General features: G+C 39.9%; 166 protein-coding genes, 1 tRNA gene and 1 pseudogene. 54 read left to right on the top strand and 114 right to left on the bottom strand.

Translation table 11 applies throughout. The features are described 5' to 3' along the window. A partial coding sequence (locus ABJE44_RS06200) for a hypothetical protein (protein ID WP_348120687.1) occupies positions 1–893 on the bottom strand: 893 nt, incomplete at its 3' end. Positions 894–1,094: 201 nt separating this feature from the next. Here ABJE44_RS06200 and ABJE44_RS06195 point away from each other — a divergent pair. Next, positions 1,095–3,122 (top strand): TonB-dependent receptor, encoded by a 2,028-nt coding sequence (locus tag ABJE44_RS06195; RefSeq protein WP_348113140.1) that lies wholly within the window; start codon positions 1,095–1,097, stop codon positions 3,120–3,122. 13 nt (positions 3,123–3,135) lie between these two features. Here ABJE44_RS06195 and ABJE44_RS06190 read toward each other — a convergent pair whose 3' ends face one another. After that, positions 3,136–3,741 carry a cold shock and DUF1294 domain-containing protein gene (locus ABJE44_RS06190; RefSeq protein WP_348113141.1) on the bottom strand — a complete coding sequence of 202 codons (606 nt, stop codon included), beginning with the start codon at positions 3,739–3,741 and terminating at the stop codon, positions 3,136–3,138. 367 nt (positions 3,742–4,108) lie between these two features. Here ABJE44_RS06190 and ABJE44_RS06185 point away from each other — a divergent pair, with 367 nt between their 5' ends. Continuing rightward, positions 4,109–5,962 carry a tetratricopeptide repeat-containing diguanylate cyclase gene (locus ABJE44_RS06185; RefSeq protein ID WP_348113142.1) on the top strand — a complete coding sequence of 618 codons (1,854 nt, stop codon included), beginning with the start codon at positions 4,109–4,111 and terminating at the stop codon, positions 5,960–5,962. Positions 5,963–6,081: 119 nt separating this feature from the next. Then, on the top strand, positions 6,082–6,630 hold the full coding sequence (locus tag ABJE44_RS06180; protein ID WP_348113143.1) for a hypothetical protein: 549 nt from the start codon (positions 6,082–6,084) through the stop codon (positions 6,628–6,630). 489 nt (positions 6,631–7,119) lie between these two features. On the opposite strand, the gene ABJE44_RS06175 is transcribed toward ABJE44_RS06180, so the two are convergent. The 4 genes from ABJE44_RS06175 to ABJE44_RS06160 form a co-directional block, all read right to left on the bottom strand. Next, entirely contained in the window at positions 7,120–7,437 is a 318-nt protein-coding gene (locus ABJE44_RS06175; RefSeq protein ID WP_348113144.1) for a DUF2956 domain-containing protein, read from the bottom strand. 70 nt (positions 7,438–7,507) lie between these two features. Then, a complete protein-coding gene (locus ABJE44_RS06170; RefSeq protein WP_348113145.1) occupies positions 7,508–8,281 on the bottom strand; it encodes a transglutaminase-like domain-containing protein in 774 nt (257 codons plus the stop codon). Then, the gene (locus tag ABJE44_RS06165) at positions 8,278–9,513 is read right to left on the bottom strand and encodes a hypothetical protein (RefSeq protein WP_348113146.1); all 1,236 of its coding nucleotides are present in this window, start codon (positions 9,511–9,513) and stop codon (positions 8,278–8,280) included. Before ABJE44_RS06165 ends, ABJE44_RS06170 begins: the two co-directional genes overlap by 4 nt. Before the next feature lie 151 nt (positions 9,514–9,664). Next, complete coding sequence (locus tag ABJE44_RS06160) at positions 9,665–10,096, bottom strand: DUF3859 domain-containing protein (RefSeq protein WP_348113147.1); 432 nt, start codon at positions 10,094–10,096, stop codon at positions 9,665–9,667. 277 nt (positions 10,097–10,373) lie between these two features. On the opposite strand from ABJE44_RS06160, the gene ABJE44_RS06155 reads away from it, so the two are divergent. Beyond that, positions 10,374–10,709, top strand: coding sequence for a DUF3718 domain-containing protein (locus tag ABJE44_RS06155; protein ID WP_348113148.1), 336 nt, complete (start codon positions 10,374–10,376; stop codon positions 10,707–10,709). Positions 10,710–10,843: 134 nt separating this feature from the next. Here the strand turns inward: ABJE44_RS06155 and ABJE44_RS06150 are convergent, their stop codons facing one another. Next, positions 10,844–12,070: a threonine/serine exporter family protein gene (locus ABJE44_RS06150; RefSeq protein WP_348113149.1), complete on the bottom strand. Its 1,227-nt coding sequence runs from the start codon at positions 12,068–12,070 to the stop codon at positions 10,844–10,846. A gap of 375 nt (positions 12,071–12,445) precedes the next feature. Here ABJE44_RS06150 and ABJE44_RS06145 point away from each other — a divergent pair, with 375 nt between their 5' ends. From ABJE44_RS06145 to ABJE44_RS06125, 5 genes are all read left to right on the top strand, one after another. Continuing rightward, a complete protein-coding gene (locus ABJE44_RS06145) occupies positions 12,446–14,095 on the top strand; it encodes an endonuclease (RefSeq protein WP_348113151.1) in 1,650 nt (549 codons plus the stop codon). A 170-nt stretch (positions 14,096–14,265) separates the two neighbouring features. Then, positions 14,266–14,880, top strand: coding sequence for a DNA-J related domain-containing protein (locus ABJE44_RS06140; RefSeq protein WP_348113152.1), 615 nt, complete (start codon positions 14,266–14,268; stop codon positions 14,878–14,880). A 224-nt stretch (positions 14,881–15,104) separates the two neighbouring features. Further along, positions 15,105–16,322 carry a 7TM-DISM domain-containing protein gene (locus tag ABJE44_RS06135; RefSeq protein WP_348113153.1) on the top strand — a complete coding sequence of 406 codons (1,218 nt, stop codon included), beginning with the start codon at positions 15,105–15,107 and terminating at the stop codon, positions 16,320–16,322. Between the two features lie 8 nt (positions 16,323–16,330). Then, the gene (locus ABJE44_RS06130) at positions 16,331–16,723 is read left to right on the top strand and encodes a GGDEF domain-containing protein (protein WP_348113154.1); all 393 of its coding nucleotides are present in this window, start codon (positions 16,331–16,333) and stop codon (positions 16,721–16,723) included. Between the two features lie 332 nt (positions 16,724–17,055). After that, positions 17,056–18,963, top strand: coding sequence for a diguanylate cyclase (locus tag ABJE44_RS06125; protein WP_348113155.1), 1,908 nt, complete (start codon positions 17,056–17,058; stop codon positions 18,961–18,963). 77 nt (positions 18,964–19,040) lie between these two features. On the opposite strand, the gene xylA is transcribed toward ABJE44_RS06125, so the two are convergent. From xylA to ABJE44_RS06080, 9 genes are all read right to left on the bottom strand, one after another. Then, positions 19,041–20,360, bottom strand: coding sequence for a xylose isomerase (gene xylA / locus ABJE44_RS06120; RefSeq protein WP_348113156.1), 1,320 nt, complete (start codon positions 20,358–20,360; stop codon positions 19,041–19,043). 40 nt (positions 20,361–20,400) lie between these two features. Continuing rightward, complete coding sequence (gene xylB / locus ABJE44_RS06115) at positions 20,401–21,858, bottom strand: xylulokinase (RefSeq protein WP_348113158.1); 1,458 nt, start codon at positions 21,856–21,858, stop codon at positions 20,401–20,403. 39 nt (positions 21,859–21,897) lie between these two features. Beyond that, complete coding sequence (locus tag ABJE44_RS06110; RefSeq protein ID WP_348113160.1) at positions 21,898–22,740, bottom strand: fumarylacetoacetate hydrolase family protein; 843 nt, start codon at positions 22,738–22,740, stop codon at positions 21,898–21,900. A 58-nt stretch (positions 22,741–22,798) separates the two neighbouring features. Then, a complete protein-coding gene (locus ABJE44_RS06105; RefSeq protein WP_348113161.1) occupies positions 22,799–23,572 on the bottom strand; it encodes an SDR family oxidoreductase in 774 nt (257 codons plus the stop codon). 2 nt (positions 23,573–23,574) lie between these two features. Next, complete coding sequence (locus tag ABJE44_RS06100) at positions 23,575–24,498, bottom strand: amidohydrolase family protein (RefSeq protein ID WP_348113163.1); 924 nt, start codon at positions 24,496–24,498, stop codon at positions 23,575–23,577. Beyond that, positions 24,464–25,504 carry an aldo/keto reductase gene (locus ABJE44_RS06095; RefSeq protein WP_348113165.1) on the bottom strand — a complete coding sequence of 347 codons (1,041 nt, stop codon included), beginning with the start codon at positions 25,502–25,504 and terminating at the stop codon, positions 24,464–24,466. The genes ABJE44_RS06100 and ABJE44_RS06095 overlap by 35 nt, the downstream gene beginning before the upstream one ends. Continuing rightward, positions 25,497–26,663: an alpha-hydroxy acid oxidase gene (locus tag ABJE44_RS06090; RefSeq protein WP_348113167.1), complete on the bottom strand. Its 1,167-nt coding sequence runs from the start codon at positions 26,661–26,663 to the stop codon at positions 25,497–25,499. Before ABJE44_RS06090 ends, ABJE44_RS06095 begins: the two co-directional genes overlap by 8 nt. A gap of 27 nt (positions 26,664–26,690) precedes the next feature. Then, positions 26,691–29,153, bottom strand: a complete 2,463-nt coding sequence (locus tag ABJE44_RS06085; RefSeq protein WP_348113169.1) for a sodium/solute symporter — start codon at positions 29,151–29,153, stop codon at positions 26,691–26,693. A gap of 92 nt (positions 29,154–29,245) precedes the next feature. Further along, positions 29,246–32,020 (bottom strand): TonB-dependent receptor, encoded by a 2,775-nt coding sequence (locus ABJE44_RS06080; RefSeq protein WP_348113171.1) that lies wholly within the window; start codon positions 32,018–32,020, stop codon positions 29,246–29,248. A 418-nt stretch (positions 32,021–32,438) separates the two neighbouring features. Between ABJE44_RS06080 and ABJE44_RS06075 the strand changes: the two genes are divergently transcribed. The 4 genes from ABJE44_RS06075 (at position 32,439) to ABJE44_RS06060 (ending at position 39,425) form a co-directional block, all read left to right on the top strand. Continuing rightward, positions 32,439–33,539 (top strand): enolase C-terminal domain-like protein, encoded by a 1,101-nt coding sequence (locus ABJE44_RS06075; protein ID WP_348113173.1) that lies wholly within the window; start codon positions 32,439–32,441, stop codon positions 33,537–33,539. Between the two features lie 337 nt (positions 33,540–33,876). Next, positions 33,877–37,704: a CBM35 domain-containing protein gene (locus ABJE44_RS06070; protein WP_348113175.1), complete on the top strand. Its 3,828-nt coding sequence runs from the start codon at positions 33,877–33,879 to the stop codon at positions 37,702–37,704. A 135-nt stretch (positions 37,705–37,839) separates the two neighbouring features. Beyond that, a complete protein-coding gene (locus ABJE44_RS06065; protein ID WP_348113177.1) occupies positions 37,840–38,385 on the top strand; it encodes a hypothetical protein in 546 nt (181 codons plus the stop codon). Between the two features lie 74 nt (positions 38,386–38,459). Beyond that, positions 38,460–39,425, top strand: a complete 966-nt coding sequence (locus tag ABJE44_RS06060) for a Gfo/Idh/MocA family oxidoreductase (protein ID WP_348113178.1) — start codon at positions 38,460–38,462, stop codon at positions 39,423–39,425. On the opposite strand, the gene ABJE44_RS06055 is transcribed toward ABJE44_RS06060, so the two are convergent. After that, positions 39,422–40,099, bottom strand: a complete 678-nt coding sequence (locus tag ABJE44_RS06055) for a GntR family transcriptional regulator (protein WP_348113179.1) — start codon at positions 40,097–40,099, stop codon at positions 39,422–39,424. The two genes, ABJE44_RS06060 and ABJE44_RS06055, sit on opposite strands and share 4 nt — an antisense overlap. Positions 40,100–40,416: 317 nt before the next feature. Here ABJE44_RS06055 and ABJE44_RS06050 point away from each other — a divergent pair, with 317 nt between their 5' ends. After that, positions 40,417–41,415, top strand: coding sequence for an NADP-dependent oxidoreductase (locus ABJE44_RS06050; RefSeq protein WP_348113180.1), 999 nt, complete (start codon positions 40,417–40,419; stop codon positions 41,413–41,415). 26 nt (positions 41,416–41,441) lie between these two features. Here the strand turns inward: ABJE44_RS06050 and mutT are convergent, their stop codons facing one another. From mutT to mraZ, 19 genes are all read right to left on the bottom strand, one after another. Next, positions 41,442–41,834 (bottom strand): 8-oxo-dGTP diphosphatase MutT, encoded by a 393-nt coding sequence (gene mutT / locus ABJE44_RS06045; protein WP_348113181.1) that lies wholly within the window; start codon positions 41,832–41,834, stop codon positions 41,442–41,444. A gap of 68 nt (positions 41,835–41,902) precedes the next feature. Then, entirely contained in the window at positions 41,903–44,602 is a 2,700-nt protein-coding gene (secA, locus tag ABJE44_RS06040; RefSeq protein ID WP_348113182.1) for a preprotein translocase subunit SecA, read from the bottom strand. A gap of 154 nt (positions 44,603–44,756) precedes the next feature. Next, positions 44,757–45,650 (bottom strand): M23 family metallopeptidase, encoded by an 894-nt coding sequence (locus ABJE44_RS06035; protein WP_348113183.1) that lies wholly within the window; start codon positions 45,648–45,650, stop codon positions 44,757–44,759. A gap of 258 nt (positions 45,651–45,908) precedes the next feature. After that, positions 45,909–46,826: a UDP-3-O-acyl-N-acetylglucosamine deacetylase gene (gene lpxC, locus ABJE44_RS06030; protein ID WP_348113184.1), complete on the bottom strand. Its 918-nt coding sequence runs from the start codon at positions 46,824–46,826 to the stop codon at positions 45,909–45,911. Between the two features lie 163 nt (positions 46,827–46,989). Then, positions 46,990–48,162 carry a cell division protein FtsZ gene (gene ftsZ / locus ABJE44_RS06025; RefSeq protein WP_133470114.1) on the bottom strand — a complete coding sequence of 391 codons (1,173 nt, stop codon included), beginning with the start codon at positions 48,160–48,162 and terminating at the stop codon, positions 46,990–46,992. A 77-nt stretch (positions 48,163–48,239) separates the two neighbouring features. Continuing rightward, positions 48,240–49,469, bottom strand: a complete 1,230-nt coding sequence (ftsA, locus tag ABJE44_RS06020; RefSeq protein ID WP_133470113.1) for a cell division protein FtsA — start codon at positions 49,467–49,469, stop codon at positions 48,240–48,242. A gap of 56 nt (positions 49,470–49,525) precedes the next feature. Further along, positions 49,526–50,284, bottom strand: a complete 759-nt coding sequence (locus ABJE44_RS06015) for a cell division protein FtsQ/DivIB (RefSeq protein WP_348113185.1) — start codon at positions 50,282–50,284, stop codon at positions 49,526–49,528. After that, a complete protein-coding gene (locus ABJE44_RS06010; RefSeq protein ID WP_348113186.1) occupies positions 50,284–51,237 on the bottom strand; it encodes a D-alanine--D-alanine ligase in 954 nt (317 codons plus the stop codon). The genes ABJE44_RS06015 and ABJE44_RS06010 overlap by 1 nt, the downstream gene beginning before the upstream one ends. Position 51,238: 1 nt before the next feature. Then, on the bottom strand, positions 51,239–52,696 hold the full coding sequence (murC, locus tag ABJE44_RS06005) for a UDP-N-acetylmuramate--L-alanine ligase (protein WP_348113187.1): 1,458 nt from the start codon (positions 52,694–52,696) through the stop codon (positions 51,239–51,241). Continuing rightward, complete coding sequence (gene murG, locus ABJE44_RS06000; RefSeq protein ID WP_348113188.1) at positions 52,693–53,778, bottom strand: undecaprenyldiphospho-muramoylpentapeptide beta-N-acetylglucosaminyltransferase; 1,086 nt, start codon at positions 53,776–53,778, stop codon at positions 52,693–52,695. The genes murC and murG overlap by 4 nt, the downstream gene beginning before the upstream one ends. Then, positions 53,771–55,090, bottom strand: a complete 1,320-nt coding sequence (gene ftsW / locus ABJE44_RS05995) for a cell division protein FtsW (protein ID WP_348113189.1) — start codon at positions 55,088–55,090, stop codon at positions 53,771–53,773. The genes murG and ftsW overlap by 8 nt, the downstream gene beginning before the upstream one ends. Further along, entirely contained in the window at positions 55,087–56,394 is a 1,308-nt protein-coding gene (gene murD, locus ABJE44_RS05990) for a UDP-N-acetylmuramoyl-L-alanine--D-glutamate ligase (protein WP_348113190.1), read from the bottom strand. Before murD ends, ftsW begins: the two co-directional genes overlap by 4 nt. Before the next feature lie 15 nt (positions 56,395–56,409). Beyond that, complete coding sequence (mraY, locus tag ABJE44_RS05985; RefSeq protein WP_348113191.1) at positions 56,410–57,492, bottom strand: phospho-N-acetylmuramoyl-pentapeptide-transferase; 1,083 nt, start codon at positions 57,490–57,492, stop codon at positions 56,410–56,412. Then, positions 57,486–58,892: a UDP-N-acetylmuramoyl-tripeptide--D-alanyl-D-alanine ligase gene (gene murF, locus ABJE44_RS05980; RefSeq protein WP_348113192.1), complete on the bottom strand. Its 1,407-nt coding sequence runs from the start codon at positions 58,890–58,892 to the stop codon at positions 57,486–57,488. The genes mraY and murF overlap by 7 nt, the downstream gene beginning before the upstream one ends. Next, positions 58,889–60,448 carry a UDP-N-acetylmuramoyl-L-alanyl-D-glutamate--2,6-diaminopimelate ligase gene (gene murE / locus ABJE44_RS05975; RefSeq protein ID WP_348113193.1) on the bottom strand — a complete coding sequence of 520 codons (1,560 nt, stop codon included), beginning with the start codon at positions 60,446–60,448 and terminating at the stop codon, positions 58,889–58,891. The genes murF and murE overlap by 4 nt, the downstream gene beginning before the upstream one ends. Beyond that, positions 60,438–62,279, bottom strand: a complete 1,842-nt coding sequence (locus tag ABJE44_RS05970) for a penicillin-binding transpeptidase domain-containing protein (RefSeq protein WP_348113194.1) — start codon at positions 62,277–62,279, stop codon at positions 60,438–60,440. The genes murE and ABJE44_RS05970 overlap by 11 nt, the downstream gene beginning before the upstream one ends. Next, complete coding sequence (ftsL, locus tag ABJE44_RS05965) at positions 62,276–62,596, bottom strand: cell division protein FtsL (RefSeq protein WP_133470103.1); 321 nt, start codon at positions 62,594–62,596, stop codon at positions 62,276–62,278. Before ftsL ends, ABJE44_RS05970 begins: the two co-directional genes overlap by 4 nt. Then, complete coding sequence (rsmH, locus tag ABJE44_RS05960) at positions 62,593–63,528, bottom strand: 16S rRNA (cytosine(1402)-N(4))-methyltransferase RsmH (RefSeq protein WP_348113195.1); 936 nt, start codon at positions 63,526–63,528, stop codon at positions 62,593–62,595. Before rsmH ends, ftsL begins: the two co-directional genes overlap by 4 nt. Next, complete coding sequence (gene mraZ / locus ABJE44_RS05955; RefSeq protein ID WP_348113196.1) at positions 63,528–63,986, bottom strand: division/cell wall cluster transcriptional repressor MraZ; 459 nt, start codon at positions 63,984–63,986, stop codon at positions 63,528–63,530. Before mraZ ends, rsmH begins: the two co-directional genes overlap by 1 nt. Before the next feature lie 399 nt (positions 63,987–64,385). On the opposite strand from mraZ, the gene glpK reads away from it, so the two are divergent. The 8 genes from glpK to ABJE44_RS05915 all read left to right on the top strand — a co-directional run bounded on the left by glpK (position 64,386) and on the right by ABJE44_RS05915 (position 71,320). Continuing rightward, positions 64,386–65,879 carry a glycerol kinase GlpK gene (glpK, locus tag ABJE44_RS05950; protein ID WP_348113197.1) on the top strand — a complete coding sequence of 498 codons (1,494 nt, stop codon included), beginning with the start codon at positions 64,386–64,388 and terminating at the stop codon, positions 65,877–65,879. Next, entirely contained in the window at positions 65,876–66,934 is a 1,059-nt protein-coding gene (locus tag ABJE44_RS05945) for an aldose epimerase family protein (RefSeq protein WP_348113198.1), read from the top strand. Before glpK ends, ABJE44_RS05945 begins: the two co-directional genes overlap by 4 nt. A 104-nt stretch (positions 66,935–67,038) precedes the next feature. Next, on the top strand, positions 67,039–67,173 hold the full coding sequence (locus ABJE44_RS05940; protein WP_348113199.1) for a hypothetical protein: 135 nt from the start codon (positions 67,039–67,041) through the stop codon (positions 67,171–67,173). Further along, positions 67,164–69,032 carry an MHYT domain-containing protein gene (locus ABJE44_RS05935; RefSeq protein WP_348113200.1) on the top strand — a complete coding sequence of 623 codons (1,869 nt, stop codon included), beginning with the start codon at positions 67,164–67,166 and terminating at the stop codon, positions 69,030–69,032. The genes ABJE44_RS05940 and ABJE44_RS05935 overlap by 10 nt, the downstream gene beginning before the upstream one ends. 22 nt (positions 69,033–69,054) lie before the next feature. Further along, positions 69,055–70,173 carry an HDOD domain-containing protein gene (locus ABJE44_RS05930; protein WP_348113201.1) on the top strand — a complete coding sequence of 373 codons (1,119 nt, stop codon included), beginning with the start codon at positions 69,055–69,057 and terminating at the stop codon, positions 70,171–70,173. Positions 70,174–70,175: 2 nt separating this feature from the next. After that, positions 70,176–70,391, top strand: a complete 216-nt coding sequence (locus ABJE44_RS05925) for a response regulator (RefSeq protein WP_348113202.1) — start codon at positions 70,176–70,178, stop codon at positions 70,389–70,391. Beyond that, positions 70,382–70,819: a hypothetical protein gene (locus tag ABJE44_RS05920; RefSeq protein ID WP_348113203.1), complete on the top strand. Its 438-nt coding sequence runs from the start codon at positions 70,382–70,384 to the stop codon at positions 70,817–70,819. Before ABJE44_RS05925 ends, ABJE44_RS05920 begins: the two co-directional genes overlap by 10 nt. A gap of 33 nt (positions 70,820–70,852) precedes the next feature. Beyond that, a complete protein-coding gene (locus ABJE44_RS05915; protein WP_348120684.1) occupies positions 70,853–71,320 on the top strand; it encodes an HD domain-containing phosphohydrolase in 468 nt (155 codons plus the stop codon). 27 nt (positions 71,321–71,347) lie between these two features. On the opposite strand, the gene ABJE44_RS05910 is transcribed toward ABJE44_RS05915, so the two are convergent. Further along, the gene (locus ABJE44_RS05910) at positions 71,348–73,360 is read right to left on the bottom strand and encodes a winged helix-turn-helix domain-containing protein (protein WP_348113206.1); all 2,013 of its coding nucleotides are present in this window, start codon (positions 73,358–73,360) and stop codon (positions 71,348–71,350) included. A gap of 133 nt (positions 73,361–73,493) precedes the next feature. On the opposite strand from ABJE44_RS05910, the gene ABJE44_RS05905 reads away from it, so the two are divergent. Beyond that, positions 73,494–75,590 (top strand): integral membrane-like protein, encoded by a 2,097-nt coding sequence (locus tag ABJE44_RS05905; RefSeq protein ID WP_348113207.1) that lies wholly within the window; start codon positions 73,494–73,496, stop codon positions 75,588–75,590. A gap of 12 nt (positions 75,591–75,602) precedes the next feature. Here the strand turns inward: ABJE44_RS05905 and ABJE44_RS05900 are convergent, their stop codons facing one another. The 3 genes from ABJE44_RS05900 to ABJE44_RS05890 all read right to left on the bottom strand — a co-directional run bounded on the left by ABJE44_RS05900 (position 75,603) and on the right by ABJE44_RS05890 (position 79,215). Beyond that, entirely contained in the window at positions 75,603–77,549 is a 1,947-nt protein-coding gene (locus ABJE44_RS05900; RefSeq protein ID WP_348113208.1) for a diguanylate cyclase, read from the bottom strand. 300 nt (positions 77,550–77,849) lie between these two features. Next, positions 77,850–78,614, bottom strand: coding sequence for a SapC family protein (locus ABJE44_RS05895; protein ID WP_348113209.1), 765 nt, complete (start codon positions 78,612–78,614; stop codon positions 77,850–77,852). Between the two features lie 232 nt (positions 78,615–78,846). Further along, positions 78,847–79,215, bottom strand: a complete 369-nt coding sequence (locus ABJE44_RS05890; protein ID WP_348113210.1) for a hypothetical protein — start codon at positions 79,213–79,215, stop codon at positions 78,847–78,849. Between the two features lie 292 nt (positions 79,216–79,507). On the opposite strand from ABJE44_RS05890, the gene ABJE44_RS05885 reads away from it, so the two are divergent. Further along, positions 79,508–80,854, top strand: a complete 1,347-nt coding sequence (locus ABJE44_RS05885) for a sugar MFS transporter (protein ID WP_348113211.1) — start codon at positions 79,508–79,510, stop codon at positions 80,852–80,854. Between the two features lie 105 nt (positions 80,855–80,959). Here the strand turns inward: ABJE44_RS05885 and ABJE44_RS05880 are convergent, their stop codons facing one another. After that, a complete protein-coding gene (locus tag ABJE44_RS05880) occupies positions 80,960–82,567 on the bottom strand; it encodes a glycerol-3-phosphate dehydrogenase/oxidase (protein ID WP_348113212.1) in 1,608 nt (535 codons plus the stop codon). 246 nt (positions 82,568–82,813) lie between these two features. Here ABJE44_RS05880 and ABJE44_RS05875 point away from each other — a divergent pair, with 246 nt between their 5' ends. Continuing rightward, entirely contained in the window at positions 82,814–83,992 is a 1,179-nt protein-coding gene (locus tag ABJE44_RS05875) for a dipeptidase (RefSeq protein ID WP_348113327.1), read from the top strand. 74 nt (positions 83,993–84,066) lie between these two features. Here the strand turns inward: ABJE44_RS05875 and ABJE44_RS05870 are convergent, their stop codons facing one another. From ABJE44_RS05870 to ABJE44_RS05835, 8 genes are all read right to left on the bottom strand, one after another. Further along, positions 84,067–84,981 carry a diguanylate cyclase gene (locus ABJE44_RS05870; RefSeq protein WP_348113213.1) on the bottom strand — a complete coding sequence of 305 codons (915 nt, stop codon included), beginning with the start codon at positions 84,979–84,981 and terminating at the stop codon, positions 84,067–84,069. A gap of 115 nt (positions 84,982–85,096) precedes the next feature. Then, positions 85,097–86,824, bottom strand: coding sequence for a bifunctional protein-serine/threonine kinase/phosphatase (locus tag ABJE44_RS05865; RefSeq protein ID WP_348113214.1), 1,728 nt, complete (start codon positions 86,822–86,824; stop codon positions 85,097–85,099). A gap of 32 nt (positions 86,825–86,856) precedes the next feature. Next, positions 86,857–87,300, bottom strand: coding sequence for a cyanase (gene cynS, locus ABJE44_RS05860; protein WP_133470086.1), 444 nt, complete (start codon positions 87,298–87,300; stop codon positions 86,857–86,859). Positions 87,301–87,400: 100 nt separating this feature from the next. Further along, positions 87,401–88,210 carry a formate/nitrite transporter family protein gene (locus tag ABJE44_RS05855; RefSeq protein ID WP_348113215.1) on the bottom strand — a complete coding sequence of 270 codons (810 nt, stop codon included), beginning with the start codon at positions 88,208–88,210 and terminating at the stop codon, positions 87,401–87,403. 408 nt (positions 88,211–88,618) lie between these two features. Continuing rightward, positions 88,619–89,503 carry a glutathione-dependent disulfide-bond oxidoreductase gene (yghU, locus tag ABJE44_RS05850; RefSeq protein WP_348113216.1) on the bottom strand — a complete coding sequence of 295 codons (885 nt, stop codon included), beginning with the start codon at positions 89,501–89,503 and terminating at the stop codon, positions 88,619–88,621. A 102-nt stretch (positions 89,504–89,605) separates the two neighbouring features. After that, entirely contained in the window at positions 89,606–91,792 is a 2,187-nt protein-coding gene (locus ABJE44_RS05845; RefSeq protein WP_348113217.1) for a S9 family peptidase, read from the bottom strand. A gap of 150 nt (positions 91,793–91,942) precedes the next feature. Next, entirely contained in the window at positions 91,943–92,203 is a 261-nt protein-coding gene (locus tag ABJE44_RS05840) for an EF-hand domain-containing protein (RefSeq protein WP_133470082.1), read from the bottom strand. Between the two features lie 105 nt (positions 92,204–92,308). Continuing rightward, on the bottom strand, positions 92,309–93,328 hold the full coding sequence (locus ABJE44_RS05835; protein ID WP_348113218.1) for a rhodanese-related sulfurtransferase: 1,020 nt from the start codon (positions 93,326–93,328) through the stop codon (positions 92,309–92,311). A gap of 382 nt (positions 93,329–93,710) precedes the next feature. Between ABJE44_RS05835 and ABJE44_RS05830 the strand changes: the two genes are divergently transcribed. Both ABJE44_RS05830 and ABJE44_RS05825 read left to right on the top strand, forming a co-directional pair. Then, positions 93,711–94,469, top strand: coding sequence for a hypothetical protein (locus tag ABJE44_RS05830; RefSeq protein WP_348113219.1), 759 nt, complete (start codon positions 93,711–93,713; stop codon positions 94,467–94,469). Beyond that, positions 94,459–95,007, top strand: coding sequence for an outer membrane beta-barrel protein (locus ABJE44_RS05825; RefSeq protein WP_348113220.1), 549 nt, complete (start codon positions 94,459–94,461; stop codon positions 95,005–95,007). Before ABJE44_RS05830 ends, ABJE44_RS05825 begins: the two co-directional genes overlap by 11 nt. Before the next feature lie 164 nt (positions 95,008–95,171). Here the strand turns inward: ABJE44_RS05825 and ABJE44_RS05820 are convergent, their stop codons facing one another. Further along, the gene (locus ABJE44_RS05820) at positions 95,172–95,447 is read right to left on the bottom strand and encodes a DUF1330 domain-containing protein (RefSeq protein ID WP_348113221.1); all 276 of its coding nucleotides are present in this window, start codon (positions 95,445–95,447) and stop codon (positions 95,172–95,174) included. 91 nt (positions 95,448–95,538) lie between these two features. On the opposite strand from ABJE44_RS05820, the gene ABJE44_RS05815 reads away from it, so the two are divergent. Both ABJE44_RS05815 and ABJE44_RS05810 read left to right on the top strand, forming a co-directional pair. After that, complete coding sequence (locus ABJE44_RS05815) at positions 95,539–96,441, top strand: LysR family transcriptional regulator (RefSeq protein WP_348113222.1); 903 nt, start codon at positions 95,539–95,541, stop codon at positions 96,439–96,441. A gap of 32 nt (positions 96,442–96,473) precedes the next feature. Then, on the top strand, positions 96,474–97,046 hold the full coding sequence (locus tag ABJE44_RS05810; protein WP_348113223.1) for a YdeI/OmpD-associated family protein: 573 nt from the start codon (positions 96,474–96,476) through the stop codon (positions 97,044–97,046). Between the two features lie 213 nt (positions 97,047–97,259). Here the strand turns inward: ABJE44_RS05810 and ABJE44_RS05805 are convergent, their stop codons facing one another. From ABJE44_RS05805 to ABJE44_RS05780, 6 genes are all read right to left on the bottom strand, one after another. Continuing rightward, positions 97,260–97,571 (bottom strand): putative quinol monooxygenase, encoded by a 312-nt coding sequence (locus tag ABJE44_RS05805; RefSeq protein WP_348113224.1) that lies wholly within the window; start codon positions 97,569–97,571, stop codon positions 97,260–97,262. 82 nt (positions 97,572–97,653) lie between these two features. Continuing rightward, on the bottom strand, positions 97,654–98,133 hold the full coding sequence (locus ABJE44_RS05800; RefSeq protein WP_348113225.1) for a DUF6438 domain-containing protein: 480 nt from the start codon (positions 98,131–98,133) through the stop codon (positions 97,654–97,656). Between the two features lie 336 nt (positions 98,134–98,469). After that, positions 98,470–98,784 carry a DUF2834 domain-containing protein gene (locus ABJE44_RS05795; RefSeq protein ID WP_348113226.1) on the bottom strand — a complete coding sequence of 105 codons (315 nt, stop codon included), beginning with the start codon at positions 98,782–98,784 and terminating at the stop codon, positions 98,470–98,472. A 282-nt stretch (positions 98,785–99,066) separates the two neighbouring features. Beyond that, a complete protein-coding gene (locus ABJE44_RS05790) occupies positions 99,067–100,041 on the bottom strand; it encodes a hypothetical protein (protein WP_348113227.1) in 975 nt (324 codons plus the stop codon). A gap of 186 nt (positions 100,042–100,227) precedes the next feature. Beyond that, positions 100,228–100,677: a hypothetical protein gene (locus ABJE44_RS05785; protein ID WP_348113229.1), complete on the bottom strand. Its 450-nt coding sequence runs from the start codon at positions 100,675–100,677 to the stop codon at positions 100,228–100,230. A gap of 24 nt (positions 100,678–100,701) precedes the next feature. Then, positions 100,702–101,175, bottom strand: coding sequence for a hypothetical protein (locus ABJE44_RS05780; RefSeq protein ID WP_348113230.1), 474 nt, complete (start codon positions 101,173–101,175; stop codon positions 100,702–100,704). Positions 101,176–101,577: 402 nt separating this feature from the next. Between ABJE44_RS05780 and ABJE44_RS05775 the strand changes: the two genes are divergently transcribed. Further along, entirely contained in the window at positions 101,578–103,326 is a 1,749-nt protein-coding gene (locus ABJE44_RS05775) for a CocE/NonD family hydrolase (RefSeq protein WP_348113231.1), read from the top strand. A 57-nt stretch (positions 103,327–103,383) separates the two neighbouring features. Here the strand turns inward: ABJE44_RS05775 and ABJE44_RS05770 are convergent, their stop codons facing one another. The 3 genes from ABJE44_RS05770 to ABJE44_RS05760 all read right to left on the bottom strand — a co-directional run bounded on the left by ABJE44_RS05770 (position 103,384) and on the right by ABJE44_RS05760 (position 107,092). Further along, positions 103,384–104,127 (bottom strand): HAD family hydrolase, encoded by a 744-nt coding sequence (locus tag ABJE44_RS05770; RefSeq protein WP_348113232.1) that lies wholly within the window; start codon positions 104,125–104,127, stop codon positions 103,384–103,386. Between the two features lie 47 nt (positions 104,128–104,174). Further along, complete coding sequence (locus tag ABJE44_RS05765) at positions 104,175–105,884, bottom strand: pseudouridine synthase (RefSeq protein WP_348120682.1); 1,710 nt, start codon at positions 105,882–105,884, stop codon at positions 104,175–104,177. Positions 105,885–105,985: 101 nt separating this feature from the next. Next, positions 105,986–107,092 (bottom strand): DUF2891 domain-containing protein, encoded by a 1,107-nt coding sequence (locus ABJE44_RS05760; protein WP_348113234.1) that lies wholly within the window; start codon positions 107,090–107,092, stop codon positions 105,986–105,988. 282 nt (positions 107,093–107,374) lie between these two features. On the opposite strand from ABJE44_RS05760, the gene ABJE44_RS05755 reads away from it, so the two are divergent. Both ABJE44_RS05755 and ABJE44_RS05750 read left to right on the top strand, forming a co-directional pair. Further along, complete coding sequence (locus ABJE44_RS05755) at positions 107,375–109,393, top strand: hypothetical protein (RefSeq protein WP_348113235.1); 2,019 nt, start codon at positions 107,375–107,377, stop codon at positions 109,391–109,393. A gap of 329 nt (positions 109,394–109,722) precedes the next feature. Further along, a complete protein-coding gene (locus ABJE44_RS05750; protein WP_289029171.1) occupies positions 109,723–109,986 on the top strand; it encodes an RNA-binding protein in 264 nt (87 codons plus the stop codon). A 36-nt stretch (positions 109,987–110,022) separates the two neighbouring features. Here the strand turns inward: ABJE44_RS05750 and ABJE44_RS05745 are convergent, their stop codons facing one another. After that, positions 110,023–110,523: a VC2046/SO_2500 family protein gene (locus ABJE44_RS05745; protein ID WP_348113236.1), complete on the bottom strand. Its 501-nt coding sequence runs from the start codon at positions 110,521–110,523 to the stop codon at positions 110,023–110,025. 214 nt (positions 110,524–110,737) lie between these two features. Between ABJE44_RS05745 and ABJE44_RS05740 the strand changes: the two genes are divergently transcribed. After that, the gene (locus ABJE44_RS05740; protein ID WP_348113237.1) at positions 110,738–112,834 is read left to right on the top strand and encodes a trypsin-like serine protease; all 2,097 of its coding nucleotides are present in this window, start codon (positions 110,738–110,740) and stop codon (positions 112,832–112,834) included. A 68-nt stretch (positions 112,835–112,902) separates the two neighbouring features. On the opposite strand, the gene ABJE44_RS05735 is transcribed toward ABJE44_RS05740, so the two are convergent. The 13 genes from ABJE44_RS05735 to ABJE44_RS05675 all read right to left on the bottom strand — a co-directional run bounded on the left by ABJE44_RS05735 (position 112,903) and on the right by ABJE44_RS05675 (position 125,568). Further along, a complete protein-coding gene (locus ABJE44_RS05735; protein ID WP_348113238.1) occupies positions 112,903–113,997 on the bottom strand; it encodes a methyl-accepting chemotaxis protein in 1,095 nt (364 codons plus the stop codon). A 95-nt stretch (positions 113,998–114,092) separates the two neighbouring features. Next, positions 114,093–114,890 (bottom strand): nucleoside triphosphate pyrophosphohydrolase, encoded by a 798-nt coding sequence (gene mazG / locus ABJE44_RS05730; RefSeq protein WP_348113240.1) that lies wholly within the window; start codon positions 114,888–114,890, stop codon positions 114,093–114,095. Positions 114,891–114,896: 6 nt separating this feature from the next. Beyond that, positions 114,897–117,062: a GTP diphosphokinase gene (relA, locus tag ABJE44_RS05725; protein ID WP_348113241.1), complete on the bottom strand. Its 2,166-nt coding sequence runs from the start codon at positions 117,060–117,062 to the stop codon at positions 114,897–114,899. Positions 117,063–117,230: 168 nt separating this feature from the next. Further along, complete coding sequence (gene acpS / locus ABJE44_RS05720; RefSeq protein ID WP_133470067.1) at positions 117,231–117,611, bottom strand: holo-ACP synthase; 381 nt, start codon at positions 117,609–117,611, stop codon at positions 117,231–117,233. Between the two features lie 7 nt (positions 117,612–117,618). After that, complete coding sequence (gene pdxJ, locus ABJE44_RS05715; RefSeq protein ID WP_348113242.1) at positions 117,619–118,350, bottom strand: pyridoxine 5'-phosphate synthase; 732 nt, start codon at positions 118,348–118,350, stop codon at positions 117,619–117,621. After that, the gene (gene recO, locus ABJE44_RS05710; RefSeq protein ID WP_348113243.1) at positions 118,347–119,084 is read right to left on the bottom strand and encodes a DNA repair protein RecO; all 738 of its coding nucleotides are present in this window, start codon (positions 119,082–119,084) and stop codon (positions 118,347–118,349) included. Before recO ends, pdxJ begins: the two co-directional genes overlap by 4 nt. A gap of 39 nt (positions 119,085–119,123) precedes the next feature. After that, entirely contained in the window at positions 119,124–119,405 is a 282-nt protein-coding gene (locus ABJE44_RS05705) for a hypothetical protein (RefSeq protein ID WP_133470064.1), read from the bottom strand. 79 nt (positions 119,406–119,484) lie between these two features. After that, positions 119,485–121,203, bottom strand: coding sequence for a single-stranded-DNA-specific exonuclease RecJ (gene recJ / locus ABJE44_RS05700; protein ID WP_348113328.1), 1,719 nt, complete (start codon positions 121,201–121,203; stop codon positions 119,485–119,487). Between the two features lie 85 nt (positions 121,204–121,288). After that, complete coding sequence (dsbC, locus tag ABJE44_RS05695; RefSeq protein WP_348113244.1) at positions 121,289–122,020, bottom strand: bifunctional protein-disulfide isomerase/oxidoreductase DsbC; 732 nt, start codon at positions 122,018–122,020, stop codon at positions 121,289–121,291. 141 nt (positions 122,021–122,161) lie between these two features. Next, a complete protein-coding gene (xerD, locus tag ABJE44_RS05690) occupies positions 122,162–123,067 on the bottom strand; it encodes a site-specific tyrosine recombinase XerD (protein ID WP_348113246.1) in 906 nt (301 codons plus the stop codon). Next, positions 123,057–123,371 carry a DUF2007 domain-containing protein gene (locus ABJE44_RS05685; RefSeq protein WP_348113248.1) on the bottom strand — a complete coding sequence of 105 codons (315 nt, stop codon included), beginning with the start codon at positions 123,369–123,371 and terminating at the stop codon, positions 123,057–123,059. The genes xerD and ABJE44_RS05685 overlap by 11 nt, the downstream gene beginning before the upstream one ends. 31 nt (positions 123,372–123,402) lie before the next feature. After that, positions 123,403–124,515, bottom strand: coding sequence for a PilT/PilU family type 4a pilus ATPase (locus ABJE44_RS05680; RefSeq protein ID WP_348113249.1), 1,113 nt, complete (start codon positions 124,513–124,515; stop codon positions 123,403–123,405). Positions 124,516–124,524: 9 nt separating this feature from the next. Then, on the bottom strand, positions 124,525–125,568 hold the full coding sequence (locus ABJE44_RS05675) for a type IV pilus twitching motility protein PilT (RefSeq protein WP_133470058.1): 1,044 nt from the start codon (positions 125,566–125,568) through the stop codon (positions 124,525–124,527). 30 nt (positions 125,569–125,598) lie between these two features. Between ABJE44_RS05675 and ABJE44_RS05670 the strand changes: the two genes are divergently transcribed. The 5 genes from ABJE44_RS05670 (at position 125,599) to ABJE44_RS05650 (ending at position 130,995) form a co-directional block, all read left to right on the top strand. Continuing rightward, positions 125,599–126,306 carry a YggS family pyridoxal phosphate-dependent enzyme gene (locus ABJE44_RS05670; RefSeq protein WP_348113250.1) on the top strand — a complete coding sequence of 236 codons (708 nt, stop codon included), beginning with the start codon at positions 125,599–125,601 and terminating at the stop codon, positions 126,304–126,306. Beyond that, positions 126,296–127,117 carry a pyrroline-5-carboxylate reductase gene (proC, locus tag ABJE44_RS05665; protein ID WP_348113251.1) on the top strand — a complete coding sequence of 274 codons (822 nt, stop codon included), beginning with the start codon at positions 126,296–126,298 and terminating at the stop codon, positions 127,115–127,117. The genes ABJE44_RS05670 and proC overlap by 11 nt, the downstream gene beginning before the upstream one ends. A 24-nt stretch (positions 127,118–127,141) precedes the next feature. Beyond that, positions 127,142–127,684 carry a YggT family protein gene (locus ABJE44_RS05660; RefSeq protein WP_348113252.1) on the top strand — a complete coding sequence of 181 codons (543 nt, stop codon included), beginning with the start codon at positions 127,142–127,144 and terminating at the stop codon, positions 127,682–127,684. A 52-nt stretch (positions 127,685–127,736) separates the two neighbouring features. Then, positions 127,737–128,123, top strand: coding sequence for a DUF4426 domain-containing protein (locus tag ABJE44_RS05655; protein ID WP_348113329.1), 387 nt, complete (start codon positions 127,737–127,739; stop codon positions 128,121–128,123). A gap of 163 nt (positions 128,124–128,286) precedes the next feature. Continuing rightward, entirely contained in the window at positions 128,287–130,995 is a 2,709-nt protein-coding gene (locus tag ABJE44_RS05650; RefSeq protein ID WP_348113254.1) for an ATP-binding protein, read from the top strand. 8 nt (positions 130,996–131,003) lie between these two features. On the opposite strand, the gene ABJE44_RS05645 is transcribed toward ABJE44_RS05650, so the two are convergent. Beyond that, positions 131,004–131,600, bottom strand: coding sequence for a LysE family translocator (locus ABJE44_RS05645; RefSeq protein WP_348113255.1), 597 nt, complete (start codon positions 131,598–131,600; stop codon positions 131,004–131,006). Positions 131,601–131,706: 106 nt separating this feature from the next. On the opposite strand from ABJE44_RS05645, the gene ABJE44_RS05640 reads away from it, so the two are divergent. The 4 genes from ABJE44_RS05640 (at position 131,707) to ABJE44_RS05625 (ending at position 135,100) form a co-directional block, all read left to right on the top strand. Continuing rightward, entirely contained in the window at positions 131,707–132,159 is a 453-nt protein-coding gene (locus ABJE44_RS05640; RefSeq protein ID WP_348113330.1) for an Lrp/AsnC family transcriptional regulator, read from the top strand. A 115-nt stretch (positions 132,160–132,274) separates the two neighbouring features. Further along, positions 132,275–132,709 carry a hypothetical protein gene (locus ABJE44_RS05635; RefSeq protein WP_348113256.1) on the top strand — a complete coding sequence of 145 codons (435 nt, stop codon included), beginning with the start codon at positions 132,275–132,277 and terminating at the stop codon, positions 132,707–132,709. Between the two features lie 61 nt (positions 132,710–132,770). Beyond that, positions 132,771–133,838 (top strand): transporter, encoded by a 1,068-nt coding sequence (locus ABJE44_RS05630; RefSeq protein ID WP_348113257.1) that lies wholly within the window; start codon positions 132,771–132,773, stop codon positions 133,836–133,838. Between the two features lie 143 nt (positions 133,839–133,981). Further along, positions 133,982–135,100, top strand: coding sequence for a phosphoserine transaminase (locus ABJE44_RS05625; protein WP_348113258.1), 1,119 nt, complete (start codon positions 133,982–133,984; stop codon positions 135,098–135,100). Between the two features lie 112 nt (positions 135,101–135,212). Here the strand turns inward: ABJE44_RS05625 and ABJE44_RS05620 are convergent, their stop codons facing one another. The 12 genes from ABJE44_RS05620 to ABJE44_RS05565 form a co-directional block, all read right to left on the bottom strand. After that, the gene (locus ABJE44_RS05620) at positions 135,213–135,617 is read right to left on the bottom strand and encodes an NUDIX domain-containing protein (protein ID WP_348113259.1); all 405 of its coding nucleotides are present in this window, start codon (positions 135,615–135,617) and stop codon (positions 135,213–135,215) included. Positions 135,618–135,663: 46 nt separating this feature from the next. Further along, positions 135,664–136,173, bottom strand: coding sequence for an arsinothricin resistance N-acetyltransferase ArsN1 family B (locus ABJE44_RS05615; protein ID WP_348113260.1), 510 nt, complete (start codon positions 136,171–136,173; stop codon positions 135,664–135,666). A gap of 255 nt (positions 136,174–136,428) precedes the next feature. Continuing rightward, positions 136,429–136,980, bottom strand: coding sequence for an NADPH-dependent FMN reductase (locus ABJE44_RS05610; protein ID WP_348113261.1), 552 nt, complete (start codon positions 136,978–136,980; stop codon positions 136,429–136,431). Positions 136,981–137,026: 46 nt separating this feature from the next. Beyond that, complete coding sequence (locus tag ABJE44_RS05605; RefSeq protein WP_348113262.1) at positions 137,027–137,638, bottom strand: LysE family translocator; 612 nt, start codon at positions 137,636–137,638, stop codon at positions 137,027–137,029. Between the two features lie 187 nt (positions 137,639–137,825). Beyond that, on the bottom strand, positions 137,826–138,584 hold the full coding sequence (locus tag ABJE44_RS05600; RefSeq protein ID WP_348113263.1) for a penicillin-binding transpeptidase domain-containing protein: 759 nt from the start codon (positions 138,582–138,584) through the stop codon (positions 137,826–137,828). 115 nt (positions 138,585–138,699) lie between these two features. Continuing rightward, positions 138,700–138,852, bottom strand: a complete 153-nt coding sequence (locus ABJE44_RS05595; protein WP_348113265.1) for a hypothetical protein — start codon at positions 138,850–138,852, stop codon at positions 138,700–138,702. Positions 138,853–139,331: 479 nt separating this feature from the next. Continuing rightward, positions 139,332–140,312 (bottom strand): transposase, encoded by a 981-nt coding sequence (locus ABJE44_RS05590; protein ID WP_348113266.1) that lies wholly within the window; start codon positions 140,310–140,312, stop codon positions 139,332–139,334. Positions 140,313–140,371: 59 nt separating this feature from the next. Continuing rightward, positions 140,372–140,881 (bottom strand): transposase, encoded by a 510-nt coding sequence (locus ABJE44_RS05585; RefSeq protein WP_348113267.1) that lies wholly within the window; start codon positions 140,879–140,881, stop codon positions 140,372–140,374. A 209-nt stretch (positions 140,882–141,090) separates the two neighbouring features. After that, on the bottom strand, positions 141,091–141,549 hold the full coding sequence (locus ABJE44_RS05580; RefSeq protein WP_348113268.1) for a DUF2059 domain-containing protein: 459 nt from the start codon (positions 141,547–141,549) through the stop codon (positions 141,091–141,093). Between the two features lie 921 nt (positions 141,550–142,470). After that, complete coding sequence (locus ABJE44_RS05575; protein WP_348113269.1) at positions 142,471–143,649, bottom strand: IS4 family transposase; 1,179 nt, start codon at positions 143,647–143,649, stop codon at positions 142,471–142,473. A gap of 294 nt (positions 143,650–143,943) precedes the next feature. After that, complete coding sequence (locus tag ABJE44_RS05570; RefSeq protein WP_348113270.1) at positions 143,944–144,387, bottom strand: adenylate kinase; 444 nt, start codon at positions 144,385–144,387, stop codon at positions 143,944–143,946. Between the two features lie 96 nt (positions 144,388–144,483). Beyond that, positions 144,484–145,074 (bottom strand): helix-turn-helix transcriptional regulator, encoded by a 591-nt coding sequence (locus ABJE44_RS05565; RefSeq protein ID WP_348113271.1) that lies wholly within the window; start codon positions 145,072–145,074, stop codon positions 144,484–144,486. 121 nt (positions 145,075–145,195) lie between these two features. Between ABJE44_RS05565 and ABJE44_RS05560 the strand changes: the two genes are divergently transcribed. Next, complete coding sequence (locus tag ABJE44_RS05560) at positions 145,196–145,945, top strand: SDR family oxidoreductase (RefSeq protein WP_348113272.1); 750 nt, start codon at positions 145,196–145,198, stop codon at positions 145,943–145,945. A gap of 8 nt (positions 145,946–145,953) precedes the next feature. Here ABJE44_RS05560 and ABJE44_RS05555 read toward each other — a convergent pair whose 3' ends face one another. The 7 genes from ABJE44_RS05555 to ABJE44_RS05525 all read right to left on the bottom strand — a co-directional run bounded on the left by ABJE44_RS05555 (position 145,954) and on the right by ABJE44_RS05525 (position 152,352). Further along, positions 145,954–146,388 carry a hypothetical protein gene (locus ABJE44_RS05555; protein ID WP_348113331.1) on the bottom strand — a complete coding sequence of 145 codons (435 nt, stop codon included), beginning with the start codon at positions 146,386–146,388 and terminating at the stop codon, positions 145,954–145,956. 28 nt (positions 146,389–146,416) lie between these two features. Next, the gene (gloA, locus tag ABJE44_RS05550) at positions 146,417–146,977 is read right to left on the bottom strand and encodes a lactoylglutathione lyase (RefSeq protein ID WP_348113273.1); all 561 of its coding nucleotides are present in this window, start codon (positions 146,975–146,977) and stop codon (positions 146,417–146,419) included. Between the two features lie 136 nt (positions 146,978–147,113). Beyond that, positions 147,114–147,515 (bottom strand): DUF1801 domain-containing protein, encoded by a 402-nt coding sequence (locus ABJE44_RS05545; RefSeq protein ID WP_348113274.1) that lies wholly within the window; start codon positions 147,513–147,515, stop codon positions 147,114–147,116. Positions 147,516–147,529: 14 nt separating this feature from the next. After that, a complete protein-coding gene (locus ABJE44_RS05540; RefSeq protein ID WP_348113275.1) occupies positions 147,530–148,726 on the bottom strand; it encodes an FAD-dependent monooxygenase in 1,197 nt (398 codons plus the stop codon). A gap of 16 nt (positions 148,727–148,742) precedes the next feature. Next, positions 148,743–150,857, bottom strand: coding sequence for a 5-histidylcysteine sulfoxide synthase (ovoA, locus tag ABJE44_RS05535; protein ID WP_348113276.1), 2,115 nt, complete (start codon positions 150,855–150,857; stop codon positions 148,743–148,745). Between the two features lie 52 nt (positions 150,858–150,909). Continuing rightward, positions 150,910–152,007 carry a hypothetical protein gene (locus ABJE44_RS05530; RefSeq protein ID WP_348113277.1) on the bottom strand — a complete coding sequence of 366 codons (1,098 nt, stop codon included), beginning with the start codon at positions 152,005–152,007 and terminating at the stop codon, positions 150,910–150,912. A 75-nt stretch (positions 152,008–152,082) separates the two neighbouring features. Further along, positions 152,083–152,352, bottom strand: coding sequence for a TIGR03643 family protein (locus ABJE44_RS05525; RefSeq protein WP_348113278.1), 270 nt, complete (start codon positions 152,350–152,352; stop codon positions 152,083–152,085). A gap of 118 nt (positions 152,353–152,470) precedes the next feature. Here ABJE44_RS05525 and ABJE44_RS05520 point away from each other — a divergent pair, with 118 nt between their 5' ends. The 3 genes from ABJE44_RS05520 to ABJE44_RS05510 are packed head-to-tail and all read left to right on the top strand — an operon-like array spanning position 152,471 to position 155,623. Then, positions 152,471–153,937, top strand: a complete 1,467-nt coding sequence (locus ABJE44_RS05520) for a deoxyribodipyrimidine photo-lyase (protein ID WP_348113279.1) — start codon at positions 152,471–152,473, stop codon at positions 153,935–153,937. A gap of 2 nt (positions 153,938–153,939) precedes the next feature. Beyond that, a complete protein-coding gene (locus tag ABJE44_RS05515) occupies positions 153,940–155,493 on the top strand; it encodes a cryptochrome/photolyase family protein (RefSeq protein ID WP_348113280.1) in 1,554 nt (517 codons plus the stop codon). After that, positions 155,480–155,623 carry a DUF2256 domain-containing protein gene (locus ABJE44_RS05510; RefSeq protein ID WP_348113281.1) on the top strand — a complete coding sequence of 48 codons (144 nt, stop codon included), beginning with the start codon at positions 155,480–155,482 and terminating at the stop codon, positions 155,621–155,623. The genes ABJE44_RS05515 and ABJE44_RS05510 overlap by 14 nt, the downstream gene beginning before the upstream one ends. An 83-nt stretch (positions 155,624–155,706) precedes the next feature. Here ABJE44_RS05510 and mdoH read toward each other — a convergent pair whose 3' ends face one another. The 3 genes from mdoH to ABJE44_RS05495 all read right to left on the bottom strand — a co-directional run bounded on the left by mdoH (position 155,707) and on the right by ABJE44_RS05495 (position 160,569). Next, a complete protein-coding gene (gene mdoH / locus ABJE44_RS05505) occupies positions 155,707–157,650 on the bottom strand; it encodes a glucans biosynthesis glucosyltransferase MdoH (protein WP_348113282.1) in 1,944 nt (647 codons plus the stop codon). Next, positions 157,640–159,196 carry a glucan biosynthesis protein G gene (locus ABJE44_RS05500; protein WP_348113283.1) on the bottom strand — a complete coding sequence of 519 codons (1,557 nt, stop codon included), beginning with the start codon at positions 159,194–159,196 and terminating at the stop codon, positions 157,640–157,642. Before ABJE44_RS05500 ends, mdoH begins: the two co-directional genes overlap by 11 nt. A 407-nt stretch (positions 159,197–159,603) precedes the next feature. Continuing rightward, the gene (locus tag ABJE44_RS05495) at positions 159,604–160,569 is read right to left on the bottom strand and encodes a diguanylate cyclase (RefSeq protein WP_348113284.1); all 966 of its coding nucleotides are present in this window, start codon (positions 160,567–160,569) and stop codon (positions 159,604–159,606) included. Between the two features lie 737 nt (positions 160,570–161,306). Between ABJE44_RS05495 and ABJE44_RS05490 the strand changes: the two are divergent. Next, positions 161,307–161,552, top strand: a pseudogene (locus tag ABJE44_RS05490) (CorA family divalent cation transporter); the annotation flags it as partial. A 17-nt stretch (positions 161,553–161,569) separates the two neighbouring features. Here the strand turns inward: ABJE44_RS05490 and ABJE44_RS05485 are convergent. The 8 genes from ABJE44_RS05485 to ABJE44_RS05450 all read right to left on the bottom strand — a co-directional run bounded on the left by ABJE44_RS05485 (position 161,570) and on the right by ABJE44_RS05450 (position 168,414). Then, a complete protein-coding gene (locus ABJE44_RS05485; protein ID WP_348113285.1) occupies positions 161,570–162,571 on the bottom strand; it encodes a phospholipase A in 1,002 nt (333 codons plus the stop codon). Positions 162,572–162,628: 57 nt separating this feature from the next. Beyond that, on the bottom strand, positions 162,629–163,222 hold the full coding sequence (locus tag ABJE44_RS05480; RefSeq protein WP_348113286.1) for a hypothetical protein: 594 nt from the start codon (positions 163,220–163,222) through the stop codon (positions 162,629–162,631). Positions 163,223–163,267: 45 nt separating this feature from the next. After that, on the bottom strand, positions 163,268–164,302 hold the full coding sequence (arsB, locus tag ABJE44_RS05475) for an ACR3 family arsenite efflux transporter (RefSeq protein WP_348113287.1): 1,035 nt from the start codon (positions 164,300–164,302) through the stop codon (positions 163,268–163,270). A gap of 9 nt (positions 164,303–164,311) precedes the next feature. Further along, the gene (gene arsH, locus ABJE44_RS05470) at positions 164,312–165,031 is read right to left on the bottom strand and encodes an arsenical resistance protein ArsH (protein ID WP_348113288.1); all 720 of its coding nucleotides are present in this window, start codon (positions 165,029–165,031) and stop codon (positions 164,312–164,314) included. Continuing rightward, positions 165,031–165,501 (bottom strand): arsenate reductase ArsC, encoded by a 471-nt coding sequence (locus tag ABJE44_RS05465; RefSeq protein WP_348113289.1) that lies wholly within the window; start codon positions 165,499–165,501, stop codon positions 165,031–165,033. The genes arsH and ABJE44_RS05465 overlap by 1 nt, the downstream gene beginning before the upstream one ends. A gap of 19 nt (positions 165,502–165,520) precedes the next feature. Then, the gene (locus ABJE44_RS05460) at positions 165,521–165,856 is read right to left on the bottom strand and encodes a metalloregulator ArsR/SmtB family transcription factor (protein WP_348113290.1); all 336 of its coding nucleotides are present in this window, start codon (positions 165,854–165,856) and stop codon (positions 165,521–165,523) included. 411 nt (positions 165,857–166,267) lie between these two features. Next, positions 166,268–167,161 carry a hypothetical protein gene (locus ABJE44_RS05455; protein ID WP_348113291.1) on the bottom strand — a complete coding sequence of 298 codons (894 nt, stop codon included), beginning with the start codon at positions 167,159–167,161 and terminating at the stop codon, positions 166,268–166,270. 368 nt (positions 167,162–167,529) lie between these two features. Next, a complete protein-coding gene (locus tag ABJE44_RS05450) occupies positions 167,530–168,414 on the bottom strand; it encodes a LysR family transcriptional regulator (RefSeq protein ID WP_348113292.1) in 885 nt (294 codons plus the stop codon). Between the two features lie 153 nt (positions 168,415–168,567). Here ABJE44_RS05450 and ABJE44_RS05445 point away from each other — a divergent pair, with 153 nt between their 5' ends. After that, entirely contained in the window at positions 168,568–169,746 is a 1,179-nt protein-coding gene (locus tag ABJE44_RS05445; protein WP_348113293.1) for an MFS transporter, read from the top strand. Between the two features lie 41 nt (positions 169,747–169,787). On the opposite strand, the gene ABJE44_RS05440 is transcribed toward ABJE44_RS05445, so the two are convergent. Continuing rightward, positions 169,788–170,045 (bottom strand): hypothetical protein, encoded by a 258-nt coding sequence (locus tag ABJE44_RS05440; RefSeq protein WP_348113294.1) that lies wholly within the window; start codon positions 170,043–170,045, stop codon positions 169,788–169,790. A 330-nt stretch (positions 170,046–170,375) separates the two neighbouring features. Between ABJE44_RS05440 and ABJE44_RS05435 the strand changes: the two genes are divergently transcribed. From ABJE44_RS05435 to ABJE44_RS05425, 3 genes are all read left to right on the top strand, one after another. Next, positions 170,376–170,891, top strand: a complete 516-nt coding sequence (locus ABJE44_RS05435) for a M48 family metallopeptidase (protein ID WP_348113295.1) — start codon at positions 170,376–170,378, stop codon at positions 170,889–170,891. Between the two features lie 50 nt (positions 170,892–170,941). Beyond that, positions 170,942–171,295: a YacL family protein gene (locus ABJE44_RS05430; RefSeq protein WP_348113296.1), complete on the top strand. Its 354-nt coding sequence runs from the start codon at positions 170,942–170,944 to the stop codon at positions 171,293–171,295. 532 nt (positions 171,296–171,827) lie between these two features. Beyond that, positions 171,828–172,484 (top strand): OmpW family outer membrane protein, encoded by a 657-nt coding sequence (locus tag ABJE44_RS05425; RefSeq protein ID WP_348113297.1) that lies wholly within the window; start codon positions 171,828–171,830, stop codon positions 172,482–172,484. 175 nt (positions 172,485–172,659) lie between these two features. Here the strand turns inward: ABJE44_RS05425 and gnd are convergent, their stop codons facing one another. The 6 genes from gnd to ABJE44_RS05395 form a co-directional block, all read right to left on the bottom strand. Further along, entirely contained in the window at positions 172,660–174,114 is a 1,455-nt protein-coding gene (gnd, locus tag ABJE44_RS05420; RefSeq protein ID WP_348113298.1) for a decarboxylating NADP(+)-dependent phosphogluconate dehydrogenase, read from the bottom strand. Between the two features lie 696 nt (positions 174,115–174,810). Next, positions 174,811–174,895, bottom strand: a tRNA-Leu gene (locus ABJE44_RS05415). Positions 174,896–175,017: 122 nt separating this feature from the next. Further along, positions 175,018–175,956, bottom strand: coding sequence for a sugar kinase (locus ABJE44_RS05410; RefSeq protein ID WP_348113299.1), 939 nt, complete (start codon positions 175,954–175,956; stop codon positions 175,018–175,020). A 102-nt stretch (positions 175,957–176,058) separates the two neighbouring features. Continuing rightward, positions 176,059–177,360: an MFS transporter gene (locus ABJE44_RS05405; RefSeq protein ID WP_348113300.1), complete on the bottom strand. Its 1,302-nt coding sequence runs from the start codon at positions 177,358–177,360 to the stop codon at positions 176,059–176,061. Positions 177,361–177,622: 262 nt separating this feature from the next. Further along, on the bottom strand, positions 177,623–179,875 hold the full coding sequence (locus ABJE44_RS05400) for a chondroitinase-B domain-containing protein (protein ID WP_348113301.1): 2,253 nt from the start codon (positions 179,873–179,875) through the stop codon (positions 177,623–177,625). Between the two features lie 139 nt (positions 179,876–180,014). After that, complete coding sequence (locus ABJE44_RS05395; protein ID WP_348113302.1) at positions 180,015–183,089, bottom strand: TonB-dependent receptor; 3,075 nt, start codon at positions 183,087–183,089, stop codon at positions 180,015–180,017. Positions 183,090–183,367: 278 nt separating this feature from the next. Here ABJE44_RS05395 and ABJE44_RS05390 point away from each other — a divergent pair, with 278 nt between their 5' ends. After that, positions 183,368–184,099 (top strand): FadR/GntR family transcriptional regulator, encoded by a 732-nt coding sequence (locus ABJE44_RS05390; protein WP_348113303.1) that lies wholly within the window; start codon positions 183,368–183,370, stop codon positions 184,097–184,099. A gap of 184 nt (positions 184,100–184,283) precedes the next feature. Here ABJE44_RS05390 and ABJE44_RS05385 read toward each other — a convergent pair whose 3' ends face one another. Continuing rightward, on the bottom strand, positions 184,284–185,030 hold the full coding sequence (locus tag ABJE44_RS05385) for an SDR family oxidoreductase (protein WP_348113304.1): 747 nt from the start codon (positions 185,028–185,030) through the stop codon (positions 184,284–184,286). Positions 185,031–185,410: 380 nt separating this feature from the next. Between ABJE44_RS05385 and ABJE44_RS05380 the strand changes: the two genes are divergently transcribed. After that, complete coding sequence (locus tag ABJE44_RS05380) at positions 185,411–185,926, top strand: RDD family protein (RefSeq protein ID WP_348113305.1); 516 nt, start codon at positions 185,411–185,413, stop codon at positions 185,924–185,926. A gap of 55 nt (positions 185,927–185,981) precedes the next feature. Here ABJE44_RS05380 and lptG read toward each other — a convergent pair whose 3' ends face one another. Both lptG and lptF read right to left on the bottom strand, forming a co-directional pair. After that, positions 185,982–187,046, bottom strand: a complete 1,065-nt coding sequence (gene lptG / locus ABJE44_RS05375) for an LPS export ABC transporter permease LptG (protein WP_348113306.1) — start codon at positions 187,044–187,046, stop codon at positions 185,982–185,984. Then, positions 187,039–188,148 (bottom strand): LPS export ABC transporter permease LptF, encoded by a 1,110-nt coding sequence (gene lptF / locus ABJE44_RS05370; protein ID WP_348113307.1) that lies wholly within the window; start codon positions 188,146–188,148, stop codon positions 187,039–187,041. Before lptF ends, lptG begins: the two co-directional genes overlap by 8 nt. 263 nt (positions 188,149–188,411) lie before the next feature. On the opposite strand from lptF, the gene ABJE44_RS05365 reads away from it, so the two are divergent. Further along, positions 188,412–189,286, top strand: an 875-nt coding sequence (locus tag ABJE44_RS05365; RefSeq protein ID WP_348120679.1) for a M17 family peptidase N-terminal domain-containing protein, incomplete at its 3' end; no start/stop codon positions are given.

Here is a 189,286-nt window from a genome sequence, read left to right as displayed (position 1 = left end):
CCCAAAATAAGTAAAAGGGCGATCTGAACATAACCACAGCGCTCCACATTTTTGAATGCGAGTTGTTGACGTTCTTCCATTTCTTGTGCTGTTAACTGCAAAGTCGACTGTACATCATCCTCTTCCTTGCCAATATCTCTGACTAATTTATAGAGATACACCACAAATATAATTAACAACAAAACGGCAACCACAGCCAAATCAAGAGCTTCAAACCCTTGTTTAGGATGACCACTTGAAGAAAGAACTAACATCACCACGCCTAGCACTAAACCTAAAGCTCCACCAGCTATCAAGACTTGAGTACCAGCATCGGTTATCGGCTTTGGCATCAGGAATTTTCCCATATAGTTTTTTGGTAAGAAGAAAGAATAAATACTAAAAACTAAGGTGTTGTTATAGATGGTTACCATGGTCACTATAAAGGCGGTTAAAGGACTAACAGGCACAAGAAATGCAATCACTACCAATTCTGGTAAGGTCGATAGGATTTCAGAGGCAGTGCCTGCCACATAGTGTGTCCAGCCCATTCGTGCTGCAAATCTCTCAGTCGCTGTCACTAACACCTGACATGCCACCTGAATAATCAACAACCCCACTACAAGTGAAAAAACTGCCTCAAGATAAGGAGGTATAGCTACGGAATTTAACTTTAATAAAAACAAAACAAGCCATAATGCATAACCCACCAACATACGCTTCATCCAAGCAGGAAATTGACGATGCAAGTGTGCTGGCAAGCCCAAATGTAAAATTGAAAGCCTGTCTGGATCAATACCAGCCTTTCTAAGATTACGATCCAATACTGGTGACGCTCCGGGTAATCCAGCACTGACTTCTGGACGAACTTGCTCGGAAGAATCTGGCGAAGGGGCTGATTTTGTATGTTTCAATGTCACTCCTTAATAAATCTTATCTAGATAAAATACCTCAACACGATTGAATAAATAACATCAATTAAGGAAAAACTGTGATGTCTCAGAAATTTGGGTTCACTAACATTTTAGAGGATTAATCTTTATTGTATTATCTCGCGATTGTTTTTGGAGTATTAACTTCACCTTTAGCTAAAAATTATTGAGACATTTAATTTCATGAAAGCTTTGTTATCTATTTCCCTTTTTGCCATGAGCTCCCAAGTTTTGGCTGACGGTGCAGGATTTGAACATTTTGTTGTATACGGCAAACAAGCTCACCTTATTGGTGATTCATTATCAGCGTCAGAAGGCGTCATTGGTTATGGCGATATTCAACAACGTCCAATGCTAAGAGCCGGTGAAGTGTTAGAGTTTATCCCTGGTATGGTGGTGACACAACATAGTGGCTCAGGCAAAGCTAATCAGTATTTTTTAAGAGGCTTTAACCTAGATCACGGCACAGATTTCAGCACCACTTTAGATGGTATGCCAGTGAATATGCGTACCCACGGCCACGGCCAAGGCTATACCGACCTCAATTTTATTATTCCTGAATTTATTGAGCGCATCGACTACCAAAAAGGCCCTTATCAAAGCACCCAAGGTGATTTTTCAACTGCAGGCTCTGCCAACTTTTCATTAATGTCGATAATCCAAAACCCTATGGGAAAGATTGAACTAGGAAAAAACGGTTACGTGCGCGGTGTTGTGGGTAACAATGTGGCCACCGAAGACGGCAACTTTGCCTTTGGCGCCGAATGGCAACAATACGATGGTCCATGGACAGACGTTAACGAAGACGTAGGCAAAACCAACCTATTCGCTAGATACCAACAAGTGGTAGCTGGCGGCATGTTAAACGTTACCTTTTTAGGCTACGACAACAGCTGGAACTCAGCAGACCAAATCCCCGAGCGAGCAGTAACCTCTGGATTGATTGATCCACTCGGATCATTAGATACCACAGTAGGTGGCGAGTCTAACCGTTACAGTTTGTCAGCTAATTGGCAAAACCAAGATTGGTTTGTGTCAGCTTATGCCATCACCAGCGACTTAGACTTATATTCAAACTTTACCTATTTTCTTGATGATCCAATTAACGGCGATCAATTTGAACAAGTAGACGACAGAAACATCTACGGCGGTAATATTACTAAGGTATTTTCACTAGATACCGACGACTCCCACTTACACCAAAAAGTAGGACTAGATGTGCAATATGATGATATTGCCGAAGTTGGTTTGTACAAAACTAAAGCAAGAGAACGCCTGTCCACGGTTCGCACTGACTCGGTTGACGAGTGGTCTGCTAGCTTATTTTATACAGTAGATGCCTATTTAGGGGAAGATTGGATTGCCAATGCTGCCATTAGACATGATTACTTATCGGTAGATGTCGACAGTGATTTAGCCGTTAATAGTGGTAAAGCTAACGATCAGATGACCAACATCAAAGCAGGCTTGAGCTACATAATTGACGATCAATGGCAGGCTTATGCCAATGCAGGCCAATCGTTTCATTCTAACGATGCGCGAGGCGTGGTCATAAGTGTAGACCCATCAACAGGTGAAACGGCTGAGCCAGTCGATTTATTGGTACGGGGACAAGGCGCAGAAGTAGGCCTAAGAGTGTCATTGATTCGCAGATACAATATGTCTTTGTCGTTATGGTGGTTAGAAAACGACTCTGAGTTAGTATTTGTGGGCGATGCAGGTAACACCGAAGCCAGCCGAGCTTCAATACGCAAAGGCGTTGAATTTGCCAGTAACTTTTGGATTACGCCCACGCTAACCACTGACCTAGAACTGGCTTGGACACACTCTCGCTTCAGTGAGTCTGCCGATGACGAAGGAAACTACATAGACGGCTCGCTGCCTTTTGTAGCTAGCCTTGGGATCAACTGGGAAATTAACGATCAATTAAATACTAACTTAAGAGTCCGTCACTTTGGAAAACGCACCTTAGACAGTTTTAACGATACTCAGTCTGATAGCTTTACCGTTGTCAATGCCAATGCGCAATACCAATTAAATGACTGGCGATTCGACTTATCAGTGCTCAATCTGCTAGATAGCGATGACCATGATATTGACTATTTATACACAAGTAGGCTATCAGGTGAAGCCGAAGAAGGTGTTGAAGATATCCACTACCACCCTATCGAACCTCGAACGGTAAGAATGGGGATTACCTATCAGTTTTAGAAGTACTTTCTGGTCAATAAAACAAACTAAGATACTGGCTGCCCGATGGTGAACATAACCAAGTGAAGACAGCAATATTTAGCACTACTGTCATCCAAAATACCTGGCGGAATTCTCGCTTTTTAGATTTATGCCTTAATAACTGTTGAGCAATAGCCGCCCCCGGCCAGCCCCCTAGCAAACTCAAAATGTGTAAGCTACTTTCTTGGGTACGCCAAGCACCACGCTGAGCCTTTGCTTTATCAACCCAATAAACTAAGAATGTCAGTACACTAAAGCCAACATATGCCAATAATAAAGTTTCAGGAATATAACCTGCCACATGCCCCACTGCGATTACCGCTAAGAATAATAAAGCTAAATAGACAGAAACTTTCCCCCCCTTATTCTCTGGTTTACTTTGTAGTTTTTCACCAGAAAAGGTGGCGTCGCGAGCGCTTGCTCTGCCGTCATTACCTTTGCCAACAGAAAACGTGATGATATCGTTAACCTTAGGAGTTCTAGCTCTATTGGCAAAAGCAGTCTTGTGAATAAATATCTGACTACCACCTCCATTAGGCTGGATAAAGCCAAACCCTTTGTCGTCTTTCCAACTAACCAGTTTTCCTTTTTTTCTCATATATCTAACCTTAAAAACAAAGCCCTATTTTGAACTAGCCGCGTTAGCAACAACTCAATCCTTTTTTAAAAACAGCACCCAAATTCAATATTATGTAAAACTAATGACTTCTTTAAGTATAAAGCATCATACATAACTTAATTTTTAATCAACTTCAAAACTAAAGCTAGCTGGTAAACTTATCGAATATGTTAAAGAAATACTATTTTCAACTAATTACAAAACAGTAGAAAACTATAAAAGTATTTATTAATCAATATCTTGGTAAGAAATCCCAACAATGCTAGGCTTATATCTAAATATTAATCTGAGTTCCAAAATCAAACCATGGTTTGGAGTTAACCACTGTAAATGGGCCTCGATTATTGTGATTATATTTGTGCTACTAAACAATTTCTCACAGGCACAGCAGCAGCCAGAGCTATCAGCAGGTTACCAATCAGCTAAGAAATTAATCAACGCTGTTAGGGGTAATCAGCTTGATTACCTCAAACATGCACTGCAACTCGAAGAAACGTTTGAAACTATAAAAAAAAATAGCTGGGAAGCACTACATTTAGAAGCCGCGGCCCTATATTCAGAACTACTTTTTCGCCAAGAAAAATATCTAGCATTAGCAGAGCACCTTGAAACCTACATTGAGGTTGAAGCCTTAAAACAACAGTGGGACTTGTACTTACTATTTCAAGAATCGAAGCTAAAACTATTGCTACGCCAAGAAGATACCGCCGCCCAACAATCGCTAGCAAAGCAACTAGAAGAGTGGCTACCAGAGCGACATCCTAAGCAAAAGATTATTATACTACGCACACTTGCTTACTATCACACCAATAAAGACGGGCTAAAAAACACACTCGATGTGGCACTTACTGGACTTAAGTTATCGAAAGCCGATGACGATTTAGCGTCTCAAGGATTCTTTCTTAGAAAAATTGGCGATACCTATAATTTTTTAGAAGAAAAAGACAAAGGCTTGGAGTTTTCTCAACGTGCAGTTAATGTCTACGAACAAACCAAAGATGAACTATTTACCGCAAAAGCACATTGGAGCTTAGGTAACACTCTTTTAGAAGCTAAAGAAACCAAACAAGCCATAGTCTACCTGAAGAAGGCGTTAGCTTATTTTAAATCTGTAAATATGCTTAAAGGGCTGACCTTTTCTCAATATTCCCTTGCTTCAGTGTTGTTTTCAGAGCAGCAATATAAAGATGCCTTATCCTTAGCCAATCAGAACGCAGTTTTAGCTAAATCTGCTGGCGTATATGATATGCAACTAGCATCAATGATTTTAATTAGTGATATCTATTTAGAACAAGGTTTATTCGAAAATGCAAATGAAGTAAACGACCAAGTATTTTCAATTTTAGACAAGTTTACTAGAAGCTCTTATAAATCAAACTTTTTAGCTAAACGTTATGAATTAAAGCGCCGTCTCAATTTAACAGATGACGCATTTGAAGCAATTGAACAAGAGCTATTTTTTACCAAGAAACACTTGGAAGCGACCAGCGAAAACAATATAAAAACCTTGCAGGTTAAGTTTGAAGTGAAAGAAAAAGAAGACGAAATTTTAAGGCTGGCCCATCAAAAAGATATTAGCGAATTTAAAGCAAAAGAAGAGTACCAACAAAAGCTTATTTGGCGGCTCAGCACTGCCATTGCAATAATTTTAATAGCCGTTTCATTACTTTTGTTTTTTAGGCAAGTGCGCCAAAGGCAGAAGTATCATTCTATCGCCTTAACCGACTATTTAACCAACTGCCCTAATCGACGGGACATAATGCAAGCAGCTGCAAATAAGGTTCAAAAGCAAGGACTCACAATAGCCATAGTTGACTTAGATTTTTTCAAGAAAATTAATGACCAGTTTGGCCATGATGTAGGCGACTTAGTATTAGTTGCATTTGCCGATGCAGCCCAAAAAACCTTGAGAAAACATGACAAATTCGGTCGCTATGGCGGTGAAGAATGGCTGTTTGTTTTAAACACTACCAATATTTCTGCGGTCCAAGATATATTCACCCGTTTAAGTAAAAATTTTGCTAGCTACTGTATTGATATTAAAGCCAATAACCCTGCTATCGACTGGGCTATAACATTTAGCATGGGTGCGACCATTAGTACCAAAACCAGCACTAACCTTGAAGAGCTCATCACTGAAGCTGACAAACGGCTTTACGAAGCCAAAGAAAACGGTAGAAATCAGTTAATTATTGAATAGCAAATTTAGCAGCTTAGGCTGCATTAGGGTGAATAGAAGCAGGTGTAGACATTAACATCTGTTGGTATTGTAAATTAAAAACTTAATAGATAGATTCAACTTAGAAAAAGAGGTAAATCATGAAAAAAATATCAATATTCAGTAAATTGGTCAGCTTGAAACTGACTTTTTTAAGACATACCACTTTACTAGTTTTGGTAATAACGAATGTGTCATTAGCGAATCAAAGTTTGGCATCCACATCCACCTACGAAAATTTAAAGCAAGAACTTCAAGAAGAGCATGAAAAACGATGGAAGGACAAGGTAGATTATGCAATGGCTAATGAGCTCATTACTTGTGGCAAATTAAATTTTAAACTTAATAGAACAATAGAACAATTAAAAGAAGCTGAAGAGACTTACCAAGAATACAAATATAGTAACAGTTATGATGCTGTTCCCATGCTTGGGCTAGCAAAATCCAGTATTTTACGTTTAAGAAATAAGGTTAATGAAGAGGGGCCTCGGTTCGAGTCATCTTGCTCCAATTTGAGTACTAACATGCAAACTTGGCATCACGTTTGTCAATCAAGAGATGTAAAGAATATGGCTCATGAAGCATGCGCAGCAGCATTAACAGCTCGCTATGATTATGACGAGAAGTTTAGAGAACACTTCGCCCTATAGGGCGGTTTCAATCCTTACAATTCGTTTGTAGAAAAAGCGTTAAATTGCAACAAGGTTAAATGGCAGACTAGACGAATAAGGTGGCGAATGCTACTTCATCCTGTGGACTGCCTATTAACCCAAAATAAGAAGGCAATTACCTTAATGATTACAAACGCCCAAAGTGTACCTTTAGCATCCTTACACAATTATTGGATAGTATTTACATTTGCCATAATTCTCTGATTACTTGGTCACATAGCAATTTAATAGTGCGCAATTACTATATATTTCTATTTATATTTCGTGCACTTTTTTAGTTTGTATTATTAGCAAAAAACTCCATAACGCCTTGCTATATAAAGAATTTTTTACATTTTTGGTTTTTGGTGGTTCAACAAAAATGTACGATTCGCGCATTTTCCTAAGTACTGGGGAAACTTGTAGATACAAGGCCTCAAAAGATAAGTTTATAGATTATTTCTGAGCTGGTATTGGTTGCAGTTTGTTTTACACGAACAAAATAAAACTAATAAACCCTAACCAACTTGCCCCTAGTAATACCCAAGGTAGCATGTTGGATTTTGGCTCTGGTATCGCTTCTTCTGTAACGTCGCTAGGGGTTTGGTTTACTTGCTTTAAGGTGTGTTTACGCTGTTTATCTAACTCTCGTAAGCGTTTGTTTTGTTGCTTTTTATACTCAGCAATACCTTTTTCTATACCTTGAGCAATCAATTTAGTTTGTTCTTTGGTCTGCCCTTGTTTTTGCCTACTTTTAGCAATTTTCAAGGCTTGAGCTTCTAGCTCTGGAGATACTTTATTTTTCATTTTTTAAATATTACAACTTAGTGATTTTAGGTTGAACCTGCTGCACACACTATTATAAAAACAGGCTTAGTTAATGACTTTTAAGGTTAGTAATTTCCTCTGACATTAATGCAGCCCCCCTTGCGATTGACATCACATATCCTGGGCCTTCATTTTGTAGCTCTGATGCTGGCAAATAAAAATGGTGCTTAGCTTCAGAGCCATATAAAGCAGCATCAAGCAGGTGCCACTTGTCGTCACTGTATACCTCAGCCCAAGCATGCCCGTATGACGATACGTTATTCTCTTGCTCAATAATGACTGTACCCATAATTAGTCTTGCTGGTAATCCTAGTCCACGTGCTAATGCCGTCACCAGTACTGCGAACTCGGTACAATCACCGCTAGCTTGCTTAGCAACCACAGAGGCAATATGAAAACCATGTATGTAGGTGGTATCTTTAATGTAGCCACTAACATACGCAGCAAGGTCGTTTGGCTCCCAGTCTTTATTGTCTTCAACAAAGCTAGCGATAAAGGATTGGGTCTCCAACTCGTCTATATCTATCACAAAGCTCGAGGCTGAATACTGACTAATAGGTTTACCTAAAAACTTAGATTTAGCTGTCATAATGATAGACAAACCATTTTCCTCTACTTGAGTAACTTTAATGTTACTCCAACCTTCAAGTTTATCAGCGAGTAGCGTTGGCTTTGATGTTACTACGTCAAAGCCAATTTGATCCCCAAGAGGTAAACGTTGCTCTGCATGAAGTACTATTGTTTGTTCAGCGAGCAAAGGCGTACTTTGAGCCTTTAACATAGTACTGACCAAACAAATTAAAACAGCGGCAATGTACTTCATGGAAGTGTAGGTTCGCCCTGCACATAGATTAATTTGATGCCCATAGTTAGTGGCCCTTGATTAATCGTACCGTTTTCGAAAACGCCTTTTTTGTTAGCCATAAAATCCATCACAATAGGCCCAATATCAATTTTTAAATTTGCATTTGGATTGTTAGTAATTTTACTCAACTTCATAGGCAATGCTGCAATAGGGTCAGCGTCAGGCATCCACATATTAAATTCAGTCGAATTTACTTCGCTAGCTTGTAAATTCAAAGTTTCTAGGTGACTCCCAAACCCAGATAACAACAAACCTGTATAAGCTAACTCTGTTTTAATGGGTTTGCCTTGTAATTCACCCTCTACCTGCCATTTACCATCTAGGGTTTGCAGTGAATATTGTGAGGTCATCACTTGGTTTTCAACTGTATATGCATTGCCGTTAATCACTGAGCCATCGGGCCTACTCCATTCTGTTGTGACAGAGTCAGTTCTAGATACGGTATGAGCATCAACAGGCACTATAAATGCGCTGTGCTTTTCAATGCTAACGTCACCATCTGCATCAGTGGTGTAAACCTCACGGCCAAACCCAATAGGGATGCCGCTAAGGGTCAATTGATAGATAGGCTCGAAAAAAGCGGAATTTGGCTCATTTTCGACCATTGCAGTGACAAAAGATTCAAACACATCAAAGAAAGCTTGGTTGTAGCCCATCTCATTATGTAAGCAAATTTGTAAACTCTGCGCGGTTTCAGCAGAAAAACCTTTTAATACACCCGCTACTTTTTTGTTACCTTCACCAAGGTTGTATAGGGTATCTAATTGCAAATAGGGAATATTATCTATAGCGCCGCTATCAATAGCATAGTTAAATTGACCTGATAGCTTTTTATTATTAAGGGCTTCTACACCTGTCAGACTATGTTCGATAATGGCATAAAGTGAATTAGCAGGGCCATCATATTCAGTGAATATATAACACTCTACTGGCGAATCAGTGCCGATATCAACAGTGTAATACCAAGTGCCCTCACCTTCTTCTACTAGCTTGAATTTACCTTTAACTGTGCCATCAACATTAAACTGTTCGACTTTAAGTTTTGAGGTCTTTTTGACTGTTGTTTCACGGGCTGTAGCGTCTTTAAACCACTTTGGGAATTGCTCTAATTGGACTAACACTTTTGCATAGGAATTTACGCTCGTTACAATCAAGATCACAGCGGTGACGACCAAACTCATATACTTCATATAATACATTCCTTGATGAGGTGACTAAAATTATGACGATGCACTTTAGCCTGCAAACAAACTAGCTGTAAACTAAAAGTTGTTCAGCTGTAGGAGCATCTATCAAAACTACTAACGGTCTAAATAAGCTATCATTTAAGTAAGCGACTGTTTAAAAGCCACGGTTTTTCCAAAACTGTATTTCGCCATCGCCATTTTCAACTGAAAGGTCGAAGGTTTTCTTAGCTACTACTTTGCCATCGCATTTAATCTGCATAATCCAATCTCCCGCTTTATCGTGAACAGGCTCCCAAATGGTATCACCTAGATAGAAATCCCAATCGTTATTTCTAACATACACATCACCTTCAAAGGGCTCCATTGGCTCACCATTTTTATCATGGATATTTGGATGATAAATGGCCCACTCTAAACGTTTACCTTTAGCTTTCTTAGCATTTAAGATAAAGCCGAATTCAATATCCAACTCAGCAGGTACTTTAGTAGTGAAATTTTTTATTTGTGGCAGGGTTTTACTTTTTTCATCCCAACTTTCATAAATCCCATAACTGCTAATTTCAAAAAATGACCGTAACTTAGACAACTTATCTCCTTAATTTTAACTTTGGGATGGCCTGTGACAAACACTAATAAAGCCATTTTATCCCCACAAAAGATCCACCCTACACTCAAAATAAAAAACCAACCAAATAATAGTCAAAATAACCAAATTATTGGTCAAATATATTTCAACCTTATTATCTAAAATCACAAAAAAACATAACCCATTGTTTTATATGAAAAATATAAATTGGCATCACGGTTGCAAAAGTTAAAGTAAGTCACTAAGACGACTTACTAACTTAACTAAATAGGAAAATATGATGAACACATTTACTAAAATAATCGCAACTTCAGTTTTAACTCTTAGCTCAATCGGTATGGCTAGTGCGGCAACTGAGTACGTAGCCGCTGATGATTATGTGACTAGCAAATTATGCGTGGTAGCTACCGAAGGCAGCAAATTAAGATTGTCGCAAGCTATTAAAAAATCAGGTTTAAGTAAAAATTATGTCGCCGAAAACGTAACCTGTAATAATCAAAAGTTAGTTACTTTTGTAGAGCAGCACGGTACTAACGTTGAAGATATCAATAACTTTCTAACTGCAGGTAAATATAGTAGTAATATTGAAGTAACCACAGTTGCATCTAATTAATCTCACTTGATGATACTTTTAGGTTGCTTTACTCACTCCTCATCGCTCACTTACCCTAAAGTGAAACGATGAGGCTTTGAGGGCGAACTGTTTACAAATCAAGTCAACACTGCAATTTCCCACAAAAAACTAAACTACAAACTTTTCCTAGTGGGCATAACCACATTAGCAAAAATAAGCCCAGCTAGTAATGACATCAAAATCAAAAATGTCTCTTGCCCAATATGTTCTGTTTTTATGATGTCTTGACCAGATATATAGGAGTTAAGACCAATATACGTTTTTGAGCCAGGCACCAATACAATTAAGCCGTGCATCGCAACGATGGAAGAAGGTGCATTGGCAATTCGAGAAAAAATGTTTGCAAACACCCCTAAAGCAAAAGCGCCAACAAAGGCACCTAAACCATTTTCAAGATAAGCCGAGCTCCAAGTAGACACACCATACGCAATAAAGGTAGAAGTGATAGCCCAAAGCACATGTTTTAAGCGGGTTCGAAATATTGCTACCAATCCTATACTCAGTAACAGCACACCTAACCAGTTAACCCAAAAAGGTAAGGTTTCTGCTAATGCCAACTCTTGTTGGCCAAACAATTGGTATCCTAAACTCACACCTAAAAAGGCTCCAAAGTACAGTTTAAACAACTGCATAGTGGCGTCCATCACGCGCGCGGTTCCAGACACCATGTTACGTGATGAAATTTCTGCCAAACCCATGGTAAGTGACAGACCAGGAACTAGAATGATCAGCGAGGACAAAATGATTAACCAAATATTAAAGCCTGATGACGAATAGTGGTTAATCGCACAGGCCCCAAAACCCACACAAAAAGAAGCAACGGGCTCTAACATCAATTTGACTCGTTTCGAGTTTAAGGCCCAAAGAGTCCAAAAGTACACCATTGATCCCAATAGGCCCGAATAGAATATTTCAGACCACCCAGCCCCCATCAACATAGCAAAAGCACTGGTAGATAACCCAAAAGCCCCCCCAGTGAGGGTTTTCCCATAAGGGCTCGGCATAACATCTATTTCATCCAAATGTATGTCGGCTTCAGCTAAGGTGATATCACCAGACAACAAAGTGCTGGCTAGTTCATCGGTTCGGGATAACGAGTTCATATCTAACTCGCCTGGCTCCATGCGAGCCGAATGGTTATATTCATCTTCGTGGCCATCACTCCACAGCACCATAGTTAAAGACGTAGGCGTAGAAATAAAAGAAGCATGCACACCTAGATGTGTTGCAATTTCAGTTAAGTAGGCTTCAAGACGAAATGAAGGCGAACCGTACTTGTGTAACATTTTACCTAACTTGAGGATAAAACGACGAATTTGGATAAACTCTACTGTGTCCATTTCTCTAGTGCTACTTCAAAAATTAAGGTGATGTTATGGAAATCAAATTTTGCCATAACGAATACAAGGGCGCGGAGTGTAGAGGTACTTGCAAGGATATTCAACGTACATTTTTTAAACATTCCAAATTAGAAAAACTAATAGATTTTATGCACCACTTCTCCAACTAAATTAAACATTTTCTTCGAATGGTCTTAATTCCATTTCAAGCGTAAAAAATAACCCACTAAAACTTGACCAACTAGACCAGCCCATGGTTAAGTAAATACCCCATCTAGCATCGAGATGTAATATTGGTGCAATAATTTACACGCACTCTGGGAAAGAGAAATGGTTCACAGACCTTCATAGAAACTTAAAAAATAGAGTATCAAAATGAAAAAATCAGTAAAGCTCAGTGTTTTAATAGCAAGCTCATTAGCCAGCCAAGTGGCATTGGCAAATGTCGAAAATGGAGCCTTTGAAAGCTGGTCGGGTTCCACGCCAGATGATTGGAGCACCATAGATACAGGCATAAGTGTTAGCGAGTCCACCTCAATTGTAAGAAGCGGCTCAAGCGCAGCAGCAATCACAGTCAATACTGGCTCTCAAAGCTCTACGGATTTTCGTCAATCTGTAACCGTAACGTCTGGCGAAACCTATGATTTTAGTGTGTGGGTTTATCATACTGAAGGAGGAATGCGCGCCCGCCTTTATGTTGATGGCTATCAAGGTTACTCAACCGCTGCCACGACTGGGCAATGGCAAGAAATAAGCTACACCTATACTGCTAACAGCACCGCAAGCATTGAGCTAGGGTTAAGATTTTATGATGTCTCAGGGTTTGATGGTAGTGAGCTTGTATATGTGGACGACTTTGTACCTAATACTGACGATAATTCGGATTCTGGTGGCGGCTCAGATTCTGGAGGGGGTTCTGATACCGGTACTTGCAGTGCAGGTAACTTAAGTCTAACTACTGATAATTATGGATACGAGACTAGCTGGAGTATCACAGATTCAAGCTCAAGCGAATTATACTCTGGCTCAAATTACTCAAGCTCAACCACTTACTCAGAAGATGTTTGTTTGGAAGATGGCGACTATGTATTTACCATAAACGATACTTATGGTGATGGAATATGTTGTTCATATGGATCAGGCTCTTATAACCTCATTATTGATGGTTCATCAGTTGCAAATGGAGGTAGTTTCAACTCAACAGAGTCAACAAGCTTTATGGTAGGAAGCTCCTCAGGTGGAGGTTCAACAGACCTTAGTAGTTATTACGACACAGCAGAAGGTTTAACTGGCTATAGCTTAAAAACAGCCCTGTACAACATTATAAATGGTCACTCGACTCAAAGTTATGCCGATATTTGGACCTTTTATACTGCATCAGCATTAGATAATTACTATGAAAATGACGGCAGTATTTTAGATATTTACTCAGAAAACCCTAATGGTACAGACAGCTTTAGCTATTCATCAGCTAGTGATCAATGCGGCAATTATTCAGGTGAAGGTGACTGTTATAACCGTGAGCATTCTTTTCCAAGAAGCTGGTTTGGAGGAGCAATTAGCCCAATGAATACCGACATTCATCATATTTTTGCTACAGACGGGTACGTCAACTCAAAACGCAGCAGTTACCCTTATGGTGAAGTTAGTTCAACTACTTATACATCAAGTAATGGCTCTAAATTAGGCACCGGTAGCAGTAGCTTAGGTTATACAGGAACAGTATTTGAGCCCATAGATGAATTCAAAGGTGACTTAGCCCGAGCTTATTTTTATATGGCCACTCGCTATCAAAGTGACATTGATGGTTGGGATAGTAATAGCACCTATGCAGATGCGGTACTAGACGGTAGTAGTGATCAAGTCTATGAAGACTGGTTTTTAGATATGCTAAAAGATTGGCACAACCAAGACCCAGTGAGCCCAAAAGAGCTTAATCGAAATGAAGCAGCTTACTCTCATCAAGGCAACCGTAATCCATTTGTAGATTATCCAAGTTTTGTAGCAGAGATTTGGGGTAACTAAAATAACTTTGAGTCAAATTAAAGTAAGCCTAATCAGATTTTGATTAGGCTTTTTTAATTTTATCATTGAGTATTTACCTCGCACCTAAATCAGACTAGGATTAATCAATAAGATATTGAAACGCCCACCTATTTATTTAATGGCAAGACACTCATTCTATATGACCTACCATGCAGCACACACCTAGCGATTGGGCACCACTACAGCCTATTTTACAACACATACTTTTGAGCCATAGTGATGGTTTATCTGAGTTCGATATATTTCAAATACTCAAAGCGCCACCCTATGAGCTGTTTAGCCAAGACGCACTACAAAACCCGCTATCTATGTTTCAAAGTCATTTCATTTTATTCAACGCTTTATACCAGCTGGCTGATTCTTGGGTTGAAACTGAAATGGGGGGACTCGATATACACTGTACCTGTATTCGAAGGTTGCCATGGCAGGCAGGACAACACGGAATAGTCGCAGAAGATAATCTCCGCGCTTATTATCTTGATTGGGAGAATTTCAAGGATACTAACCAATCTCAGGTTGAGGATTTGTTGAATAGTTTTTGGGATGCTTTTTCTGGTGTATCTAGTACCGTTAACAACAACCAAATGACGTTACAGCAAGCCCTAGATTTACTTAATTTAAGCTCTCCTTTTTCTGAGCAACGACTAAAACAGCAATATCGTAAAATGTTACATAAGCATCACCCAGATAAAGGGGGGACTCAAAGTAAAACAATAGAACTTTATAAGGCTTATCAAGCGCTAAAAAGCGCCTATAAAGACTAAAGACTTTAAGCCATTGCTCACAAAAATCTATCGACACCGTCACATCTGCCTATTCAAAACTCTAATCAACAGTAATGATTGGATTTCACTCTATTTACAAAACTTGATATTTATATGTATTTATAACACTAGAGTTTAATTTAATGTTTTGTTTCTAAAGTAATATTTGTTATAGATAGCTCGAACTAAGTAGATTTACTCATTGCGTAGGAGCTGAGGTTACTTTGCCATATTTTAACCACTGGGTATCACCAGTTTTTAGTATCAAACTACTGCGACCTTTTTTAGCCCTTTTGCTCACTTTCATGTGTGGATTTAATTTAAATGCACAACAATTATCCCCAAATGAGCAATGCCATATTCAATTACTTAGTGATACCAGCGAAACGAAAGAGTTGCCTAAAAACACAGCTCTTTTTATACAGCTGGCCACGGGTGAAAACCGTTTACGTTTAAGCTGTACTTTAAATGAACAAGCCATATTCACCTTTGGTAAAGACGAAATACTAAATGTTACCTTGGATACCGGTGGGATTAATGTTGAACAAGTACTGGCGAATAGTCCGTCTTACATTTTACCTGCTGGCACCTTTGAGATTGACTTTATTTTTCAAACACATCATAAGTTTTTACAGCAGTTTTCTTGGTTATCAACCGCAACATTTTTTAATAGCAACTTAATTAATAATATTACTATGGGGGCTTTTTATGGCCTGTCCCTAACCTTAATATTTTATGTATTCTTTATGGGCCGAGTATTGGGTGACAACCGCTTTCAATTCTATAGCTTGTATACTTTTTGCGCAGCCACATTTTTTTTGCTTCAAGAAGGACAACTAAATATTGTACTGCCTAAACACAGTTTTTTATTAAGTCACCAATTTTATCTTTTATTTGCGGGATTAACCGTTGTCACTGCGGTCTTGTTTATTGTTCGATTAACTGATTTAAAAAAAGAGTGGCCTAAAGTCACTCGATATTTTTTAGAGCCTAGCGGTGTAGTGGTTTTATTAATGTCCATAATGATGTTGCAGTTAGATCACAACGCGCTATCAGCCTATTTAGGTCAAGGAATGTCAAAACTAACCCTAGCCTTAATGCTGTGTATTTTTATGCTTGTAGCGGTTCAAGTTTATGCTAAAAAACGAATGGCTAATTGGGTATTATTCAGTTTAAGCCTGATGGTAATAGCCATGTTATTTAGGACGTTTTTACAAGACTTCAGCCCCTTCTTACACCGGTACACCCTTATTTTTGCATTCTCTATTGAGGCTTTTATTTTGGCTGTGGTAGTGCTCACAAAAGTTAAGAATATCAAACAAGATAAATTGCTAGCTGAGCTTCAAGCAAATACCGATGAACTATGCAATGTATTGAATCGCCGAGGTTGGGAACATAAAGCCAATCAAATATTGAATGAACAGCGGGCTAAAGGGGGATAAGCGCTTTAGTGTATTTAGATTTAAATAACTTTAAACAAATCAATGACAACTTAGGCCATGACGTAGGTGATAAGGTGCTAATGCTAATTGCATCTGAAATTAGCAAGCAACTAGAGACAGACGAGCATTTAGGCCGTATTGGCGGTGATGAGTTTGTTATCGCGGCCTATTTTAGAAATGAAGAAGCAGCTCAATACTTTAGAGACAAAATAGTAAATAATTTGAAGCATTTTGCACTAAAAATAGACGAAAAACTGACACTCGATGTAACGTGTAGCCTTGGATGTAAAACGTTTAATGAAGCACCTCAGTCCTTAAGAGACATGTTAATCCTAGCAGACGAGTCTATGTATCAGGTGAAACAAAGCGAAAAGAAAAACACAGCAACTGGTTTATATTAAAAACTCAAGAAAGCTTAGTACAAAAGCTATTTTTGTACTTTCACTAAGATTAAAGTAAGTATTATTGATATCAAAAAATATGTTGTTCAGAATTTAACAGCTGAATACAAATTATCGCTTGTGGAAACAGTTACCCTCTCTACTATACTCAATGCTAATTTCCTCCTTAAAACCGATAGAAACTGGTTGGCTAGACATTAATAGTTTGTTTTTTACCGGTTTATTGTTATACGAGAGTATGGTTGGTTAGGATGTATGTCAGGAACTAAAATGCTACTTTGTTTCCATTAAATAACTCAACATTACAACTAAAAATGTAATGGAATGCTCGTATGAAAAATCACACACTAAGATTGAGATGGTTTCTATTAGTAAAAAGTGTCGTATTAATTGGCGTACTTTTAAGCCCAATGACAAACGCTCAATCCTCTGCGATTAAAAAATTTAATGCACCTTATGATAAATATGTACAACTATTGTCAACTGTACCCTCTGAAATCCTAGAAAAACTTAAATCCAATCCCATATCAGTTGATGCATCACCGCTTCTAAAAGCTCAATACTACGGACTACTCAGCCAAACATATTACACATTAATTTATCCGGAAAAATCCTTAGAAAACGCGCAGTTATCTTTAACATTTATCTCTGAAACTCAACAACCTTGGCTGTATCACACCTTACGTGTCTACGAAGCTATGGCATTTGAACTTGTAGGGCAACCTCTTATGGGAATAGAAAGCCTCAAGCATGCAATAGTTTGGTCCAACTTAAATGAGGCATTCGATGTGTATGCCATGGCGCTTTATACACAAACACTTATCAATACAAAACTGGGTAATTATACACTTGCATTACAGTCAGCAAAAGAAGGGTATGCTTTAACAAACCATCAGCTAGATGGCTACAAACGCCATGACTTTACTATGCTGATTGCTCAAATTTATGATGAAATGGATGAATATAGACAGGCTATTCCTGTTTACGAAGAGGCGGTGGCAGAGTTTAGAGCACGTAATCAGTTGGTATCACTAAGCATTGCGCTATATGGGCTTGGGAGAGCAAACCACGGCATAAATAAGCTAGAGATTGGAGAACAGCAAGTTGAAGAATCTTTAACTATCGCTGAAGCCGTAGGAGACTCCCAAGGCGTTGCTTACGCCTTAGCAGAACTAGCCTCCATCAATATAGGAAAGGGAAACTACCCACTTGCACTGCAACGTTTACTTGAAGCACGAGCAATATTTTCAGTTGCAGGCAACCCTCTTGTCATTATTGAAAATTCAATGCGATTAGCCTTAGTTTCTTTACATCAACAAAATACAAACTCAGCCAAACAATACCTTGACGAGGCTCAAGACCTGCTCATAACAGAAAACATGCCTAGCCATGCTATTGAAATTGACTATATAAGGTCAAAATTACTATTTCAAAATAACAATTATAAAGCCGCATACGAACTATTAAGCTCTGTTTACGGTAGATATCGGAACTATCGCGAACAAGAAAATACCAACTTACTCCACAAAACTCGAGTTGAGTATGATTTACAATCTAAAGAGTTACAAAATCAAATACTCATAGATCAAAATGCTCTACAACAACAAGAGCTTGAATTCCAAAAAAATAAAAACATCTACTTTTTCATTGTTACTTTTCTAGCAATTGGCGTCAGCATATTAATGGCTGTATTAGGTTACAGAACCCATAATCATCGCAAAATATTAGAAGTATTAGCCACCACAGATGAACTGACAGGTTTGTTCAACAGGAGACATATTTTAGACCATTTAAATAAGCTCATGAGTGAACCCGACAAGATACATGACTGCTTTAGTGTCGCTATGGTTGACTTAGATTGGTTTAAAAATATTAATGATAATTTTGGACACGCTATTGGAGATTTAGTCCTTAAAAACTTCGCTCATCTCTGCCAACAAAATTTACATGGCCATGGTTATATAGGCCGAATAGGAGGGGAGGAATTCTTAATATTGCTTCCCAATACCAACGCTCAAGATACGCTTATTTATATGAATGAAATAAGAAAAAAAATGCCAGTATTAACAACACAAATAGGCATTCCTAATTTGGTAATAACTGCATCTATCGGGATTTACCAATGGAGCAAAGGCGATACCATGATAGATATTATGCAAAAATCTGACGTCGCTTTATATGCAGCGAAAGAAAATGGTCGTAATCAAGTTGTATGTTATCAAGCAACATTGGGTGAATAACGTTATACAAAAATACTGTTACTGTAAAACCCCAAAAAAAGCGAAAACTTCCTTGTCTTTCGCCCCTACAAACTTGACTAAATGTAACGATTTACTGTGTTTTCTAGTAGCTCTTGGCGACCAGATTCTTGGATTGGATTAATGTTATTATCTAACACTAACTTAGATAAGCTTTCTAATGAGTGTTCGCCAGACATAATACTGGCACCTAATTTTTGGCTCCAGCCTGCATAACGCTTAGTTACAAAGTTGGATAGCGGCCCGTCTGTTATCAATTCAGCGGCATTGATAAGTGATTTAGCCATAGTATCCATACCACCAATATGACCTATAAATAAGTCGTCACGCTCACAAGACTGACGACGTAATTTAGTATCAAAGTTAAAGCCACCAGTAGTAAAACCACCATTTTTCAAGATTTCGTACATCACTAAGGTGCACTCTGCCACATCGTTAGGGAACTGATCAGTATCCCATCCGTTTTGCATGTCACCACGGTTAGCGTCAACACTGCCCATAACTCCTTCAGCACATGCCGTAGCAATTTCATGATGAAAACTATGGCCAGCTAAAGTGGCATGGTTAGCTTCAATGTTCACTTTTACTTCGTCTTGAATACCGTGCTTGTGCAAAAATCCTGCTACGGTAGCTGTGTCGTAATCGTATTGATGTTTAGTGGGCTCTTGTGGTTTAGGTTCGATTAACAAAGCGCCCTTAAAGCCAATTTTGTGTTTATGCTCAATCACCATTTTAAGAAAACGGGCGTATTGCTCGCCTTCTTGTTTTAGGTCGGTGTTAAGCAGAGTATCGTAACCTTCGCGGCCTCCCCAGAGTACGTAGTTTTCACCCCCTAAGCGATGTGTCACGTCCATAGCATGTTTCACTTGGGCTGCAGCGTAAGCAAACAACTGCGGGTCAGGATTAGTTGAGCCACCAGCACAAAAGCGGGCATTCGAGAATAAATTAGCGGTACCCCAGAGTAGCTTAATACCTGTGCGGTCCATGTCTTTTTCGAAGATATCCGCAATGTGATTCACATTAGCGTGAAACTCTTTAAGTGAATTGCCTTCTGGTGCAATATCCGCGTCGTGGAAACAGAAATAGGGCACCCCTAGCTTTTCAAAAAACTCAAAGGCAACGCTGGCTTTTTGCTCTGCCAACTGTAATTGATTACCACTAGGTTGGATCCATGGTCTATCAAAGGTACCAGCACCAAAAATATCAGAGCCAGCCCAACAGAAGTTATGCCAATAACAGGCGGCAAACCTTAGGTGCTCCTTCATGCTCTTGCCAAGAATGATACGATTCTCATCGTAGTATCTAAATGCAAAAGGATTTGTACTTTTTTCACCTTCAAAGGTAATTTTACTAACAGTGTTAAAAAATTCTTCGCTCATGAGAGCCTCCATATAAATTTTGATAAGTGTTTAAAATGATTTAAAAGTAGGTTTTTAAGCTCTGGTAAAGCTTTTGAAATTTAAGGTGCTGTGGACCGTAGTAACTGCTCATATCTGGATTTGGCTCAATCACAAAGTCAAGCTCGCCATAAGTACAAACAGTGTTAGCATCCAGTCTACTTACCGCAATTTTTGCTAAGCGAGCAGCCCCGTAGGCTGGACCCACTTCAGCGCCCTTGCGATAAGTTAAGGGTTTGTTTAAAACACTGGCTAAAATTTGCCCCCACAAATGACTGCGAGAACCACCACCAATCACAGAGATCTCAGCGATATTGGTACCAGATGCCAACAACGCTTGCTGACCATCTGCAAAAGCGAAAGCGACTCCTTCGAGTACCGCTCTGCCTAATTCAGCAGAACTGGTGTTGTGGGTTAAACCAAAAAAGACCCCTTGAGCATTAGGGTTATTGTGAGGCGTGCGTTCCCCAGATAAGTAAGGTAAAAACACTAAGCTTGATGGTTTCGAAAAATCTAACTTTTCGACTTCTTCCAATAAACTTTTCTCATCTTTGAAACCTGTTAACTGTGTCACCCAAGTTAAGCAACTAGCAGCACTTAAGAACACTGCCATTTGATGCCAAGTATCAGGAATACAATGACAAAATGTATGCACTGCACTATCGGGGTTTGGGTTATACCTAGGGGTTGCCACAAAAAACACACCTGAGGTGCCTAGTGATAAAAACGCTTGTGCAGGCTCTATCACACCAATGCCCACCGCCCCTGCAGCGTTATCACCTGCACCAGCTACAACAGGAATATTGTTAAGGCCCCATTGTTTAGCCACATCATCAGTGAGATAGCCTGTTATATCTGTGCCTTCAAATAACACTGGCATGTGTTCAACGGTTAAGCCTGTTACCGCTAACATCTTGGTTGACCATTGCCTTTTTGCCACATCAAGCCATAGGGTTCCGGCACTGTCTGACATGTCAGATGCAAACTTTCCTGTCATTAAAAAACGCAGATAGTCTTTAGGCAACAAAACCTTGGCAATCTTTTCAAAGTTACTTGGTTCGTTTTCTTTCACCCAAAGTAATTTAGGAGCCGTGAACCCAGGCATAGCAATATTACCTGTGATAGCCCGAGAGGTTGGCTCGTTGGCTTCAATGCTTTTGCACTGGGCTTCGCATCGTCCGTCATTCCACAAAATTGCTGGGCGAATAATTTGATTATCACCATCAAGCAAAGTAGCCCCATGCATTTGCCCAGACAAACCAATAGACACCACAGTTTTTAGTAATTCACTATGACTGGCCTTCAACTCTTCCATGGCTAAGTTCGTTGCCTGCCACCAAGCGTGTGGATCTTGCTCAGACCACAAAGGCTTTGGGCGACTAACTTGAAGGGGTGATGAAGCCTGCGCGACTAAAGTGTCATTATCATCTAACACGATAACCTTAACGCTTGATGTGCCTAAATCAATTCCTAAATACATTCTCTCCCCCTCTATATGCTGTTGACTTATATAAATTTACTAAACGCTTTTTACCACTTGTTGCTGACTGCCTAAGCCTTCAATGCCCAATGTTATTTTGTCTCCAACATTTAAGTACAAGGGAGGCTTTTGTCCTAAGCCCACACCGGGAGGTGTGCCCGTAGTGACAATGTCACCGGCTTGCAACGTGGTAAACTGACTCAGGTAGCTCACGATATAAGCAGGTTGAAAAATCATGGTTTTGGTACTGCCATCTTGAAAACGCTTACCATTTACTTCTAACCACATGCTGAGGTTATTTGGATTGGGTATATCATCAGTAGTCACTAAATAAGGGCCAATGGGTCCGAAAGAATCACACCCTTTACCTTTGTCCCATTGGTTGCCACGCTCTAATTGAAAGGTACGTTCTGATACATCGTTACACACGCAGTAACCGGCAATATGCGCAACGGCTTCAGCTTCTGATATATAGCTGGCGTCTTTACCTATCACTATGGCAAGTTCCACTTCCCAATCTAGCTTGTCACTGTTTTTAGGTTTAATAATTGGGTCGTTAGGGCCGCTAATGGCACTGGTAAATTTAGAGAAGACTTCTGGCTCCTCAGGTATTGGCATATTCGACTCAGCTGCGTGGTCAGCATAATTCAAACCTATACAAATAAACTTACCCACCTTGCTGACACATGGGCCAATGCGTACGCCTTTTGGAACCAAAGGTAGGCTAGTTAAATCTAGAGCTTGTAACCTAGCTAATGATTCTGGCTGCAGTACTGCACCGTCAATATCACTGCAGACAGCAGATAAATCTCGTATCTCACCATTACTATCTAAGGCGCCGGGTTTTTCTTGACCTACAGGGCCAAACCTTAATAATTTCATATAGTTTCCTTAAAAATTGTCTTAAATTTTTATTAAAAAGAGCGACCTTAAATATGTCTTAGTTGTTCAATGTCACAAATCCACCGTCAACGGGGAAATTTGTACCTGTTATAAACGCCGCTTCGTCAGAACATAAAAACTTCACGAGTGCGGCCACTTCACCAGGTTTACCCATGCGCCCAATAGGCTGGGTTTTAGACAGGGTTTCAAACATCTCTTGCTTGTTGTCTGGGTAGTTTTTCTCGAGATAGCCATCAACAAAGGGTGTATGTACACGACCAGGTGCCACACAATTACAGCGAATACCCTGCGCGATATAATCTTTAGCAATTGAATACGTCATGGTGAGTACCGCGCCCTTACTCATTGAGTAGGCAAAACGATCGGCAATACCCACACTGGATGCCACCGAGGCCATATTGATAATGATGCCCTTTTGCTGATCTTTCATACTGGGTATGGCGGCCAATGAGCAGTTGTAAACGCCTTTAACGTTAACCTTGAATACTTTGTCTAGCTCGGCGTCAGAGGTTTGTTCAATCGTGCCAATGGAACCAATACCCGCATTATTTACCAGCACATCTATTGGGCCGTTTTCACTGATAAGGGCTGCAAACACTTGGTTCACATTTTCTTGGTTTGACACATCAAGGGCATAGGCCTTTGCTTGTCCACCTTCGGCCACTATTTCTAGCGCAGTGTTGTTCGCTGCGGCTTCATCTAAATCAAGCACCATAACGTTATGCCCAACACTTGATAATGCCTTACATATAGAGTAGCCAATTCCACTGCCCCCCCCTGTCACAACCGATACTGTAATTTTTGGGTTCACTGTTATTGCACTCCTATTTTATAAAATACTTTCGCTGTTCCTGACCAAAAACGTTCAGAATCTGTAATGCTCCATTGCTCAACTAATTGCTCTGATATTCGCAACCATGTGCAGTAGTCACTGTTGATATTAACCACAGGCCAATCACTTCCCCACATCATGCGAGTAGCACCAAAAGTTTGATGCAGTAAGTTGAAGTAGGGCCTGAAACTCTTGCAGTCTTGTTGCTTTAAGCTGGCTTCTAGAGTCAACCCAGATATTTTTACAAATACATTGGGTAAGTCCTTAAATGCCGACATAGCGCCAGACCACACGGCGATTTCACCTTCACTGACATTAGGTTTAGCGCAATGATCTATCACTATGGGTAAATCTAGATATTGCGTGGCTAAGCGCAAAATATTAGGTAAATGCTCCACTCTGCAAAGGGCATCAAAAGACAGGTCCAATGCGATTAATTGCTTAAAAATGGGGGCAAACTCTGGGTTCAAAATCCAGTTGATATCATCTATATCTTGCAGCATGGGGCGCACCCCTTTAAAAGCGCTATTTGCTGCTAGCATCTTTAATCGCTCACAGATTTGCTGACTATCTTTTTCAAAATCTACCCAGCCCACCACGCCTGCAATCAAGGGGTGACTTGCGGCTTGTGCTAACATGTAATCAGTTTCTGCATCAGAAGCTGCGGCCTGCACCAATACGGTATTAATGCTGGTATTAGCACGACATGAGCTAGTGGCGACTTGCTTGTAGTCATCCACAGAAAAATCACGGTACAGGTCGCTGATATCTGGTGTAAGCCAGTGGTAATAACCTTTATCTAAAGCCCAAATATGCTGATGGCTATCCAATAAAGAAAAGTTGACTGTATGAGATACTTGGCAAGTCACCTTATTGCTCCATAACCGGAAGAGGTGCGAGCTCATTCAGCAAACCTTGCTGTTGCAGGCTGAGCCAAAACTCAGTAGGGATTGACTGGGCTAATAAGTCTGTAGTTTTATGTACCAAGACATCAGAGCCCAACCCCGGTATCACACTTGCCACACAAGGGTGCGCTAAGGGAAATTGCAAGGCAGCCGCCGCTAGCGTTACGTCATACTCAGTACATACTTTTTCTATATTCGCGACCCGTTCAATAATCGCTTGGGGGGCGGGCTCGTAGTTATATAAAGGTGTGGTAGAACCGCTAACACCTGTTGCTAAGATCCCTGAGTTGTAAGGGCCACCTAAAATAATCGAAGCCCCGTGGGCCACGCATTTAGGTAAAAAGCGAGTGAGTGCGCCTTGTTCGATTAAGGAATAACGACCTGCAAGCAAAAAACAATCAAACTGCCCAAGATCCATCACCCTTTCACAAATTTGAGTTTCGTTGACCCCTAAGCCCACGGCTTTAACTAAACCTTGCTGGCGCAACTGCTGTAATGCTTTGTAACCACTGTTTTTAAACTGCTGATAATAAAAGCTGTCTTCTTCTCCATGGGTGTCAGCCCCTAAATCATGAACTAACAATACATCTATTTTAGCAAGGCCCAATCTTTGTAAACTATCAAAATACGATCGCATAATGCCATCGTAGCTATAGTCATAATGGGCATCAAAGGGCATAGGCGTTTCAAAACCGTATCTGATTTCGTTAACATTGGCTTTAAGGTCTGGGCTAAGAATTCGGCCTACCTTGGTAGATAACACATAGTCATGAGCAGGCAATTGCCTAAGCGCATCGCCTATGCGCCTTTCACTTAACCCCAAACCATAGCGTGGCGCGGTATCGAATAAATTAATGCCAGATGCAATGGCTGCTTGTAATGTTTGGCTAGCCTGATCATCAGAAATAGCTTGATATAAGTTCCCCACAGATGCGCCACCAAACCCTAGCTCTGAGACTTGTAACGAAGTTTTACCTAAGGAGTTTTTAGCCAAAGCATTAGCCATTAGCACTCTCCGAACTTACTAAGTAATGGGGTAACTCAGTCACATCACTGCAACCAAGTTGATTCATGATTTGCGTTAACTGAGTATTTAAGGTGTTAATGGTGTGATAGGCGCCTTTTTTTCCTAATGCACCTACACCATAAACAAAAGGGCGGCCTAAAAAGGTAAAATCCGCACCTGAGGCTAAAGCTCCGGCGATATTAGTGCCGCTTCGCAAGCCGCTGTCCATCATGATCTTGATTTGATTTTGGTATTTTTTAGTTATGTTTTGCAGCGGTTTAATAGGCGATTCGCCGGCATCTAATTGCCTACCGCCGTGGTTTGATATCACCACACCGTCAGCACCTAATTGAATTGCTGTTGCCACATCTTTTTCATTTACTAAGCCTTTTATAACCAATGGGCCTTTCCAAAAATCACGAATAGGTTTTAACCCTTCTAGATCTACCCGCCCCATTACTGTGTTATTCATAAATGCGGCAAGTTCATCGGTTCCCATATTTTTAGGCATATAAGGCTTAAGGGTTTTCATTTCAGGCTTACCCGCTAGAGCAGTTTCTAAAAACCAAGTAGGTTTTGACAACATTTGCATGACGTTTGTGAATGTCATTTTAGGGGGCATGGCCAAACCATTTTTAATGTCTCTGGGACGAAATCCAAAGGTGGGTACATCTACTGTTACCACTAACACGCCGTAACCCGCAGTTTGGATACGGTTTAGCAAATCGCTTCGAATGCTCTCGTCTGTGGGGTTATAAAGTTGATACCAAGCTTTACCTTCAGATATTTCGGCTATGGTTTCCAAATTCCCTGAAGACACAGTGCTTAGCACATAAGGAATGTTTTTATCGGCTGCCGCTTTGGCTAATATCTCTGGCGCTTTTGGCCACATTAATCCTTGTAGCCCTACGGGGGCTACACCAAATGGCGAGCTATAGGTATGACCAAATAGTTCAACATCTAGTTTGCTACCATTGAAGGGTTTTAATAATTCACTGCGTAACTGCACACCTTCAATTTCAGTTCGATTTCGCGCCACACTCAACTCTTCCATGCAGCCACCTTCTAAATAGTCGAAGGCAAATTTCGGAATGCGTTTTTTAGCTTGTCGTTGCAAGTCTGAAATGTCTGGATATTTATGATTAAAATAGTCGTTCATGATTAAGTTCGTCTTAGTCGTGCCTTGTTATTCATCGTAATTGTTGGTTTTCGTTACAGGCTTTTTAACACCACCATGGAGGTACATAGTTCCCCACTGGTTTAACGATGTATGTTTATGCCTTTCTCCTGAAAGCCAATTTTCATGGTGAAAATTACCCCAGTTAGCGTGGCCATCTTCAGGTAAATCAAGATCTGAAATAGCAATGTTTAAACCCATTTCTGTGGTTTCTAAATCGGCAGACCAAAACACACCATCAGAAACCTCTAAGGTGGTTTCAGGTCGAATACGCCACTCCATGGTATAGCCGCTACCTTGCCTATCTTGATCTCGTTTGAGTTGAACCTTGGCTTCTATATCTTGGTTTAAGATCCATGCTTGATAATTGTTCCAGGCAGATAACATAGAGCGCTCTTCACCCTCTAGCAGGCCTGCAACTCCAATACCGCCCAATCTTGATTTGTGAGTACTTGCTACCATTTGCCAGCTACGCGAATTCCCTTTGTTAAGCTCACCCTCTTGATAGCTTGTATTGTTTTCAGCGTTAATTAACACTTCTACACCATCACCAAACCACGGGAAACCATCTCGGGTGAGTTCATGGGCATTTGGGTATTCTTCAGGTAACCAGCGGGGGGTATCAATGCCGTAAAGCAGGTCATCGGTAATATCAAAAGCAAAATAAAGATAATTACCATCGTGTTTGATATACACACTTCCAGTTAAATCGTCTTTACTTAAAACAGGAGAGAATCTAGCTATCCATTGGTGAATGTTTGGAATATGGGTAGCATCTTGATATTCATCTTTTTCAACAAAACCGTCAAAGGTAGGAGTTAAGCCTCGATACACATGAACCTCTGTTGCAGGAAGAGATGAACCTTCGTTAGCCAAATCACTCTTCGCTGGCTGTGCCGCTAAATATTCAAACACGCCGTAGAGTGCAACCATCACAACGGCTAATAGCAACCAGCCTTTCCAGATAGATTTGCTCTGGTTAGGATTATCAGTAGACAAGTCTTTGTAGCTAGGTAGCAATTCTTCTTGTTCAGAATGTGTGGTGACCAAAGACAACAAAATAGTAAGCGCACATGAAGCAACAAATAAGATAAAAGACAACATTAAGAAGTGTGGCCATTGCTCAAACAGACCAAAGGTTTGCCCTTGTGTACTAAACACTCCAACGGTAATACATGCGATGCAGCTGATCACAAAACTGTAAGTAGCAGCCGCTGCGGTAACCCTGCGCCAAAACAACCCGACTAAAAATAAAGTGGTAAGGGGGGGCGCTAAAAAGGCGATTAAGCTTTGTAACAGCTCAAACAAATTAGCTGCAACGTTCTCCATAGCTAGTGCCCAAAAGAACGCGAGTACACTTGCCACCAAAGTAACAATACGCCCTACCATACGGGTTTCTTTATTAGACATTTTTCTATTTTTAGCGACAACAGGTTCGTAGAAATCAAGGGTGAAAATGGTACTGAAGGAGTTAAGCCCTGAATCTAAAGTACTGATTAGTGCCGCCATTAATACCGCAATCATTAAGCCCCGAAAGCCTACCGGCATGTAATCGGTAACCATAGCCAGAAAGGCACCGTCGGTATTTTCGAGTCCTGGCTGTAAAGCGAAAAAGATTATCCCCGGTAGAATAAAAATAAAAGGGGGAAGAATTTTCAATACGCCAGCGAGTAACACTCCTTTTTGCGCTGTGGGTAAGTCTTTTGCTGCAAACACTCGCTGCACTATGGTTTGGTCTGTACACCAAAACCATACCCCCATTACCGGATAACCTAAAACAAAAGCTAACCAAGGTACTTGTTCAGAATCAAAATCGATAAGATGCCAATAGTCTGGCGGGGTTTTAGCCATAAGGCCGTCGATACCACCAATTTCATATAAGCCAATGACGGTTAAAGCCGTCATGCCCACTATCATTAAAATAGTTTGAAATGCATCAGTGACGATAACTGCGGCTAAACCACCTACCACAGTGAAGCTAGTCGCCACAAAAAGTAACAGTGCGATCGAGGCCCATAACTCCCAACCGGTAAATTGTGAGAATAATAGACCGCCCACATATAATCCGCCACCTAACCAAATAATCACTATGGTAAGCAACGAGTAAGCTGTTAACAGACGATACATAGTGTCGCCAAAACGACGTTTAATAAATTGCGGAATAGTGGTGATGTTTAAAGATAAGTAATACGGCGTAAACACCATGGCTAACAACAATAAAAATATCCATGCAAACCATTCAAAATTTGCAATCAACATACCTGAGCTATACGCAGCACCAAAGCTAGCAATCAAGAAAGAAGGGCCAATGTTTGTGCCCCAGATAGACATACCGATACTGGCAAAACCAACACTTTTGTCACCAACAAACAAGCTACTGTTTTTGGCTTGTCTCATAGACACCACCAAACCCACAGCCATTAACAACACTATGTAAATACCAATAACGTAGTAATCTATTGAATGGAGCACTGCAATTTCAACCGTATATTTTGTACATTTAAAGAATAAAAATGACGTTAAATACTTAACGTCATTTTGGTTACCGTTCTAAGTTTTAGTACTTAAAAAGCGGCGCGAACACTCAGTACCGCGGTTCTAGGTCTGGTGACATAATCACGGAAGTTAGCGCTTTCATTTATGTAATTACGAGCATCTTCTTCAGTTAAGTTGATGATATTTAAACTTAGGTCAACATTTTCCATAACTGTGTAAGAGAAGTTCAAGTCCACTTGCCCTGCGCCTTCACCAAATGCAGGTTGGTTGGCACGGTCAAAACCGCCGCCTAAGGCTTGGAAATAATCATCACGATAAATGTAGGCTAAACGAGCAGAAAATTGCTCTGTTTCATAGTAAGCCACTGCATTAAAGTTATGTTTTGATGCGCCCGGGAAACCATGCTCTAACAGAGGATTGTTATCTGAATTTTCAAACTCTGAATCAACAAAGGTGTAGTTTGCTTGCAAGCCAAAATCACCGAAGACGATATTACCTCCAAGCTCCACACCGTATACTTGTCCTTTCGCCACATTAATAGGCTGCGTGGTATCAAATAGTTGGTCGTAGCCATCTATTGCCACATCTGTTCGAGCTTCTGTTAACACAAAATCTGAAACATCTTTATAGAAGACACTCGCAAATACAGCGCTGCCTTCTTCAGTATAGTATTCAAGAGTGGTGTCAAAGGACCAAGCGGTATATGGGTTTAAGTCGGCATTGCCAATTTCAGCGGTTGAATTTATGGTTGAGTCATAGCCCACGTAAGTCGTATCTTGAAGGTTAACCGAACCGTTTACTTTTAAGTCGGTATATTCTGGTTGCGACATGGTTTTAGCGAAGCCCACACGCCACTGAGTGTTTTCGTTTAACTCAAGCATAAAGTTAGCGCTGGGTAGCAACTGAAAATCAGTACTGTCAGCTTTGGCTCCTATATACCCTAGCTCTTCGACTACTGCGTTTAACGAATTCACGACACGTGTGGTTTGAAAACCATAAACAGTGCGGTCGGTGGCTACGGCGCGAACCCCCATGTTAGCAGTAAAGAGTTTGTCGCCTATGTCGCCTTCCATATCTGCTTGAACATAAAAAGCAGTGGTTTTTTCTTCAACAACAAATGAGTTGGCTTTGTCTAATGGCAAACCTGTGCTGTCGTCGGCATTTAACAGTGAACCGTTTATTGCCGAAGAAGACGCTCTTTCGTTGAATATTTCAGGGTATACAGCTGCTTGAGCGTCGTAATCAGGCTCTAAGAATTGATTGAATTCGATACCCGAACCAGGAAACAAAGTCTCGGTTAAGTCACCAGTAAAAGAAGCAGCTGCTAAAGCTGGGTCGTCCCATATAAGGGTGAAACGCCCAGTTTCGCGCACGTCAATTTCTGTATCTGCTTGGCGAACACCGGCTTTAATTTTGATGCCATCATCAAGTACCCATTCAGCATCTAGCTTTAATGCCAGTTGCTCATTGTTACCGCGGCGATCTCGACCAAAGAAGCCCACACTGACGTACGAATCAGGGTCATTCACTTCACTGCCATAGGTAAATGAGGGTACATCACCTGTACCATCAAAACGGAAATCAGCTGGATCTAGACCATAAGCGCCCATAATGCCCAAACGTAAGTCTTGAACAAATTCTACGCTTGAGTAAGAGATATCTGCTTTTAAACTAAAGTCACTATAGGCACCATATTCCACATTAAAGCCAATGACATTGTTTTCAGACAAGTTGTCAAACAAAAGGTCAAAGTTCTCTACTTTAAAATCACCACCTGGATTGGTAACACCCGAGCCATCAATGGATTGCACAAAGTTGTTTTCGATAGAGATAGCATCTTCATCAAACACACCATTATAATCAAAAAATAAATCTACTGTGGGGCGTTGCGAATAAACATCATATGAAGAGGTATAGCCATTTATGCCAAACTTCAAATCATCGTTTGCTTGCCATTCAAGGCCATAAGAAACTGACTGTCGCTCTTTACTACCGCGTATAGCATTTAAAGTGATACGACTATGTGAAATTACGTCTTCTTCTACTCTGTCAGCAACGCCGTCCCCGTCTGTATCTATTTGAATATCACGCTCTTGAGCTCGGGTATAAGCCTCATCGACTGAATAATCTGCATCTGAAGTGACAATCGCCACATAACCCGCTAGCGTATTATCATCGTTACGAGCACCAAACACGCCTGAAAACTTAGGAGACCAATCTTCAGTTAAACTGTCGTTAATAGCAGAGACAGTGACCACGCCACCAAAGTTGTCGTTATTCTTATATAAGCTATGGGCTTTCAATGGCTCCATAGTTTGTAGCTCAACCGAACCACCAATGCCGCCTTCTATGGTTGCAGCCGTTGGCATCTTGCGAACCACTACCCCACTGATAATTTCTGTTGGAATAACATCTAAGTTGAACTGGCGAATATTGCCAATACCTTCATCACCGTGGGACAAAGGAGTACGACCATTAACAGTAGTGCTAACAAATAAAGGCCCCATTCCACGAATCGAAGCCCTGTCACCGCCAATACCATTATCATTACGTTGAATTTGAACCCCTGGAATACGTGCAATGGCAGCACCTATATTATCATCGGTGAATTTACCTAGGTCTTCGCTAGTAATAGCATCAACCACGCCTTGGGCACTACGCTTTAGATTTTGAGAATTAATGATGCTACCTCTGATACCACCGCGAACTTCAATTACTTCAACATCATTTGTTTCAGTAGATAACTCTGATGAGTCCTCAACTGCCTGTGCATTTACATTGAATTGAACACATAGCAGTCCAGTTGCAATGCCTGTTGCTAGTATAGATTTATTAAATTTCATGCTTACTCCCCTTTATTATATTTGTGCTGAGTAAAGGTTTCGGTCACCTCTCATCACCAACTTCAAAAGGAATATTACATGCCGCATGTGAAATATCAACAATATTTTAAAATATATTTAACAAATTAATTGAAATATCAAATTGACACAATTAACTATATCTTGTTAACTATAATACGAAATAAAATGAAAATTGATATAAATTTTCGTGGGTTTTGTTCAAAAATAGATATTTTATTGTTATCGAACTGTGAATAAACATATAAATAATCCAAGTTGATGGATCGAGATATTGCTAACCTAGTTAACAAATAAATTACAAGAAGTATTTAAAGGCCAATAAGGCGTAACGACACCTCTTTTGAAATGCCATTAGGTTTTTAACAGTCATCAACGCTAAATATGAGATGGAAATACCATGACTTCAACAATACAGCGTGCCCGCATTCACTGCTTTGACTTTCCAAGAGACAGAGTAATAGGCGATTCACAGATATCTTCAAGCGAAGTTTGGATTGGGGCTTTAGAACTTTTTGATAGTGAAGGCAGTAGTGGTCTTGGTTTTTTCCAATCCTTGTCTATGCCATTGCCTGACGCTAGTTTTGTTAGCAACTTGTTCGAACAATTATGTTTTAAAAACATGAAAAATCGAACCCCAGAATCCCTTATTCATCAACTAACCAGGCCTAGAGGTGGCAATATTCAAGCTTTGCCATACCACTTAGATCAAGCAATTGATCAAGCCTTATGGGACTTGGCTGCTAAACGCGCACAGCAACCCTTGTACCAGTACTTTGGTGGCACAGTAAATAAACTTAAAGCCTATGGAAGTGGGGTGTGTTTTCATATGACAGATAAAGAAGTTTTTGATTTTTATTCTGCAGCTACAAAGCATAATTTTAGTGGTTATAAGGTAAAGGTTGGCCACCCTGACATTGCTAGAGATATAGCCAGATTACAGTTAGTTACTGATGCTGTGGGGAAATCCCCTTTACTTATGATTGATGCTAATGAGGCTTGGTCTCCCAAAGAAGCGATTCGTCGAATTCGCGCTTTTGAAGCTGCGGGTTTTCCCATTTATTGGATTGAAGATCCTATCCTACGCCATGACACTAAGGGGCTCATTGAAATAAAGACAGCCTTAAAAGATACCTATATTAACGCGGGTGAATACCTTAATTTAAGCGGAAAAAAAACACTAGTAGAGAACGACGCTGCCGACATTATCAATATTCACGGAGATTTTTCAGGGGCACAAAAAATCGCATGGTTGTGTGCTGAAAAAGGCATCTCTATATCTTTAGGCAATACCCCTATGGAGTTAGGAGCTCATATAGCGTCAGCTATTCCTGAAACTATTTACACCGAACACTCAATGTTAAATTGGGATGATATCGTCGCTAAGCCCTTTGAGATTGAAGATGGTCATATAGTATTACCTGACACTCCGGGCCATGGGCTGATGCTGTGCGAAAGTGCTATCCAAGATTTAGCACCTTCAATATCTGAAAGCCGCTAATAACCCACAAGACCAAGCAACGGCAGATAGGCTATTTGCCGTGCACAACTAGCCTATCTGCCTCAATTAAATACCCAATACGACCTTACTTCGCCCTCACCAATCTCCTATAAATCATCGCTGATAGAGAGCTAGTTACGATAAATATCCTCTGAGTTCATCCTTATATTTCAACTTAACCATACAAATTTATTTTAAACATTAAATTAACATTAGTTTGACATAGAGGATAAACAGATTTAACGTTACCTTTGATATATCAATGATCCGCACAGATATCTTACAAATAAAAAATAAGATATACATTAACTACAAGTACATTGGAGGTAAATGAGCAGTGAAAGACTTACTCAATACTCGAACATTTAAAAAGCAGCTGTTAGTACCATTTGTAGTGGCCACAGCTAACTTATACTCAATATCAACATACGCTGACACCCAGCAAGTATTCTATGTGGCCACAAATGGCGACGACGACAATACTGGCACCTTAGCAGCACCATTTAAAACATTAGAAAAAGCCCGAGATTCAGTTAGAGAAATAAATTCTAATATGAGCGGCGATATCTTTGTTTATATACGTGGTGGTAACTACCTTATAACCGACACTATAGAGCTAACGTCTGCTGACTCAGGTACCAATGACTACCGCATTTATTATCAAGCATACAATGAAGAAGAGCCGATTTTGAATGGTGCTACCCTAGTAGAAAACTGGTCCCAGCACGATGGTAATATCTACAAAGCAAGCTTAAATAGAAATGAAAAACTCCGTACTCTTATTGTGAATGGCGAGCGCGCTTATATGGCCAGTCAGCGAGTAGGTGCGAATGGAGGCTGGGGCACTTATACCATTACCGAGGGCGAAGCCGATTGGGCTAGAACAAGTGGCTCTCATGCTGATGGCGTGTTTTATGACCTATCTGATATTCCTTCCATTACGAATATCACTGATGTAGAAATCATGAATCAAACAAAGTGGAACACCAACTTTGTAACGGTTCGCGAGACGATAGTTGAAGATGACCAAAGGATAATGAAGTTTTCGCAACCCTATGCAGCCATAGCCATGAACCAAAATTGGGGTGGCTTTACTACTAGTGGTAATCATACTTTAATGAATGCCTATGAGTTTTTGGATGAGGCGAACGAGTTTTATTTTGATCGCAACACACACACCCTTTATTACTATAGTGAGACAGGCAATATAGATAGCGCTGAAGTGTGGGCTCCCCATGCTAGTGAACTAGTTAACCTCAATGGTGACTCAAAAACAGGCCGCATTAAAAACATTACTTTTAAAGGGCTTACCTTTGCCTACACAGACGCGACTCTGCCTGAGGTAGCGGGCTCTGCTGGTAAAACAACGGTTCAAGCCGCCACATATAAAATGGCTTATAGTGATGGCAATTGGCATAACGATGTTTACCGAGCTTATGATGTTATGTCTGGTGCCATCAATGTGAACCATGCAGAAAATATCAGCTTTGAAGATGGCGTGATCAAACATATTGGTAGCGAAGGCATTAACTTCACTAATGATGTACTTGAATCTCAAATAGTCGGTAATGCCATACTCGATATTGGCGGCTCTGGCATCAATATCGCTCACCCACAACACGTATATATTGGTGATAGCGACGACGGAAGTACTGACAGCGAGTACGAAAAATATGCCAGTGATGAAGAGGGCTTAGTTCAAAATATCTTAGTGAAAAATAACCTCATCTATGATGCCACTAGAGTCTATTGGGGCCATGCAGCTATTACGGCGTTTTTTACCGATGGTCTCATCATTGAACATAACCAAATTCAAAACACTAATTATTCTGGTGTTAGCTTAGGTTGGGGATGGAATAATTTTGGTCCAGAAGAAATCGGCGAAGCAGCCACTACGGTCGCTAGAAATAACTCCTTTAGCAATAACCGTGTTTATAATGTTATGACGACTCTTGAAGATGGCGGTGCGTTTTATACCTTAGGTAACCAGCCCGATTCAATTGCAAATGGCAACTATGTAAAAGCACCTACTACACACTTTCAGGGCGTATACCACCCTGACGAAGGCACTGCTTATTACACAGGTAATGACTTAGTATTTGAAATTGTGCCAGGGCAAGACAACTTTGAGTTAAATGCATGGCGAGATAAACGTGATAACCATTACGATACTATTTACTCCACCTCTGGAGCTTACCAAATTGGCGCACCTGACTCGACTATCACTAATTTAGTGGTAGTGCCCGATGCAGATTGGCCGCAAGAAGCTTTAGATATTATCGATAATGCTGGTTTAGAAGATCAGTATTTATCGTTACTAGACGGCATCCCTGAACCTCCAGAGATACCAGGGTTGGTGAGTACTGATGGATACTCCATCTTAGAGGCTGAGAGTGGCACATTACTAGGTGGTGCTATAACAGTTGAAGATAGTGAGGCATCGGGTGGTTTAGCAGTTCAAAACCTTCACACTCTTGGTTCAGGTATTGAATTTACAAACGTAGGTAGCGCAACCTCACTATTAGTCTCTTATGCCTCAAAAGAATCAGGTACATATAGTGTTTATGTAGATGGCGAACATGCTGCAGATTTAACATACTCTTCAACAGGCAGTTGGACAGGTCCATATACTAATTCTGAAGCCCTATCTGTGTACATACCTGAAGGTTCAACCCTAACACTGCAAAATGATGAAAATGACTCGGCTATTAACCTAGATTTCATTGGACTAGTAGACCAAAGCCTAGTTCAACAAGCCGAAGACGGTATTTTACTTGGTTCACCACAAGTGAGTACAGAGCATGCTGGTTTTGAAGGCTCAGGTTTTGTAGGCGATATATTTAACATAGGTGACTCTGTGCAATTTAGCGTCAATGCCCTTGAGGGTGGTCAATACATACTAGCCACTCGTTACGCTATGGGCCTATATGGGCCTGAAGGCGACCGCACTATGAGTGTCTATGTGAATGGTGATGATGTTGCACAAAGCGTATTTACTTCAACAGTAGAGTGGAATCTGTGGGATGAAAGTGAAGTGGTTATCACTCTGTTACCGGGCAGTAACGATATCAAACTGCAAGTAGATGCCGATGACACTGGTGTTGTTAATTTAGATCAGTTCAGTCTTACCAAAATATATGAGGCAGAAGAAGCAACCCTAGCGGGCGTAACCTCTGACAATAGCCATGAAGGATTCAGTGGGTTTGGGTTTGTGGGCGATATTAGCGACATAGGAGATTCTGTGGCATTTACGGTGAATGTAGCAGTGGCAGGCAGTTACACCATTGATATGCGCTATGCCATGGGAGAGTTTGGGCCTGCTGGGGATCGCACCATGAGTGTCTACGTAAATGACCAAGACCAAGTTCAAAGCACCTTTGTTACCACTGGCGATTGGGATAGTTGGAGTAATCAAGCAGAAACCATCCAATTACAAGCTGGCGAGAACGCCATCACCTACCAAGTTGATGTAGATGATACCGGCTCGGTTAACTTAGACTTTATGGTACTAACATTTACAGCTACGACTGACGAAGATGATGACGATGACGATGACGACATTGACTTAACCGGTGTCTATGAAGCTGAAAACGCCGTAATTAGTGGCGAGCGTATCACGATTAGTAGTGAACACGACGGCTTCAATGGCACGGGCTACATAGGTGACATCATAACCCTAGGTGACATGGTTGAGTTTACAGTTGAAGTTGAAGATGCTGGTCAATACACCCTTGATATGCGCTACGCCATGGGAACCTATGGCCCAGAAGGCGACCGCTCAATGAGTGTATACGTAAACGGTGTAGACGTGGTGCAGAGCTTTTTTGCCACTACAGTTGAGTGGAACAGTTGGAGCAATCAGACTGAACTCATTAGTTTGCAAGCTGGTACCAACACCATCACCTATCAACTCGATGCAGATGATACAGGTTGGATTAACATTGATTTCATTAAGCTTGATTACGACTCGCCCTTACCGATATTTGGTGATTTCGACACAGATCTAGATGTAGATAGTGATGATTTAAATATCTTCTATCAGCATATCCGAGCGCAAACCCTAACTGACTTGAGTTATGACTTTACAGGTGATGGCCTTATATCGAGTCGCGATGTAAGAGGCTTTATGTCGCTATGCACTAGAGCTAGTTGCGCCACTGAATAAAACCCAAAACAGAAACAGCTAGTGGCATGGTCACTAGCTGGATTTTACTTAATTTACAGATACACCTTTTTACCAATCACTTTATTAGCTGCAGTAAATACTGCAATGCCATTTAAATACAATTGAGGATTAACAATGAAAAAATTAGCTGTAATCATCACAACATTTGTACTGACCTTAGCCAGCCTACAGAGCCAAGCGTCTTTAATTAACCTGAGCACAGACCAAGCTAGCTATAACTCAGGGGATACGGTTTTGCTTGATATTTCTGTGACTAACATCAACCCAGCTGCAGCGGAACTTGGATTCAATGTTAACTTTGATAGCCTAGCTTTAACCTTTGACTCCTTTGATTTTAGTATGGACGTATTAAGTAGCGCCTTTTTCCCAATGGCTGACTTATCGTTTTTTGATGACAACATTATCGAAGTCTTTGTACTTTGGTTTGATAGCGCAGATCTGCCGGGAACAAGTTTTTCGTTAGGTCAAGTAAGCTTCACCGCCGTTCAAGCATTCAGTGGTTCGTTTGAGGTAAGTGATACCTATCTAGCTGACGTTACAGGTGCGGATGTTGAATTAACGGCTATTGATGTACCTGCACCGGCCTCTAGTTTATTACTCATGTTAACGTGTCTATTAATAGGGTTAATGAATAAACGCGTTAATATCCGTAAAAAATAGAAGCTCTACTTTGATTTATAATGGGCTCGCATTAGAGCCCGTTTGCACATAAAAACCTAACGCGGGGGTAATAGATGACTGAAACGAAAATTTTAAAATGGGGTATTGTCAGTACTGGCCGTATTGCAGATAAGTTTTGCCATGATATGGCCTATGTTAAAAATGGCACAGTCGCTGCGGTTGCAGCCAGAAGCCTGAAAGATGCCAGCGACTTTGCGGCTAAACATAATATCCACAAAGCCTACCAAAGTTACCAATCTCTATTTGACGATAAAGACCTAGACATTATTTATATAGCCACACCTCATACCTTCCATTTTAAAAATGTGTACGACGCATTATCGGCTGGCAAACATGTACTATGTGAAAAACCTATAACTATCAGTAGTCAAGAGTTCAGCGTACTTGCAGCGTTAGCTAAGCAAAACAATGTATTGTTAATGGAGGCCATGTGGACCTACTTCTTACCCTCTTTATTAAAAGCAAAGGAATGGGTTGCGCAAGGGCGTATTGGCACAATCAAGCACATAAAAGCAGATTTTGGTTATTTAGTTCCCTATGAACCTGAGGGTCGCATGTATAACCCAGACTTAGCAGGCGGGTGTTTATTTGATATGGGGATTTACCCTCTAGCCCTAGCGCAATACTTTAACGCTGGTCCGTTAAATGATGTGGTGGTTAAAACTCAGTTCGCTCCACGCAAAGTAGAAAAGGACGTGGCGTTACTCGCTTCTAGTAATGGGGTTACGCTTTCCTTAGCCAGCTCTTTTCAATGCCGAATGCAAAATGCGGCACTAATCATTGGAGATCAAGGATACATAAAAATCCCCAATTTCTGGCGAGCAAAATCGTGTGGCCTGTACCAACTTGATGAAAAAGTAGCAGATTTTAAGGACAATTCACCAGGCTCAGGATTACATTTTGAAGCAACTGCAGTAGGTGTTGCCATCAATAATAATCAACTGGAACATCCAGATATGCCACATTCTGTCAGCTTACGATTACAACAACAATTAGAAACAATACGCGCTAGCTTTTAGAACAAACGCATATGACGATGCAGTGCTTCTTTAAAGTGTTTTAGCAAACATTGAGACGCTGCTTCTTGATCTCTATTTGCACAAGCTTCTAAAATACGTACATGTTCCATTAACGTGCTTTTAACTAAGGTTGGCGTAAAGTGATGTTCAAGCTGAATCAGTTTTATGTAATATTTCAATCTAGTAGCCGTCACTTCTACAAGCTCATTATTGAGGCTATTGATCATTGCCCCATGAAACTTTTGCTCAATAGCTTCAATACTATTTAAAATACTATTATTGATACCTTCTTTGTCAACTTTATCTATTAACTTCAGGTGCTCATCTAGTAATTCATTGATGAGTGTTTCTTTACCGTACTGGGCAAAATTTCTAGCGGCAGAACTCTCAATAATAGACCGAAATTGATAGGTAGCTCGGATAAACTCTAAATCAGGCTTTCTAAACTGGATACCAGACCTAGGATGAATAACCAGCATATTCTCGCTTTCTAGCACCCGCAACGCATCTCGTAATGGTTGGGTAGGAATATCCATTAATTGAGATAATTCGCTTTGAGACATAAAAGCACCGGGGGCTAACTTACCATCGAATACCCATTGAAGAATTTTTTCATAAGCAGCTTGGCTTAAAGAAACAGTTGGTTCACTTTGCTTGCTTTGCTGTTTCGGCACGTTTAGTTAGCTTCCTGTAAGGTCAAGTATATCATTGATATTTCACGTTTCATTATATACCCGATACCATAATATTAAAATAAGCTAAATATTTAATGTTATTGAAGTTATTAAGCTATTCTCATTGATGTAAGGATGTAATGCCGTCTCATATGGGCTAACGTTAGGTTTTACTCTTAGATTATAAATATCACAGTCACACATTAAAAATATCAACTTAGTCTCTTCTATATTGACCTATACATAAAAGTAATTATGGATTTTTATTAATTAGCGATATGGTTCTTTGATTATGATTTTTAATAAGAGAGTTTTTTATGAGTACTTATACTGCAATTAACCTTGTCGCACGCCCTGCCCCAGGACCTATTCCTGCTAATGTATTTGAAGTAATAAAAAAAGAGATCCCTAGTGTAGGACCTGGCCAGATATTAGTTAAGCAAACCCATATGTCTTTAGACCCTGCAATGATAGGTTGGATGAACCCAGATCCTGAGAGTTATATACCACCAGTAGCTTTAGGTGATGTAATGCGCTCATCTGGTTTAGGTGAAGTAGTCGAAAGCCAAAATCCAGAGTTTACGGTAGGTGATCGCGTTATGGGCATGACAGGCTGGTCTGAATACATATTAAGTACTGGCGAAGGTTTGCGTAAAGTTCAACCAGGTTTAGATCCTGAGATGGTCTTATCGGTATTTGCATTACCAGGATTAACAGCAACCCAAGGTTTATTTGGGTTTGGTCACCCTAAACCCGGCGAAACCATATTAATCAGTGGTGCAGCAGGCTCAGTTGGCTCTATTGTAGGTCAACTTGCGAAAGCCGAAGGATTAGATGTAATTGGTGTAGCGGGCAGTGATGAAAAATGCAAATGGTTAGTTGACGATCTAGGCTTTGATGGTGCAATTAATTATAAAAGCGACGATATAGACGCTAAAATCAAAGAGTTTGCGCCTAAAGGCGTAGATATCTACTTTGAGAATACCGGCGGCCCGATACAACATCATGCTATTGAAAACATGAATGCCCATGGCCGAGTGGTGGTGTGCGGTATGATTTCAGATTATGCGGCAGAGACCCCAAGTGCAGGCCCAAATTGGATCCCTATTATCAAAAAACGTATTACAATCCAAGGGTATGCTATGCCTGATCATTTCCCCCAAGTTGCTGAGTTAGTTAGCAAACTGACACCTTACGTGATGCAAGGTAAGGTTAAGTACCGTGCTCATGTATTAGAAGGACTAGAATCGGCTATTGACGGCTTAAACATGTTATTAACCGGTGCTAATAAAGGTAAGTTAATCGTTAAGCTGTAAATTTAAGTATGAGACATATCTGTTAACTACAGGTATGTCTGCATTAATTTTTGAATGATTACCTTATTAGCATCAGGGAAAGTGAAATCAGGTAATTCTTGAATCTTAACCCACTGACTTATTTGACCTTCTTGGTGGCTAGCAGTGCCATCAAATGCTTCAACTAGCCTTACGTCTAGACAAACCTTCTTATCGCCGTAGTCATGCTCTATCAACATAAATGAACTTTGTTGTGTGACCACAATACCTATCTCTTCCAAAAGCTCTCTGCTCAGTGCTTGCTCTATGGTTTCGTTAGCCTCACGTTTGCCCCCCGGGAATTCCCACTTACCTCCTTGGTGTAAATCATCAGCCCGTTTACTTATATAAATTTCGTTACTTTGCTTAATGACACCCACTGCAACTTCAACAACTTTCATTTTTAACTCCCCAATAAAAAAGTCGGACACTAGCCCGACTTTTAAACATCACAATGTACTAACTCTAGTTAAGTTAATTTTCCACAGCACTGCTTGTATTTTTTACCTGAGCCACAAGGACATGGATCATTACGGCCAACCTTAGGGCCTTCTCTAACTTCGGTACTAGGCTCTTCGCTTCTCGCTGATGTTGTTTCTTGGTGTTCAAACTTTTTAGGCACATTGTCAGCTTGACGTCTTTGCTCTTCTACCGCTTCAACATCTTCTTGGGCTTTTACCTGAACCTTGCTTAAAATCGTCACCACTTCTACTTTAAGGCTCTCTAACATTTCAGTGAAAAGTTCAAAAGACTCTTTTTTGTATTCTTGCTTAGGATTTTTCTGAGCGTAGCCTCTTAAATGGATACCTTGACGTAAATGATCCATAGCGGCTAAATGTTCTTTCCAGCTACTGTCTAAGTTCTGCAACATGACATTTTTTTCAAACTGCCTAAGAACTTCAGGACCTACAATATCTTCTTTCGCTTTATAGGCAGACGCTACTTCGTCAATAATGCGCTCACGTAATTTTTCTTCGTATAACTTATCGTCTTCTTCTAACCAAGTTTTCACTGGCAGGTCGAGTAAGAAGTCCCCTTTGAAGCGCTCTTCTAAACCTTCTACATCCCACATTTCTTCTAAAGATTGTGGCGGAATATATTGGTCGATAATTCCGCCTACCACATCTTCTCGAATTGCAGTGATTGTTTCACTGATCTCGCCCTCATCTAACAACTCATTACGTTGCTCGTAGATAACTTTACGTTGGTCATTAGCGACATCATCATATTCAAGTAGTTGCTTACGCATATCAAAGTTACGACCTTCAACCTTACGTTGGGCATTTTCAATTGCTCGAGTTACCCATGGGTGCTCTATCGCCTCACCATGTTCCATACCTAAGCGCTTCATCATATTGCCCATTTTTTCTGAGGCAAAGATACGCATTAACGCATCATCAAGTGATAGATAAAAACGAGAAGACCCCGCATCACCTTGACGACCAGAACGACCACGTAATTGATTATCGATACGACGAGACTCATGACGTTCTGTACCAATTATATGCAAACCACCGGCAGCTAAAACTGCATCGTGATCGGCTTGCCAATCCGCTTTAATTTTCTCAACCTTAGAAGGCTTAGGATCGTGTATTTTATCCAACTCTGCTTGCCAGTTACCGCCTAATACAATATCAGTACCACGACCAGCCATATTAGTAGCAATTGTTACCGCTCCCGTTTTTCCTGCCTGAGCAATAATGTCTGCTTCTTGCTCATGAAACTTAGCATTCAATACTTTATGGGGGATTTTTTCTTTCTTTAGAATACGAGAAATTAATTCAGAATTTTCGATAGAAACAGTACCTACTAGAGTAGGTTGTCCACGTTTCACGCAATCTTTAATGTCTTCAACTATGGCTTCGTATTTTTCTTGTGCCGTTAAAAAAATCAAATCCGCTTTATCTTTACGAACCATAGGTTTGTTGGTAGGTATAACCACTGTATCTAAGCCGTAAATACTTTGGAACTCAAACGCTTCTGTGTCTGCCGTACCAGTCATACCAGATAATTTTTCGTATAAACGGAAGTAATTCTGGAATGTAATTGAAGCTAGGGTTTGGTTTTCATTCTGAATTTTTACTCCTTCTTTCGCTTCCACCGCTTGGTGTAACCCTTCCGACCAACGACGACCTTCCATGGTTCTACCGGTATGCTCATCAACTATGACAATTTCACTGTCTTTGACAATATAATCTACATCTTTGGTAAACAACTTATGAGCTTTGAGGGCTGCATTTACGTGGTGCAACAAGGAAATATTTGCAGCTGCAAATAAGGATTCATCCTCAGCTAAAATACCTTCACGTTGTAAAACTTCTTCTACAAAGATTTGACCATTTTCAGTCAAATGTATTTGTTTACCTTTTTCGTCAATTGTATAGTGACCTTCACCAGATTCACCTTCTTCATCCTCCTTCTCTTGCTTAACAAGCTCAGGAATAATCACATTAATTCGACGATATAGCTCAGAACTGTCTTCAGCTTGGCCTGATATAATTAATGGAGTACGAGCTTCATCAATTAGAATTGAATCCACTTCATCAATTACTGCAAAGTGCAGCGCTTTCTGAACCCTATCTTCAGGCCTAAATGCCATGTTGTCTCTAAGATAATCGAAACCAAACTCATTATTGGTACCGTAGGTAATATCAGATTCATAAGCCGCTTTTTTCTGCTCATGGTTCATACCTGGAATATTACAACCTACAGTTAATCCTAAGAATTCAAATAATGGACGACTCCAATCAGCATCACGGGTAGCAAGATAGTCATTAACCGTTATTACGTGGACGCCTTTACCGGAAATTGCATTTAAATAGGTAGGCAAGGTTGACGTTAAGGTTTTACCTTCACCGGTACGCATTTCTGCTATTTTACCTTGATGTAAGACCTGCCCGCCCAACATTTGCATGTCGAAATGGCGCATACCAAATACACGCTTACTGGCTTCACGAACGACCGCAAACGCTTCGATTAGAATATCGTCTGTACTCTCACCTTTTTCTAAACGTTGTTTAAATTCCTCTGTTTTGGCCTTTATTTGCTCATCGCTTAACGCCTCAAGCTCAGCTTCTAGCTGATTAATTTGTTCGACAGATTTACGTAGTTTTTTTAAGGTTCGGTCGTTACGGCTGCCGAAAATTTTGGTGAGAATACTCGAAAACATCGATTTACAGGTTCCAATCTAAGTAATTTACAAATTTCATTGCGCATTCGCACAAATACATGTGGCCAATATGGCCCGAATCTAACATAAAACAATCGGCTCATAAGAGCCGATTGCTGGTATAAAATAAACGCTACGGTTTCTAACTCTGGGTTTAAGACCCTTTTTTACGATAAACGAATGGCAAGGGGTCAAGTTGCTTGCCTTTACGAATCACTTCATAATGAACATGGGCACCAGTAGAACGGCCAGTATTACCCATAACAGCAATATTTTGACCTTTTGTCACCACATCACCAATCTTAACATTAAGTGATTTATTGTGCCCGTACCGCGTTGTTAATCCATTACCGTGATTAATTTCAACTAAATTGCCGTATCCATAACGGGAGCCCGCCCAAGTGACTATTCCAGACCCTGTTGATATCACAGGCTCACCTTCTTTACCGGCAAAATCTAAACCTTTATGTAAAGCTGGTTTACCAGTGAAGGGGTCTTTACGCACACCATAATAAGACGACAACCAGCCAGACTTTATCGGTTTCCCTTCTAATCTACTTTCATCTTGTATATGGCGACTTAACATCAAAGATTCAAGGGCACTCAACTGAACAGATTTATTTTGAATCTGTTCTAACATGCTTTGCATTTTAATTAATAAGTCATCCTTCGCTAGGGGAGTGACAACTTCCTGGCTTAGATCTTCGCTAAAACTAAACTCTTCAGGGTTAAGGTTTGCTTCTGCAACCAGCCTTTCACCCAACAAGTCTAAATGTTGCATTTCGCTTTCAATTTCAGCTAATTTCAACATCATCCCTGTCATACGTTGTTCAGTAGAGGTTTTTAAAGAATCGAGTTCGTTTGCCTGCTCGTCAAAACCTGACTTGGCATAGTGAATACGTACAATATCTTCTTCTAATGAAGAAGTAGAGCGACTAGATACTAAGAAAATTCCACAGACAGCCACAAGCGCAAGCGTTAACTTTTGCTTATTAATATTTAGAACTAGTTTTTTTTCTTTACTTCTAAACAGTAACGTTAATTTCATTACTAATGACTACCTTTAAAATATTTATCATACACACCTCCCTGTCATGCTAACGCATAAGTGCATCAAGCTAGGTACGATAGCATAAATCACGATATCAACAAGTTAAAGTGATTCAAGGTATTACAACAGCAACGTAAGACATCTTTTGTATACACATAAGATAACCTTAGGTGCAGGCTAAATATACGAGTTTTTTGAAATTTTTGATGTAAGAAAATATGCATTGCCAAGTTTAGCAATGCATTTAACATTGGCTTAGTTTGTGACCAAAAATGGAGAGGCGAAACGAATGGGCAATTCTTCTGGCGTGTCATAACTAACAAACTCCCAACACTCTTTGTTTTGAAGTAGAGCGTTTAACAATTTGTTGTTCAAGCCATGGCCTGTTTTGTATGCAACCAACTCTCCAACAATACTATGACCACCTAAATATAAGTCACCAATAGCATCAAGTATTTTGTGCTTAAGAAACTCATCACTATATCTCAATCCTTCTGGATTAAGCACCCTATATTCATCAAGAGCTACAGCATTCTCCATGCTTCCACCTAATGCTAGGTTATGGGAATGCATATATTCTAAATCTTTCATAAACCCAAAGGTTCGCGCGCGGCTCACTTCATCAACATAAGATGAAGAATCAAAATCCAACACCATATGCTGGCGGGTTTCACTTATCACTGGGTGATCAAAGTCAATTCTAAAATCTACTCTGAAACCATCATATGGTCTCAACTCAGCCCATTTATCGTCTTCTTCAACTTTAATCGCTTTGGTAATTTTAATAAATTGTTTAGCTGTGTTTATTTCTTCTATACCTGCAGACTGCAGTAAGAAAATAAACGGACTCGCACTACCATCCATGATAGGTAACTCGTCACTGTCCACTTCAACAATAATATTATCAATACCTAAGCCAGCTAATGCTGAGGCTAAGTGTTCTACGGTAGATATAGTTACACCATCAGAGTTACTAATGCAGGTACACAACATAGTGTCGCCCACAGAATCAGCACGAGCAGGTATATCGGCATAAGGTTCAAGGTCCACGCGGCGAAATACGATCCCCGTATTCGCAGGCGCTGGCCGGAGAGTCATAGTGACCTTATCCCCTTTATGCAGACCAATCCCTGTCTCTTTTACAGATTGTTTGATAGTGCGTTGTTTAATCATAACCTTTCGATCAATAACCTAATGGAATAAAAAGCGGCGCGTATAGTATAAAAAAATCGTTACTTTGTCAAAATAGTGTCACATTTATATCTATCTTAATGCAAATATTAAAATCGATACTAAGTTAAGACCTTATAATTACAAAATAATTCCCTTTAATTACCTAATCCGCCTGTTTACGTAAAAATGCTGGAATATCTAAATACTCCAAATCATTTCCCGGATCGACTTTCTCTTCGCTGGCAACAGATTTTGCTTGCTCTGGCATTGCATTCGCACTTGGCATTGCATTTGAGCCATTAGCTTGTAGTTTGAATTCACTACCATCAGCAATAACTTTGCTAGCTCTATTAGAAACAAGTGAGATGTCCGGCTTTTTTTCAGCTCCGATGCCTGTAGCAACAACCGTTACTCTTAGCTCATCACTCATTTCCATATCGATAACAGTACCAACTACCACTGTCGCATTTTCAGAAGCAAAGGCTTTAACTGCATTACCCACAGTTTCGAATTCATCAATTGAGAAGTCAGGACCCGCAGTAATATTTACCAATATGCCTCTAGCACCAGATAAGTCAATATCTTCTAATAACGGACATGCAATAGCGCTTTCAGAGGCTTCTTCAGCTCTGTCTTCACCAGATGCACTACCACTACCCATCATGGCGGTACCCATTTCAGACATGACAGTTCTTACATCGGCAAAATCCACATTTATTAAACCCGGACGTGTAATTAATTCTGCAATACCTTGAACGGCGCCACTTAAAATATCGTTTGCAGCACTAAACGCTTGTAATAAAGGTGTACCTTTACCCATCACTTTTAAAAGTTTTTCGTTAGGTATAGTGATTAACGAATCAACATACTTAGATAACTCTTCTATGCCTTGATCAGCAAAATCAGTACGCTTTCTACCTTCAAATGGAAAAGGTTTAGTGACAACAGCTACAGTCAAAATTCCTAACTCTTTCGCCACTTTAGCCACTTCTGGAGCAGCACCAGTACCTGTACCGCCACCCATGCCAGCAGTGATAAATACCATATCGGCACCTTCAAGGCTTTGACGAATAGTTTCTCGGTCTTCTTCTGCAGCTTGGCGTCCAATATTTGGATTTGCGCCAGCTCCTAACCCTTTAGTTACGCCAGACCCTATTTGTAAAGTCACGTTAGCAGCTGAGCTGCGTAACACCTGCGCATCGGTATTAATGGCAATAAACTCAACACCTTCAATGCTTTGGGAAACCATATGCTCAACAGCATTGCCTCCACCACCACCAACACCAATAACTTTTATTATTGCTTCTTCGCTATGACTATCCATTAACTCAAACATATTTACTCTCCGGTTTGTACATAAAAGCAATCAGGGATCCGTCCTTGCCTGTTGCCATATTATTTTGGCTTAAATGATTAAAACTCACCTTTAAACCAACTTTGAATTCGTTGCCAAGCCCCATCACTAGCTTTCGCTTTACTAGCAAGTTGACTCACTAAATGTTCTTTACCGTATTGCAGTAATCCGACTGCAGTGGCAAATTTTGCATCGTCGACATATTCAGATAGCCCTTTCATTTCTAAAGGCTCTCCTACTCGAACCGGCATTTGGAAAATTTCTTCGGCAAACTCTACAGCCCCTTCCATTTTCGCAGTTCCGCCAGTTAACACTATGCCTGCGGCTATTTGTTCTTCGAACCCACTAGCACGTATTTCATCATGCACCAGCTCAAACAGTTCTTGATATCTAGGCTCAATTACCTCTGCAAGAGTATGCCTGGACATAGCTCTTGATGGACGACCGCCAACACTATGCACTTCTATACTTTCTTCCATACTCACCATGTCTTTTAAAGCACAGGCATAGTTGATTTTTATTTCTTCTGCATGACTTATCGGCGTTCTAAAAATTTTCGCTATATCACTCGTAATTTGATTACCCGCAGCCGGTATTACCGCGGTATGTCGAATAGCACCATCGGTATAAATCACTAAATCTATGGTGCCGCCGCCTATATCAACCACACAGACACCTAGCTCTTTTTCATCATCGGTTACCACTGCGTAACTAGAAGCTAGCGCTGAAAATATCAGTTGGTCTGCGGTCAAATCACAACGTTCAACACACTTCACCAAATTTTTAGCCATATCATCAGCGCAAGTAATAATATGCGCTTGGGCTTCCATTCTAACCCCAGACATTCCAATAGGGTTTTTGATGCCTTCTTGAACATCAATTGTAAATTCTTGAGGCAATACATGTAACAAACGGCGCTCTGCAGCAATTGGTACAGACCGAGCAGCATGCACTACATTATCTACATCTTCTTGGGTCACTTCTTTATTGTTAATAGGAACCATGCCACTTTCATTTTGACATTTCACATGACGTCCGGAAATTGCCATAAATACGGATGACACACTGCAATCAGCCATTAGCTCCATTTCATGTACTGCACGTTTAACGGACTGAACAACTAAATTCAGGTCATTTACTCCGCCCTTATCCATACCTTTTGAGGCATGGCTTCCTACACCCACAATACTAATAGAGTTATCGTCAAGCAGCTCGCCCACAATCGCTTTAACATTACTAGTGCCTATATCTAAGCCAACAATTAACTTTCTTTCGGTACCCTTAGACATTTTGCCAAGCTCTCTCAATATTCACACTCACGATATTTAATTCTCAATTATCTAATTCAAACTTGGTCTGCGGTTGTTTTCCAGCCTACAGCCAAACCTGTGTCGTAACGCAAGTCCACATAATCTACTTGCTTATCTTGCTCTGAAATTAGTGGATACAAATCCACGAACCTCTGCAATCTATCTATAAATTCAATTCTGCCTAGGTTTAACCTAATGCCATTGTTTAATTGAATGTTCCAAGCAAACCGCTCACTTAAAAACATTTCCACTATATGTAAACTGGTGGAATCTAAAAGCGATTGCATATTTCTATAACCTTGCAATGCTGTTTGTTCACTACCACCTGGACCAAATAAACTTGGCAGCTTCAATTGCTTCACCACAGTAGGGTCATTTATTTGAGCATTAAATACATCGCCATTCTTATTTAACAACATATCACTGTTCCAAATGGCGGTAGGGGTTTGCTCCACCACAAATATTTCTAACCCACTGGGCCAGCGTTTACGAACCGATGCTCTATATACCCAAGGTAGTGCTTCTACCGTTTTGTGGGTTTCATTCACATTAAGCTCAAAAAAGCTGCCTGATTGAGTTCGTTTAACTAAAGCTTCAATCTCAACATCATCAATAAATGTTCTGTTACCAGACACTACAATATTTTGTACGGGTGCCTGTTGCTCGTCTTCTAACCATGCATTCAGTTTTATGACGCCTATAATTAAAAAAATTATTACGGCAACAAAAAACGCCAAACCCACATAAAACTGCGAGCCTTTACTGGGCTTTTCAAGTAAAGGCACCTCACTCATTAGGCTTCTTTACCTTCAAGCAACTCTGATGTCGCCAATATAGCTAATGACAAATCTGTAAAACTTAAACCTGCTTGTTTAGCCGACATAGGCACTAAGCTTTTTTCTGTCATACCAGGTACTGTATTCGCCTCTAACAAATACAATTTCCCTAATTTATCTTGCATAAAATCCACTCGCCCCCAACCAGAGCCTGCTACGGCATCAAAAGCCTCTAATGCTAGCTCAGCTAAAGCCGCTTCTTTTTGGGGTGATAGACCACTTGGGCAAGAATACACAGTACTATCGGCTTGATACTTAGCTGCATAATCATAAAATACTCTGGGAGTTGTCATACTGATAGATGGCAACGCCTCACCATTCAATATGCTGACGGTATATTCAGAACCATGGACAAACTGTTCAATCAGCACTTTATTATCGTATTTAAAAGCGTCTTGAATGGCAGTTTCTAATTGTTGCGCATTATCTACTTTGGCCATGCCTATACTAGAACCTTCTTGCGCAGGCTTGACCATAACCTCATTACCCAAGCTATCCATTATAACCTTGCATGATCCCGCATCATAGCTTCTTTTGTCAGCAATTTTATATTTCGCAGTGGGCAAGCCTAAGCTTTGCCAAACTTGCTTACTACGGATTTTATCCATACACAAAGCCGAGCCTAAAACTTCAGTACCAGTATAAGGAATATTAAGCTGCTGAAGTGCTCCCTGTAGGGATCCATCTTCGCCACCGCGGCCATGTAACATGATGACAACACGGTCAAACTTTTCGACTAATAAATCAGTTAATGGTTTTTCTGCAGGGTCGAACTCATGGGCATTCACCCCAACCTCAAGCAAGCTATTTAATACCGCTTTACCGGATTTTAATGAGACTTCTCGCTCAGCCGAGTTGCCACCGAACATCACCGCCACTTTACCAAATGATTCAGGTGCTTTTTGATCCACATTAATCACTTTTAAGACCCTTACTCAATAATTCTGGTTGTAATTCAACCTTCTGTAAAAATTTAGCAATTTGCCCAATGTTGCCAGCCCCTTGAGTCAGCACTATGTCTTGGTCATCTAGGGTTTCAGCTAACAATATCGGTAACTCTTGAATGTCAGATATATAAATAGGCTCTACTTCACCGCGCTTGCGAATCGAGCGACATAAGGCACGGCTATCAGCTCCATCAATAGGCTCTTCTCCAGCGGAATACACCTCAAGTAATAACAATACATCAACCTTTGATAACACTTTTACAAAGTCTTCGTACAAATCTCTGGTACGGGTATATCTATGGGGTTGGTAGGCCATCACCAAACGCCTGTCAGGCCAATTATTTCTAACAACCTCTATGGTAGCTGCAACTTCTGTGGGGTGATGTCCATAATCGTCAACCAATATAGCTTGACCTTTACTCGTCTGGTAGTCCCCTAATAACTCAAAGCGACGGCCAATACCCGAGAAACCTCCTAAAGCCGAGACAATGGACTCATCGTCAATGTTTTCATCACTTGCTACTGCAATGGCAGCCAAAGAGTTTAAGACATTATGATGCCCTGGAATGTTCACTGTAACTCGTAAATTAGCCTTACCTTTACGTACCACATCAAAACTACTTTGGTTAAACCCCAGTTCGATATTAATGGCGCGAACATCAACCTGCTCAGAAACACCATAAGTTAGGTACTTTCTACCAACCCTAGGTAACAAAGCTTGGATAACTGGGTCGTCACCACACAATACTGCCAAGCCATAAAAAGGTAAGTTGTGCAAGAAATCGATATAGGTATCCTGCATCTTTTGGAAATCACCGTGATACGTTTCCATGTGATCGGCTTCGATATTGGTAACTACTGAAACCATGGGCTGTAAATGTACAAAAGACGCATCACTTTCATCAGCCTCAGCAATTAGGTATTTACTTGCCCCTAATCTGGCGTTAGTTCCCGCACTATTTAGCAGGCCACCAATCACAAAGGTTGGGTCTAGCTTAGCTTCTGCAAATATGGTTGAAATTAAACTAGTAGTAGTAGTTTTACCGTGTGTACCGGCAACCGCCACACCATATCGAAACCGCATTAATTCTGCCAACATTTCAGCACGTCGAATGACCGGGATCCGTTTAGCAGTCGCTCCAATGATTTCTGGGTTAGTGGGGTCAATGGCACTCGATACCACGACTACATTGGCAGTTGCCACATTGGCTTCTGCATGTCCAAAATAAATCGTTGCACCTAACTCTTGTAACCTTTCGGTCATACCGTTAGCTTGCCTGTCTGAGCCTGAAATGTTGTAGCCTTCGTTTAGCAAAACTTCAGCAATCCCACCCATACCAGCTCCACCTATTCCAATGAAGTGAATATTTTTGATCCTGCGCATCTCTGGCACTTGATAATGGATGGGGCTATTTATATTCATGCTGCTTGCTCACTTAATTCAATACAAAAATGTGCAACTTTTTCTGCAGCATCTAAGTGGGCCGTTGCTTTTGCATTTTTGCCCATTGCTAATAAGGTTTCTGGTAAATTCTGTGAAGACTTTATAATTTCTTTTAACCCTTCTGGTGTTAACTGTTTCTGAGGTAATAAGTAGGCTGCATTAGCGTCTACTAATACCTGTGCGTTCTTTGTTTGATGGTCGTCAACAGCATGAGGTAAAGGAACAAATACTGAGGGTACACCTGCGGCCGCAACCTCTGCTACCGTTAACGCCCCAGCGCGGCAAATAACCAGATCAGCCCACTGATATGCTTGTGCCATATCACCGATAAATTCACTCAATTGGTAACACGCTTCATCACTAACATACTGTTTGTAGCTTTGCTGTACTGTATGCAAGTGACCTTTTCCAGTTTGATGGCGTACATTGATATTAGTTAAATCTTTTATAGCGAGAGGCACAGTTTCATTTAAAACTTGTGCGCCTAAACTGCCACCCACAACTAGTAAATTTAAGGGCATCTGAATAACGTCTTTAACAGGTATCGCCGAAAACTCAGCTCTAACAGGATTACCTACCCAGCTAAACTTAGAGTTAGTCGGCAGCTGCTTAGGAAAAGTGCGATCAAATCCAGTTAGTACTAGCGTGGCAATTTTTGACAACAGCTTGTTAGTTAAACCCGGCACCGCATTTTGCTCATGGAGCACAAGGGGCAAGCGGTTAAGCCAAGCTGCAACACCACCCGGGCCACTAGCAAAGCCACCTAGACCAATCACCACATCAGGTTTGAAGGTCCTGATCACTTTATGAGACTGCCAAATTGACTTAATAATTTTAAATGGCGCCATAAGTAAGGTGACTAGACCATTGTTACGTACACCAACTACGTCAATAAAGCTGATTGAAAAACCTGCCTTAGGTACTAAGTTAGCTTCCATCCGAGTACTGGTACCTAGCCAGTGAATATCCCAACCTTTTGCTGCTAACTCTGAAGCCACCGCTAAACCCGGAAATACGTGCCCCCCGGTGCCACCAGCCATCACTAACAATTTCTTAGTCATGTTTGGCACCTCCATCGAAATAAGGCGCAGACACTTCTACATCTTCAATTACATCGGTTACTTCTTGCTTAGCTTGCTTGATACGTGTTCGTTTTTGAGCTTTGGCTTTCTTACCTTTATTGAGAGCTTGAATACCATCTACTCGCATTTCAAAATCAATACGCAACAACAGAGCCGTAGCGATAGACATAATAATCATACTCGAACCGCCATAGCTAAATAATGGAAAGGTTAAACCTTTGGTAGGTAAAATTCCGGCGCTAGCACCAACGTTAACAGCAGTTTGCAAACTGAACCAAATACCGATTGAATAAGCCAAGTAACCTTCAAAAGGTCTTTCTTTACCCAGAGCCAAATGGCCAATGCGCATAGCTTTCATTACTATGCAAAACATAATAACCAATACTGATAACACCCCGGCAAAGCCAAGTTCTTCAGCCAAAATAGCCATGATAAAATCGTTATAAGCTTCTGGAAGATACTCTAATTTTTGTAAACTATTGCCTAACCCTTGACCGAATATATCACCCCGTCCATAAGCCATAAGTGATTGGGTAAGCTGATAACCACTACCAAATGGATCCGCCCAAGGATCTAAAAATGAAGTAATACGTTTAATGCGATACTCTTCAGCATATACCAGAGAAACAACAGCTAAAACTCCTGCAATCGCTAAACTAAAGAATTGCCAGAGTTTGGCTCCTGCTAAAAATAATAAACCAATAGTTGTGAATAGCATGACAACCACTGTACCTAAATCAGGTTGAGCCAATAGCAGTACGGCTAGTACAAAAAACACCGCTAAAGGCTTCAAAAAACCTTTGACACTTTCTGTCACGTCTTCATGCCTGCGGACTAAATAACCAGCCAAATAACAAAAGAAATACAATTTAGCAGGCTCAGCTGCTTGAATAGTAATGGGCCCTACCACCAACCATCGAGTAGAACCATTAATGGTTCTACCAACAGCTAAAACTGCAATTAATAAAATTATCGCAGATAATAATAACCAAACATTACTCATACTCCACCAACGCATAGGAATTTGCATAACTATCATGGCAGCAATCATGGCTAGTACGATATAGATAGAGTGACGGATTGCGATGTGAAATGGATTATGAAAAATACGTTCAGCAGCAGGCATAGACGCAGACGTAACCACCACTAAACCAATGGACATAAGAGCAATAGCTAATAGCAATAAAGTTAAGTCGTAAGGCCTAAACTTATCTTGGGGCTGGGTAGCATCGTGTTTTTGGGTAAACAACTGTCTAAGGCTACTAAGGTTATTGTCAATTACGGTACTCACTTTGCTAATTCCTTCACGGCATTAGCAAAACAATCGCCACGTTGCTGATAACTCACAAACATATCTAAACTAGCGCATGCAGGGGATAAGAGAACAGTATCACCAGAGTTTGCCAACTTAGCAGCTTGTTGCACAGCCTGTTGAATACTGGTCACAGAATAACTAGCCGATTTAGCAGATCTAATCTGTTTACCGTCTTTACCTAAGGTAATGAGTGCATCAACTGACTCACCTATACATTCGTTTAAAGGCGTAAAATCAGCCCCCTTCCCTTCGCCTCCTGCAATCAGAATTAACTGACCTTTTACGTCAGACATTAAGCCTTTGATGGCCGCTAAGGTTGCTCCAACATTTGTGGCTTTAGAATCATTAATCCATCTAATATCTTTGACCAAAGAAACCGTTTGGCAACGATGAGGCAGGCCACCAAACTCTCTAGCTCCCTGCTTAATATACTCATCTTCAATACCCGTTACTTTAGCTAATGCAGCAGCAGCCTGAATGTTCAACATATTGTGGTCACCCACCAACAAACAGCTTTGAGCATCTAAGTAAGCTAATTGATTCAACAAAATACGGTTGTGTTGTTTATCCCAAGAAAAGCCATTGGAACTGTTCGACGTTCCAAACGTAAGAGCTGGCTTGGAGTTTATCGGATATGACAAGATATCATCACGGTTACATACGATATTTGTAGCGTGCTGATAAATACTTAGCTTAATGGTTTGATAAGCTTCTAAATCACCATGCCTGTCTAAATGGTCTTCACTTATATTTAAAACCGTTGCCGCTAATGGCGCTAACGAGTAGGTAGTCTCAAGCTGAAAACTCGATATTTCTAAAACAATGATATCGGCAGGTTTTTCCAGCAAATCTAAAACGGGAATGCCGATATTGCCACCCATTAAGACTTTTTTGCCGGCAGCTTTACACATCTCAACTACGAGGTGTGTAACCGTAGACTTGCCATTTGAGCCTGTTATGGCAATAACTGGCGTTTCATTAAACTGTGCAAACAGTTCAATATCACCAATTACTTGAACACCAGATTGAATTGCGTTTTGAATAACAGGTAAGTGCAAATCTATACCTGGACTCAATACGATTAAATCAGCCTTATTTAAACGACTACCGTCAAATGGCCCTAAAAACAGAGGCACGTCTAGCTTTAAAGCCAACTCGCTGCGACTATCCATGGCAGTGACTTTCGCCCCCTTAGCTTTTAAAAAGCGCACGCAAGATAGGCCCGTCAGGCCCATCCCTACGACAACAATTTTTTTATTAGCTAAGTTTAGTTTAGTCACTTTTTGGACAATCCTTTAACGTAATTTCAAGGTTGCAAGCCCTATTAGGACCAGGATTAAAGACACAATCCAAAAGCGCACTATCACTCTTGGCTCTGGCCAACCTTTCAATTCAAAGTGATGATGAATGGGTGCCATTCTAAATATACGTTTACCTCGCAATTTAAATGACCCCACTTGTAAGATTACCGATAGGGTTTCAATAACAAAAATACCACCCATGATAATAAATACGATTTCCTGTCTAACTAATACAGCCAGCACTCCTAAAGTTGCGCCCAATGATAATGAACCTACATCTCCCATAAATACTTGTGCTGGGTAAGTGTTAAACCATAAGAAACCTAATCCCGCTCCAACAATGGCTGTACATACAATGACAAGTTCACTCGTCAGCGGTAAATGAGGAATATTTAAGTAAGCTGAAAAGTTAATATGTCCGGTGGCATAGGCAAAAATGGCAAAGGCCCCTGCCACTAAAATAACGGGCACAATCGCTAAGCCATCTAACCCATCTGTTAGGTTCACTGCATTACTGAAACCTACTAACACAAAATAGGTAGTGACTAAGAAAAAGAGACCCATTTGCGGCATAACTTCTTTGAAAAATGGCACCAAGAGTGCGGTTTCAGCAGGGTTTTGCTGGCTAGAATACAAGTAAAATGCCACCACAATAGCGATAGCTGACTGCCAAAAGTATTTCCAACGAGCAATTAACCCCCTAGAGTCTTTACGTATTACTTTACGATAGTCATCTACAAACCCTATTATGCCGTAACTCACCACCACAAACAGCGTTACCCAAACATATCTATTAGTCAGGTCTGCCCACAATAAGACACTGGATACAATGGCAGCCAAAATCAACAGACCACCCATAGTGGGCGTACCAGACTTAGCTAAATGGGATTCAGGTCCATCATCTCTAATGGTTTGACCAATCTGCATATTTTGCAACCACTTAATCATCTTAGGGCCAATAATTACCGCGATCAGTAAAGCCGTTAAGGTGCTTAAAATCGCTCTCAAGGTCACATAAGAAAACACTCTAAAAGCACTATCAAATTGCTGTAGCCAATCGGCTAACCACATCAACATGCAATTCGCTCCCTAATTCTTTCAAGCTTTCCCAAGGGGGATACCTCCAACGCCGCTACAACTAATTCCATTTTTGCGCTTCTTGATCCTTTAACTAAAATACTGATATCACATTTTTCTATGGAGACATTTTCACTAATGTATGCAACTAATGACTCTAAAGTCCTAAAATGCTTACCTTGACCAGCAAACACGTCACTAGCAGATTGGCTTAACACACCTAGGCTAAATAACTGATCTATACCTTTTTCTTTAGCGTATTCACCAACTTTCTCATGATAATAACGAGCTTTTTCACCTAACTCCCCCATGTCACCTAAGATAAGTATTTTTCTACCTGCAAAACTCGATAACAAATCAATACCAGCATTCACCGAGGCAACATTTGCGTTGTAGGTATCATCTAAAATTTTCACCTGATTAGTCAGTTGTTTAACATGTAAGCGCCCTGCAACATGGGCCATAGTCCTTAAACCTTCGCGAATATCTTCTAAACTAGCACCTACGTTTAACGCCATTGCCGCAGCGACTAATGCATTACTGACATTGTGAATCCCAGGAATAGACAAAGTAATATCTCTACGCCCTTGAGGTGTCACTAATTCAAACTGAGCGCAGCCATCAAGATCCAAGATAATATCTTCTGCATAAATATCGGCTGGCTTTTCAATACCGAAGGTTTGAACCTTGTTGTATTTCAACTTCCCTAACCAAAAATCGGCAAATTGGCTATCGGCGTTTACAACGGCGAGGCCATCGTCTGATAAGCCTTTAAATATTTCACTTTTCGCTCTGGCTACGCCGAGTAAGCTGCCAAAACCTTCTAAGTGAGCTGCAGCTGCGTTAACTATTGTAGCGACATCGGGCTTCACTAATTTGGTGGTATAGGCAATCTCACCTAAATGATTAGCACCCATTTCAATAACGGCAAATTCGTGATCTGCCTCTAATCTAAGCAGTGTCATAGGCACGCCTAAATCATTGTTAAAATTACCTTTTGTAGCTAAAACCTTGCCTTTACGAGAAAGTATGGATGCCACCATTTCTTTCACAGTCGTTTTACCACTGCTACCTGTAATACCTACGGTTTTAGGTGATACCTCTACTTTCACAGCAGCGCCCAAATCGCCAAGGGATAGGCTAGTATCTTCAACTAAAATGTAAGGTAGCGAGGTTTCAACATGTTTCGATATGATTAAGGCTGTCGCCCCTTTTTGTTCTGCTTGTTCGATAAATTTATGGCCATCAAAATTAGGGCCTTCAAGGGCCACAAACAAATCACCAGTTTGAATACTTCTGGTATCAGTGCTTACACCATCAATGACTAAATCTTGATTGCTTAAATCAACTAGTTGCCCATTAACTTTGTCTGCAACCCATGACAGTGAAACCGGGATCATATTATTTTGCCTTTCTGAAATTGTGAAACGAAATACCGCTCATCGTAAGGTACTGTGTTATTGCCAATCACTTGATAATTCTCATGGCCCTTACCTGCCACTAAAACCATGTCATCACTAGAAGTATGGGAATATGCTTTTTGAATCGCGGTTTTGCGATCATGCTCCACTAAGATATTTTGAGGTTTAACGCACCCAGCTAGGATATCGTTGATGATCTGCTCTGGATTTTCGCTGCGAACGTTGTCATCGGTTAAAATTACCTGATCTGCTAAGGTCTCAGCTATTTCTCCCATTAAAGGCCGTTTACCCGTATCTCTGTCTCCACCAGCACCAAATACACACCAAAGCCTGCCTTTACAATGTTGCCTAGATGCAATCAATGCTTTTTCAAGTGCATCTGGGCTATGGGCGTAATCAACGACTATACTGGCTTTACCTACTCGGCTATAGACTTCCATTCTGCCTGCAACGGGTTTTATCTTTTGAGCAAGGTAAGCGATCTGTTTCATGCTTTTACCCAAACATAACTGACTACAAATTGCTGCTAATACATTAGATACATTGAATCCCCCTAACAGGGATAAACGTAGTTCACAGTTACCCCATGAGGAATACACTGTCATGCGAATACCATCAGAGGTAAAACTTAAATTATTTGCGACGCAGTATTGATACCCTTCAGGGATAGATGCAGTACTAACGTTTTGTCCAAACAGGACGACTGAAACATCACTTGAAACTTCTAACAACCAATTTTTATGTTCAGGGTCGTTCATATTAACCACGGCATATCGCAACTGTGGTTGTGATAACAAAACTCTTTTCGCCGCAGCGTACTCAGACATAGAACCATGATAATCAAGGTGATCTCGGCTTAAATTAGTAAAGATAGCTATGTCAGTTTTAATGGCACAGATACGATGCTGTATTAAGGCATGTGATGATGCCTCTAAGGCAACTTGTGATACGCCATCACCTACGAATCCTGCCAACAGACTCTGCATACTAATCGCATCTGGGGTTGTATTAGCCGTTGTCTTAAGTTCATTTTGTAATGAGCTTGTATAAACACCCGACCCTAAAGTACCAATGGATGCGCTGCGTTCGCCCATTAGGTCAGCCAATTGATTAATAAGTTGTACTGTCGACGTTTTACCATTGGTACCCGTTACAGCAATGACAGACATGGAATTGGCAGGATATTGATAGAAACATGCGGCCACTTCAGATAATTTTTCTGATAATTGATAGAAGGACACTATGACAGTTTGCTCACGCATTTCGGTATGGCCATGCATGGCTTGATCTTCACATTGAGCCAAAATCACTTTAGCGCCTAAACTAATTGCTTGAGGAATAAAGTCACGTCCGTCTTGGGTATAACCTTTAACTGCAACAAAAGCCTTATGTATCTCGACTTTACGGCTATCTAATACTAATTCACCTACCCATAAGTCTGGTGCGTCAATACCAAAGTTAGCCAGTAGCGGCTTAATACTCTGGTCAAAAGCTGTATGAAATTGCGTATCAATACTTACCATATCAGCCTTCATTAGCGGCCTCCATGGCACTTTGGCCTTGAGATGCAACAGTCAAAGAAGGCACACTTTTGTTATCTGGGGGAACATTCAACATTTGTAAACTAGCAGCCATTACCTTAGAGAAAACAGGGGCAGCTGTGTGCCCGGCATAATATAATTCGCCCTTAGGTTCGTTAATTAAAATCACTACAGCCAATTGCGGGTTAGATACAGGTGCGACACCAGCAAAAATATTAACGTACTCTTCTCCGTAACCATTGCTCACAGCTTTACGGCTGGTACCTGTTTTACCTGCAACACGGTAGCCTGGTACTTGTGCTTTTTCAGCTGAGCCGCCTTTTTGAACCACGCTTTCCATCATGTTTAAAACTTGCTTAGTAGCGTGTTCACTTAACACTCGCTCAGAATCTACCGGCGTATCAGTTTTAACTATACTCAGTGGGCGCTTAATGCCGCCATCGCCTAAAATGCTATACATTCTAGCTAGCTGTAATGCGGTAACTGAAATACCATAACCGAAAGATAGTGTAGATAATTCGAAGTCAGACCAACGGTTCCTTTCATTAAATATACCGTTGCTCTCACCAAGTAAGTTAGCCCCGCTATCACTCATTAACCCAACATTGTAATAAGTATCTAATAAAAACTCCTTGGGTACGGATAGTGCTAATTTGGAGGTTCCCATATTGCTAGATTTTCGAATGATATCTGTTAAATTAATTTCACCATAATTACGAGCATCCCTAACAATATTGCCTCCTAAGTGCATCCAACCTGGAGATGTATCTATCATTGAATCAGCTTCAACCGCACCGAACTCTAAGGCACTAAGTACAGCCAAAGGTTTGATTGATGAGCCGGGCTCGTAAGCATCAGTTACTGCTCGATTACGAATACGATGTGCTGATACCCCAAAACGATTATTAGGATTAAATGAGGGACTATTAACTAAAGCTAAAATTTCTCCTGTGTTGACATCAATCACCACAGCCGAACCTGAAGTCGCTTTGTAATATTGAACCGCTTGTTTCAGCTCTTTGTAGGTAATCGCTTGAATCCGTTGGTCTATTGTTAATTGAATATCTTGAGCGGCTTCGCCCTCTTTAAATTCAATCAACTCAACCATACGACCTTTGCCATCTCGGCGAATTTTACGGCTGCCGCGAGAACCCGCTAGCCATTTGTCATATAGTTTTTCAACACCTTCAATGCCAGTATCATCTACATTAGTGAAGCCAACAACATGAGCTGACACCTCACCACTTGGATAATAGCGTCTAGACTCATCACGTAAATAAATGCCGGCCAACTCTAGTTGCTCAACATAGTCAGCCATTGCAGGTGACACTTGACGCTGTACGTACACAAAACGTTTACTGGGATCAGCAATCTTACTTTTTAAAGAATCTACATTCTGCCCCAAAACATCAGCAAGTGCTTGCCAGCGTTTAGCTTGCTGCTTGTTAAAACCTCCAAGGTCAAACTCTGGATCATCTTCAGCAGCTTTTTGAGCCTCAAGTTGAGCCTCATGAATGGCTTTAGGATCTGCCCAAATGGCTCTAACGGGCACACTTACAGCTAATTGCTGACCATTTCTGTCGGTGATTAAACCTCTATGTAATGGGTTATCTTTGGTTCGTAGAGTGCGGTTATCGCCCCGTTTAATCAATAAATCGGGAGAGACCACTTGAATATAAACGGCTCTAGCACTCAAACCAACAAACACCAATAAAATAGCCCCGAGCACAACCACATAACGCCAATGCAGCAGAGCTGGCATAGCGTTTATCTTAGCTTGATTAGCTTTTTTATTATTACGGGTGTTGGCTTTAGCTCGGCTCATTTGATCCTCACCACCACTTCTTGACTAGGCTTTGGACGATGCATATTCAATTGCTTTTTAACCAAGGCTTCAATGCGGTTATGTTCAGTCAAAGCACTCTGTTCTAATACCAAGTGACGCCACTCAACATCCAATTGATCTTTCTCTTGCATCAGACGCTCAATGGCAATAGACATCTGCCTATTATGATGGGCGCTCAGGATGACTAAGGCAGCACTAACCATCACCGCTAGAAACAACAAAACCCGCACTGGATGGCGGGCTAAATCAGCAACAACAAAACTAAGGAGATTAAAGTTTGTTTTGGCACTGGTCATAATTTTTCAGCCACCCTTAACACTGAGCTCCTAGCTCTAACATTAACCCCCAATTCTTGAGGGGAAGGTTTAGTTGCTTTACCAACGGTTTTCATGGCTTTAGATGCGTCTATTTCAGACTGCATAATCGGCATACCATGGGGTACATTTAAGCCCCTACTTTGCTCCCGCATAAAACGCTTAACTAATCTATCTTCTAATGAATGAAAACTAATAACCGCTAATCTGCCCTTAGGCGCTAAAGTAGTCAGAGCAGCTTTAAGGCCAGTTTTAATTTCATCCAACTCACTGTTTACATAAATACGGATACCTTGAAACGCACGGGTCGCAGGATGTTTAAATTTGTCTTTGACAGGTACAGCTTCATCGATAATTTGTGCCAATTGAGCGGTATCGGTGATAGGCGTGACGGCACGGGTATTCACAATGGCATGGGCTATGCGTTTACCAAACTTTTCTTCACCAAACTCTTTTATAACTTGGGTAATATCTTGCTCATCTGCTATGGCTAGCCACTGTGCAGCGCTCATACCTTTACTCGTATCCATGCGCATATCTAGGGGGCCTTTACGCATAAAACTAAAACCGCGTTCAGCATCATCTAACTGGGGGGAAGACACCCCTAAGTCCATCAAAATACCGTTTATTTTACCTACTAGGCCTAACTCTTCTGCTACCTCTTGTAATTCAGAAAACGCTCTGTGATGAATAGAAAATCTAGGGTCGTCTGCAAATTGCTTAGCCGCTTCAATAGCAGTTAGGTCACGATCAATAGCGATCAAGCGACCTTTATCAGATAGTGCAGCAAGAATTTGTCGTGAATGTCCACCACGACCAAATGTGGCATCCAAATAGATGCCGTCAGGTTGGATAGCCAAACCATCGATAGATTCGTTCAGGAGAACTGACAGATGGGAGAAGTCATTATCCATTAAAGAGAAAAATCCTGTAGTCGTTCAGTCAGTTCAAAATTGCCTTCTTGTTCGGTAACAACATCTAAAGTGATTTGTTGTTGCCACACCTCAGCGTCCCAAATTTCAAATTTATTAAATTGTCCAACTAACATAATTTGTTTATCTAATTTTGCATGCTGCCTTAATGGTGCATTCAGCAAAAAACGACCGTTTTTGTCCATGTCACCTTCACTTGCATTACCAAGTAACATACGTTGCATGCGGCGTTCATGGGGGTTCATACTAGACAAGCGACTTAACTTTAGTTCGATTTCTTCCCACTCTGGAAGGGGGTAAAGCAATAAACATGGCTGTTGGGTATCGATAGTGCATACTAGTTGCCCCTGACAATCATCCAGCAAAGACTGGCGATACTTTGTGGGTATCGTTACACGTCCTTTTATATCTAGATTGATTGCACTGGCGCCGCGAAACATTGTCTAACCTTTGTCTTTATCTATCGAAAATTAATCGGTGCAAGTGACTATCAACACATTCGTAAGAATTTTGTTGTTTCTAGACCATTTTGATCCACTTTGTGCCACTATTACCCACATTACACAGTTTATGTACCACCCGTCCATCATGTCAAGGACTAAAACCATCAATTTCAGAGGTTGTCAGCCCTTGAATTTATTGGACTTGCCGAAGTGTTTGATATAGCGGGAGAAATACAATGGGTGGTAGGAATTAGCGACACTTAAAATAAGCATAAAGGCTTATCTTCAGGTAATACTTCTAAAATTAATAATGGCTAGATTTAAACAGGGTCAGAGTTTAGCGTTAGAAATAATACCAACTACAATAACTAAAATTTGCATTTGAGCCTGTTATTTATGCCCATTAAAAATTGTATTTTATCTATAGACCAAGGGACAACCTCTTCAAGGGCGATAGTATTTAGCCCAGACTCACAAATAGTAACCCTTGCCCAGCTAGCGTTTGAGCAACATTATCCAAATGATGGCTGGGTTGAGCATGACCCAGAAGATATATGGTCATCTACCCTTAAAGTATGCAAGCAGGCCTTGAACGAAGCCAAAAAGAAGGGCGCTGAAGTTGTCGCTATTGGTATCACCAACCAAAGAGAAACTACAATTGTTTGGGATAAAAAAACGGGGGTCCCCATCTATAACGCCATAGTATGGCAAGACAGACGCACCGCCCCACAATGCAAAACTTTAAGAGATGCTGGGCACTTGGATTGGGTTCAAAATCGTACAGGCTTACTATTAGATCCTTATTTTTCAGCCACAAAAGTATCTTGGATTCTAGACAAGGTAGATGGCGCCAGAAACAAAGCTGAAGCCGGTGAGTTAGCCTTTGGCACAATAGATAGTTTTCTAATTTGGCGTTTAACTGCAGGTAAAGTCCATGCCACTGACGTAACCAACGCGAGCCGTACCAACCTGTTCAACATCCACGACCTTGCATGGGACCAAGACTTACTCGAGCTATTTCGCATACCACAGTCACTGTTGCCGACTGTAAAAGAATGCACCGATGACTTCGGAGAAACCTGCGCCAAGACTCTAGGAAACAGCCTTCCTATTTTGGGTGTCGCTGGTGACCAACATGCTGCAAGCATAGGCCAGTGTTGTTTTCAAAATGGGGCAATAAAAAGTACCTATGGTACGGGCTGTTTTGTGATGCTAAATACCGGAAATAAAGTTTTAAAATCTAAAAATAAATTACTTACTACTGTAGCCTACACCATAAAAGGGCAAACTCATTACGCTTTAGAGGGTTCCATTTTTGTTGCCGGAGCTGCAATTCAATGGTTGCGAGACGGGTTACACTTAATTCAAAAGGCCTCAGAAACTGAATTATTAGCTCAAAGTATTGGTGATGACCATGGCGTATATTTAGTACCTGCTTTTACAGGTTTAGGCGCGCCCTATTGGGAGCCCAATGCCAGAGGGGCTATTTACGGACTCAGCCGCGGAACCACTAGCGCGCATTTAGTTAGAGCTGCCTTAGAGTCAGTTTGTTTACAAACTTTCGACTTATTTAAAGCAATGAGTGAAGATGGAGTAAAACCAACACTTTTAAGGGTAGACGGCGGTATGGTCGCTAATAATTGGGTCTGCCAATTTCTAGCTGGAATATTAAATATTAAAGTAGAACGGCCGAAAATAATGGAAACCACAGCCTTAGGTGCGGCTTATTTGGCTGGATTACAAGCTGGAATTTATCAATCAAAAGAAGAGCTAATATCAATGAACCAAATTGAAGCTCATTTTGAATCAGATATGACTCAAGAATTAAGACAAAAATTACTTAAAGGATGGTCTAGCGCCATTCAAAGTACCTTAGGATTTAATGCATGATTAAACAAACTCTTTTCGGAACCATGGAAAACGGCAAAGCCATTACTCAGTACACCTTAAGCAATAGCCGAGGAGTGAGCCTTGACATTCTAAATCTCGGCGGTGTGATTAGGCGCTGGCTAATCCCTACCTCAGAAGACACGACAACAGATATTGTGTTGGGTTACGATACCCTTGAGGACTATTTACACGATGACAGCTCTTTTGGCGCATTAGTTGGCCGCTATGCCAACCGCATTGCTAAAGGACAATTCACTTTAGAAGGTGTTGATTATCAAACTGATATCAATTTAGGTGATCACTGTTTACATGGTGGTAGCCAAGGTTTTAGCAAACAAATATGGGCTAGTTCTGTTTTATCTGACTCTGAAAATCCTTCCATCTTGTTAGAACTGAGAAGTGAAGATGGTGACCAAGGATTTCCGGGAGATATTCATGTCAAAGTAATCTACACCTTAACGGAGCACAATAGATTAAAAATAGAGTACTTTGCAAGCAGTTCTCAAAGCACAGTATTTAACCCCACAAACCATAGTTATTTCAATTTAAATGGCCATAACAAGGGGACAATTAAAGAACACAAGATACAAATATTAGCTAGCCAATACACCCCCATTGATAACGAAGGAGTGCCGACTGGAGAAATAGCGGTAGTAGACGATACTCCTTTTGATTTCAGACCATTAACTAATATTGCGCTACCTTTATCTACAACAAATGAACAAATACAGTTTGGCAATGGTTTAGACCATAACCTATGTTTAGATTATTACTCAGCTGAATCAAAGGTTGCGACTTATGCAGCACAGGCTCAAACGGAAGATGGGGGCATTACCTTGAAGGTATATACCAATATGCCTGGCATGCAAATATTCACCGCCAACCATCTAAGTAACAAAAAAGGTAAAGACGGGGCCTTATATCACGCTAGACATGGTGTATGTTTTGAAACTCAATTTTATGCCGATTCGCCCAACAAACCGGCATTCCCGAGCACCACTTTGAAGTCAGGTGAAGAGTTTTATTCCGTAACAGAATACGAGGTACTGTTTTAAACTAGGTAAATTAAGTGATAGATTGCATTTCAATTTCTTTAGGAAATCAAAAAGGTAAACCTAAATTATAGTCATACTATTGCCAAGTAAAAAAGGAAGGTACGATGTTAGAATTTTGGCGCTTTAATACCACCTCTTTAGAAAACCTTCAGGTCATAGAAGGAGAATATAACTTCTTCGTTATTATTCTTTCATTTTTAATTTCTAACTTTGCAGCCTTTGCTCTTTTGTGGTTCTAGAGCGAGCTTGGCAGTCTCAAACCAGTAAAACACGACTGTTGTGGAAAATATTTGGAAGTATAGTGTTTGGCTTAGGTGTTTGGGCCATGCACTTTACTGGCATGATGGCTTTCATTCTTCCTATTCACATGTCATATGACATTGGTCTCACTATCCTATCTGTAATCACCCCTATGGTTGGGACTTTTCTAGCTCTTGGTAGGTTAAGTGAAGAAAAGTTTTCCTTTGTATCAATATTGTTGTGTTCAACCTACCTAGCCCTAGCAATTGGCTCTATGCATTACACTGGTATGGAGGCAATGAAAATGAATGCGATTATGAGCTACAACCTATCTCTTTTTATAACCTCTATTGCTACTGCTTTCATTTTGGCCATGATAGCGATTTATTCAATTAAAGCGTTTAACAGCAATGTTAAACACACTTTAATCGCTAAAATTCCAAGCTCAATTGCGATGGGGGCAGCCGTTGCAGGCATGCATTATATTGCAATGTCCGCTGCAAATTATCATATTGATGCTCATACTGTTTTAAAACATCAATCGATGAGCGATAGTGCTATAGCATTTTCATTGGCCATAGCTGGTATCGTATTTGTTATTGTTGCCACTACGATCCTCTGTGCATTAATTGAAGATAAGTTACAACAAGCAGAGCAAAAAATTGAAGAAAATGCCATTCGAGAAAAAGACATACTAGAACATATGGCAGATGGATTATTGACAATGAGATCCTCTGGCATAGTTGAGAGTATCAATTCTGCTGGGGCACTAATGTTTGGTTACCCCAAAGAATCGATAATTGGCAACAATATTGAAACCCTAATTGATACAGACAAAGTTAAAGATTTAAAAGCAGCGTCTTTACATGAAAAATTAAAAGAACAACTAGGAAAAACCTTAGTCACACATGGTATTAAACTAGACGGGAGTTATTTCCCAGTGGAGATTCATTTTTCCAGAATATTGTTAACAACCAAAAATCATACTATTTTTAACTGTGTAGTAAGAGATATAACTGAAAGAGTTCAATTAGAACAACAATTAAGGCAGTCACAAAAGTTAGAGTCCATAGGGCAGTTATCTGCTGGAATTGCACATGAAATAAATACACCCGCACAATATGTTTCAGATAATACTATGTTCTTAAATACAGCCTTTGAAAGCTGTTTAAAAATCTTACGTAAAACACAAGCTTTAGTAGACAAAGAACCTTCAGAAATCTCATCAAGTGAACTAAAAGAGATAATTACATTATTTAAAGAAAACGATATGGAATTTGTTATCGAAGAAATACCTCTAGCAATAACACAATCAATATATGGCCTTGAAAGAGTCAAAAAGATAGTAGGAGCAATGAAGTCATTTTCCCATTCCAGCCCAGGTGAAATGAGCCTAGTAGATATAGCTGAAGCAATTAATTCAAATATAACCGTATCTCGAAGCGAATGGCGGTATATCGCAGAACTGACAACTAGTTACACAGAAAACCTCCCAAAAATAAAGTGTTTACGAGACGAATTTAATCAGGTCATCCTCAATTGTATAGTCAATGCAGCCCATGCAATTGAAGCTAAGAATGGTCAAAAAAGTGCTGAGTTAGGCACTATTGAGATTAACGTGACCCAAGCAGGTCAATATATGGAAATATTAATCTGTGACAACGGAATAGGAATGACAAGCAAAGTGAAAAGCAGAATTTTTGACCCTTTTTTCACTACAAAAGATGTAGGAAAAGGCACAGGCCAAGGGTTAAGCATGGCATATTCGGTGATAGTAGAAAAACACAATGGAAAAATTGAAGTTGAAAGCGAAGTCAACGTAGGAACGCAATTCAAAATATCCTTACCCATTTCATAAACAACTAATACATAGGGATTTCATGATGAAAATTATGTTTGTTGATGATGACACGTCTATTCTAAGTGCTTTTAAACGGGCATTTTATCGGTCAGGTTGGGATATAAAGTATGTGAAAGATGGTACAGAAGCCTTAGAACTATTAGAGAGTTTCCAAGCTGACTTTATTATTACTGACATGAAAATGCCCGGTATGAATGGAGCAGAGCTATTAGAACAAGTAAGTAAGCTTTACCCTTCAGCAGTTAGAATTGTATTATCAGGCCATGCGGATGAAGAACTAAGTGTTAGAGCCAGCTATGTGGCCCACCAATGGTATGACAAACCATGTAATCTTGAGTTACTCAAAAGCGAAATCGAGCTAATCAACGAAGTTAGAGCAGACTTACCTTATTCTAAGATACAAGCATTATTGGGGGGAATTAATTCACTACCTAGTATCCCCAAATTGTTTATCAAATTAAAAGCTATGTTACATAAGCAGTCTATCTCTATGGAAAATATCTCTATTGAAATATCTAAAACCCCCTCCCTTACAGCCAAAGTTTTGCAAGTGGCGAATACATCATTTTTTGTCACCGGAGCCAATGTTAATAAAGTTGAAGACGCGATTATTAGATTAGGTACTGATGTTATTTGTAATATAGTGGCAATTTCTGAAATGTATTCAAATATGGGAGACACATCCAATACCTATATTGCAGAAATACTAAACCGAGCATTAGATACGGCTAATATCGCAACTCAAATTGCAGGCAAACCAATAAAAGATGAAGCCATGTTAGCAGGACTACTACATAACCTAGGTGAGTTACTACTGCCTGAAATCAGTCCTGAACACATGGAAGGGTATCTAGCCAAAAGAATTATTGGTGCTGACAATACAGTATTAGAAACGACCCTATTTCAAGTAGATAACACCCAAATAACCAGTTATCTATTGCACCTTTGGCACTTTCCCTACTCCTTAATAAGACCAATCACCTTACAGAACAACCTTGAAAAATTAGTAACTGAAGAATTGAGTTGTGAGGTTATTTTACACTTAGCGAAATCACTTCAAAGCAATCAAGAGCTGGATGAAAGACTAAGTAATCGCAAAGATATATCGATAAAACTAAAATCTATGATGGAGCAGTAAAGATGAAGCTTGCTAATGTATTAATGGTTGATGATGAATTAAATATTCTAAATTCATATCGCAGAACGCTCAGGAATGAATTTAATTTTGACTTAGCGTTAAGTGCTCAGGAAGCACTAGAGCATTTATCTAGTAATAAGAAATACGCTGTCATAGTAACTGATATGCAAATGCCCGAAATGAATGGCCTTGAGCTACTAAAAAAACCATGGAAGTAGCTCCCGATACGATTCGAATCATGCTAACAGGTAACTCAGACCAAGAAACAGCGGTGAATGCCGTGAATCAAGGTGATGTTTTTAGGTTTATAACTAAACCTTGTGACAAAGAAACATTGATTGTCACGATCCAAGCAGGTGTAACACAACATAACTTACTAGTTGCAGAGCGAGTACTATTAAATAGAACCTTAAAAGGCGTGATCAATGTACTCAGTGAAGTATTAGCTTTGGTTAACCCTGATGCAATGGATAATGGCACTATAATGATGGAACACATGAAAAGCTTGGCAAAAGTACTCAAAGTTCCCAATTCTTGGATTTTCGAACCCATGGTGCAATTGTCGCAATTAGGATGTGTAATCTTCCCTCAAGAAACCATTAAGAATATAGACTCTGGCGTGGCCATATCTGAAGAAGAAAAATAATTATTTGCACAACATCCTTGCTTGGCATCCGACTTGTTGCGACGTATCCCTAGAATGGAAAAAGTTGCAGAAAACATTTTATATCAAGAAAAATGTTTCAATGGTGAAGGCATACCTATGGATGACATAAAAGGTACTCAAATTCCCCTTGGGGCCAGAATGCTAAAAGTAGTAATAGACTTTATTCGCTTTGAAAAACAGGAGCAATCAACTGAAAAAGCCTACTCTTTACTAGAGCAACAACGCCAATATTACGATCCTAAAATACTAGCTGCATTTAAAGAATCTTTAAATATAGTCGTAGAAGTGCCCACAGTTATAATCGAATTATCAAAGTTAAAAGAAAATATGATTATTAACACAAATCTACTAACCACACGCAATCAATTAGTGGCTCGAAAAGGTCAAAAGGTCACTGAAACTCTGTTGCACATAATTAAACACTGCTTAGAAAACAAAGCAATCAAAGGAAAAGTTCAAATTATTGAAAATGAAGAATAATCAAGCAAGATAAATTTAAATTTCGCACTACCTCAAACGCACTAATTGTTTAATATCTTCAATTCGACTAAACAAAAATCTGTCTGCATTTTTATTTGCATTAGTGAGAAACATGTTATCACCGTATGCCTGGCTTAAAAGAGGCGTTTCTAATTGGCTGATAGAGTCTACTTTTATGAGCTCAAAGCCTTCTGAGTGGGTAATTTTCACTGAAAAATACCCATCATCAGATAAAGTAAACCCCTCCACACTTCCTGAATCGCTTTGCCAAAACACATCTAGCCCTTCCCCGTCTTGGGTGCCATATATTTTGTTGTGGTCGGATACATACAACTTACCTTGTTGGTCTAGTCCCATATATACACATTCAAAATTACTTGGGGAGTTAAACAGCAACGTTAGCTCTTGGGTATCCAGATTAAATTTTGCGGGCTTTATGCCACCATCTGTTTTACGCGATACCAATAAAGCATGTTCGTTCTGATATGACTCCCATAAATAGAAGGGACCAAATTCATGTTTTATCTCCTGGTACTTTGCTAGCTCTTCATTGATGACATACAAGGTATCTTTGCTGGCTGTAATAACTTGCCGGCCATCTGGTGACCACACCACCCCAAACAAGTCTTCGTTATCTGGGTTGCTAAAGATTAAGCGCTCTTTACCGTTTTCATAGACAAATAACTGTTTAAAACCATTGCGATGAGACTCAAACGCAAATTTAGAATCATCTGGAGAATAAATAGGTAAAAAGTCTAAAGATTGGGTATCCACTAATAGCTTGTAATCATTTGGAGCCGCCAGGTCAGAGTACATTATGTCTATATCCATGCTAACCAACTCCATCATGATTTCACTACCATCATGGGTGTACTGGGCATTACGAATATAGTGAAAATTATCAAAATCTATATTGGTTACTTCACCTTGCATATCTATTAACTTCAACTTGTCTCTGTTACTAACCAATAGTGCTTGTCCATCGGGATGCCAACTTATGTCGTGAACATTGTTTTCTAATGTATGTAACTCACTCATGTGAAGACTTTCAAGGGTGAGAATATCAATGCGGTATTTATTCTGGTGAACATCAAAAACTAAGGCAAGCTGACGATCATCCGGTGACAGTGCAATAGACTGTAATTGTTCATTACCATTAAAAGTCTTAAGAGTTTGTATTTGTTGAGTGCTCACCGAAATACGTTTTAGCTGTGTCACGGCCTCTTCACCCTCAGTCGAAAAATAGATGTCTCCTATGGCACTCCATTGAAACTGTGAGCTATTGACCTGCCACTCTTTAAAGCTCGCTAACGTGATAGCCGCACTCGCACTTAACTGGTAAGAGTCGATAGTTGAGTAACGTAAATGTTCTTGGCTCTGCTGCAACTCTAGAAACGCCAATGCACTGCCATCTTTCGACCACCCCAGCTTAGAATACTTAGTCGCGGTTTGGGTGATCTGACGCTCTTCACCCGTCGAGAGTTTTTTAAGCCAAATTTGATTTTGTTTGTTGTGACCAATTCTGACAAACGCCACCACATCTGTGACAGGCGATAATACCAAATTTGTTTCACTCGCCTCGCTAGAAGTTAAAGGTTTGAGTAAGCTAAAATCGACTTTTGGTAGCGATTCAGAGCTAGTCGCCCACCAAAGACCAAGACTAAGTATCATTATTAAAGCACTAGATAAAATTGGTAAAATATAAGCTTTACTAAAACTGAAATTAGTACGCTCTTGGTCATCTAATACTAAACTATAACCACGCTTAGGGTGGGTAATGATAAACTGCGGAGATTTGGTGTTTTGCTCTAATAATTTTCGTAGAATCGCAATACTGCGCTGCACCGAACTAGGGTTAAAAATGGCATTACCCCAAACGGATTCGAATATGCGCTGCTGGCTGATAACTTGATTTTTATGCTGCTGTAAACACTCCAACACATCCATTACTTTAGGCTCTACTGAAGTCACATTTTCGGCATTAATAATTTGGCACCGTTCAAAGTCGACCATACTCTTACCAATTTTCAACTTTGTCACAAGTTCTCCAAAAAACTATATTAATCAATACCTAAGAAATTCTTAAGAAAAATTCAAGCTAAGCTACATTGCTAATCGATATAGATGAATTGCATTTTAAATCCAGTCTAAATTTTAACAAAAAGATGTATAAATGCGGTATTTTTTATTCTTAATTACCATAATCACCAGTGCTTTTTTACTATTCCAAATACAACCTATTCTTGCAAAAAATTTACTGCCAACTTGGGGTGGTGGCAGCTCTGTCTGGACCACATCTATGCTGTTTTTTCAAAGCATGTTACTACTCGGGTATGCTCACGCATTTTGTATGAGTTTCATTAAAAATGTAAAATCCCAACTTACATTACAGGCTTTATTTTTACTTTTTTCATTATCTTTAATTCCTAGCCTCTTAAAAACACCCCCATATTTAGCCAAAATTTCATCTCCTGAAGCTTCAATTTTATTCTCATTGTTTCTCGAAATTGGTGTTCCTTTCTATTTACTGTCTTCGACTGGTGTACTTTTGCAACATTGGTATTCAAAACACTGTCAACAAGAAACTGGCGCCTACCCTTTCTACGCTTGGTCTAATTTAGCCTCATTAATTGCACTATTAAGTTATCCATTTTTAATCGAGCCTTATATTGGCCTAGCTCAGCAAAAGTTAATTTGGTCATACACTTATTTCGGCTTTGTTGTATTCAATTTAATATTGATATTAAATCTATATCGCCAACAACATTTTGCTATATTTAAGCCCTTAACTTACAAAAATTCAGAGACAAGCTCTGATAAACATAGCAATCTAACTCCTGAACATTTCAACACACCAACTCTAAAATCAAAAGTATTGTGGATGGTACTACCCTTGCTTGCCGTGGTTTTGTTATTGAGTATAACTCAACTACTCACGCTGAATATCAGCCCTAGCCCCTTATTATGGATAGTGCCGCTAAGTCTGTATTTATTAAGTTATATCATTGGCTTTTCAAACCTTAACATATATCAAAAAGGTCCCTGGCTGACATTTTTTCCATTTTGTGTCTTAGCTAGCTTGTTAATGTTCTTTTTTGGTAGTCACTTTAACAGCCTTTCCCAAATAGCCATGTACAATTTTATTCTGCTAGTTGTAGCTGTCATTTGTCATGGCGAATTACGAAAAATAGCGCCATCTTCACATGATTTACCCAGGTTTTATTTATACGTGGCACTAGGGGGCATGTTAGGTGGGGTATTTGTTAGCATCATTGCTCCACAGCTATTTAAGCAATTAACAGAGTTTCCTATTGCTATATTTGGCATTTTTTTGATTTTAGGTGTGATTTATTTCCCTCAATCGACTAAGACGCTAAATGCAAAAGGCATGGCTTGGTGTCTAGGTTTATTGATTTTACCCGCATCCTACTATGCCCTTAGTCATGTTTATACTCGTTATGACATTGCTAATATCCGTAATTTTTACGGCTACTTAAGTGTCAAAGAAGTAGAAACTGAACACGGTATATCCCGCAGGCTAGTCGATGGCACAACTGTTCATGGAGAGCAATTGTTTAACACCGCTATAGACTCTACAAAAATTTATTATGGGCCAAATACAGGTATCAACCTAGCGCTCAAGCATGTTCAACAGCGAACATCAATAAATATGGCGGTGATTGGTTTAGGTGCAGGTGTACTTGCAGGGTTTGGCCGCCCTTCTGACCACCTCACCTTTTATGAACTAAATCCTGCGGTTAAATATTTAGCCGAATCTCAATTTGATTACCTCAAAAATACACAAGCTGACACCCAAATAGTTATGGGTGATGGCCGTGTGTCTTTGACAAAAGCGCTAATAAGACCAAAAGCCAAACAATCTAAAAATCTACTAGACGTATTAATCATTGACGCTTTTACAAGTGGTGCAATACCGAGTCATCTGTTAACGTTAGAAGCCTATGAAATATATTGGAAACACTTAAAAGATAAAGGTTTGCTAGTCATACACACATCCAATAACCATGTCGATTTAGTACCATTATTATTTGCCTTAGCTGAAAATGACAATAAGACAGCCAGTTACTTTAATACCTCTAAAGTAAGCAAGTATGACTATGGAAGCGAGTGGGTAGTGATAACCAATGATAAATCTTTTAAAGCATCAGCTAGGACAAACTTGATCGAAAAAACACTAAAAGATCATACTTCAAATCCGTTAATTTGGACTGATGACTTCAATAGTTTACTACCAATAATGAAGTTCTAATTAAATACCCAACTAGCAATGAATGACTCGGTCTCGCCCTAATTGTTTAGCTATATACAAAGCCTCGTCGGCGCGCTTTACAATCGATTCTCGGGTCTCATCCTCGTCAATTTTAGAGGTTGTTACACCAAAACTAGCAGTGACTTTGCCTAATTCTGGAAATTCTGACGCTGCAATACACATTCGTAGCTTTTCAGCTAAAGCCATGGCACCTTCAATATCTTGAGACGGACAAATAATCATAAACTCCTCACCGCCCCAGCGGCCGACTATATCCACTTCTCTGATGTTACTAGAGAGAACTCTTGCCACTTCGATTAAGACATTATCACCCAGTTGATGCCCGTACATATCATTTACCGTTTTAAAATTATCGACATCACACATCACCACAGAGACATGTTGTTTATATCGATGAAATTTTTGCATTTCTAAATTAAAGAAGGTGTCTATTTTGGCTCGATTAAATAACCCGGTTAGGTGATCGGTTTCCGATAGTTTTTCAATACGCTTTTTATCAGAAATATCATGGCGGATAGAAGTACACCCAATCACATTTCCATGCTCATCATGATCGGGCTCCATCACCACATCTACCCAAAATGCACTTCCATCTTTGGCTAAACATTTAAGCTCCCCTTTCCAACTTATTCCGCTGTGAATCGTTTCCCACATTTTTTCATATATGGTAGCGGCCATATCTGGGTGACGAATAATACTATGATGTTGTCCAATTAATTCATCACGTGAGTATTTCGAAATGTCTAAAAAAGCCTGAGAAACATCGATAATGTAATTATCAATATTGACAGTCGATATAATGATATTTTTATTTACTATGTCTACATAGTGTTGCAAATCTAGCTTGGTACGTTGTAACGCCTTGGTACGCTCATTCACTAACGTCCGCAACCTTTTGCTTAAAAATATAAAAAGAACTAACAAGGCCGCTAAAACAGCTGCGATAATAATAATCCATTTAACCCAAAGAGCAGAAATGACACTGTTAGTGTGGAACCGATAATCAATTCCAGTAAGCTCCCGTCCTTCAAGTTCAGAATTTTGACCGATATATATGTTAGCAATGCGTTCAAACCTATCTGGATTAAATGACCCAATTTCAACTAGGTCAGGCAATACCATTTCTTTTGTGGCCTTGGCTTCAAACCTAAGATGCTCAATCGACTTAGCTGCACCGTATTTGTTTTTCAACCAATCAATAACCTCTTCAGTGTGATCAAAAGCATAGCGCCACCCTTTAATAGAAGCAGCTTTAAAACGCATAGCCACATCTGGGTTTTCTCTTAGTAAGGTTTCACTGGTGAAAAGCATATCGCCGTAAAAATCGATACCATAATTTAAGGGGTTAATTAGATGGGTAGCTATACCTAACTCATGGTACAAAAACGGTTGGTCTGTTGAATATACTGTCATAGCGTCTACGTTGTCAGACAATAACCCTAAATCATCTCTGGTATAATAGACTTCATTTATATTAGAAAGATTGACATGTTCAACTTCTAACATTGCGGTTACCGCAGCATCACTTTCAACAGGTCTACGTGCTACATTTTTACCTGCTAGTTCAAATGGACCAAAAATATTGTCGGCTTTTTTAGTTAATAACATTGCAGGCGAATGTTGAAATATAGCGGCTAAAACCACTACCTTTTTATTATTTAAACGACTTAATACTAAACTAGAATCCGCCACCCCAAATTCTGCTTCACCATCAAGAACTGAATCTGCCGTGGATTTAATAAAATTAGGTTGAAGTATAGTAAGGTCAATATTTTGCTCCGCGTAAAAGCCTTTTTCTAAGGCAGCATAATAACCAGCAAATTGAAACTGAGTATTCCATTTAAGCTGTAATTTTACCCGATCCTTTTCATTCGCAAAGGTGTGATTGCACAGACATAACAATACAATGCAGCTTAAAACCACGGGACTTTTTAACATCTTATACCTTAACGCTCGACTCAATGATTTGAGTTTCTGTATAACCTTAGTTCAGGATAAAAAATTTCAAAGAAATTAAGCTTTATTATCCAATTCAGAGGATTAATTATTATTTTCAACTGTTCAGTACGTTAGAAACGCAGGCATAACTTAACCATAACTGACATTATTTAGCTGTAATAATACCTGAAAATAAGTACATCAAGATAGCTTATTAGGTAATCACTATTTTTTTGGACAATAAAAAACCCGTTACAAGCTAGCTGTAACGGGTTTTAAAATTATGCTTATTAACTAAGGTTATTTAGCTGTATCTGCTGCAGTGGCTTCTTCAGGTTTGTCTAAAGAAAGCTGCAATGAGTGCACTGGATTGTCACTATCAGCCGTCAATTGTACTAAGCGGTTAAGCTGACCCAATGACATTAATACGGCGTAGATTGCCCCTAGGAAACCACTTTTGTGTAACTCAAGTATTTGCTCTGAATCTAATTCTTGAAGACGCTTTTCACTGATAGTTTGCATACCATTGATGTTACGTTTTTCACCATTCACATACTGAGCACGAATTACGATTGGATCAAATAAGCCTAACTCTTCTAATTTAGCAATAAACTTACGCGTTGCCATTTCACTGTTGGTTAACTCGGACAATAATTTTTGTCTGTTTTCAAGATATGGGCTAGCTGCGTCATCGACAAATAAAGGTTCGCCTTCTGTACCAACTAAATCTGAATTTTCATCAATATACACACCCAACTTTTCGCCATCAGGACGAACATCAAATGGATAACGTTGAATGTTCATAGGCACAACATGCCCTTCCCATCTACTTTCTTTTGCAAACAAGTTAACGCCTTGCTCAATACCTAACATTACAACACTGTGGGTGGTACTGCTTTTAGGATCTTTGATGAAGATGATAGGCATGCAACTGGCTAACTGAGCATATTCGCGAATAGATGCGGCTGCTAAATGTGAATCTTTTGCATGGGAAAAGTCACTACTTAATTTAACGTGAAGATCTTTATGTTTATTTTTATCTAGCGGGATGTAACTCATTGTCATTGGAAAATTCTCTAATTATTTTTTTGATAAAACGATAAAATTTATCGCTTTAGCTAGTTTTGCTCAAATCGATCTGGGGATGATTATCTCGTTTACAAGTAAAAAACAGATACCAACAATTTTTATTTGAAAATAGAAAGGCCAGGTAATCAGCTAATGTAAAAAAAGCACCCCGCCAGCCTTCAACTTAAGATTTAGCCTCAGTTGATACCCATAAATAACCTATTTATGATCATGAGCAATTTACAGTTTCATAACCAAGAGGTGAGTCTAAACTAGACAAACCAGCAAACCCTAAGTTTTCAGACTCCAGCAAATCTGGTTCCTGAATAGTAAAAATATAAATATTACTAGTGACTCCACCACATACTGCAGGGTAGTTCGCACCTGTAATATAACCACACTGGGGCTCAGTGAATTCGATATTAGCATCAGTTAAATAAGAAGAGGTCTCTTCTAAACTTAAGCCATCATCATTACATTGGGTTTCAGCAGTGTTAATATATATAGTAACCAATTTAACTGCAGAGTCGCTTGCAAGGTCATCACTACATGAAACCATGAATATGACACATAGCATTAACAAGGCTTTAGAATTCATAACTGCCCCTCATTAAAAAGTCTGTAATAACTGAAACAGTACTTAATACGTTACCTCGAAGTGTTTTCTTATGCAAACTAACACTAAATGAACCTTTCATCCTGTTTTCGAGTACCGCTCAACGTCTTCTACTTGGTCACTAGACGTCTAGATGTTAGCATTTTGTTAATCTGCATCAATTGCTTGTATTAATAGGTGCGAGTAACGTATCTTCCACGTTAATAAAAATCAAAGCCAATCAACATAATAGAGTGCTGGCTTTATAACCAAACAAAAATCAGGAAACGATTAGATGGGTTCAAAAAATAATTATAAATCTGCCTTTGCATTTTTAACCATACTCTTCTTTATGTGGGGTTTTATAACAGTATTAGTCGATGCCTTGGTACCTAGGCTAAAAGACGTATTTGAGCTGACTTATGGTCAATCAATCATGGTGCAATTCGCGTTTTTTGGTGCCTTCTTTTGTTTTGCTATCCCTTCTAGTTTTTTGTTAGAAAAAATTGGATACCAAAAAGGTATAGTGGTGGGTTTATCAGTTATGGGCCTGGCATGTTTACTGTTTTATCCTGCCGCAAGCATCAGAGAGTTTTGGATATTCATCACCGCTTTTTTCATCTTAGCCGCGGGCATTACCCTATTACAAGTGGCTGCTAACCCTTATGTTACCTTACTGGGTGATGAAGAGTCGGCCTCTAGCAGATTAAATTTATCCCAAGCTTTTAACAGCTTTGGGACGCTACTTGCGCCTATCGCCGGCGCTGTGTTCTTGCTAAGTGATACAGTGTTAGATGCCAATAGTATTAACCAATTAAGTGAAGCCGCTAAGGTTGAGTATTATGCAAGTGAAGCATTGTCAGTACAGCAACCCTTTGTCATTATCGCCCTTGTTCTATTTGCTCTAGCAGCTATTTTTGGCTTTAAAAGCTTACCATCACTGATCCAACAAGCGCCTAAAGGTGGCTACGCTCAATTATTTAAACATAAAAAGTTTCTATTAGGCGTACTCGCTATTTTTATGTACGTAGGTGCTGAAGTGTCTATCGGGAGTTTCTTGGTTAACTACTTCCAAGAGTTACAAGTAATCGACACGATTAAAAACAGTCCATTTTTAAGCAATTTGTCTTCATTTTTGTTGATTGGAAAAGACATCACAGACGTTGATGCTAATGCCGTATTAGGCTCATTTGTCACCTTATACTGGGGTGGAGCTATGGTTGGGCGTTTTGTTGGAGCGTTTTTAATGCGCTTTATCAGTAGTGGTAAGCTACTAATGATCTTTGGCTTATTGGCAAGCACCATGATTGTTATTTCTGTTACCGCTAGCGGCATTACCGCCATGTTTGCAATTTTAGCTGTGGGTTTATTTAACTCTATCATGTTCCCTACTATCTTCAGCTTAGCATTAGATGGGCTAGATAACTTAAAAGCGCAAGCCTCAGGATTATTGGTTATGGCAATTGTAGGTGGGGCATTCATTCCTAAGATAACTGGCACAATTGCAGATACTTTTGGAACAGATGCAAACGGTTTATCTACTGGTAGTGGGCTAAGTATTGCATTTTTATGTTTAGTCTTATGCTACTGCTATATTGCATTCTTTGGCGCGACCAAACGTAAGGTAGCTGTTGCGGCCTAATTAAATGTGCTGAATAAATCACCTGTTTAGCGCTCAAAAACCTAAACAGGTGATTTACTTTTACCGCTTCACCCTTCTCAATATATGAATGACAGCTCGCTAATACTAAGTAACGGACTGCACATATTCATGTAGCTTAGCCTCAGCTTCATGACCAAATAATATTTCACATGCTTCTCGTAACCCAGGGTCAGCAAGAATATCAGCCTGACGAACCACTAACGAAATTTTAGAGCGTCGGCGTAAGAAGTCTTCTAATTTGGTCACCATTTCTCTCTCTGCAGCATGTTCAATTTCAACTCTAAGATACTCAGAGTTTTCAATCAATAATTCGGCTTCTGCAGGGTTTTCGCGAATTTTCTCTAACATATTAATAGCATTACGGCCGTAACGACGCCAAAACCTTGTGGTTAACGGCTCAGTTGAGGAGGCAGGGGTAAGAGAGTCAAAATCCATTAACTGAGCCCTATGAAAGAACTCATCTCGAACTGTACTGTCAGGCTCACCGTACCACTTGTAATGCCGGTAGGGGAACTCGATACCTAAATCTTTTACTATGCTTGCTACTTCATCGCCCACATTAATACAGTCAGTGAGTTTGCCTCCAAAGATAGAAAGATAGCCATCAGCCTGATTAACATCAATGGCATGCTTACGAGACAATTGTACCCAGTCGGCAGTACCTTCAGCTCCCTTAACAGCCAAGGGGCGCACTCCACAGCGCTCTGCGATAATATCGGTCTGAGTCAATGGTTTGGGTAAATCTAAAAGCTTATTTACGTTATCTAAAACAAATTGCCTGTCGTGAGCCGTGACTTTTGCGTTTGGGTCTTCCACTTGAGTGTCAGTGGTACCAATACAGGTTTTAGGTCCCATTGGTATTACAAAAAATAAACGCCCATCATCAGCAAAAAATGTCAGTACTTTATGACTATCAGTGATCTTATCAACAATCAGGTGAATGCCTTTTGAGAACAAATGTTGGTGTTCAGTTTGCTGATGATTTACGTGGTTAAGCAAGTCAACAAAAGGCCCTGCGGCATTGATGATAACCTTAGAGCGAATAATGAACGCCTCACCGGTCAAGCTATCTTTAGCCTGAGTGTGCCACTCATCATTAACTCTTTTATAGCTCGTTACGGCAACGTAATTGGCGGCGATGCAACCGTAACTCATGCTTGATCGAATAAAGTTAAAAACAAACCTAGCGTCATTGTCATGTAAGTAAGCGTCAGAATACTCAAAACCACCCACCACATTCTGAGTATTCAACACAGGCTCTAATGCTTTCAGTTTCTTGGGCTTTAAGTAAACTGGAACTTTCGTAAAAAAGCGACCCATTGCCCAATATAAAAGTGTGCCCATGTAGATAAAAAATGCGGGAAAACGAAAACCTTTATGAATACTAGTGAAAAAACGGATTTCTTTCACCGTTGACGGATAGCTCTCCATCAAATGATTACGGCTTTTACACAGCTTATTGACCAATGCATACTCATGGCTTTCTAAGTATTTGATACCGCCCCAAGCTAAATTCGACGAGTTAGAACTGGTAAAACCCGCAAAATCTTCTTTATCCACTAATGCCACCTTCACACCTTTTGCAGATAAAGCAGCGGCAGAAACCGCGCCATTTATACCGCCCCCAATCACTAAAACATCAAATATTTTAACAGGAAGTTTCTTGAGGTTACTTTTTCTTAAATTGGTCACTTAAAACCCATGCTTGTTAATCAACAAATGTCGAATCTTGTGCGCCTATAAAAGCAAAATCAAAACAAGAACACAATCAAATGGGTACATTAAAGCTGACTTTACTTTATGAGGCCAATCTATAAACTGCATTAACAGCAAACACAAATGTAACGTTCAAAGCACCTCTAACTCTGTCAGTGGTTGCTACAAACATTAAAAATAGCGGGAGACTATTCTTTGAAAACAATTAAAACCAAAATAAAACTGGGCGGCTTATTAGTTGCTTCGGCCTTATATGTAGGGCAAACGACAGCGATAGAAGTCAGTGACAAGGCCCATCAATTAGCCCAACAGAATATCATTATTGACTCACATATCGACGTACCCTATCGCGTTGAAAAACAATGGGTAGATGTCACTAAAGCCACTGAAGGAGGTGACTTTGATTATCCCCGAGCCAAGCAAGGGGGTCTAAATGCTCCTTTTATGTCTATTTATGTTCCAGCCAGTTTAGACAACTCAGCAGGCTCAACTAAATTAGCCGACAAACTTATCGACTATATGGAAGCTATCGTTGGCCGTGCTCCTGATAAATTTGCAATCGCCACCAGCACATCTGATGTAGAAGAACAATTTGCAAAAGGTTTAATCTCTTTGCCTTTAGGGATGGAAAACGGCTCACCTATTCAAGGTGACTTAGCTAACCTGCAACATTTCTATGACCGAGGCATTCGTTACATCACACTTGCTCACTCTCTGGCAAATCATATCTCTGATTCATCTTACGATTTACGTAGAAAATGGAATGGCCTTAGCCCTTTTGGTAAAGAGTTAGTTGTAGAAATGAATAACCTAGGCATTTTAGTCGATATTTCTCATGTATCAGATGATGCGTTTTATCAAGCCATTGAAATCAGTAAAACACCTGTTATTGCATCGCACTCATCATTACGTGAGTTTACTCCTGGTTTTGAACGTAATATGGATGATGCGATGATTAAAGCTTTGGGCAAAAATGGCGGCGTAGTTCAAATTAACTTTGGTTCTACTTTTGTTACTAAAAACGCCAATGCTTGGAGTAAAAAACGCGGAGCAGACCGCAAAGCTGCAGAAGAAAAGCTAGGTAAAGACACTGCTGAATTTAAGGCTTTTACTGACAAATATAGTAAAGAAAACCCTCTACCTTACGCCACACTTGATAGTGTTTTGGACCATATTGATCACGTGGTAGCGTTAATAGGTGTAGACCATGTGGGGATTGGTTCTGACTACGATGGTGTAGGTGATTCCTTACCAACGGATCTTAAAGATGTATCAACTTACCCAAACCTAATTCAAGGTTTACTTAATCGTGGTTATAGCGACAGTAACATCATAAAAATACTCAGTGGTAATTTTATGCGCGTTTGGAAAATTAACGAAGAATATGCAGCTAAACACTAGTAATTAAACTGAATTAAGCATAATACTCATCCCAAAAGCAAACCTATGACCAAGGCTTGCTTTTGGGGCAAAAATTAGGCGATAACAAACGTATTACGGCCGTTTTCTTTAGCCTGATACAAGCTATTTTCAGCCCTACCAATAATGGGGTTTATATCTAACGAACCATCACCAACAACCGTACCACCTACACATATAGTAACTATTTCTAAAGGCGAAGGCTGATGTGGAATACTCAAATTTCGAATGGTCTCTAGCAAGCAATTCGCAATATATTCGACACCTGCAGAGTCTGTATCTGGCAATACTAAAACAAACTTGTCTTGTTCCAAACGAGCCAAAAAATCTGTGGGCCTACGGGCAAAATTGGCTAAGGTTTTTGCTATTTTTTTTAAACAATTATCAGCTTCAAATTGGCCGTACTCTTCGTTGTATTGTCTAAAATAATCAATATCCACTTTTAATAAACCCAGTATAGTATTGTTTCTAGCGGCTAGCTTAGCCTGTTGAAAAAAGAAACCATCGAAAAATCGTCTGTTAGGAATACTAGTTAACTCATCAGATATTGAAAGATGTTTAAGTTTATCTGTTGAAGCTTTCATTGATAGAAAAGACATCACCCTATGTCTTAAAGTTTGTGTCGAAAACGGCTTAGCGATGAAATCAACACATCCCGCATCCCAGCACTCATCTTCGGATTCAGGGTCTGTTCTTCCCGTTATAAAAAATACTGAAATATCCTTGGTTGCAAATCTTCGTTTTAAGGTATTACAGGTTTCTAAACCGCTCATTATGGGCATATTGAAATCCATCAGCACCAAATCTGGAGCAATATTTTGACAAAAATCTATTGCTTCTAAGCCGCTAGAAACATGGTGTGTCTGATAGATACCATCCAGTGCTTGCATTGAGATGACCGCACTAAGGGGATCATCTTCAACTATAAGAACCAACATTTTTTTATCTATAAATTCGCCATCATCAAACATGCTAAAACCCTAAAAATCACAACTAAACTAAATACTCTGAACGGCAAATACCTAACAAAGTTAACTAATTATCGCCAAATACCTACACATACTATACTGCCTGCAGCACTTATAGTCACCTTGCCAACAGCCACACAATAATCAAGATAAGAATCACGCATATAGTTTGCCAAAACACCACAGGATCTCGTTCAATAAGCGGTGGTTTGGCTTTACTTAAAAAACGTTTACTAGGCTGGTTTAAATCGAAAATAAATTCTGATAGTTCTTGGTAACGTTTGTAAGGATTGGGGTGCAGGGCTTTTTTCAAGGTGTCATCTACCCAAGCAGGAATTTCTCGGTCATCATGTAATGCAGTTTGATATCGCAACTTATTTTGAGCTGTTTTAGTGCGGGCTTGAGAGACACTCGTACCGTAAGGCAATTTCCCTGTTAACATCTGATAAGTAATGACCCCAAGTGAAAACAAATCTGATCGCGGTGCCCCTGCTTCCCCTAAAAAGTATTCAGGTGCGGTATATTGCATTGTGCCTAAAATATTCTCATGCTCTATAGACTGAGTCATTTCCATCAAACCAGCGACTTTAGTAGAGCCAAAATCAATTATTTTCACCACACCCGACTTATCAATCATGATGTTCTCTGGACGAATATCTTGATGCAGCATTTCTAAGCGGTGAAACGCTTGTAATCCTGTAGCAATTTGCGCCACTATTTCACGGACACTTTGCAGACTAGGCTTAGGATTGTCTCTCATCCATTGGGTGAGTGTTTGGCCTTCTATAAATTCAAATGCTGTAAACAAAAAGTTTCGTTTACGAGTCACGTTGCAGGGTTTAAGTACATGGGCGCTATTGATACGTTTAGCTATCCACTCTTCCATTGAAAAACGTTCAAGATGAGCTGGTTCATCTTTTAAATCAATAGATGGAGCTTTTATCACCACAGGTAAATCAGAACCACTGATTAAGTCTTCAGCTAAATATACATGGCTGCGGCTAGTTGAGTACAAGACCCGCAAAATTTTAAAGCCATCAAATTCTTCTCGTACCTCCATCACAGGAGGAAAAGGTAATACTGTCAGTTCTTTAACACGCTCATTTACATCTTGACTAGGCAAGTTATCAAGTCTAACCACTTGTACACTTAGGTTATCATCACTGCCTTGATTCAAAGCATACTCCGCTATTTTTGCGGCGGCTTCGTCTAAGTTAGCTGCATTTTTCTCTACAAATTGGTACATTAGATTTTTATCTACGCACTCATATACACCATCTGTAGCAAGAATAAACACGTCCCCTTTTTCAACTGTCAGGGAATCGTGATCCAACTCTAACTGACTAAACATGCCCATGGCACGGCTGAGGTAACTTTGTTCACTAGACACCCAGGTACGGTGATCTGCTGTTAATGAAGCGCCATTACCATTTCGAAAATGATAGATGCGACTGTCGCCAATATGAAAGGTGTAAGCGGTGTTTGACTTGAGAATCAAAGCACTTAAGGTACAAACAAACCCTTTATTTTTATCAAACCTATGTTCACTCTTTTCGGTTTGAGAATGTAACCACGTATTATTTGCAGTAAGTACTCGTTCAGCAGACTTCTTAACAGACCAGGTTTCTGAAGTACAATAGTAATCATCCAATAAGCTCCTGACTGAAGACTCACTGGCAATGTGACTAACCTCGCTACTGCTAATACCATCTGCAATGGCAGCAACAATACCTTTGGTAGATAATTGAGGCTCAGTAGGCACCATCACACCATAAAAATCCTGATTCACCGCTTTGCGGCCTTTATCAGAATACTGCCCCACCGAAACAACTAATTGACTGGGCATGGCGTGAGGTTCCTTACTGTTTATACAAAATGTTAGTAACTTTTATAAGGTAAAAACTTACCTGTCATGGTGATTTTGACTCTATCACCTTTTGCATCTTCTTGACGGCTTAAGTCCATGTCAAAGTCGATAGCACTCATGATGCCATCACCAAACTCTTCATGAATGAGCGCTTTAAATGTAGTTCCATAAACATTGATTAATTCGTAAAAACGATAAATCAGGGGATCCGTAGGCACTGCTGTCGGCAACGAACCTTTATATGGCACCACTTGTAATTGCGCGACGGCTGTAGCCGGCAGGTCTAATAACTCACCTACTTTAGTCGCTTGCTCAACTGTTAAAGTCATTTGCCCTAATAAAGCAGCGGTAGTCCATTCTTTACTTTGACCCACAGCTTCAGCTAGTTGTGGCCAAGTCATGTTTTTAAGTTGTTTTTGTAAAACAATAAGTTCGGTAACTTCATTACGATTCATTACATCACTCTCTTATATTCAAAAATAAAAAATGATACCTGCTGACTAAAAACAATAGGCTGTTGAACTATAGCTAGGCCAGCAAGTACCAAAGGGAAACTTAAGCGCTACGCTTTTTACTTTCACGCACGTGGGTGTAGTAAATAGGTAAGCCGACTAATAAGAAACCACCCACTAAGTTACCTAGTGCAGTTGGGATCTCATTCCATATTAGGTAATCAGATATAGCAAACTCACCGCCCATGATCATAGAGAATGGGAAAAGGAACATGTTTACAATTGAGTGTTCAAACACCATATAGAAGAACAACATGATAGGCATCCACATTGCGGCCATTTTAGCGCCAGCAGAAGTAGAAATCATAGCACCAACCACGCCCATAGATACCATCCAGTTACACAACATGCCGCGGATAAATATGGTGAACCAACCTAGAATGCCCTGCTCTTTATAACCTAGGGTTCTTGATTCACCTATGGTCGCCACTTTTTCAGCAACGGCACCACCATCTATCTGGTAGCCGTAAGTTAAAATAAACGAAGCGAAAAATGCAGTCGTTAAGGCACCTGCAAAGTTTCCACAAAAAACTAATCCCCAGTTACGCAACATACCTTTCACAGTACAGCCAGGCCTTTTATCGATTACCGCAAGAGGAACCAAAGTAAATACACCTGTCAACAAGTCATATTTCATCAAGTAAAGCATGATAAAGCCTACAGGAAACAGAACTGCTCCAAGCAAAGGATTACCTGTTTTAGTAATGACAGTTATCGCAAAAAACGCAGCCAAAGCTAGAATGGCACCAGCCATAAATGCTCTAACTAACGTATCTTTGGTGGACATAAAAATTTTCTGTTCACCGGCATCTACCATTTTGGTGGCAAACTCTTTTGGTTCTAAGTAAGACATGTTTAATCCTCGTATTTTGATTTTATGTGTGATTTTTAAGCAAAAAAAACGTCCATAAATTCACTAGCGCTAGCTAATGAATTTATGGACGTCGTTATCCGTTGAATCTTTTATTTTAAGTCTTTATTGACTTTGATTCTAACTTCCACAAAGCAAACACTGGGCCAAAGGGAATTTCACACCAGAAATAATAAGAAAATACCAAATAAAAATAAGCACTTAAACGTTTTCTGGGTACAGAGATGAAACGTTGAATACCTAGTAGAATAAAAAGATGAAGATCAAAATTGTTCACATTCGCACCTCGACAGTGCGTAATTCAATCAAAATAGCAAAGAAACAAACCTCAATAAAAGGGAAAACAGAAATATTGCCCCAAAGGGTGAGGCAATGTTAGAAACTGCAAGCTTAAAGAGTTTTCACTCCTTCTCCGTCCATTTTATCTTGGGTTTTATTCTCAAAGTCACTAGCATCATTACGTTGGTGCAGTTGGCCTGAAGGCTCACCCCAAGTGCGGTTTACCATTTTCCCTCTTTTTACAGCTGGTCTAGCATCAATTTGTTTAGCCCAGCGCATTACGTTAGTGTAGCTTTCAACTTGTAAAAACTCAGCTGCATCATAGAGTTTCCCTAACATTAACGCGCCATACCAAGCCCAAATAGCCATATCGGCTATGGTGTACTCATCACCACAGATAAATTCCTTATCAGCTAATTGGCGGTCTAATACGTCTAATTGACGCTTAATTTCCATAGCATATCGATTAATGGGGTATTCGTACTTTTCTGGTGCATAAGCATAAAAATGCCCAAAACCTCCACCTAGCATAGGCGCACTGCCCATTTGCCAAAACAACCAAGATAAACACTCTGGCTTTCTAGCTGGTTCACTAGGTAAAAAGGCATCAAATTTTTCAGCTAGGTACAACAGAATAGCCCCCGATTCAAAAACACGAGTTGGAGGCAAGGTGCTGTTGTCCATGAGCGCGGGTATTTTTGAGTTAGGGTTAATATCAACAAAGTCACTACCAAATTGGTCGCCTTCCATAATATTCACTATATAAGCGTCGTACTCGGCATCTTTAATACCAGCCGCCAATAACTCTTCTAACATCACGGTAACCTTTACACCATTAGGCGTAGCCAATGAATGCAACTGTAGAGGGTGCTTACCAATGGGTAGGGTTTTATCATGGGTGGCACCGGCAATGGGGCGATTAATATTGGCAAATTTACCGCCACTATTCGCATCCCACGTCCAAACTTTAGGGGGCGTGTAACGTGTATCAGTCATAAATCATTCCTTATGGTGCTGTGAAGTAAACCAAGGTTTGCCACAGACAGGGTTATTTTAATATTAGAACGAAGACCCCAGCGAATAATTCCCTTAAACACACTATTCTTTTATTCCGTGAGCGAGAAGCGTAAATGCGTACTCTTCTGCTGAGTCTTTTAATTGTGCATATCGCCCAGTGTTAGCGAAGTGACCCGCGCCCATATTGATGCGCATCACCAGTAAATTATTATCAGTTTTTGTGGCTCGTAATTTAGCCGTCCACTTGGCGGGCTCCCAATAGGTCACTCTAGGATCATTGATGCCTCCAGTCACCAACATAGGTGGATAGGCTTTAGCTTCGATATTGTCGTAGGGAGAATAACTTTTAATGTATTCAAAAGATGCTTTACTCTTAATTGGGTTACCCCATTCGCTCCACTCCGGTGGCGTCAAAGGTAAGCTTGCGTCTAGCATAGTATTTAACACATCCACAAAAGGTACACCTAGCTTAACCGAACGCCAAAGTTCAGGCGCTTGATTCACCACTGCCCCCATTAACTCGCCACCCGCACTGCGGCCACTAATAGAAATATTACCTTTTGCCACATAGTGTTGCTCTATCAAAAACTGCGCTACATCCACAAAGTCATTAAAGGTGTTTTGGCGTTTAGTTAGCTTGCCATCTAAATACCATTGGAACCCCATTTCATCCCCCCCTCTAACATGGGCGATAGCAAACGCAAAGCCACGGTCGAGTAGACTTAATATGTTAGGTGAAAAGCTAGGCTCCATCCCATATGCATATGCTCCATATCCATATAAATACACGGGTTGGCTAGCATCTTTTTTAAAGCCCTTTTTGTAAACAATAGAAACAGGCACTGCAACACCATCTCTGGCAGGGGCCATCAGCCTCTCTGTGTAATATTGGGTTTTATCATAACCCGATGGTATCTCTTTAACTTTTCTGAGGGTTAAGGCTTTGCTTGTCATATCAAAGTCATAGACACTTTCAGGAGTGATCATAGACTCGTAAGCAATACGTACATGTTGCTGATTAAATTCAGGATTAAGGCTTAACCCAACACTGGCTACTTTTTCAGGAAGCGAAATATCATATGCAGGTTTATGGTTAGGCAAAATACTTAATGACTGAATACCTTTTATACTGTTAGATACGGCCACAAAGTCTTTAAATACTTGAAAGTCTTTAAGATAATTATCATCTGATCCTGCAATAAAATCTTGCCAGTTTTCATATTTAGGGTCGAGGTCACTCACCTTCGCGAGCCTAAAATTGGTATGGGTATCATTGCTTAGAAGGTAAAAGAAACCATTGCCATGATCTACCTCTAATAAGAACCTTTGTTCACGCCTACTCAGATACTCAGGGGCTTTCGTTAAATCATCTAAATCAAACACCACAGATTCAGTCGCCTCAGAGTTGCCCGACTTGATAACTAAATACTCACCACTACTGGTGGCATGAAATCCCAAAAAATACTCAGTGTCGTCTTCAGCCTTTAAAACACGGTCTTCTGGTTGTTCGTCGCCAAACGAATGTAAGTTCACGCTTTTAGCTCGTAATTCTTTTTCATCTAACAAGGTATAAATCAAACCATTATTTTCTTTTGTAAACAGCAGCGAGCCATAAGTATTAGAAATATTGTCTGTTAGATATTCCCCAGTGTTTAAATTCACAACTTTAACTGTGTATCGTTCACTGCCGTCTGTGTCGAAAGAATAAGCCAACCAATTATTATCAGGGCTAAACTTGATAGTGCCTAAATCAAAATACTCATACTCTTTCGCTAATCTATTTTCATCTAAAATAATCTGTTCTTCAGCACTATCAAGAGCTCGTCTTACCCATACGCGGTAATCTTCACCTACCCTGAAATACCAGCGATACTCATAGCCATTTTTTTGCCAAGGCACAGAGGTTTCAGCATCGCTAATTCGGCCCTTAAACTCTTCAACTAAACTGCTGACTAGGGCCTGATTCGGCTCTATGAACTTTGCATAGTATTGATTTTCAGCTGTTAAATAATCAAGTACAGACACATCATCTACTGTGGGATAGCCTTGATCTTTTAACCAATGATAGTCATCTGATATTTCTATTCCATGGTATTCGGCTTTGAAAGCTTGTTGCTTGGCAATTGGCGCAGGTATCGCTAATTGAGTCAATCGAGTATATGGTTTTTGCTCGGTTTTCTGTTCGGTCACTTTAATGGGCTCACATGAGAGAAATAAGACGTTAATAGCGGTGATTAATAACAACCATCTTGATGGGCGATGATACATAGTTTTATATCCTTATAAATTGTTCAGCTTGTATATGGAGCAGAGTATTTAAAAACAGCTCAAATCTACTTTACTCCATTCATAAAAAAAGCCCAAACAACAAAGTTTGAGCTTTTAGCAAATCTTACAATTGTTTCACTAAAGTTTAATTTAGTATTCCCACCACGACTGTTGCCACCATTCTAAGAACTCTTCAAAATCGATAGACCCGTCGTGGTTCTTATCAATTAAGTTAAAGCCTTCTTCTACATGGCTTGCTTTAGTTTTAGGTGATAAAACAGTTAATAATTCAATAAACTCTTTCAAGCCTATTTCACCATTACCGTCAGCATCAAAAAAATCAAACTCTTTACGGGCTTCTGCAATTTTTTCTGGTGCAAGTGGTTGTTCAGATTCTGTATTTAAAGACATAATTTCTTCAACTATTAATTCAATGGCTTAAGTCTAACGCTTATCACGAGTGAGTGTCTATGCACTATTGTGAACAAGAAGCAAAAAGGTAAATAAATCACCCTTCTAGCCGTTACTTTTCCCCATTGCTGTGCGCTGTGCACGGCGAGCTGCACCTTTTTGTTGGCGCCTTAACTTAATGGCTTTACGAGCCTCGGTCCCTAAATGCTCTTCTTTACGCTCTCGAGCTAGGTTCACTTGCTTTTCACGCTCTTTAAATCTCGCTAACTGTTCTTCACTGTGAGTACCAAAACATTTAGGGCAACTTACGCCAGACTCAAACTGCTCACTTTGTTTATCTTCTTCAGTAATAGGTAAACGACAGGCATAACATTGGTCATAATCACTTTTTTCTAAATCATGATTAACTGCCACACGGTTATCAAATACAAAGCAATCGCCTTCCCACAAGGTGTCTTCTTTAGGGACATCTTCTAGATACTTAAGAATACCACCTTCAAGGTGATACACCTCTTCAAACCCTTGCTCTTTCATATAAGCTGTAGACTTTTCACAGCGAATACCACCAGTACAGAACATAGCGACCTTTTTATTTTTAGCAGGATCTAAATTATCTTTCACATACTTAGGAAATTCGCGAAACGACTCAGTATTAGGATTCACTGCGTGTTTAAAGGTGCCAATTTCAATCTCATAATCGTTACGGGTATCAATTAACAATACCTCTGGATCTGAAATCAAATCATTCCAATCAGCAGGCTTAACGTAAGTCCCCACTGTCTTGCGAGGGTCAATACCCTCAACGCCCATAGTCACGATTTCTTTCTTTAACTTTACTTTAGTTCGATGAAACGGCTGGGTTTCATCTAAAGACTCTTTCACAGAAATAGGATTTAAACGCTCATCGGCATTTAGCCAATCAAGTAAAGCATCAATAGTGTCACGGGTACCCGAAACTGTACCGTTTATGCCCTCTTCAGCCAGTAGCAAAGTACCTTTGATGTTTTGAGACTCCATGAACTGAAGTAAAGGCTGGCGCAGCTCTTTGTAGTTTTCAAGAGAAACGAATTTATATAGCGCACATACAACGTATTTTGCATGTACTGAATTAGCGTGTTCAGACATAATATTACCTGCGGTTTGGGGCGTAATCCCAGAGCAAAAAATTAGGGTGCGGATGGTAGCTAATCTTTGTTTTTTGGTCAATGATCTAAGTCAATAACTAAGGGTTCTGTGGCTGAACCACTGGTTGCATGCGCGACGTTTATTAAGATTATTCAGTATGCTCACCAAACATTCGCCTTCTTTAACGTCGCAACCAAAAAGCCACATGCGGCGAGGCACATACATAGCGAAGAAGTCACAATAATGCGAATCATCAAGACACTCTGTTTTAATCACTTTCAGCGGTTAGGGCTAGTCAAGAATTAAGGCGTGACCATTGAATAATTTACCGCTATGGTGGCGCCTCTATTGTATTCTTTACCTTAAGTTTAAGTTGGCATAAATGATAACCACTATAAATAATAAGTTCGTTTTATGCGGCATTACAAGCGCCTTGCTGCTATTGAGTTCATGCAACCCAGCTGAGCCTTCAGATGATTACCCCGATGGGATTCTCTTTCAAAATATCGAAATATCAATTGATGATAGCGCGATACAAGTATTAACAGATCTCAGTTCCGATGGTGAAATTTATCTCTCAAATAATAACGAGCATCAATTTCTAACAATTAACAACAATGAGCAGTACCCGCTGCAGTTTATTATTAATAAGAACGACGGGGACCAGCAAGACAACATTACCTTTATAGAAACAGAAGCGTTAACGACAGAGATTCAAACTGATGATGAGTTTACATTAGTTTTCTCAAGAGCAAATGGTTCGACGCTAAAATCGGTGGCTTTTGTCCCAGAAGACATAACCTACATAACACCATTAGCTAATGACATTTATGATCATAACTCTGAAGATTTAGTTATCAGTTGGGAGAGTCAACCGATTGATGATACGCTATTTTTAACTGGCGACTGTGTGGGTAGAGCCTCTTTTGCCTTAACTCCAGCACAAACCTCTTTAACAATACCTGCCAATAGTTTACTTAGTATCGACGGTGATAACAGTCAATGTGAAGTTACTATTAGTTTGTATCCAATATCATATGGCTCCATAGACGAAAACCTAGCGGGTGGGAGCTTTAGATTACAAAAACTTTCAGCTTTGTCTATAACATTAACAAACTTACGAGAAACATATGATGAATAGCATTATCAGCACTACTTTAATTTTAGTTACCATTTTATTTAGTGCGACTTGCATGGCTGAAAATGAGACTAAACCTTGGTACGCAGGTGTTTCTGTTGGAGTGATGAATAATAAAGACACAGTGAATGACAAAGGAGCGATGTATGGTTTACTCGGCGGATATCATTTAACAGAATGGCTATCTGTTGAAGCTGAAATATCAAAACACAATACCGTAAAAAAACGGTTTGAAGACTCCTATTCAAATTTATATGTAGATTTTACACAAAGCAACGAGTTTGCATTTGTGGGTCTCAGAGCGACTAAACCTTTAGGAAGAATTTTTGGTTTTACAGCTCGTCTTGGCGCTGGATATACACGTTATAAGTCAGACTTCGAGCAAGAGACTTTAGTAAACATTAGTTCTGCAGTAGGCATGTCATGGCGCATCAAAAATTATAAGATAACCTATGAGATACAGCAAATAAAGTACCCTGAAGCCAACAGCCAAGAAGACAACTATTTAGGTGCAAATTTGTCCTTAAGGTATAACTTCTAAAATAATATAAGAGGGTATCCATGTTGGCTCGCCCTAAAAAGCAGTTTGTTTTCAAATTACGTAGCCAATACGCTTGGCTTACCTTCAGCTTCAAAGTCGCTAAGCAACTGGGATAGATTGATTTTAGCGCAGCTTACAAAGCTGCGCATTGCACCTCCTTTTAGCTATACCAAATGAAATTGGCTATCCATTCCTGTATTTCTGAGTGGAATGATTGCTTGGTAAGCATCACTGGAGTACCAATCTCGAGCACTTTGTTTATCTGGAAACTCAATCACAGCTTTCATGGCGTAAGGGGCATCACCATGCAAGCTTTCAATGGGACCTTTAGCAATAAATTGCCCTCCGTAGGCTTCTAATGTTTTGGCAGCTAACTGGCTGTACTCAGTTATAACGGTTTTATCTATTGGGTTTACATCAACTATGACTAATGTTTTCATTTTGCTATCTCTTTAGGTATTAGGTTGACACACCTTAACTTCACGCATAAAAATGAACAATAACCACAAAATAAACACATAGTTTAAAAATATGGACAATATAAAACTCGCACCATTAATTTTGATCTTTGTTGAAGTAGCCAAGAAAAAGTCGTTTACCGCTGCGGCAAAAAAGCTGGGCTTGAGTAAATCAGCTGTTAGCCAACAAATAAAACGCTTAGAAGAAGCAACAAGACAGCAGTTACTCATACGTAACACCAGAGGCTTAGTGCTAACTTCTGTGGGTAAGGCTTTATTGGCAAGAAGTGAGCTGCTAAGCCAACAACTTAGCCTTACCTTAACCGAGTTAAGTAGTGCAAAAGCACAACCATCAGGAAGCTTTAAAGTGGCTGTGCCGCCATTTTTTGAGAAGGGTTTTGTGGTGCCTGCCATAAGGCAGTTATGCTTGGAATTTCCGCTGCTAACCCCCGAAATAGTTGTATCTGGAACCTGGTTAGACTTAATTGAGCATAATTTAGATGCCGCCATTTTTGGTGGTCACATAGAAGACTCAAATTATAGAGCCTTGTCTATCGGAAAAGTGTCTGAAATATTTTGTGCGTCTCGTCGGTATATACAAGAGCAAGGTGAACTGACTAAAATTGAAAACCTATCAGCACACAAGTTTATCGCGACAGCTTGGCAACATGATGAATTGCAGCTATTTGATAACGCACTAGAAAATAAACACTTAGTAAAGGTTACTCATAGTGCAAAAGTGAATACCCTAGTGACAGCGCTAGAGTTAGTGGTAAATGATATGGGCATCGCGTTGTTACCCGAATTTTTAGTGCAGCCACATCTGGCAGAGGGCTCTATAGAGCGAGTAATACCAGATACCAGAGGCAGAGCTTGGCATTTCTACTTTTTACACAAGTACCAAGGTGAAAAACCCATACACCTCACACGGTTTTATGAATTATTTCGCTACTATTTTGCAAAATCCAATATATAAACAATAATCCAATTTCAAAGGGAGCGACTGCAGTGCCAACACCTATACCATCGAAGATAATGGCATTTGCTACACCAGCAGCACTCAACACATGGCTTCGACAAAACTACGCCACCGAAACTGAGCTATGGGTTAAAATATTCAAAAAACACACTAATGTGCATAGTGTCACGTGGAATGATGTCGTGATAGAAGCCTTATGCTGGGGCTGGATTGACGGCATCAAAAAATCACTTGATGAGCAAACCTATCTGCAACGTATCACCCCAAGATTATCCCGTAGCAATTGGTCTAAAAGAAATACACAGCATGTTGAACAACTAATAGCGACAGGGCGCATTATGGAGCCTGGGCTGGTTCATGTTCGAGCAGCGAAGGCCGATGGCCGTTGGGATGAGGCCTATGTGGTCAGTAAAATGGAAATACCCGAAGATTTTATAGCCGCACTAGATACACTCCCCTGTGCTAAGCGTTTTTACGACACCCTTAATAAATCCCATCGAAATACCATTGCTTACGGCCTAACAAGTGCCAAAAAGCCAGAAACTAGGCAAAGGCGCTTTACAAAATTCATTACTATGCTGACTAACAAAGAGAAGCCTTAATCAAGGCTGATAAGCGGGTAATTTAGTTTAGTTAATCTGAACTCGAACCCAGAAGGGTAAAACCGCTATCGCCTTCTACTACAAAAGCAAAATCTCAAAACACTGGGTAAAATGGGTGCCCTTGTTGTAACCTTAAGTGAAGAGAATAAACATTCAGCCGACAAACTTTCTTAGCGTGATTGACGCGCCTTGCCCCGTGTTCTTATTTAGCTCTTAGACGGGGATATCATCAGACGATATGTCATATGAAGAAAACTTTCTGTCTACCAAACCATATTTTTTAGCGCTATTACGCCAAGGTAAAATATGAGGAGCGTTAAGATGTTTTTCTAAACTATCTCTATCTGGCCACAATTCAGAAAATCGAATAAGGCCTTTATCAAAAGGGTCTTCCGCCACATCGTAAGCAATGCAGTTATCGTTCTTTTGAGTCGCTTCAACAAAGCTCTTCAGATGAGGTAACACAGACTCAATATTTTCTGGTGGAAACCTAAGTATTCCAAACACCGCCACTTTAACTTTCATTGAAACTCCAACATGTAATCGCTAGGTATACCAAACCAATATAAAACACGTTTTTTTAGTCAGTCAACACCTATACAAGTTGTTATGGATTCACATAGCTCTGAAGACCAATAAGTTCAAAAAGTGAATTCTCTATAGCTTCTAATTCTTCTTCTCGCTCAAATCCTTTACAACCGTGGTAGTGATAAACGGTCTTGTTACTATTTGCATATTGCATCGTTAACATCGTACTTGGGTGATCAGTCCACTCTTCTTTGCATGGACTTTCTTCTCCTTCTGGCGTCCATCCATAGTTATCACGAAATGTTTGGAAATCACTGTTATCTAACAGGCGCAATATCCTTTGAAAGAGGTCAGAATCGTTTGGAAGCCTATATATTCCTTTGAGTTTTGTATGAGCTTCTCCATTAAAGACAATCACACCATCTGAAAACACACTGACCTCATAAACTGGGCATGTACCAAAACAAGGCATTTTAGCAAGGCTAAAAACGTCAGTTGAGTTGGGGGTAGCCAATCCATTTAGAGAAAAAAATAACAGAGAGTAAATAATACTTTTCATTTATTTATCCTTAGCACATTACTTTCGAGTATGTGCAGCGTACCAATGGTCTGTGCAGCAGGGCCGTTAAGACAGACGTGATAATGAGTCAATTTGTTATATGTAAATTTAAACGCCAAATTCATGTTTAACCTCATAAGCAACCCATACTTCTTTGGGGTCATGCAGTATACCGCCAACATTTATATTGATGCTGGGCTGTAATTTAGCTAATTTTAAAAATACGTGCCTTGTTTATTTCTTATCTGCTGAAAACGACAAAAGAATACAAGTAATAAGAATTAGGCAGCCCATCCCCCCTTAAACAACACTTTTCAAATGTATAGTTGATTGCGCTTAATTATGGTTTTTCGCGCTCGACTTGGCATACAAATAGGCAGGTAATGCACAACTTAACCCTACAGTAAGGTTTATCGCAATAAACAAAAAAGGCTTAGGGTTAGAAGGTATTTTTGACTCTTTAAACATAAATAACCAAAACACAAAAGAACTAATAAGCAAGTCAGCACTAAAGCCTCCAGCCGCACCATTTACAAATAGAGACTCTACAAATAAAGGAATATTTAAACCTTCTAGTTGTATAAATTGGAAAAAATACAAATAGGGAATAACGCCCCCTAGTATGGCTAATAAAAGATACACATTTCTCATTGTGAATAACCCCTTTAACGAGACTGTTGAAAAAGACTCAGACTTAAAATTAAGTGTACAGTATGCAAAAACACATCAAGAAGTGCACTTCCAATTAGAATCTAAGCTATCAAAAACATCCAAATTTATCTTGGGTGGGTGTCTAGATAAGCTATTAGATAAGATCTTAATCTTCGCCCCTTAAAATAAAGAATATCGTAAGTCTAGATGACTAAATATTAAATCAACGTTTCTAGCCCCATTGATTATTAAACATGATTTACGCAGCAAGGTCTTGCTGGCTTAACTTGTTATGGTTACTTTCTCAGCTCTTGATTTCATTAACTTTAACAAGGAATGATGAAAGTCTCGAAAGATCAACTCTCCCCAAATTCTTGAATACATACCAAAATTTGTATTGTCTACCAAAGTAGTATTTAAGGTTAAGACTGTATTGCCATCTGGGTTTTCAACAATAAAGTATCCCCCCGTCAGTGGCGAAAAGTATTCACCACCTAGTTTTACATGCTTATCTAATGCGTTATCCGGAATCGCCTCAGAGTCAATATCAAACGAATACGTCATTTCTCTATTTAACTCCCAGGATGTAATCACTTCTTTAAATACCACACCTTTTTCCCATTCACTTATCCTAACTGCGCCAACTCCATCTGCATTCATGCTTGCTTTAATTGGTTGAGGAACACCAATTAAAGAAGTTAGAGATATCCCCATTTCATCAGGTTTTATGTCAGCAACTCTTCCAAGCTGTTCCCAAACAACATTTGGGGGCGCATGAATGGTAATGCTATTTTCAACAGTATAAGTACTTGAGAGTTTTACAAAGTTGACTTCGAGCGGAGCAATAAGAAGAGGAAATAATGCCACTGACATTAAGGTTGCATTACGTTTTTTTGAAAAATACCGGTGTAGATATCCAGCAGTGACCCCGCCCACACTCGAAAAAAACATAAAAGCAGGTAAAGCCATTGCTACACAGATACTGCCCTCCAATAAAGTTACCACGGTCGCAAGCAAGAAAAAGAAAATAGGCTGCCACGAAATCGTTATCATTTCCCCTAGAGTGAGATTCTGTTGAACTTTACATTCAAAATGTATGCGAATAAATCCAATAACAAAGGGAACAAAAAACATAAACGAAATGGTCACGACTCCCCCAAGATCTCTCAAGGCTTCTAATTCCCACAATACTCTTATTGATAGGCCATACAGTACACCTAAAGATATTCCAATGTACTTGGGAAGCTTAGTATTCATTTATAGTCATCACATTGATCATATTAGGGTATAGAGCACGTTGTCATCGAGTAAATTTCTCACAGATTCTCAAACTAGACACTCAAGATAAAATACTTACATAAACTCGCTTAGATTCTAACTGGAAGTGCACCACCTAGTTCATTAATATTGGGAGTCTAAATAAGTTCACGGTTTGTTAGGCATCTACTTGCCAAGGTTAACGTCATAACCTAAATACTCAATTCGTAGATCTGGAAACTCAAATTCGTCTTGAGGTTCAATCTTTCGAATAGAAATCTCTTTTAAAACCCTAGTACTTAACTTTAAATCTTCTTTCGTAGAAAAAGCAGAACCTTCTAAACCAGCTAACCTTAAGGGGATTTCCTTAAGGTATTTAGATAATAAAACAGTTCTATGCCTTCCATTCATAAAGTAAGCAATGCCTTTACTTATGTATAAACTAGGAGCTATAAATTCTTTTTCATATTCATCATTTTCCGTAAACCAATATATATGAAAGGCATCTTTAATTTCTTTAGAAGAACGGCAAGCTAAGTCTTTTGAGTCAATAACAGCCAAAAGTCTTTCTGTGCTTACCAAGTGAAGCTCTTCTCCACTATTTGGCTGAGATATTTTAACCCTCACTTTGAGCATACTCCTAAATGCCTAACGCCAAGCTCAGCAGCCGAAGGTCCGCTGGAGCTTCTTGTTAGCACTGGAAAAATACTCTCGGCCTCTAAGAGTTTTTCCATAAATCGACTCAGACTCTAACAATGCTTGCTCCGGCCCTAACTCTCCATCACGAATAGCGAGTATTGATTTCGACAAAATTGCAAGATCTTTACAAATTAGTTTCGATTCGCTGACGTTTTCGACCATATAAATAAATTGACTTTCGTTTTTTACTGACTCTAATGTTTCAACACATAGATCCATAGCAATATCTGTAGTGCTTTCATAGATTATATTATCTTCGCTATAGCGAGCCTCTAATATTTCATCGTTGTCCAGCGAAACCTCTACTAATCGAGGCCAATCTTTGGATACTCGGCCACCACTCAGATACTTGAGCCAATCTTTATGTATAGGTGAAATATCAACATGGTCTATGCAAGCGAAGAAACTTATATTCCAGCGTTTACTTTTCCGCATAATACGTAAGTATCTTCTGAGGATACCATCATTACTTATTTCGATTTCCCTTGGTTTATCGTTGCTCATAGGACACTTCCTTGCTGTGCTAACAATATTAATAAGACGCAAACACCCGTGTTTAAAAACAGTGTTTGCCGTATATATCCGTAAGGCTATTTTAGACATATGCTCTAAGTGTTTGCAACGAAGTCAGTTTTTTCTAAATCTGAGATTTGGCGATGTGGAAATAAAACGAAAGCCTAATGGATGAAGTGAATAATCCAATAAGTAAAGCGCATGTTTTAAAGCTTAGCTTTGTAGCTATTAGCACTCGCCCTAGTTTACTTAAAATTAATAAAGCAGTAGTGTTGACGTATCCACGACATTCATTCTAATAAAAATAAAACATGTGAGGATTTTATGAGTATGCGACAACTAGTGTTTGGGCTAATAATAACGTTATCGTTATCGACAATAAGCCACGGGCAAAGTTTTCCAGATTTTAAACAAGAATTCCCAGACACCCTTAAGGTGATGTACCACGTGCCTGTCACCATGCGCGATGGGGTTAACCTTACCACCGACATTTATTTACCTACCGCAGACGGCAAGTACCCCACCCTATTAATACGCGACATGTATACCAATGGCTCAAGCGCCGGCAGACAAAAATATGCCAAATTTGCGACCGCTAACGGCTATGCCTTGGTGTTTCAATCTGTTCGTGGCAGGTATGACTCAGAAGGTAAATGGTATCCTTATTTTCAAGAAATAAACGATGGTGATGACACCCTTACTTGGATTGCAAAGCAGTCGTGGTCTGACGGTAAAGTGGGCATGTTTGGCTCGTCGTACCTTGCCTCAGTGCAGTGGTTGGCAGCTATCAATAAAAACCCTGCGTTGGTTGCCATTGCGCCGGCGGTTAGCCCGGGCAATTATTATCGAGATGTGGCTTATCCAGGCGGTGCGTTTTCTTTATTATCTCGAGCGAGTTGGGGTATAGGCCTAGCGGGCAGTAGAACCAATATGTCGTTCCCTATTGATTGGGTCAATGGTATTAGCCACTTACCTTTAGAGAACTTAGCTGAAAATGTTGGTTTTAAGGTCCCTCACTTTCAAGATTGGCTTAACCATCCTTCTTACGATGACTATTGGAAACCTTTAAATTTAGAAGCCCGTGCCACAGAAATGGCTGTACCAGCGCTCAATATTGGCGGTTGGTTTGATGTGTTTTTACGCAGCACCATAGGCAGTTACCAAACAATGACGAAAGAGTCGGCGTCGGCCACCTCTAGAAACGGTCAGCGTTTAATCATTGGACCATGGCCACATGGCTGGAACAAGTCTTCAAAATTAGGTGACGTAGAGTTTGGTGAAACCTCACTGATTGATACGCCCGACATGTTAATCGAATGGTTTGACTACTGGATGAAAGGCAGTGATGCCAATTCAAATTTGGTAACGGGAAAAGCCCCTGTACGCATATTTATTATGGGTGAAAACGTATGGCGCGACGAACAAGAGTGGCCATTAGCCAGAACCGAGTATCGCCCCTATTACTTACATGCCGATAAGTCGTTGTCTGATAAAGCGCCTACCGCAACATCAGGCGCCCTTAACTATGATTATGATCCTGCCGACCCAGTTCCTACCCTTGGCGGCAATATTATGATGCCTAAATTACGGGGCCCATACGATCAAAAGCCCCTTGATGGCCGCAAAGATATTCTTAGATTTGTGACAGAGCCTTTTACTAAAGCGACAGAGTTTACCGGCCCAATTAGTGCTGAAATTTATGCATCAAGCAGTGCACCCGACACAGATTTTATGGCAAAACTCATAATTGTGAAGCCTGACGGCACTGCCTTTAACTTGGTTGATGGTGTAATTAGAGCTCGTTACAGAGAAGGCTTTGATACCCCTAAATTAATCGAACCCGGAAAGGTCTATAAGTATGAAATCGACATGTGGGCCAGCAGTTATATGTTGTCGCCCGGTGACCGTATTCGTATTGATGTAACTAGCAGTAATTACCCAAGATTGGCCCGAAACCTTAACACTGGGGCAGACTTTGCGAAAACCTCACAGATGAAGATAGCTAATCAAACCATACACATGAGCAAACAATATCCGTCTAGCATTATACTGCCGATGATCCCAAGCGAATAAGCGGAGTTAAAAGATAGCAACCTAATTAGCGGTAGCCTCTTTGGCTACCGCTAATTTTTAGTTACTTTCGGCATCAGGTAACATGATCCGCAACTTTGCCATTTTTTCATAGTAAGGCTGTACTTCTTTTACCACGTTTAGCTGTTGTTCATTGAGGGCAAAATCTCGCTGCCCATAAGGTGCAAACCCTGTAGATTTCTCGACACTGTGATACCAATGTTTGGCCCATACTCCGTCAGACTCTCTAGGACCTTTTGGCCAAGCTAACATCCCCATATCAAAAGGTATCGCTAACGCCTTACACACTTCTGACAAGATATACTTTGGGTTTTTAAGAACATCATTTGAGTCAATAACAGGAATACTCTGTCCAGTAATTTGCGTTATCTCATCGTACAGTTCTGCTTGTCTAACAATACCTATATCTTGAGCACGGCATTGCCCCATGCTGTTTGTGTATGAATTAACAACTTGAGCGGGGTCACGAATTAAAAAGCAATGTTTAAGATTTTTGGTCCACGAAAGGTCCACACCATCTAACATGTGATGAGTCATATGTTTTTGGTATTGAAGTGGCGTTTTACAGTGTGTTTGGGTCAAATTTGTCACGACCTCTTGGTAATCAGTACTTTGCTCGGCAAGTATGTCTTCAAAACAAGGGTGAGGACTTTGGGTTTGCTTTAAATAAAAACCATAAAAAGGCTCATCTACCACCTCACAATCGCTGCGGTTTTCCCAACTTCTCATCATAGCGGTCGAAATATTACGAGGGCCAGACCACATAGCAATTCGGGTTGTCATAGTTATTACTCTCTCTAAGGGTTAATTTTTAAAAGCTAATTCAAACCTTAAAACTCTGCTTCAACTTTAAAGGTCATTAACTCGTTACTTTTGGGGTGTCTAATCGTCAGGCTTTGGGCATGTAGGTGTAAACGATTAGTGCGAACGCCGTATAAATCGTCTCCCACTATGGGCATATTTAACCCGTCTGCGTGGGCACAGTGCAACCTTAATTGGTGAGTACGGCCCGTATGCGGAGTAAGCAATACTGTAGCTTGGTTGGTATCCGGGTAACGCTTGAGCACTTGCCAATAGGTTTTTGCAGGCTTGCCGTCTTTGTGGCAAATAATCTGCCTGGGCCTGTCGAAATAGTCGCCTCGCATTGGCAGGTTTATTTCACCTTGTTCTTGCTCTGGTAGCCCTGATATTAAGGCGACATATTCTTTATGGACATCTCTGTGTATAAATTGCTTTTGCAAAAATTTATTCGCTTTGGGGTTAAGCGCTAACACCATTAATCCAGATGTAGACATATCTAACCGGTGCACAATTAAAGGGCCAGTAGCATCAGGAAACTGCTGCTTAATGCGCAAATACACTGAGTCAGATATTTCTTTACCGGGCACAGATAAAAACTCTGTGGGCTTATTAACAATAACGATATCTTCATCTTGATGGATGATTCCTAAGGTTTTACCTTCAGCACAGTTTTGAATAAGAGGGTTATCCTCAACCTCTAATCCAATTAGCATGTGCTTTAAAATAGGGTGGCATTTGCCCATGCAAGCTGGGTAATATTGTTTGTGCTGCCTGATTTCAGACTTAGGTGACGCCCCCCACCAAAACTCGGCCATAGCCAAAGGCGTAAGCTGATGTTCAAAGGCGTAATGTAACAATTTAGGTGCGGCGCATTCTCCTGCTCCTGCAGGAGGTGTTTTAAGTGCGGTTTCTGCAAATATGTCTAGTAGGCTTTTAGGCACTAATGCTTGGTTTAAAAACTGATATTGAGAAAATATTTTGTTTTGTAAGTTGGCAGATAAAGTTTTTCGTTGTCCCTTTAACGTAGCGATATCTGCAGTCAATTCTGCAAGCTGATGCTGCGTTTTTTCTATCGCGCTTTGCGTTTCGTTGGTTAGGTCTTTTAAGCGCCATTTATCATAAACACTTTGCACCGCTAATTCTTTAAGAGCGTCTTCGCGGCTATCATTATCTTCTTGGTTTGTTAGCGCTTTTCGCTTGGCTTTTCGCGCTTTGCGGTTAGCTATTAACTCTTCTCTAAGCGTTGCTAATTGCTGCTCACAATCAGCTTTAACCTGTTCTAACTGCTGTGTTAAAACCACTAAATTAGGGGCATTTTCTTTGATTTCTATTTGTTCATTTAACTGGTTAATCGCGACCTGTTCAGCCAGAAAAAAACTATCTTTAGCTAGCAAATCAAATACAGGCGGGACAAAACCATTAATATGACTTTTTTTAGCTAACTTACCTGAAAAAGCAGAAATATAGCCGATATTTCCTTGAATATTGCGCACCAGTAACACACCAAACATCTTGCCAATAATGAGATTGGGGTCATCAGACAAACCAAAATTGTGATACCAACTTTTTTGACTTTGCAGATAGCCTTGCAATTGCTCTGCAGCAAGCATGCACAAAGGATGTGGCTCATAATAAAATGGGAATGTAAAACGCTCCGGCAATGCATAGTTTTCAATAGACACAGTGAAGTCAGTAAAACATGCGTTTTCAAACGCTTTTAATTGGGGGCTAATATTCAATAGTTTGGGAGTCACTGTGATAGTTTTTATTGCACCCATAACATTTAAATGACAAGTACATAGTCTGCCAACTAAAGGTTATGGGTAATCGAAGTGTTGGCTTACTGTAAACCTGCCTGTGTTTCTAAATAGGTAGCAAAACTACCTAACCAATGGCTTCCCATGTAATGCATATCGTGAATAACCGAGTTTATGCCAGCCTCTTTATGGTTTTTAGCTGCGTTGATGATTGCGTTTTTTCTGGCATCTTGATCACTCAGTACCGACGCAATGCCCTCTAACATCCAAGCGCGGCTTAAATTTAGCCCATCTAAATGGGCAAGTTTGCCATCACTTTTATCAGAGACAGTGGCAACGGTTAACCAATTAGCACTGCCATCAGTGGGTATAGAAGGTAAAAAATCAGCTAACCACTTAGCGTATTGTGCGGGCGCTAATACTCTGCGCATCAAGTCTGCTTCGGCAATACAAGGCGACAAAAAGTCTTGTCCAGAAGGCTCGTAATTGAGTGGGCAATTCACATCGTTTTTATATAAACGATTTACGGTTGTCGTTAGTAAGTCATGAAAGCCTTGATTGCCGGTAGTCACGCTCCAATCTAACATAAGCCCAAACGCAAAAGCGGTTTGGCTGTGCTCACCTACACGGATAGGAAAAGCCAACTTAGGTAGCCAATCACTCACATTTGCAACAATCTTATCTTCCAAAGGCTTAAGGATAGCTAGCCACTCTTTTGCTTTAGGGTTATCCCAATGGCGTAATTCACTCGTTAGTTGTAAAAACCAAGCCAAACCATAGGGGCGCTCAAAACTTGTGCCTGTATTTGGTCGGTTAAAATAAGCAAGTTCTGCAGTAATGTTTTCAGTCGTAAAGCTTTGCTCAAGGCTATCTAGAATATCCTGATAATGCTCAGACTCTGGATATTGACTAGCAATGCGGGTTAGCAACCAATGCCCATGCACCGATGAGTGCCAATCAAAACAGCCGTAAAATGCTGGGTATAATTGTTTAGGCGTTTTTACATGCTCATCGCCCGTCATCATATGTTTAACAATATTAGGGTATTCTTTATGAACGCATTCAAGCGCTAACTCCGCGAAACGGTTCATGACTTGAGCTTCAGTTGGCTGGTTTAGAATAGTCGTAGTATTACTAAAGGCATTAACACAATAAAAAGCCGCTAACGCACATGCTGTGATTATTTTCATTATTATTTCTTTTGGACATGAAAGGTCTATTTATAAAAAATAATAAACGCTCACTGCAGCCATAGCAATACAGAACATAACCAATACTAAAGTCGAAGGTGACTATAAGGCAAAAATTTAATTATGACATTCAAATAGTTAGATACTAGCCTATTCATAAAATAGTGATTGCATAGCAGTCAATTTTTGCATTTAATACTAAAGTTTGTACAAGTTGCGACCGATTACTCTAAATAGATAAGGATGTCTGTTAAATAATAATAATAAATAGGCCAAAGCATTTTGAATACGTTACTTTCTAATAATGAACAACAGTTAAAATCTGCCATTCCACTCATTAAAACCTACGATGAACGCCTACAAGCACTCAACCATTGGTGGGGAAAAATATCTCTAATTGGTAAGATTAATAGTCAAAATGTGTCTGATAGTATTCTTGAAGAAATGCACTACACAAGGGAAAAGTTTTCAAAACTACAAGGACGCTTAATTGAAAATTTATTAAAAGCCCACTTACAAAAACGTATTGCAGACGACCACAACAAATCTCAAGTGGCTATAGATATTCTCATTAGGAATTTGTTTGAACGTACAGCGGATGTAGGTTTTTTGGCTACCGATGATGATATTAGGGCGTTTTTATTAAAGCCAAACAAAGACGCAAATGATGTATTAACACTTCAAGCACGGTTACAAGAGTATGTTAAGAAATATAGTGTTTATGATGAAATCATAATTCTGGATCCCCAAGGAAATGTTCAAGTTAACTTAGACCCTAACAGCAAGATCACCCACAGTGATGACCCTTTAATTGCCAACACACTAAACACCAGTGAAGACTACGTAGAAACCTTTCGTAAAAGTGATCTGCAGCCACAACTTGAGCACTCATTAATTTACTCTTGTGCAATTAAAAGCAACAACCATCAAAACGCAGATACGCTGGGTGTATTATGTTTATGCTTTCGGTTTGATGATGAAATGCAAGGAATTTTTAATAATTTACAGGCAGAGAGCGCTGCCAGTACCATTACGATTGTGGACAATAAAGGGACTGTCATTGCGACTAATCACCCAGATAAAATATCTTTAAATGATAGACTCCCTAAACATGAAGCTCCCATCATAGTAAAATTTAACAAGCACGAATATTTGTCGACCCAATCTCATACCAAAGGGTATCAAGGTTTTATGGGGCTATCTTGGTGTGGCCAGGTTATGACTCCTTTAATAGAAGCTTTTAAGCACTCTAAAGATACCCAAGATTCACAAAAAGACGCCTTTACTTTGTTAGATTCTGAATTATTTTCTGACGATCTGAAAGAAATATATAGAAGTTCTAGTTTAATCAATGACGACCTTAGCTTAGTGGTGCTAAATGGTATTATTGCGGCTGCTAGAAATAATGCTGTTGAATTTATGCCTGTGCTTTCCGAAATCAAAAAAACGGGCCAAGGTATAACCTCTATTTTTTCAGATTCTATAGATAACCTTCAAGACACAGTATTAAGTGCTAGGTTGAGTGACGTTAGGTTTTTCGCAAGTCTAGCCATAGATATAATGGATCGTAACCTTTACGAAAGAGCCAATGATTGCAGATGGTGGGCATTAACCACTGTTTTTAGAGAGCATTTGCAAGAACTTGAACTAACCGTGCAAGCGAAACAAGAAATTACAGACATCCTGCATTACATTAATGACTTATACACTGTCTATACCAACCTATATGTATACGATAAAAATGGCATTATCATAGCCGTCTCAAACAAAGAGCAGGCGGACATGATAGGCAAACCCACCGAGCAGCACAGTGGGGCACAAGAAGCTCTGCAAAACACCAACTCTCAGACATACTCGGTATCAAGCTTTACTCCGAGTAACCAATATCAAGACGATTACACTTATATTTATAATGCATCCATTACTAGTATGCAGCAGCCTACAGTCATTGGCGGTATTGGTATAGTGTTCGATAGTACGCCTGAGTTCAAAGAAATGCTGAACGACACCTTACCGACAGATGAGCAAGGTGTTGCATTACAAGGATGCTTTGCTTTCTATTGCCAAAGAGACGGCATGATTATTTCTCATACCCAGAACTCACCGCAAAAAGTGGGTGAAATTCTCGATTTAGACAAATCCTTATTAATGCTAGGCAATGGCCAACAAGATTCGTTATTACTGAATTACAAAGGTACAAATTATGCGGTTGGAATATCAGCATCCAATGGCTATAGAGAATATAAAACCACAGGTGACTACAATAACGATATTGTAGCATTCGTCATGCTACCCAGCTAAAAGGACAAAAAACACAACTTAAGGTTAACTATTGTTAACTTTAAATTCTTCCTAAAATGTGTTTTCAGTGTCTAAGGCACTAAAAATACCTTCCTTATATCAAAACAATGATCAACCAAATCGCCCATCAGCTCCTTTTCTCTTAAGCTAGCTATTAAAATGTGATTATTTACTTATATTTCAAATACTTAGATGTAGAACACACACATATTTTCGTAAAAATAACCTTTGGAGAAGCGCATGTGGCATAGTAGCGCCATTAAATCATTAAAAAATACCGAGTTGGCCTAAGGCTTGGCTCAGGCATTTTTTTCACATGGGAACACTCTATGAAAATATTAATTCGTAACTTAGATCGGGCAACCACAGAAGATGAGCTTAAGCTGTTGTTTGACGAATATGGAACGGTGCAATCTTGTAATTTAGTTGTAGATAAGGTCAGTGGCAATTCAAAAGGTTTTGCGTTTGTTGAAATGCCAAAGGCAGGAGAAGCAAAAGCAGCAATAAAAAACCTAAATTATAAAGAACTTGGAGATAGTAAAATACGCGTGAAAAAAGCAGAAGATAAAACACCGGAGACACCTAGCAACTAACCCAGTGATAAAAAGCAATAACATCCCATGAGGTAATTAAGCTGATATGGGATTGAGTTCATCCAAAATATCAAATAGCCCTGTTTCGTCGACTTTAATATCTGCTACTGTTTGATTTTTCATTCTGCTTTGAGCATACACACTTGCATTGGAGAGAACATCTTCATCTATGCTGAGGCAGTTATTGTGTTGTGACAAAGGCTCAGGATGCATGGCCATCCAGAGCTGAGCAGAAGCTAAATAACCCGTCTCTATTAATTTCCCTGCATTATTACAGCCTTGCCAATATTCTTGGTTAGCTTCTAATGGTGAACTTCGATAGTGATAAAGCTCTGAATTTTCACCCATAGGATGTAAAGCGGATTCTGAGTCTTCAAAGCGTGGCCTGTGCAAGCTATTTGGCTCTAGCATTGCCATTAACAAGGAAAATTTAGCTCCTTGTTGCGACGCTCGATTGATGTCGCCATTAAACTCAAAATCATTGGACAAAGCGAATTCCGCAGAGCCTTTGTCTAATGTATTTTCAGAACTTAACAATTTAGATTTACACCAATAAAGTACTCGTTACTATATTTATCGCGTTTGATAGCAAAGACTTTAGGTAAATCTATATATTCGTAACCTAACCTTTGACATTTCAAATTAAATCACCAGAATGTCTGGTCAGACTTTTAGTCGCTATATTTTATAGTTACAACAAGCTATCTCTTTAACTTATGACTACTACTTGTATTATTTAGGAATTTTTTTAATGAATAGACTGCTTACCGCTATCTTCCCTTGGGCGATACTTACTATCTCTCCTTACGTATTTTCCGCTAGTGACAGCAGCTTATTAAATACTAAAAGCAATAACTCTTTAATCGAGTCTCGAATAGTGGGCGGTGAGGTAGCCGATGTTAGTGATTGGCCATGGATAGCGGCGTATGTAAACACCATCAATGTTATAACTACTAGCTTAGAAGTTGACAATATTAGCTATACAAGTGATTACTTTACTTACGGTGTAGCTGGTTCCGCAAGTGCCGAGCTTGTGTCATGTGGCATTGCGGATGAAATATGTGTGGATGCCGATGCAAAAATCTGTCTCATTGAAAGAGGCGAAATAGACTTTTCTGAAAAAGCTGATAACTGTGAAGCTGCAGGCGGTGTAGGCGCAATCATTTATAATAATGAAGATGAGGGAAACATTGAAGGCACCTTAGGAGCGGATTACACAGGTACTATACCTGTATTAGCAATTACTCGAGCAGATGGTTTAACTCTGTTAGAAGAGTTAGGCAATATAGCAAGTATAAGTGTTAGTGACTCAACTTCCCTAGCACAAGAGATAGTTTGCGGAGGCTCTTTTATTGGAGACAAATGGGTAATAACGGCGGCCCATTGTGTGGAAGACGGTAGCGCTAGCTTTCTTAAAATGAATATAGGAGAGTACGACTTATCAGACGGCGCGGATAACGCCATAGACATTGCTAATGTATACATACACCCTTCATATAACAGCAACACATTTGAAAACGATATTGCCATTGTTGAATTAGTAGAATCAGTAAATACATCAGCGGTAACCATTGCGACTTCAGAGGTAGCCTCTCAATATGCTATTGAAAACAGTTTAGCCACAGTGGCAGGTTGGGGAGGCACAACCGGTTATGAACCAGGAGAAGGCGCTACTTCAGGTTTCCCTGACATCTTACGTGAAGTCGACTTACAGTTAATGACTAATGAACAATGCATAGACATATTAAATGAGAATGTGTTAGTTGATGACGAAGATATAACCAGTAACATGATTTGCGCTGCTATTCCTGAAGGTGGTAAAGGCTCCTGCCAAGGAGATAGCGGTGGGCCATTAGTTATTAATACTGGTTCAGGGGTACAACAAGTTGGCATAGTAAGCTTTGGGTTTGGCTGTGCCGCAGAAGGCTACCCTGGAGTGTATACCCGAGTATCTCAATATATTGACTGGATAAATAACATAACAGGTGGTGTAGCCATCGAAACCCAGTTTGACTTTGGTAGTGTTATAGAGGGAAATTCTTACACTGAAGACTTTACGGTATCTAATAATAGTGTATCAACAGCTACATTAAGCTTTGAGGTGACAGGTAGTACAGCTGTGAGTATAGATAGCAACAATTGCACTACTCTTGAAGCAACTGAAAGCTGTGAAGTAACGGTAATTTACACTCCATCAATTAGTGAAGACTTAAATGCAATTGTTAGTATTGTAACTGATGACGAGAACATACCAGCAAACAGCTTGAGTTTAACCGCACTAGCACTAGGTGAGTCCAACTCAATTGGAGCTTTGGTAGGAGAAACAGCGGCAACTTGGTTTAGTGGAGGTTCTGAAAGTCTAGGTTGGGTTTCTAATGATGTCCAAGGTATTGAAAGTGGCGCCATTAGTGACTTACAAGAAAGTACAGTTGCAGCTTTAGTAGATGGCGAGGGTACATTTACCTTTGAGTGGGCTGTTTCATCAGAGGAAAATACCTCTTTGGAGGCCTCAGATGAGGACTACGAACCCTATGACGCACTATTCGTGTACTTAAATGATGAATTACTCGATTATATATCTGGAGAAGTTGAGTTCAGTGAGTACAGCATAGAGTTATCAGCAGGTGAAAACCTTATTACTTGGGTTTATAGTAAAGACTTAAACACCAGTGCTGGTGATGATAAAGGATTCATTCAGAACGTCAGTTTTACGCCAGTAGACACTGAAACATCAACCCCTATCACTACAACTAGTAGCTCTTCAGGTGGAGGGAGTATGGCTTGGCTAACCCTGATGATGTTAGGTAGCTTAATGGGTAGATTTGGGTTACAAAAGATGCATAAGTAAACCAAGTACAATTAGAAAACAGCGACACAAACTCACTTTTAACTAAGTGAGTTTGTGTCTTTTTGAATTTATATCAACTCAGCCAAATCATCTAAGCAAGACATAACCTCTTGCCCTGCACCTTCCATTTTAACTAGATATTTCACGGCTTCATCTTTATTGTTCTCAGCGAAGAGCTGCATTGCTTTTAAGCCATTTGAATGCACTTCAGCATGGGAGCGGTCTAAACTTCTGAAAGAGGTATTATCAGAGTACTTTTGTTTTCCTTCACCTTGGTACCACTTCCTTAAACGACACATTTTATGGTCTGCAAAATCATTAATTCCCTTATCTTTCATTCCATAAATAACAGCATAAACTTCACTTTTCCAAACAATATGATCTAGTTTAACAGTTTGAATAAAGGAGCGATGAGAGCTAGTGGTTATTGCATCTTTCATGGTATTACAACAAGCAATAATTGAACTGAAATTATTGTCTAACTCACTAACGCCAATAGATAGAGTATCGTTGTTATCTTTGATTTCATCCACCGAATCCACAGCACTTTTGGTTGATGAAATAATATCACCTACTAAATCTGCTACTTCGCTCGCTGATTTATTGGTTTCATTTGCAAGAGAACGCACTTCATCTGCAACCACACTAAAGCCTCGCCCGGCATCGCCTGCTCTAGCTGCCTCTATAGCAGCATTTAAGGCTAATAGATTGGTTTGATCTGATATACTTGTGATAGTCGTTACGAATGTATTTATATTATCGGCTTTATCAGAAAGACCTGAGATATTGGTAGTCATTGCAACCATTTTTGAACTTAAGCCAGCCATTGACTTAGCTATTGTGTCTAAAGATTCTGTTGAAGTGTCAAATAACTGGTTTATATCTGTTATGGATTCACTCTGCTTTTCAATACGTTGAAATGAATCAAGCACTGTCTGCCTGATACCTTCAACCTGGGCCATAGAATCAATAGTACATTTAACTAATATTTTTTCGTAATTGTCAGGTGATGATGCAGCTAAAGATTTAGCCTCCGCGTTGGCTTTAAGTTCTATATTTTCTGCTCGTAAAGCGTCTAATTGCTGCGATAATTCAACCACAGTTTGCTGTAATTCTTTTCTCTGTGATTCTACTTTTTTATGCTGTGAAGAAAAAACAAACATAGAGATCCTTTATTTACTCATTTCATAAGTTAGTATCGACATATTAGTTTAAATTTTAAACAAACCAAACGTCGAATTATAGAAAAACTACTTCTTTAGCTTTTCACTTGTTGCCATGCGGCTTCCATTTCATCTAATCCTGCTGACTGAATTGAAGACTCATGATTTTTTAACGTTATTTCTACTTGTCTAAAACGCTGCTCAAATTTGTTATTAGCCTTAATTAAAGCACTTTCGGCATTTACATTAAGGTGTCTGGCAAGGTTAACCACAGAAAATAATAAATCACCAACTTCTTCTTCTATTGCTTCTTGATTGGGATTATCTGCTTGGACTTCTTGCAACACTTCTTGAATTTCTTCATTAACCTTTCCAACAACAGGCTCAAGTGTAGACCAATCGAACCCGACTTTGGCACATTGTTTTTGGATTTTGTGAGCTTTTAATAAAGGGGTTAGGCCACTAGGTAAGTTCGCCAAAACACTCTCATCGCTATCTTTTTTGGCGTTAGCTCGTTCTTGTGCTTTGATGGCATCCCATTGTTTTGATAGTTCTAGATCATTTTTAGCTTTACTGTCTGCAAACACATGGGGGTGACGACGCACCAACTTATCACTTACTCCACGAACAATATCGTTAAAGGTAAATGCTTGTTGTTCTGCCCCTAACTGACCATAAAACACCACTTGAAACAATAAATCTCCAAGCTCATCTTTTATATCTCTCATATCTTTACGGGCAATAGCATCGGCCACTTCATAGGTTTCTTCGATGGTATAGGGCACTATGCTTTCAAAAGTTTGTTGTTGATCCCAAGGACACCCTGAAACAGGGTCTCGCAAGGTTTTCATGATATCAAGTAGCTGCTTTATAGCGGTATCTGCAGATTTCATTTGTACTTAACTATTGTCACTTTTATATACATTAGTTACACCTTTCACTGATTGGAGGCGAGCAATGGTCTTCAAAAGGGTGGTTAAATCTTTCACCTCAACATTCAGCTCTATCTTAGCGGTATTAAGCCGGGTATCACTTGAACTATTAACCCCCAACAAACTGACTCTTTCGTTGGTTAATACGGTGGTAACGTCTCTGAGTACACCCGCTCGGTCGGTACTTTGTACCACCACTTTAGTCTGAAATGCTCCTTGAATATCACTCGCCCAATTTACATCTATTTGACGTTCTGGGTGTGTTTCAAGTAAATGCGCTAATTGATCGCAATCTTCCCTGTGAACGCTTACCCCTCGACCTTGAGTAATATAGCCTTGAATTGGTTCACCTGGCAGAGGCTGACAACAACCCGCAATTTGATGCAGCAAATTACCCACACCTTCTACTACTATAGTGTCTTTTTTAAGGTTTGAAGGTTTTCGAGATACGATTTTTAGATCTAATGCAGGCTCAGGCTCTGGCGCATGCTTTTGCTGCAAATAATGAACAACTTGCATAATACGAATATCGCCCGCGCCTAAGGCTGAATATAAATCTTCCAGACTCTGCATATTAAAGCGCTCAGTCGCATCACTGGCCACTTTACCATCAATGCCTAATTTACCTAGCTCTCTATCAAGTAACTCTTTTCCTGCTATGGCATTTTTACTTTTATCTTGTCTTTTAAAGTAAGTTTGAATTTTGGCCCGCGCCCGAGAAGAGTACACATATCCTAACCCAGGATGCATCCAATCTCGGCTAGGATTGGAATGTTTACCCGTTAACACTTCGACTTGGTCGCCCGTTTGTAATTGATAGGTAAAAGGCACAATTCGGCCTCCTACTTTGGCACCGTTACACCTATGACCAACATTACTATGAATGTAATAAGCAAAATCCAAAGGAGTAGAGCCCAACGGCAAATCAACCACATCACCATTTGGTGTAAACACGTACACTCTATCGTCAAACACTTGGCTTCGGAGCTCTTCTACCAAATCACCAGAGTCCGAAACTTCATCTTGCCACTGCAAAATTTTACGCAGCCAATTTATGCGCTCTTCATATCCTGTGCGCCCAGAAGCAGTACCTTCTTTGTAACGCCAATGGGCAGCCACACCTAACTCTGCGTCTTGGTGCATTTTATCGGTACGAATTTGTATCTCTATGGTTTTGCCTTGTTTTCCCAAAGTCACAGTATGAATAGACTGATATCCGTTAGCTTTGGGTGTTGCAATATAGTCATCAAACTCTTGTGGTAAATGATGCCAATGGGCATGCACCACACCTAGAGCAGCGTAACAGTCCTGCAGGCGTTCAGCTATGATTCTGACAGCACGGATATCGTACAGTTGCTCAAAACTTAGGTCTTTTTTGTGCATCTTTTTCCAGATGCTATAAATATGTTTAGGCCTTCCATAGACCTTAGCTTTAATTTTTTGCGCATCGAGAACAGATTGTAATTCTTCTACAAAATCAACGATATAAACTTCTCTATCGGTTCTGCGTTCGTCTAATAATTTAGCAATTTGTTTATATGACTTAGGGTGTAAATAACGAAACGAGTGATCTTCTAATTCCCACTTAAGCTGGCCTATTCCCAGCCTGTTAGCTAATGGCGCATAAATATTGGCACATTCACGAGCCACTAGAACTCGAGTTTCTTCATCTTCATTTTTTACTTTTTGTAAGGCACAAATACGTTCTGCAAGTTTCAGCACTACAGCTCTTACATCTTCAACCATAGCGAGCAACATACGCCTAACGTTATCGATTTGTGCTTCATCATTTTTGCGGGCACTGTTAGCGCGAGTATGTAAAGACTTGATGGCATCCATTCGCCTTACCCCGACAATTAACTTCTGAATGCCTTCACCAAATTGCTCGGTTATCTCACCTTCATTTAATTGGTGAACTTCACAGTAAGGATAGATAAGAGCCGCTTGTAGGGTTTCATCATCCATATGTAACTCATGGAGAATTTCCACCATTTCTTGGCCGGTCAATAATATTTCAGGGATATCCGAAACGTCACGAATCTTCTGTTTACTAGATTCAGGCAAGTTGAGCCCCGCTAACCACTCTGAGAATGGAGGGCGCTTTTCTTCATGTACTTTACGAATTGAAACCATAAAACAAGCCTTACTTCAGATATATCTATTTAGATATGTAAATTGGGACTTTCACAATCCATTGCTCTTTCGTGAGTGTCTCTCACAGGTCTGGATATTAAACCTAAAAATCATCCGCTTTGTCTTGCCACAACAAGGACAATTTTAGCACCAATCGAGGGCATTTTATTAAAGTGACTCTAACACCACAGTCACAACAGCGTAGTGTTTTTCATCAGAAATCGATATAAAACTATTAGTAATCTGTTTTTGTTCGCAAATTTCAGCGAATTTACCTGTAAAAACAAGACTGGGCTGGCCTGATGGAAGATTTATAACTTCGACATCTTTAAACCCTACTCCGTTTGCAATACCTGTGCCTAGGGCTTTTACCGCGGCCTCTTTCGCAGCAAATCGCTTAGCTAGAAATTGAGCTGGAAACTTATGAGTTTCAAATATTTGCAATTCGGCCGAAGTTAAAATGCGCTCGGCTATACGAGTAGAGTGACTAATAAGGTGTTCCATACGCACAATTTCAACTATGTCAGTGCCTAACCCTGCTATCGCCATAGATTCATTACACCCTAGCTTCTTGCATAAGTCTACGCATGTCACTCACAGCCTTTGCCAAGCCATCAAAAGCTGCGCGCGCTATGATTGCATGGCCAATATTTAGTTCATACAACTCTTCTATGGCCGCAATAGGTTTAACATTATGATAATGCAAACCATGGCCCGCATTAACTTTAAGACCTTTTGAGTGAGCGTATTTTATACCTTCAATCAAAACAGCTAATTCTTTTTGTTGCGCTTCTTCATTTTCGGCCTCGGCATATTGACCAGTATGAATTTCGATATAAGGAGCACCAGCGACTATCGCGGCATCGATTTGCGTTTTATCCGCATCGATAAACAAAGAGACTAAAATGCCTGCTGCCGCCAAGCGTTCGCACGCTGCAGTCATTTTAGTTAGGTTACCGGCAACGTCTAAACCGCCTTCTGTGGTAAGCTCTTCACGCTTCTCAGGTACAAGACAACAAAATTCAGGCAGAGTTTGCTCGGCAATCACTAACATCTCATCGGTTACTGCCATTTCTAAATTCATTCGAGTTTGAATGGTTTGCATTAAAATTTGTACGTCGCGGTCAACAATATGTCGTCTATCTTCTCTTAGGTGCACAGTTATACCATCTGCCCCCGCTCGTTCGGCAATTTCAGCCGCATGAACAGGATCTGGGTACTGTGTTCCCCGAGCATTACGCAGTGTCGCTATATGGTCAATATTCACACCTAGCAAAATCTCTTTCATTTAAGCTCCTCACTTTTTCTAAAACCACTTTTAGTCCATGTTTGTTGAAAAAGCTCTCTGCTTTTCAACGGTTTATGTCCTAGTAAGTGGGCTAATGCAGTACGCGTTATGTACTTTGCACATTTTAAACTATCTGTCGTCCAATTATCATTACCCATCGCAATAAGAGATTGACCAGAAAAACAATTAGAACCTATCGAGCCCGCACCTATAGCTGTAACGCCTTGTTCTAACACTAAGCAATAATCGATATCGGGCTCAACGGGCTGACTGGTTTCAAAATCATGGAGCAAGTCTATTCCATATCCCAGCTCATCCAATAAAATAAGCTCAAACTGACGCAAACAGGGTTCAACTTCACAATCACTTTGCAGTAAAATCAAGCTTTGAAAATAATACTCGTAAAGCTCTGGGTGAGGGACTTCTTTAGGTAATAGCCGATTCAGTAACTCATTTAAATACATGGCACAAAACAACTGATGGCCACCTAAATTAAGCATTCTACCGTTTGATTCTAGCTGATTGAGGTTTCGAAGTTCATGTTTACCAGAAACACTAAATAACAGTGGTTGAAAAGACTGTAGTAAGCTTTTTTTATCGCTTTTATTCCCTCTGACGCCCCTGACCACTGCACTTATCTTACCCATTTCTAGGGTAAATAGATCAGTTAGGTAACTGGTTTCTCTGTATGCTCGACGGTGCAATACAAAACCATGTAGTGGCTCAGAAACCAACAGAAATAACCTTATGTATGGGATTAATTAAGCGTTTGCTTAACTGACTTTAATGCGTACCACTTTCATGGCTTCAAATTCCATTCCAGCGATATCTTCGGTGATAGGATAATACGTTAAATTGACTCTAGAGCCAGTGAGGTTTTTATACATTTTTCTACGACGAAATTTAAAAGGCACATCAGTCCCTTCAATCATCAGCGTATTGGCAAACCAATCATCGTCTTTTCTTTGAACATGAGAGACCACAGACATATCTTCTGAATGTGTGAGGTTATCGTGCTTATCTAGTAACTTTTCTACGTCGGATTTTTTTGCCATAACATTTTTTAATTCGATAAAAAAACTAGTCTAGCACTTTTCGGGAATTTCATAAATGCTTAAGCTTCAAACAGCAGCATTATAAAGCAAGCAAACCATCAACCATTAATTGTAAGCTGGTTTTTCCACGAAATTCATTGATATCTAATTTATAAGCCACGCTCACATGGCGACAATCTGGATTTGGCCACAACGCTAAGTCAACGTTAAAAGCAATGGCGTCAATTAATATTCCACTTGCATGTTTGAGCATCATTTTTAAATGCTTACTGCCCACAAGGCGCTGATCCATCAGTTGAAATTCACCATCAAATAACGGTTCTGGAAACTGCTGACCCCAAGGTCCGGCATCTTTTACTAGCTGTGCGAAACCCAAGGTAAAATCTGCAGCATCTAGATCACCATCTGTCACCAACTCGCCTGCTAAAGGTTTACCCTCTAGGGCTTCTTCAGCCAATTGGTTAAATGCTTGCTTAAAAGCTTGTAGATTTTTTAAAGGTAAACTTAAGCCTGCCGCCATCGCATGGCCACCAAACTTACTAATAATATCTGGGTAACGACTATTTAACTCTTCTAGTAAGTCTCGAATATGTAACCCTGGAATAGACCGAGCAGAACCTTTGAGGGTATGGTCATCGTGATGCGCAAAAGCGATTGTCGGGCGATAGTATTTCTCTTTTATGCGCCCCGCTAAAATACCAATTACCCCTTGATGATAGGTATCCTCAAAAAGCACTAAACCAAAAGGTAAGCTATTAGCTTCTAGGTTTAGGTTATCCAATGCTTTAACTGCCTCTTGTTGCATTGAACCTTCAATTTCACGGCGTTCTCGGTTTAGGCCATCAAGTTGTACTGCTATTTGCCGTGCTTTAGTGTCAGAGTCTGTCAGCAGGCACTCAATACCCAATGACATGTCATCTAAACGCCCTGCTGCATTCAGGCGCGGACCAATCACAAAACCTAAGTCAGATGCCTGCATGCGGCGCTTATCTCTGGAAGCTACTTCCATAATGGCTTTTATACCAGGGCGACATTTATTACCGCGAATACGTTGTAAGCCTTGATGCACCAATATTCGATTATTGGCATCAAGAGGCACCACGTCAGCGACAGTCCCTAGGGCGACGACATCGAGTAAATCTGCCAAGTTTGGTATGGGTATTCCCTTTTGTTCAAACCACCCTATTTGTTTCAACTCAGCCCTTAACGCCAACATCAGATAAAATGCGACCCCCACCCCAGCTAAGTTTTTAGATAAAAACTCACACCCAGGTTGATTCGGGTTAACAATAGCATCAGCATTGGGTAGAGACTCTGCCGCTAGATGATGATCAGTGATCACCACACCCATCCCTAAAGACTTAGCCTTTTCTACTCCCGCAAAACAAGCTATGCCATTATCCACAGTCATAATTAATTGTGCTTTTTGCTGATAAGCTACATCTACAATTTCTGGGCTTAAACCGTAACCAAAATCAAAGCGATTAGGTACTAGGTAATCATGGTGCTTTGAGCCCATCCATGACAAAGACAACATACTCAAGGCGGTACTGGTTGCACCATCAGCATCGAAATCACCAATAATCATAATTTTTCGCTCTGCCACAATAGCGTCAGCGAGTAACTTAATTGCTTTAGATACCCCAGTTAAATCTTGATAATGCAGCAAAGATTGTACGTTTTTCTGCAGCTGCGATTCACTTTCTATGCCTCGATCGGCGTAAATTTGTTTGATTCTAGGGTGGATTGAATCCGGTAAGTGACTACTATTTTGATGTTCTCTGCGGCGTATTTGCACATTAGGCATAAGGACTATCTATATTTTGAAGGACAAAAACAAAAGCCCGTATATTACGGGCTTTATATAAAATCTAAAAGAAGGTTTACAGTATATCTTTAAGGGCTTCTTCTAATTTGCTTGGTGGTTGATACCCTGGGATAACTGACCCATCAGGCAGAATAATATTTGGCGTACCGCCTACTCCAATTTGCTGACCAAAAACGTACTGTTCTGCAACTTTGGTACTACAGTTTTTGCTAGCAATATTTGCTCCTGCTTTTGCATTATCCATTGCCTTTTGAGGGTTATCAGCACACCACACAGATACCATGTCGTTGTAAGACTCACTATTTAAACCTGCTCGAGGAAAGGCCAAATAACGTACGGTAATACCCAAATTATTATATTCATCCATTTGATTGTGCAGCTTACGACAATATCCACAGGTGATATCAGTAAACACATTCACAACGTATTTTTCATCTTTAGCTTTGTATTCAATTAAGTCATTTTCAAAAGTCTTTAAACCATCAATACGAACCTTACCTAAAGTGTCTTCAGTCACATTACGCATGCTATCTTCTACATCAAAGATGCGAGCTTGCAATAGATACTTACCGTCTGTGCTGGTATAAAATAAACCACGCTCAGTCAAAATTTGTAACAAACCAGATACAGGTGCATCACCAATGGAGCTAATTTGCATCCTTAAATTGTTCTCAATTTTAGATTTCACTTGATCATATTCAGCAGTCTCGTCTGCCGCAGATGCAGTGTAACTAACGCTTAATAGTAAGCCCGCTATGATGTTGCTAATTTTTGTCCACTTTTTCATTGGGTTTTCCAAGTAATTTCAATATCTATATGACCCTAAAAAGGGAAAATAATTTCAAATAAAAGACTATCAATTGTAAAGCGTTAAGTTTATCCGAAGCTAAGATGTAACCCAATAGCCTAATAGGGATTTTTTAACACTTTAGCCTCTTGGGTGATGCTCGGCTACTAACTTTTGCAATCGTTCTGTTGCTACATGGGTATAAATTTGCGTGGTGGATAAATCACTATGGCCCAATAACATTTGAACCACTCGTAAATCCGCTCCATGATTCAACAAGTGAGTGGCAAACGCATGACGCAATGTATGGGGAGATAACTCGGTTTTAATGCCAGCCAATTGACTATAAATTTTTATTCTATGCCAGAAGGTTTGTCTAGTCATAGCAACCCCTCGTTTACTAGGAAATACTATATCGCTTTCAGACTTCAACAATAAAGTTCTACCTTCTTTTAAGAACTGCACTATCCATTCAATTGCTTCTTCACCTAATGGCACAAGTCGCTCTTTATTCCCTTTGCCTGTCACTCTTACTACGCCTTGTACTAAACTGACTTGGTCAAGTCTTAGGCTAATTAACTCAGTTACCCTTAACCCAGTAGCATACAAAACCTCTAACATAGCCTTATCTCTAAGCTGTATGGGATCATCTGTTTGCGGTGCATTGAGTAAATCCTCAACTTGAGATTCACTTAAGGTTTTTGGCAATGTCTGCGGTAGCTTGGGGTTCTGCATTAAGCTTATTGGGTCGTCAGCACGAATTTTTTGCCGCAACATGTATTGGCACAAACTGCGGATGCTACTTAAAAACCTTGAGGTGCTGCGTTCTGATAAACCGCCATCGTACCGCGTTGCTATATATTGATTCAGGAACTCCTGTTCAAAATTTATCAAAGTAAGTTTTGCAGATGATTGCTGCAAATATACTGCAAACTTAGTTAAATCTGCGCGGTAAGCACTTAGGGTATTTTCACTTAAACCTTTTTCTAACCACATAGCTTCAATAAAAGCTTCAATTTGCTCTTTGTCTGTGTGACTAATTGTCATAGATATCGGTACCGCATTTCCAACAGACTTCGAAGTTAGGTTCGTTTAGCTCATTACATGTTTTGCAAAGCCAAGACTCTGAACTTTCTGGCTGATCCTCGAAGCGACGAATAAACTGTTCAACTTTAGGTAACCATTCCTCATCAACAATCCATACCTCGGGGGCAGCATCAACCGCAGATAATTCGCCAACCGCACCAATGGCAAACTCGTTTTTAATAAAGCAATCAATGCCTTTATCATCTAACAGTTGTTTTACTTGAAACACCATAAAACGGTCGTTATGGGTATATACTTTTTTCACTCTGCCACCAATTAATGTCTGAAGTTACCTATTAATCCATATCAATCGATACATTAGACAGTGATCCTAGCTGATTTCCTTCATCAGAATCCAACTTAATCATTAATCGCAGATCATTCGGTGAATCAGCATGGTGAATTGCGTGCTCAAGTGTCACTTTACCGGCTTTGTATAATTCGTATAGAGCCATATCAAAACTCTGCATCCCCATCTCTTTACCTTTTTTCATGGCTTCTTTTAGGCCACCAATTTCATTACGTTGAATAAGGTCAGTCACTAATGGTGAGTTTAAAAGGATTTCTATGGCAGCGACTCGGCCTTTACCGTCTGGCGTAGGCACCAATTGCTGAGCCACTATCGCTCGCATATTTAAACTCAAATCAAAGCGTAGTTTTTCATGTTGTTCAGGGGGCGCTAAGTGCATGATACGTTCAATGGCCTGATTCGCATTATTAGCATGCAGTGTTGCCACACATAAATGCCCCGTATCAGCAAATGACATGGCATACTCCATGGTTTCCATAGAACGGATCTCACCAATCAAAATAACATCAGGAGCCTGACGTAAAGAGCTTTTTAACGCATCATCAAAAGACTGGGTATCAATACCCACCTCCCGCTGAGTGACCACGCAATTACCATGTTCATGTACAAATTCAATTGGGTCTTCAATGGTTAAAATATGCCCACGAGAATGCTGATTTCTGTGTCCCATCAAAGCGGCCAATGAGGTTGATTTACCCGTACCAGTAGCACCAACAAACAGCAACAAGCCTCTTTTAGACATGATGACGTCTTTTAATGTGTCAGGTAGCCCCAAAGCTTCAACCTGAGGGATCTGCGTCACAATACGCCTTACCACCATACCGGCCATGTCTCTTTGCCAAAATGCACTACAACGAAAACGACCTATGTCATCTCGGGCAATGGCAAAGTTACACTCTTTGGTTCGCTCAAACTCTTCTCGTTGTTTGTCGTTCATGGCGTCATGAACTAAAGCCAATGCTTCATCTTCTGATAAATTACTGCTACCAACGGGTGTCATTTGTCCGTTGACTTTAGCACTAACAGGAAAACCAACAGTGACAAATAAATCTGAGGCACCTAAGTCTTGCATTGCTTCAAGGTAAGGGGTGAGTTCCATAATAAATCCTTAAAAACCAGGAGAGGTTTTTTTATCGACAGACTTTGCTGCCGCGTCTTGTGGAGAAATAAGTCCTTGAGCCACTAGCTTTTGTAGACACTGATCCATAGTTTGCATACCGTGAGACTGACCGGTTTGAATCACCGAATACATCTGTGGCACTTTATCTTCACGGATCAGGTTACGAATAGCCGGAATACCCAACATAATTTCATGGGCGGCGACTCGTCCCCCACCATTTTTCTTCAATAAGGTTTGCGAGATAACGGCACGAAGAGATTCAGACAACATTGAACGTATCATGGATTTTTCAGCCGCAGGGAATACGTCAATCAATCTATCGATAGTTTTAGGCGCTGAGTTGGTGTGCAAAGTCCCAAATACTAAATGCCCCGTTTCAGCAGCCGAAATGGCTAATCGAATGGTTTCTAAATCCCTAAGTTCACCAACCAAAATGATATCTGGATCTTCACGTAACGCTGAGCGTAGTGCGTTGTTAAAGCTGTGAGTATCACGATGAACTTCACGCTGGTTGAGAACACACATTTTGTTCTCATGTACAAATTCAATAGGATCTTCAATTGTAAGAATATGCTCACGCTTGGTCTTGTTGATGTGATCAATCATAGCCGCCAAAGTAGTACTTTTACCTGAGCCGGTAGCGCCTGTTACTAGAACAATACCTGTGGGTTGATTGATAATATCTTTAAATATTTCTGGGGCGCCTAAATCATCTAAACTTAAGATATCGCTGGGAATAGTTCTGAGTACTGCGGCTGCCCCACGGTTTTGCATAAAAGCATTAACCCTGAAGCGAGAAAGGTCTTTTACCTCAAACGAGAAATCTGTCTCTAAATTTTCTTCATATTCCTTGCGCTGTTTATCATTCATGATTTCATAAATGAGGCCATGGACGTCTTTATGCTCCAAGGCGGGAATATTAAGACGGCGCATTTCACCATCAACACGAATAATTGGTGGTAATCCGGCAGAAAGATGTAAATCTGAAGCTTTATTTTTAACACTAAAGGCTAAAAGTTCGGTAATATCCAAAGCAATATTCTCCGTATATTATGTTGCAGTATGGAAACAATAGCAGAACGACTTAAAAGCGTACAAACCACGATTAAGCAATCAACGTTAGAAGCCCATCGTGCTCCAAATAGTGTAAAATTACTAGCGGTTAGTAAGACTAAACCCGTATCTGATATTGTCCAAGCGTATGAAGTTGGACAACGTTTGTTTGGTGAAAATTATGTACAGGAAGGTATTGAAAAAATACAAGAATTACAAAACCTAGATGATATTGAGTGGCACTTTATTGGCCCACTGCAGTCAAATAAAACGCGGGTTGTCGCCACCCATTTTGACTGGGTACAAAGTGTTGACCGCCTTAAAATTGCGCAGCGTTTAAATGATCAGTGCCCTGCAGATAAAGAACTCAACATCTGCATACAAGTCAATATTGATGACGACCCAAACAAAGCAGGTATCAAGTCAGCGGAGTTAAACGATTTTGTTGATGCGATAGCTAAGATGCCACATTTACTGTTGCGAGGCTTAATGACCATTCCTAAAGGACAGCAGACGCCTGAGCAACAACAAGACAGTTTTCGAAAAATGGCCGGTCTATTTAATGCCTTGAAAACGACCTCCCCCAATATAGATACCCTATCCATGGGGATGTCCGGTGATATGGAGCAAGCTATCAATAATGACAGCACCATGATCAGAGTAGGCACAGCTATATTTGGAAAACGTAACCAAACTAAGGAATCTAATGCAACATAGAAAAATAGCTTTTATCGGTGCTGGTAACATGACCAAAAGCATCATAGGTGGGCTCATCAAAAACGGTTATCCGGCAGATTTAATCATAGCCAGTAACCCGTCTGTGGCCAAACTAGATGCACTTAAAGCTGAGTGTGGCATCAATATCACCCAAGATAACAACCAAGCAATCGAATTTGCTCAAGTGATTGTACTTGCTGTAAAACCACAATTAATGGAACAAGTCAGTGGTGCATTCGATAATGCAATAGATTTATCGGATAAACTTTTTGTATCTATTGCTGCGGGTATTACTACCACTAGGCTAAAAGAAATACTGGGCGGTGACTATGCCGTTATTCGTACTATGCCTAATACACCAAGCGCTTTGGCTCTCGGGATGACAGGCTTATTTGCTGATGCAAAAGTACAAGATACCGATAAAGAGTTTGCAGGTAATTTGTTAACGCAAGTTGGAAAAATAGCTTGGGTTAACGAAGAGCCCATGATGGACGGAGTAATTGCTGCAGCAGGTAGCAGCCCAGCGTACTTTTTCTTATTTTTAGAAGCGATGGAAAAAGAAGCCATGGCCATGGGTTTCGAAAAACCCACGGCCCGCTTGTTAGTACAACAAGCCATGTTAGGGGCAGCCGAAATGGTTTGTCACAATCCAGACCTTGAATTAAGCGAGCTACGGACCCAAGTCACCTCTAAAGGAGGCACGACTGCAAAAGCGATTGAAGCATTGCAAGACCAAGGCTTAGAGCAAGTTATTGCCAAAGCAATGCAAGCTGCCGTTAAACGAGCCGAAGAAATGTCTCTTCAGTTTTAATAAATTTTAGGAAAGCAACTCCCAATGAACTCAGTTTTAATACTTATTGATACACTGTTTAACTTATACCTGATGGTAGTCTTACTCCGATTATGGCTACAATTTGCAAGAGCCGACTTTTACAATCCATTTAGTCAATTTGTGGTGAAAGCCACTCACCCATTGGTAGGGCCATTACGTAGAGTCCTGCCTTCGATAGGAAGACTAGATACAGCAACATTGGTTCTGGCACTACTAGTCGCGGCAGTTAAGCTAGTAGTCATACGTTTAGTGGTTGGTGGAATTGAAATTAATCCACTACAAATAACCATTTTATCTGCTATCACAGTACTCAAAGAAGCTTTAAGTTTATTAATTTACGTGTTGATACTCAGGGCCATATTAAGCTGGGTTAGCCAAGGTCGTAATCCAATTGAATTAGTAATGGGGCAACTCACAGAGCCCCTACTTGCGCCAATACGTAAGCGTATGCCTGACTTAGGCGGCTTAGATCTGTCTGTTATGGTGGTAATATTATTTTTATTCTTTATTCAAAACTTGTTAGGTGAATGGTTTGGTATCTACTAAAAACACGCATCAAGCTTTTATATGGCGTGGACTTTTGTTATGCGCCCTGGGTATGTTTACCGCTTTGGTTAAGGCTGAGCAAAAAGCCGATTTAGGCAACTGGGAAGTCCATTACATTGCAATAAACAGTACGTTTTTAACTCCTGAAACGGCTAAGCAGTACGGGATTGTACGCAGTAAATATAACGGGCTGATTAATATCTCTGTGCTTGATAAACAAGATAAAACAGCACAATCAGTCATTTTAACTGGCGAAGCAAAAAATTTACTTGGAGTTGTAAAAAAGTTATCGTTTAAAAAAGTTACCGAAGGTGATGCGATTTATTATTTAGCTCCACTCGCTTTTAGCGATTTAGAGCAATACCGCATCACAATCAACATAAATAATGGAACCCAACAACAAACGTTAAAATTTCAACACAAATTTTATGCTGAGTAAGCCAAAATAAAACACCGATTTTTCCTATAGACTAAAGAATAATGGAAGGGTATCTAACTTTGTATTAGTGTTTCGAGATTGTTTTAAGGATGAATCATGAATATTACATCAGAATTAGCCACCCCCTACTATCTCTTATTTCTAAACAAGGTTAACTTGCACAGTGTTTAGAACCATTAAATCGCAAATGTTACTAGTATCAGCCATATTAGTGACATTAATGCTCTCTCAAGTATTTTTATCTCAAAATATTCAGTCCACTTTTGAAAAGGGTTTAGACGTAACTCAAGAAATGGCTGTCAAAGTGAGTTTAGTTAGGGAGCTAGAAAGAGACGTCATAGATTTACAACGCAACGTTTTGATATATAAAAATTTAGCTAATGATACCTCTCTGAATCGTTTCAGTACATTAATGACTAAAAGTTTAGAAAACCTCAACACCTTAGCAGATCTTACAGCCAAAGAAGAAAAGCAAGAAGTTTACCTAGACTACATTAAGCGTATGCAAGCACACCTTAATGATTACCAAGAGAACTTTAATAGCGTTATTGTGGGCAGAACCAAACGAAATCAATTTTATGAACAAGGGGTATTAAACAATTTAGAGGCTGCATTTGAAGGGTTTGATTTTATGCCCCAATCAACCCATACGAATGAACGAAATTATCAATCTGCTAAATTTCATTTGGCGCAAGCTGAAACCCTATTATTACAATACCTATTAGCACCGGATCAATCTATTATAGAGCCCTTTAATCAACTCATATCTGCTGTGAAAAATGATATTAAACTCATTAATACAGATGAATTGAAAATTCAAACTGCGTTACAAACTTTAAGTAAAGTCGAAACTGAGTTTAGTCGCCTCACACAAATTACCCGAGGCTATTTATTTATAGCAAACATAGTTATGACAGGTTCAGCAAATGAGTTTCTAGTACTAGCTCGAGATTTAAACAACCTAGTCACAGACAGCCTCCAAGAAACCAATCTAGGGGTTAAAGAGTCATTTGAAAATTCTCGTTTAAGCTCAATTACGTTTTCTTTTTTGGGAAGTGTTTTGGCTCTAGTCACCGCATTATTCTTAATTTATAAAATTATGTTTCCAATTACTCACATTACCAACATATTTAGGAAACTTGCAAAGGATGAGAATATAGAAAGTATTCTAGGCCTAAAGCGCACAGATGAAATTGGTGAGCTGGCACAAGCCGCAGATATTTTTCATAAAAAAAACAAACAAACCATATCATTATTAGAACAATCCCAACGGTTAAATGAGCAGCAAGAATTACTGAATAAAGAGCTCATCGAATTCAATACAAAAGCCGAACAAGCAACCGCATCTAAAAGTATGTTTTTAGCAAATATGAGCCATGAAATTCGCACCCCAATGAATGGCATTATAGGGATGATTGAAGTACTTAAGCGCTCTTCGCTTACCGCGGAACAAATGGATAAACTAGCTAAAGCTTCGTACTCTGGACAAATACTACTTAACCTGATTGATAGCATTCTAGACTTTTCTAAGATTGAAGCGGGTAGATTAGATATTGAGAGCATTGAGTTTAGCGTCAACAATATGTTCAGTAATTTACTCGCCAATATAGAAAGTGGCGCACGACACAAGAAATTAGACGTTCGCATTTATGTTAATCCAGACTTACCTAGCGCGCTGATTGGCGACCCCTTGCGTATCAATCAAATTTTACTGAACCTATGTAGCAACGCCATTAAATTCACACGCAATGGTGCTGTTTTTATCAATATTGATTTTTCTAAAATAGACGACTCAAATATAAGATTGGTAATAGAAGTTAAAGACACTGGCATAGGGATGCTCCAAAACCAGGTAAACAAGGTTTTTAACTCTTTTACCCAAGCAGATGGAACAACAAGTAGGGAGTTTGGAGGAACAGGATTAGGACTATCAATCGTAAAGCAGTTGGTTGATTTAATGTCAGGCCATATAGATGTTAGTTCCGAAAAAGGACTAGGAAGTACATTCACAGTGAACCTCCCACTTAAAACAACAACAAAATCAGAACAAGTATTAGCAAAGGCGCCTAGTCTAACGTCTAAACTGTACTATTTCAGTTCCAGTAGACAGAGTTTCTTACACCATAGCTATTTAGATAAGTTGGCATTAGATTATCACCACATGCCACTGACTCAACTTTCATCTGCGGTTGATGACATTAAAAAAGGAGACGTGGTTGTTTTAGACATAGACGAAAAAAGTGCTTTTAGGACTTTTTTCGATGCCATTGACTACCTTCACAAAAACGCTATTAACATAGGATTTGTTTCCCACTCACATTCCAAAAGTTTACCGGATCAAATAAAACACTTTTGGAATGCAGAGTTTCTATATCATCCTTTTATCCCCGAACAGTGTAGTAATTTTTTGATGACGCTCTTTACTCATCGAAAAGTAATTTCTTTTCCAGATATGACGGATAGACAAAACGAAGCAAATACTCAATATTCAGGGCATGTGCTATTAGTAGAGGATAATGATATTAATCTAGCCGTAACCTGCGAAATGCTAAAATTTATGGGCGTGCACTACGATATTGCCCATGACGGTAATCAAGCCGTATCAGCAGTACTAAAGTCGCCACACTACGACATGATATTTATGGACATACAAATGCCAATAATGGATGGTTACGAAGCCACCAGAAAAATCAGAGACTTAGGATATAAAGACTTAATAATATGTGGCTTGTCAGCTAATGCAATGCAACAAGACTACGATAAGGCAAATTCTGCTGGTATGAATGACTATCTAACCAAACCAATCAGCCACGTTTCTTTAGAAAAGGCCATCGCTAAGTACCTTCCTCTTAAAAACTCTTCGCTCGAATAATCAATTAGTTACCCCCAAAAAATGGGATACAAAGACAGCACTAACAAGCTCGCCATTAGGTAATTAAACGTCTTTAAACGTTTGGCGTTAGTTAAAAAGTGGCGGATGTTTTTTCCTAATACCGTCCATACTGTGATACTCGGCAAATTCACCATCCCAAAGATCAATGCTACAAACAACACAGCGTGCAAATCTTTAGAAGGTGCATAAACACTGATAGAAGTTAATGCCATTGTCCAAGCTTTTGGATTTACCCACTGAAAAATAACCGCTTGCATAAACGTCATGGGTTTAGGTTTACTTTGCTTACTCGCCATAGAGGTATCTGATGTGGCTATTTTAAATGCTAAATACAAAAGGTAAGCCACACTCACCACCTTTAAAATATTGTAACTTATTGGATAAGCATCAAAAATTTGCGTCAAACCCAACCCTACTAATACCACCATAAAGGTAAACCCTAAATTGACTCCAAACATATGAGGCAGGGTTTGTTTAAAACCAAAATTAGCACCAGAGGTCATTAACATAAGGTTGTTTGGACCAGGGGTGACTGACGAAGCCAAAGTAAAAAGTAACAACGCGGTCAAAATTTCAAGGTTCATTTAAAATATATGTCTTATTAGCTATTTTTAGTTAACGCAATTATAAACAATGTTATTATTAAATTTCGTGCGAAATAAGCATCAAAATACAACATACAAACAACATATGATTAAAAATGACAGAATAAACGATAATATATTGCAAGCATTATCAAACAACGGCCGAATCTCCAATGCCGAGCTTGCCGATAAAATTGGCCTTTCTCCGTCAGCCTGCTTAAGGCGTGTTCAAGAATTAGAAAATAGCGGAGTTATTAAAGGCTACCGCGTCATTCTAGACAAAGAGCTACTAGGGCAAGGATTTGTCGCTTATGTAACCGTTGGGTTGGGTGAGCATACAAAAAGCTCTCAGTCAGCTTTCGAACAAGCCATTATCAAAGCCAATGAAGTCAAAGAATGCCACAATGTTACTGGGTCGTTTGAGTACATATTACGAGTAGAAACACAAAGTCTGAAAAGCTACAAAACCTTTCATACCGATGTACTAGGCACTTTGCCACAAGTTAGCACAATCAGTACCCATGTGGTGATGGAATCAGCAAAAGACGACCGAGCTTAATGCTTTTTAACAAAAAACGAATTAAGCAAAAAAATGACATCAGTAGCAAAAAGGTTTGCACCTCGCTAACCGAGATGCGTAGAATATTACACGCATCAAGATAAGGACGTATTCTTTGTTACAAACAGTTAAAAAACGCCGTTTAAATATCACCTTAGCAGTGATATTTGCTTTGTTATTTAACGCTATAGCCAGTCTATATGTATCTGCATCTATGCTGAATAATGCTAAAGGTTTTGCAGCGGAAGATAGCGTGTTGATTTGCACAGGCAGCAGCTACAAATGGATGTCGCTTTCAGTATATGAACTAACAGGTAAAGTTGAATATATTGAGCCACCTGAGAATACCCCACATAACTCGCAAGATATTAGATGTGTTTATGGATACCTGAGCGATGCAAAATACAATGACTTAGTTATTAATAGCTTTGATCACCTAGTCATCCCTATTGATGTAAACCTCAACATTAACTACTTCGAAGCGCTATACCCCAATTCAAAGCATCAACTTTCATTAACACGAGGCCCTCCTTTCAGTTTACCTTTTTAAAAATTAACCCGTACGTTATCCATAACGTTCAAAATGTTGATTCAAATTTAGAGAGATTGTAATGCTTAAACCTAACACCTTAAAACTAAGCGCACTTAGCGCTGCACTAATGACCCTACCTTTACAAGCCATAGGTGATGAAGATCACCTAGTTACCGCCAAAGCTATTGACCATGCCCCCATAGGCGTGATGGGAGATCACCTACACCATAAGGGTGAATTCATGTTTTCGTATCGATTCATGCAAATGTCTATGTCGGATAATTTGCAAGGAAGCGACAGCATATCAAATGACGAAATCGTCACTTCAGTTACCGCCCCCAATAGCTCAATGAACTTGGTAAGAGTGGTACCGCAAACCATGACCCAAAACATGCATATGCTAGGGTTTATGTATGCTCCTACAGACTCAGTCACGCTAATGGCCATGCTGAACTACATAGACAACGATATGACGCTCACCACCTATTCGGGCTCATCTGGCACCACAGTATTAGATAACTTTAACACCGCAAGCTCTGGCTTAGGCGATACCAAATTGAGCATGTTATACAGCTTAATAGATACACCGGAACATAAGTTTCATGTCAACCTTAGCTGGGTATTGCCAACAGGCTCAATTGAAGAGACTGGCGATGTACTTACGCCCATGAACATGACAAGCAACCTACGCTTACCCTACAGCATGCAATTAGGTGGTGGCAGCCATAGAGGGGAGTTCGGGTTAACTTACAATGGTAATAACGAAAACATAAGCTGGGGGGCACAAGGCTTATATAACCTAGCATTTTCAGAAAATGATGAAGACTACGAAACCGGAAAAACCCTGCAAATCACTGCGTGGGCTAATTATGGTTTTTCAGATCAAATTAGCGCAACCACACGGCTAACCTATATCAAAAGCCAAGAAATAGTCGGCGAAGACGAAAACCTCACCGCCCCGGTTACTACAGCAAACCCCGCTAATTACGGTGGCACCACGTTTTTAGCCGCAGTAGGTGTAAATTCAGTGATAGCCAAAAAACATAGGGTTGCTTTTGAATATCAAATCCCCGTCACCCAAGACGTAAATGGCGTACAAATGGAAATGGACAACATGCTCACCCTTGGATACCAACTGGCGTTTTAGGCTCCCAGCCCACAATCACAGCCTTAACCATAACTTGGTAAGGCTGTATTGGCATACTTCATAGCGATTGGACACTAGCAGAGCCAAGCAATCACTTGTATTCTACACATCTAATTATGACTGTTCTAAACCTTGGAAAACTCATGCTCCCTAGCCAAAAACCCGTTACCCCTAACTTTTCTTCTGGCCCATGTGCTAAGCGCCCTGGTTATGATGTGAGTACTTTAGATTTAACAGTCTTAGGGCGCTCACACCGCGCACCTATAGGGAAAGAAGCCCTTAAAAGTGCCTGCTTAGATACCGCTAAAATATTAGGGCTACCAGAAGGTTATCGCGTGGCAGTGGTCCCAGCATCTGATACAGGTGCCATGGAAATGGCTATGTGGTCAATGCTAGGCGAGCGCCCCGTTGACGTACTTTATTGGGAATCATTTGGCCAAGGTTGGGCCACAGACATCACTAAGCAATTACAACTGAAAGATGTCAATATTCACAGTGCTGATTATGGTCAATTACCAGACTTTTCAAAGGTTAACTGTGATCATGACGTGGTTTTCACATGGAACGGCACCACATCTGGCGCCCGTGTACCTAATGCTGACTGGATAGACACAAACCGCGAAGGCCTAACCTTTTGCGATGCAACCTCAGCCGTATTTGCCCAAGACATAGAATGGCAAAAACTAGACGTTATCACCTACAGCTGGCAAAAAGTATTAGGTGGCGAAGGCGGCCACGGCATGCTAATTCTTAGCCCTAAAGCCGTCGCCAGGCTTGAAAGCTACACCCCAAGTTGGCCACTGCCTAAAATATTCCGCATGACCAAAGGCGGTAAATTGATTGAAAGCTTGTTCACTGGGGCCACGATTAACACGCCTTCGATGCTATGTGTGGTAGATTACCTAGACGCATTAAATTGGGTTGAATCTATTGGCGGTGTTAACGAAACCATTGCACGGGCCAACAACAATCTATCCACAATTGAAGACTTTGTTGCTAAACATGCATGGATTGAGTTTTTAGCCAAAGACAAAACCGTTCGCTCAAACACCAGCGTATGCTTAACCCTTGATTTATCCCCCGAACAAGTTAAATCGGTTATCAAACTACTTGATGATAACGCCGTTGCTTATGACATAGGCGCTTATCGTGACGCTCCGGCAGGCTTGCGTATTTGGTGTGGAGCCACGATCGAAAACAGTAATTTAGTCGCCTTGCTACCTTGGCTTGAATGGGCTTATAAAGAAGTAAAAAACACCTAACCTTCTCAAAGTCGCCACTTTGTAAGTGGCGAATTAACCGACCCGCTATATTGGAGCTTAATCTGGTAAAGCTTATTTTTTAGAAAAATACGTAATTGGTTAGCTTTACCGCTTAAAAGCGCGCGCTTTGCACGTACCCATCAAACCCTAAACACTCCTGAACTCTTTGTTTTTGAACCTCTGACAGCTCATCAACATTAAAATACTGATATTCCAAATGCTCTTCACTCAGGGTAATACTTGCCTTATCTTTTATATTACACCTAAAAATAAATGCCTGTGAACCATGCTGCGAGTGATAATACACACCGCTCAAATATTGAATGTCGATTTCACAGCCCAGCTCCTCAGCGCATTCACGGACAAGTGCATCGTGAATGGTTTCACCAGCATCTAGGGCTCCCCCAGGAAGCCCCCAAGGGCGATTGCCATAATTAGCCTTAAGTAATAGCACCTGTCCCATTTCATTCAAAATGACCCCATGGCTACTCAACCGATATTTATCATCGTATGCCAAATATCTGCTCCTGTTGTTTGTGACTACCCGTCAGAATTTAAAATAACTATTCTGTAACAGCTTCAGTACGTAGGCTTAATTGCCAATACCCTACATCTAACCATTTATCGAATTTGAAGCCCACATTAGAGAAATGTGCGACTTTTTTCATACCCAGTTTTTCGTGTAAGGCAATGCTAGCTGGATTAGGTAACGTTATACCACCGATTACATTGTTAATACCTAGGGATTTAAGCCTACTCAAAAGCACCTCGTATAAACGAGTGCCCACCCCTTCTCCTTGAGCGTCATTATCGAGGTAAATAGTTGACTCTACCGAAAACCGGTAAGCAGTTCTTTCTTTCCATTTTGTTGCATACGCATACCCAATCACAGCGCCGTTTTTAACGGCAACTATCCATGGTAAATTCGCATCCGATACCTTTGTTAACCGACTAGACATGTCTTCGCTTGAAACTGGCGCTTCTTCAAAGGTAGCGCAAGTATTTGTCACATAAAAATTATAAATATTGGCAAGGTGTGGCGAGTCTTCTAACCTCGCATCTCTAATCATCATAATCAATTCCTAATAATGAATACCATCTATAACACTCAGTTTTGAGCGAAAAGATAGGGTTATAATTACACAAGCCGCTCCCTAGTATGCAGTCAAGTGATGAACAAAGTGTGTGCCGATTGAGCTGATTAACAAGTGCCAATTTTTCATGTTTTGTCATTAAAGGCACAACGTCTGGAAACTTAGTTTGCATTGCCATTATTGCATATGATTTTGCTTAACATCTAGCTCCTAAAGCGCCGACACCGGCTGCTTTTAATTGCTTGTTGAGTTAAGTTTTTGAGCTTTAATTTCACTGCAAAATTCACTCAGACCTATACTCAATATATTGGCGATTTTTTCGCTTTTAAGAATGCCGCCAGAATCTAGTTTACTGCTCAACAACGGAACAGAAACATGGGCATTGTCAATTAAGTTACCCGACATGGTTATCAGGACTTCTTTTAGGGATGCCTGCGCATGAGATGCACGTGGTGACGTATTTATTAGCATTATCGGCTTATAAGGAAACTCTTCCCCACTGACAAGCCAATCCAGAGCATTTTTTAGGGGGCCGCTAATGCCATGGGCGTATTCAGGCGTGGCTAAAATTAACCCAGAAGATTTATCTAGAGCGTTCTTAAGTTTTATTAAAGATGGAATATGCTCATTTTCACGATCAGGGTTAAATAAAGGTAAGTCTCCAATTTCCCCAATAACTATTTCGACATCACTGGGCGCTAAGAACTTTAGCGCGTTTATTGCTGCAGAATTATATGACGCCTTGCGAAGGCTTCCCGATATAGCCAGAATTTGTAACTTTTTCATTCAGTCTGATACTTCCGAGTAGGATAAACTCCACACCGCCTTATACCTATTTACTAGATGCAGCTAAACCAATTCCAAAACTAACAAACACACCGCCACTGATTTTATTTAGAATAGAACTACCTCTATGAGACGAGAGTCTTGATTTAGCAAAAGATGCGAAAACAGCATAAATTGTATGAATAACCATCACTAAAAAAGCAAATGTAGCGGCCAATAAAATAAACTGTGGAGTATACTCTTGAGTCAAATCTATAAATTGAGGAAAGATAGACATGAAGAAAATAACCGCTTTGGGGTTCGAAACTGAAACTAAAAAGCCCTCCATAAAGCATTTTAGAAAGGAGTCTTCTTGCCCTTTTATCACAGTATTATTAGTCACCTCACTGCGCAGCATTTTTATACCTAAATAAATTAAATAGGCGGCCCCAGCAACTTTGATGATAGTAAACGCAACAGCTGAGCTAGCTAATACCACCCCTAAACTTGTGGCCGAAATAGTTGCTACCAACAATATCGCCAAAGCAATACCAAGTATTCCTGCAAATGATTTTAGTAACCCTCTTTGAATAGAGTTATTTAGAGTTAACATAACGGCAGGGCCTGGCAAAAGAATGGTCGCAATGGCAACGCCAACATATATTATATAATTTTCCATAAACACTCCGTTAATCGGTTTAACAGCTAAATAAGAGGCGTAAACATCAAGTCTTAAATACCAAAAGAGTCGGGGCTTGAGTTTGCGATAGCACGCGATTTAATTTTTTACGCGGGCTAGTTAAAAGTACATAAGTAACCAAAATATATTCCAAAGAACAGCTGCCGTACCAGTGCAGACCTAATTATTATTGAACAATGTTGAAAGCTTTGAATGCATCCATTGTAAGCTTCTTTCTCAGCGCCAAATCTGAACTTTGATTTATCTCTATGTGGTTTGCAAAAAACCATGTTTGTTCGTTAACAACAAGATAACCCACATACCACCCATCCTTACCAGACCAACCTGTTTTAGACCAAACCTTTATTTGGCTATTGCTCTCTGACAACATAATACGTTTCAGTGTTTTAATATGCCGCTTCTGAATTGGGAGGTTCTCATCATACAATTTACGCAAAAAATTAATTTGATCTTGTACAGAGACCCTTAGATCGCCATCGAGCCAAAATCGTGTAATTTCACTACCTGTTAATTGGTTTCCGTAGTTAAAATCTTTAAGATATTTGTGATATTTAGTATGACCTACTTTTTTTGCATAGCGTTGATAACACCATACACACGAATGCTGAAAGGCTGTTTTCAGTGTTTGATCTTTGTTCCAAACATCATATTCACGGTCTACACCATCCCAAGTGATGACTTCAGAATGACCTTTAATCAATCCTTCCTCTAATATGATTAAAGTATTAGGGATTTTAAATGTTGAAGCTGGAACAAAGCTTTCTCTATCGTCAACGTTATATTGATACTTAACCTTGCCATCTTCAGACTCAATGAGCATTGTCCCATTAATATTGTTGGCCCTGTAAAGACTTTCTATCTTATTCTGTGCCGCATAAATATTGGCTGAGAAAGCCCATATAACAAGTAATCCTAAATACTTCATGTTTATCTCTGATGTAATGGGTACAGGCATAACGTACCAATAACTACACAACAATTTTCCGTCGGTATAGTAAAGTTGTCATATTGTAATTGACTGGTAAGGTAAAGGATAGGTATCAACTTGACTTAACGTCCTGATTTAGAGCATCAATTTCCTTCAGTCTTTCTTCAAGTTTATCAACTTTGGACATTGAGATAACACTAAAAACAAAGCTAGTTATACCCATAGACATACCCATAACCCCAAATATAAATCCTAAATTTTCCATAACCTGTTTCCTTTTAACTGATTTAAGTCTCAACAATAAACTTCAAACTACCTTTAGCAAGTTAATCCTTCAAGCTAAGGAATTTATGAGCGTTTTTCAACGAGTATAGAAAAATTACATAGATACAAAAAATAGTCACTTAGCAAAGGTGAGGCATACAGGGTGTTGTGAGGGTTTGCTTTAACGCCACCCCAGTCCGAAACAATAATTTTAGCGAGTTTTAACTTACCTTCAGTGTTAGATCCATTCCGCTTTTTTACTAAGACACGCATGGCAATAAAATACCCAATCGCAGCTCTATCAACAAGTCATAAATTTCAGGGGCTTCTTATTTTTGAGGTTTAGTTTGATGAAATCAGACGTTGTGTGGATTGTTACTGCAGGTAATACATTTAAATTCTTACTCAATCCTGAATTTCAAACAGCAAGAAGCTCCAATGTTTGTTGGATGCTTTAATAAAAAAAGGAGTGTTAGATGTTTAGGCCGATTGGAGTAAGGCTCTTGCCTTCGCCATCCCTCGTATTCGCTGATGGTCTGTGTGCTGTCTGAATTGTTGTAACATATGCTCAGTGCCAACTGCGGTATGAAAGTGCCGTTCAAACTCTGTGGTGAGAGTTAACCACTGCTCTGAATTAATGCCTATTCGTTCTAGAATGGGGCTGTGATGGCTTTCGATATACCCTGCTTTATTTTCTCGAATACACCTACCTGTGCAATCTACTAATTCACAGTAATCTATTAAACTGTGCGCGATACCTTTTGGCATATCTTGTCTGTGGTTACCTACAAACTTCATGAGTTTCTTTGGTTGTTCGCCTTTGATAAGTGCATGTATTCTATTTTGTATGCTGGTGTGTTTGGAAGTTTCTGGGGTAGCTTCCATCTTGGCTCTAATCGGGTTTAAGTCTACATAGGCCATACATGCTAGTACTGCACTTTCATCTAATAATGCTTGAGATTTGAACCGTCCTTCCCAGAACCTGCCGGTACAGTTATCTTCTTTGTTGGCTTCACGAGCTATATGTTCATTGAGGTTACGCATTAGCCAACTGATGTTGTATAAACGCTTTCTATAAATTTCAGCGGTTTCTTTTAAGGTAAATAACTCACTTTTAGTGAGCTTATCTTCTCTTAAGTACTTTTGACTTAATAGCGTGCCTTGGTACAACCGGTGCCAACGTTCTAATACCTCACCCATAGACAAACTATCCGCTTGCTCTTTGTCAACACACAGCACCACATGAGTGTGGTTGCTCATCACAGCATAGGCGCATATATCGATAGAAAATACAGACCCAAGAAACAACAACCTATCTTCCACCCAGCCACGCCTATGTTCGTAATTTTGACCTGTCACCTTATCCTCACCACACAAAAACGAACGGCGAACACAGCGAGACACACAATGGTAATAAGGAGTATCAATAAGTGAAATTTGAGATTTACGAGACTGGGGCATAACAGACCATCCTTGGTTTCAATGAATACATTAAAGCCTAGAACAAAACTTAAATATTGCTAATTTTTAGAGTGGGTGTCCATAGAAGCATTTTCGAATGTGCCGCTCCATTCTTTACTGGCATTTGACTTTATTTTGCAGCCATCAATAGCAAACATGTTACGGCCGATTAAATCCTCTTCATCGCATATCATCAGTACCTGAGTAAAAAGCGGCTCAATCTGTTCGTGCATCTTGGCCACAAACCCAGCTATAGATGTGTAATGTGGCTGCACATCTCCCGACACACTCATAAAGTGAATATTGGTTTCACAAGCCTTGGCAATACGCCTACTACTGATTAAGCCATGGGCATAACCCAGTAATATAATCTTCAACATCACTGATGGCGAATAAGCCGCAGCACCTGTTTTGTCATTGTTATACCATGCATCAAACCCAGACAAATCGAGCTTATTATCAACGATATAACAAAGCGCATACTCAAATGTGCCAGGCAGTATTTGCTCTGAAAAATTAACGGGGATGAACTTGTTTTGGCAAGATAAGTCAGGCTTGTAGTTGGCCATGAAGTTTTATCTCTAGGGGAATAATATCTATTAGATCACAGCGAACATGTCGGTTCAAGGTCAAAAAACGCACAATGCAAAAGTAATCAGAAATATATTGAAAGTGCTATTTGGGAGAAATTCTACAGCCTCAACGCTCCGTTAACGGGCGAGCGCTTTTTGCGAGTCCTTGCCAGCGTTGTTTGCTGGCGTTTTCGTTAAACGGCTTGTTATGTTCCGTTACTACTTACAGTTTCTAATTTACTTAAAATAGCTGTGAATTGAGGAGCAATTTTAGCCATGAATGCTTTATTGAGTTGTCCGGACTGATTTAGAAACTTTTTACCTGTTGGTGAACTGTAAAATTTAATTAAATCTTCTAGCTCTTGTTTTGAGAATGTTTCACTGTAGCTTTGTTGGAATGCTAATAGCACCTCCTTAGTACTAAGAAAGTTAATTACTTCGTCAATTACAGAGGAATAAATTTCTTTAGTTTCTAATAACTCTTTTTCACTGATATCAGCTGAGTCTAGAAGTGTTTCCATCTGGTCTTTATAGGCAATAGCTTTATTTTCTAAAAGCTTATCCATTTGTAATACTTCAAACAAACGCTTCGCAGTATCACGGTTTTCATCAGAAGCATAAGAGAGTGATGAAAAAAAGATTAAAAATATCCATATGTGCTTCATTATTCCTCCAGGAACATAACGCTTAAGCTAAGCAGAAAGCACGACGCGGGTTGGCCGAAGGCCAGCGAGTGGTTTTCTGATTGAGCTTTTTGTTAGCAGCCGCATGGCGCGCTGCTGTTTGATTTGATTGATGACCTAACAAACTGTGACTACCTTGTTTGAATTGTGTAATTGCATTGTCCTTTGCCTTACCTTGTCAGTATTTGATGATTAATATTGCCAGAACTTACCGGTTACGTGAGCTACTTTTACCGACAGTGATGAGCTAAGAAGATAACCGCCTTTGCACACCACTTTTAGATAGCCAACTTATTCGTTACGTTTCTTGTACTTGTTAGGCAACACAGTATAAATAATTAAAGAAACTATTATTACCAATACTGAGTGGATTACCTCACCCAGAGCATTTAATGAATCTGGCTTACACTCAAATCCAAGAATATTGCAGTATGTATAATCTACAGCGTAGGTCGATAGAATGCCTAGTAAGATAATCGCGATATACGAAAATATTGAATTTAATTTTAGGGTTATGACTAACCCTAGAATAATTAAAGTTGGGATTCCTACAATTAATAGAAAATTCATAGATTACTCCTTGCTCCATGTGCTGCTAACAGTATTAATAGATGGAAAAATTCCGTGTTTAAACACGGAATTTTTCCGCCTTTCCACATAACTCATTTCTACCATACCCTCTAACCCTTTGTACAGGTTAACTTTATTCCCTGTGACTAATTCAGCACATGGGGAAATACGGAATTTTTCCTAGAGCTTGCTGTTATGCGGATTTCTTACTGCATCTGTATAAATACACATGCAGTAAGAATGCTATATGCCTAAATCAATGTTGTTGAATTAGCAGTTGAAGGTCACTGTTAGGCGAGCTGATGGGCTAAAGCCTGAAGGATCCCCACAGGCTCATGAACATTTCGCATCATCCACAAGAGCCTTTATTGCATCAAGTATCATTTGCTCCAAAACATCATAACGCCTATGTTTAATAATCCTTAATCCCAAGTATCCATAGGATAACACCCTTCTATTGGTGATAGTGTTGGCTTGAAAGTGCAGATGGTATCCCTGATTTTCAGCAGCTTTACCAACACAATATAGATAAAATTGTACCATCATTGCCACCAGTAAAATAACTTGTAGTCGTTTCTCACAACGACTTAGACTGCGCGACAACCCCAGTCCGTAATATTCATTTTTGCAATCCCTGAACGATTCTTCGATAGCCATTCTGCGCTTATATAAACTTACTAACTGGTGAGGTGGGTATTGAGTTTCAGGGAGGTTTGAGACTAGGAACCAGGGTTCTTTGGCAGACTTACTATGACGCTTATTAATATTGTCTTTCGTCACCACACCTTTGCGATTTAGATTATGTCGTTGTTGGTTCTTACCTTTGAACAACACCCCACGACAACTATATTGACTTGATTTAGACAAAGCGAAAGGAGGAAGCTCGGTAGCTTTGGATGTTGCCCAGGCATGGCAATGACTTACATAATGCCATTCTTCTTCTGTTTCAAATTTACATTTCACCGTGCCCCGCGTTCTGGCCAGCCAATACCAATTATGTCGTTGCACTTCCTTGAACCAAGGTATTTTAAACCCTGCATCAGTACAGATAATAGGTTCGCAATCAGCCGGTAACAGTTTAGCTAGTGCCGCTAGAAATTTTTTATGGACCGCTGGTTGAGCATGCTGCTCTTCAGGATGAACTTCTTCATACAATGTAATGGCTCGACCTTTAATCGAGATGGCCGCTCTTAACATCACGAAGTCATAGTTGTACACCGTTGACCAATCAACATGGATCAACGGACGTTTCTCAGTAATAAATAATTTCTGAATGATTTGATAATACTGTGGAATAACACCGTGTAGACGAGGGTTGCCTAACAATCTATCAACGCGTTTGATACAGTGTTTCTCAATTACACCATTATCGCTAGCCACATTACGGCCTAATGCCGTTAAAGCTAATGCTGAGCCATTTACAACACTCTTGGCAGCAGTAAAAAGTGATGTGGTAATGCGAGGGTCTAACACGCTTGAATCTAGGGTAAATAAATCTGATAATACTTTCATAGTGCTTGAATTTGGTTATTGTTATTTTGTGGTGAAATAAATAATACCAAATTTCAAGCACTTACTATTCATTGCTGTGGGGATTCCTCAGGCTAAAGCCCAACCTACAAATTACTCATCAACAGTTGGCTTGTTGTATGTTTAAGCATGAAATAAAGAGGCCGCAGTTGATTTAGCAGTTGAAGGTCACCGCTAGGCAAGCCGACGGGCTAAAGCTCAACCTACAATGCCCCAATACTATCGCAGACTAAAATATTACTACTTTTACGTGGGGTGTCTGCTTTAGCTTTTTTACTAACTGCGCCTTATATTCACTAAAAAGGCTTCTACTTCTGCTCGTGAACGTAAGCGAATTAAACGCATATTGCTCGACGATTTTTCTTTAAAAAGATTGCGATATTTAGACTTCGTTTTCCAATAGTTTTTTAGCATCCACCAAATCACTGATTCTGATGAAAAGAAACTACGATAAAAGGATTCTTTATTGCCGGTTCCTGCCCAGATTTCACTTCGGGCATAAGGCCTTTTGATTGAGTGCTGAAGTATTTGCATAAACGTGCGCCAGAAGCCTAAATCTAACCAAATTATAGTGTCAACGACAGACCATTTAACGCTATTAGTTTTAGAATGATTTCCGTCTAAAACAAAACTGGGGTTGCTGATAATTTCTTGAATGGTCATAACAAACTCTGAGGTATCTAGTGGCTGCCAATCTGGCTGCCAAAGTATTGCGTCCATTTCAATGTATGTGATATCTAGTGCCTCAGCGAGTCGTTTACTAAAATGTGACTTCCCGCTTCCAATCGTTCCAACAACCTTAACTTTTCTTATAGTTCAATAAACCACATAAAACAGGCCTTTGGCCAGTGGAGTTGAAATACATTCAAAGCGGTGCGGGATCGCCGCATTAAAACTAGTGAGTTGCTGGGGTTTTATAGACACACGCTTGTTGGCGATATACATCAGCATACTGCCCTGCTCTAACCATATATGCTTAGTCGACCCTGCCACATTGGCTGCAAAAGCTGTTTTACCACTGGTTTTAAAATGAAAGTGGTAAATTTCATTCGAAAAATGCCGAGTTTGGCTATTGAGTAAGTGGCATACAAACGCACTGCCTTGCTTGCTTACCTGCTTGGCGGGGGTGATCTCAGATATACTAATATTCAAGGCGTATTCGGGAGGCTGTACTAAGTCACCCACGCTTATATCCATAGCTTTAGCGAGTTTAGCTAACACCACTATAGTGGGCGTTGTTTGGGCTGATTCTATTTGAGCAATCATCGAGCGGCTCACCCCAGAGCGTTCGGCTAATACTTGCAGGCTTTCTTGTTTAGCGGCCCGATAACTTCTAACAAAATGCCCGATAAAGTCAAAGTTAGGTTCGTTATCAGTTACGTGCTCGTGAATAGGTTGTGACGTCATGATTAGGTTTACGCTCTTAACTTGATTTCCAGTATATTGGATAAAATCTTACATACACTCGAAAACTTATCATTGTAACGTCAGACTTGCTACTCAAAAACGAATAGAGTGAGTGAATAAGATGACAGAACAATCACAAAAAGTAGTAGCGGTAACAGGTGCAAACTCGGGTATTGGGTTAGCTGTAGTAAAACGTTACCTTGCCCTTGGTTATAAAGTCGCAGCGTTTTCTCGCACCACTAAGCAATGCGAGGCGTTAGCTCTGCAATACCCTAATACCTTTATGTTCACAAAAGGCTTAGTTGAAAAGGCGACTGATTTACAGGCGTTTTATCAGCTCATATCCAATAAATGGCAAGGAGTTGATATTGTCATAGCCAATGCTGGGGTTGCCCATGCAGAAGCAATATCAGACGTCACCGAACAAAGCTTTGAAAACACTCTTAACATTAATGTAAAAGGCGTATTTTTTACGGTACAGCAATCTTTGGGTTTGCTAAACCCTAATGCCTCAGTGATCTTAGTTTCGTCAATACAGGCTAATCGTGGCGCAGGTGTGTGGGCAGCTTATGGCGCATCTAAAGCAGCGGTTCGTTCGCTAGCCCGCTCATTTGCAGCAGATTTGGGACCAAAAGGTATTCGAGTAAATTGCTTGTCACCAGGGGTAACGCAAACGCCTATTTTTGACAAATTTGGGATTGATAGAGAGGTACTAGACGAGAGCTTAATTCAAATCAGTGACAACACCCCACTGAAACGCTTAGGAACCGTTGACGATATTAGCAGTGCAATACTTTACTTAAGTTCAGAGCAAGCCTCGTTTATTACAGGGGCAGATTTACAAGTAGACGGTGGTTTAGCGCAAATCTAAAAAATAACCTAGCTAGCTTTAACTTTTAAAGCTAGCCATTGCTGCTTTAAGCCAGCTAAATGTAACAAACCAATGACTAGGCATATAGCCGAACTCCACACCCAAAATTCGGGGCTGCGTCCCATTGGTGAATTCACAAAATAAAAGCCAGCTGCCCCTCTAACAAGATAAACACAGCTAATAGCCACAAGAGCTAAGCGCACCAGCGGTAAGCGCTTAATTAGCCCAGCTCCCGAAAACGCAAACAGTCCCCAAGCAAACAACACACCGTTGATCATTAAGGTGATAATAGTGGGTTGCATCATGCCTTTTGCTGCCATGTTAGCCATATGCTCACCAGCACCAAAAAATCGATACCAAGGCGCGCCATAGTAAATACACCCTAGGTGTAATAGCCCTGCTAAGGCGCTTAAGCATCCTGCTGCTGTAAGGTAGTAGTTCAGATGCTTTCCTTGAGGGCTATGAATCATACTATTTTTGCGACAAGTGACCTTTTAATAATGTAGGCAAGCGAGCAGGTGTAAAAATCTCAATCCAATAACCATCAGGATCTTTAATAAAAGCAATGCCTTTCATGCCGCCATCGTTTGGCTTTTTCTGAAACTCAACACCTAGTGATTCAAATCGTTCACAGGCAGCATCAATATCAGGCACAGAAAAACCTATATGACCAAAGCCCTTAGGCTCAGAGTTTCCATTGTGGTAAACCACTGTGTCATCGTTTTCATCTCCCCAGTTATGGGTTAGCTCTAACATCGCTGGGCGGCCAAACGTTTGCACCATACGTTCGTCATCGTCTGTAGACCACTCACCGCTAGCTTTTGGCGGTACACAGGCTAAAAAGTACAGAGTAAACTTCATGTCTTCAAAATCTAGACGTTTAACTAATGTCATACCTAACACTTGAGTATAAAACGCTAAGGTAGGCTCAGGGTTTTTGATCCTAAACATGGTTTGATTAAATACAAACTCATGGGTAGCCGGGTCGTGCTCTTCACTTAGGCCTTTAGCTTGGTCAAAATGACGGCTCATATGGGTATCCTTTTATGTTTTATTAACGCTAGAGGCGGTTATGGTATCTTAGATAATCACCCCATTAAAAGGTTTTATAGGGTCAAACAACAAAGTAAGCAATTAAGCTTACTTTTTTGATTGTTTATCTTAATGATTAGTGTTTTTTACGTAGCTGATACGTTAATGCAGCAAAGATAAATTGCTTAATCAACTCTTCATCAATGGGGTCGTGGCTATCAAATAATATTCCCCGGTTTTTGTCGTAATCTAAGTCTGGGTAAACCAACCTAAACTCTTCAATTAAACGGGTTTGACAATGTACAAATAAGCCGTATTTTTGCGGGTTAGACTTAAGGGGAGATAGTCTTAAACTTGTACCCGATTTAGGTGTATGGGTTAGGTAGCTTAGCTCCCCCCATTTTAAACACTCGTCAATGGTTCCTATGCTTTCTGATGTATTGGCAATATCAAAAATCCACTGCCGAATAGTTAACAAGGTCTCTTGAGTATTGGGCTGACAACTATCAAATACCGCTTTAATTGTTGGCTCCATCATCAGCACTTGTCCTCTTAGCCCAATTTTTTCGGTAGGTTATAACCGTAAATATCGTCTAGTTTAGACGCAGCCATGGCATCACTTAAACCAAACTTTGATAAACCAGACAACACAGCTAATTTAGCTTGATTGGTGGGCGAGCTCATATGGTATAAGCCAGCGTTTTTACGTGCGCCAAGTTGAATACCCTTAGTGCGGGCTAAGCGTAAATCTTGATATTTTTTTAAAGCGGTGGGTATGGGTAAATCACTCCCTAAATAATGGGCTAACACATAGCTGTCTTCAATAGCCATCGCCGCGCCTTGTGCTAAAAATGGCAACATGGGGTGGCAAGCGTCACCTAATAACGCAACCTGTTTATCAACCCATTGGTTTAACGGTTTTCTATCAAACAAAGCCCATAAAAAACATGACTCGGTAGCATCAAGTACTTCGGTTACCTCTGGATGCCAGCCTTTAAAAGCGTCCTTAAGTTCATTAATATCACCAGGCTCATTCCATGACTCTTGTTGCCAATCGACTCGCTCTTGCACAGCCACAAAATTCACTAAGTCGCCGCCCCGCAAATAATAACTTACAAAGTGTTGCCCAGGCCCCACCCATAAATTAGCCTTTGGCTTAACCAAGTTGTTAGGTAGTTTGTATGCCTCAACTGTGCCCCGCCACGCCACCTGTCCGGTAAACACAGCAGGAGTTTGCCCCAGCATACAAGATTGCACCTTAGACTTAATCCCATCTGCACCAACAAGTAAATCAGCTTGCACTTGAGTAGAATTTTGCAGCTCAACCGACACACCTTTTTCACTCAATTGATAACTAACAACACCACAAGATAAGTAAACGCTTACATTCTCTTTAAGGCATGCTTTGTAAAGAGTAGATTGTAAATCAGCACGATGAATGTGCAGGTAGTCTGCCCCGTATTTTTGCGTGGCCTGCGCCCCAAGAGGCACAGAAAAATAGTGAGCACCTGTTTGGTAATGACGCATCACGGCTGCGCTAGGTTGAAACCCTAATGCTTTAATCTCATCAGCTACATTTAAACTCGCCAATACATGCATGGCATTGGGGCTTAACTGCAACCCCGCCCCTACCTCAGTTAGTTCAGCGCTTTGTTCATAAACAGCAACATCACAACCTTTTTTACTCATGGCTAATGCCGCGCATAGGCCGCCAATTCCTGCCCCTGCTATTACAATTTTTGTGCCCAAAAGGGTTCCTAACGGGTTAGCTTTTCTTACGCCAAATAGTAATATGGTTGTTAGCAGTTTGGCTAGTACGTTTGTCTAATTCAAACTGGCTAACAATGTCAGTTTGCTGTAATAGCTCAAACTGATCTTGCATGATTTCTAACAGATGAGCTTCGCTGCTTAGGTTTTCACCGTTACGTTTTACGCCACCAATCCAGCGCTTTTTGTCGGTTATGTCTTCGTTCCATCCATAGCTGCTGCCTATCACCACGACTCCACCAGCTTTCACTCGTTGGCTTAATTGTTTCAATAACACTTCTGGGTGGTAGCTGTATTCAATGATACGGTGGCAAATAACCAAGTCATAATCAGCAAATTGCGGCTTAAGGTTGTGTCCGTCGCCTTGGGCGAAATTCAGGTTTTCAGGGGCTTGTTCAAAGCCTAGCTCAGCGAGAGTGACTTCGTGAAAGTCAAATATTTCACCTTGGGTCGGCATAGCGTAGCGCAACTGCCCTTGCTCTTTTAAATCTAAACAGTGTTGAATATGCCGTGCGGTAAAATCAATACCATCTACCTGACCTGCCAACTTTGCTAATTCAAATGACAAACGCCCTACACCGCACCCAATATCTAGCACACGGCTGTCAGCTTGAACATACGCTTTGCTAAGGCTCAATAGTTGTTGCAGATCGCTTGTGGAGTCTAAACTAGTGGCCTTAAAATGATGATGCAATAAACGGCTAATATCGGTTTGCATCTCACATTTAGTCACAGCCGTAATAGGGACGTCTTGACTGTTACTTGCTACATAACGAAACCCAGCATGCTGATAAAAATGACGGCGAAACGCATAGCGTGAATCACGGGTCGCTTCGTTTCCGGTAGAGATCCAGCTGCCCCCTTTTATAAGGTTATGTTGACCATCAAAAGTAGGGGTCGAAAAGTCATCGTACAGAGGGTGAACCTTAAAGCCTTCATAGCCATCTATTGGACTTTCTGTCCACTGCCACACATTGCCAATAACATCATAAAACTCAGTTTGCTTAAATTGATCAACAGCACAAGAAGAAGCGTAATGTTCTAAATTTACGTTACCCGGAGCTTTACTCCAATAAGGTAAATCGGTATCAAGTTGGTCTCTGAGTACTTGCCACTCTCCTTCAGTGGGCAAACGTACAAAATCTTTGCTTAGGCTATCTTTCCAATTACAAAAGGCTTTTGCTTCGAGGTAATTAACTTCAACAGGCCAATTGAGCGGTAACGGGATTTCTTCTGTTAGATTACGTTGCCAGTACTTACCGTTCTTTACATCCCAAAATCTGGGCATTGTAGCTTTAGTGAACGCTAACCAACCTTGTCCCTCTTCGGTCCAATACTGTTTATTTTGATAACCACCCGCATTGATAAACTCCATAAATTCTTGGTTAGAAACCAAATACTCAGACGCAGAAAACTTGTCTATAGAAAGAGGCTGTTGACCATATTCATTGTCCCAACCATAGGTTGCATTGGTTTCAGGTTTACCCAGAACAAGGTCTTGAGCTGCCACATCAATTAAGCGGTTATTTGGCGCATCACCGTATTCAGCACAAGACTTCCATAGGTTCGAAGGAGTGAGATAATTCAAGTCGAGCATGCGTATGATCACAGACGATGTTTCTACGTGAATACGTTCATGTTCACACCCCATCAACAACACCCAAGCCAGTGAGTCTTGCTGTATTGGCAAAGCCAAAGGCATAGAATCAATCAGCGCCAAAACGCGCTTTTTAACACTATCTCGGTATTCAGACACAGCGCCTACGCTTGGCCATTCATAATTACCTGGCGACAAATCGTCCCAAGACATTTCGTCTACACCAACCGCGCAAACAGATTCAATTTGTTCGTTTTCGCGGCTTTGAATAAATTGCCCTAAGAGTAGTTTATTGATGTAAAAAACAGCGGTGTGGCCATAATAAAATATTAGTGGATGTCGCAAAGGTTCGGGCCTAAGGTAATAGGCTTCATCTTGATTAATCAATGAAAACAATGACTCGTATACATCCCACGTTTGTTCAAAGTAGGTTCTGATTTCGGCCCGTTTACTTTCAACATTATCACCCGTTAAGAAAGGTGGCTTATCAAGGGTAATTACTTTTTGTTTTAACAAAATGTTATTCCTAATATTTTTATTATCAGCTTAAATATAGCCTATTAAATTTTTATGACCCCAGAGCAATATTGGACCCTTGATATGGCGCTAAAACCATATCTCTAATCCTTTTACCTAGGTTTGTGGCATCTGCGTAAAACATATTTTGACAATATAGGTCTACTTTATTTACCAACCAATTATCATTTTTAAATAAAGACAGAGCACCCAGAACTAAGGTGTCGCCGTGGTCTGTGTCATCTATCGACCTAGGTAGCGCCTTGTCTAAAACGTTCGGGGCAAGTTGCCCTGTTTTCCAACTACTTATACCTTCGAGTACATTTAACAATGCAAATATCACATTTAAATAAGGGTTATATGCTTGGCTCGTTGCCCCTATTCTATGTTCAACCCGAGCTGTTTTTTGCCAATCAGTGGTGTAAGACAGCACCGAGTTGTCTGCCGCAAAAAATAATGGTTCTTGGCCCATAGCTTGGTTGTGCTTGCCTTTTTCTTTGTACAAAGCGATGCTGCCTTGATGCCCGCCAGATAACACCACGGGCGAACTTAATTCAGCATCTAAACCATAGTCTTTTCTTAGAGATAAGCGCTTAAACGCATCTTCTTCGGGTAAAAACAAAATGCAGTTATGGTAGCTATTTTTCAGTAGGTGGTATTGAACCCACTCTCCTAACCCTTGCTGTGCAAATAAATTTTCACCCTTGTCGTTCTCCACACTTACGTTCAATTGTATGGCATTAGGTATATGAACAGACCGCGTGTCTAATGAAAATATTGCACCCGAACCACTTAGATAACGTCCATTATCAGCGCCCCAAGCAACGGGCTGCATCAATACATTTGCTGCGCCGTATTGACGCATAAGTTGAGGCAGTAACTGCATAGCCTTGTCGAGGTTTTGTGCCTCTTTCAAAGGAGATTGACCATTAAAAAGAGAGACATACTCCCATTGGTTTTTCCAATACTCAGTTTTCAGCTCACCATCTATATCAAGCTTTTTTAGCCTGCGATTGATACCAGAATAATCAAGTTGCTTTTGCCATGGAGATAATTCAAACACCCCTTCTAACTCAAAGTGCACCACTGGGTTAAACCCCTGCAGAGCTAAGTTATCGAGCAAATGTTTTATAATGTGTTGCAGCAACATAATGTTAGGCGTTCGACTCTGTGTTTATATTTATTGTTGTCAGTGTACAAAGCTAAAATGAACAGGCAACTACTATCACCTATGTTTGTACTGAGTTTTGCAATATCCTCGTAAAATACCTTTAGGGCGCATACCAAGGTGTTTTGTTTTTCTTCCAGCCATGCGCTTACGCCACACTCTAAATGAAGCGTTTTTCAATTCTGCCCGCATAAAGCGCGTAAGCTGGTTTGGCGTCATCCCAAATAAGTGCTCAATGGCCTCAAAAGGGGTTCTGTCTTCCCACGCCATTTCAATAATACGTGACACCTCAGCTGGGCTGTAACTTTTAAGATTATCAACTTTCATAATCCACCGTTACGCAAGGATGAATTTTCTGGTTCACTAAACCATAAAAAAAATAATGTCTAGATTGATCTTAACAAGTGTAAAAAACGTAACATGACTTCTAATATGAGATAGAGATTTGATTAAAAGGAAGGCTCCCATTAACGCTACGACTTTAGTTTGGTTTAGACAAGACTTGCGGTTGAAAGACAACCCGGCCCTGCATTACGCAGCAGAGCTAGGGTCAGTATTGCCGGTATTTATCCTTGATGAAGATTGTCCTAAACACGCCCAAATAGGAGGGGCTAGCCAGTGGTGGTTACATCAATCTTTGCACGCGCTGAATGCTTCTCTAGATGACAAGCTACATATGCAAAAAGGCCATGCCACAGAGATTTTACTAGGCATCATTAGCACTCATGACATCACACACATTGTGTGGAATCGCTGCTACGAGCCTTGGCAAATCAAGCGTGATAGTCAATTAAAACAACAATTAGTGGAGATGGGTATACAGGTTAAAAGCTTTAACAGCCATTTACTTTGGGAGCCTTGGCAAGTACTTAAAAAAGACGAAACGCCTTATAAAGTATTTACACCTTACTACCGCAAAGGCTGCCTAACCAAAACAGCCCCTCGTATGCCAGTAGCAAAACCTGAAAACCTTACAACTGCATATAAACCCGACCTTGACCATGGCTTAGACTCGTTAGCGCTTATGCCAAGTATTGACTGGTATGACACTATAGCGAAAACATGGTTGCCAGGAGAAGAAGGCGCGGCTAAACGTTTAAGTGAATTTTTACCTGATGGAGCAAAAGACTATAAAAACAACCGAGATTTTCCAAAGCTAGGGGCGACCTCTAAGCTTTCATCTCACTTACATTTTGGTGAAATATCTCCCAATCAGGTTTGGTATGCTGGGATCGACGCACTAAATGGCAACATAGACAATCAAGGGCTCGATTGCTACCTGAGTGAATTAGGTTGGCGTGAGTTTTCTCATTACCTGCTGTATCACTTTCCTCATATTCCTGAGCAAAACTTTAGCCCTAAGTTTGAGCATTTTCCGTGGCGCACTGACAACGAATCGTTACTAGCTTGGCAACGAGGCCAAACAGGCATTCCTATTGTTGATGCGGGCATGCGTGAACTGTGGCAAACCGGCACCATGCACAACAGGGTACGCATGGTGGTGGCTTCATTTTTAGTGAAAAACTTACTCATTCACTGGCGTGAAGGTGAACGCTGGTTTTGGGACTGTTTACTCGATGCCGACCTTGCCGCTAATAGTGCTAGCTGGCAGTGGGTTGCAGGCACAGGTGCTGATGCAGCACCTTACTTCAGAATATTTAACCCTGTAACACAGGGGCAAAAGTTTGATTCTCAAGGAGACTACGTAAAACGTTACTGTCCTGAGTTAAGTAAACTACCTGAGAAATACATTCATACCCCCTGGGATGCGCCGCAAAATATTTTAGATTATGCCAAGGTGAAACTGGGGGCAAACTACCCTCACCCGCTGGTCGATTTAAAAGCCTCAAGGCAAAGAGCGTTAGATGCATTGGCAGATGCTAAGCAGCTAGCTGAACAGGCTAATGCTTAGCTATGGCTTCTTTACGATTAATTCTCGGCGACCAATTAAGTCACTCATTGGCTAGCCTGCAAGACTGCAATCAAGCCGAAGACTGGATATTAATGGCTGAAGTACGCAGTGAAGCCAGCTATGTAAAACATCACAAAAAGAAAATAGCGTTTTTATTTTCTGCTATGCGTCACTTCGCAGCAGAGTTAACAAGCAGCGGCCATCAGGTTTTTTACCGGAAATATGACGACAAAGAGAATAAAGGAAGTCTATTTGACGAAGTGAAGGCATTTTGCGAAAAAGTATCAGACACCGACAAAGCCATTACCGACATTATACTAACTCACCCTGGCGAGTATCGTGTATTGGCTGATATGCAAAGTTGGCAAGACAAACTAGGCATTAATGTGGTGATCCGCCAAGACGATCGCTTTTTAGCAAGCCTAGAAGAATTTGCAAACTGGGCAGAAGGGCGTAAACAGTTACGCATGGAATTTTTCTATCGAGAAATGCGTAAAGCTTGGTATTGCTTGATGGATGGCGATAAACCAGTGGGCAATAAGTGGAACTACGATAGTGCCAATCGCAAAGCCCTGCCAAAGGGAATGTCACCACCACCACCCACCACCTTTGAGCCAGACGACATTACCCAAGAAGTCATTACCCTGGTCAAAGACAATTTCAGTGATCATTTTGGCAAGCTTGAACCGTTTCATTTTGCGGTTACCCGGGCGCAAGCATTACAAGTGCTCTCGGTATTTGTTGCAGAACGCCTAGATAATTTTGGAGACTACCAAGACGCCATGGTGCAAGGCGAACCCTGGATGTACCACTCACATATCAGTTTTTACCTAAACTGCGGGCTGCTCACCCCAAAAGAAGTTATCGAGCAAGCAGAGAATGCTTATCGTCAAGGTCATGCTCCGTTAAACGCAGTAGAAGGCTTTATTCGCCAAGTATTAGGCTGGCGCGAATATGTCCGAGGCTTGTACTGGTTCAAAATGCCTGGTTATCAAAATGAGAACTTTTTAAACGCCAAACGCTCACTACCCCGCTATTTTTGGGATGCAAAAACCAACATGAATTGCTTGTCTCAGTGCATAACTGAAACCTCTGACAATGCTTATGCCCATCATATTCAAAGGTTGATGGTACTGGGTAATTTCTCATTGTTAGCAGGCTTGCATCCAGATGAGGTCAATGAGTGGTATTTAATTGTATATGCCGATGCTTACGAATGGGTCGAAATGCCCAATGTCACAGGCATGATATTATTCGCTGACGGAGGCTTATTAGCGAGTAAACCTTATGCAGCAAGCGGAAGCTATATCAATAAGATGTCTAATTACTGCCAACACTGCCATTACAACGTAAAAGAAAAACTAGGGGCGCAAGCCTGTCCTTTCAATTATTTGTACTGGGATTTTTTAGACAGAAACAAAGAAAAGCTGGGTAATAATCCCAGACTTGGCATGCCATACCGAACCCTCAACAAAATGACAGACGAAAAACGCTTAGCCATTAGCCGAGATAGTCAGATTTTCTTTAAGGCCATAGAAAACAATGAAGAAGTCTGAACTCCCAAGTAAGGTCTGCACAGTGTGCGAGCGACCTTTTAATTGGCGTAAAAAATGGCAACGAGACTGGGAGCAAGTGAAATACTGCTCTAAGCGCTGCGCTTCAACAAAAACAAAATCCTGTATCTAGTTCTAAGTCTTAAAGTAACCGTTATAAAAAAGCCCAGCTTATTTTAAGTAAGCTGGGCTTTCTACTTTATTGTCTAGGGTGAACTAGCCAAGTTTTGAAGCAACCGGTTCCACTGCACTTGCGACTTCATTACTCGGCTTTGGGGGATAAATACCTCTCGCTAACGGTTGCAAGGGCATGTCTACCCAAGCTTCATCAGGTAACATAGGGACAACAGCAAGCTTACGCTCCATCTGCAAGTTTTTCATACTGCGATTAACATTACGGATAGCGCTATTGGGCTGACACTCTGTATCTAGTAAGAATATCCCTTTACGCTTACACAACAGGCCAAACTTGACGCTACTTGATAACCTAATTATAGGCGCAGCTAACACCAAGCCAGAAAATACCGGTAACAACCACAAGAATAAGGTGGGAGTGTAGTAAGCTGTAACCCCGCCCCATATCAGCCCTATGGTAGTCAAAAGGTAACTGAATTTTAATGCCTGTGACCAGGGTAGCATACGCCCTTCTCTAACTTGAGCTTCCCACTTAACACTTTTACCTGCCAATACATTAAGTACAAAATAGCTATGGAACATCATCATGACTGGCGCTAATAGCACCGCAAATAAAAACTCAACGACAGAGCTTTTTAAGAAGTTAAGACCCCCACCAAACTCTTTGCGTCGCTGCAATAACGTGATCACTATGCCTAACACCTTGGGTAAAAACAGTAATGCGATAGTGACCCACAACGTTGTGATCATCACATTCTTTTTGGTGATCAACCAAGTGGGAAACAACTGATAGGTGCTAGTGAAATAAACGGGTGTAGTAAACGCTTGAATTAAGGCATCCGTGGTACCTGCCAATAACGACAACAGCAGAAGAATAGAACTGGCATAAGCAAAGGCACCAAAAGTGAAGTGCATTCTGTTTGCTAGATGTAGCCCTTTACTGGTCACAATCCCTAAATGTTGCATATTACCTTGCACCCAACGTCTGTCTCGGGTGGCGTAATCTATGATATTACTCGGTACTTCTTCGTAACTACCAGCAGAATCAGTTAGCAAAAACACTTGCCAACCAGCTCGGCGCAATAACGCTGCTTCAACAAAGTCGTGACTTAAAATTTCTCCACCAAAAGGTTGCTTACCTTTTAGCGCAGGGAGTCCACAAGTATCGATAAAAGCTTTGACTCGAATAACGGCGTTGTGTCCCCAATAATTGGCACAATCACCTTGCCAGAATGACAAACCCGTTGCCAACATAGGGCTATATACTTGCGCGGCAAATTGAACAAATCGTCCAAAGAATGTGCTTTGTCTTGCCGGCATAGGTATGGTTTGAATCAACCCTGTATTTGGATTGGTTTCCATACGCTGGGCTAACTCAAGCATTTTTTCACCGGTCATAATACTGTCTGCATCCAGCACTATCATACTTTCATATTGGTGCCCCCAGCGCTGACAGAAATCTTTGATATTCCCAACTTTACGGCCAACATTTTTTTTACGGTTACGATAAAAACAGCGCCTAGCCACATCATTTGGTAAACGTTTTAACAAACTTTCCCAAGACCTAAGCTCAGCAGATAGTAAGGTTTGATCTTGGGTATCGCTGAGCATGTAAAAATCAAACTGCTTAGCACTGTGTGTGGTTAGCATAGTGAGTACTGTGGCTTCAAAACCAGCCATGATCCGCTGAGTTTCTTCATTGTATACTGGCATGACGATAGCGTGGAGTTTCTGAAGTGGCTCCGAGCTTACCGGAGCATGTTGTTCAGCTTGAAACGTTAATGGGTCTCGCTTGAACAACTTAAGAAAGAAACCAATAATTGATGTCCAAAAGGCCATGGTTAACCACAAAAAGAGCACTGAAGTTAAGCCTAGCTGGACCCATTCTAAAGGTCTGAACTCATTGGGCTGAAAGATGATATACACCTGTGACATAGCCCAATAAGCGGTTGGCAATACCAACAATGCCATGATTAACAAACGGATTTTTCGGGCTCTAACCTTCAAAACAAAGTTATTTTTCATAAACATAGGTCCATACCTCACTAATAGGTTTTCCCTTGTGGGTAACTAAAAGTCGCATATCATTTACACTGCGTTCACTCTCTGGAGTAAACAAAAAGGTGGCTCTTATTTCATGGTCGAAATTAGTTTTAAACACCCTCACTTGGCTAACGTTACCATTTGTCGCTGAGATATCAGCAGCCAAATCTTCTGGGTTGATGACCGCACCATCTGGCACGGTGAAATCTACAATAAAGCGGCGTGTCAGATTATCTTCATCCACTTCTTCACCGGGTAATCTGTCAGAGCCTTGTAAGGTGCGGATCACCTTCGATTTATCGTATGCATAAGCGTCTGCACTCACTGTTTTCAGTTCGTAATGCACATGAATACTGTCACCTTGTTTAATGGGTTTATCATTCACCCAATAAGCCACTATATTGTCATGGGTCTCTGAATTAGTAGGGATTTCAACTAACTCTAAACGGCCCTGATTAAAGCCTTTGTATGGGGTAACCCAAAACCCTGGACGTTGATGGTAGTGTGCTTCGCTATCAACATAATGTTCGTATTGGATATCTCGTTGTAATAAGCCAAACCCTTTCGGAGCTTTGTCACCCAAAGATGTAATACGTAACCGGTTAGGATTATCTAAAGGTCTCCATAGACGTTCGTTATTAGAGGTAATTAACATCATGCCATCACTGTCATGAACTTCTGGGCGGTAGTCATCAGGTTTTGTTAATGAGTTTTCACCATACAAAAACATACTAGTAAAAGGCGCTAAACCCACTTTGTCTATGTCTTCTCTGGCGAATAACCACGCTTTAACATCGGTTACCGTGTCGCCCGAGCTCTCAGACCCCATAGTAAATTTATAAGTACCCGTCATTGATGGGCTGTCCATTTTGGCGTAAACATTAAGTTGTTTACCGTTAGCGGGTTCGATTAACCAAAAGTCGGTAAAGTAAGGAAACTCCTCGCCTTCTGGCATGCCTGTATCAATCGCTATACCTCTAGCTGATAAACCGTATTTTTGATTTTTGCCAATTAATCTGAAATAGGTAGCCCCTAAAAAAGCAATCAGCTCGTCTTTGTATGTCTCACTATTTAACGGGTAATGGACTCTAAAACCAGCAAAGCCTACATCTTCGTTAATTTCATCAGCCAAAAACTCAGCAGGCGGATCGTATCGAAAATACTCAGTGTTGAAAGGCAGGCCCGTGACACGATTTTTATAATCAATCATGTGAATATTGACAGGATGCTTGTATAAAAAACCTGAATGAAATAACTGCACTTCAAAAGGGTAAACCCCTCTCCAGATACTTTCTTTCGGCTCAAACCTTATGGCTCTGTACTGCTGATAATCTATACCGTTTAGCGCTTCGTTCTCAATTGCTGGCGTTGGCTCAAAATCTATTTCAGCCTCTGCTTTTGCTTGTAGCACTAGCTTGCGAAGAAATGGACTACTTTCGCTTGGTAACTCATCCTGCTGTATATTTTGTGACGCAACTTCCCATGAGCTCAATGATATCAATGCAAAAAAAACACTTTTTAGATACAAGCTACTTTCCTTATCTTTAGGCTAACTAGACTTAATAAGTTACCAAAGCAGTTATTACGCCATATTTCAAAAACATCCGTTTTAATTGCTCATTTCGAGCTATTCCGACCCATTTAAGACTGAGATTGCAGGTTAAAAAGGAGTGATGTATTCATCTGATAAACCTTAGCCTAGTAACATAGTTCGAACTTTATCCTCCATGTATTAAAAAAGAGACATTAACTTTCTATTTAAGGCGCATGATGAATCATCATCGTTATATTCAATCAAATACACCTAGCATACTGAATATATTTTAAAGGCGCTGTATGTATCTGTTTTTAATCATGTCACAAGGTTAGTCGTTACAAATGTCACGCTGTAGAACAAAGAAATATAAAGTTTAGGATTTGATTGACGAGTAAATTTCACACCCAAAATTGATTGCGACCATTGACTTTTGCTTTGTATAGGTTGCTATCAGCTTCTTCTAACAGCCACATTGGGTCAATGTTAGCGTCCTCAAAAGAATTAGGTTCACAGCTACCGATACCAATACTTACACTCAAATACTCATTCTCATCATATTGATTAGGTATGTGTAAAGCTTGTAACTCTCGCAATACAGCTTTAGCTACCTTTTGGGCCCCTTTACGGTCTGTATTAGGTAATAAAATAGTAAACTCTTCGCCACCAAACCTAGCCCCAAAATCGGAGTCTCTAGCCGCGACATTTTTAATAACTTTAGCGACTTTCTTCAAACACTCGTCACCTTCAATATGACCAAAAGTATCATTAAAATGTTTAAAGTGGTCTACATCTATCATTAAAGCGGATAAAGATGAGTTGGTTCTTTTCATTCTGTACCACTCACTGTTTAATCTGGTATTCAGCTGCATTTTATTGGCCAAACCTGTCAAACCGTCAGTACAAGAAATCAATTCTAGCTCTTTAATGTTTTTCATCAGTTTCATGTAGTTAGTTATTTTTGCGTTTAGCAAAAAAGTATTGACGGGATTAACCATGCAATCTAATGCTCCCAACTCCAATGCAATAAGCTGCGCATTAATAGAGTTAGTTTCAGTTAACACAATAACTGGGATAAAATTTAACATTGAGTTAGAGCGAATTTTCCTAAGAGTTTCTACCCACAACTCTTTACTGTCTCCAACGTAAAGTATGATCATATCGACGTCTACATCGCTACACGTTTGAAAAACATCACTAGTATGAGAAGTAGTAATCACATCGAAGGTCTGAGTAAATGATAATGACAAACATTCTAGTGCTCTACCTGTGCCGACAAACATTAACCTTTGATTTGGCTCAGTAAAAACTCGGCCAAGGTATTCTGTCTCGGCGGTCTGTAAAATATTGTTACTGGATGCAAACATAGTAAGCGGTTCCTAAAAATTAAGTTTTATTTGGGTGAACCAATTAAAATCACTTATTAAGAGACAATCTGGCGCGTCATGCTCCTTTAGAGTCATTGAGTCAATAAAGCTTGATACTGTTACTAAGAGTTTTTGCATAATGGAAGGTTCCTGCTTCACAAAAAAATCACACTTTAAAAGTGCTGGGATCTATTCGATCATAATGAATTTTTAACAACTCACTTTTCAAGTTCAATAGTGTTTATAACTTTAGAGACGTCTTTCGTATTCTCTACAACTGCTATTACTTGGTGGTGTTCTGAGTCTAACTTTAAGATATTCAACAAGGGAGCCACGCTACCTTCACATCATTAATGGGTATCACTAAATCCTCACCTTCTATTTTTCCCTGAAAGCAGTGCTCATAGCATTGAAAAAGGTAAGGAATGCAGCCTAATGCTAATAACATGCCAGAACATAATGCATTGATTTATATTGGGTTTTACTACAGCTTTGAAATTTCAGTAAAAAAACATAAAAAGATGTAACTATTTACACACAGTGCATAACCATTTCGCAGCTACAAATAAACTGAGTAACTTGGTTTTATAGCAATGTTCGGGTTTCTTAGTATAGGCGATACGTTAGAAGCGATGTATCGCTTCAATAGACATTTAGATCAAGAAAAACGGTCTGGATGAAGAAACCAAGTAGGTTGTAAGACCCGGTATGTTGAAAATTAAGACGTAACCAAAGAAAGGTTCATGGTACTGCAAGATGGACTACGCCATCGCATTGCAGAACAACAAGGCATGCGCATGTATGTCCTGTCTTTAGTCACTGCTATATTTTTACCTTTGTCATTCTTAACCGGAATATTCGGAATGAATATAGCAGGGTTACCAGGTACAGAAGATCCAGAAGCATTTACTTATCTAGCTATTAGTATGCTGGTATTAGCTATGATTTTACTCTTAGCCATGCTCTGGAAAAAGTGGTTTTAACACTATCACTAACATGCCTACAACCAATTGGTTAGCTTAAACCCTATACCTAATCGCTGAGTGTGGTAATTGTAATAAATTAAGCTTTCACCGTACCCATTGAAATACTCAACATAGCCTTGGATTTTATCATTTATAGGAAATGACCAACCCAACTGTATTGCACCTTTGTTATCACTACGTAAGTTATTGCGAAGCATAAACTCCAGTGAATGTTTATCAGAAATGCTCCACAGGCCTCCTAACTCACCATAACCCAGATACTTATCAATATCGGGGTTATCATCGCCACTTGCATCAAGAGGTGATGTTTTTTCATCTTCAGGAATACGATACCACGTCCTAAAGCCCCAAATCACTTTCTCAGTCGCTGCAAAGGTAAACCCTAAAATAATTCGATTCCAACTACGAGACAATGAACCCGTTTGCCCATTTGATTGATGATTAAATGACAAGCTTGTTTGCTCTACAGGTAACCCCAATAGCGACCAAGAATGATGGTAATCAAGTATCAGTTCAGGCTCATAATTGGTTTCTCTAAAGGGAGCGGAAATCGCTCCGTTGTATGCCTGCCACCAGCTAGTTGCTGTAAATGCTATTTGTAAATCTAAGTCGTTAAATAGTACATCTTGTGCCGCTAGGTATTTCATTGACACTTGAAACTTAATTTCTACATCGTCTAACTCAGAGTCCACCGGTAAGTCTACATAAGGCTCTTGATTGATGCTGGTTAAACTTGCAGGCAATACGAAATTAGGTTTATGAGGAAGGATTGCAAAAGGATTCTCTGAAGCTTGCTGCTCTAAGTTAATTCTCTTTTTTACTAACGTTTGCTTTGTATAAGCGCACTTTTTGCGTATGTCTGCAACGGTTTGCTCTGACTTGGCATTCTTGAACGCTTTTAACACACATTTATGTATTGCAGCGGTTTCTTCTTCAGAGGGTTGTTCTGATTGGGCCCAACTAATATTAGAGAGTCCAATCGAACATATTAACAACAAACTTTTGCCTAACTTCACTTGTATATTCCAAATTTCAACAACACAAATGTAGCCCCACAACTTAGGTTGTAGTGATTAGACACAAGTCCCTGTTTCTTCTGTGGTTAGCTCTTTTATTAACTCTTGGCTGCCGTCAGTAAAAACTTGAATAAGGTTTGTGCCTTTAAGGCCACATAAATTGTTCCATTCTACAACAACTCTGTATCCGTCTTCATTCTTTTCATAGCTTTTTGCTACTGAACTATCGACAGACACTAAATGATATAACTCAGCTTCTGTATCTATGTCTCCAAAAAAATCGACTAAGTCAGTCATAGACTCAATCACAAAACTTGAGTCATTTAGTAGTGCCACTCCATAAATAGGGCAATATTCAGGTAAACATTGTGCGTCGTAGCCATTGTTGGTATCTGCGGTATCTAAGAGCGTGACCTGCTCCGTGCTTAAATCAGTATAAATCTCAGCATCAAATTGAATCAGTACTTCATCAGCCTGTTCGTCTTGACCGTATAGATTACCGCGGCGCTTTTCCCAGTAGATATAACTATCACTTAAGTTAAAATCGGTTAGTTGATATTCATCTGCAAAAGCTTGCTTGGGTAAGTCTTCAGAGTCACTACAGCTTAGACATAACAAAGATAAAATGGTGAGGGCTAAATACAGTTTCATTGATCTTCCATATAAATGAGAATATTAGCCCTTACCTTACCTCAATTAATCAAACCAGTGTCGAGTTTTATTGGCAAAATACACTAATGACAACATCACTGGCACCTCAACTAAAACACCAACCACAGTGGCCAGTGCTGCACCAGAGTGCAAACCAAATAAAGAAATGGCTACCGCTACCGCTAATTCAAAAAAGTTAGAAGTGCCTATCATACAAGCTGGGGCAGCCACGTTATGAGGCAGTTTTAAGCGCTTCGCGAAAAAGTAAGCTATGGCGAATATACCGTAGGTTTGAATAATCAATGGAATGGCAATTAACCCTATAGTTTGCGGTTGCTGCAATATATTTTCAGCTTGAAAACCAAACAATAAAACCACAGTGGCTAATAGCCCTACAATTGACAAAGGCTTTAACTTAGCCACAAAGCTATCAATGGCCTTTGCACCTGTATCACTTGAATTTTGATGTCTTTTATCCAGTGAAGACCGCGTTAAGACACCGGCAATTAAGGGCAATAACACGTATAAAACCACAGATAACAATAAGGTATTCCATGGCACCTCAATATCACTCACGCCCAGTAATAATGCAGTAAGCGGAGCAAAAGCAAATATCATAATAATGTCGTTTATTGATACCTGTACTAGGGTGTAGTTGGCGTCACCTTTGGTCATCTGGCTCCACACAAACACCATCGCCGTACATGGCGCAACGCCTAGCAAAATCATGCCCGCTATGTATTCATTGGCTGATTGAGGGTCAACCCAGTCTGCAAAAAAACCTTTAAAAAATAACCAGCCTAATGCAGCCATAGTAAAAGGTTTAATTAGCCAGTTAACCACTAATGTTAACGCTAAACCTTTGGGCTTTTTACCTACATCCTTAATTGATGAAAAGTCGATTTGGATCATCATGGGGTACACCATCAACCAAATCAGCACAGCCACAACAATATTCACATGGGCATATTCTAGTGAAGCTATCGTTGCAAAGGCATCAGGTACATGGCTCCCTAATATCACACCAGCTACAATGCTAAGTGCTACCCATACTGATAAATACCGCTCAAATAATCCCATTGGTAACTCCTAAATTGAGCGCTGATTAACGCGTTTGGTAAGTTGCGCGGCAGTTTCAATTCGCTCTGAATAACGGTCCACCAAATAATCAGAATTGTCTCGCGTGAGTAAGGTGAACTTCACCAATTCTTCTAATACATCCACAATGCGATTGTAATAAGCGGAGGGTTTCATACGGTCATTATCATCGAACTCCATAAACGCCTTAGCGACTGAAGATTGATTGGGAATAGTCAGCATACGCATCCAACGTCCTAATACTCGCATTTGGTTCACCGCATTAAATGATTGTGAACCACCACAAACTTGCATCACAGCTAAGGTTTTACCTTGAGTAGGTCGCACCGCCCCCACACTCAGTGGCACCCAATCAATTTGGCTTTTTAAAATGCCCGTCATAGCGCCATGACGCTCAGGTGAACACCACACCTGCCCTTCTGACCACATCATTAACTCTCTCAGCTCTACCACTTTAGGGTGAGTTGGCTCATCACCATCTGGTAAAGGTAAGCCTGTCGGGTCAAAAATTTTAGGTTCTGCACCCATTTTTTCTAACAAACGAGCTGACTCTTCCACCACTAAACGGCTAAACGAACGCTCACGTAACGACCCATATAACAGCAATATTTTAGGTTTATGATTAGATGGCGTACTGGAGAATTCTGCCATGTTTGGTTGTGTAAACTGCTCTTCATCCAGACTCGGTAAAGAGATATCTTCTATTGTCATTAGCTTGCTCCTAAGTTTTCTAAGGCAAGCTTCAATGCTTTCTTGTCTTTCAATTCCACATCAATTGAAGCTAGCTGTTCAACGCGGCCCTTAATTTCAGCAATAGTTGCTCGAAATGCTTCGGCAAGTTGTGCTTCAGTCCCTTCTAATTTAGATGGGTCTGTTAAACCCCAATGGACTTTTACACTGTTACCAAACCATACTGGGCAAGACTCACCCGCCGCAGAGTCACATACAGTCACGACTATATCGGCATCAAAATCTTCAAACTCATCCCAAGATTGGCTTGCTAAGCCTTCAGTCGAAATACCCGCTTCTTGTAGATATTGAATAGACAAAGGGTGCACTTCGCCAACAGGTTGACTGCCTGCGCTTTTAGCGATTATTTTACCGTTAGCAAAATGATTGGTGATCGCCTCTGATAAGATACTGCGACAGCGATTGTGGGTACATATATATAAAATTTTCACTTGTGTTCCTTAATTGACGTTAACAGCAGGAGGTGAGATTTTTACTGATATTCAAATTGTTTAGGCAACTCGATAAATACTCGGCATTACTTTTAGTTGTCGTTTTTAAAACATCCACAGCCCACTTGGGCAATGAAGGGTTAAGCCGATAAAACACCCACTTACCTCGCCTTTCATCCTGCAACAGCTCACATTTACGCAACTCAGCAAGATGCCTAGATACTTTTGGCTGACTTAACTGAAGGGCGCTAATAAGATCACAAACACACAGCTCTGAATGCATAGTGATCAACAACAAGCATTTTAATCTGGTGTCTTCTGACAAACATTTATAAAAGGATACCGGGGTGATCATAATATTCTCCGCCTAAACATATGGAATATCATATATATGAAATTTCATATGTCAAAGATTAAAACAAATAAAGGTTTAATGCGGCTAACTGAGGCAGAACAATGCAAGTTGAAACTGTGTAAAGCAGGCATATCAAAAATTGTCTGGCCGTCTGGATTAAGGCCTGTTTTTCAACCGAGACCGAATGGGATAGTTTGACTTCATTGGTGGGCCAAATGAGCTACTCAATTTAATTTTTATCTGACCCTTTCATATTTTGTAGCTCTAGGTAGTGAAAACTTTAAAAATGAACGGACAGCACCAATGGGAGGAAGATTGCCTGCTTTACCTCACAGTAGAAAACCTGACTAGCGTAAATAGCAATATATTTAACCCAATTCAGACCCTAATATTACCAATATTGATTCTAAGTTAAAGATTGCTAGACTCAGAAAACAAATCGAGCCAATAGTGTTTTTTATCTAGAGGTGTTTCATCAGATAGTGTTTTATTTTCGACCTGAATAACAGTTCTTGAATTTACCTTGGCTTGTTCAATTGCATATCCATAATGCAATTCGAGCATGTCTCTTATAATGCCCTTTTCCATCATCATCTCTAAGCCAGCATTGAGGCGCTTTGCAATTCTCGGCGCATGAGGAGATACAAAAGCGTAATAAGGTGTAGGTAACACCATAACTATATGCGGCTCTATCATAATATTAGGGTTAGCTTGGCTTTGAAATTCCACTTCTTCAAATACTTCATAAACACCCCGAGGTATATAATCGAATCGCTTCTTTTCAAGCATGGCAAATAACGAATTGTAAGTATAAGAGTTCACAACATTGAAACCTTGCTCCTGCATCACTTCCCATGTCGACCAGCTTTTCCTTAAACCAACAGAAATAGGCTTGAGCGCCTCTATCGTATTTAATTGGCTAAATTTGTCTGCATTATCTTTATGCACTAAAAGCAAGCGATAGCTAAGCAACCCCATTCTTATGGGTATTCGAATAGGTATCGCTTTTTCTTCCCATTCTGGTTGGGTGGTTACCAATACAACATTAAAAAATCCGTCTTTCTTTAAAATTTGATTCAGCGCTCTTTTTTTAGGAATGCTGCCATCCCCATACACCATGATTTTATATGCACCGAATTCGGGCTCAGTAATTTTTAGAGCCGCTTCCAAAATACGAAAATTATATTCTTGGTTAATATCTTTGGCGAATTGTTGATGACCTGTACGAATAATGTCAATCGAAGCGTGGGTTGAAAGTGACAAACTCATTAAATATAACAAAATCGTTTTTCTAACTAAATCCATATCAATATGTTCCTTCATAAGCTTATCGAAATACCCACTGTAACAAGACCATAAAACATAATTAAAATTAATGCATTACGAAAATCAACTTTGAAAAAGCATCGGCTGAGCCATCAAAGAAACTGGCGGCGCAGCCGATGCTTTTGACCTAACCGCGACACCAAGTTTGGAATACCGGGATTTGAATAAGATTGAATAAACCTTAGGCTATACTCGAGATTTGATTAACTCAGAGATAAGGAAATCCTGTGAGCCGTTTACCTCGTATTTGAGCGATAAGTGCTCATACAATTAATTAGTTGTGAAAACCATATTGACTGCGTGTACAGGCATAGAAACGTAAACAAAAATTGGTATGCAATGTTCAACTATTCCAGTTGTAATTGGGGTTTAATAAAGTCTATAAAAGCAGATATCCGCTTAGCCGCAGGAGAGGATTTATAGTAAACCGCATTTACTTTTTCTCTATCTATATTGAGTAAGCGATATGGATTTAATAATGCTATCAAAGCACCTGATGCAATATCTGCATCTACCATAAACCCTGATAGACAGGCGATACCATTTCCAGATAAGGCTAGTTGTCGTATTGTCTCTCCATTACTGGCAGTTAAAGTAGGAACAACAACCTCAGACCCTTTAATAGGCCATTTATTTAATGATTTAATGTCCGAAAATCCAATAATATCATGATGTTTTAAGTCTTGAGGGTGTCTAGCCATGCCTCGTCTAGCAATATACTCTGGTGACGCAACAATATGGAGGGGGCTTCTACCGAGTACTTTAGCGTGCAAAGTTGAATCTTCGAGCTTACCGATGCGAATAGCAACATCAGTCCTATTTTCTATTAAATCAATAAACCCTTCATTGGATCTAAGTTCAAGTTCTATGTCTGGATAGGCTAATTTAAAAGGTTGGATCAAAGGAATAAGCTGATGAAATATAAATGGGCTAGCAGCATTAATCCGTAATCTACCAGCAGGTAATGCTCCTCGGGTAATAATGTCATCTTCTGCCACCTGAATAGACTGCAAAGCACTTCGTACCGAGTTGACAAATTTTCTGCCTTCATCTGTGAGCTCTGTGCGCCTTGTTGTTCTGGTTAAAATATTAACGCCTAGTTGCCGCTCTATTTTGCTTACAGCTCTAGATACCCGAGCAACTTGAATATTTAACACCTCGGCTGCCGCAGAAAACCCTCCCGAATCGACAACACAAAGTAAGAGTTCCAAATCATCTGAACGTGTTTTCAATTGAACATACCTACCATTTATTGCAAAAGTAATTTGTTAATAACGCCATTTATCACAACAGTATAGCGATTAATAATGGCGCCTACAAAGTGATGCTGAGTTTTATTGCTATCACTTTCTACCATTCACTTTTTAAAATACTTGGAGATTATTATGCCATTAGCATTACTTGCATTAGCACTCAGTGCCTTTGCAATAGGTACAACAGAATTTGTTATCGTAGGTTTACTCCCTATCATGGCTCAAGACCTAAACGTATCGATTCCTTCGGCAGGTTTACTAGTGAGTTTGTATGCACTAGGTGTTGCAATTGGAGCCCCAGTACTCACTGCATTAACGGGTAAATGGAACAGGAAACACCTTCTACTATTTGTTATGGGATTATTTGTTTTCGGTAACCTAGTGGCGTGGCAAGCACCCAGTTTTGAAGCGCTTATTATAGCCCGAATCCTAACGGGGCTAGCACATGGTGTGTTTTTCTCAATCGGCTCCACTATTGCAACGGGTTTAGTACCCAAAGAGAAAGCCGCTAGCGCTATAGCAATCATGTTTACAGGCTTGACAGTTGCTTTGGTAACTGGCGTGCCACTAGGGACTTATATAGGACAACAATTTGGCTGGGAAGCAACATTTTTAACCGTTTCAGCACTAGGTTTAATTGCGATGCTAGGCAGTGCCATACTGGTCCCAAATAATTTAACTCAAGCTAAACCTGCGAAAATTTCAGCCCAATTTAAAGTATTAACCCAGCCAAGATTACTATTAGTTTACGCCATAACAGCTGTCGGATATGGCGGTACTTTTGTCGCGTTTACTTATTTGGCGCCTATTCTCAACCAAATTACTGGGCTTGACCCTAGTGTTATTGGCTTAGTTATGTTGGTTTACGGAGTTTCAGTTGCTATAGGCAATATTTGGGGCGGGAAAATGGCTGATAAAATGGGTCCTATTAAGGCACTCACCATTATTTTTACTGGTCTTGCTGCAATATTGTTTTTATTTAACTTTACTGCTGTCAATCCTATTGCAGCCATTATTACCATTTTAATATGGGGAGCCTTTGCCTTTGGGAACGTGCCAGGCTTACAAGTCTATGTTGTAAAATTAGCAGAGCAGCACACCCCAGACGCCGTCGATGTGGCTTCAGGTTTGAACATAGCCGCTTTCAATGTCGGCATAGCACTTGGAGCTTGGGGAGGAGGACTGATTGTTGAGCAGTCAGGATTGATGAATACACCTTGGGTTGGCGCTGTTGTAGTGTTAATTGCATTGGCACTTACTCGTGTTAGTGGTGCTTTAGATAATGGGAAACTGCGGGAGCTGAGCCGCTAAAATTTGCGTAATTGGTCAGAAAAATAAATCCTTATTGCCGATTATTCAATAATCGTTGCCGAAGGTAATTTCAGGCCAATATGCCGCTTTAACTCATCAGCCTGCTCAGAAGCAAACGTGAAATTAGGGAAAATCCCCGGTTTTATGTGATTAAAGGGGAGCGAGCAGTAAGCAACCTTGTCTTGAACATCAATAGCGACTCGCTTTACTTTTTCTACGGGCAGTTTGCTATCACCAATCGTCACAAGATTATTTTCTATTCTAAAGTGTTCGACCGGGTTACTTACTCGGTTATTCATCTCTTCTTACTTAAAGTTAGTCCAATAGAGGGGTAATAATAATAGGTTTGTTATTCCAGAGAGAACCAATATTGATAGAGACTCATCTGTCAATCCAAGATAGGCTAAATATGCAACAATCATTAGTAACCATAAGCCAATAATTCGGCGTTGCGACGAGGATAGCTTCAACAATGCATTACAAGGAATATTACTCGTGCAGTTTTTCAAGGTATTTTTATCGCCTGTTATACGCTGCCAAATAGTATGAATCAGCTTATGCCAGCTCTGCTCTTATCCCTATAATTCACGTATAATCTGAAATCTTTTTACACTAACTCAACTACATACATGTCCAACCAATTAACCTATCTAGCTCACTACCCAGAACACTTGCGACAACAGATCCAGCAATTACTAGATAAAAACAAGCTAGGTAATTGGTTACGTTCACGTTACCCAGACTTACATACGGTGGCCAACGACAATGACTTACGTGACTATGCAATGTCGTTAAAAAATCAGTACATGAAAAAGACCCAGCCACTGAGCAAAGTAATTTATGACAGTAAAATTCATATTGTTAATCACGCACTTGGTTTACATAGTTACGTTTCTAGAGTGCAAGGTGGCAAGCTCAAAAGTAAAAATGAATTACGCGTCAGCACCTTATTTAAAAATACTCCCGATGCATTTCTGCAAATGATTGTGGTACATGAGTTAGCCCATCTTAAAGAAAAACAACATAACAAAGCATTTTACAAACTGTGTGAACATATGATGCCTGAGTATCATCAAGTTGAATTTGATGTTCGGGTATACCTAACAGAGTTAGATAACTCAGGCAAAGTATTCACTGCTAAATAAGTCTTTATCTTATGTTAATCTTGCATTTTAAGTTTAGGTAATCTTTTTAAGTGGAATATCAATTTTCATATGATTTTTTAGGGAAACCAACGGCCAAATGTGAGCTTGATTGCGAATTATTTGGGGATTGGCTCACTCAAGACATGGGTGACAATAGTAGTGAGACAAAACAATTGCTGGCCGTCATCCAGCAATTACAAACCCGTAAAATTCAAGACTATCGCTATATCGGTAACACCTATCATTTGTTATTAGATGACAGTGAAGTAGAACTACATTTAAACAATGCCAGTCTCGCGCCATCAACAAAATTAGACATAGAATGGCACGAACAAGAATCTGCGGGGTGTGGATTAATTGACTTACAACACATTTTAGAGGCTTGGATAGACTTTATTACGTGATGATAATTTATTTGATTGCTCGATATTGGTGATATCTACCATTAAAAATAGGCCAACTTTGTGCACAGTGGCGTACAAGCAACCATCAAGATACCGTAACCCTATGTTTTAAAAGGAATATAAAAGTTGGCCTGAAACATGCTATATACTTTAGTATGAGTAGGTTTGTTTTCTAGGTGTAGGGAACTAGTTAAAGAGTGTACAGACAGATTCTTTAATGGCCAAAAATAAAACAATAATAAAAATAAATAATAAAATCGGCAGAAATTAAACAAACTCAATAGGCAAAGGCGCCTTGACATAACATTATGTCAAGGCGTCTTTTTTTATGAGAAAAGAAATATCGGTTAACCACAAATCGTAGAAACGCGTACTCCATTAACTACGTCTAAACTCAGGGTTCTAACAAAACATTATTGAACTTTAGATAGGTTTTCTTCAAAAAGGTCAAAAAGCACAACCTTGCTTTAGATCAATTTATCTCTTTTAGAGGCGAATAAAATACGCCCATCAACTTTAAAAAGAGATACACATGAAAAAATCACACATAGCAATCGCACTTACTGGCATCCTTTTTTGCGCAACTCAACCTGCATATTCATTTGAAAAAGGAGATTGGCTCATACGAGCAGGGGCAACTTCAGTCTCACCCAATGACTCTAGCAGTAACGTGACTGTAGCGGGATCAGACTTGGGAGTGGGTGTAAATGTAGATAGCAATACTCAATTAGGTTTAAATATTCTGTATTTTTACACACCTAAGTTAGCGGTAGAATTACTGGCTGCAACCCCTTTTAGTCACGATATAGGACTCGATACCGTAGGCGATTTAGGAAGCACTAAACACCTTCCCCCTACCCTGAGTGTCAATTATTACTTTGCTGAATCAAGCGCTAAGTTTCAACCCTATGTGGGAGCAGGCCTTAACTACACAATTTTTTTCGATGAAGACTTTACCGCAGCTAATACCGAAGCTGGCTTTAGTGATTTAGAATTAGATAACTCAGTTGGGTTGGCGGCACAAATTGGATTCGATTACGTTATTGACGAAAAATGGTCTATTAATACATCTGTACGCTGGATAGACATTGATACCGAGGCCACTTTTGACTTAAATGGTGCAACAGGCTCTGTTGATGTAGAAATTGACCCATTGGTTTACAGTGTGATGCTTGGCTATCGCTTTTAAACAATAGGCTAGAGTTTTAATGCTAAGTCCCATAGTCTCAAATCACTATGGGATGATCCCCTGCAATAATCACAGCGAAATATAGTCAGCATTTAACTGAAATGCTCTTTCTTGGGGTATAAAAAAAGCCCATGCTCTAAAAAAGCATGGGCTTTCAATTTATACTTAATAGACCTTAGGCGTTATAAGTAGACGAAGATGTATTACCGCCTCGTCCTGTCCAATTAGTATGGAAGAACTCACCTCTAGGCTTATCTGTGCGCTCATAAGTATGAGCACCAAAGTAGTCACGCTGTGCTTGTAATAAGTTAGCAGGTAAGCGCTCTGTGCGATAACCGTCAAAGTAATTAAGTGCGGCAGTTAAACAAGGAGCTGGTACGCCATTTGTCACTGCACTTATCACAACATTTCTCCAACCTTGTTGCGCATCAACGACTGTATTTTTGAAGTAATCATCTAGCAATAAATTGTTAAGTTCTGGATTTTTATCGAAAGCATTTTTGATATCACCCAAGAATGCAGAACGAATAATACAACCACCACGCCACATCAGTGCAATGCCACCGTAGTTAAGGTTCCAGTTAAACTCTTTAGCGGCTTCACGCATTAAAGTATAACCCTGCGCATAAGAGACAATTTTAGCGGCCAGTACAGCTTGACGTAAATCTTCGATAAACGCTGCCTTGTCGCCTTCAAATACTTTTTCAGGACCAGAAATAACTTTAGATGCTTCTACACGCTCTTCTTTTAGTGCAGAAATACAGCGAGCGAAAACAGACTCAGCGATAAGCGTAAGAGGCACACCTAAATCAAGTGCCACAACACCGGTCCATTTACCTGTTCCTTTTTGACCGGCTGTATCAAGAATACTCTCAACAAGAGGGCTACCGTCTTCGTCTTTATAGGCCAAGATGTCACGGGTAATTTCAACTAAATAACTGTCTAACTCTGTAGTGTTCCACTCTTTGAATACTTCATGCATCTCATCTGCAGACATGCCGAGTACTTCTTTCATGATTTGATAAGCTTCACACAATAATTGCATATCGCCATATTCAATACCGTTATGTACCATCTTAACGAAGTGACCAGCGCCATTTTCACCTACATAATCACAACAAGGTGAACCGTCTTCAACCTTGGCTGAAATATCTTGGAAGATAGGCTTAACCGCTTGCCATGCTTCAGCAGAACCGCCAGGCATAATTGAAGGCCCTTTAAGTGCGCCTTCTTCACCACCAGAAACCCCTGCACCAACAAAATTAATACCTTTTTCTGCACAGTATTTCTCACGACGAATAGTATCTGGGAAATGAGTATTACCACCGTCAATAATGATATCGCCTTTGTCTAATAAAGGCAGAAGCTGTTCAATAGTGGCGTCTACTGGCGCACCAGATTTCACCATAATCATAATCTTACGAGGAGTTGCAAGGGATTGAACAAGCTCCTCTACCGAGAATGCTCCGCGTATGGTTTCGCCTTTAGCACGACCATTAATAAAGTTCTCAACCTTATCCGTTGAACGATTATAAGCAGTAACGGTATAACCTTTACTGGCCATATTGAGAATGAGGTTTTCCCCCATAACAGCTAGGCCAATTAGGCCGATATCAGACAGAGTTTTCATAGAATTCCAATTTTTATTTTAAGTTAAAAAAAGTGTGCGCTTGCTGACCAATGACAATACAAAGTTAACAAGCTAAATTCAAAGGTGTAGGGCCAATTGAACTCAACACAATATAACTGTGATATTTTAACCACTAACCACAAATTTAGCACTTCAATTGTGCATAAATAAATAATGCATTGATATAAGACATATTCTTAAAACTCTAGAAGCCAAGTAGCACCTTAATAATTACTTTTATTCTGTCTAAATGTAGTTTTAACACTTCACTTAACGCTATGATTTTTAAACCGTAAAGGCAGTTGAAAGAATATGAAAAAGACACAGCACTTGGCCACAATACTGACTATGACACAACAGCTTAAAAAGACATGAAGATTAGTTAACGAGTGTTAGCAACATGTATTTAACATAATTAAGAACCTGTAAATTCAGACACCTAAAGCCAACCTAAGTTGACTTCTTTTTCGCTTCTATTGTTACCAAATAGAAGTGGTACCAGTGGGTTAAAACGAAGCATTTAGGAGCACTGCTCCGTTCGTTTTAACATCTCAGCAAGGACGCTGAGATTGGGTGCCGATCATCAGGGATGTGTATGTGACTACATCGCAGTTATCTTCACTTACCAAACCCCAGACATAAAAAAAGCCAACCTAAGTTGACTTCTTTTTCGCTTCTATTGTTACCAAATAGAAGTGGTACCAGTGGGCGGACTCGAACCGCCACGCATTGCTGCAACGGATTTTGAATCCGTCATGTCTACCAATTCCATCACACTGGCATTTCGATGTCTCAACAACCAATCAATCTAGTTTTCGAGAGGCAGGCATTATAGCTATCACTTATTTTCATGCAAGGTTTTTGTGTCATTTACATGTCATGTGATGTTTTTTTGAACGCCTATTAAATATCAGTAAACTTACTTCTCATAAACTCCATAAAATCGGCTTTAGGTGCAATGGCGCCAGGATGCTGAATAACACATGCAGCGGCGGCAGAAGCGATTTTTGCAGAATATTCTGTTGAATGGCCGTTTAGCCTTGCACCGATATATCCCCCATTAAAAGAGTCACCCGCTGACGTTGTATCCACGACATTTTCAACAGGTTTGATTTTCAGCTCAGTTAATTCGCCATCGAGCTGAATAAACAAGCTTTCAGGACCATTTTTTATCACTAATTCAGCAATATTATATGGCTGACAGAAATCTACAACTTGCTCTACTGTGGTTAGACCGTATAGCTGTTCAAAATCGTCAATACCTGGCAATAACATATCGCTTAAAGCGAAGGCTTTTTCAAAGGCCTGTTTAGCCTCATCAGCACTTCTCCATAAACGCGCTCTATAGTTAGGATCAAAAATAATCTTAACACCGGAGATACTAAGCGTATTTAACATTTCCCAAAATGCTGTACGGTAAGCTGGCTCGATTACAGCAAGACTAATTCCAGAAAAGAAAAACACATCCGACTCGGTTAAAGAACTTAGCACCTTGTCGTCAACAAACTTCATAACTTGGCGGGCAGCAGAGCTGTCTCGCCAATATAAAAATGAACGCTCACCTTGATCGTCTGTTTGAACTAAATAAATCCCTGGTGTTTTTACTTCATCTGCAAACACCAAATCATTATTCAATCCTTCACCGGCGAACTTATCTGTCATTTGTTGGCTAATAAGATCTTTACCTAATGCAGTCATAAAACTAACATCTTGAGTGCTAAACAAACGTTTAAGATAAACAGCTGTATTATAGGCATCTCCCGCAAAGGATTGGCGCATAACTTCAGGTTCACTCTGCTTAAGCTCAAGCATACACTCACCAAATAAAACTACTTTTTGCATGTTAAACCTTGAATTTTGTCCATTTATAAAGAAATTATAGCTCTTAATTTGAACTCTTCTTTCTTCAATTAAAGCTTACCTTGGAGGCAAGCTAGTTATTAATTATTTATTACTCTTTAATGGCTCTATTTTAGGGCAAAGGAACAAGATACTTGCCATAACAATAAAAGCCAGAACCGCACCCAGTATGAAAACATTTTGGTAATTGGCGCCAGCAGTCAAAAATGGCACAGTTGCTGTTAAGCCAGCAGCTGAGAATTTAGCGGCCATACCAGCAAAACCAGACAATGAGCCCACACTATCTTTACCTAACATATCACTTGGTAATGTTTGAATACTGCCAATTGACGTTTGGAAGCCAAATAAGATAGCAGCCATAATGAGTACAGCTGTATTAGCACCACCAGGATTAGCTAGCAATAACAATGAAGGCAGCATAATTAAACAACCCAGTACAATCACAGTCTTACGTGTTTTGTTAACGCTCCAACCTGCTTTAATTCGGTTTTGAGATAAAAGACCACCGAACCAAGCACCTAACATTGCACCTACGTAAGGAACCCAGCCAATAATTGCCAGCCCCTTCACATCCATATTATAAACTTCTACTAAATAAGTAGGTATCCAAACAATAAATAACCACCAAATTGGATCAATGGCTGCGGTAGCAATAATTACCCCCCAACTTTCTTTACGGCCTAACATTTCACCATAACTTGGGACATATTCATCTAGGTTAACTTCTCCTTGATCTGAACTAACAGTTTTTTGTCCAGACAAGATGTAGTCGCGCTCTTCATCAGTTATCCAAGGGTGTTTAATTGGCGGAGCTTTGACTAATACTAACCATGGTACTAACCATAAAAGCCCTACTAAACCAATTAACACAAAAATAATTTTCCAACTTAAAAACGTTGCTAAATATGCAATTAATGGAACTGAAATTATACCACCGATAGCAGCACCAGAATTAAAGATGCCTTGCGCCAGCGCACGCTCTTTACTTGGAAACCATTCGGCATTAGCCTTAGCAGCTCCCGGCCAATTACCAGCTTCTGATATACCTAGAAGCGCTCGAAAAAGACTAAAGGTTAAGACGCCTTGAGCAAATGCATGTAATGCAGTTGCCAAAGACCATACACCTATGGATAAAACAAAACCTAATCGGGTACCAATCCAGTCAAATATTTTGCCGAAAGCAGCCTGACCGATTGCATAAGAGAATAAAAATACCACACTTACCGTACCTAAAACTTGTTTGAGCTCATCAGCACTCTTTTCTGGATAAATATCACTACCCATATAAGGCCATAAAACGCTTAGTGCTTGGCGATCGATATAATTGATAACTGTTGCTAGTGCGATTAAAGCAATAACCCACCAACGTAAATTTTTCATTTTCATATTTTTATACTCTTTTTTGGGCTCTAAATGACTAACTAAAGTTTTTTTAACAGACTCTATTCTAATTTTCTTAAAGCGGTACGAATATTTTTAATAAGGGTTCTAGATTATCGCAAAACCCATACTTTATGTAACTTATTTGCGGCCATAAGAAATAGTGATTACGTCTTACAAGCGAGACCCACTATTGGTTTCTGGAATATAAAAAAAGCTAAAAATAGTTTCCATATTCAATTATGAAAGCAATAGTGGAGCGATATTTTTATTTTACTTCATTATTTTTCAATATTGCTGTGTGTGGCCCGTTACTTCTGAGCTCCATAACCTTTGGTGATAATGTCTTAATAAAACTATTATCAGAAATTTCAGTAACTGGTTCTCCAACCGTATGCTCAATATTGACAGAAGCAGAGTTCATGAGCTTATTATTTGCAATATGCGTCACCTGTGAACCGTGCAGGACTACAGAAGCAAGTGACTTGTTACGACTCCCTTTACCTACGTTTTCTATAACGTTACCTTCCATCAAAAAGTGAGGACCAAATGTACTTTCATCAGTGCCACCTCGGTAAACCTTGGCAATAGCACCTTCTACATTTTCAACGGTATTGTTATTGAAATAGATATATTCGGCGTTGTAAATTCCTAAATCATCAGTTTCTTTATTTAATCGTAAAATATCGCCAGTGATATTTTTAAAGGTACTATTTGTGAACTTGATTTCATCAGCAAAACTTCTATTACCTGCATCAAACACATGAAATGAGTGATTAACATCTAAATTTTTAATACTAGAGTCATGAATTTCAAGACGGTAATTACGCTGCATGGGTGTCCTTGAAGTACGAATCAATGTATTTCCAGCAGAGTCTGGCGCTTGTTTACCATCAATAATAAGATCAACTAACTTCAAACTGCCATAATCATTAATATCTACAAAGGTAGAGCGCCCAGGGTATAAATAGACTTGGCCTTTATTTGCAGCCTTGATAGTGATTGTCTTTGTTAGTTTGATAACCTTAGCAATGTTGTAATCACCATCTTCTAACATTAAAACATCACCAGAAGAGGCGTTATTTATTGCATTAAATAGGGCGTTTTCAGCAGGTTTAACTCTTAGTAATCGTCCAGAATCAAAAGCGACTTCAGGCTCGGCTTTTGGATAATAACTAGCCCCAACTGTATCTTTTTGAACTAAAACTAAATCTTTAGAAGCGCCAACATTTTTAAGTTGCTCACTTACAGGATATAGCAGTCCATTTTCAGCTCTTTCCATTTCAATAGAAGTTGGCACAAACCCTTTGATGATAGTCGGAGTAGTATCTTTAGTGACTATATTGTTCTCAAAGTGAATTCCGCTTATATCATCAAAAATTGAAATACCATCAAGATTATCTTTATTCACCACAAGGTTATTTTGAAACTTACTATTAATTGGAGCTGCACTTCGCTCTGCATCACTGCCTGCGGCTAAATGAATATGCTCAACGTCAACTAAGGTATTATTTTCAATTAGCGCATTGTCGACCTGATGATAGCGATTAATTTTTGAGTTTGGCACTCCGTTCATAATCGTAAAGCCACTACCAAAGCGGTAACCCGTTAAGCCTTCCATATAGTTATTGCGAATAATTTGATCTCGATTGATAACACGAATACCACCTGTATGATCGACACCATTACCCAAGAAAACATTACCTTGAACCAAGTTACCATTACCATGACGTAATGTTAGGGTTCCCTTTGATTCAAAAAATAGGTTATTTAAAATTTTATTTTTGCCAGATTTATTAGAAATAATTTCTACTTCACCATTACAACGGTCGAAATAGTTGTTCTCTATCGTGGTAAATGAATTAGTAAGCGAATAGTGGCTAGTACCTATCCGTAAAGTTTCACCGCCATTTGAGCCTAAAACAGGGCGAGGGCCAAAATAGTTGTTGTCGATGCGATGATAATTTTCTTGGCTTTCTTCGGTATTTAAGCGCACAGCCATAGTGACACCGGCATTCTTTTTACCTACCAAGTTGCTATGGTCAAAACGGTTATACTTGCCATACATTACAACCCACTTGTCTTGCTCAAACTTTTCAGGGTTACTGAAATTATCCACAACCACTTGAGTCACTCTACTATGATATGCCAAGTTATCTTTATTTTGCCTAAAAGAAATTACTTCGCCTGTGGGCGTATAACCATTTTTGAATACTAGCCCTGACACAACTAAATATTCACCAGCCAACCTTAAGTTTGATAGGCCAGACAAAAATACTTTCCCAGGGGTTTCAGCTTTTAGTCTTATGGGCGCTTGCTCTGTGCCTTTGGCTTTAAATAAAATTTCAAAGTCTGACCAGGTGCCGTTCGCTAAAATAACTTCATCACCGGGCTGCAATTTTTCAGAGGCCTGTTGATATTCAGTCGGAGTTTTTACTAAATATTCTTTAGCAAATGTATCTTGGCTAAATAAAACCACAGCCATACAGGTTAAAACAATTAAGGAAAAACAACGTGTCATAAAGGAGTGCTCTTATCTCTACTATTTAGCTTGTTATAAAATTTAAAAAAAAAGCTCTCTATACTAAACATTACAGAGAGCTCAATATGTATTTCAATATGTAAGGCTGAACAAAATTCAAGTTCAGCCACGACTCATATTAATGTTTGTATGTCACACCAGCATAGATACGCGGTCCATACACGTTAACTTCAGAGAAGTTATCAGGTGTCGGATTAAACTGTCTCTTAGTCTCATTAAACAAGTTAATCGCTTCAACAGAAAATTTAAGGTTATTATTTAGCTTGTAACTAACACGAGCTTCATACTGACCTTTATCACCTACATATCTTAAGTTACCGGGAGTAGATACATATTGTTGGAAATATTCGCTTCTGTATTTGTATATCAACTGAGCATTAAAACCACCGTCTTGATAATACATTTGAGCAGACGCTACATTCTCTGAGAACCCGAAAATTTCAGCAGCCGGAACAATACCCACTCTCTCAGTGATAGACCCATCAGCATTAATTACATTAGATGCACCAAAGTTTGCGTCTTCTACCTCGAAGTCAGAATCAGCCCAGTTATAACTTACCTTCACCCCCATATTACTTAGAACACTCGGCAAATATGTAAATGCATGGGTAGCCGTCATTTCAAAACCGTAAATGGTACTAGTGTCTTCAGTGGTTTGTTGCGTCGTTACTACTGTTTCTAGGTCTTCACCGTCAACGTTAAATATTTCAGTAACAGACGTATTTTCGAACCCACCTTCAAAGCTTTTATAGTAACCGCCTAATGCTAAAACAGTATCTTCATTAGGGTACCATTCGACTGCTAAGTCAGCATTCCATGATGTGAAAGGTTTTAAGTCAGGATTACCATTTGCAGTAGCGGTACCGATAGCTGCGCTGATATCGGTAGCTTCTTCACCGTCTTCAGTTAAACCAGTAAATGCACGTCCAAAACCTAAATCAGAAGGTGATGGCCTTGATAGTGCACGATATACAGCACCACGAAGCATTACATCATCGCTTAAATCCATGACAACATTTAAACTTGGTAGTATTTCTGAATAGCTACCTCCACCTGTAACTTCAACTAATTCACCGGAAACTTCAGTAACCGTGATACTACCATCAGAGTTAGGACTAGAGACCAATGGTCCTCTTAGGCCAATAGAGGTAACATCTGTATTAACGTAACGTACACCAAAGTTACCACGTACCGTGTAATCACCAATTAACGTGTCGTAATCAGCTTGTAAGTAAACTGCGAGTGTTTCTTCATCTACGTCCACATTCGCCACTGTATCTCTTGGCTCAGGAATAACTGGGGCCGAACCAATCACAGCTGTCGCTAAACATAGAGGGTCAAAGGTAGCAAATGTATTACCTGTTCCCTGTGAGATAACTGCACCACTATTGTCAACGTTAGTGATTAAATTTTGACCGCCAGTTACTGATGATAAGAATCCGCTTTCTGGAAATTTTGAGTTTTGACATTCTGCAACAGCAGCATTTACAACATCTTTATCTTCATTTGTAAATTCATCACGAGACCTAGGGTTACTATCAAACTCTAATTTTGAGAAACGAAGACCACCTTTAATTTGGCTAATCACATCACTGTCTGCTAAATATTGAAAATCAGTTCTAAATGCACTTACTGTATTGTTTCTGAACTGGTTTAAATCTACGCGAGTACGGGCAGCATTAGAAAAATTATTAGGGTTAGTTACATCAAAATTTCTAACTTGCATAATCGGAATCAGAGAGCCGTCTTGGCCAATTTCGATGGCGGTATTGATATAACCATTCTCGGCTCCTTCAACTTCATTATCTAGAGCATCAGTACCTGCTGATTGCAGACGTGTATGATAGAGACTTTCACGACGTTCCGTTTCTGATACAGAAAGATCAGCTGAAATAGTCAACACATCACTGACATCATAAATAAATGACACACCACCGCCTTTATATTCTTCTAAACGCTCTAAATAGGTACTAAGCGTTTCAATTCGTTGATAATTAGTCCCAGAGATTAACGCCCCAGAATCAGATATCACTAAGTCTGTGTCAAATTGACCATCACGAACAACCGTTGGGTCATCAAGCCTTTTACTATTTGCAAATACTAAGTCGTTTCTGGTTTCTTTAAATAAACGCTCTGATACTTCGACATCCACATTCATTTCAAATTTTTCAGTTGGTCTCCATTGCACAGCGGCAAAGTAAGACTCTCTATCATCATCTGTAATATTTTGACGATATGAGTATGAGCTTGGTGCGAAGACATAAGGCACGCCATCATCGATTGGCAGACCAGTATCAGGATCGATATTATAATTAACACCTCCATCAGTACTGTCATCGTTATCCCAATTGCTGTCATCATCATCACAATCATCACCATTACTACTGTATATACCTACTGGAGTGTTTGGATCAAGTCGACAATCAGCAAAACCACTGGTTGAGCGGGCTTCTTGCTCTGGATTACTTTTTACATCTTTCTGTACACCAATTGAAAATCCGATTTCACCCAACTTATCTGTTTCGTATTGGTCAACAAAACTGGCAGTAAGGCGAGTACCAAAATCTCGAGCACTGTCGTTAATATCAGCTTCGTCTGGATTCCAGTTACCTTTTACTTGAGCCTGAAAACGGCGCTTACCATAATCTAAGGGTTTTACAGTTTCTAATGAAATTTGACCAGCTACTCCACCTTCAATAAGACTGGCTTCTTGAGTCTTGTAAATTGCTATTTTATTAAATAGTTCTGAAGGGAACTGTGAAAAGTTTACTGAGCGGTCACCACTACCGTTAGCCGCTTCACGGCCGTTAAAAACAGTACTACCTAAAAATGGACCTAAACCTCGAATTGAAATTTCTGTAGCACCACCTTGCTCTGTATGAGAAGCAGCACCTGTCAAAGTCTCTAAGGCTTCACCAATAGATAAGGCAGGTAAGTCACCTATGTCCTCTGAGGATAAACCATCAACAATACTGGTTGACAATTTTTTGATATTATTTGAGCTTTGAATCGTGCCGCGGATGCCTTTAACTTGAATAACTTCTAGGTCTTCTTCCGGGGCTTCTGTTGTTTCTTGAGAAGTGGCTGGAAAGGTAACCATGCACATTAGTGCAGTTGCACAAAGACTTTTGGCAAGAACGCTATTTCTATTTGTTGCTAGAAATGCGCTACTAATCTTATTTAGTTTTATCATTTGTGAGATCTCATTTTGCGTTTGGTGTACAGACCATGGCAATGTAACTAATTGTTAAATACAATGTCAAACAAATATTAACCAATTTTACATTTTAATTATTACCAATATTGATTTCATTGGTAATACCAATGCCAGTTAACAAAATGTTACCAATTTGGTTTTATCTTAACATCGTGTTATAAAGTGATAGTGTATATCTGTGTACGACCGTAACAATTAACGATAAACTACGCGTAAGTTATTAATAGTACCTTTCGTAGCATGAGGAACGGAGAATGAAGAACCGGCGGTTATTTTGGAATATTGTCGATAAGATAGAATTGTTAATCAATTCAGGGCAATATCCAGCCGGCAGCAGGCTGCCCCCAGAGCGAGAACTAGCCGAAAACTTTGAGGTTAGCAGACCTACTATTAGGGAAGCTATCATAGCCCTTGAAGTACTAGAACGAGTCGAAGTAAAAACTGGCTCGGGGGTTTATGTTCTTGAAAATACAACCAAACAAGCAGTGCAGCATAATGTCAGCGCATTCGAATTAACACAAGCTAGAGCCTTAGTTGAAGGTGAAGCAGCGGCGTTGGCTGCAACCACTATTTCGGAAGAAGAGTTAGTTAATTTAAACCGAACTTTGATAGAAATGGAGCAAGGCGTAGACCCTGAAGCAGCAGATAAAGAATTTCATATTATTATATCTACAGCCACTCGAAATAAGGCGATCTTGCTTGCAGTTAACAATCTCTGGAATATGCGTGAAAGCAGCCCCTCTGTAAAGCTAGCTTATAAAGGCGTGTGCAGCCAAAGTGACAGTAAAAGATTAGAAGAACATAGAGCCATATACACGGCACTAGAGAACCGTGATGCACAGGCAGCTAGAGCAGCAATGCATTTGCACTTCAACCGGCTCATAAACGCTTTATTTGAAGCAAGTGAAGCAAAGGCCTTAGAAGAAGTAAGAAAGCAAACTAGTGAAACCCGTGATTTATATTCGTTGAATCATCTAGTATCCTAAGATACCCCCAAACTCGGTAGTTATTAACATCACCTACCGGGGCTATCAGCAGCGTTTTAATTCCAGCAATAAAAACTAAGCAAACAACTATCCCCTTTAGTTTTAGAATTAAAAAAGGCCATATATAATATGGCCTTGCAGGGTACAGTAGCTTGATATTCTACTTTTATTATTAATTTTTTCTCTAAGAGAAAAGCATACCGCCATTAATGTCGATATTGTTACCAGTCATATAAGATGACTCGTCAGAAGCCAAGAAGCCAACTAATTTAGCTACTTCTTCAGATGTACCTTCTCTCTTAGCACAGGTATTACCTGCAACCATTGTACGTACGTTATCAGGGGTAAACGTATCGTGGAAACCAGTGCTTATCATACCAGGACATACACCATTCACACGAACATCAGGACCTAATTCTTTAGCAAGACCACGAGTGAAAGTCATAACAGACCCTTTAGAACTAGCGTAAGCAACAGCGCCGCCGCCGCCGCCGTCACGACCAGCTTGAGAAGCAAGTGTAACAATAGAGCTACCCGCTGCTAAATGAGGGATACAAGCTTTAGCCATCATGAACAATGACGTCATGTTTAAGTCCATTACGTTGTTCCAGTGCTCAATGCTCATATCTGCAATTTTGATACGCGCTAATAAACCGCCAGATACGTGAACAAGACAATCAATTTTACCAAAAGTATCTAAAGTTGCTTGAACGGTAGCATCAACACTTTCTTGATTTGTTAGGTCAGCTTGAAGAGCTAGAGCTTTACAGCCAAGTGCTTCAATTTCTGCAACAGCACTTTCTGCTGTAGTTTTACTTGAATGGTAAGTAATTACCACGTTTGCACCACGTTGTGCTAATTCGATTGCACAGGCACGACCGATATCTCTACCACCGCCAGCAACAATTGCTACTTTGCCTTTCATTGTCATAATGTTCTCCACTGAATCTTCACTAGATAAAATTTTTATTAAACCATAACTGGAAGCCATTAGACATGTTATGCAGCCCCATGAAGAAAAAAGACCAGTTAGGTTCCAGTCATAAACGTAACCAATACCACTAATAATGTCAACCAATTATTACCATTGGTCATACCAATAATATTTTCGCACTCACTACTTGTTATAAGTTTGTTATAAAAAACAGTAATGTAGTCTATAGCATAACAAAACTTTTTGGCTTATGGAGTACAGATGTTAATTAATTGAATGTTACCAATATTGGTAATAACCAAATATTCCTTTAAACGTATATTTAAAATTTTTTACTGATAAACTAACAATAAGTTTCAGAAAAATATTTACTACTTGTGATAAACGATACCAAACAAACTTTACGGGCGGGGTTTTTCCGCCGCTTAGCAGCCATGATTTATGACCTGTTAGTGGCAGTGGCAATAGGGATGTGTGCAGGCCTAATTATGCTAATTTGCTTTTTAGTATTATTTGAATCAAACATAATTAACAAAGGTGGTCATGAACACTTTATGGATCTCATGCAAGCCTCTGTAGTTTACCCAATGATATTACAAGCTTGGGTGGCTTTTTGGGTCGTAATATTTTTTCTGTGGTTTTGGCGAAATGGTGGCCAAACTATTGGTATGAGAGCGTGGCGACTCAGATTGTTTAGTACCAATGACAAACCTTTTGGTTATGGTAGGGCGTTATTACGATTAATATGCTCTTTAGGTGGACTAGGTACTTTATTAGTATTATTTGATGTGAAATCTAAATTATCGTTACAAGACAGGTTAACGAATACCGAGATACTCATTTTAAGTAAAGAAGCTAATCATCATGCCTCATGGAAAAATATTCAAGAATAGCAAACTACATAGCGCAGCACTTTCTTAGGGTCACGTAAGCAATGTGATACAGTGTTTACGTCCTTCGCAATAAATAGATAGAATACATAGCAAATAGGAAGCTTGGCAGAGCCGCGCCTATAAAGGGGGGAAATTGGTAAACACCGCTAAGGGTGCCAAACACTTCATTACTCACAAAAAAGCCAAATCCAGTTAATACCCCCAGAATAACCCTTGCTCCCATAGTCACACTTCTAAGGGGACCGAATATGAAAGATAATGCCATAAGCAACATAACTCCTACCGAAACAGGTTGCAGTATTTTACGCCACAAAGCTAACTGATACCGGCTAGGATCTTGGCTACTATTTTCTAGGTAATTGACGTACTCAAACAAACCTTGAATTGACAGAGCCTCTGGTTTAACAGTAACAACACTCAATTTATCAGGCGTAAGAGTGGACTCCCACACACCTTTTTCTACTTCAGTATAAGTAACCTTTTGCTGCTCCAAATAGGTATACTGCACGTCTTCTAGGTTCCATTGTTGCTCTTTGTAAATGGCTTGCTTGGCACTGGTAATTTGTCTCAGTACCAAGTCATCATCGAATTCATAAATTTTGACATCAATTAAAGTATCTCTATTCAACACCTGATCTATGCTGACAAAATTTTCGCCATCTTTTGCCCATATGGTCCGATCTGAAGCAAACAAACTCCCGCCAGATATAGCTTGAGTACGAATTTCTTTGGCTTTTGTTTCTGTTATGGGCGCTACCCATTCTCCAATAGACATAACAAATAGCACCATTAAAAGCGCAGATTTCATTGCAGAGTTGACAATATTCCAACGACTTTGCCCAGCAGATTGCATCACCACTAATTCACTATTGCTGGCTAAGACGCCTAACCCAATCAATCCGCCTATTAAAGTCGCCATGGGAAAGAATTGTTCAATTTCTCGAGGTAAACTTAATAATACGTAGATACCCGCTACAGTCATGTCGTAACTGCCTTTACCCACTTGGCGCATTTGTTCTATAAACTTAATTAAAGCACTCAAACCAACCAAAACACTTAAGCTCATTGCTGTAGTGGTTAACAATGTCCTTGCAATGTAAAAGTCTAAAATTTTAAACATTGGCATTACCCTTCAATCCTGCTCTTAACTTGATCCCTAATGGTCGTCCTTTAACAAGTAATACCCAGCCTATAAAAAATAGAATGCCATGGACCCACCACAGACCTAACTGCTGGGGTATGGTCCCATCTTCTAAGGCTTTACGACCAGCCATTAACATTAAAAAATACCCTAGATATAACATCAACGCAGGGAACATCTTTCCAAAACGACCTTGCCTTGGGTTAGCAGCACTTAAAGGTACAGCAATTAGTACTAAAAATGGCAAAGATAAAGGAATGGCGATACGCCAGTGAAGCTCTGAAATAGCATCTAACGAAGGATCTTCAAATAAATCAATGGTTTTATAGGCACTTAACTTTCGCCGTTTCTTTTCAGCCTGTTGTTCAGCAATTTGAATTTGATATTCATCAAACTCAACAACACGGTAATCCTGCTGACCAATTTTACCTTCGTATTGCTTACCTTGATTCAATATTAACTTTTCAGAACCATCAAGTTCCTCTTTAACACCACCTGTTTTTGCATACACAATTCGCACGTTCTCTAGTTCTGACTCAGTGTCTCTTTGAGCTAAAAAAATTCTTTTTAAAGGCTCCTCGCTGCCATCAATATCATGTACAAAAACAACGGCTTGTTGGTTTGCTGTTTGCTGGAACCTTCCAGAAATAAGACTCGTCAACCCACTTTTCGCACCAATTTCTTCTTCAAGTTGATATTGGCTTTCCACTGAGTAGGGAGTTAACCACAAGGTAAAGAACGCGGTAATCAAAGACATCAGAATAGCCAGCACTAACATCACTCGAGTGATGTACCATTCACTAATTCCGCAAGCGCGCATTACGCTCATTTCACTGTCAACATATAACCTACCATGGGCTAACATGATCCCTAAAAATAGGCTCAAGGGTAAAATTAGCGACGCTAACACAGGTGTACTAAGGGCGAGAAACCCCAAAACTAGACCTGCAGGAATATCGCCATCTGAAGCATCGGCTAATACTCTAACGAATTTTTGAGTCACAAAAATTGCCATAAGCAGCAAAAAAATAGCCGCTTGAGACTTTAGGGTTTCTTTAACTAAATAACGGAAAATCAGCACAATACATCCATAGAAAAGTAGTATTTTTAGTGGCACTATACGAAATTTTAAGTAAACTTAACGTTTTCACAAGTTTAATTTATGAAGAGCCTATTTTTAAGGCCCTAAGCCAATGTAACCTTTACAGATTATGTATGGCTGACATTAATTTTACAATAATATCACTACATTACCCAAACCTCGCTTATTTTTATTATAAGTTTAGGAAAACACAACAGGTAAAGGTGGTGTGGCTCAATCAATTTATACAATAAGGAATGACAGTGGAATTTAGTGTTAAAAGTGGCAGTCCAGAAAAGCAACGTAGTGCTTGTATTGTGGTTGGAGTGTTTGAGCCAAGGCGATTAACGTCGGTAGCAGAACAATTAGATAATATCAGTGAAGGGTATATAAGTAACCTTTTAAGGCGTGGTGATTTAGAAGGTCAAGCAGGCCAAATGTTATTGCTGCACCATGTTCCTAATATTCTAAGTGAAAGAGTCTTACTAGTTGGCTGTGGCAAAGAGCGCGAACTAGACGAACGCCAATATAAACAAATTATCTCTAAGACAGTAAAAAAACTGAATGAGACAGGCTCAATGGAAGCCGTTAGTTTTTTAACCGAACTACATGTAAAAGGCAGAGACACCTACTGGAAAGTACGCCAAGCAGTAGAAGCTACGCAAGATTCTTTATATACATTTTTGCAGCTCAAGACCAAAAAAGGTGAATTACGCCGCCCTCTTCGTAAAATAGTTTTTAACGTTCCAACACGTAGAGAACTTTCTATTGGCGAACGAGCCTTGGCACATGGCTTGGCCGTAGCAGCCGGGTCTAAAACAGCTAAAGATGTGGCCAACATGCCGCCTAATATTTGTAACCCTGCATATTTGCTGACTCAAGCCGAACAATTTGCCGAAGTTTATCCAAACCTAACTGTCAGCTCAGTTAATGAAAAACAAATGGATGACTTAGGTATGCATACCTATTTGGCAGTAGGCCGAGGGTCGGTCAATGAGTCCATCATGACAATTATGGAACATAATGGCGGCCCAGCAGATCAAGCTCCTGTGGTGCTTGTTGGTAAAGGGTTAACCTTTGACTCTGGTGGAATTTCCATCAAGCCAGGGGAAGCCATGGATGAGATGAAATACGATAT

The organism is Paraglaciecola sp., assembly GCF_039942875.1.
Lineage (GTDB): Bacteria > Pseudomonadota > Gammaproteobacteria > Enterobacterales > Alteromonadaceae > Paraglaciecola.
The sequence above is the reverse complement of the archived record's forward strand: the minus strand, read 5'-3'. Positions and strand labels throughout refer to the sequence as shown.

Excerpts from the sequence above, each read along its gene's own strand:
- ABJE44_RS05575 (WP_348113269.1), bottom strand. The coding sequence starts at position 143,649 with ATGAAAGTATTATCAGATTTATTTACCCTAGATTCAAGCGTGTTAGAC.
- ABJE44_RS05905 (WP_348113207.1), top strand. The coding sequence starts at position 73,494 with ATGCGGTATTTTTTATTCTTAATTACCATAATCACCAGTGCTTTTTTA.
- ABJE44_RS05495 (WP_348113284.1), bottom strand. The coding sequence starts at position 160,569 with ATGTTTGCATCCAGTAACAATATTTTACAGACCGCCGAGACAGAATAC.
- ABJE44_RS05790 (WP_348113227.1), bottom strand. The coding sequence starts at position 100,041 with ATGAATACTAAGCTTCCCAAGTACATTGGAATATCTTTAGGTGTACTG.
- mdoH (WP_348113282.1), bottom strand. The coding sequence starts at position 157,650 with ATGAAAAATAACTTTGTTTTGAAGGTTAGAGCCCGAAAAATCCGTTTG.
- ABJE44_RS05480 (WP_348113286.1), bottom strand. The coding sequence starts at position 163,222 with ATGAAACTGTATTTAGCCCTCACCATTTTATCTTTGTTATGTCTAAGC.
- murG (WP_348113188.1), bottom strand. The coding sequence starts at position 53,778 with ATGACTAAGAAATTGTTAGTGATGGCTGGTGGCACCGGGGGGCACGTA.
- ABJE44_RS05795 (WP_348113226.1), bottom strand. The coding sequence starts at position 98,784 with ATGAGAAATGTGTATCTTTTATTAGCCATACTAGGGGGCGTTATTCCC.
- lptG (WP_348113306.1), bottom strand. The coding sequence starts at position 187,046 with ATGTTTAAAATTTTAGACTTTTACATTGCAAGGACATTGTTAACCACT.
- ABJE44_RS06140 (WP_348113152.1), top strand. The coding sequence starts at position 14,266 with ATGCAGCACACACCTAGCGATTGGGCACCACTACAGCCTATTTTACAA.
- ABJE44_RS06190 (WP_348113141.1), bottom strand. The coding sequence starts at position 3,741 with ATGAGAAAAAAAGGAAAACTGGTTAGTTGGAAAGACGACAAAGGGTTT.
- ABJE44_RS05530 (WP_348113277.1), bottom strand. The coding sequence starts at position 152,007 with ATGTTGCTGCAACACATTATAAAACATTTGCTCGATAACTTAGCTCTG.
- ABJE44_RS06165 (WP_348113146.1), bottom strand. The coding sequence starts at position 9,513 with ATGAAGTATATGAGTTTGGTCGTCACCGCTGTGATCTTGATTGTAACG.
- ABJE44_RS05385 (WP_348113304.1), bottom strand. The coding sequence starts at position 185,030 with ATGACAATGAAAGGCAAAGTAGCAATTGTTGCTGGCGGTGGTAGAGAT.
- ABJE44_RS06090 (WP_348113167.1), bottom strand. The coding sequence starts at position 26,663 with ATGAACGACTATTTTAATCATAAATATCCAGACATTTCAGACTTGCAA.
- ABJE44_RS05655 (WP_348113329.1), top strand. The coding sequence starts at position 127,737 with ATGTTTACCGCTTTGGTTAAGGCTGAGCAAAAAGCCGATTTAGGCAAC.
- ABJE44_RS05455 (WP_348113291.1), bottom strand. The coding sequence starts at position 167,161 with ATGGATTTAGTTAGAAAAACGATTTTGTTATATTTAATGAGTTTGTCA.
- yghU (WP_348113216.1), bottom strand. The coding sequence starts at position 89,503 with ATGACTGATACACGTTACACGCCCCCTAAAGTTTGGACGTGGGATGCG.
- ABJE44_RS05510 (WP_348113281.1), top strand. The coding sequence starts at position 155,480 with ATGAAGAAGTCTGAACTCCCAAGTAAGGTCTGCACAGTGTGCGAGCGA.
- ABJE44_RS06065 (WP_348113177.1), top strand. The coding sequence starts at position 37,840 with ATGAAAAAATTAGCTGTAATCATCACAACATTTGTACTGACCTTAGCC.
- ABJE44_RS05390 (WP_348113303.1), top strand. The coding sequence starts at position 183,368 with ATGAAGAACCGGCGGTTATTTTGGAATATTGTCGATAAGATAGAATTG.
- ftsA (WP_133470113.1), bottom strand. The coding sequence starts at position 49,469 with ATGTCTAAGGGTACCGAAAGAAAGTTAATTGTTGGCTTAGATATAGGC.
- arsB (WP_348113287.1), bottom strand. The coding sequence starts at position 164,302 with ATGGGATTATTTGAGCGGTATTTATCAGTATGGGTAGCACTTAGCATT.
- proC (WP_348113251.1), top strand. The coding sequence starts at position 126,296 with ATGCAACATAGAAAAATAGCTTTTATCGGTGCTGGTAACATGACCAAA.
- murC (WP_348113187.1), bottom strand. The coding sequence starts at position 52,696 with ATGAATATAAATAGCCCCATCCATTATCAAGTGCCAGAGATGCGCAGG.
- ABJE44_RS05630 (WP_348113257.1), top strand. The coding sequence starts at position 132,771 with ATGCTTAAACCTAACACCTTAAAACTAAGCGCACTTAGCGCTGCACTA.
- ABJE44_RS06175 (WP_348113144.1), bottom strand. The coding sequence starts at position 7,437 with ATGAAAAATAAAGTATCTCCAGAGCTAGAAGCTCAAGCCTTGAAAATT.
- ABJE44_RS06150 (WP_348113149.1), bottom strand. The coding sequence starts at position 12,070 with ATGGACACAGTAGAGTTTATCCAAATTCGTCGTTTTATCCTCAAGTTA.
- arsH (WP_348113288.1), bottom strand. The coding sequence starts at position 165,031 with ATGACAATAGAAGATATCTCTTTACCGAGTCTGGATGAAGAGCAGTTT.
- ABJE44_RS06145 (WP_348113151.1), top strand. The coding sequence starts at position 12,446 with ATGAAAAAATCAGTAAAGCTCAGTGTTTTAATAGCAAGCTCATTAGCC.
- ABJE44_RS05460 (WP_348113290.1), bottom strand. The coding sequence starts at position 165,856 with ATGATCACCCCGGTATCCTTTTATAAATGTTTGTCAGAAGACACCAGA.
- pdxJ (WP_348113242.1), bottom strand. The coding sequence starts at position 118,350 with ATGAAAGAGATTTTGCTAGGTGTGAATATTGACCATATAGCGACACTG.
- ABJE44_RS05640 (WP_348113330.1), top strand. The coding sequence starts at position 131,707 with ATGATTAAAAATGACAGAATAAACGATAATATATTGCAAGCATTATCA.
- ABJE44_RS05410 (WP_348113299.1), bottom strand. The coding sequence starts at position 175,956 with ATGCAAAAAGTAGTTTTATTTGGTGAGTGTATGCTTGAGCTTAAGCAG.
- lpxC (WP_348113184.1), bottom strand. The coding sequence starts at position 46,826 with ATGATTAAACAACGCACTATCAAACAATCTGTAAAAGAGACAGGGATT.
- ABJE44_RS05735 (WP_348113238.1), bottom strand. The coding sequence starts at position 113,997 with ATGTTTGTTTTTTCTTCACAGCATAAAAAAGTAGAATCACAGAGAAAA.
- ABJE44_RS06050 (WP_348113180.1), top strand. The coding sequence starts at position 40,417 with ATGAGTACTTATACTGCAATTAACCTTGTCGCACGCCCTGCCCCAGGA.
- secA (WP_348113182.1), bottom strand. The coding sequence starts at position 44,602 with ATGTTTTCGAGTATTCTCACCAAAATTTTCGGCAGCCGTAACGACCGA.
- ABJE44_RS05405 (WP_348113300.1), bottom strand. The coding sequence starts at position 177,360 with ATGAAAATGAAAAATTTACGTTGGTGGGTTATTGCTTTAATCGCACTA.
- ABJE44_RS05820 (WP_348113221.1), bottom strand. The coding sequence starts at position 95,447 with ATGAAAACATTAGTCATAGTTGATGTAAACCCAATAGATAAAACCGTT.
- mraY (WP_348113191.1), bottom strand. The coding sequence starts at position 57,492 with ATGTTGATGTGGTTAGCCGATTGGCTACAGCAATTTGATAGTGCTTTT.
- ABJE44_RS06170 (WP_348113145.1), bottom strand. The coding sequence starts at position 8,281 with ATGAAGTACATTGCCGCTGTTTTAATTTGTTTGGTCAGTACTATGTTA.
- ABJE44_RS05900 (WP_348113208.1), bottom strand. The coding sequence starts at position 77,549 with ATGTTAAAAAGTCCCGTGGTTTTAAGCTGCATTGTATTGTTATGTCTG.
- ABJE44_RS05645 (WP_348113255.1), bottom strand. The coding sequence starts at position 131,600 with ATGAACCTTGAAATTTTGACCGCGTTGTTACTTTTTACTTTGGCTTCG.
- ABJE44_RS06110 (WP_348113160.1), bottom strand. The coding sequence starts at position 22,740 with ATGAAATTATTAAGGTTTGGCCCTGTAGGTCAAGAAAAACCCGGCGCC.
- ABJE44_RS05580 (WP_348113268.1), bottom strand. The coding sequence starts at position 141,549 with ATGAAGCACATATGGATATTTTTAATCTTTTTTTCATCACTCTCTTAT.
- murE (WP_348113193.1), bottom strand. The coding sequence starts at position 60,448 with ATGAAGGCTGATATGGTAAGTATTGATACGCAATTTCATACAGCTTTT.
- ABJE44_RS06015 (WP_348113185.1), bottom strand. The coding sequence starts at position 50,284 with ATGAGTGAGGTGCCTTTACTTGAAAAGCCCAGTAAAGGCTCGCAGTTT.
- ABJE44_RS05400 (WP_348113301.1), bottom strand. The coding sequence starts at position 179,875 with ATGACACGTTGTTTTTCCTTAATTGTTTTAACCTGTATGGCTGTGGTT.
- ABJE44_RS05595 (WP_348113265.1), bottom strand. The coding sequence starts at position 138,852 with ATGGAAAATTTAGGATTTATATTTGGGGTTATGGGTATGTCTATGGGT.
- ABJE44_RS05515 (WP_348113280.1), top strand. The coding sequence starts at position 153,940 with ATGGCTTCTTTACGATTAATTCTCGGCGACCAATTAAGTCACTCATTG.
- ABJE44_RS06060 (WP_348113178.1), top strand. The coding sequence starts at position 38,460 with ATGACTGAAACGAAAATTTTAAAATGGGGTATTGTCAGTACTGGCCGT.
- xerD (WP_348113246.1), bottom strand. The coding sequence starts at position 123,067 with ATGACAATTAGTCACACAGACAAAGAGCAAATTGAAGCTTTTATTGAA.
- ABJE44_RS05740 (WP_348113237.1), top strand. The coding sequence starts at position 110,738 with ATGAATAGACTGCTTACCGCTATCTTCCCTTGGGCGATACTTACTATC.
- ftsL (WP_133470103.1), bottom strand. The coding sequence starts at position 62,596 with ATGACCAGTGCCAAAACAAACTTTAATCTCCTTAGTTTTGTTGTTGCT.
- ABJE44_RS05840 (WP_133470082.1), bottom strand. The coding sequence starts at position 92,203 with ATGTCTTTAAATACAGAATCTGAACAACCACTTGCACCAGAAAAAATT.
- ABJE44_RS05760 (WP_348113234.1), bottom strand. The coding sequence starts at position 107,092 with ATGAAAATAATCACAGCATGTGCGTTAGCGGCTTTTTATTGTGTTAAT.
- ABJE44_RS05930 (WP_348113201.1), top strand. The coding sequence starts at position 69,055 with ATGATGAAAATTATGTTTGTTGATGATGACACGTCTATTCTAAGTGCT.
- ABJE44_RS06075 (WP_348113173.1), top strand. The coding sequence starts at position 32,439 with ATGACTTCAACAATACAGCGTGCCCGCATTCACTGCTTTGACTTTCCA.
- acpS (WP_133470067.1), bottom strand. The coding sequence starts at position 117,611 with ATGGCGATAGCAGGGTTAGGCACTGACATAGTTGAAATTGTGCGTATG.
- ABJE44_RS05610 (WP_348113261.1), bottom strand. The coding sequence starts at position 136,980 with ATGAAAAAGTTACAAATTCTGGCTATATCGGGAAGCCTTCGCAAGGCG.
- xylB (WP_348113158.1), bottom strand. The coding sequence starts at position 21,858 with ATGTATTTAGGAATTGATTTAGGCACATCAAGCGTTAAGGTTATCGTG.
- mraZ (WP_348113196.1), bottom strand. The coding sequence starts at position 63,986 with ATGTTTCGCGGCGCCAGTGCAATCAATCTAGATATAAAAGGACGTGTA.
- ABJE44_RS05945 (WP_348113198.1), top strand. The coding sequence starts at position 65,876 with ATGATTAAACAAACTCTTTTCGGAACCATGGAAAACGGCAAAGCCATT.
- cynS (WP_133470086.1), bottom strand. The coding sequence starts at position 87,300 with ATGAATCGTAATGAAGTTACCGAACTTATTGTTTTACAAAAACAACTT.
- ABJE44_RS05825 (WP_348113220.1), top strand. The coding sequence starts at position 94,459 with ATGATGAATAGCATTATCAGCACTACTTTAATTTTAGTTACCATTTTA.
- ABJE44_RS05770 (WP_348113232.1), bottom strand. The coding sequence starts at position 104,127 with ATGACAACCCGAATTGCTATGTGGTCTGGCCCTCGTAATATTTCGACC.
- ABJE44_RS05920 (WP_348113203.1), top strand. The coding sequence starts at position 70,382 with ATGGAAGTAGCTCCCGATACGATTCGAATCATGCTAACAGGTAACTCA.
- dsbC (WP_348113244.1), bottom strand. The coding sequence starts at position 122,020 with ATGAAAAAGTGGACAAAAATTAGCAACATCATAGCGGGCTTACTATTA.
- ABJE44_RS06155 (WP_348113148.1), top strand. The coding sequence starts at position 10,374 with ATGATGAACACATTTACTAAAATAATCGCAACTTCAGTTTTAACTCTT.
- ABJE44_RS05565 (WP_348113271.1), bottom strand. The coding sequence starts at position 145,074 with ATGACGTCACAACCTATTCACGAGCACGTAACTGATAACGAACCTAAC.
- ftsZ (WP_133470114.1), bottom strand. The coding sequence starts at position 48,162 with ATGTTTGAGTTAATGGATAGTCATAGCGAAGAAGCAATAATAAAAGTT.
- mazG (WP_348113240.1), bottom strand. The coding sequence starts at position 114,890 with ATGAAATCTGCAGATACCGCTATAAAGCAGCTACTTGATATCATGAAA.
- ABJE44_RS06180 (WP_348113143.1), top strand. The coding sequence starts at position 6,082 with ATGAAAAAAATATCAATATTCAGTAAATTGGTCAGCTTGAAACTGACT.
- ABJE44_RS06100 (WP_348113163.1), bottom strand. The coding sequence starts at position 24,498 with ATGAGCTCGCACCTCTTCCGGTTATGGAGCAATAAGGTGACTTGCCAA.
- ABJE44_RS05425 (WP_348113297.1), top strand. The coding sequence starts at position 171,828 with ATGAAAAAATCACACATAGCAATCGCACTTACTGGCATCCTTTTTTGC.
- ABJE44_RS05870 (WP_348113213.1), bottom strand. The coding sequence starts at position 84,981 with ATGTTTGATGATGGCGAATTTATAGATAAAAAAATGTTGGTTCTTATA.
- ABJE44_RS05445 (WP_348113293.1), top strand. The coding sequence starts at position 168,568 with ATGCCATTAGCATTACTTGCATTAGCACTCAGTGCCTTTGCAATAGGT.
- ABJE44_RS05600 (WP_348113263.1), bottom strand. The coding sequence starts at position 138,584 with ATGAAGTATTTAGGATTACTTGTTATATGGGCTTTCTCAGCCAATATT.
- ABJE44_RS05805 (WP_348113224.1), bottom strand. The coding sequence starts at position 97,571 with ATGAAAGTTAAAGTGGCGGTGTTTGGAATACTTAGGTTTCCACCAGAA.
- ABJE44_RS05925 (WP_348113202.1), top strand. The coding sequence starts at position 70,176 with ATGAAGCTTGCTAATGTATTAATGGTTGATGATGAATTAAATATTCTA.
- ABJE44_RS06035 (WP_348113183.1), bottom strand. The coding sequence starts at position 45,650 with ATGAAATTAACGTTACTGTTTAGAAGTAAAGAAAAAAAACTAGTTCTA.
- ABJE44_RS05560 (WP_348113272.1), top strand. The coding sequence starts at position 145,196 with ATGACAGAACAATCACAAAAAGTAGTAGCGGTAACAGGTGCAAACTCG.
- mutT (WP_348113181.1), bottom strand. The coding sequence starts at position 41,834 with ATGAAAGTTGTTGAAGTTGCAGTGGGTGTCATTAAGCAAAGTAACGAA.
- murF (WP_348113192.1), bottom strand. The coding sequence starts at position 58,892 with ATGATCCCGGTTTCACTGTCATGGGTTGCAGACAAAGTTAATGGGCAA.
- ABJE44_RS05785 (WP_348113229.1), bottom strand. The coding sequence starts at position 100,677 with ATGCTCAAAGTGAGGGTTAAAATATCTCAGCCAAATAGTGGAGAAGAG.
- glpK (WP_348113197.1), top strand. The coding sequence starts at position 64,386 with ATGCCCATTAAAAATTGTATTTTATCTATAGACCAAGGGACAACCTCT.
- ABJE44_RS05570 (WP_348113270.1), bottom strand. The coding sequence starts at position 144,387 with ATGGACGCAATACTTTGGCAGCCAGATTGGCAGCCACTAGATACCTCA.
- ABJE44_RS05525 (WP_348113278.1), bottom strand. The coding sequence starts at position 152,352 with ATGAAAGTTGATAATCTTAAAAGTTACAGCCCAGCTGAGGTGTCACGT.
- ABJE44_RS05775 (WP_348113231.1), top strand. The coding sequence starts at position 101,578 with ATGAGTATGCGACAACTAGTGTTTGGGCTAATAATAACGTTATCGTTA.
- ABJE44_RS05830 (WP_348113219.1), top strand. The coding sequence starts at position 93,711 with ATGATAACCACTATAAATAATAAGTTCGTTTTATGCGGCATTACAAGC.
- ABJE44_RS06195 (WP_348113140.1), top strand. The coding sequence starts at position 1,095 with ATGAAAGCTTTGTTATCTATTTCCCTTTTTGCCATGAGCTCCCAAGTT.
- ABJE44_RS05940 (WP_348113199.1), top strand. The coding sequence starts at position 67,039 with ATGTTAGAATTTTGGCGCTTTAATACCACCTCTTTAGAAAACCTTCAG.
- ABJE44_RS05845 (WP_348113217.1), bottom strand. The coding sequence starts at position 91,792 with ATGTATCATCGCCCATCAAGATGGTTGTTATTAATCACCGCTATTAAC.
- ABJE44_RS05660 (WP_348113252.1), top strand. The coding sequence starts at position 127,142 with ATGAACTCAGTTTTAATACTTATTGATACACTGTTTAACTTATACCTG.
- ABJE44_RS05440 (WP_348113294.1), bottom strand. The coding sequence starts at position 170,045 with ATGAATAACCGAGTAAGTAACCCGGTCGAACACTTTAGAATAGAAAAT.
- ABJE44_RS05435 (WP_348113295.1), top strand. The coding sequence starts at position 170,376 with ATGTCCAACCAATTAACCTATCTAGCTCACTACCCAGAACACTTGCGA.
- rsmH (WP_348113195.1), bottom strand. The coding sequence starts at position 63,528 with ATGGATAATGACTTCTCCCATCTGTCAGTTCTCCTGAACGAATCTATC.
- ABJE44_RS05625 (WP_348113258.1), top strand. The coding sequence starts at position 133,982 with ATGCTCCCTAGCCAAAAACCCGTTACCCCTAACTTTTCTTCTGGCCCA.
- ABJE44_RS05815 (WP_348113222.1), top strand. The coding sequence starts at position 95,539 with ATGGACAATATAAAACTCGCACCATTAATTTTGATCTTTGTTGAAGTA.
- ABJE44_RS05680 (WP_348113249.1), bottom strand. The coding sequence starts at position 124,515 with ATGGAACTCACCCCTTACCTTGAAGCAATGCAAGACTTAGGTGCCTCA.
- ABJE44_RS05800 (WP_348113225.1), bottom strand. The coding sequence starts at position 98,133 with ATGAAAAGTATTATTTACTCTCTGTTATTTTTTTCTCTAAATGGATTG.
- gnd (WP_348113298.1), bottom strand. The coding sequence starts at position 174,114 with ATGAAAACTCTGTCTGATATCGGCCTAATTGGCCTAGCTGTTATGGGG.
- ABJE44_RS05395 (WP_348113302.1), bottom strand. The coding sequence starts at position 183,089 with ATGATAAAACTAAATAAGATTAGTAGCGCATTTCTAGCAACAAATAGA.
- ABJE44_RS05590 (WP_348113266.1), bottom strand. The coding sequence starts at position 140,312 with ATGCCCCAGTCTCGTAAATCTCAAATTTCACTTATTGATACTCCTTAT.
- ABJE44_RS05835 (WP_348113218.1), bottom strand. The coding sequence starts at position 93,328 with ATGTCTGAACACGCTAATTCAGTACATGCAAAATACGTTGTATGTGCG.
- ABJE44_RS05670 (WP_348113250.1), top strand. The coding sequence starts at position 125,599 with ATGGAAACAATAGCAGAACGACTTAAAAGCGTACAAACCACGATTAAG.
- ABJE44_RS05890 (WP_348113210.1), bottom strand. The coding sequence starts at position 79,215 with ATGAATTCTAAAGCCTTGTTAATGCTATGTGTCATATTCATGGTTTCA.
- gloA (WP_348113273.1), bottom strand. The coding sequence starts at position 146,977 with ATGAGCCGTCATTTTGACCAAGCTAAAGGCCTAAGTGAAGAGCACGAC.
- ABJE44_RS05970 (WP_348113194.1), bottom strand. The coding sequence starts at position 62,279 with ATGAGCCGAGCTAAAGCCAACACCCGTAATAATAAAAAAGCTAATCAA.
- xylA (WP_348113156.1), bottom strand. The coding sequence starts at position 20,360 with ATGAGCGAAGAATTTTTTAACACTGTTAGTAAAATTACCTTTGAAGGT.
- ABJE44_RS05885 (WP_348113211.1), top strand. The coding sequence starts at position 79,508 with ATGGGTTCAAAAAATAATTATAAATCTGCCTTTGCATTTTTAACCATA.
- ABJE44_RS05545 (WP_348113274.1), bottom strand. The coding sequence starts at position 147,515 with ATGATGGAGCCAACAATTAAAGCGGTATTTGATAGTTGTCAGCCCAAT.
- ABJE44_RS05895 (WP_348113209.1), bottom strand. The coding sequence starts at position 78,614 with ATGACAATGAGTTACATCCCGCTAGATAAAAATAAACATAAAGATCTT.
- ABJE44_RS05865 (WP_348113214.1), bottom strand. The coding sequence starts at position 86,824 with ATGCCCAGTCAATTAGTTGTTTCGGTGGGGCAGTATTCTGATAAAGGC.
- ABJE44_RS05780 (WP_348113230.1), bottom strand. The coding sequence starts at position 101,175 with ATGCGGAAAAGTAAACGCTGGAATATAAGTTTCTTCGCTTGCATAGAC.
- ABJE44_RS06095 (WP_348113165.1), bottom strand. The coding sequence starts at position 25,504 with ATGGCTAATGCTTTGGCTAAAAACTCCTTAGGTAAAACTTCGTTACAA.
- ABJE44_RS05605 (WP_348113262.1), bottom strand. The coding sequence starts at position 137,638 with ATGGAAAATTATATAATATATGTTGGCGTTGCCATTGCGACCATTCTT.
- ABJE44_RS06125 (WP_348113155.1), top strand. The coding sequence starts at position 17,056 with ATGAAAAATCACACACTAAGATTGAGATGGTTTCTATTAGTAAAAAGT.
- ABJE44_RS05750 (WP_289029171.1), top strand. The coding sequence starts at position 109,723 with ATGAAAATATTAATTCGTAACTTAGATCGGGCAACCACAGAAGATGAG.
- ABJE44_RS06080 (WP_348113171.1), bottom strand. The coding sequence starts at position 32,020 with ATGAAATTTAATAAATCTATACTAGCAACAGGCATTGCAACTGGACTG.
- ABJE44_RS05705 (WP_133470064.1), bottom strand. The coding sequence starts at position 119,405 with ATGGCAAAAAAATCCGACGTAGAAAAGTTACTAGATAAGCACGATAAC.
- ABJE44_RS05615 (WP_348113260.1), bottom strand. The coding sequence starts at position 136,173 with ATGATGATTAGAGATGCGAGGTTAGAAGACTCGCCACACCTTGCCAAT.
- ABJE44_RS05585 (WP_348113267.1), bottom strand. The coding sequence starts at position 140,881 with ATGGCCAACTACAAGCCTGACTTATCTTGCCAAAACAAGTTCATCCCC.
- ABJE44_RS05855 (WP_348113215.1), bottom strand. The coding sequence starts at position 88,210 with ATGTCTTACTTAGAACCAAAAGAGTTTGCCACCAAAATGGTAGATGCC.
- relA (WP_348113241.1), bottom strand. The coding sequence starts at position 117,062 with ATGGTTTCAATTCGTAAAGTACATGAAGAAAAGCGCCCTCCATTCTCA.